We start from the raw sequence: 215,356 nt of genomic DNA, 5'->3' as shown, positions 1-215,356 counted from the left end.
GGGCGGGTTGTGTGGATTGGGTAGCTTGCGCTGATCGGGGGAGTTCGTGTTGGTCTGGTAGGCCATGTGGTTTGGGCAGTTCACGCTGGCCGGGAGTTCGTGCGGGCCTGGGCGGGTTGTGTGGATTGGGTAGCTTGCGCTGATCGGGGAATTCGTGTTGGTCTGGTAGGCCATGTGGCTTGGGCAGCTCGCGCCGGCCGGGAGACTGTGCGGGCCTGGGCAGGTCGTGGAGGTGGAGTAGCTCGCCGCAGGTCAGGGGAGCATGCGAGTCGGGCAGCTCACGAAACTTGCGCGAGTTGAACATCTGAGGCGAGTCGCGCTGCTCATGCAGGGCCGTGCAAGATCAGGCCAGACCGTTCGGGTCAGGCAACTCATGCAGTTCGCACGGGTCGAACACCTCATGCACCGCTTGCAGGTCGCGCAGCTCACGTGGGGCTATGTGGTCATGGAAATCGTGCGGGTCACCACGGCGGGGTTATGCGGGTTGTGCAGGTCGAGATGGGGCGTGCCAGTAAGACGCCTCGGACAGTTTCCGCAGATCGCCGAGATCCGTCGGGTCAAGCACGTCAGGTAGATCACTCCGGATCACGCACGCCGCACACGCCACGCGCCGGGAGGTCATGCAAGTCAGGCACCTAAGGACAGGCTTTCGCAGGTCGTGCAGGTCGTGCAGGTCGTGCAGATCGTGCAGATCGTCAGTTCAGGCTCCGAGCGGCAGCTTTCGCGCATCGCATAGACCCGTAGGGTCAGGCTCCTAGCGGCAGCTTTCAGGGGTCCCGCAGACTTGTCGATCAGGTGCCTCGGCCATCGGTATTTGCGCAGGTTGAGCAGGTTGTCGTCTGTGCGCGGATTTGGAAGGTCGCGTTGGTCAGGCAGTTCCCGCAGCTTGGGTTGACCGGTCATTCACGCTGGTCGCGTGGTCAGGCTGGTCGTGGTCGTGGTCGTGGTCGTGGTCGTGGTCGTGCAGGTTGTGCGTTGGGCAGGTCGTGCAGGTTGTGCGTTGGGCAGGTCGTGCAGGTTGTGCGTTGGGCAGGTCAGGTTGTGCGTTGGGCAGGTCGTGCAGGTTGTGCGTTGGGCAGGTCGTGCAGGTTGTGCGTCGGGCGGGTCGTGCAGGTTGGGCGGGTTGTGTGGTTGGGCGGGTTGGGTGGTCAGGCGGGTTGGGTGCGGCTGATTACGATGTCGCCGTAGTTGGTGCGTGCACTGACCTCGACGGTTTGTGTGGTTTGTTCGGGGGGGTCGCGCAGTTCGAGGGGGACGTGCACGTGGCCGTAGGAGGTGTCTAGGTTGAGCCAGGCGGCGATGCCGGACCGGATGCCTACGTCGATTTGGCCGTAGGCGCTTTCCAGCACGATGGAGCCGCGTTCTACCTGGCTGATTCGCGCGCTCCCTGACGAGGTCTTGGCCAGCAGGCCTGCGAGGGCGCGTTCGACCGTGATGTCGCCGTGGGCGGTGTTCAGCCTGGCCTCGCCGGTCACCTCGCCTACGGTGATGGCACCATTCGTGGTCCTGATCGCCGCGGTTCCGTCGATCCGGTGGACGCGGATCCTGCCATTGGCGGTGGTGAGGTCCGTGTGGCCCACGGACTTGATGACCGTGATGTCACCGCTGGAGGCCTGCGAGCGTAAATCGCCGGTCTGGTCGATGTTGATTTCCCCGTATGAGGTGGAGAACTTGCAGGCGCCGAGCCGGCCCCGCGTCTGGATGTCCGCGGTGGCGGTCGCATCGACCCGGGAATTCGTCGGCAGGTCCACCTTCACATCGACCGATCCGCCAGAACCGAACAACGAGATGGACTTGCTCTTGGGAGCCTTTACCACCAGTTCCCCGTTGGCGAACTCGACCCGGGCCCGCTCGGCGCACTCCACGTCGGCGTCGTCGTTCTCGTTGCTCGGCACCACGTAGACGACCGTGTCAGCCCGATCGCTGGCGTCGATCCGGATCTGCCCGGCGCCGATATCGATGACGACGGAGATGGGTTCTGGGGTGTCAAAGGTCTGCATTGCGAAACCCTCCGATACGCGTGGTGGCGCGTGAATGCTGGTGGCTACTGGACCCATCCGGTGAAGCGTTGGCCGCGGTTGGACGGGGTGGGGTGGCGCTCGGGTTCGAGGGCGGAGGTGACGGCACGAACTAGCCAGGCGTTGACGGATAGACCGGCGCGGCTGGCCGCATCCTCTATGCGTGGTTTGAGGTGTTCTGGAACTCGCAACGAGATGCGTGACGTGCCGCCCTCGTCGGCCTCCGGAGCAGGTGGCACAGGTGGCGCAGGTGTTGCTGGCGCCATCCTCGTGTCACCTTCGTGCAGGCCGGTTGGGGGTGGCGTCACCACGAAGGCCGGATCGCGCCCGCGTAGTCGCACCTCGACCGAGCCGGGCGCGAGGTCGCGGGTGATCTCGTCCGCGGCGAACGAGAGTGCCTCCAGCAGGGCCAGCGTGGCAGCCGACTCCAGCGCGGCGGCAAGACGCTCGCCAAGCACACGAGCATCCTCACCCCCGGCCGCGGCGGCGACCGCGAGTTCCCGACGAAGGCTCTCCACATACGGTGCAAGTTCCATGACGTCACTATGACACCTCTATGGCGTCACTTCAAGTCTCCAGTGGCGATAAACTGACGTCATGATGGTGCTCGGAGATGGTCGTGGGCGTGAGGTCGCTGACCGTGACGATAAGGGCCGGATACGGCCAGGTCGTGGGACCTTGGTCCCTACTCTCGTTCTCGAGCCTCGCCTAGGTTCGGAAACATGATTCGCGTGTTCCTTGTCGACGATCACGAGGTGGTCCGGCGCGGTGTGGCGGCGCTGCTCGACGCCCAGGACGACGTGGAGATCGTCGGCGAAGCGGGAACGGTCGAATCTGCGATTAGCCGAATCGCCACGATAAGTCCGGACGTAGTGGTGCTGGATGTGCGGCTACCGGACGGCAACGGCGTCGACGTCTGCCGTGAGGTGCGGTCCAGGGATCCCAGAGTGGCCTGCCTGATGCTGACCTCGTATGCGGATGACGACGCGCTGTTCGACGCGGTCATGGCCGGCGCTTCCGGATACGTGCTCAAGCAGATCCACGGTTCGGACCTGGTCGGTGCGGTGCGCACGGTGGCGGGCGGCAATTCGCTGCTGGACCCGCAGACCACGGCCGCGATGTTGCAGCGCCTGCGCGATCAGGCCTCGCGGCGGGACCCGTTGGCCGCGCTGTCGGAGCAGGAACGGCACATTCTCGAACTGATCGGTGAAGGATTGACCAACAAGCAGATCGGCCAGCGGCTCTTCCTGGCCGAGAAGACCGTGAAGAACTACGTGTCCAACCTGCTCGGCAAGCTCAGAATGGAGCGCCGCACCCAAGCCGCGGCCCTGGTGGCCCGGATCAAAGCGGAACGGCCCAAGTAATATGACATCTTCTCCACGCGACGTGGCTTCTCTCCGGTATCCCGAACCTTCCCCCGATACCGGCGAACTCCCCGAGACCCGCGAGGTGACCGGTGAGGTGGATTCGGCAGGGCTGCGGGTGCTTTCCCCCGACGAATGTCTGCACTTGCTCACCCGGGTGCCCATCGGCCGCATCGTCTTCACCGACCGGGCGCTCCCGGCCGTGCAGCCCGTCAACTACCTCCTGGTCGACTACGACATCGTCATCCGCACGGCCACCGGCTCCAAACTGGCCGCCGCCACCCGCAACGCCGTGGTCGCCTTCGAAGTCGACGAATTCGACCCCCTCACCCGCACCGGCTGGTCCGTCACCGCCGTCGGCCGATCCCGCGCCGTCACAGAATTCGACGAACTCCAACGCCTCACAGCTCTCCCCCTCACCTCCTGGGCACCAGGCGACCACAACCACTTCATCGTGATCCGCGCCCAGCAACTCACCGGCCGCCAAATCATCTAAACGATCCCCAGCCCAGCGAAGATTCGCTCGGCCGTTTGTTTTGCCCTATCTGAAGGGGACCGTCCAGGTGAGTATGGTGCCGCCGTTCTTGGGAGTGGTGGTGGTGAATGAGCCGCCCAGTTGGGTGGCGCGGTCGTGGAGGTTGCGGAGGCCGCTGCGGCGGCCTTTCGGGGGGATGCCGGTGCCGTTGTCTTCGACGGTCAGGCTTACCTGGTTGTTGGGGGTGGTTTCGATGATGACGTCCGCCCTGGTGGCTTTCGCATGCCGTACCACGTTGGAGAGGGCTTCTTGGAGGACGGCGAGGAGGTGGTCGGCGACGGGGACGGGGATGTCGTTGTCGAGGCGGCCGTTCATGCGGAGGCCGGGCATGAAGCCGAGGCGGTTGCGGGTGTTCTCGACCAGGGCGATGATCCGGGTCCTGAGGCTGGTTTCGTCGCGGGGGGCCTGGAAGGCAAAGATTGTCGAGCGGATCTGGCGGATCGTCTCGTCGAGTTCGTCGATGCCGTGCTGCAGGCGGGTGGCGGCTTCGGGATGATCGACCAGGCGGACGGTGCTCATCAGGGTCATCGCGACGGCGAACAGCCGCTGGATGACGACGTCGTGCAGGTCTTTGGCGATCCGGTCGCGGTCTTCCAGCAGGCCCAGGCGTTCGGCGTCCTGGCGGGCTTCGGCCAGTTCGAGGGCTAGCGCGGCCTGTCCGGCGAAGGCGTGCAGCATGCGCATCATCGACGAGGTGAACGGGAACCGTCCCTGGCGTTTGCCCAGCGCGAGGACTCCGCGCACCGACTTGCCGACTCCGAGGGGCACGGCGGCCGCGGGGCCGATCGGTGGTTGGCCACCGATCTGGAGGCCCGATTCGGCCAGGTCGTTGAGTATGTGCGGCTCCGCGCTCGTGTACGCGACGCCGGAGAGGGACTCGGACAGTGGCACTTCGAAGCCGACCAGCTCCTCGACGCCGTCGAGTTCGTCGATGCCGTCGGCGATCTTTATCCGCAGTTTGTCGTCACCGACCGGAAACAGGATGGTGGTGAGGTCGGCGCCGGACATTTCCCGAACCCGCCTGGCCACCTGCCGCAGCACGTCGTCGACGTCATCGCCCGACAGCAGGCTGGTGGTGACCTCGGTGGAGGCTTGCAGCCAGATCTCCCTGCGTCGGGTCTCCTCATACAGCCGGGCGTTCTCGATGGCGACGCCGGCGGCGGTGGCGAGGGCGATGACGACCTCCTGGTCCTCTTCGTCGAACTCGGCGCCGCCACGCTTCTCGGTCAGGTAAAGGTTGCCGAACACCTCATCCCGCACCCGCAGCGGCACGCCGAGAAAGGATCCCATCGGCGGATGCCCAGGCGGAAAGCCGTAGGACTCGGGATGATCGGAGATCCGGGCCAGCCGCAGCGGCTCCGGCTCCTTGATGAGCAGGCCGAGCAGGCCGAGGCCGTGCGGCCAGTGCTCGATGCGGGCGATCTCGTCCTCGCTCAGGCCGACCGGGATGAACTCCACCAGCGTGTTCTCTTCGCCGACCAGCCCCAACGCGCCGTAACTGGCGTCGACGAGAGTGGTGGCCGTCTCCACGATGCGGCGCAGCATCAGTTCCAGCTGGAGATCACTGCCCACCAGGACGACGGCCTCAAGCAGAGCATGCACCCGATCACGAGTGGACAGCACTGCGTCCAAGCGATTCTGGAGCTCAGCCAGCAGATCATCCAGGCGCATGCTGGGAAGTAGCGGATGCGACTCGCCCAGCGTCATACGAGCATTGTCCCACTTGGCCCTTTAGGTACGGCCACGGTCAGTCATTGTCCCGACCTTCTTTACGGCAACGGACCACCACGACCGGACAACTCGCCCGGTAAAGGACTCCGCCGCTCACCGAGCCCAGGGCCGCCGAGTTGGCGCTCTTGCCGTGTGCTCCGACGACGAGCAGGTCCGCGCCGACCGACGCTTCGACGAGGACGTCCACGGGATGTCCCCGCCGGACATCCGTCACTACGGTGATTTCCGGATATTTCGGTCGCCAGACATCAATCCGGCCAGCGGTGAAATCCCGCTTCAGCGCCCCCAGTTCCTCCAGGTCATAGCCGACCCAGGGCGCGCAGGCATGCTCCGGCTCCTGCCAGGCATGTACGGCACGCAGCATCTGCTGGCCCAGCCGGGCCTGCTCGAACGCGTACTCCAGCGCGGGCTCGCAACCCGCAGTTTCATCCACCCCAACCACAACACCAACCCTGTTCGTGTCAGGACGTTCCTTGGAATCCGCCGCTCTCCGGGCGGGAGCAAGCTTGATCACGATTTCTCCTATCTACCTCCCATTCCAGTACGTAAATGCCACCCCAACCCAGGGCCATTGGTCCCTTATGCGTGGGTCAGTTGGCCGTGCCTGCGGCTCCCGTACGCCAAGGGACAGGCAACGGCGGCCCACTTACGGGGGATAAGCGGGCCGCCTGGGATCACGGACACGGATGGTCCGGCCTGATCGCGACCACGATCGAGACGTTCGATCCGGGCGCGACACTCGTCCCCGGAGCCGGGGATTGCCTGATGACCTGCCCGATCTCGTTGCACTGGTCGTCGATGACCGTGCCTTCGGAACCGAGGTTGAGACCCGCCGACGAGATGGCCTGGACGGCGGAGTCCCGCAGGTCTCCGATGAGGTCGGGCACCTGGATGACCGCCGGCGGATCCGTGGGCGCCGGGGGAGCGCTGTGGATGTCGACGATGGTTGCCACCGTGGCCCTGCCGACCGAGATCAGCTCCACGTCCGCCAAGCCGGGGACGAGGGACGGGTGGGGAACGAATTCGGCGGGGTCGCCGGTGCCGAGAGCGCCGGCCTCGTTGCTTCCCCAGGTCCAGACGCTGCGGTTGTCGAGAAGCGCGGCGGTGGTGCCGCCCGCGCCCGCCTCGATCTGGGTGACGTGGGACAACGGGATCCGGACGGGCGTACGCCGTTCGGCGGTGGTCCCGTCCCCGAGCTGCCCGACCATGTTGGAACCCCAGGCCCACACGCTGCGTTCGGGATCCGCCACAGCGAATCCGGAACGTTCACCGGCCGAAATATAGGTAACCCCGGTCAAGCCGGGCACCCTTGTCGGGATATATCGCGGCACGTTCCCGCCGAGGCCGAGCTGGCCGTTCGCGTTGTTGCCCCACGTCCAGACCGTGCCGTCCGAGCGTCGCGCCATCGAGTGAACGCCGTGGGCGGAGGCGGCGATCTGGGTGACGCCACTGATGCCGGACAGTTTCACCGGGGTCGGGCGGTTGACGGTGGTGCCGTCGCCCAGTTCCGCGTACCCGTTGTGACCCCAGGCCCAGACCGTGCCGTCGGACGCCAGCGCCAGGCTGTACCGGTAACCGGCCGAGACCTGGATGATGCCCGTCAATCCGGCCACCCGCTGCGGGACCGGGCGCCTGGTTTGCGTGCCGTCGCCCAGCTGGCGGTACTCGTTGTCGCCCCAGGCCCAGACCGTGCCGTCGAGCCCGAGCGCGAGGATGTGCTTGGCGCCGACCGAGAGCTGGCTGATCTCGCTGAGGCCCGGCACCGGCTCGGGGGTGGTGGTGTAGTCGGATTCGTACCGGTCGTCGCCGAAGCGCCGGTTGCCCCAGACGAACACGACGCCGTCTTTGCGTAGTCCGGCGGTGAAGTCGCTCCCGGCGGCGATCTGCCGGAGATGGCCGGCGCGGTGCCCGTTCGAGGGAAGCCTGCCGACCACAACGGGAGTGGGGCGATTGTCGGTGGTGCCATCGCCGATCTGGCCGCGGTGGTTGAGGCCCCACGCGGTGAGGAAACCCTTGACCGGCACCGCCGCGACCGCGTTTCCGGCGCTCAGCGCGGCCGTCAGCATGATGGCGAAAACCGCCAGACCTAGGCGTTTCATAATGAACCGCCCCGGTTGGGGCGGCGCGTCACGTCGGTACGCCGCCCCGGCCGCGGTCGCCTGCCATCCCGGCGACCGCCGGGCCCGGTGCTGGGCCCCCGCCGCCCGGCTTGCCCATCGGCGGGCTCACGCCGCCGATCGGGGTCCTCTCCCAAGGAGCAGGTCATATCTGTCGATGTCATTACTTTCCTTCCGTCCACCTTTCCCTCAAGGCGTTCCGGCCAGTTCCGGATCCGGTGGAACGGAGCGGAACAGGCCGGAACACGCGTCCCTGGCCACCACGCTGAAGTGCACATTTCCCTGAGACCCCCGATGGAACATGAGGGATGCTCGGACCTCGGGCATGGCGTACGTCTTCGCCCCGCTGGAACCTCCGCGTACCGTGGAGCCACATGTTGACCTTGCCGACCGGGAGGTGGTCATGGCAGGCCCACTGCTTGAGACCAAACTCCACATCCCCAGGCGGCGACGCGGTCTGGTAGCCCGTCCCAGGCTGAGCGAGCGCCTGAACCGTGGGGCGGAGTCGGCGCTGACGCTCGTGTCGGCTCCGGCCGGGTTCGGCAAGACGACGCTGCTGACGGAATGGCTGGCAGCCGACTCAGCCGATGGGCGGTCCACGGCGTGGCTCTCGCTCGACCAGCGCGACAACGACCCCGCGCTGTTCTGGACCTACCTTGTCGCCGCGCTGAAGACGGCGGCGCCCGGGGTCGGCGCGGATGCGCTCTCGCTTCTGGAGTCGCCCCAGTCGCCGATCGACGCGGTCCTCGCCACTTTGCTCAACGATCTCCACGCCATCTCCGGCGATGTCGTGCTGGTGCTCGACGACTATCACGTCATCGATGCGCCCGCCGTACAGGACGGGATGGTCTTCCTGCTGGAGCACCTGCCCCCGCAGATACACCTGGTGATCGCCGGTCGAGCCGACCCGGTGTTGCCGCTGGCGCGGTTGCGAGGGCGGGGCGAGCTCGTCGAGATCCGCGCCGCCGATTTGCGCTTCACGCCCGACGAAGCAGGGGCGTACCTCAACGGGGTGATGGGGCTGGTGCTGACGGCACGGGATGTCGCGGCGCTGGAGGGGCGCACCGAAGGGTGGATCGCCGCGCTCCAGCTGGCGGCGCTCTCGATGCAGGGGCGAGACGACACCGCCGCGTTCATCGACAGCTTTGCCGGGGATGACCGGTACATCGTCGACTACCTGGCCGAGGAGGTCCTGCACCGCCAGCCCGAGCATGTCCGGCATTTCCTGCTGCGGACCTCCATCCTGGACCGGCTGAGCGGCCCGCTCTGCGATGCCGTCACCGGCCAGGACGGCGGCAAGGCCAAGCTGGCGGCGTTCGACCGGGGGAACCTGTTCCTGGTCCCGCTAGATGACCGCCGCCGGTGGTATCGCTATCACCAGCTCTTCGCGGACGTTCTGCAGGCGCACCTGCTGGACGAGCAGCCCGACGAGGTTCCTGACCTGCACCGGCGGGCGAGCGTGTGGTACGAGCAGAACGGCGAACCGTCCGAGGCGATCCGCCATGCGCTCGCCGCCAAGGATTTCGGGCGAGCGGCGGACCTGGTCGAGCTGGCGATTCCGGCCATGCGCAGGAACAGGCAGGAGGCCGCGGCGTACAGCTGGCTCAAGATGCTTCCCGACGAGCTGGTCCGCGTGAGGCCCGTGCTCAGCGCTGCGTTCGCCTGGGCATTGCTCAGTGCCGGCGAGCTTGAGGGCGTCGAGGGTCTGCTGCGGGATGCCGAGCGGTGGCTGGACCCAACGCCCCAAGCCCCGGCTGCGAAAATGGTCGTCGTTGACGACGAGGAATTTCGCCGCCTCCCGGGGACGATCGAGCTGTATCGCGCCGCACACGCCCTGGCTCGGGGCGATCGGCTCGCCACCGTGCGGCACGCCCGGCGGGCGCTCGATCTTGCGCCTGAGGAGGACAACCTCTGGCGTGCCGCGGCAGCGGGGGTCCTGGGGCTCGCGTCCTGGGCGAGCGGCGACCTCGAGCCAGCGCACCGGGCATATGCCGAATGCATGGCGGGGCTGCGACGGGCCGGGCACGTCTCCGACACCCTCGGATGCGCGATCGCGCTGGCAGATATACGGCTTGCGCAAGGTCGTCTCGGCGAGGCGATGCGCACCTACGAGCACGCATTGCAGCTCGCACCTGACCAAGGCGGGTCGGTTCTGCGGGGAACAGCGGACATGTACGTAGGTATGAGCGAGATCCACCGCGAACGCGACGACCTGCACGCCGCCACTCAGCACTTGCTGCGAAGCCAGGAGTTGGGCGAGCGCACCGGGTTGCCGCAGAACCGGTATCGCTGGCGGGTCGCGATGGCTCGGATACGGCAGGCTGAAGGAGATCTGGGCGGCGCATTCGACCTGCTCAACGAGGCGGAACGCCGGTACATGAGTGACCTCTTCCCCAACGTGCGACCGATCTCGGCGATGAGGGCACGGCTGTACGTCGCGCAAGGGGAGTTGGGTGAAGCGCTCGGATGGGCACGTGAGCAGGGTCTATCCGTTGAGGACGACCTCAGCTACCTGCGCGAGTTCGAGCACATCACGCTAGCCAGGGTGCTCTTGGCCCAATACACGACAGAGCGCTCCATCCATGAGGCGACCCAACTCCTGGAGCGACTCCTCCAAGCGGCGGAAGAGGGAGAGCGGACGGGAAGCGTCATCGAGATCCTCGTGCTGCAGGCGCTTGCCCACCAGACGCGAGGGGGCATCCCCGCCGCGCTCACATCACTGCGACGCGCGCTGACATTGTCCGAGCCGGAAGGCTACGTCCGCGTCTTCGCGGATGAAGGCCCACCCATGGCCTCCCTGCTGAAGGCGGTCGCGAAACAGGGCATCGCCCCGAACTACGTCCGCCGACTCCTGGCAGCCACCAGCAAGACCGACGACAGTACGCCCCGCAACCAGGGCTTGATCGAGCCACTGAGCGAACGCGAACTGGACGTGCTCCGGCTGCTCGGAACCGACCTGGACGGCCCGGACATCGCCCGCGAACTCATCGTGTCCCTGAACACCATGCGGACTCACACCAGAAACATCTACGCCAAACTCGGCGTGAACAACCGCCGAGCAGCGGTCCGCCGAGCCGAGGAACTCGACCTGCTATCGCGAACCCGCGACCGCTAACCCCGGCAGCAGGCGAATCGAGATACCGAAGTCGCGACGCGGGTCCGGTTACTCAGCGGTGAGTTCTATGAGCTGCTCGGCGGCGGTGGTGTTGCCCCCGTTGGCAAGGCGTCGCAGTTCATCCATGTTGCCCTGTTCAGTGGCGAGTTCGATCAGCTGGTCGGCGGCGGTGGTGTTGCCCCGGTCGGCTAGGCGTCGGAGTTCATCGATGTTGCCCTGTTCGGCGGCGAGTTCGATCAGCTGGTCGGTTGCGGTGCTGTTGCCGCGGCTGGCTAGGCGTCGGAGTTCGTCGATGTTGCCTTGTTCGGTCGCGAGTTCGATGAGTTGGTCGGTTGCGGTGCTGTTGCCGCGGTCGGCTAGGCGTCGGAGTTCGTCGATGTTGCCCTGTTCGGCGGCGAGTTCGATCAGCTCGTCAAGCGCCCCCTCTTCACCGTGCTTGGCCCGTTCTCGCAGCTCGGATAGATCAGATTCATTCATGACGCGTGACCTTTCTACTGGCTTTGGTGGTGGGCCGTTCGGCCCAGGGCCTGACGTGGTCGCGCGCGGTGTCAATTCGCTGCCTGTTTTCAGCGTGGCAGCTTGCCCGATGCCTGAAGCTCATCGCGATGCGCATGCCATTCATCCCGGAGCGCGGGCAGCCTTTCGCTCAGGAAGTCGGCCAGCGCGACCATTTCCGCAAGTGGAGCGCGACGGTCCGGCGGGGCATCAGCCAGCAACGCCAATCCCTCGCGAAACAGCGCCGCATGCTCCTTATGGATGGCGGAGTCGAAGTTCTGCGGTTGCTGACTCACTGGATCCAGACTCACCCGGTCCACCCGCTCACCGGCGCCACGGGTTCGCCGCGCCATCCGATAGCTCTCCAGCAGCTTGACCGCGCCGGTGATGGCGCTTCGGCTTGCCAGCAACGCCTCACCCAGCTCGTCGATCGTCTGCTGTGGTGGATCGCAGACGAACAGATAGCCGAGCAGGCGGCCGGCCATCGGCGGGAACCCGTACTGACGCGCGTAGAAGCGGCCGACGTGGTCGGCGAAGATCAGCTGCCCATCATGCGACACCTATCGAAGGTAGCATTTTTGACTGTAATAACACAAATTTGTGTTATCTGAGCCGCCCGCCCCGAGTGCCCGCGACGGTAGAGTCCGTCACTATCATGACCGACGTCTAGTCCACACAACAGAGATCAAGATCTGCCGGACAGGCGCTAGCCGCGGTGTCGTCTCGCGAGGTCGGCCAGCAATGCGACCGTGCGGTCGTGGTCCTCGGGCGGCCCGACAGGGAAGACGAACAGTTCGGTTGCCCCGGCGTCGGCGAAGCGGGCCACCGTCTTCTCGACGACGGCCTCGTCGCCGGCGACCAGGGTGTCCGCCGGGCCGGTGGAGCCCTGCCGGTCGAGCAGGGCGCGGAAGGTGGGCAGGGTTGCGGCCTGGCGGAAGTCCGTGTTGACGCGCTCGCGCGCGCCGGCCACGTCGGAGGTCACCGACGTGAGCAGCCCGACGGCGATGCGCGGCGCCGCTCGCCCCGCCGCTGCGGTGATGACGGTCGGGACCACGACCTCGCCGAGGAAACGGGGCGTCGGCCACATCGTGAGCGCGCCGTCGGCCCGTTCGCCCGCGAGGGCCAGCATGCGCGGCCCGTTCGCGGCGAGCAGCAGGGGCGGCGGGGTCACCCCGGGGGCGGCGACGCCGCCGACCGCGGTCACCGCCGCGCCGCGGACCTCCACCTGCTCGCCCCGCAGGACCGGGCCGAGCACGTCGAGCATCTCGCGGGCGTGCTGGACGGGTGGCCGCCAGGTCAGCCCGTATCGGCCTTCGACGACCGGTGCGTGGCTGGGCCCGATGCCGAGTGTCAGCCGCCCGCCGGTGGCGGCGTGCGTGGTCAGCGCCTGGGCGGCGAGGGCGAGGGGATGCCGCGGGTAGGTCCCTACGACGGATGTGGCCACTTCGATGCCTGGTGCCCGGTCGCCCAGTGCGGAGAACACCGTCAGCGGATCCCATCCGCCGTGCTCGCCGAGCCAGAAGCGGGAAAAGCCGCTCGCCGCCGCGTGTTCGATTTTGGCCAGGAGTTCCGGGATCGGCCCGGCGCCGTAGTCGGACAGTCCGATTTCCATGCGGTCAGTTCACCGTGCCCTCTCGGCCGAACGATGGTCAACAGTCTCTTCGGCGATGAAGCAGCCGATTCCGGCGTTGCCGCCGGTGAGGGCGAATGTCCGGCCGGACAGGTCCGGCAGGGCGTGGGGACTCCAGATCACGAGACCTCCAGCGATATGGTAGTGACGCTACCGTTTCACTGTAGCCGGAAAAATGGGTGTGTTGCTACCGTTTCTCGTGGGAGGCAGGTCACTGATGCGTACGCCGCGTAAGGATCAGGTCCGTAACCGTCAGCGCCTGGTGACCGCCGCCCGTGAGGCGTTCGGCGAGCAGGGCCCCGGCATCTCCCTCGACGAGGTCGCGCGGCGTGCGGGGGTCGGGCCGACGACGCTGTACCGGCACTTCCCTGGCAAGGAGGAGCTGATCGAGGCGGTGCTCGACGACCTGGCCGGTGCCGTACGCGAGAACGCCGACCGGGCCGCGCGGATCGAGGATCCCCTGCAGGCGTTCCGGGCGGTGTTCACCCAGAGCTGCGACATGACCGAGCGGGACATCGCCACGTTCGCCCAGCTGGCCAACGTCGGCGGGCGTGCCGGGGAACACGCCCAGCGCCTGATCGAGAGCGTCGTCGGGCCGGCCGCGTCGCGGCTGCGGGAGGCCGGTGGCTTGCGTCCCGGCATCACCGTCCAGGACATCGCCGTGTTCATCCGCATGACCCTGACCACGGGCAGCCCCGAAAGCCAGGCGAAGGCGATCGAGACCCTGCTCGACGGCCTCGCCCCGGACCGGCACCCCGGCTGTGGACCATCTCGGCGGAGCTGATCGGCGTCCCGTTTCCGGTGTGACGTGCTGGCGGTCCTATGGGATCGGATCACCAGGTTAATCACCACATGTGGTGATGCTTCCTCATCACATCTCCTTCTACCTTGCAGTTCAGGTACGCAACAGCAGAAGGAGCGCGATGAGCGAAATATCGAGCGGCCATCAGTACGACCCCGGACGGTACGAAATCCGCCTCAAGGGGCACCTCGATTCGCGATGGGCCGCCTGGTTTGACGGGCTGAGTCTCACCAACGAGAGCGACGGCACCACCGTCATCCATGGGCCGGTAGTCGACCAGGCCGCGTTGTATGGCTTGCTGCGGAAACTGCGCGACGTGGGCCTGCCGCTGATCTCGGTCACTCAGGTCGAATCCGACCAGCCCGATGTGCCCACCACCGAATCTCGATAACTCATAAAAGGAGATCGTCATGGCGATCATCGACCAAACCACAGCAGGGAAAGGAGTCCCGATGGACTCAGTGCGGAAGACCGCGTTCGTCGCGGGAGTGCTCTACTTGATTACCATTGTCGCCGCGATCCCTCCCGCATTCATGCTCTACAGCCCTGTGCTGGACAATCCGGACTACATCGTTGGTCCCGGCCCTGACTCTGGCGTGATCTTCGGTGGCTTCCTTGAGGTGATCGTGGCCCTTGCCTGTATCGGCACTGCGGTCGTGCTGTTTCCCGTGGTCAAACGGCAGAACGAAGCCGCCGCGTTGGGCTTTGTCGCCGCTCGTGTCCTTGAAGCCGCCATCATCTTTTTCGGCATCATCAGCCTCTTCGCAGTCGTGACCCTGCGGCAGGCCGGAGCTACCGGAGCAGATGCGGCCTCACTCATCACCACCGGCAACTCGCTCGTCGCGCTCCACAACTGGACGCTTCTTCTCGGACCCGGCATCATGCCGGCGGTGAATGCATTGTGTCTGGGCTACGTGTTGTACCGGTCCCGGCTCGTGCCACGCATCATTCCCCTGATGGGGCTCATCGGAGCCCCGCTACTCTTCCTCTCCGCAACCGCGACCATGTTCGGCATCTACTCCCAAATCTCTGTGTGGTCGGGCATCGCGACCATCCCGATATTCCTTTGGGAGGCGTCGCTTGGCGTCTGGCTGGTCGTCAAAGGCTTTAAGCCCTCTCCCATCACGGCGGGAATGGTCGCCGCCGGCTCCCCGCCCGCCAATCGTGACCTCGCTGTCTAACCGCTGAAAATACGGCCGGGTCCACCACGGACCCGGCCGTTGTGCGCGCAGGCTGATAGCCCCTGGTTAAGCGCCAGGGGCTATAGGGCCTCGTTAGAATTCGCGTCAAACAGGGCGGATCGTCAGTCGCGGACGTTGACGTTGTCGCAGCCGTAGAACGTGAGCCCGGCGGCCCGGCCGACCACGCAGGCCGTCGTGTCGCCGACTGACAGGACGTCGTAGCGGTAGTGGGTGACCGCGTCCTTGTCGGCGTCCACGGTCCGCTCGTCGGGTTCGACCGACTTCTCGACGTGGATCTTCCCGTGCGCCTCGGGCGCCCCGGTCGACGCCAGAAGCTTAGCAGGCGGCCCGAATCGCAGGGTCGACGCGTCGATGCGGATGGCGTCGAACGCGACCGGGTTGCCGTACTCGCCGGCCGTGGTCGTCAGGACGGCGACCGGCACGACGCCGTTGCCGTTCAGGTTGACCTTGTTCTCGGCGCTGCCGGGCTTGATGTTGATCGTCACCGGGATCGCGCAGTCGACGGTCAGCCGCGTGGTCCTGGTGTCGTCGCTCGGGTCGGGGTCGATGACCGTCGCGCGCTTCGGCTTGATCGACGTGGTGAAGTCGATCGTCTTGGCGCCCGCCTGGTCGCAGGTCACGGTGTACTCGCGGGTCAGGGTCTGGGTGGCCCCAGCCGCGAGGCTGGTCTCGACGGTGGTCCCGGCGGAGGCGGTGAGGCCTTCGCCGACGGCCAGGTCTTGCCGGACCACGGCGGTGACCGGCCCGTCGGGGCCCGTGTTGGCGACGGCAAAGGTGACCGTCACCGTCACCGGCTTGCCCATGACGGCGAACAGCGGCGCGACGGGGGTCACCGAGGTGACTGCGAGGTCGGCTTCCAGGCAGTCGGGGTCGGCGGGGTTGGCCAGGCAGAATTCCCTCAGCGGCGGCTTGAGGTCGATGGTCAGGACGTCCTGGCCGAGCGCGACATCGGTGATCGTCATGGTCGAGAGCGCCGGCGAGAACGGCACGATGAAGCTGCCCGAGCCGCTGGCCCGCAGGCCGACGTGGTCACTTCCCTCCTGGTACGTCCAGAGCGGGCTCCAGGTGTTGATCCGGTCGATGACCTGGCCGTCCACGTCGGTCAGGCCGAGCTTGAGTATGGGCGGGTCGCCGATGTGGGTGTGGGCGCGCGATTTGGAGACCTTGACCCGCTCCACGGTCGCGGAGGTCCGGGAGGTGAACTTCACCCGGGCGACCACGGACTTGGTTGGGTCGTCGAAGTCGAGCTGCGGGATCGGGATGGTGGAGGGGTCGTTCGGCTCGCCCTCCGCGCGCAGGGGCACCAGGAAGATCAGTGCGGCCGCGGCGGCGATGACCCAGCGGGTTCGTGTCAGCATTTCGCGGCCTCGCAACCTTCGAAGACGTACGTGAAGCGGCGGATGTCGGCCTCGCGGGCTCGGCCGTTGTCGAACATCAGGTCGTCGGGCATGGGTTCGGATGTCCACCAGTCCTGGTCGCCGTACCAGTGCTCCTTGTCCCAGCTGCGGCAGGCGGCGGGGGTGCGCTGGAGCAGCGGGGCGTCGTCCTCGCAGTCGGCGAAGTCCTCGTAGACGTTGGGGTAGACCTCCTGCGCGAACGCCCCGCCCTCGGGGTACTCGTCGGAGAGGCCGAAGGGCTGGTGGGCCGTCTCGTGGGCGGCGATCCGCTGCTTGCCCGGGTCGACGAGCACGGAGAAGATCCGGTCGGAGCGCTGCGCGCAGTCCTGCTGGCCGCCGCGGTGGTGCAGGATCGCGGCCGCCTCGGCCCAGCCGTAGGCGTCGTCCCACAGGACCGGGAGCCCGTGGTCGCAGTCCTTGTCGCCGCTGGCGTCGCTCGCGTAGCCGGTGTTGTCGGGCAGCAGCCAGAAGTTGAACATGTCCTGCCGGGTCAGGTACTCCTTCAGGCCCCAGTACGACCGCTCGATGGTGGCCGCCACGTCGGCGATGAACCGGGGGTCGGCCGGGCTGTCGTACTCGTCCTTGTCGGCGACGAAGACGATGTCGATGCGGCTGGACCGGGGGCCGGTGTAGCTGATCGGCACCGCGGGCTTGGGGAAGGTGAAGTTCGGGAACGGGTCGCCCACGGCCACCGTGTGCCAGGACGAGAAGAGGTTCACGCCGTTCTTGGCCAGGCGGCAGCCGTACGCGAAGGGGGCCATGTCGGCTCTTGGGGTGAAAGTCTCCGTGAGGGAGCCGACGCTGCGTCTCGACTGGAGCGGGTCCCCGGCCAGGCTGGCGGCGCTGGCCTGGAGGTTGACCCAAATTTCCAGGTCGTCGGCGATGATCGTCGGCTGGAGCTCGCCGTCGAGGGCGGTGGCGACGATCGTGACGGGTTCGCCCGGCTTCGGCCAGACGGGCGTGTGGGTGCAGCGGATGTTCAGGCCGGGCGCGCTCGCCGGTTCCCTGGCGTCGAGTTCGAAGGTCAGCCTGACCCGCTCGTCGGCGGTGCCCGCCTGGACGATCGGCGTGCGGCAACCCCCGAGGTAGGGCTGGTCGGTCTGCCTGGGGTCGTGGACGGAACAGCCGGCGAGGTCGATGTACCCGTCGAAGAACCGGTCGGCGGTGGGGGAGGAGTCGTAGTGCTCGCCGCCGAAGCAGAGGCCGCCGTCCTCGTCGTGGACCTCGATCTTGATCGGGATGTGGCCGGGGGTGGTGAGCGTCGCCACGTCGATGGGCTTGGAGAACTCCCAGTCGGGCGCGATGTCGGGGTTTCCCTCAAGGTCGTCCTGCGACTCGCTGTCCTCGTTGTCGTGGTAGATGCCGTTGATCCAGACACGGTTGTAGAAGTCGGGGTCGCCGCAGTCGCCGCCCGCCAGGAGGGTGATGCGTTTGATCGTGACGGTCACGGTCACGATCGGGTCCGCGGCGGCGGGGGACTGGAGCAGCGTGAGCAGCCCCGCGCCCAGTACCGCGACCAGGAACACTCGTAAAAGGGTGTGCATGTGACGAACGGTAGGCATGTGTGCACGGAGTGCGTGTGAGCATACCCCTGCTCAAATTCAGATCCGGCGCCCTTGGTTCCAGGTCCTGCGCTTGCTCGTGATCGGCCGCCGGGGCTTCTTCTTCGGCGTACGGACCGGCGTCGGATCCTCGGGCACGTCGCGCGGTACGTGCTGGCCGGTGGGGCATTGATAGACGAAGTGCCCCGGATTCTCGGCAAGCCGGTCGACCAGTCGCGAGCCCTCTCGCGTCAGCCGGTGAGAACGGTCGACTCCATTGCCGGAAGATTTGATCAGTCGCAGCTGGTGGAGTTCCATGAGTGAGTCGCGCACCTTCGTCAGCGGTATACACGGGCACAGAACACCGATCAGCTGGTGGTAGGTTGACGCGTCCGACGCCAGTGCACCGAGGAGCAGCAGGGCGATCGGTGATGGTTTCGGCCCTCTGACGGCGGTAGGGCGCTCGTCGGCTGGGGTGGTGGCGGGCGCCTGCCGTGAGGGCGTACGTGCGGAAGGCTTTTCGGACTCCGGGGCGAAAACGGCGAGTTCGCGGCCGTAGCCGATCACTAGCCGGCCTTCGGCGAAGGAGATAGATCTTATGGTGTCCGGCAGGTAGAGCGTGGTGGGCCCTTCGGCGGCCGGAAGCGTCCACAGTTTCACGGCATTGTCGGACACTGCCGCGAGCAAGGGAGCCTCCGAGAAGCGCAGAAGTGACACATCGGCGAAGTCGCCGTTGATCGTTTGCAGGAGGCGGCCGGTGTCGGCGTCCCAAATCCTGATATATCCGTCTGCGTTGGTCGCTGCCAGGAAATGGACGTCAGGTCCGTGGCCATACGCCAATCGGACCATTTCGTGTCCCCTGCCGATCCATCGCCGGATCCGGCCGCTGGTCAGATCGAGGACGGCACAGCCGTCGAGGCCGCCCAGGAACAGCAGCGGGCGCTCGCGGACCCGGCCGACGGCGATGGCGCTGACCTCCAGCTCGTCCGCGGCCGGGCAGGCCACCGACCGTCCGGTCGTGATCGCGGTCAGCCGTACGCGTCCGACGGCGTCCAGGGCCACGGCGACGGGACGGCGGGAAGAACCGCCCGCCTCCAGTGCCACGATCGGGGCTGATCCTTCGTCGCCGCGCCAGATCCGGTGGCCGGTGGCGGTCAGCCGGGCGGTCAGCGTGCCGTCCGCCGCGGCGGTGAGGATCAGCGGGCCCTCGGGTGACGAGGCGGGGCTGAGGGTGGTGATCGGGCCGCCGCCGGTGGCGTACCCGCCGACACCCCATTCGGTCGCGAGGGAGAACAGCCGCATACGGTCGTCGCCGCAGGCCGTGATGATCACCGATTCGTGGGCCAGCCGCTGGGTGACCACGCTGACGATCGGCTGGGGATGGCTGACCCGCGTGTCGGCGACGCGCAGACCGTCGAGCTCCCACATCCGTACGGTCGCGTCCTCGCCGCAGCTCACCGCCATCGGCGAGCCGTCATGGTTGAGCGCCTGCACCGCGCGGACCGGGCCGGTGTGCGCGGCGTAAACCTGCCGCGCCTGGACATCCCAGACATTCCAGCCGCGCAGCGTGCCGTCCGCCGAGGCCGACAGCAGCATGCGCGCGTCGGTGGACCGCGTCTCCTCGCGCAGCGTCTCCTCCACCGCGGACCGGCTGCTGGCGATGCCCAGGTTGGTGGACCCCAGAACGTGGGAGAGCCGCGCGGACAGCCGGGGTGAATAACGGACAAGGCCGGTGATGGCGGCGTGATGGCCCACCAGGGTCTTGAGCACGGCCCCGGCCGAGAGGTCCCACACCCGGATCGCGCCGTCCTCGCCGCCGATCGCGGCGAGCAGATCCAGGTCGTCCTCCAGGACGGTCATCACGGCCATGTCTCCCGCGCGTCCGCGCAGCTCAGCGAGGACCTTTCCATCGGAAAGCCCCCAGACCAGCCCGGCGCCGTCCGCACCCCCGGCCACCGCGACGGTCCCGCCGTCCCGGAAAACCGAGGCGAGTACGGTCACCGCCGCCTCCCCCACCCGCCGACGCTCGACCAACCGGCCGGTGGCGAGATCCACCACAAGTACCTCGCCCGAGGCACTCCCGATGAGGGCGCTCCTGCCGTCGTGCGTGAGGGTGAGCGGCCCCAGCGGCCCGGGCTCGGCCGCGATCTGGCGTTTTCTGGAACCCCACGACGTCCACGCCGTGCCATCCTGGCCGCAGGTCACCACCAGCAGCCCGGCGACGGCCAGCCCGGTGACCGGTCCGTTGTGCGTGGGAAGCGCCTGCCGCAGGTCGCCGTGGTGCAGATCCCAGCACCGCACGACCCCCGCCGCGTCGGCGGTGATCGCCATCTCATGGCCGGGCAGGTACGCGAGAGCGGTCACGGTCCCGGTATGGCCACGCAGCTCACGCATCAGCAGCCCGTCCCGCAGGCTCCACACCCGGACCACCGGGTCGTCGCCACCGGTGATCGCGATCTGCCGCCCGGCCGCGACCATGCGTACCGGCCGTTCATGGCCGGTCAACGTGGTACGGAGCGCTCGGCTCACGTTGCCGGACGTGGACCATTCGCACTGCCAGGGCAACACCCCGACCGTACGGGGATTGGCGAGCATCCGGCTGAGGTTGCCCTCCCGGTAGCGGATGGCGTCCACCGCGAGGATCTGCCGCCGCGCCTCCGGGTGCGCGGTCAGGTGACGGGGGAGGGAGGCACGATAGACGTCGAAGATCCGCGTCAGATCCAGCACACTATCGTCCGGCTCACGCAGCCCTGTCAGCTTCAGCTCGTAGGCCAGGATCGACTTCGGATCGCCGTACACGAGGAATTCGGGCTGGAGGAGCAGCCGTCCCAGCTGGCCCGCGTCGGCGGCGTGCTCGGCGGCGTGGCGAAGCAGGTACGGCGACGCCAGATCCCAGCGGACCTTGCGGTGGACGGCTGCGGTCCCCAGGAGGCGGCGGTAAACGGCAGCAGCCGCGCGTTCTCTGGTCACTGTGCGAGCAACGCGCGCAGCCGCGCCGTCTGGAGGTAGTTGACGACCTTGTGGAAGTCGAAGGCGTGCACCACGTCGTGGTCGTCGCTGTCCACACCGGCGAACCGCTGGGAGATCCCCTTGCGCGGGATCGCGAACAGATCGCCAGGGTCGGCGAGGTTGGCCCAGCGGGCGACGCCGGGCGGGCGCTCGCCCCGGCCCGCGACCGGGGGTGGGGTGAGCCGTTCGAAGATCGCCTTGGGCGCGGCCAGCGGCGAGCCGAGCGTCACCCACAGCGGGACCTTCAGGGCGGGTTCGGCATGCAGGGTCTCATAGGCGACCACCGTGCCGAGTGAGTGGGCGATGAGCACATCGGGCTGGACCTTCCGGAGCGTGGCCGCCAGCCGCTCCCGCACGGCGGTCCCTTCGCGCAGGTAGGCGGCGGCCTCCTTGACGAAGCGCGTCATCAGCCATTCCACCATCCGGGGGCGCAGCAGCCGCGATTCGGCGACCTCGGCGATATGGGCGCGAACGAGGGAGAAGATCCAGCCCTGGGCGGCACGCTCGCTCGCCGGGAAGCTCTCCAGGAGCTGCGCCAGCAGCTCGCCCTCCTCGTCCGTCAGGTCCTCGAGTTCGTCGTCGCCGCTCTGCCGGAGGGGATCGCGCAGCAGGTCGGCGTAGTAGACCACCGACACGTCCGAGCCTTCGGCGAGCCGCTTGGCCCACAGCGCTGACAGGTGCGCCGCGGCCTGCTCGGCCGTCTCGCCCTGCCGGAAGTTGCCGATGCCGTGGACGCCCACGATTTTCATCTGATGTCTCCGGGTTCGTAGGGGTGGTCCTGGAGGTAGTCGGCGAGGCCCTGGTGGAAGAGCCGGAACAGCTTGCAGCCGTCGTGGTCAACCCCCGTCCAGATGTAGAAACGTCCGGCCTCCAGCAGCGGGCGTACCTCGCTCTCGGTCAGGCCGGGTGCGAACTCCGGCACGACGGCCGCCGCGACGTCGGCGGGGAAGCCGTCGCCCTTCGCCCAGGCGAGCGTGGCCAGCACGGCCCGCAGCCGTCCTCCGTCCGGGCGGAGCCGCAGATCGAGTTCGAGCACGCCGGGAAGCGTGCGCGGGACACTGCCGCCAAGCCGCTCGGCCGCCGCGGCGTCGCCGGGCACCGGCAGCGACTCCAGCGCCCGGCCGTAGATCCTGGCCACCAGGAACGCGCCCCAGCCCCGCCGCCGTGAAACGTCATCGGTGAGCGCCGCGGCGACCGCGCGGGCCATCGCCGCGCGGACAGTACGCGACTGGTAACCGGGGACCTCCTCCAGGCGCTGCCCGAGATGTTGCTCCAGGTCGGCGCGGAGCTCGCCGGGATCGACCTCGTCCAGGTCGATGAGCATGTCCTGGGCCGCGGCCAGCAGTGGCTCGAACCGGGTGCTGCGCCGGGTCCCGACCAGCAACTTGCAGGCGCCCTTGGCCAGCGGCAGCAGCAGCCGATCGACCAGTTCGCCCGGATTGTCGGCCTCATCGAGAGCGTCGAACACCAGCGGCGGCGGTGTCTCCATCCGCTGGATGTGCGCGACCAGCTCGGCCGGCGTCACGGCCTCATCCGCAAATCCAAGCTGCTCAGCCACCGCGGCAGCGATCTCCTCAAGGCCTCGTCCACGCGCGTGGATCGCGACCAGCGCGTCATTGGGCGAGGGCACACCCTCGGGATGCTGCGCCCGCAGATAGTCCCGGATGTCCGGGGCAGCCTCGATGATCTTCTTGTGCGCCGCGCACACCAGCGAGGCGAGCAGTGCCGACTTGCCGCAGCCCGGCGCGCCGGTGACCACGCACAACCCCGTCGCGTACGGGTCGTCCAGCCAGGGAGCGAGCCGGGACCGCAACGTTCGGCGGCCGACGAAGTGGCCGCGCACGCGGTCGATGAAATGCTCGGCGTCCAGGTCGGCGACGAACGCGCGAGCCGGGGGAACGACCTCCATCAGCCGTTCCCTGCGGGGGTCCGGCCGCCAGTTGGGGTTGGGGAAGAACGGCAGGTCGGGCAGGGGAGAGCCCAGGTCGACCTTCGTGGTCCGCAGCCGAGTGGTCGCGCCGAGCGCGCTCAGCCGTAATCGGATGTCGTTGACCAGCCGGTCCCAGCGCACGTGGCGCAGCGTCTCGTCGGTGTCCAGGCCGTTGGCGGCGACACGTTCGAGGGTCTCGGCGACCGCCTCGCTGAACAGCCCGTCGTACGTGGGGTCGTTCGGGCCCGTGGCGGCGATCACCCAGGCGTGTAACTCGTCCTCGGGCACGTCGATGAGCGCGCCCACGCGCGCGGCCCGCCCCGCCCCGCACAGGTCGACGATGAACAGCATGGGCTCGGGCGCGCCGTGGGCCGTACGAACCCAGGCGACCACGTCGGTCCCCAGGCCGGTCCGCCCGCACGAGGGCACCATGTCGAGCTTGTCCCCCAGCTCCGCGTCCCGGGAACGTCCACGGTCCGACAGCCTGGTGTGGCCATGCGAGATCACGTGGATGATGCGATGCCCGCCGTCCAGCGCCGCGTCGGTGTGCGCGAGCACCGCGCCACGATCCGGGTTGGCGACAGCGGTCACCTCGTAGGCCAGTTTCCGGTACGCCTGCTCCAACCGGGGCATACGTTCCTCGACGAAGGGCAGGTCGGCCCAGGCGCGCGCGCCCGTCTCAGGCTCCTCGTCCGCGTCGACGGTGTGACCGAACCGGCTCACGCCCATCAGCAGCACACGCGACATCCAGCCCTCCGATCGCCGACCACATCAACCGTAGTCCGCGAGTCAGGGGCAGAACGTTACTGCGTACCTTCCGGAATCTGGTCGGGCGTGATCGCGCCGTCACCCGGGATGCCCGTCAAGTAGGCGTGCTGGTGGCCGTTACCAGCGTCAACGTTGAGCTGGTCGAGCTGGGTCGCGGCGACCGACCACATCATGACGGCGGTGGACCGCTGCCGGGAAACCAGATCGAGCAGGGGCTTGCGCTGGTCTTCAGGAAGCGTTTGCACGAGCGCGTACGTATCGAGCGCGGCCCCCAACGCGTTGACGGCACTACGGAACCCGCCCCGGGCCACATTGGTAGCAGTCATCCCAGAAGGCGATTCGGCATGCTTTTCCGCGACTTTTCGTACGACGTCCTGCCAGCCGCGGACGATCTCCGGCACGGTCGGCTGCGCTGCGGTGGTGGTGTCCCGCGGAACCGCGAGCGCGAGCGCGGCGAGAACCTTGTCCAGTTCCTTGGCCGTCGATTTGGCCAGCGTGGTCAACTCGCCGATCTGCTTCACATCCCGATCCGCGTCGGCCTTGCGCAGATCCGCGATGGCGACCTCACTCGCATCCGGAACGGCGACAAGATACCCCGCCGCCGCCCCACCCAGCCCCGCCACCACAGCAACGGTGACCACCAGACGACTAACCCGCCCCGCCCCCCGAGCCACCACCGGCGGCGACGAAACCACAGGCTTTCGACGTGCCTTGGTGGACATCCGCACTCCTCCGCTGTCAGGCTGCGCCCCCGACGCTACTAGTTCCGCCGACCACGGTCCATCTTTTGCACGTCGAAAATCGTAAGGCGGTGAGGGGTGAACATGCGACCGTCGGAGCGGCCGTGGCTCAGGCGACTTTCACGGAGTGGTCGCCGAAGTCGGCCACCACGTCCAGGGTTCCGCCCAGTGCGGTGACGTAGGCGCGCAGGATGTCCAGACCGCCGATCTTGCCGTGCTCGATCTGGGATACGCGTGCCTGAGAGATGCCCATCCGTTCGGCGAGGAGCTTCTGGGAGACGCCCAGACGTTTGCGCATCTCGGCGAGCTGGGCACCGCGCAACTCTGCCCGCAGTTGCTCGCGGCTGGCCTCCCGGGCGGCGACCCGCTCGATGGAATCCCAGTCGGGGTCGACCTCACGGATCTTGGCTTTGGTATCAGACCACTTCACGAACTCGCTCATCACCCTTCCTCCTTCTCCTTCTCAGCGCGGTATGCCGCGTAGCGTTCCTCCGCCAGGGGGATCGCGGCGCGGTACCACCGCCTCCATTCCCCGGACTTGTCACCGGCGACCAGCACGATCGCCTCCCGCGTCGGGTCGAAGACGAACAGCAGCCGGATCTCCGCCTTGCCGGGCACGCGGGGCCGTAGCTCTTTGAGGCTGTGCAGGATGCGCGAGTGGTGGATCCGGTCGACCAGCGGACGACCGAGCTTCGGGCCCTGCAGCGCGAGCTCGTCCAGTGCTTCCTCGATCTTCTCCGCAGTGGCGGGGTCGTTCTTGCAGATGTCGAGGAACCAGGCGTTCACCTCGGCATGCAGCGTGATCTCCCAGGCCATACTGCCAATATAACGGATCCTTATATCATTCTGGAGCGCCGCGCGGTCTTGACTGGTCATTGGCTCGGGCGAGTGGTTCTTGGGCTGAGGGCTTTAGCGCCCCTTCACCGATGGTTTGCGCGTGATGATGGCCGCGATTTTGTGGCAGGTAGCCTGGCGAGTGTCGGTGCTGTGGAGGTGGGTTTGTCCCTCTGTGGGCCGGTGGGGTGGGGGCGTGTGGGCTCAGGGCGTACACGCGGGAATCCCGGACATGGGGGTTAAGCGCAGACATCAGCCAGAGGGGGAGATCCATGAAGGCAGTCGTCTGGCATGACATCGGGAAGATTGCGCTGGAGCAGGTTCCGGAGCCGGCGGTGCGGGGGCCGCAGGATGCTGTAGTCCGGATCACTACCAGTGCGATATGTGGCACTGACCTGCATTTTGCTCGGGGGACGGTGCCGGGGATGCGGCCGGGGACCGTGCTCGGGCATGAGGGGGTGGGTGTGGTCGAGGAGCTGGGGACGCAGGTGCGGAACTTCAATCCGGGCGATCGGGTCGTGGTGTGTTCCACGATCGCGTGCGGGCACTGCGTGTACTGCCGGGCCGGATATTTCTCGCAATGTGATGTTGCGAATCCGAACGGGCCGAACGCGGGGACGGCGTACTTCGGTGGGCCGGCGGCTACTGGGCCCTTTGATGGGCTGCAGGCGGAGTTCGCGCGGATTCCCTACGCTCACACGACAATGGTGGCGATTCCGCCTGGTGTCACGGATGAGCAGGCGATCCTGATCAGCGACATCTTCCCGACCGGGTGGTTCGGGGCACGGCTGGCGCAGGTGGGCAGCGGGGACGTCGTCGTGGTGCTCGGCGCGGGGCCGGTCGGGCAGTTGGCGGCGCTGTCGGCGCGGATGCAGGGGGCGGGGCGAGTCCTGATCGTGGACGGCAACGCCGATCGGCTGGAGACGGCTCGGCTGCAGAACGCGGAGACGATCAACTTCAATGCGGAGGATCCCGTCGAAGTGGTACGCGAGCTGACCGGTGGGGTCGGCGCCGATCGGGTGATCGAAGCGGTGGGGGTCGACGCCGAGAGTCCGAAGGCGGGGCCTGCGGCGGGGGGTGCCGATCGGGTGGCCTTCGAGCGGGAGCGGCGGCAGGTGGCGCCGCGGACCAACGTCGAGGATGGGCACTGGGTGCCGGGGGACGCGCCCAGCCAGGCGTTGCGTTGGGCGGTGGAGATGGCGGCCAAGGCGGGGACCATCGGCATCATCGGGGTGTACCCATCGAACTTCGACAGTTTCCCGCTTGGTATGGCCATGAACCGGAACCTCACCATTCAGGCGGGTAACTGCCATCACCGGCACTACGTTCCGGGGCTGCTCAGCAAGGTCGCTACCGGGGCTGCCGATCCGACGACCATTCTGACGCAGCAGGAGGAACTGCCTACGGCGATCCACGCCTACGAGGCTTTCGATCGCCGCGAGCCTGGGTGGACCAAGGTTTCCCTGGAGCTCATGTAGATGTCCTGAAATTCCATGACATCGGCGGGATCGCTGAGGGGCTCGGCCTCTGGAGCGAACGCCGGAGGTGGTGAGGCCTCGATGAGGCTTGACTTCATCAGATCTCTGTACGAGGAGCGGGGGCCGGTTGCTTCCGTGTATATGCCGACGAATCGGATCACCAAGGCGGTGGCCGTCATGGTCGGGTTGCGGTGGCGGCATATCAGCGAGCGGCTCGCGGAGGCGGGGGCTCCCGATGAGGTCGTCGCGCGGATCGGGGAGTTCGTCGGTGATCCTGCGCCGGGGAGGGCGGTTTTCTGCTCCTCTTCCGGGGTGATGTTCAGTGAGCCGCTGTCGGCTGGGCCGGAGTGGGATATCGCTCGGTGGTCCGCGCTTCCGCATGTGATGCCGTTGCTGGCGCAGCGGGGGGAGCGGGTGCCGTACATGCAGGTCATGGTGGATCACACCGGAGCCGATGTGATCGTTCTCAGTGGCGGGGGGCGGCGGGAGCTCGTCGTACAGGCTGAGGATTGGCCGATTCACAAGGCCGCGCAGGGAGGCATGTCGCAGCCCCGGTATGAGCGGGATGTCGAGGAGACCTGGCGGCGTAATGCCGTCGCGACCGCTGAGGTCATCGCGAAGGAGGCGGCTCAGAGCGAGGCCGAGCTCATTGTCATCGGGGGAGATCCGAAATCTCGGCATATGGTGCTGGATCGGCTGGGGAAGGATGTGGCTCAGCGGGTGGTGGTGGCCGAGAACGGCGGGCGTTCACCGGGCGAGATGCCCAAAAGCTACCTGCGGAAGGTCGACGAGGCCCTCAGGTCATGGCTCGTTCAGCGCCAGAGCGAGCTGGTCGACGCCTACCGGAATGGGCCCGCGGTCAGCGGGTTGCACGAGACGGCTCGTGCGCTTCGGGTGAGCCAGGTCGCCAAGGTGCTCATAGCGGAAAGTCCGTCGTTCGAGGAGATGGTGTGGATCGGCCCCGAGGGACCGCAGTTCTCCCCTGACCGGGAGGAAATGTGCGCTTGGGGCGTGGCGGAGCCGATCAGCGAGCGCGCGGACGCCGCCTTGGCCCGAGCTGTCGCCACCACCGACGCCGAACTCTGGTTCGTCCCCGAACTCGACTCTCCGGAGGGAGTGGGCGCGATCCTGCGGTTCTGATACCGAATGGGATCGCCGAGGCATCACGAACTCGAAGCGGCACATCGATGCCATGGCTGAATCCAATCTCCCTCCGGGCATAAGGCGCATAATAGGGCAAACGACTCAAATGGAAGACCGTCGAGAGCCCCGCCAGCCATACCTCCTTGTGGTGAAATATGCCGAATGGAGCAGACGAGGCAGTTGGTGGGCGAGATGCTGGTCTGCTGTTTCGGGGTCGTCCTGCTCACGGGCGGCTTCCTGGCATTCTTCTTCACGCCTAGCAGCCAGATGGTGCTCTACGACGGCGCCTATGAGCAGCTGCGGGGTGTTCCCATGAGCGCCGCCTACAACTCGCTCCTGGAGATCAGCTTTGAGGTGCGCGGTGGCCTGCTCATGCGACAACTGCACCAAAGCTCCACTTACCTGCTCGTCTTGGGGACCGTCGTCTGGGCTCTGCTCGGCCGTTTCCGGTACGCAGTCGCGGTGCTGTGCCAAGGCGTGCTCGGAGGGCTTTCCGGCTATGGGGCCGCCGATGACTTACTGAGCGGGACCGCCCTGGGACGGCTGCCCGTTCCTTGGTGGTACGGCCTGCACCTGCTGATGGCGGTGGCCGTGGGCGCCGTACTGGTGATCTCCTCGCAGCGGGAGGCCGCCCGGCAACCCAGAACATTTCGCCTGGTAGCTCTGAGCCTGGGTCTCACTACTCTGGCGATCTTCTGGCTCTGACCCGATACGCTGATTCGCCAGCTGCGCGTCCAAGAACGAGAAGAAGGTCTTCGATGGGAGCTTTTGCGGCGGAGTTTGAGGTGCTTGATGAGCGGTTCGCTGGGGTGGGTGGGGATCACTGGGTTGAGCGGATTTATCACGGGTGCCGATGGGCTGAGGGGCCGGCGTACGTGGCGGCGGGGCGGTATCTGGTGTGGAGCGACATCCCGAACGATCGGATGTTGCGGTGGGATGAGATGACGGGGAACGTGGGGCCGTTTCGGGTGCCTGCGGGGTATACGAATGGGCACACGATTGATCGGCAGGGGCGGCTGGTCTCTTGTGAGCATGGGAATCGGCGGGTGACGCGTACCGAGCATGATGGGTCGATCACCGTGGTCGCGGACCGGTGGGAAGGGAAGCGGTTCAACAGTCCCAATGATGTTGTGGTGAAGTCGGATGGCTCGATCTGGTTCACCGATCCGCGGTACGGGATCGACAGTGACTACGAAGGACATCAGGCGGAGAGTGAGATCGGCAACGATCAGGTCTATCGGGTCGATGGGGTGACAGGGCAGGTCACCGTGGTCGCGGATGACTTCGTCAGGCCGAATGGGCTGGCGTTCTCGTTGGATGAATCCCTGCTTTATGTCGTCGACACGCGTCGCAAACAGCTGCGGGTCTTTGACGTGGACGGTCAGGTGTTGCGGAACAGCAGGGTGCTCGCGGAGTGTTCGGCGGGCAGCTTCGATGGGATCAGGCTCGACGCTAAAGGGCGGATCTGGGCCGCGACGGGCGAAGGTGTGCACTGCTTCGACCCGGATGGGACATTGATCGGCAAGCTCAAGCTTCCCGAGAAGACGTCGAACCTGGTCTTCGGCGGCCTGAAGCGGAACTGGCTGTTCATGACGGCAACCACCTCGGTGTACGCGATCATGACCAACGTTCGCGGAGCATGACGCTATTCACCCGGTCCGGCGAGGACTTCCGGGGCGGCAGCCTGGGGTGATGGGCGCGGATCGCGGAGGTCGCAGCCGACCGCGCCCATGGCGAAGTCGTAGATGAGCTCCAAGGCTTCGTCCCTGATCATGCTGGCCCCCATGACCACATGGAACCCGTAAATATCCTCCAGACCTACGAAATTTCGGGCGATGGACAGCGCAGGTGAGCTGAGCGTGAAGACGCCCAGCGCCGCCCCTGTAGTGATCACGGATTCGTAGATCGAGATCTGGCTGTCGTTGAGGCTCTTCCACGAGACCTGGTAGATCGGATTGCGGCGAATCAGCCCGGTGAACTCGTTGAGCAGGCACAGCAGCTCATCATCGGGACCGGTCGCGACCCCCCGCTCGATCAGCGCCCGCAACCGCACCACCGGATCATCAATCGTCCGCACGAGCTCCCAGCGCGCCTGCGCGAACCGCGCGATCGCATCCGCCTGCACCTGCCGCAGCAACTCATCGATCGTCGGAAAGTAGTACGTCACCGACCCCGGCGACATGCTCGCCGCCTGGGCGATATCACGGACACCGACTGTCACCAGCCCACGCTTGAGTATGGCCTTGCGCGCGGCCTCCAGCAGGTGCTTCCGCCGGGCGGCTTGATCCTTCTTCCGTGACATGCCGACACCCTACTGCCAATCCGCCGTACAGACGAGCGAAGAATTAATTGAACCGTAACAGGCCGATTAGATGGTCTTGTTCAGGGTATTGACATGCGCCGATCCATCATTCTTTACTTGCCCGTACGAAGAAAGAAGGTCGCTGGCTACGTCGCCTCGGGGCGCGCCTTCCACCGCCGACCCATGCACCCAGACCCATGAACAGGGAGTCGATCAGCCATGCGAAGCAGACTGTTGTGCTGCGCTGTCGCCGCGACCTTGCTGGCCACCGGATGCGCGGAGCGGGCCGGGCAACCGGGCCAGGCCGCGGCCGCCTCCACGCCGTCGACGCCGGGCTTCCTGGCGGTGGCGGACAACTCCGCGGCCCCGGGCGGCGCGGTCACCCTGCAGGTGGCGGCCGACAACGCGGCGGCGGCGGGGCTGGATCCGCAGATGTCCGCCGCGGCGGCCTCGTGGAACCTGATGAGCTTCGTCTATCAGCCGCTCGTCACCGTGGGACCCGACTACACGATCGAGCCGCTGCTCGCCGAGAAGTGGGCGACCCCGGATCCCACCACCTACGTGTTCAGCCTCCGCCCGGGCGTCTCCTTCTCCAACGGCCGCGCGATGACCGCCGACGACGTGGTCGGCACCATGAAACGTCTGCTGGCCAGCCAGTCCAGCTGGGCCGGCCAGCTGGGCCCGGTCGAGTCGGTGGAGAAGACGGCCGACAACGAGGTGACCTTCAAGCTGAAGTCGCCGTACACGCCGCTGCTCGGGGCGCTGGCCAACATCAACGCGTCGATCCTGCCGATGAAGGAGATCGATGAGAAGTCGATCGACGTCACCAAGGAGACGCTGGGCACCGGTCCTTTCGTGGTGGGTGAGCACCGGCAGGACGTGGCGTGGACGTTCAAGAAGAACCCGGCGTACTGGAACAAAGAGCAGCCGGTTGTGGACACGCTGACCGTGGAGATCGTGCCGCAGGAGGCGACCCGGCTGGCCGCGCTGAGGGATGGCAGCGCGCAGATGTCCGCGTTCGTGAACGCCGACACGGCGAAGCTGCTGGAGGGTGTGCCGAACGTGCGGGTCGCCACTCAGACCACCAGTGACTACCACTATCTGAATCTGAACTCGCTGGGGAAGACCTTCGCCGACCAGCGCGTACGGCAGGCGGTCAACATCGCCCTCGACCGCAAGCAGATCGCCGAGGTCGCCACCGGCGGGCAGAGCAAGCCGACCGGCGTCACCCCCGAAGGCTTGCCCGACGCCTGCGACCCCGCGAAGGTGCCGTCGGCGACGGCCGGGCTGGAGAAGGCGAAGGCGCTGCTCAAGGAGGCGGGCGCGGAGAACCTCACGTTCACCCTCGCCACGTACACGACGGATCCGGTGCTGGGGCAGATCGCGCAGATCATGCAGCAGAACCTGCAGCGGATCGGCGTCACCATGAAGATCGAGCTGCTCGACGAGGGCACCTGGGCCAACCGGGTGTATGTGGAGAGCCCTCCCAATTTCGAAGCCTCGATGACCTGGTTCGCCGGGTATGTGGATGGCGCGATGGTCTCCCGCTGGTGGAACCCGGACACCTCGCTCTTCAACAAGGCGTTCATGAAGACCGACCCCGAGCTGAACGCCCTCATCGACAAGGCCGCCGCCGATCTGCCCGGTCCGGCCCGGGCTACGACGTTCCAGCAGCTCTGCGACCGCGCCGACGCGAACGCGGAGATGATCCCGCTGGCGACCCGCCCGCAGTACCTGGCCTACCGGTCGGACACGTTGAGCCCGAACATCATGGCGAACGAGGGCTACGGCAACCCGTACCGGATGATTTCCACCTTCCGTGAGCTGGCCCGATGAGATTGTTCGTGTGGTCGGCCACCCGGCTGTTCAGCGCCGCGCTGACGCTGCTCGGGGTGTCGATCCTCATTTTCGGCGCGATGCGGCTGATGCCCGGCGGTTACGCCACCATCGTGCTCGGACCGCTCGCCTCGCCCGAGCAGCGCGCCGAACTCACCGCCAGCTTCGGGCTGAACGACCCGATTCTGGTGCAGTACGCCCACTGGATCCAGACGGCTTTCGGCGGCGATTTCGGCCGATCCCTGGTCAGCAACGATCCGGTGGCCGCCGAGCTCGGCTCCCGGCTGCCGGTGACGCTGCAGCTCACGCTCATGTCCGCCATTCCGGGCGTGCTCATCGGCGCGGCCCTCGGCATCCTCATCGCCGTACGGCGCGGCACCCGCGGTCGCGCCCTGGGCCGGATCGCGAGCGCCCTCGGCGTCAGCCTGCCGGAATACGTGGTCGGCGGCATCGCCGTGTACCTCTTCTCCAGGTACGCCCTGGGCCTCACCGTCGGCGGTTACGTGCCGTTCGGCGAGGATCCGGCCACCAATCTGGCCGCGATGGTGCTGCCCGCGAGCGTGCTCGCCGTGTTCGTCGTGTCGGCGACCGCGCGTACGACCAGGGACGCGGTGTTGAACGTGCTGCACGAGCCGTACATCACGACAGCCGTGTCGCGGGGCCAGTCGCCGTGGTCGATCGTCCGGCATCACGTGTTGCGGAATGCCGCGATTCCGGTGCTGGTCGTGGCGTCGACCGTCACCGCGTACCTGCTGGGCGGGGCCGTGATCGTCGAGTATCTGTTCAATCTGCCCGGAGTGGGGTCCTACGTGGTGCAGGCCATCACCCGCCGCGACTACGCCGTCGTGCAGGCGGGGGTGCTGCTGGCCGCCGCGCTCTTCATTTTCACGAACATGGTCGTCGACCTGCTCGTGGGCGTGATCGATCCGCGGCTTGGAGTTTCGAAATGAAGCGACTCGACGGGATCGCACGGAGCGGGCTCGTATTCCTGCTGGCGCTCGTGGTGCTCGTCGTGGTCGCGCAGGTGACCGGGCTCGGCGGCGACCCCGAGAAGATCGTCGGGCCTCGGCTGGCACCGCCGGGGCCTGAATGGTGGCTCGGCACCGACAGTCTGGGGCGTTCGACGCTGCCCCGGGTGTTGCAGGGCACCGGGACGTCGCTGCTGCTGTCGGCGGTCGCCGTGCTCGCGACGGCGGTGGTGGCGACCGCGCTCGGCGTGCTGGCCGGATACCAGGGCGGCGCGCTGAACGAGATCGTGATGCGCGTCGTCGACGTCCTGTACTCGTTTCCGGCCATCATCCTGGCGATTCTGGTCGCAGCGCTGGTCAACCCGGGTCTGGACGCGGCCGTGGCCAGCATCGTGCTGGTGACGATCCCGCTCATGACACGCGTGGTACGGGCGGCGGCGCTCACCGTCTCGCACCGCGACTACGTCACCTCCGCGATCATCAGCGGCGCGCGCCTGCCCCGCGTGCTCGGACGGCACATCCTCCCGAACGTCGCCGGAACGGTCGCCGTCCAGGGCACGTACGCGCTGTCCATCGGCATCCTCGTCGAAGGCGGCCTCAGCTTCCTGGGACTGGGCGTGCAACCGCCGCAGGCCTCCCTCGGCGTGCTGATCTCGGAAGGAACCGTCTACCTGACCTACGCGCCGTGGCTGCTGCTCGGCCCTGGTGTGGTGCTCGTGCTGGCGATCCTGTCCATCAACGTGCTCGGCGACGGCCTGCGCGACCAGCTCGACCCGCGAACTTCGAGGTCGCTGACATGACACATCTGCTCGACGTGCGCGACCTGGTCGTCGACTACGTGCTGGCCGATCGCCGGGTGCGCGCCCTCGACGGGGCCAGCCTCACTATGGCATCCGGGGAGAGCGTGGCGCTGGTCGGCGAGAGCGGCTCCGGCAAGTCCACGCTCGGCTCGGCCGCCGGCCGGCTGCTGCCGCCCTCCGCCGACCTGCGGTCCGGCGACATCGCGGTGCTGGGCGAGTCGCTGGCCGGTCTGTCCAACGCCCGGATCAGGCAGGTACGGCGCGAGCGGCTCGGCTTCGTCTTCCAGGACCCGATCGGCGCCCTCGACCCGACCATGCGGATCGGCCGCCAGATGCGGCTGGCGCAAGGCGATCGCGGGAGCATCCGCGACCAGCTCGAACGAGTGCGGCTGAACGACCCGGAGCGCGTCATGCGGGCATTCCCGCACCAACTCTCCGGCGGCATGGCGCAGCGCGTCGGCATCGCCATGGCGCTGTCGGCCCGCCCCCGCCTGCTGGTCGCCGACGAACCCACGGCGGCGCTGGACAGTCAGGTCCGGCAGGACGTGCTCGACACCGTGTTCGCGCTGGCCGCCGAGGCCGGAACCGGCATCCTGCTGCTCACCCACGATTTGTCGGCCGTCTCCCGCCGCTGCTCGCGCATGGCCGTCATGTACGGCGGCCGCGTCGTCGAGGACGGTCCGACCGCGGAGGTGCTGAGTTCTCCGCTGCATCCGTACACGGCGGCGCTCGCCCGTTCCGTGCCGGGCAACACTGCGCGCGGCGAGCGGCTGGAATCGATCCCCGGGCGTCCGCCGGTGCTGACCTCCGAGTCGGCCGGATGCGCGTTCGCGGCGCGCTGCGCCTTCGCCGAGGATCGCTGCCGCAACGAACGCCCAGTCCCGACGCGGGTCGATGGTCGTACGGTGCTCTGCCACCGCGTGGCGGAAGGGGTGTCATGACACTGCTCGAACTCGACGAGGTGACCGTGCGATTCCGCACCGGTCCGCCGTTCCGGCGCCAAACGCACGACGCGATGCGCAACGTCTCCCTGCTGGTACGGCCCGGCGAGACGCTTGGCCTGGTCGGCGAATCCGGCTCGGGCAAGACCACGACCGGCATGACCGCCCTCGGCCTGCGCCGCCCGACGACCGGCAAGGTGCGGTTCGGCGGCGTGCCCTTCCCCAAGAACCGGCGGATGCTGGCCGGTCGGCTGCAGGCCGTGCTGCAACATCCGCAGTGGTCGCTGAACCCTCGCATGCGGATCGGGCAGAGCGTCGCAGAACCACTCGACGTGCTCGGCGGCGCGTCCAAGGCCGAAACGGCGGAGCGGGTGCCGCGCCTGCTCGCTGACGTCGGCCTCGACCCCGAGCTCGCCCGGCGCTACCCGCACGAACTCTCCGGCGGGCAGCGGCAGCGCGTCTCGATCGCGCGAGCGCTGATCACCAGGCCCGAGTTCATCGTCTTCGACGAACCCGTCAGCGCGCTCGACGTCTCGGTGCAGGCGCAGATCCTCAACCTGGTCCGCGACCTGCAGGCCCAGTTCGGGTTCGGCGCGCTGTTCATCTCCCACGATCTGGCGGCCGTGCGGTACGTCGCCGCGCGCATCGCCGTGATGTGCGACGGCGAGGTCGTCGAGACCGCCGACACCGAAGTCTTCTACACCCATCCCCAGCACGAATACTCACGCCGGCTACTGGAGGCATTGTGACCACCCGCTCCCACCTCGCGCCCTTCTCCCGGTTCGCACCGGGCGTCATCGGCAACCGGGACCTGCGTCTGGTGCCGCAGGCGAGTCCCGGTGCGCGTACGGTCGCGTTCGACTTTCCAGGCGTGGAGGTGGGGACGGCCGAATACGCGGAAGGGCCGACCGGGTGCACGGTGGTGCATGTTCCGGCCGGGGCTCGTACGTTCACGGACGCGCGGGGCGGTGCGGTCGGGATGAGCGGCGGGTATGACCGGAACCATGCGATCTGCCTGACCGGCGGGTCGGTTTATGGGTTGTCGGCTGTGGCCGGGGTTGGCGCGGAGTTGCTGGAACGGCAGCAGAACTGCACGCGCTGGGACGTGCTGCAGTGTGTGTCGGGCGCGGTCATCTACGACTACTCCGCCCGGGACAACGCCATCACCCCCGACGAGGAACTCGGTCGCGCCGCGTTGCGCCATGCCCGCACCGACCGGATCGCCGTCGGCCGGGCCGGGGCCGGAGCCAGCGCGACCGTCGGAAAGGTCGACTATGTCCGCGCCGAATTTGCCGGTCAGGGTGCCGCCTTCCGGCAATACGGCCAGATCAGGATGCTCTTCGTGACCGTGCTCAACGCCGTCGGTGTCATCGTTGACCGTGAGGGAAGGGTTGTGCGGGGCAACCTCTGGGGCGAGTCCCTCGAACGGCGTCATCCCCTCACCGACTACGAGAACGGCATCAACGGCGCTAATCTCGCCCCCGTGCACGGCAACACCACGATCAGCGTGCTGGTCACCAACGTCAAACTGTCGGACTACTCGCTCCGCCAACTCGGGCTTCAGGTGCACAGTTCCATGCACCGGGGCATCCAGCCGTTCCACACCGAAAGCGACGGCGACACCCTGTTCACCCTTACCACCGACGAGGTGGACCTGACCGGGATCAGCACGGCCGGCTTCGGCACACTGGCATCCGACACCGCGTGGGACGCCATCCTGGCCGCCCTCGACTAAACAACAGGAGGCGCCCGCTATGACTGGACATGATTTCTTTGCGCAGCCGAATTTGGTGCGGCCTGAGGTGGATGTCGATCAGGCCAGGGCTGTGGCCGCGCAGTATTTCGGGGTGGAGGGGGTGGTTGAGGAGCTGGGGAGCAATCAGGATCGTAACTTCCGCATCGACTCGCCTCGGGGGCGGTTCTTGTTGAAGATTGCGAATCCGGCGTTCTCTGATCTGGAGCTGGATGCTCAGGATCAGGCGTTGGTGCGGTTGGCGGAAGCCGTACCGGATATGCGGGTGCCGCGGCCGAAGTTGAGCCGGGATGGGGAGTACATCGCGCGGTTCGGTGCAGATGGAGCCGTGCTGCGGGCTCGGTTGCTGAGTTTTGTGCCGGGGTTTTCGTTGTTCGATTCGCGGTATCTGGCTCCGGTGGTCGTCGGGCGGTTGGGGGCGATGGCGGGTCAGGTGGTGGCGGGGCTAGCGGATTTCCAGCATCCGGGGCTTGAGCGGGTCAGTCAGTGGGATCTGCGGAACGCGCGGAGGGTTTGCGAGGCGCTGGGCGGGTTCATGGCCGATGCGGGGCGGGCCGAGGTCGTGCGCGGTGCGGTCGAGGCGGCGTGTGATCGGCTTGACGCGCTCTCGCCTGAGTTGCGGGTGCAGGCCATTCACGGGGACGTCACGGATGACAACGTCGTCTGCGAGCGGGAACGAAATGGGCGTCCCGTCCCGACGGGACTCATCGATTTCGGTGATCTGGGCAGCGGCTGGATCGTGGGCGAACTGGCGACGACCTGCGCCGCCATTCTGCTTCACTCACCCGAGCGTCCCCTCGCGCTGCTGCCCGCCGTCAGGGCGTTTCACCAGATCGTGCCACTCACCGACGCCGAAATCGCGGCGCTCTGGCCCGCGATCGTCGCCCGCACCGGCGTCCTGGTGGTCAGCGGCGAACACCAGGAGCTCATCGACCCGGACAATGAGTACGCCATCCAACGCATGGACAACGAATGGCAGTCCTTCGAGGCCGCGATGAGCCTCCCGGCCGAGGTCGCACACAGCGCATTCCGCGCCGCATTGACCAAGAAATCCCCCAAACGAACGGCACCACGCGGCTCGCTCCTCCTCCCCGGAATCCCCGAATCCGATGCGGCCATCGTTGACCTGACAGCACAGAGCGAGACACTCCGGGACGGAACCTGGCTGAACCCCGACGCCGAAATTCAGATCGCGCGCCGATCGACCACCACCATTTTCCGGTACGGCGAGGCACGCCTGACCCGCACATCAATACACAGCGACCACGCCCCCGAAAGCGTCTCCCTGGGCGTGGAAATCTTCTGCCCTCCCGGAACTCCAGTGGCCGCTCCCTTCGACGGGGTTCTGTGCTCGGTAACCGGTTCCGTAGTTCTCGCAGGCGACGACGCCGACCTGCATCTACAGGGAATCTCGTCGTCCAGAGATCCCGGTGAACGCGTAAAGGCAGGTGACCTGCTGGGGGAGGTGGCCTCGCACTCGGAAGCTCAGGCTCAAGGGCCACAAAGGCCTGATGACCTGCTGGGGGAGGTGGCCTCGCACTCAGAAGCTCAGGCTCAAGGGCCACAAAGGCCTGGTGACCTACTCGGGGAGTTCGCCCCTCACCGGGAAGCTCAGACGCGAGAGCTACGAGGGCGTGACGACCTGCTGGGGCTATCGGCCGGTGACAGCATGGGGAGGCTTTTCGTTCAGCTGTGCACGCTTCGTGATTCAACGCCTCCCGCGTTTGTCGCGGCTGAGATGGCAGTTGCGTGGGGGAGCGTCTGTCCCGATCCTTCGCCGCTGATCGGGCTGGACTGTGCGGTGCCCGCTGAGCCGACCAGTGGGGATGTGCTTGAGCTGCGGCGGAAGGCTTTCGCCGAGGTACAGGAGAACTACTACGAGGATCCGCCGAGGATCGAGCGTGGTTGGCGGCAGCACTTGAGCGACCTTGATGGCCGGACTTATCTCGACATGGTGAACAATGTCGCCGCCGTGGGTCACGCGCATCCGCGGTTGAACGCGGCGGTCAGCCGTCAATGGAACCTGCTCAACACGAACTCCCGCTTCAATTACCGGGCCGTCGCCGACTTTTCGAAGCGCTTGGCGGATCTGCTGCCCGACCCGCTCGACACCGTCTTTTTGGTGAACAGCGGCTCCGAAGCGGTGGACCTGGCGCTTCGGCTGGCTCAGACGTTCACCCAGCGGCAGGACATCGTCTCTGTCGCGGAGGCGTATCACGGGTGGACGATAGGCTCAGACGCGGTCTCCACCTCGATGGCCGACAATCCCAACGCGCTCACCACGCGGCCCTCATGGGTGCATCCGGTATTCGCACCGAACATGTTCCGGGGACAATTCCGCGGTCCGGACGCCGGTGCCCGATACGTCGAGAACGCCGTCCAGGTCATCGAGACAGCCGTAGCCTCCGGGCAGCCTCCCGCCGCGTTCATCTGCGAAGCCTTCTACGGAAACGCCGGTGGAGTGCCCCTCCCCGACGGATACCTGCAGGACGTCTACACGGCCGTCCGTGCGGCAGGTGGCCTGTGCATCGCCGACGAGGTCCAAGTCGGATACGGCCGGCTCGGCCATCACTTCTGGGGCTTCGAACAGCAGCGCGTAACCCCCGACATCGTCACCGTCGCCAAAGCCATGGGCAACGGCCACCCCCTGGGCGCGGTAATCACCCGCCGAGATATCGCGGAAGCGTTCTCCCGAAACGGCTATTTCTTCTCCTCCGCCGGCGGAAGCCCAGTCAGCTGCGCCGTCGGAATGACCGTCCTCGACATCATCGCCGACGAAGCCCTCCAACAGAACGCCGCCACAATCGGCACTCACCTCCGCACCCGCCTAGAAGCCCTCGCCCACGACCACCCCATCATCGGCGCAGTCCACGGAATGGGCCTCTACATGGGCGTAGAACTAGTCCGAAACCAATCCACCCTAGAACCGGCCCCCGATGAAACCGCCGCCATCTGCGAACGCCTCCTCGACCTCGGCGTAATAGTCCAACCCACCGGCGACCACCTCAACGTCCTAAAAATCAAACCCCCCATGTGCCTCACCCCAGAAAGCGCCAACTTCTTCATCGACACCCTGACCCGCACCCTCCACGACGGCTGGTGACGCCGAACTCAGCGGACTCCTGCTTTTTGGGAGGCTGCGGCTTCGGGGCGGAGGTCGGTGAGGGTGAGCATGTGGGTTGGGGGGTCGGGGAGGATTAGGTGGTGGGTGATGGTGAGGTCGGGGGCGGCGTGGATTAGATCGCCGGGCTTCAGCAGGCGCCAGTTTGGGTCCTCGTCCATGGGTTCGCTGGCTATGACGAGGGCGGGGGCCATGGCGAGGTCGGTGGAGTGGACGCGGATTCGGCCGTGGGTGCCGCAGTGTTGGAGGTCGTGGCTGGTGGGGTGGCGTTTGAGGAAGTAGAGCTCGTGGGTGTCGGGGTAGCGGAGGGCCCACAGGTCGTCGGGGGTGACCAGGATGAGGTTGAGGGCGTAGAGGGGGAGATTGGCGGCGATCCAGCGGACCGCGCTGGTGATGCCCGCTCCGACGTCGCCGCCGTGGGCGCGGGTCTCCCGGGTGATCAGGGCGAAGACGCGTTCGGAGTCGGTGTCGCCTTTCACCAGGTCGAGATCCGGGCCCAGGTGATCGTCGAGCAAGTCCATTCCCTCGACCACGCCGTTGTGCGCGAACAGTCGGCCGTCCTGTTCGAACGGGTGAGTGTTGCGGTCCTCCAGGCCGCCGACGGAGGCGAAACGCACGTGCGCGATGAACGTGGTCGATTCCGCGTCCATCGCCTCCTCGGCGAAACACCGATCCTCGTATGCGGCGATGGGCGCCTTGTAAACGCGCGGAGTGCCGTCCGCGGCGAAATACCCGAGACCCGCCCCGTCGGGATCACGATGGCTCTGTGCCGACAGGCTGTCCGGCGCGCACAGCAGCCAGAAAGTGGCGCTGGTTCGCCGCGGCGCCCCACTCAGCCCGAACAGACGGCACATCCTGATTCCCCTCGACGACTCAACAGATGGCAGATCGCGATTTCCCCGACGGCTCGGTCCGAACAGATGGCAGATCGCCCCGACGACGTTCCTTCTGGGACCTACCCAGATTTCCCGCGTTTTGAATGAACTAGTCTTAATTGAGTCGTGATATGGGCTGTTCCGGCCTGAGTATTGACTGGTATTGCAGCGACACTGATACTCGGTTCACCGTAAGAGAGCGTTCTCACGAGTGGACGAGTGCTATGTCGCCCCCGGATTCTTCGTCGTCCCAGCGCGCGGCCAATCGGGCCCGCGTGGTGCGCGCGTTGCGGGAGCGAGGGGCGCAGAGCCGCCGCGAGCTGACGGAGATCGGGCTGTCCCGCTCGACGGTGAAGAGCGTTGTCGAGGAACTGATCGACGCGGGGATCATTACCGAGTTCGCCGATTCCAGAGCCGCTCGCGGCACCGGGCGCCCGCCCACGCTGGTCGGGCTCAAGGGCGATCTCGGGGTGGCGGTGGGCGTCGAGATCGCCAACGGTGTCGTACGGGCGGCCGTCTGCGACACCGCGCAGGAGTTGCTCGCGCACGACTCCGTACCCACGGATGATCACACCCCGCCGCAGGCGACGCTCAAGACGGTGGGCACGCTGATCGACCAGCTGCTGGACCGGGCCGGTCTCTCGCGGCGGGAGGTGATCGGTGTCGGGATCTCGGTGCCGGGGCCGATCCAGCGGCGTACCGGACTCAACGGGCGGGCCACCACCCTCAAACCGTGGGTGAACGTCAACGCGCACGTAGCGGCGGCGGAAGTGCTGCGCATGCCATTGCTGGTCGACAACGACGCCAATTTCGGGGCGTTGGCCGAGCTCACCTGGGGTGCGGCCAGAGGGCTGCGGGACGTGGCCTACGTTTACACCGCCGCCGGCATCGGTGTCGGCTTCATCCTCAACGGCGCGTTGTACGCCGGCGCCAACGGCACCGCGGGAGAACTCGGCCACACCACCATCGACGAGAACGGAGAAGTCTGCGAATGCGGCGGCCGGGGCTGCCTCAACACGCTCGCCAACGCCGACTCCATCTCCCAGAAACTGTGGCGCAGCTACGGCGATCGCCTGTCCATCGCGGACGTGATCAAGATGGCCCAGCTGGGCGACGTCGGCTGCCGTCGCGTGATCGCGGACGCGGGACGGCATATCGGGCTGGCCGCCGCCAACATGTACAACCTGCTCGACCCCGAGCTGATCATCCTCGGCGGCAACCTCGCCCCCGCGGGTGACCTCCTGCTCGGGCCGCTCCGGGAGTCGATGGCCCGGCGTGCGATCCACGCCGGGGAGGTGCTCCCGCCCTTCGTCGTCGGCGAGCTCAACGAGCATGTGGTCGTCGTGCTCGGCGCGGCCGCCGCGGTCCTGAGGGACGCCGGCGCGTTCCCTCTCCCCAACCAGAGGAACACGGAAAGCACAACGGTCAGAGCCCGAAGGCCCTGACCGTCCGCCGCACGTCAGTGCGGGTCGCACGGTTCGATCGCGGTTGCCGCCGCGGCCGGACCAGTTACGCCACGGGGTGGGCCCGTGGCGGCGATACAAGGTGGAGCAACCATGAATCTACATCGGTATGGGCGGCTACTCGTCGCCGCGGTCGCCCTGGCAGTCGTGGCGGCGTGCGGGTCCCCCGCGTCCGAGACCCCGGCCACCCAGGCCGCCGGCACCGGGAAGCTGAAGATCGCCCTCTCCAACTCCTTCATCGGCAACCAGTGGCGGGTGGAGATGGAGAACGTCTTCAAGGCCGCCTGCGCGATGCCGCCGTACGTCGATCAGGTGGAGTGCAGCGTCTTCAACGCGGGCAACGACGTGTCGACGCAGTCGCGGCAGATCTCGAACCTGATCTCGCAGGGCGTCGACGGCATCGTCATCAACGCGGCCTCGACCAGCGGCCTCAACGGCGTGGTCCAGCAGGCGTGCGACCGGGGCATCGTGGTCGTGTCGTTCGACAACACGGTGGACGCGGCCTGCGGGCTGACCGTCAACACCGACCAGGTCAAGTTCGGCCAGCAGCTGGCGCAGTTCATCGTCGACGAGCTGAACGGCCAGGGCAAGGTAATCATGGTGACCGGGGTCGCGGGGACCGGGGCCGACAACGACCGGAACAAGGGCGCCATGGAGGTGTTCGCGGCCAATCCGGGGATCGAGATCGTCGCCACGTACAGCGGGATGTGGGATTCGGCGACCGCGCAGCGGGCGACGTCCGGGCAACTGCCGAGCCTGCCGAAGATCGACGGGGTGTGGGTGTCCGGCGGGACCGATGGCGTGATCAAGGCGTTCAGCGCGGCCAAGCGGCCGATGCCGGTGGTCGGCGGCGAGGCCGAGAACGGGTTCCGCAAGTACATGGCGGGCATTCTCACGCCGAAGGTGAACGGCATGTCGATCGGGCAGCCGCCGTTCCTGTCGGTGATCTCGCTCGAACTCGCCCGTGGGGTGATCAAGAAAGAGCATCCGAAGGAGAGCATCACGATCCCGTTCCCGGTCGTGACCTCCGACACGCTGGTGCCCGGTGAGACGGTCTTCCCCGATCTGCCGGACAGTTTCTTCGCGGACTTCACCGATTCCGGGCCGAACGCCACGGTCATCCTGTGCCAGCAGGCGGCGACGGACGGCACGCCGTGTCCTGGGAAGACCCTCGACGTCAACTTCGGCAAACGATGAGACCCATGTCGACGCGGTCGGAGATCCCGCCGTCGGCGGCGGTGCTCGCGGTCCGGGCGGCCGGGGTGCACCGCGCCTTCGGCGGTGTCCAGGCCCTCCGGGACGCGTCGTTCGCGGCGCGTCCCGGCGAGATCCACGCCCTGGCCGGGGAGAATGGCGCGGGCAAGAGCACCCTGATCAAGGTCCTGTGCGGGCTGATCAGCGCCGACCGGGGCACGGTCGAGATCTTCGGCCAGCAGGTACGGCGGGTGGTCGAACCGGCCGCCCGCCGCCGGCTCGGGGTGGCCACCGCGTTCCAGGAGCTGTCCCTGCTGCCCGACCTCACCGTCGCGGAGAACCTGCTGCTGCAGGACCCGCCCCGAGGGCGGCTCGGTCTGGTACGGCGTGGGCGGCTCGTCCCCACCGCGGACACGATCCTCCGGAAGTACGGCGTCGACTACATCGACAGCCGCGCCACGACCGCCGACCTGTCGGTCGCCCATCGGCAGATCGTCGAGCTGGTACGGGTACTCGCGCAGGAGCCCCGGGTGGTCATTCTCGACGAGCCGACGGCGGCATTGCCGGACCGGCAGGTCGAATGGCTGGCCGGACATATGCGCCGATTGCGGGATGCGGGGTGTTGCGTCATCTTCACCTCGCATCGCTGGCGCGAGATCGAGCAACTGGCGGATCGGGTCACGGTTTTCCGGAACGGGACGCAGGTGGCGACGCGGGATCGTATCTCGGAGGCCGAGGCGGTGACCCTGATGAGCGGCCGCACGCTGGCCGGAACATATCCCGATATTTCCGCACTTCCGGTCGGCGAGACCGTGCTGCGGGTGGACGAGCTCGCGGGCGGTCGGCTCCGGAAGGTCTCCTTCGACCTGCGCCGAGGGGAGATTCTCGGGGTCGGCGGGCTCGCCGGGCAGGGGCAACGCGACCTGTTCCTCACCTTGTTCGGCGCCCGCCGGGCTGCGGCGGGCACGGTCAGCATCGGCGGGGAACAAGTCGTGATACGTCGCCCTAAAGACGCCATCCGGGTTGGTCTCGGGATCGCGTACGTGCCGGAGGATCGCAAAGCCGAAGGGCTTTTCCTGCCCTTGTCGATCCGGGACAACGTCGCGCTGGCCACGCTCTCCCGGCGCTCCGCGGGCGGTTTCGTCCGGCGGAGAGCGGAACGGTCGGCCGTGACGTCGATCTCCGAGCAGTTGCGCATCGGCGGCGGCCGAGCGAGCAACCAAGCCGTCGGCACGCTGTCCGGCGGCAACCAGCAGAAAGTGGTCATGGCCCGCTGGCTGCTCACCGACGCCCGCATCCTGCTGCTGTTCGACGTCACTCGCGGAGTAGACGCGGCGACGAAACACGACATCTACCAACTGGTCGCCGACCTCGCCGCGCAAGGAAAGGCGATCCTGTTCCATTCCAGCGAGACCGAGGAGATCGCCAACCTCTGTCACCGGGTCCTCGTGCTGCGCGAGGGCCGGATCTCGGCTGAACTTCCCGGCCCGGTAGGTGACGCGGACCAGATCGTGGCCGCGTCCCTGAAGGAGGCATCCGATGCGTGATCTCATCGGGCGGCTCGTGCCCACGCAGGCCGGGCTCGGATACATCGTGCTCGTGGCCACAGCCGCCGCTTATCTGATCGTTTACACGTCGAGCCTTGGGCGATTTCCGACGTCGTTCGACTATCTGTCCATCCTCAACACCATGCTGCCGCTGGTGTTCGTGGCGATCGGCCAGAGCCTGGTGGTGCTCACCGGGGGCATCGATCTGTCGGTGGGGGGAATCGTCAGCCTTTGCGTGGCGGTTACCGCGACCACGGTGACGGGGACGGGGATTGCGCCGTTCGGCTGGCTGATCGTTGTGCTGGTGCTCGGGGCGGCCTGCGGGGCGATCAACGGGGTGATCGTCGCGGCGGGGCGGATCGCGCCGATTCTCGCCACGCTGGCGACGCTGTCCATCTTCACCGGACTGGCCTTGTGGGTGCTGCCGGTGCCGGGCGGGTCGATTCCCTCTGTTGTGCGGAATGTGCTTTCCAATCCGAATGTCCCTACCGGGCTGATCTGGTTGGGGGTGGCGATCGGGGGATGGCTCGTGCTGCGCCGTACCAGATTCGGGATGAGGATCTACGCGGTCGGGAGCGATGAGACCAGCGCCCGCGCCGTCGGCGTGCCGGCGGGGCGGGTGAAGCTCGGCGTTTACGCCCTGTCCGGGCTGTGCGGCGCGCTGGCCTCGGTGTTCTACGTGTCCACGACCACGGCGGGGGATGCCAATGCGGGTGCGCCGTTCATCCTGACGTCGATCGCCTCGGTCGTCGTCGGGGGAGTCGCGTTCACCGGTGGCCGAGGCAGCGCGCTCGGGGCGGTCGCGGGGGCGGTGGCGCTGACCTTGGTGATCGACGTGCTCTTCTTCGCCGGGATCGATCCGCTTTACCAGTCCCTGTTCCAGGGGCTGTTCCTGGTCGTCGCGGTCCTGCTCGGGACCGTCGCCACGCTGGTGGCCCGCCGTCGGAGGGCAGCGGCGTGAACGCCGCGATCACTCCCGACGTGCGGCGCGTGCTCTACGCGTATGCGGTCGCCGCGGCGGTGCTGTCGCTCGGGGCCGTCCTGCACCCGGGCTTCGCCTCCTGGACGAGCCTGCGGGCCGTGCTGGTCGTCGCCGCTTTCACCGGCTTCGTGGCGGCCGGTCAGATGCTGGTCGTGCTGGTGGGCGGCATCGACCTGTCGATCCCCTGGGTGCTCAACGGCGCCGCGATCGTGCTGACCACCACCAGTCTCGGGCAATCCTCCCGGCTGCCGCAGGCTCTCGCGCTGGCGCTCGGAGTCGGCGCGCTGGCCGGGTTCGCCAACGGGATGGGGGTCGCCTGGCTCGGCGTGCCCGCCGTGGTGATGACCCTCGGCATGAACGGCGTCCTGCAAGGACTGTCGCTGGGCCTGTCGAAGGGCCTCACCTGCGCGTCCTGCGGCTCGTACGCGCCGCAGCCGTTGCGCGACCTGTTCGTGGGCGGAGTGGCGGGCATCCCCGCCGCCCTTCTGGTCTGGATCGGCGTGGCGCTCCTCATGACCGTCCTGCTGACCCTCACCACCTTCGGCCGCCGCGTCTACGCCGTGGGCGTCAACTCCCGGGCGGCCTTCCTGTCCGGCGTCGGCGTACGCGGCGTCACGGTGGCCCTCTACACGCTCAGCGGCGTCTTCGCGGCCCTGGCCGGAATCATGCTGGTCGGGTATGGCGGGCAACCCTCCCTCGGCCTCGGCGACCCCTACCTCTTCGAATCCATCGCGGCCGTCGTCGTCGGCGGAGTCTCCATCCTCGGCGGGCGCGGCCACTACCTGGGCGTCGTCGCCGGTTCCCTCACCCTGGTCGCCGTCACCACCTTCCTCCAGGCCCAGCGGGTGCCCGAATACGGCCGCCTCATGATCTATGGCCTGGTGATCCTGGTCATCCTCTTCGCGTACGGACGGGACAAGGCCCATGACTGACATCGACGTCTTCGGCGACGTCACCTGCGACCTCGGCGAGAGCGCCCTCTGGGACGGCAGCCGCTTCTACTGGGTCGACATCACCGGGCAACGCGTGTACGCCAGGGACTGGCCGGACGGTCCCACCCGAACCCTGGCCATGCCGGACCCGGTTGGAGCCGTCGCCCTGCGCGCGAGCGGCGGCCTCGTCGCGGCCCTCCGCCACGCCATCGCCTTCTGCGACCTCGACCAGGGCACCGTCGACATCGTCCGCGAAGTCGAGCCTGACCTGCCGGGCAACCGCCTCAACGACGGCGCGGTCGACCCTTCCGGCCGATTCTGGGTGGGTTCGATGGACCTGTCCGAAGCCGAGCCCACCGGGTCGTTCTACCGCCTGGACGCCGATCTCACGGTCACCAGCGCGTTCAACGGCATCATCTGCTCCAACGGGCCCGCGTGGAGTCCCGACGGCCGGACGATGTATCACGTGGACTCGACCCGGCAACTGATCCGGGCGTACGAGATCGAGCCGTCCACCGGCGAGGTGGGTCGGGGACGCCTCTTCGCCTCCGACGAGGGGACGGGCTGGTACCCCGACGGGGTGACGGTCGACGCTGAAGGATTCATCTGGAACTGCAAATGGGGCGGCTCCCGCATCGTCCGCTACGCTCCCGACGGATCCGTCGACCGTGTCCTCATGGTCCCCGTCCCACGCCCGACCAGATGCGCCTTCGTCGGCCCTGATCAGACGACGCTGGCGGTCACCACCGCCCGCATCGGCCTGAACACCTTCGCCCTCAGCGAGGCGCCGCTCTCCGGCCGCGTGCTCCTTCTGGACCCTGACGCCCGCGGGCTCCCCACTCCATGTTTCGCCGGTTGACCGCGTTCCTTTCGGGCGAGTGAACCGTGCCAGCCTGCCCGCCGTAGCTGGTGGGGACGGGGTTGTTAGATGCTCGATCAAGGGAGTGGTGATGAACAAGTCGCTGGAAGTGCTCACCACAGAGCTCGTCATCGGGGGAATGACCTGCGCCGCCTGCGCGGCCCAGATCGAGCGCTCGCTGCGAAGTTTCGACGGGGTGACGGTGACGGTCAACTACGCGACCGAGCAGGCGACCATCACCCATCCGGCCCATCTGGACCCGGCGACCCTGGTGGCGGAGGTCGAGCGCGCGGGCTACACGGCCGAACTGCGCCACGCGACGCGCTGCGAGGAGGAGCCGCTCAGAGGGCTGGAGGAACGCCTGATCATTTCCGCGTCCTGCGCGGTCGGCGTGTTCGCCCCGGCGGTGATCCCGGCGCTGGGAGTGCCCGGCTGGGAGTGGGTCTCGCTGGCGCTCACCCTCCCCATCGTCGCGTACGGCGCGTGGCCCTTCCATCGGGCGCGCACTCTCGTGTCGCTGGGCATCCTGGCCTCGTTCGGCTGGTCGCTGTGGACCCTCGCGTCCGTCTCCTTCGAGGTGACCGCCGCAATCACTCTCATCGCCCTCACCGGCGCCTACCTGGAGGCCAGAGCCAAACGCCACACCGGTACGGCCCTGCGCGCCTTATTCGATCTCGGCCCCAAAGACGCCACCCTCCTCCGCAACGGCGAGGTGATCCACGTCCCGGCCGACCGCGTCACCGTGGGTGACGCCTTCCTGGTCCACCCGGGCGAGAAGATCGCCACCGACGGCGTCGTGATCGAAGGTCACTCCGCCGTCGACGCCAGCCGGCTGACCGGCGAATCCATCCCGATGGAGGTCGGCGCCGGTGACCGGGTCGTCGGGGCGACGGTCAACGCGGGCGGGCGGCTGATGGTGCGCGCGACCCGGGTCGGCCATGACACCCGCCTCGCCCAGATCACCCGCCTGGCCGAAGCCGCCCAGTCCGGCAAGGCCGAAGTCCAGCGCCTGGCCGACCGGGTGTCCGCGGTCGCCGTCCCCGTGGTCCTCTCGATCGCCGCCACCACCCTGGTGGCCTGGCTCGCCCTGGGCGCGCCCGCGCCGGACGGGATCGGCGCGGCCATCGCCGTTCTGATCATCGCCTGCCCGGCCGCGCTCGGGCTGGCCGCGCCGACGGCGCTTCGGGTCGGCACTGGACGTGGCGCTCAGCTCGGCATCCTGGTCAAAGGCCCGGACACGTTGGAGCGTGCCCGCCGGATCGACACGATCGTGCTGAACAAGACCGGCACGGTGACCGAGGGCCGGATGCGGCTGACCTCCGTGATCGCCGCCGAAGGTGAGTCCCGGGAGGAGATCCTCGCGTTGGCGGGCGCGGTGGAGCGTGCCTCGGAACATCCCATCGCCCGGGCGATCGACGAGGCCGGCGGTTCGGCGCTGCCGGTCGAGGGGTTCGCCGCGTTGCCCGGGCGCGGTGTCGAGGGCTGGGTGGCCGGGAAGTGGGTGCTGGCCGGGCGCCGGGAACTGCTGGTCGAACGGTGGGGCGAGCTGCCGGATTCCCTGGAGAAGGCGCTGGCCGAGGCGGTTGGAACGGTGATCGTCGTCGGGTGGGATGGGCTCGCGCGCGGCGTGCTGGTGATCGCGGATGCCGTGAAACCCATGTCGGCGCGAGCCATCCGGGATCTGAAGGCGCTGGGATTGTCGCCGTTGCTGCTCACCGGAGATCGGGCGTCCGTGGCCGCCCGGGTGGCCGCTGAGGTCGGCGTTAATTTCGTGCTGGCCGGGCTGCTGCCCGAAGGGAAAGTTGAGGCGATTCGGGCGTTGCAGCGGCAGGGACGCGTGGTCGCGATGATCGGCGACGGCGTTAACGACGCGGCGGCCCTCGCTCAGGCCGACCTGGGCATCGCGACGACTACCGACAGGGCGATCGAGGCCTCCGACATCACGCTGGTCCGTGGCGATCTACGGGTGGCTTCCGACGCGATCCGCCTTTCTAGGCGAATCCTGACGACCATCAAAGGCAACCTCTTCTGGGCATTCGCCTACAACCTGGTGGCTCTTCCTCTGGCCGCGACAGGCCTGCTCTCCCCTGTGGTCGCCGCCGCCGCGATGGCCCTGTCGGGCGTGCTCGTCGTCGCTAACAGCCTGCGCCTCCGCCGATTCCGCTAGTGCCACATTCCCACGCGTACGGGGACACCGAGGGAGGCGTGCAGCAAGGGCGGGTTGTCGGGGGCGGGGAGGTTGGCGGCTTGGAGGATGGTTTCGTCCAGGTGGGTGAGGGTCGCTTTGTTGAGAGGCCAGGGCGGATGTTCGACCGTCGCGGCGGCGAGGCGGCCGGAGACCAGGTTGAAGAGGCGGTAGCGGGCGGTCAGGAAGTGGGCCAGCTCGTCGGGGCTGTTGAGGTGGGGGCCGACGTTGACGTCCAGGTTGGCCCGGACGCCGGTGTGGCGGCGCTGGCTGCGGTAGGTCCAGTGGGTGGCATCCCTGGTGACGGACATGTCCGACCAGAAGTAGGGAAGTCGGAAACCGGCCCGGCCGCCCAGAACGGCGGGGAGGCGGGCGGCGTCCAGTGAGAAGAACCAGACGCCGGAACGGCCGGACTCGTCGTGGACGTAGGTGCGGACGTTCGTTTCGGGGAAACGGGACAACCAGGGCAGGGGAGGGGTGCCGGACAGCCGTACCCCTTTCATGAGGAACGGGACCAAGCCCACCCAGGCGCTGCCGTCGAAGGTTTCCACCGTGAGGCCGGGCGGCAGAAGCGGGGCGACGACGCCGGCAGGATAGCGCCAGTGCACAAAGGTCAGCTCCGACCAGCGCTGGTGCATGACCGGTCGGGACACGGTAGGGGACGGCGGGGCTCGCATAACGTGCTCCTACCCGGGAATGAGTCGGCATATTTGGCGAAAATGATGCGCGTCTGTTACCTCACGCGCCACAATAGCCACCGGAAACCAAGGATCGGTCCATACGAGCACGACATAACCGGCGACGCGCCCGGAGGTCAGACGCATGGCCAGCACGCACTCCCCTCGTGACCTGGAGTCCGAACCACGCCGCCCCTGGCGCTTCATCGTGCCGGGGGTCGTGCTCGCCATAGCGGTGCCGGTCGTCATCCTGGCCACCCGGAGCGAGTCCTCGGTGGTTCCCATCGCGGCCGAGCAGCCCGCCACGACCCGGGAACTCAAGGAGACCAGCCTCTGGAATCCGGCGGCGCAGATCACCCCGACCCGCTACTCGGACCGGGCCGCCCTCGAACTCGGCACCCGGTTCACGGTGACCAAGGAAGGCAGCGTCGCCGGAGTGCGCTTCTTCAAGGCGGCGGGCGAGCGCGGCAAGCACACAGGCAGCCTGTGGAGCTCCCGGGGCGTACGGCTGGCGCGGGTCACCTTCACCGCCGAGACCCGATCGGGCTGGCAGGAGGCGCGCTTCGCGCAGTCCGTGGTGGTACGGCCTGGCCAGACGTACACGATCTCCTACCACAGCGACAACGGCACCTACGCGGCCACCCGCGGCAGCCTCGCCACCGCGGAACCGCTCGCCGCCGCCCAAAGGCGCACCGGCGTCTTCCGGTACGGCAAGAGCCGCTTCCCCGAAAAATGGAACCCCAAGAACTACACGTACTACGTAGACCCGATCTTCCAGTGGTGGGAAACCACACCAAAGCCGAACCCGGCTCCGCCCACCTCCACCCCGACGGTCACCGCGACTCCGACAGTCACCGTGACCCCGACGGTCACCGTGACCCCGACGGCGACGACCCCGAGCGTGACCCTCACGCCCGTGCCCATCCCGTCGCCCAGTCCGTCGCCCACCCCGACGCCGACCCTCACCCCGGTGAAGTCGCCCACCCCAACGCCTTCACCCTCACCTTCGCCCTCGCCGTCACCCACCCCGACGCCGACTCCCAGCAAGGACCCGGAGCCCATCCCAACCGGCAAGTTCCCCAACGCGGCCAGCACGGGCGTGACCCCCGGAACCCAGCTCACGGTCGTCAACGGTGACCAGACCTTCTCCACCAACGGCCAGGTCATCACCGGCCGCGAGTTCCGTGGCTTCGTCAAGGTCACCGGCTCCAACATCACCTTCAAGGACTGCGTGTTCCGCGGCGGCTCCACCAACCGCACCATCCCGCTGTTCGACAGCACCCGCGGCAGCAACACCGTGGTCACCGACTCCGAATTCGTCCCCGCCAACCCCAGCGCGGGCGTCGACGGCGCGTGGACCCGCAACACCCAGATCCTGCGCAGCGAGTTCCGCGGCAGCACCGACGGCATCAAGGCGGGCAGCGGCACCCTCATCCAGGACTCGTTCATCCACGACATGACCTGGTTCGCCTCTGACCCCGACCAGGGCGGCGGCCCCACGCACAACGACGGCGTGCAGTCGATGGCGGGCGAAACCGGCGTGACCCTGCGCCACAACACGATCGACATGTCGACCACGAAGGACGCCAACGCGGCCCTGCAGTCGTCCGCGCCCAACAGCCTCGTGGTGGACAACTTCCTGGACGGCGGCGGCTGCACCCTCAACTTCAGCCACAACGGCCTGAACGGCGCCCTGACCGGCGTCAAGGTCAACGGCAACAGGTTCGGCCGCAACTCGTTCTTCGACTGCCCGATCCTGGTCAGCACCCGCACCACGCTGTCGGAACTCACCGGCAACGTGTTCGACGACACCTCCGGCCCGATTCCCCAGCCAGAACGCCACGACTGAGCCGTACCAGACCTACGTCTGAAGGAAGCGGTTCAGCAGGACGATGGCCTCGTCGACCCCCTCCCGATCGCCGGTCAGGAGGAGGTCGAAGAGGAGGCCGCGGGTCGCGGCCAGGCTCAGCCGCGCGTACGCGGGGGCCTCGGCCGGGTCGATTCCGCCGCTAACGAAGAGTTCGGTCAGCGGGGGAAGCCAGACGGCGATGAGGTCGCCGCGCAGGCCCTCCGTGTGCGGGCGCTTCTGCATCGCGTGCGCGGACAGTTCGAAGAAGAGGCGGCCGTAGGTGAGGGTGGCCTCGACCACGCCATCCCAGTAGCGCTGCGAACGTTCCGCCACGGTCAGGTCGTCGTCGCCCGTGAACATGGCGAGGGACGCGCGTTGCTGGGCCTCGACGGCGCGGACGACCTCGGCGAGCAGGCCTTCGCGGGAGCCGAAATGGTAGATCAGCATGCGGTGGCTGGTGCCGAGGCCGGTCGCGATCGACCGCAGGCTGGCGTCGCCGATGCCGTGCGTGGCGAAGTAGTCGATCGCCTCGCCCAGCAGCTTCTCCTTGGGCGTCACGCCTGCTCGCTCCGGGCTTTCAGGCCCTGGCCCTCCAGGTGGAGGTAGCGGTTGATCAGCTTTCCGAGCGGCCTGCCCATCAGGGCGCCGAGCGGGCCCTGCTGGTCGATCGTGAGGCGGGCGACCGTGCCGGCCGGGGTGGATTCGACGTGGTGGCCGGCGGCGATCCGGACGCCAGGACTCTTGCTCACCCAGGCGAAGTATTCGCCCTCGACCAGCTCGGTGACCTGCCAGACCCCGACGGGCAGCTTCGGCTGCTTGATTCTCGCCCGGGAACCGATCTTCAGCGGCCCGGGGTCGAGCAGCTCGACCGAGTCGACCGTGTCGGTCCACTCGGGCCAGCGTTCGATGTCGGTGAACACTTCCCACACGCGTTGCGGTGTGGCGTCGATGGATACGGATGATTCAAAGCGCATGTACCAAATGGTACATGTCTAGACGTCCAGCTTCACCTGGTAATCCCTGAGCCAGGCGTCGAGCTGGAGTATGCGCTCCAGCGGGGCCCGGTGGCCCAGTGAGCTCGTCTCGTCCAGGGGCTGCCGGAGCCTGGCGCGCATGGCGGCCAGGTCCATGATCCGGCGGCTGGGCAGGTCGTAGTTGCGCATCAGGTCGCGGACGGCCTGGCGCAGGGCGTGCTCGTAGCCGGGGTCCTGGGTGGACGGGTACGGGCTCTTGACTCGTTGCAGGACCGACTCGGGCAAAACGTCCGCGCAGGCCGCGCGGAGCAGGCTCTTCTCGCGGCCGTCGAAGGTCTTCATGGCCCAGGGGGCGTTGAAGACGTACTGCACCAGCCGGTGGTCGCAGAAGGGGACGCGGACTTCCAGACCGACGGCCATGCTCATGCGATCTTTGCGATCCAGGAGCATCTGGACGAACCTGGTCAGGTTCAGGTAGCTGAGCTCGCGCATGCGCCGTTCGTGGCCGGTCTCCCCGGGCAGCCGGGGCACCTCGGTGAGCGCTTGGTGGTAGCTGTCGGTCCGGTAGGCGGGAACGTCCAGCGCCTGCCGCAGATCCTCGTCCAGCATGTCCAGGTTCACGCCGCCGCTGATGTCGCCCAGCGCCAGCCACGGGAACATGTCGGCGTTGACCGCCACCGGGTCGTGGAACCACTGATAGCCGCCGAACACCTCGTCGGCCGATTCACCGGACAGGGCGACCGTGGAGTGCCCGCGGATGGCCTTGAACAGCAGGTAGAGCGAGGTGTCCATGTCGCCCATGCCAACGGGCAGGTCGCGCGCGTGCAGCACTCTCGCGCGGACCGCCGGGTCCATCAGCTCACCGGAGTCGAGCACGATGTCGGCATGCTCGGAGCCGACGTGGCGGACCAGATCGTGCACGTACGGCGTGTCAGGGGTCGCGCGCGCGGCGTCGGGCTTGAAGTTCTCGGTGTAGCCGACGAAGTCGACGGAGAACGAGCGGACCGTGCCCATGCCCTGCGCGCGCAGGTCCTTCGCGGCGAGCGCGGTGACCGCGCTGGAGTCCAGGCCGCCGGACAGCAGCGTGCACAGGGGAACGTCGCTGATCAGCTGGCGGGTGATGATGTCGTCCAGCAGTCCGCGCACCGTGGCCACGGTGGTCTCGACGTCGTCGGGGTGCTCGTGGGACTCCAGCTGCCAGTATCGGCGCTTGGTGATACCGGAACGGCGCACTGTGACGGTCTGGCCGGGGCGCACTTCGTACATGCCTCGGAAGATCGCGTGTTCCGGTGTCTTGACGAATGCCAGCATCTCGCGCAGCCCGTCCGCGTCGACCACCCGCTCGGCGAGCGGGTTGGCCAGGATCGCCTTGGGCTCCGAGCCGAACAGCACCCCCTGCGCGGTCGGGTAGTAGTAGAGCGGCTTGATGCCCATCCGGTCCCGCACCAGCAGCAGTTCCTCCCGCCTGACATCCCAGACCGCGAAGGCGAACATGCCGTTGAGATGCCCGGCGAGCTCCTGACCCCATTCGAGATAGGCGCGCAGCACGACCTCGGTGTCACTGCGCGTCCTGAACCGGTGCCCGCGTGCTTCCAGCTCCCGCCGCAGCTCCAGGAAGTTGTAGACCTCCCCGCTGTAGGTGAGCACGGCCAGTTCCCGCCCGTCCTCCTCGGCGATCATCGGCTGCCGCCCGCCCGCGAGGTCGATGATGGCCAGCCGGCGATGCCCGATCGCCGCGTGCGCCGCCGTCCAGAGCCCCTCGTCGTCCGGCCCGCGGCAGGCCATCGTGTCCACCATCGCCTGAGCGATCTCCCCGGACCTGGTCAGGTCCCGCTCATAGTCCACCCACCCGGTGATTCCGCACATGCTAGTGACAACACCGTGATCAGAAACCGATATGCCCAGGTCAAGCACTCTTTGAGGTCAGTAGGGGAATTATCTGCTGAAGCCTGCGGTCAGGCCGCTGAGGAGTTGGCGGCGGCCGACGACGTACAGGATGAGGATCGGAAGGGTGGTGAGGACGACGGAGGCGAGGATGGCGGGGACGTTCACGCTGTACTGGCCCTGGAAGGCCCAGAGCGCGAGCGGCAGGGTGCGCTTGTCGGGGCTCTGGGTGAGGATCAGCGGCAGCAGGAAGCCGTTCCAGATGGTCAGCGCGTTGTAGATCGCCACCGTCACCACGGCGGGCCGGGTGAGCGGGAACGCCAGGCGCCAGAGCGTCGCCCACTCGGTGGCGCCGTCGATCCGCATCGACTCGAACAGTTCCCTGGGCACGTCGCGGATGAAGTTGGACAGGACGAGCACGGACAGCGGGATCGCGAAGGCGATCGACGGCAGGATCATCCCCAGGAGGCTGTCGTACAGGTGCAACCTGATGATGATCAGGTAGATCGGGATGATGGTGGCTTGCAGCGGGATGGCCAGACCCATGAGGAACAGCGAGTTCACGATGCGCAGGACCCGGCTGGAGGCGCTCCGCACGATCGCGTAGGACGCCATGAAGGACATGAGGACCGCGGGGATCACCGCGCCGAGGGTGACGATGAGGCTGTTGATGAAGTACTGCGCGAAGTCGGCCTCGATGACCATCTGGTAGTTCCGCAGCGTCGGTTCGGTCGGCGGCGCCAGCGGGTTGGTCGCGTAGTAGCTGCTCTGCAGCTTGAAGCTGGTGATGACGATCCAGTAGATGGGGATCACCACGACCGCCAGCCAGAGCCAGCCGGCCACACCCGCCAGCCAGTTCCGGTGGCCGCCGACCGCGCCCTGGCGGGTGGTGGGCCGGGGCCGTGCCGCGGCGGCCTGCTCCTGTTGCTGGGTCAGGGTCGTCGCCATGTCAGGCCCCTTCCATCTGGCTGGAGGAGGGATCCCGGCCGCCGAGCCTGCGCAGCAGCAGCGCCAGCGCCAGGCCCACCAGGACGAGGATGACGGCGATCGCGCTGGCCGGCCCCATCAGGTTGGCCTGGAAGCCGCGCTTGTACATGTCCAGGGCGAGCACCCGGGTGGCGTCGCCCGGGCCGCCCTCGGTCAGCACGAAGATGAGGTCGAAGAAGGTCAGCGACCCGACGACCATGAGGGTCGAGGAGGTGATGATCGTGTATTTGAGCTGCGGCAGGGTGATGCTGAAGAACCGGCGGACCCGTCCCGCGCCGTCCAGCTCCGCGGCCTCGTACATCGAACGAGGGATTTGCCGCACCCCGGCCTGGTAGATCAGCGAGTGGAACGGGATGAACTGCCAGGACACGACGAAGATAACGATGCCGAAGGCGAGGTGGGCCTCGCCGAGCCAGTCCTGGGCGAGCAGCTCGATGCCCAGCCCGGCGCCGAGCCCGAAGTTCGGGTCCAGCAGCGCCTTGTACGTGATGGCGATGGCCGCCGAACTGAGCAGCAGCGGCACGAAGTACAGCACGGCCAGCACGGCCCGGTAGCGCTGCCGACCGGCCAGGAACACCCCGAGCAGCAGGCTGGCCGGGGTCTGGACCGCCCAGGACAGGGCCATCACCAGGAACGTCACCCACAGCGCGTGCGGCAGGCCCGGGTCGGTCAGTACCGCGTGCCAGCTGGTGAAGCCCGACACGCTGATGTCGCCGATCCCGTCCCACGAGGTGAAGCTGAGCGCCAGCACCCCCACCAGCGGGATCACGGCGAAGCCGACGAAGAACACCAGAGCGGGCACGGCCAGCCACGCGAGGGAGCCATGACGACCTCGCGTGGTGGCCGGGGTCACGCTCACTTGCCGATGACCGCGTTCATGTTGGCCGCGAACTCTTCCGGGGTGATCGACAGCTGGAACAGCTGGGAGATGTTGTCCAGCAGGGTCTCCGCCGCGGTCGGGCTGAGCGCCTGGTCCCAGGACTGGCCGAACGCCTTGGCGTTGCTGGCCACGCCGTACACGAACTCCAGCCACGCGGCGTCCTTGGAGGAGGCCAGCGCGCTCTCGGAGCCCTTGGCGATCGGCACCGAGCCGGTGTCGATCCACTGCTTGACCTCGTCGGGGGACAGGACCTGGGTGGCGAAGAACTTCTTGGCGGTCTCCTTCTGCTCCGGAGTCGCCTTGGAGTAGATCGACAGGTACTGGCCGGGGTTGCCGACGGTGTTGCTGGGGTCGCCCTTGCCGCCCTCGACCGGCGGGAAGTTCATGTAGCCGAGGTGGCCGCCGGACACGAAGTCGCCCCCGTCCAGGGCCATGCTCCCGTAGGTCCAGGTGCCGTGCAGCATCATCGCGGCCTTACCCGTGTAGAGCAGCGCCTGGTCGGCGTTGGAGTCCGCGGTGATCGAGGAGAAGCCCTTGATGAACCCGTCGGCCTTGACCAGGTCCTGCACCTTGGTCAGGGCGTCCAGCGCGGCCGGGTTGGACCAGGCGTCCTTCTGGGCGTCGAACACGGCCCCGAACAGCTCGGGACCGCCGACACGGTCGAAGAGGAACTCCAGCCACATCATGTTCGTCCAGCGGGACTGCCCGCCGAGCGAGAACGGCGCGATGCCCGCGGCGTTGAACTTGGGCACCAGCTCCATGATGTCGCCCCAGGACTCCGGCGGCTGGACGCCGACCTGGTCGAAGACCTTCTTGTTGTAGAACAGGACGATCGGCTGGACCGCCTCGGCGGGCATCGCGTAGATCTTGCCGTCGATCGTCGCGGCGCCGAACGAGGACGGGAACAGCCGGTCCTTGATCGCGGGGTTCTGGTCGAACCACGGGGTGAGGTCGTCGACCTGGCCGGCCTGCACGTAGGTGCGCAGCGTGCCACCGCCCCAGCCCCAGATGATGGTGGGCGCCTGCCCGGCCCCGAGCGCGGTCTTGATCTTCGTCTTGTACGCGTCGTTCTGGAAGGTCGTCGCGGCGATCTGGGTGTTGGGGTTGGCCTTGTTGAACCTGTCCACGGAGGCGGTGCGGATGCCCTCCTGCGGCTGGGTGCTCAGATACCAGTAAGTGGCCTTGCCGGCGGCGGCGCCGCCCCCGCTCGCGCCGCCGCCGGTGGGGGTGGGGCCCGAACTGCCGCAGGCGGCGAGCGCGGCTCCCACGGGCACGCCCATGGCGAGGCTGAGGAAAGTGCGGCGAGATGTTGTCCTGGGCTCCACGCTGATCTCCGTACTCGAGAGCTGGTTGATCATCGGATGCGGTGGCCTGCCGTCGAGGATCAGCACCCCCCATGCCGTACGCCCTTGAGCCGGTCTACCGAAACATTTGCGACATGACCGCGCGGGTTGGAATCTAAGTTTCACGTGTTTGCCTGTCAAGAGGCACTTGGGGCGGCTGTGGAGATTATGTCGGGACATAGGCATTGAACTGGGGTTTTAATGCGGATATTGTCTGGCGGGCAGGTCACGCCACTGTCTCGAAATATTTCGAAAGTTCTCGGCAAGTTGATCGTGAGGAGAGCAGCAGATGACCGCTCCAGACCGGGTCACCCGCCGGTGGCAGGACCCGACGCTTCCCGTGGCCGACCGGGTCGACGCGCTCCTCGCGGAGATGACCATCGAGGAGAAGGTCGCCCAGCTCGGCAGTCAGTGGGTGGGCAACGAGAAGCTCGTCGCCCAGGAGCACGACGCCGCCGGGACGCTGAACGTCGCGCCGCTGCAGGATGTGCTGGCGGCGGGGACTGTCCCATTCGAGGAGGCTGTACGGCACGGGATCGGGCAACTGACGCGCGTGTTCGGCAGCGAGCCGGTGACGGCTGCGGAGGGGGCCGCCGAGGTGGTACGGCTTCAGCGTGCGGTCACCGAGCATTCCCGGCTGGGAATTCCGGCACTCGTGCACGAAGAATGCCTTACGGGATTTACGACTTATGGTGCGACCGTATATCCGGCCGCCATTGCTTGGGGGGCGACGTTCGATCCCGAACTGGTGGAGCGGATGGCTGCGGCTATCGGGCGGGATATGCGTGCCGTGGGCGTGCATCAGGGGTTGTCGCCGGTGCTTGATGTGGTTCGCGACTATCGCTGGGGGAGGGTCGAGGAGACGATCGGGGAGGATCCGTACCTGGTTGCGATGCTGGGTAGTGCCTATGTGCGCGGGCTGGAGGGTGCTGGGGTCATCGCCACGCTCAAGCACTTCGCCGGGTACTCGGCGTCGCGGGCGGCTCGCAATCACGGTCCCGTCTCGATGGGGCGGCGCGAGATGATGGACGTGATCCTGCCGCCGTTCGAGATGGCGATCACGCTGGGTGGGGCGCGTTCGGTGATGAACTCCTACTCCGACGTGGACGGGGTTCCGGCTGCGGCCGACTCTTGGCTGCTGACCGATTTGCTGCGCGGGGAGTGGGGGTTCACCGGGACGGTGGTTTCGGACTATTGGGCCATTCCGTTCCTCGCAACGATGCATCAGGTGGTCGCCGACACCGGCGAGGCGGGGGTGCTGGCGCTTACCGCGGGCATCGACGTTGAGCTCCCCGACACGCAGGGCTTCGGACCGCACCTCGCCGAGCGGATCGCCCGGGGCGAGCTGCCGGAATCGGTGGTGGATAGGGCGGCGCGTCGGCTGCTCACCCAGAAGGTGGAACTCGGACTGCTCGACGAGGCATGCGATGCGGCCCACGAGACGGCCGTGGAACCGGTCGATCTGGACTCGCCCGCTAGCCGTGCGCCCGCTCGCGAGATGGCTGAGGGGTCGATCGATCTGGACTCGCCCGCTAGCCGCGCCCCTGCCCGCGAGATGGCTGAGGGGTCGGTTGATCTGGACTCGCCCGCTAGCCGTGCGCCCGCCCGCGAGATGGCCGAGAGGTCGGTTGACCTTGACTCTCCGGCCAACCGCGCGCCCGCCCGCGAGATGGCCGAGGGACCGGTTGACCTTGACTCTCCGGGCAACCGCGCGCTGGCTCGCGAGATGGCCGAGCGGTCGGTCGTCCTGCTCGACGCGGGAACCGCGTTGCCCCTGGTCGGAGGCGGTCTGCGGCGGATCGCCGTGGTCGGGCCCGGGGCGGATGATCCGCGCGTTTTCATGGGGTGTTACGCCTTCCCCAACCATGTCCTGCCCCGCCATCCGGGCCTGGGGCTCGGCCTCGACGCGCCCAGCGTGCTCGACGCGCTGCGGGTCGAATTCCCGGAGGCTGAGATCGTCCACGAGCGGGGCTGCGAGATCCGGGGCACCGACAGGTCGGGCTTCGCGGCGGCGGTGTCCCGGGCTCGGGCGGCGGATCTGTGCGTCGCCGTCGTGGGGGATCGGGCGGGCATGTTCGGGGAGGGGACCTCCGGGGAGGGCTGCGACGCCGAGGATCTGCGGCTGCCCGGAGTGCAGGAAGAGCTGGTGGCCGAGCTCGCCGCCACCGGGACGCCGGTCGTGGTGGTCGTCGTGTCCGGGCGGCCGTACGCGCTGGGAGAGGTGCACGGGAAGGCCGCCGGGCTGGTGCAGGCGTTCATGCCCGGGGTGGAGGGTGGAGGGGCGATTGCCCGTATAATCTCGGGTCGTGTCCAGCCCGGAGGCAAGCTGCCCGTACAGATCCCCCGCTGGCCGGGTGGGCAGCCGGGCACGTACCTGCAGCCGCCTCTGGGAACCGACAGCCAGGGCATCAGCAACCTCGACCCGACGCCGCTGTTCCCGTTCGGCTACGGCGCTTCGTACACCACTTTCGAGGTCGGCGATCTCCAGATCAGCGACGCCGAGATTCCCACCGACGGCGAGTTCACCGTGTCCGTCCGGGTTCGCAACACCGGTGCGCGAGCGGGTGAGGAGGTCGTGCAGTTGTACCTGCACGACGTGCTCGCCCAGGTCACCCGGCCGGTGAGGCAGCTGGTGGGCTTCGTGCGGGTGGCGGTCGATCCTGGCACGAGCCGGGAGGTGCGGTTCCGCGTGCACGCCGACCGGACTTCCTTCACCGGCCGTGACCTGCGGCGCATCGTCGAACCGGGGGACGTCGAGGTGCTCGTCGGCACCTCCGCCGCCGACCTGCCCTGCCAGGGCGCGGTCCGGCTGACCGGTCCGGTGCGGGTCGTCGGGCCTGGTCGGCGGCTGGTGACACCGGTAGATGTCGGCCCGCCGAGGGGAACAGATGCCGAGTCCTAGACGTGCCACGCTGGCCACCGTCGCCGCCTCCGCGGGCGTGTCGGTCGCGACGGTGTCCAAGGTGCTCAACGGGCGTAGCGACGTGGCGCCCGCGACGCGTTCGCTGGTGCAGTCGCTGCTGGTGCAGCACGACTATGTCGCGTCCTCGCCGCGCCGGGGGGAGAGCTCGGGGCGGGACACGGTGGAGGTGCAGCTCGACAAGGCGCTCAACGCGTACTCCACCGAGATCCTTCAGGGGGCGGTGGAGGCGGGAGCGGATGTAGGCGTCGCAGTCGTCGTCAGCGTGCGGCAGCGGGCCGCGCGGCCGGTCGCGTGGGCTCGCGATCTGGCCGGCGCCGGGCGGCGGGCGTTGATCGCGGTGACCAGCGAGCTGACCACCGGGCACCTGAGCGCGCTGTCGCGGGCACGGCTGCCGCTCGTCATGATCGATCCGTTGAACCTGCCGCGGGCGCGCGTGACCAGCATCGGGTCGACGAACTTCTCGGGTGGGCTGGCGGCGACGCAGCATCTGCTCTCGCTCGGCCATCGGCGGATCGCCTACATCGGCGGCCACGCGACGGCGGCCTGCCATCAGGCGCGGATGCATGGATATCGGGCCGCCATGGAGGCCGAAGGCGCGGTCGTGCTCCCGCATTACGTGCAGACAGGGCATTTCCAGTATCACGACGGTGTGGTGGGCGGTGCAACGCTGCTCGACCTGCCAGAACCCCCAACAGCGATCTTCGCAGGCAACGACGCGACCGCGCTCGGCATCATCGAGGCCGCCAGGGCGCGGGGCCTGCGCATCCCCGAGGACCTCAGCATCGTCGGCTTCGACGACACCCAGATCGCCCCAATGGCTTCACCTCCGCTCACCACCATCCGCCAGCCCCTCCGGGAGATGGGCGCCGTCGCCCTGCGCACCGGCCTCCGCCTGGCGGCGGGCGAGAAAATCGACTCCCATCACGTCGAACTCGCCACATCACTGGTCGTCCGGGGATCGACCGCCGTCGCCCGGTAGGACCACTCAGCCGGGTATCTCGGGCACGAGTGGGACTGGGCCACCATCGATCTTCTGGTTCTCATAGGAACATGACGATCGACATTTCCGGGCTGGAGCTGCTTCCGGACGGTTTCGTGACCGGGCTGAACGGGGTTCGCGGGCCGAAGACCTGTGCGACCACGTGCTACCCGAAGACGTGCACGAGGGTCAGCGTGGTCGGACTTACTCGTCACGCGTAGCGCAAGGCGAGTGCCTTCGCCGTGGCCGCCAGCTTCTCGCGGAGGGCGGGCGGGTCGAGGACCTCGCATTCGGCGCCGAGTCTGAGGAGTTCGCCGTGGGCGTGGATGAGCGACTCGATCGGGATGGTCGCGGTGATCCAGCCCAGCTCGTCGGGGGGTGACGCTGTCTCATTCACCGCGTTGATCACTTGGGCGCTCATGGTTTCGGTGAGCCGTTCGCGTCCGGGGGGCGAGAGGCGTACCACGGCATGCCCTTGGATGAGACGGGCCCGGAAGTCGACCAGGTGGTCTCGCCAGTACGTGGCGAGATCGAAGCCAGGGGGCCTGGTGAACGTCTCGTCTGTCACCTGGAGGTCGAGGATCTGGCTGACGCGGTAGGTGCGCAGCGTTTCCTCGCAGCGGGCGACGAGATACCACTTGCCCGCTTTGAGAACCAGCCCATAAGGCTCCAAGGTGCGCTTGACCTCGGACGGCTCGCGCCAGCGGTGGTAGAGCACGTGGATGATGCGCTTGTTCCAGAGCGCGCCCGCGACAGCCGGAAGGTGGGGGACCTGGTCGCCGTCGTGGTACCAGCCGGGGGCGTCGAGGTGGAAGTGCTCGCGAATGCGGCGGGAGCCTTCACGCAGGTCCGGTGGGAGCGCGGCCTCGATCTTGAGTTCTGCGGTCGCGGCGAGGGCGCCGAGGCCGAGTTCGGCAGCGGGGCCGGGCAGTCCGGCGAGGAACAGCGCTTGGGCCTCCTGCTCGGTCAGCCCGGTCAGCCGGGTACGGAAACCGTCAAGCAGCTGGTAGCCGCCCTGATGCCCGGCTTCGCCGTACAGGGGGATTCCGGCGGTGTGGAGCGAATCCACGTCGCGGTAGATGGTCCGTACGCTGACTTCGAGCTCGTCGGCGAGCTGCTGCGCGGTCATGCGGCCCCGAGCCTGCAGCAGGAGAAGGACGGACAAAAGCCGAGAGGCTCGCATTCCACCGACAATACGTGTCAGAACGCTGCGTCCGATCGCCGCCAGACGGGCGCACCATTATTGGCCAGGATTTTCGTCATGAACAACGCACTTGACGGCAAGGTGGCCCTTGTCACCGGTGGTGGTCGCGGCATCGGCGCGGCTGTGGCGCTGCGCTTGGCCCAGGACGGCGCCGATGTGGCGCTGACGTTCCAGCAGAATCAGCAGCGCGCCGATGATGTGGTCGAGCAGATCAAGGTGGCGGGACGTCGGGCGATCGCGGTACAGGCGGACAGCGCCGACCCGGCGGCGATGACCGCCGTGGTCGACCGGGTCGCTGGTGAGCTGGGCAGGCTGGACATCCTGGTCAACAACGCCGGCGTGTTCCTGCTCGGACCGCTGGAGCAGCTGAGCCTGGAGGAGTTCGAACAGACCGTCGCGGTCAACATCAGGGCCCCGTTCGTCGCTTCACAAGCTGCGGTCCCCCACATGTCGGCCGGCGGCCGGATCATCAACATCGGCAGCAACGTGGCCGAGCGCGCTGTGTTTCCCGGCTTCGCGCTGTACGCGATGAGCAAGACCGCGCTCATCGGCCTGACCAAGGCGCTCGGTCGCGAACTGGGCCCCAGGGCGATCACCGTGAACCTGGTGAACCCGGGTCCTACGGACACCGAACTGAACCCGGCTGACGGCCCCAACGCCGACACGATCAACGGGTTCACCGCACTCGGCCACTATGCGGCACCGGCCGATGTGGCCGCGGCTGTGGCATTCCTCGCCAGCGCCGACGGGAGGTACATCACCGGGGCGACGGTCAACGTCGACGGCGGCTTCACCATATGACATTCCTGTGACGAGAAGTTCGTGCTCCACTGACAATACGTGTCAGTGGAGCACCCATATGGTCCGGTCATGGCAAACAACTTCGATTTCCTGGTCGGCACGTGGGACGTGGCCAATCGCAAGCTGCTCAAGCGCGGCGTCGGTTGCGAGGACTGGGAGGACATCCAGGCCACCACGGTCGTGCGGAGCTTCTTCGCTGGCGCGGGCAACTTCGACGAGATCACCTTCGAGAGTTACAGCGGCGCGACCGTGCGGCTCTACGACGCCAAGACCGATCTGTGGTCGTTGCACTGGATCGACGGCAGGGTCGGCATGGACCCGATCCCGTGCGTGGGGCGGTTCGGCGACGACGGCGTGGGCTGGTTCTACGCCGACGACACATGGGAGGGGCGCCCGATCCGGGTGCGGTTCATCTGGTCCGCGATCACGCCGACGTCCTGCCGCTGGGAGCAGGCCTTCTCCTACGACGGCGAGCAGACCTGGGAGACCAACTGGATCATGGACTTCACGCGGACTGGCTGACTTCATGTAGAGCGCTCTCTCAGTTCCACAGCTACTAGCCCTCTGACATGCACTAACACGCAAAATAAGCCACAGCCTTGGGAATCTGGTTTAGGAAACGTCGTTTCCTGTGGCGAGAGAGCGCTCTTGTGAAGTTATTGACTCAGAACCGTAACCCGGTCAGGATTCGGCGTGTCGGCAGCCGTTTGCGACCGAGAACGGACTCTTTATGAACAGACCCCTCACCCGGCCACGCGTGTACGCGATCCTGGCCGGGCTCGCCCTCCTGACCGGAGGGATCGTCCCGAGCGCGAACGCCGACAGCGGCAAACCCGGCAGGCAACCGGAGATCGGGCAGCCCGCCATGGACCACGGCTGCGCCCGGATCGAGAAACGCCTGCCCACGCTGTCCGACTGGCCGAAGGTCAAGAGCCGGATCAACCGCGACTCCGCCGACGAGAAGCGGGTGGCGAAGATCCTCGCCGGGATGACGCTCGCCGAGAAGGTCGGCCAGATGACCCAGCCGGAGATCGGCGCCATCACCCCCGAGGAAGTCCGGCAGTACAGCATCGGCTCCGTGCTGAACGGTGGCGGCTCCTGGCCAGGCCGGGACAAACACGCCACCCCGCAGGCGTGGCTCAGCCTCGCCGACGCGTACTGGGAGGCGTCGGTCGGCACCCGGACGAAGATCCCCGTCATCTGGGGCATCGACGCCGTGCACGGCAACAACAACGTCTACGGCGCGACGATCTTCCCCCACAACATCGGCCTCGGCGCCGCCCAAGACCCCTGCCTGATCCGCGACATCGGCGAAGCCACCGCCGAGCAGATCCGCGCCACCGGCCAGGACTGGGCGTTCTCGCCAACCCTCGCCGTGGTACGGGACGACCGCTGGGGCCGTACCTACGAAGGCTTCTCCGAGGACCCCCGGATCACCCGCGCGTACGGCTACGAGGCCGTCCGGGGACTCCAAGGCGGCAACTCCCAGCGGCTCGGCAGCAAGGGCGTCCTCGCCACCGCCAAACACTTCATCGGCGACGGCGGCACGCTCAAGGGCGCCGACCAGGGCGTTAACCCCTCCTCCGAAGCCGAGATGATCAACATCCACGGCCAGGGCTACTACGGCGCGCTCGCCGCCGGCGCCCAGACCGTGATGGTCTCCTTCAACAGCTGGACCAACGCCGACCTCGGCATCAACGAGGGCAAACTCCACGGCAGCGACCTCGCCCTGAACCAGATCCTCAAGAAGAAGATGGGCTTCGACGGCGTCGTCGTCTCCGACTGGAACGGCATCGGCCAGGTCGCCGGATGCACCAACGCGAGCTGCGCACGGGCCGTCAACGCCGGCATCGACGTGTTCATGGTGCCCAACGAGTGGAAGGCGTTCATCGCCAACACCATCGCCCAGGTGGAGTCCGGCGAGATCCCGATGGCGCGCATCGACGACGCGGTCACCCGCATCCTGCGCGTCAAGCTGCGCGCGGGCCTGTTCAGCGCCCCCAAGCCCTCCGCCCGCCCGCTGGCCGGTTCCGCGGACGCGCTCGACGCCAAGCGCCTGGCCCGCCAGGCCGTACGGGAGTCGCAGGTCCTGCTCAAGAACAAGGGCAAGGTGCTGCCGCTCGACTCGCGCGCCAAGGTCCTGGTCGTCGGCAAGAGCGCCGACAGCCTGCAGAACCAGACCGGCGGCTGGTCGCTGACCTGGCAGGGCACAGGGAACACCAACGCCGACTTCCCCAACGGCACGACCATCCTGGGCGGCCTGCGCGAGGTTCTCGGCGCCAACGACGTCACGTTCAGCGAGACCGGTGACGGGGTCGATCCGGCGGCGTACGACGCGGTCATCGCGGTGATCGGCGAGACCCCCTACGCCGAAGGCGTCGGCGACCTGTCCCGGCGCACCCTGGAGGCGGCCAAGCTCTACCCCGCCGACCTCGCCGTCCTGGACAAGGTCACCGGCAAGGGCGCTCCGGTGGTCACCGTGTACGTCACGGGCCGCCCCCTCTACGTCAACAAGGAACTCAACCGCTCCGACGCGTTCGTGGTCGCCTGGCTCCCCGGCACCGAGGGTGGCGGCGTCGCCGACCTGCTCGTCGAGTCCCGGCACAGTGACGGCTACCGCGGCAAACTCTCCTACTCCTGGCCGAAGAGCGCCTGCCAGACTCCGCTCAACCCGGGCACGGAGGACTACGACCCGCTCTTCCCGCTCGGGTACGGCTTGCGCAACGGCCAATCCGGAAATGTCGGGCATCTGGACGAGACCTCGCCCGAATTCGCGTGCGGCCAGACCGGCGGCGGAGGCACCGCGACCGAGGATCTGGAGCTCTTCAACCGGACCGACATCGCGCCGTACCGGAGCTTCATCGGATCACCGGAGAACTGGGGCGGCACCGAGATCGGCGTCGACGGCACCGCCGCGCACGCCGAGATCAACGTGGTGCCCTCCGACGTCAACGTCCAGGGCGACGCACTCAAGGCGACCTGGACCGGCGTCGGCCCCGGCCAGATCTACCTCCAGAACCCCGCCGGCGGCACCGACCTGCGCGCCTACCTCAACGCCGACTCCGCCCTGGTCTTCGACACCATCGTCCACGCTCCGCCAGCGGCCCGGACCGTGATCAGCCTGCACTGCGTCTACCCGTGCTTCTCCGAGGTCGTCGCAACCAACCTGTTCACAGGGCTCGCCACACAGGGCACCAAGGCGACCGTCAAGATCCCGATCGCATGTTTCGCGGCGACCGGCCTCGACATGGAGAACGTCAACACAACGTTCCTGGTGTACACGGAGGCCGCATTCTCCGCCTCCTTCGCCAACGTCCGCTGGGTCCCCCAAGCCGCCAAGGACCCCGACGCCTTGAAGTGCTCCGACCTGACGTGACAACAAGCCAGGCCGGTCGTGCCCGCCACGACCGGCCTGGCCCATCCGAGACGGGTTAGCCTGCGCCACCCCACCTCGGGTGGAGGTAGGTCTCAACTACGCCCAGCCCGAAGTGGACGTACCCTTCACCACAGAAGCGCTGATCATGCTGAGGCGGCCCGTCAGGGTAGGGTCGTCACCGTCGACCCGTCGTGTCGATCCACAAACATGATCACCAAATTCAGGCGCTCGCGGGCAAGGGCCGGTAGGCGCTGTGCCAACCCCCGATACTGTGGATGATCAGGAAGGGCGAGTCCGTATTGGGCGTAGGGGTCCCGAAGGCGTTGGACGAGTTCACCGAGTGCTCCGATGAAGTAATTGACCTGCTGTGGAGGACTGGCGGCTTCGCCTTTGGCCTCAAGATAGAGATGATCGTCAGCGCGATGGGCCTCGATGTCTATCCCATGTGCGCGGCCCCAGGCAACGGTAACGCTGTAGCCGAGACCTTCCAGGTGGGACTTCACGGCCGCCTTCACCATGTCTTCGGTCAGCAGGCGATCACCGCTTGAGTTCTTAGAAGAAGCTGTCCCCGGGTCGCTCACGCCCTTCGCCGACGAGTTCGCAGCGATTAGCATGTTTACGATCTTTCCGTCCGGGCCGGTCACCCGGGTGATCTTCCCTCGTGCTGCCAACTGACGGCAGACCTGGTTGATCGTTTGACGTTGGGAAGCACCGAGACGCCGGGCGAGTGTGTCATCGTCGAGGGGGTGACTGGAGATGCGTAAGGCTTCTACGATGCGTTCCGCCCACGTGCTGCTCACGCCCAGACGATATCCACGCTCCTCCTTGGCCACCAGAGCTTGGCATCTTGTGGGACCCGAGAATCCGCGTTCGATCAGGTGACCTGTAAGTCGGGCGGCCAGAGGGAATTTCGTCCCTCGACCTGCAGCCGGGTCGCGAGGTCCCAGCGGACGCCGTCCTTGGACTGGGTGCCATCGGGGCGTCATCACCTGTGGCATCACGGTCAGGGAAGACTCACCACATCGGTCCGTCTCCTAATCTTCCGATGGGCAGAGTCATGTGATGTCACGCTCAGTGAGTAGGAGACGAGATCGACATGTAAAGGAAGCCGTCCCCTGCCATCATTGTGGAATGATTTATCCATGTTTCTGCAGGTAGGCGGCTTGTGTGTGACGAACATCAACTTGACTCGAAGGCACCCAGCAACTGATACTGCTTGTGCGTCCTCGGACGCAATACACGCTGTGCCGGACATAGGGGCCGGTGAATGAGAAAAGCTAAGGGCGGCCTGTAGGCCGCCCTTAGCGCTAGCAGAGGCTGCTGGAGATCGCAATCAGATGGCTGCCCAGCCTCTGATCCAACCCGGCAGCAATCCCGACGTATCTTGACCCGACCTTGCCGACCTCACCCCGAGGCAGCCGAATTGGCATGGTGGTTCCATCGGCACGGCGCGCTATCGCTAGCGGGGTGCCAGTAAGAGATGCAATCTCCACAATCGTCGGCATGGTGGGGTCGCCCTCGGTCGGGTATGTAGCGCACGGCTCAAGCCCTCCAACCCAGCGAACAGTGTCGGAGCCCTCCCGCTGCACAAGAACACGCCTGTTCAGGTGCATGTTGTCAATGGTCGCCTCCACCCTGAACAGCTTGTCTCCATCGTTCAGCCGAAGGGTTACTTGGGTAGGACTAACCCTTTCAGCGACCACAGCCTCCTGAAGATTGGAGGCACAACCACCAACACCTGACTTGCTGAGCATGACCAACGGAAATTCCCGGCCACGCTCGCCCAAGTCGACACCAATCGGATAGAGATCGTGCTTGGTGGCCTTCGCAGGCTTGATTCCTCCGAACTCCTGGATCAGAGCGCTCCCGTAAATGCCGGTACGATGCCTCAGCTTGACGACATCCTGCCCCTTTCGTCGCACGACTCCGGTTACAGACCACCGGTAGGGCTTGCCCCACTGCAGGAACGCGAGGGCTGAAACCTGATCCCGCACATCATGACCCCACGACCCCCGAGCGGCGGTCATGATCCTCATGGCCGCTTCGCCCAGAAGGATCCAGTCGATGTCTCCCCTCCTGTCCACACCCGAGGTGGCCGCTGCGTACACTGGCACGCCGAGCCGCTTAGCAAACGAAAACATCGGCGTCAGGTCTGAGTCCTTGCTGATGAGCACGATCGCTTTGGAGGGGGAAGCTTCATGGCGTGACGCATAGGCCTCATCAGCGATGGCTCGCGCACACAGGACGTCTACCTGCTTCTCCTCCATCTTGTTGTAACTGTCCCGCAGGTATCCCTCAAGGATCTCTCCACCCTCATTGCGAAATCGAGCCGCGAAGTCTTGGTTCAACGTGAGGGCGGTGCTCAGCCTCGAGCTGGACCCCGACGCGCGCGTTCCCACCGCGGCAATAACCTTGCCCACTGCGAAACCGTAGAGTTCGAGCGCCTGCCGTACGCCCGAGACTCCCGGGTAGCGCCTCGCACCAAGCACCTCTTCTGCCTGACCTGCTAGGTTGCGAGAATCAATGATCGCAACAGCAGGGATCAGGCCACCCAAAGGAACCACGGCACTCATAGCTCCCACCCAATCCGACCGAACACATCGTCCACTCAGTAGCTTTACTCAACACAGCGTCTCCCCAGGCTAGATAGTACCAACCAAATCCCGGGTTTCGTTGTATCTTCGAGGCATGGACACGTCGCGCTTTGAAAGATCAGACTTCGGGACGTGTGCGGCAGGTGGCGAGTTGGGATTCTCTTGGTTCCAGCCTGCGCCCATGCCGCAGAGCCTCCCCTTGGAGAACGAGACGATCATGGCGTTGTCCGACGCCGAGGCCGCTCTGGGCCGCTTGAATGGTGTCGCTCGACGCCTCCGGGAACCCGACCTACTCCTTAGGCCGTACGCCGTGCGTGAGGCCTTGGCGAGTGCCCGGATTGAGGGCACACAAGCCCGACTGACGGATGTGTTCCAAGCAGAAGCGGCCGGAGCCGAACCAGCGTACGGCGATCTTCGAGATCTGCATGCTCACCTGAGGGCCGCGGAACACGGCGTCCGCGAGGTCCGAAGTCGCAGGCTCGATCTGGAGCTCTTGCTGCAGCTTCACGCCATGTTGATGCACGGCTCGACCCGGACGGCATCCGGTGGCCGTCTCCGAGATCAACCGGTATGGATAGGCTCTCCAACAGATCGGCCAGACAACGCTGTTTTCGTGCCGCCCATCGGGCAGGCGATGCACGACTCACTGGCCGACTTCGAGGCGTTCCTCCTTCGTCCTCCACGGCTCCCTACACTGGTTCGCTGCGCTCTACTCCACTACCAGTTCCTGACCATCCATCCATTGCTAGATGGCAATGGCCGGATCGGTCGGCTACTGGTTCTCCTCTTCCTCATCCAAGAGGAGCGACTCCCTGTACCGCTCCTGTACCTGAGCGCATACTTCGAACGCCATCGCGTGGAGTACTACGACCGGCTGCAAGCCGTTCGCGAGAAGGGGAGGATCCAAGAGTGGCTACAGTTCTTCCTTACTGCCGTGTCGGCTCAAGCCGATGACGCCATGCAACGAGCAGATTCGCTTCTCACGCTACGGGAGCAGTACCGATCAGAACTCGCTGGGAATCGGAGCAGGGCCAGCGAAGCAATAGAACTGGTATTCGATAATCCGATTTTGACCACTCGACTAGTCCGAAGCAGTCTGGGCGTCACTAATCAAGGCGCGCTAAACCTCATCAGGCATCTTGAAGGTCGCGGCTGGCTATCGAAGCTAGAGGTTCGCCAAGGCCGAGGAGGGTCCGTTTTCTGGCTTGCGCCGCAGGTCTACGCAGTCATCAGCGACGAGCCTGCCGAGGGCTACCGGGAGAGAGAAGCATCGGAACTATCAACGCAGTCCACCGAGTCGTTGACAGGAGTTCGGAACTGACAACGAAACTATGAAGCAACAAAGAAGTCTCAAGAGGAGTGGCTCTATCGTTGTAAGTTGTGATCCCAAATGTTCCCAATCATCCCATCTGTCCTGATTCTCTGTGTTGGGCATGATCATTTAGGAGATTGCAGAACTGGCGGCCATCCGCCAGTGCCCAGCTATCACTCCGCCCGCCGGAGAGGAGGAAGCCCCATGAACACCTACTGGTTCACCATCAAGACCACCGGCTTCCCCGAGGAGCAACTCGTCAGCATCTCCGACAAGCTCTACGGCCTGCTGGAGAAGAGCGGTGGTGTAGACGTGCTTGTAGCCGGTGATGAGCGTGGAGGTGAGATCGAGTTTTCCCGTGAGGCCGAAGATGCGGTCATCGCGATCGTTTCCGCGATTGAGCAGGTCGAACAAGCCGGTCTGGAAGTAGTGGGAGTGACAGAGGACATCGTGGACGTCGACAGTATTGCCGAACGGTCTGGAGTCAGCGCGGCGGCTGTCTCCAACTGGACGTCCGGTGCCCGGGGCGGTGGAGGATTCCCCCGGCCAGTGATCGAGCGTAGGCGGGGAAGCCTGTGGTCCTGGTCTCAGGTGTCGCGGTGGCTTGAAGAGCGGAAGCTGGGCAACGTCGACCATGCGGCTGCGGAAGTCGCCCGGGTAGCGCGATTCTTTGACGCAGTGCTCATCGCTCGACGAGATCGAGACGATGTGATTCCTTCCTATCGGCAAGAGCGAGTCAGGGGCTTGCTTGCCGACCTGATTGCGTGACAGCAGATCAGAATCGTGACAGAGCGGCGGGTCGGCATTGGTAACGCTCGGCAGGAGGGCGCCGCTGATGACGTGGCACGCTGGGCACAAACCGGGAGGCGTGCCATTCGTCATCGAGCGAGGTCGCGCTGTTGGGCTACCTCGCTGGTTCGCGCAGCTTGGAGAACCAGTCGGCGATCGATCGTTTGTAGCCTTGCGGCATCGGTAGGTCCTTCACTTCGTGTTCGCTGAACAGGCCCACCTGCTTGTGCTCATGGCTGAGCACGGGCGGCTGGTCGGTATCGACCGTGGCGCCATAGGTCACGATCAAGACGTCGGCGCCTTCGCGGATGTGGTACTGCCAGGAGTCCAAGATCGGCCCGATCTGTGCCTCCCAGCCGGTCTCTTCGCGGATTTCACGCACGAGGCAGTCCGGCGGGTCTTCGCCGAGCTCCAGTTGGCCTCCGGGTAACTCCCATTCGTCGCGTTCATTCCGCAGGAGCAGTACCTGGCCATCGCGGACAATTACGCCCTTTACTGATACAGGAAACCTATGTGTGCGATGACTCATCGGCGGTTACCTCTATCCGTTGATGGCTGTGCCCGGGCATTTGGCTGCTGGGCTGGACTAGCTCGGGTGGTTGCTGCGGTGAGTCATTGGGCGCGGGTGGCGATTCCTGGGTAGTCGAGGACGAGTCCCGACTCGTCGTAGACCAGGTGGCAGGCGAAGTTGAAGACGGGGGCGGCGTAGTCGTAGCGCTGGCGGGTGTCCTCGTTGGCGAGTCGTTCGTAGCTCTGCTCCAACCGCTCCACGTCGAGCCCGACCGCACGGACGTACGCGGCGGGAGCCTCAGCCTTGGCGCCCACCGGCAGTGCCATCCGGTGGACTGGAAATGCATTGGTCATGGCTGACGACTCCAGATCCACATCAAGGCAGCCGTCCAGGTGCGGTGCGGCCTGTCCGTCGACCAGCCAGTGCCCCGCGCCGTCCGCCTCGACAACGGTCGACCGCTCCCCGGACACCGATCGCCCCCATACCTCCGCGCGGCGAGTAGTCCAAGCCTCGTCAAGGCGAATGTCGTACCGCACGACCCAGGTTTCGCCTTCCTCCACTGCGGTGGTCCACCCCTGGGCCCGCCAACCATTGTTAAGCGCCTCGAAGTACGCCACCTCAAATCCAGCCCGGGCCTCTTGGTGCAGCCAGGCTGCCGTGTCTGGCGGTAATGCGAAGGACATAGTTCATGGTCCCATCTACGCGCTCGGTCCTCTTCCAGCGGCGGCCCGGACACGGAGGCCGCAGATGGAGTATGCGAAGATTTCGCCGCGTGTGAGGGTGGCGGTGCTGGCGCGCGCAACTCGACCGAAAGCGGGCATGGTGAAGGTCGTCATACCAGGTGGCTCCGGACATTTGGGGCTCCTGCTTGCCGGTGCCCTCGGGAGCGCGGGGCATGAGGTGGTCATCCTCAGTCGGCGTACGGACACACGAGTGCCCGGTGCGCGTACGGTGCCATGGGATGGGCGGACCGCGGGGGAGTGGATGGCCGAGGTCGACGGCGCCGACGCTGTGGTCAATCTGGCCGGGCGCAGCGTGAACTGCCGGTACACCGAGGCCAACCTGCGGGAGATGATGGCCTCGCGGGTGGACTCCGCTTCCATCGTGGGTGCCGCGATCGCCCGGGCGTCCGCGCCTCCGAGGGTGTGGCTGCAGATGAGTACGGCCACGATCTACGCGCACAGCCACGACCGGGCCAACGACGAGGCGACTGGGGTCATCGGCGGTGTTGAGGACGGCGTACCGGCATATTGGGCCTTCAGCGTCGACATCGCGCGGAAGTGGGAGCGTGCGCAGTTCGAGGCACAGACTCCCGACACGCGTAAGGTGGCGCTTCGCACGAGCATCGTGATGGCGCCCGGCCGGGGTGGCGCGTTTCACACGCTGTGGCGCATGGCCCGATTGGGCCTCGGCGGGCCCGTTGCCGGTGGCCGGCAGTACATGTCCTGGATCCACGACCGCGACTTCGTTCGGGCGATCGAGTTTCTCCTGGCCCGCGACGAGTTCGTGGGGCCTGTCAATCTGGCCTCGCCCAGCCCGCTTCCGTACCGGGCGTTCATGGCGGTTCTTCGCAGTGCGGCGGGCGTACCGGTTGGGCTGCCCGCCACGAAATGGATGGCCGAGCTCGGCGCGTTCGTGTTGCGTGGCGACACCGAACTCCTGCTGAAGAGCCGGCGGGTCGTGCCGGGGCGGCTGCTCGGCGCGGGCTTCACGTTCGACGTCCCCGAATGGCCCGACGCCGCTCGTGACCTGGTGGCCCGCAGTCGTGCGGGCGCATGAAGCGCGGGTCCAGCGGTACGTACGCCGCGCGCCTGGCTGCCTACGCGGAGGTCTCCACCCAGCTGTCGTTGCTGAGCGACCGCCGACTCGGCCAAGCCATGCGGGCAGCCGTGGCGCTCGAGCCCGGAATCGGCGGCAGGTCGGCGGAGATGGACATCGGCGGGAGGCGGGTCTTCGTCAAACGGGTCCCGCTGACCGACCTCGAGCTGCGGCCGCAGAACGTGCGCTCGACGGCGAATCTGTTTGGGCTGCCGCTGTTCTACCAGTATGGGGTGGGCTCGGCTGGGTTTGGGGGCTGGCGTGAGCTGGCCGTACACATCATGACTACCAATTGGGTCCTTGGGCGAGAGTACGAGGGTTTTCCGCTGATGTACCACTGGCGGGTTCTCCCCGATTCCCCACCCGAGGGGTTCGTCGACGAATTCGGCGGCATCGATGGGGCGGTCGCGCACTGGGAGGGCTCGCCAGCCGTCCGTGAACGCCTGGAGTCCGTCGGCCGCTCATCGTCCAGCCTGGTGCTCTTCTTGGAACATGTGCCGCAGACTCTCGGCGCATGGCTGGCCGACTCGCGGAAGGCAGGAGACTCGCCGCACCTCTGGGCGGAGGAAGCTCTGGTACGCGGAACCGCCTTCATGAGCTCTCGCGGGCTCGTCCACTTCGACGCCCATTTCGCCAACATCTTGACCGACGGCCAGCGGCTCTACTTCGCGGACTTCGGGCTTGCCCTGAGCTCCGGCTTCGAGCTCACCGCAGCCGAGGCCGAGTTCCTGTCCGAGCATCTCGACTACGACCACTGCTATACCGTGGGCCATTTGCTGCATCATCATCTGCTCGACGACCTGCGCGGCGACATCTACCACCAGGCGTTCCTGCGGGAATGGATCGCGGGACGACGGCCCGATGATGTCCCGCCCGCGACTGCCGCGATCATCGACCGGCACGCCCCAGCGGCCATCGTCTTGTACGAGTTCCATCGCCGCCTGATCAAGGAGACCAAGCGGACGCCGTTTCCAGCCGCCGACATCAAGCACGCCAGGCAAATCTCCTGAGACGAGCTCGGCGGCCCCTGGCTGGTCGCTGTTCCTCACAAACCCAGCTCGCGCAGCTGGTGGTGCGCGTGCAGTGCCGATTGTGACGTGGTGCTGAGCGACTGCGCGCGGATCCCGCCCGGGCCGTGGGCGCGTGTTCGGCAGGTGCTGACCGCTGAGGCGATCCGCCGCCGCCAGCAGGACGGGACGGGCGAGGTGCTGGAATGCCGCAGGAGTAATTCCTGCAAAGCTCTGCTCTTGTGACCCCTATGAATGTGTCCAACTCGTCCCGTTCGCTTGGTCGGTTACGGGCTTGCTTGGTTGGATCAATCAGGGGGTAGTCATGGCGAATGTCCATCACCGTTATGCCATCGTGCATGGACGCAAGGTGTTCTACCGGGAAGCAGGACCGCTGGATGCGCCGGTGCTTGTGCTGTTGCACGGCTTTCCGACCAGTTCGTTTATGTTTCGGCACCTCATTCCGGCGCTGGGGAACCGCTACCGCGTCATCGCCCCTGACCATCTGGGGTTCGGGCTGTCTGACGCGCCGCCGGTCGAAGAGTTCGACTACACCTTCGATGCGCTGGCCGACATGACGGCGGCTCTGCTGAACCAACTTGAAGTCTCGCGCTACTCCGTCTACGTCCAGGATTACGGCGCTCCGATCGGCTGGCGGCTCGCCTTGAACCAGCCCGACGCGATTACGGCGATCATCACCCAGAACGGCAACGCTTATGAGGCGGGGTTCGTCCAGAACTTCTGGGAGACCGTCTGGGCGTACCATCGCGATCAGAATCCGGAAACCGAGAAGGCCGTTCGGCAGGCATTCACCCTCGAGGCGATCAAATGGCAGTACGTCACGGGGGTGCCGGACGAGACGCTCGTCAGCCCCGACACCTGGCACCACGACTACGCGCTGATCTCCCGCCCCGGTAACGACCGCGTCCAGCTGGCCCTGTTCCTGGACTACGCCACCAACCTCCCGCTCTATCCCCGCCTGCACGAATACCTGCGCGCCCACCAGACGCCCCTGCTCGCCGTGTGGGGCAAGGGCGACGAGATCTTCGGACCAGCGGGCGCCCGCGCCTTCGCCGACGATCTACCCGACGCTCAGATTCACCTCCTCGAAGGCGGTCACTTCCTGCTGGAGAGCGCACTCGACGAGGTCACCGAACTGATCAGGGCCTTTCTCGATCAAGTTAATCTCGGTGCTTGAGTGAATACCCGCCGGCGTGCTTGGTGCTGGCGGCCCAGCGATCCGCGAGGTGCCTCAGTACGCCGCCGCTACGTCGAGGATCCAGGTGATGCCGAAGCGGTCGGTGAGCATCCCGAACGCGGGGGCCCACTGGGCGGGACCGAAAGCCTCGATGACGGTGGCGGCGGCCGAGAGCTTGTCCCAGATGGCGCCGACTTCCTCGATGGTCTCGCCGCGGACGGAGAGGAAGAACTTCTCGGTGGTGACAGTCATTCCTTTCTCCCGCCGGGTCGTGGGTGCCGGGCCGGTCGAAGCGTCCTGACCGGGGACATCGTAGGCCATCACCCGGAATCCGTTGGCGCCGACGACTTGGCCGAAGACGACCTTCCCGGCGTCAGGCAGTTCCTTCGGCATGCCGAAGTCGCCGTAGGTGACGATGTTGATCTCACCGCCGAATACCGACTGGTAGAACTCCAGCGCCTCCCGGGCTTCGCCGTGGAAGTTCAGGTGGGCGACCGTGTTCACTGACACGCTTCACTCCTCGTTCGATGTCGTCCGGACGGTCCGGGCGACGAATGAAGAGTGGCAGCAGTAGAGGTCAGGGAGCGTCCGCTTCTTATTGCATGACGAAAGGTATGCCGAACGACGTGGAATGGATGTTCATTCGGTGCGTGTCGAGTTGCTGCTGATCCAGCTCGCGAGGAACCCGAGCGACTCGTAAGCGTGGGATCCACGCGGCGCGCTGAACGTGAAGATGGCCTGCCTCGGGTCCGACGGCAGCCCCAGCTGTTCGTAGTGCAGTTCGAGCAGTCCCACCAGTGGATGCCGGATGACCTTCACTCCGGACGGCGCCGACTTGACGTCGTGCGCGGCCCACCTGGAGGAGAACGCGTCACTGCGAGCTGTCAGCTCTCCGATCAGGCCGGTCAGATACTCGTCGTGTGGATTGCGGCCGGCGGACGAGCGCAGCGAGGCGACGACGTCCGACGCGGCAGTGTCCCAGTCCACGAAGAACTCTCGGCCCGCTGGGGTGAGGAACACGAATCGGGCTAGATTCGGTCGCGGCCCGCCGTACTCGAACAGCGGCGAGCAGAGCGCCGCTCCGGTCCGGTTGGCGGCCAGCACGTCTATCCGTTCATTGCTGACGAACGCTGCGGCCCCCTCGAACGCGTCGATCAGCTGCCGCAGAACCGGGCGGACACGGGTGTCCCGAACCGGGTCGACCGAACCGGCAGCGGCTGCTGGTCTGCGCGTGGCGCGGGCCAGATCGGCCAGGTGAGCGCGTTCTGCCGGGTTCAGACGAAGCGCGCGAGCAACCGCGTCCAGAACAGCGTCGGACGCCGCGGTCAGATCACCCCGTTCCAGCCGGGCGTAGTAAGGGGCGCTGATACCCGCGAGGACGGCAACCTCCTCCCGGCGCAGCCCAGGCACTCGACGGTGCCCGTAGCTCACCAGACCGACGTCGTCGGTCCTCAGCCGCGCCCGTCTGGACGTCAAGAACTCCCGGATCTCACCTCTTGCGTCCATGACTCCCCATGGTACGGATCCCCGCACGGCGAGCCGCACCCTACGAAGGTAGGCCTCACTGGGTGCAGCTAGCCTGTCGCCGCAGTGATTTCGTGCAGCCATGCGAGCCACCTACATGTACGGAGCCGGCGACGTCCGGCTCGTCGACGCACCCGACCCCGTCATCGAGCAGCCCACCGACGCGCTCATTCGCGTCGTGCGCACCTGTGTCTGCGGAAGCGATCTGTGGACCTTCGCCGACATGGAGCCCAGCGAGCAGGGACAGGCGATGGGACACGAAGCGGTCGGCATCGTCGAAGACGCCGGAAAGGACGTTGCCACGGTCAAGACCGGCGACCTGGTGATCATGCCGATGTTCACCGCCGACGGCAGCTGCTCGTTCTGCTGCGAGGGACTGACCAGCGCCTGCCGGCACGTCGGTTTCTTCGGCCGGATGGGGTTCCCCGGAGCGCAGGCCGAGGCAATCCGCGTACCGCACGCGGACGCGAACCTCGTGCGTGTCGACGCCGCGCCGGACGACGCGATCGTCCCGTCCCTGCTGACGCTGTCCGACGTCATGGCCACCGGCCACCACGCCGCCATCGGCGCCGAGGTCAAGCGGGGAGGCAAGGTCGCGGTCGTCGGAGACGGAGCGGTCGGCCTCTGCGGTGTGATCGCAGCTCGCCGACTCGGCGCGGAACAGATCATCGTGCTCGGACACCACGACGATCGCACGAACCTGGCCCGCGAGTTCGGCGCCACCGACGTGGTTTCCGTCGACGGTGAGGAAGCCGTCGAGCAGGTCCGCCTGCTCACCGGCGGCACGGGCGCGCACTCCGTGCTCGAATGCGTCGGCACCGAGGCGGCCACGGCTACGGCGGTCGAGATCGCGCGGCCGGGCGGAGCGGTCAGCCGAGTCGGCGTCCCGCACTACGCCGGCATTCCCGCCTTTCCCACGTGGGTAAAGAACATTCGCGTGGCCGGCGGCCCGACACCGGTCCGGCCCTACATCGACACCCTCCTGCGGGACGTGCTGGACGGAACGATCCAGCCCGGCCGGGTCTTCGACCGGACGATCGAACTCGCCAAGGTGGCGGACGCGTATCAGGCCATGGCGCGGCGAGAAGCGCTCAAGGTCCTGCTCAACCCGTGACATGACCGCATGGCTCGCCGGTTTCCGCGTCCCGGCCGCCTATCTGTCGCCCGCCATGAAACGCAGCCGAGCATCACTTCAGTGCCGTCGTAGAACGTCGGCCTGCGCGCCAGGTATGCATTATTCAAATCAATAGGTGCTATTAAAAATTATCGTTTCCCTGAATGTGACGGTGTTCTTAACCTTGTCGACACAGATGTTGCCCGCGTCACACGCGCGTCACATATAGGAGGCAGCATGAACGAAACAACCGCGCCCGCATGGCCACGGTCCGATCTCGACGACATCTTGGCCCGAACGGAGACCGGGCTGGCCGACGACCTGCTTCCGGTCGAGATCTTCAACGACTCCGCGGTCTTCCAGGCCGAAGTCGAGCGCATTTTCGGCCGCAGTTGGGTGTTCGTGGCGCACGAAAGCGAAATCCCGAATCCGGGCGACTTCGTCCAGCGGCGGATCGGGCTGGACCCGGTCATCGTCACCCGGGACGGGGAGGGCGGCATCAACGTGCTGTCCAACTACTGCCGGCACCGAGGGACCCAGGTGTGCCAGACGGATCAGGGCAACTCGCGGTTCTTCAAGTGCAACTACCACGGCTGGACCTACGCCAACACCGGTGAACTGGTCGGCACGCCGTTCCTGCGGCGTGCCTACGGGGAACCGCTCGACGGCAAAGAGTGGGGCCTGCTGCGGGCGCCGCGGGTCGACTCGCGGCACGGGTTTGTCTTCGCGTCACTGTCGGCCGACGTCGAGCCGCTGGGGGATTACCTGGGCGGCGCGGGCTGGATGCTGGACGCCCTCGTCGGCCTGCACCCGGACGGGATGCGGGTGGCCGGGCCGCCAGACCGCTACCAGGTCAAGGCGAACTGGAAGACCGCCGCCGAGAACTTCGCCGGCGACATCTACCATGTGCCGAACCTGCACGGCAGCATGCAGGAGATCGGGATCGCCGGTGGCCTCGACGCGGGTGGCGAGTTCGGCCGGCCGTACGAGTTCGGCAACGGTCACGCGTTCATGGGCATCGCGTGGACGACGGCCGTGCACCCGGGGTTCGAGTTCTGGGGCTACCCGCCCGAGATCAAGGACCACTTCGACCTGTCCGGACTGGACGAGATGCAGGTCCACGTCGTTACCCATGACGGCCCGATCGTGGGCACGATCTTTCCGAACCTCAGCTTCTACCGGGGCATCGCCATGGACGGCAGCGGGCTGTCGTCGGTTATCACGTCATTCCGGCAATGGCAGCCCGTCGGCCCTGGCGAGCTTGAGGTGTGGAGCTGGCAGTTCGTGTGGACCTTCCAGGATGAGCAGTCGGCGCTGCAGGATGCCGTCATCGGCCAGATGCAGTTCGGCTCGGCCGGCGTGGCCGAGCAGGACGACACGGTCGCCTGGGAGGGTGCGCCGCGCGCCGCGGCCAGCCCGTGGGCCCGGCGGGAGCGGATGATGTTCCACTTCCAGCAGGGCAACAAGTCCGAGGTCGACCAGTCTCCCGACCTCACGTGGAAGGGACCCGGCATCCGGCGCCTCACCGGGTTCGGCGAGCACAACCAACTGCATTTCTACCGGCACTGGCTCCGGGTCATGCAGGCCCGCGACCACTCCGCAGAGGGCGACCGATGAGCGCCCCGACCCCCACCGGCACCACCGCCGTCGACGCCGACGTGTACACCGCCGTCGCGACGTTCCTGGCTCGCGAGGCCCGTCTGCTCGACGAGGGGCGCGAAGAGGAGTGGTTCGAGCTGCTGGCCGACGACCTGCTTTACACGATCCCGATCCGGCAGGCTGCCGAGCCGCGAACGGCGGAAATCAACCGGTCCGCGTTCCGCCTCCGCGACAACAAGATGAACGTCCGGACGAGGCTGAACCGGCTCGCGACCGGTCACGCCTACTCCGAGGTTCCCCCGTCCCGGACGATGCGCCTGGTGGGCAGCGTCGAGGTGAGCCCGGGCCCGGGCCCGGACCTGGTCGACGTGTCGAGCGCGCTGCTGGTCTACCGCCAGCGCGGCATCGACCCGCACTTCGACCTCATCCCGTGCCGGCGCAACGACCGCCTTCGCTGGACCGGCGAGGGGCTCCGGCTGGTCTCCCGCGAGGTGATCTTGACCGAGACCAGCCTCCTGACGCCCAACCTCGGGGTGCTGCTGTGAACGGGAGGACCCGGATTGTCGTCGACGCGACCAGGTGTCAGGCGTACGGGCTGTGCGTCGCCGTGCATCCCGACGTCTTCGACGTCCCGGCGGGCAGCCCGATCGCGGTGGTCCTGCGCGACGTCGTCGACGCCGACGATGTCGCGGACGTCGAGCAGGCGGTCCGGGTGTGCCCCGCCCAGGCCCTTTCCCTCCAGTCGGCGGGCGACCGATGACGCCGCCGCGGGCTGCGGTGATCGCCGGAGCGTCCGCGGCCGGCCTGGCGGCCGCGGACGGTCTGCGGGACGGCGGCTGGACGGGAACGATCACCGTGCTCGGCGAGGAGCGGCGGCCGCCGTACGACCGGACGATGCTGTCCAAGGGTCTGCTCGTCCAGCCCGCAGCCCAGCCGTTGCCGCTGCGGACCCCCGAGCAGTTGGCCGAGCGGGGGATCGACCTCCAGGTTGGCCACGCGGCGCGCGGGTTGGACATCGACCGTCGCCTCGTCGTCACCGGAGATGGTGGGGTCCTGCCCTACGACGCGCTGATTCTGGCCACCGGCAGCCGTCCCCGGACCATGACCACTGTGGACGGTCTCCCGCTGCCGGGGCTGGGGACCGTCGAGGACCTCGAGCTGCTGCGTGACCTCGTCGACGCCGCGCGCACGGTGACGCTGATCGGGACGGGCTTCATCAGCCTCGAGATCGCCGCCGCCCTGCGGGCCAGGCACGTGCAGGTGACCGTGCTGGGTGCCGACACCCTGCCGCTGGCCGGCTGCCTCGGCGACCAGGTGGCCCGCTGGCTGTGGGATCAGCATCGGACCCACGGCGTCGACGGTCACCTCGGCCGGAAGGTGATCTCGGTCGGTGGCGGCCCCGGCGACTTCCTGGTCCACCTGGAGGACGGATCCGTACACCACGGCGACGTCGCCCTGGCCGGCATCGGTGTCGTCCCGTGCGACGAGTGGCTTATCGGATCGGGGGTCCGGCGGCGGGGCGGCGTGCTGTGCGACGCCGCCGGGCGGACTGGCGTCCCGGACGTCTGGGCCGCCGGCGACCTCGCCCGGACGGACGGCGAGTCCCCCGGGCAGACGCTCGGCTTCGGCCACTGGACCAACGCGGTCGAGCAGGGCCGCAACGTGGGTCTCAACGTCGCGCGCGGGGAGGCCAACGCGTACCACGGACCGCGCACCTTCTGGACCGAGCAGTACGGCCACACGATTCGCTCGATCGGCACCCGCGAACCCGGCGACCTGGACGAGACCGTGGAAGGCGACGTGGCAAGCGGCGAGTTCGTCGTCCTGCACCACGGCCGGGACGGCACCTGGCACGGCGTCACCGCCTGCCGGCGGGACCGCGCGCTACGCGGCTATCGCCGGTTGCTGCTCGCCCGGGCTCCGCTCGCCGACGCTCACGCGCTGGCTCGGCAGCAGCTTTCATCACCAACCTCCTGAGATCGCGCCGCCCGAGCGGTTATGCGGCTCGGCACCCGTGCATCCGCAGGTCGTCACAAGGCCAGAAAGAGAGCAGGAAGTCAATGCAGATGTTCGACGGGGACGTTGTCCTCATTCTCGGTGGCGGGTCTGGTCTTGGACTCGGGATCGCCCGCCATTGTGTGAGCGAGGGCGCGCGGGTGGCCATTTTCGAGATCTCGGAGGCCAAGATCGTTGCCCTGAAGGGCGAGTTCGGTGACGACGTGCTGCTGTTCCGCGGCGACGTCACCAGCCCCGAAGACCTCCTCGCGTGCCGGCAGGCCATCGTCGAGCGCTGGGGCAGGCTCGACTCACTCATCGGGTCGCAAGGCATCTTCGACGGACAGGTCCCGCTTCGCGACGTGGCGATCGAACGTGTCCCGTCCCTCTTCGACGAGTTGTTCCACGTCAATGTTCTCGGCTACATCCTGGCGTGCAAGGTCTTCCTGGAGCTCCTCGAGGAGAGCAACGGCTCCATCGTGCTCACCGCGTCCGTGGCCGCCTATGCCGCCGACGGCGGCGGGTTGATGTACACCGCGACGAAGGGTGCGGTGGTCAGCGCCGTGCGGCAACTCGCGTTCGAGTTCTCGCCGCGGGTCCGCGTCAACGGTGTGGCACCGGGCGCTATCGCGGACAGCCAACTCCAAGGCCCCAGGAGCCTTGGACTCGAGGGTTTCAAGCAGTCCGACATCCCGAAGGACGCCATGCTCAACACATTCCGCAAGCTCACGCTGATGAGCGAGCTTCCGACCCCGCTGGACTATGCCCCGATCTACGCCTACCTGGCGTCACGCTACAACGCCGTGGTGACGGGGCAGACGGTGCTGCTCGAGCAGGGCGCGCTGAACCGGGCCGCCCTCAGCGGTCCCGGAGCAACCGGCGGAATCGGGGTCTGAGGTGCCGGGCCTGGCCTCACGCCTCGCCGGTGATCTCCGCGGCCAGGTTCACCAGCTGCTGGCGCAACCAACGATGCGCGGGATCACGGTCGGTCCGCTCGGACCACACCATCGTTTCCGTCAGCACGTGCAGGTTCGCAATCGGCGGCTCGAGCAGCTTCAGATTGAGCTGCTCCACCAGTTTGCGAGCGAGTCGTTCCTGGAGGACGGTGATCAGCCTGGTGCCTTGAAGAAGGAATGGGGCGATACCGAACTCGGTCGTGAGCTCGAGGTTGCGGGGCACTCCCATGAGGTCCAACTGCAGTTCGAAGAAGGATCGGTGCCGGCCCGACCACGTCGCCAGGTAGGGCAGGGTACAGAACTGCTCGTACGTGATCTCGTCGTGGATCTCCGGGTGGTCACGGTCAACGGCGACGACATACCGATCGCTGAAAAGAACCCGGTGCGGCATGGAGTGATGCTCGGGGTAGGCCTCTCGGGGAGTGATCAGAAGGTCGACCTCGTGACGATGCAGGCGCCCGGCGAAATCGTCAGCGGGCGGCTCGATGTGCAGGCGCACGCGGGGTGCCTCCGCCTCCAAGCGGGCCAGCAGTGGACGCAGGAACGAGTACGTCAGGTGGTAGTTCGTCACGAGCAGCCTGAAGGTCCTCGCGTCCGTCGCGGGATTGAAGTCGTGCCGTCCTGCCAGGATCTGCTCGATGTCGACCAGGACGCCCCGCACCGGCTCCAGCAACGACTCCGACATCGGGGTCGCGACCAGTCCGCGACCCTCACGCACCAGCACATCGTCACGAAGCAACTTGCGCAACCGGCTCAGCGTCGAGCTCATCGCCGACTGACCGACTCCCAGTCGCGACGCTGCTCGCGTGACGCTGCGTTCCGTAACGAGCGCCTCGAAGGCAACCAGCAAGTTGAGATCGATCCGTCGGAGATCGACAGGGTGTTCACTCATGCTCGCGACCTTAATCGACCGGATCGATTGATGAGCCAAGTATCCATTGATCGGATCGCACGATCGTGCAAGGAAGGTAGATGGGCATGAACGATGTCGCCACGGTGACGGGACCGGAGAGTCAGACGCTCAAGGGCGCGCGGACCTGGCTCCGGCGTCATCTCGATGCCGCACGACACCCGATGGGCCTCATCGACAAGGAGGCCGCGGCGCGAGCCATCGATGAACTGACGGACATCGATCCTGCGTCGTGGAGCGGTACCTGGCTGCGAGGGGCATCAACGTTTGTGACCGCGGCGGAAGCCGCCGAGGCCCGAGGAGACCGCTCGGCGGCACGCGACGCGTGGTGGCAGGCGTACCAGTTCGCCTTCCTGGGTCGTTACCCGGTTCCGAATCATCCCGCGAAGGCTGCGGCCTACGACAAGGCGCGTGCGTACTTCCTGCGGGCTGTCGCCCTGGATGATCCGCCCGTGAAGCGGGTGGAAGTCCCCTTCCACGGTCGGCCGGGTGAAGGCCGGTCGGTCGCCTTCTACGTCGCCAATCCCGAGGGCGTCGCGAACCCTCCCGTGCTCATCACCTGGGCGGGTATCGACTCCTGGAAAGAGGAGACGCTCGTCAGCTGCAAACGGTACCTGCAGCGTGGCATCGCCACTGTTCTCATCGACATGCCCGGCGTCGGCGAAGCTCCCGTGCCAGCCGGAAAGGACGCGGAGCGACTGTGGGATCCGATCTTCAACTGGATCGCGGGGAGCGAGCTGGACGACAGCCGCGTGGCGGTGATGGGCGGGTCGTTCGGCGGCTACTGGGCCACCAAGCTGGCGTACACGCATCGCGACCGCCTCGTCGCCGCGGTGAATTGGGGTGGCGGCATTCATCTCACGTTCCAGCGCACGTGGCAGGAACAGTCTCGTAACGCGTCGTCGTACCTCATGGACCTGATGGCGGCGCGGGCCCGGATCTTCGGAGGCTCGACGTTCGAGGACTATGTGGCTCGCTGCCCCGAGCTCTCCCTCCTTGATCAGGGCTTGCTGGACGGACCGTCCTGCCCACTTCTGTTGGTGAACGGCAAGGACGATCTGCAGAACGCGTCAGCGGACATCACGCTCGCGCTTGAGTACGGCGACCCCAAGACTGCCCGGCTCTATCCGGGCGGTCACATGGGAGCCGACATGAAGACCATTCAAGACGTCATCGCACAGTGGCTGAGTGGATACCTTTTCCCCTCGGCCGCGGAGGGGAACCAGCCGTGACCAAGCACCTCATCACTCATCTGCGCCATGTCGACATCGCCATGCCCGACCTGGACCGGCAGGTGGACTTCTACCGGAACCTATGGGGACTGACGGATGTCGCCAGGGACTCGGGAGTCCACTTCCTCGCGGCGGAGGGTTCGCCCGAGCAGTACATCATGCGTCTGCGCCGCGACGACCTCAAACGGTTGGACCTGGTGGCGTTCGGTGCGGCAACGCCGGCGGACGTCGACGAGCTGACGTCCCGTCTGGTGAAGGACGGCGTCACGCTCGTCCATGAGCCTCGCGCACTCGATACACCCGGTGGCGGATACGGGGTTCGATTCTTCGACTGCGATGGTCGGGTAGTGGAGGTGTCGGCCGACGTCGGAGTCCGGGTCCATCGCAGAATCGAGGAGCGGGAGTCCATCCCCGTGCGCCTGTCGCACTTCGTGGTCAATTCTCCCACGCCCGAGGCCACCGTCGCCTGGTATGTCAGGCACCTCGGATTCCGGCTGACAGACTCCTTGGCGTTGCCGCACATGGGCGAGCTCATGTGGTTCCTGCGCTGCAACGAGTGGCACCACAGTTTCGCCGTCTCCCGAGGACCTCATGTCTCGTTCCACCACGCTTCCTTTGAAATGCGAGGGATCGACGAGTACATGCGCGGCACCGGACGCATGCTGCGCAATGGTGTCGAGAAGGTCTGGGGCCCGGGCCGGCACAAGGCGGGGGACAACACCTTCAGTTACTTCCTCGACCCCGTTGGCAACACGGTGGAGTACACCACGGAGCTGGAACTGGTCGATGAGGACACGTGGCATCCGACAGTCTTCGACGCAACGAGTGAAGACGTTGCCGACCAGTGGGGGACAGCGAACCCGATGAACGAAATCGTCGCTTCGCGGCAGTTCAACGACCCCGACAAGGGCGTATTCATCGCTCCGCCCATCTGACGTCGGCCAGTGACCGAGGGACCCGCTGCCGTCAACTCCAGTGGCAGGCGAATTACCGGGCCAAAGTTCCGTGCTGAGCCATTAGGCGTCGCCCAGTTCGCGGTACCGGCGCCATCTGCTTTCGTGTCGTTCGTCGTCAGGGCGGCGGCGGAGAGCGGTCAGCTCTTCGCCGATCGCCCGGCCGAGCCTTCGACAGAAGTCGTCTGGCTCGTCCGCCGCGTCGGGCCGCTCGGGCACGATCCGGTCGACGATGCCGGCACGCCATAGGTCGATGGCCCGGATCCCTTGCTCCTGGGCCATCGTGGGCGCATGGTCGAGGTCGCGGTGGACGATCGCCGAGGCGCCTTCGGGCGGCAACGGCGCAACCCACCCGTTGGCAGCGGCTATCACACGATCCGCGGGCAGGAAGGCCAGCGCCCCGCCACCCGCGCCCGGACCCAGGAGCACGGCAAGCGACGGTGATCTGAGCGTGACCAGGTCGTGCAAGCAGCGGGCGATCTCCGCAGCCAGCCCACCCTCCTCGGCGCGAGCGGACAGAGAGGCGCCTGGCGTGTCGATGGCGGTCACCAAGGGCAGTCCCAGATCGTGCGAGAGGCGGATGCCACGGCGGGCCTCACGGAGCACGGCCGGCCCGAAAGGTCCGATGCGATGCTGCGCACCCCGGTCCTGGCCCAGCACGACGCAGGACGTACCGCTGAATCGAGCCAGCGCGAGCACCAGACCTGGCTCTCGTTCGCCGATGCCGCTGCCCGACAGCGGCACGACGTCCGTCGCGGAGATACGCAACAGGCGTCGGATCCCGGGTCGGTCCGAGCGACGAGACGACGCGACGACGTTCCAGGCGGACTTGCTCTCGACCGCCTCACCATCGACCTCGTCGTCCGGCGGCCCGTTCTCCGCCGGGACGAACCGGTGCGGAGGGTGCTGAGGCCGCGGTGCGGTCAACACCCGCAGCGTCCGGTCGGCCAACTCCGCGATGTGCTCGGGCGGTACAACGCCGTCGAGCAGTCCGTGTCGGACCATGTGTTCCGCGGTCTGAACTCCCGCGGGAAACGGCTCCCCATGAAGCGCCATGTACACACGAGGCCCCAGAAACCCGATGGCAGCGTGCGGCTCGCCCACCGTGATGTGGCCGAGCGAGCCCCATGACGCGAGCACTCCCCCGAAAGTGGGGCTGCGCAGGTAGACCAGGTAGGGGAGCCCAGCTGCCTTGTGCTGGGCGATGGCAGCGGCGATGCCGACCATCTGGACGAACGCGAGCGTCCCTTCCTGCATGCGGGTGCCACCGGACACCGGTGCGCCGAGCAGGGGCAGGCGTTGGGCGGTCGCGCGCTCGACGGCTGCCATGACTCGCTTCGCAGCCGCGACGCCGACCGAGCCAGCGAGGAAGCTGACCTCACCGGCGATCACCGCGACGCGGCGGCCGCGCAGCCGTGCCTCTCCGGTCACGACCGACTCGTCATGTCGGCTGCTCTCCCGAGCTCGCCTTAGCGTCTCGGCGTACTGCGCCTCGATATCGCCGCGTTCCACCGGCGAGTCCCACGACTGCCATGACCCGGTGTCGAGGACGAGATCCCGGAGTTCGGCGAAACTGAGCCGTGCGCTAGCGCTGACCGGAAAGACTGACAAAGCTCACCAGCGCTGGCTTGTCGGACGGGCACGAGAAGGTCGCGTCGAAGCCGTTCAAGACGAACATATCTCCGCAGGCCAGGGCGGCCTCTTCGGCGCACCGATCAACTGTCAGTGCGACCTTCCCGCGGATGACGATGCCGATCAATGTATGGTTCCGGCCGCTCACGCGCGCCGAACCGGCACCGTTCACCGCTACGACTTCGAAGCCCTGAGCGCGGCTGAGCGCGCCCGATTCGGTGGTGCTCGGCGCCCACCGGTCACGCGTCACGCGGTTGGTCGGAACCGGCCCGTCGGTGTCCCACAGCCGGCTGGACAGGGCGACGGCGCGGTCGTCGAGGATTCGTGCGGTGCCCGTCGAGTCGTGACCGAGCACGACCCGACGGGCAGTCCGTGATCGACCGGCCGGAGGGGACCCCGCGAACTCGATGTCGACAGAATCGGTATCGCCGTAATCTCGAGCGCCGGTGAGGACGGCGAAGACGCGTGCGCTGCTGGACGTGTGGCAGCTCCATCCGTGCATCGCACCCAGGCAGATCGCGAAATCGCCTTCGGACAGCCGTACCTCCTCGCCGTCCGCCTTCAGGGTCACCTCACCGGCGACGACCGAGAAGAAGTCGGAGGTCTGCGTGCGGTGCAGATCACCGCGCGTCGCTCCGGAGTCGGCCATGAGGTCCTCGACGGCGGCCTGCTCCGACGCGACCTCGTCGGCGGATGCGGGCCGGAACTCCAGCAGTCGCGCGATCACCTGACCCGGCTGAGGAAAGGCCACCGTCGTGGGAGCACGATCGACCGCGGACGTGAGATCGCCCACGCTGGGCGACTCCCACAGCTCCTCGCAGGAGACCGTCGGAACAATGTCGAATCCCAGTGCCAGGCGTGAGTCGACCAGCCTCGGGGCGCCGTCAGCTCCCGGAACGAACAGGACTCTGCGGGATCGCTGGCTCACGACTGTTGCTCCAAGCTGGGAAGGGCCAGGTACGCCGGGACGTCGGGACCTGTCGATATCGTGTGCGTGCCGGCGAACTCGGGCTCCGGTCGATCGCACGGATGATCGTGCCCCATGTTCGCCAGGCCCTCGCCCGAGGACTGGAAATCCAGCCCAGAGATGGTGAGCCGCAGCTCCGCTCCGCGTGGCAATGACAGGCTGCCTGGCCACAGCTCAACCTCGAGGTCGTAGGCATCTCCGGGGACGAGGGGCTGATGCCTGTGGTGGTCGTGGAAGGGACGCAGGAAGCCCGACCGTGACGGATCGACCGAACGATGACTGGCCCGTAGCCAGCCCTGGGAAACCGGCGACGGCGCCAACGTCGAGTCCTCGAAGCTGGCCTCCGATCCGTCGGCGTTGAAGGCCTGCAGGCTGGCGAAGACATCGGCTTCGCTGGTCGTACTCGCGAGCCGGAGTCGCAGCAGGATCGGGCCCGCGAAGGTCAGGTCCTGTTGCAGCGGGCCGGTCGAGAAGACGGCCGCCCCTTTCCGGGCTTCGAAGCTGACCTGGCGTCGGGTCGAGGGAGGCTCTGTCGAGAGGGTGCCTGCCCCGGCGTCCAGGTGGAAGCGCTGCTCCACGCAGTCGGGGAGCGGCCAGGCGGTCGCGGTGAGCGACCGGGCCACGCCGTCGTCCATGCTGCGGACGTCGACCTTCACGACCGGCTCGCCGGTCCAGGCCTCGGTCTGGTCCTTGAGGTAGCGATCGAAGAAGCGTCGCTGGATGTCGACGTTGTCTGGATGGTAGAAGGTCATGAAGTACGAGCCCCGCTGGACCCTGAGCCACTTCTCCGTTGAGCTGATGCCCTCGAACCCCAGGAGCGTGCCGCGCAGGTGGACCTGCAGGCCTCCCCAGTTCGCGACGACCAGGGCGGGGACCTCGATCTGCTCGAGGTCGGCGCTGCGGGCCTTGTACCAGTCGTCCTCCAGCGGATGGTCGAGGATGTCCTGGATGTAGTCAGGACGGTTGGCGGCCAACTCCTCCGCGGCCAGTGCCGGGCCCGTGTTGCGCTCGCCCGTGAAGTAGTCGGTGAACCTCGATGATGCGTACCCGTGCTGGTTCTCGACGACGCACCGGTTCCACCACATGTCGACGAAGCCGCTGCTGAAGATCCCGCCCTGGCGGGTGCGGTCGCGATAGAAGTCGTACGTGCCCTGCCACGGTTGCAGCGCCGCGAGGCCCGGGGGCCGGAGCTGGGCGATCATCCACTGCCCCGAGGCGTAGTAGGAGATGCCGAGCAGCCCTACCTTGCCGTTGGACCACGGAGCCGCTGCCGCCCACTCCACAGCCTCATAGGCGTCTTGAAACTCGTCCGGCGAGTTCGGGTGCAGCAGGCCTGGCGACTTACCGGCCCCCCGGGAGTCGACTCGGACCAGCGCATAGCCGAACGTCGTCCAGATCTCGGGGTCGGGCGTCTCGAAGGTCAGGTGCGTGAGGCTGGACCGCGACGTGATCTCTGGGTGGTTGTCCTGCAGCGTCGCCCATACCGCCGGCATGAACTCGCTGAAGTGCACGTCCTTCCCGTACGGCCCGTAGTTCATGATGACCGGCCACGGCCCGTCGCCCAGCGGGCGGAAGACGTTCGCCATCACGAAACTGCCGTCGCGCACCGGGATGGGGACATCCTTGTCGATTGTCATGTTCTGACCGACGTACTGCCGCATAGTGCTCTCGCCGCTGTGTCGACTTGGTTGGCGACTTTCGTCGCTGGGTCGCACGACGCCCGTCATGTGTCAGCACCAATCGGCGGTCGGAATGGTGCGTGCATTACTTCTCCTCTGGACGAAGCGGTGCCGCGGTCGCGCAACGCCGCCGTTCGAGGGACTGACTCGCGGCGTTCGACATCGGACCATTGGTCACGCAAAACTAAAGCGCAATAACCTCCCGGGGCAAACAATCCGTTTCGATGCGAATAATTGATGGAAACAATGACTGGGCCTTGCGGTCGACGCGCAGCGGTGCATCGGGCCACGCCTGCGCCGGTTGCGACGCCGCGGCGGAAGGACCGCGGCGTCGGCGTACACGAGCGGCTACTGCATGGTCGAGGCAACGAGGCCAGCACCTGGCGGCCCAGCCGGACGAGAACTGCCGTCGCAGGCGAGTGCTGGCGTCGCGACCCGTCCGGTGTAAGCCCGCACGTCCTCGACCTGAACGACGTTCTCAACCTCGAAGAGCTGGAAGAACGCCTCGCCATCCAGCTCGGTTTCCTTGGCGAAGGCAGTTGGGTGAGATCGCAACATACGTTGAGTTGTGCCTGGTTGACGGGATATCGATCCCATATCGGGTCCGGGAGATCCTGACGACAGGGGGAGCGGGATAGCATAATACGAAAATGCAGCCACTGCAATTCTATCGAGAGCACCGGAGCCGATAGCACATGCAGAGAGATCAGTTAATCTGGGCGATTCGCTCGTTGATAGGAGCGATTACCCTCAGCTTAGGTTCCGAGTTGGTGGTCACCTACATAACGGGTGAGAGTCTGAGCTGGGGACGGGCGGTCATCCTGTTCGTGGCCTTCTCGCTGATTTCGGTGCTACTGTTCGGGCTCCCGTTGTTCTCGCGGAGGCTGATCACTTCAATAGCATTCGTTCAGATCGCGGCTGGGCTGACCATCGGAGTCATCGGCGTAGCTGGGATGGCCGCGACCGTTGCACCCGATCTTGAGCGGGTGCGGGCTATCGCGGCGGTGCTGGCCATCACCGGCCCGGTGGTCGCGGCCATGGCGGTCATCATCGTGGTGCTCGATTCTCGTGGAGTCTATCTCGCGGCCATCCCGCCACCGCGACTACCGTCCAGGGACCAGATCTTGACCTCCGCGAGCGGAGATGAGGTCCTCCAGCGTGACTACAAAGGCGTAAGAAACGCCGAATTGGCTCTGGTCGAAGCCTGCAGAAACGCGATAGACATCCGCGACGTGCACTATATAGCCTATTACGTGAATGGGGTGTGCGGCTTTCACGTGGATGTGCTGGACCATTCTTCGCTGGACAGCTATTTCCGTACCACGGATCGGGAACAGCGACGAGACCTCTATGAGCGTGCCGGGCGGCAGATAATCGTGCTCAACAGCCAGCTCGACCGTGGTCTCAAGAAAATCGAAAGCGGCATCCTCGTCCGGACCGTTCTCGACGTCGCCGAGGGCGCCCTCTACTACTACCGCCTCAACGAGGGAGTGGACGTCGTGGCCGTCACTCTGGATCAGGAGGTGGTGCTGCTGGCCGACGAAAAACTCCACGCCCTGTTAACGCCCTTCCAGGTGCTCCCGCGTGGCGGCCTGCACAAACGTGTCCGCTCCCTCCGAGGCGACGGCCCCGAGAAGACCACTGACCTCAACCCGGGCCAGGAGTTCACTGGGGAGAAACGCTCCTTCCCCCGCCTCTGGTGGCCCAACCTTGGCATCCTCGCAACAAAGAACCCCGGAGCTTAGTCACTCGAGATCGTCACCTGGGTCAGCCTTCGGTCAGACCCGATGTCTCCCTCGCGCGCGGCCGTGATGGCCGTGTCGCCGCACTGATTGCCGGTTACGCCTTGGTCTGGCCGCGCATGTGCCGAAGATTGACGGAGTCCGCAGGGTGTCGTAGTTTCTATTAAGAAACTTTCCTAAGGAAAGCCTGCCTGTTCGTTGAGCTGGCGGGATCTGCCGACGAACTCGCGTGTTGCACCCCCCATCCTTCAGGAGTGACGCATGGGTACGAGAAGAAAGATCGTCGCCGCCTCTGCCACCGCGGTGCTGGCGGCCGCCCTGGTCGTGAGTACTGCGTCGAGTGCGCTCGCCGCGCCCACGGACTGCAGCTACCAGCTCAACACGCAGCAGAGGTGGGCTTCCAGCTTCTGCGCCACCGGGACCGGCGAGCACCGGATCAGGGTTCTTCAGCGGCACTTCCTGCCGGAGGTTGGGTTAATCCCGATCGAGGGGCCCTGGGTGCCCGCCGGTAGTACGTCCTTCGCCAACATCAGCGCGCACACGACCATCAGCGTTTGGGTTGAGACGCGGGGCTGATCCAGGGGGCAGGCCTGGGACCCGGGCCTGCCCACTAGGGTCAGGATGTTGACGCGACCGTGCGCCCAAGGAAGGGCGTGAGGGCGAGGCCGGCCAGCGACAGGGCCACCAGGAGCCAGATGGTGTCGTGGAAGGCGTTTCCGAGTGGGGCCCTCGCCTCGTAGAAGGTGGCGATGCCCACACGAGTTGCTGCGGATGTTGCTGGAGGGGCAGACCGATGAGGGGGCCGCGCGGCGGCTGGGGCTCTCGTTGCGTACGGTTCGGCGGTCGATGTCGTCCCTTATGACCCGGTTGGGGGCGCGGAGCCGGTTCCAGGCGGGGGCTCGTGCCGTACAGCGGGGGTGGCTCTAGGCGTCGGATTCGCGTTCGGCCGCGAGCCGGGCGAGGGCGACCCGGGAGCCGATCTCCAGTTTGCGGAAGACCTGGCGGAGGTGGAAGGCGACCGTGTGCACGCTGATGAACATCTGCTCGGCCACCTGGCGATTCGTCCAGCCTTGCGCGACCAGGAGGGACACCCGGAGTTCGGTGGCCGTGAGGCTGTCCCAGCCGGAAGGCGGATGTTCCCCGTTGGTCCAGTGCCGGTGGCGTACGCCCATGCGGCGCATCCGGCGACGAACTCGGGCCTCGTCGCGAGTCGCGCCGCAGTCGCCGTAACCGGAGAGGGCCTCGTCGAGGCTGCGGAGCGCGTCCGATCTTTCGCCTGTTCTGGACAGGAGCACGCCCAGGTCCTCGGCCGCCGACGCGCGGCACCAGGGGTCGGTGGCGTTCCGCGCGGCCTGGGCCAATGCCGTGGGATCGGAGGAGAGCAGCCCGCGGGCGTGTGCTGTGGCGGGTGATTCCGTGGAGCCGAGTTCGGCGATGCGTTCGGCGAGTGAGCGCTGCCCGGCGGCGAGGGCCAGCCGGACCAGCCAGGCGGCGGCGATCGGCTCGGTGGCGAGCAGCCGACTGGCGGCCGGTTCCGCGTAGATGTGCCGCACCAGCGCCATCGCGGGTCCGGCGCCGTCGCGAGCCTCGACGACCTGGGCCGTCAGGAACTCGGAGCGGATCCGGGCCTCGGTGGCGTCATGGGGCAGGGTCGCGCAGGCAGCCGCCGCGTCTGCCAGGTCGCCCCGGCGGAGCGCGGCCAGGACGTCGGAGTCGTCGTGCGATGGGCGCAGGGACTGCCGTACAGCCGGAGGCAGGCCGGAGACGACGGCCCGCCAGAGCACTTCGTGCTGGAAGGCCAGGGTTTCGGTGTTCGAGACGAGCACGCCCGCGGTGATCGCCTCCTCCAGTGGGGGAAGCAGGTGAGCCGGGGCTGAGCCCAGGAGTTCGGCCACCTCGTCGAGCTGGAAGGACCTGCCGAGCACGGCCGCCGTCTCCACCAGGTGTCTGGCCTCGGGGGTCAGGAGGTGGAGGAGTTGCCGTACCGAGGCTTGGAGGCGCTCGGGGACGCCTGCGGACAGGAGGTGGGCGGAGCCGGCGGTGATGTCCAGGCGGTTCTCGTCGCGGAGGCCGCGCAGGAGCTCGACGAGGAGGGCGGGGTTGCCGTTGGTGGTGGCCGCCAGGGCGAGCAGGTCGGGGTCGGGGTCCGCGGCCAGCACGTCGGCGGCCAGTTCGGCGGTGGCGGTGGGCGGGAGCGGGGGGAGGGTCATCCGGCGGGCGCCGTGTCGTTCGAGGATGTCGAACAGGGAGTCGATGTCGCGGTGGCCTTCGGTCACCGTACGGGCCAGGATCCAGGTGACGGGCAGTTCGGAGAGCTGCCCGTGGAGGGTGCGCAAGGCCATCAGGGTCGTCGTGTCGGCCCATTGCAGGTCGTCGAGGGTGACGAGCAGGGGTGTTCTGGCCGCCATGGCGGACCGGAGTTGTTCGAGCAGCCGGGCCGGTCCCTCGGTGAGGTCGGGGGATTCGGCGATCGCCGTGAACAGCGGGGCCATCGGGATCAGCTGGCCGAGCTCTTCGACGGCGCTCGCGGCCACGGACCACCCGCGTGCCCGGGCGGCGGTTCCCGCTTCGGCGAGGAGCCGGGTCTTGCCCATGCCCGCCTGGCCCTCCAGGAGCAGCGTGGCTCCGCCGGTCTCCAACAGCTTGACGACGGCGGACCATTCGCGTTGGCGTCCCCGCATGGTCCGATCTCCCCTCCAATCCGGCAAATACCCAGGTCAGCGCGGTGTATCCCCCAGGTGGACGGGTGGGTGGCTACCCAGGTTAAGGATGTGGGACCGCTGTGCCGCCGGACACGCTGGAAGGTGATCCATGGATGAGGGGGCAGTGATGGCCAAGGCGGTAGGCATTGATCTGGGCACCACGAATTCGGTGATCGCCGCGACGGAGGGCGGGCAGCCGACGGTGATCCCCAACGCCGAGGGGGCGCGAACCACGCCGTCGGTGGTGGCGTTCACCGAACAAGGAGAACGTCTGGTCGGCCAGCTGGCCCGCCGCCAGGCCATCCTCAACCCGAAGGGCACCATCTATTCCTCCAAACGTTTCATCGGCCGCAAGTACGACGAAGTCACCACCGAGATGCACGCGGTCTCCTTCGACGTCGTGGAAGGGCCGAACGGGGCCGTGCGGTTCGAGGTGCGCGGCAAGCTGTACGCGCCGGAGGAGATCTCCGCGCAGGTGCTGCGCAAGCTCGCCGACGACGCGGGCAAGTTCCTCGGCGAGCGGGTCACCGAGGCGGTCATCACGGTGCCCGCCTACTTCAACGACGCCCAGCGCCAGGCCACCAAGGACGCCGGCAAGATCGCCGGTCTGGAGGTGCTGAGGATCATCAACGAGCCCACGGCGGCCGCGCTCGCCTACGGCGTCGACAAGAAGGCCAACGAGACCGTGCTCGTCTTCGACCTGGGCGGCGGCACCTTCGACGTGAGCATCCTGGCCATCGGCGAAGGCGTCGTCGAGGTACGGGCCACCTCAGGCGACGGCCACCTCGGCGGCGACGACTTCGACCGCAGGATCGTCGACCACCTGGCGGTGGAGTTCCAGCGCCAGGAGGGCATCGACCTCCGCAACGACCCGCAGGCCCTGCAACGCCTGTTCGAGGCCGCCGAGAAGGCCAAGGTCGAGCTCTCCTCGGTCACCCAGACGTCAGTCAGCCTTCCGTTCGTGACCGCCGACGCCAACGGGCCCAAACACCTGCACACCACCCTGATGCGCTCCACGTTCGACGACCTCACCTCCGACCTGGTCGAACGCTGCATCGACCCGGTACGGCAGGCCATCGCCGACGCCAAACTCACCGCCGACGACATCGACGAGGTCATCCTGGTCGGCGGCTCGACCCGGATCCCAGCCGTGCAGAGCCTGGTGAAGCGGCTCACCGGAGGCATGGACCCCAACATGACCGTCAATCCCGACGAGGTCGTGGCGGTCGGGGCCGCCCTCCAGGCGTCGATCATCAAGGGCGAGGTCAGCGACGTGCTGCTGCTCGACGTCACCCCGCTGTCGCTGGGCCTGGAGACGCTCGGCGGCGTGATGACGAAGGTGATCGAGCGCAACACCACCATCCCGGCCCGGCGAACCGAGGTCTTCAGCACGGCTGAGGACAATCAGAGCGCGGTGGACGTGGTCGTGCTCCAGGGGGAGCGCGAGCGGGCCGCCGACAACCGGGTGCTCGGCCGGTTCCGGCTGGAGAGCATCCGCCCGGCGCCCCGGGGCGTGCCGCAGGTCGAGGTCACCTTCGACATCGACGCCAACGGGATCCTGAGCGTGTCCGCGAAGGACAAGGACACCGGGGGCGAGCAGCGCATCACGATCAGCGAGAGCTCCAACCTGGAGCCGGCTGAGGTCGAGCGCATGGTGAAGGACGCCGAGCAGCATCGCGGCGAGGACGCCCGGCTGCGCGAGCAGATCGACGCGCGCAACGAGCTCGACTCGGCCGCCTACCAGGTCGAGCGCAGGCTCAACGAGCTGGGCGGAGCGGTCCCGACCCATGAGAAGGCGCGGGCGGACATGCTCGTCAGCGATGCCCGGCAGGCCGTCAAGGAGGAGGCGCCGCTGGATCGGCTTCGCTCGCTGACGGGCGAGTTGCAGCAGGTCTATCACAGCCTCGGCAGCATGGCCGGGCAGCAGCGGACGCCGGGACAGGGGGAGGATGGCGATGACGTCATCGACGCCGAATTCACCGCCCCCGAATAAGCCCCCAGGCCCTGGGGACGATCATCCGGCCGAGGTGGAGCCTGACCCGAAGGTCGCCGAGCTGGAGGAACGGCTGCTTCGGGCGGCGGCCGATATGGACAACCTGCGCAAACGTATGCTCAAAGAGCTTGAGCGGGAGCGCGCCATGGCTACCGCCGAATGGCTGCCCGTACTCGACAACCTGGAACTGGCCCTGAAACACGCCAACTCTGATCCCGAGGCCGTGCTCGACGGGCTCCGGGCCGTACACGAGCAGGCTCTCGCGGTGATGAACCGCCTCGGCTACCCGCGCCAGGACGACGAGGGCGCTCCCTTCGACCCGGAGCGTCACGACGCGGTCGGGACCGTGCCCGCCACCACGACCAGGCCAGGCACGGTCGCCGAGGTTGTCCGGCCAGGTTACGGCGAGCGAGACCGACGGCTCAGGCCGGCCGCGGTGGTGGTGGCCACGAAGGGCCAGTGATGGATTTCTACGAGATCCTGGGGGTGTCCAGGGACGCGTCCCCGGAGGAGATCCAGCGCGCCTACCGCAAGCTGGCCCGCACCTACCACCCGGACATCAACAAGGATCCCGCGGCCGAGGACCGGTTCAAGCGCATCTCCGAGGCCTACCAGGTGCTGTCGGATCCCGAGCGGCGCCGCGAGTACGACACACCGGCGGCCCGGCAACCCGAATGGGCGTCGGACGTCGATCTCGGCGACCTGTTCGGCGGTGTTTTCGGCCGCCGATGGGGTCCGATGCCGGGTGCCGACCAGGAGGTCGAGCTTCCCTTGACGGTTGAGGAGGCGTATCGCGGCGGTCGCCGTACCTTGAAGATCGACGGGAAGTCGGTGGACGTGACCATTCCGCCGGGCGTGTCCGACGGACGGCGGATCAGGCTGGCCGGCCAGGGCGGCCGGGCCGGCGGCGGTGCGCGGCCCGGCGACCTGTTCCTGGTGGTCCGGATCACCCCGCATCCGCGCTACCAGGTGAAGGGCCGCGACCTTTATGTACGGCTCCCGCTCACGCCCTGGGAGGCGGCGCTCGGCGCGAGCGTGGCCCTCGACACCCCCGGCGGCGAGGCGAAAGTGCAAGTGCCTCCGGGCACGTCATCCGGCCGGAAGCTACGCCTGCGCGGCCGCGGCTTGTCCGGCGGCGACCTGTACGCCGAGGCGCGGATCATGGTCCCGCCCACCCTGTCCGCCGAGGAGCGCCGGCTGTTCGAACGCCTCGCGGCCACCTCCGACTTCGACCCCAGGAGGCGACGATGACGCTGGCTCTGGCCCGGCCCCGGCGGCTGGACCTCGACACGTTCGCCCGCGTGGTGTGCCTGCATCCGGATGTCGTACGGCGGCTGGTCGCCCTGGACCTGCTCGACGCCTGGATCGATGTGACGGGCACCGTCTGGCTGCCCGCCGACCAGGTCGCGAGGGTGGGCCGCATCCAGCGCCTGCGCGCGGGCTTCGCGCTCAACTACGCGGGCGTCGCCCTGGTCATGGACCTGCTCGATCGGATCGCCGAACTGGAGGAGGCTACTCGTGGACGCTGACCGGCTCACCCAGAAATCCCAGGAGGCCCTGCACGACGCCCAGACCAAAGCCCTGCGCTCCGGGCACACCGAGATCGACGCCGAGCATCTGCTGCTGGCCCTGCTGGACCAGGAGCTGGGTTCCCGGCTGCTCGCCCAGGCGGGCGCGGACGTACCCCGCCTGAGGACCGGCCTGGAGGCCGAGCTGGCCCGCAGGCCCCGGGTCAGCGGGCCCGGCGCCGCGCCCGGCCAGGTGTTCGTCACCCAGCGCCTGTCCCGCCTGTTCGACACCGCGGAACAGGAGGCCAAACGGCTCAAGGACGAGTACGTCTCGGTGGAGCACCTGCTGATCGCCCTGCTGGACGAGCTGCCCCAGCTGGGGCTCACCCGGGACGACTTCCTCAAGGCCCTCACCTCGATCCGGGGCAACCAGCGGGTCACCTCGGCGATGCCGGAAGTGGCCTACGAGGCCCTCCAGAAGTACGGCCGCGACCTGGTCGCCGACGCCGAAGCCGGCCGCCTCGACCCGGTCATCGGCCGGGACGCCGAGATCCGGCGCGTCATCCAGATCCTGTCCCGCAAGACCAAGAACAACCCCGTCCTGATCGGCGACCCCGGGGTCGGCAAGACGGCCATCGTGGAGGGACTGGCCCAGCGGATCAACCGTGGCGACGTGCCGGAGAGCCTCCGGGACAAGACCGTCTTCAATCTCGACATGGGTTCCCTGGTCGCGGGCGCCAAGTATCGCGGCGAGTTCGAGGAACGCCTCAAGGCCGTCCTTAACGAGGTCAAGGCGGCCGAAGGGCGGATTCTGCTGTTCGTCGACGAGATGCACACGGTGGTCGGCGCGGGCGCGGCCGAAGGCGCCATGGACGCGGGCAACATGCTCAAGCCGATGCTGGCCAGGGGCGAGCTGCACATGATCGGCGCGACCACGATCGTGGAATACCGCAAGCACGTGGAGAAGGACGCCGCGCTGGAACGCCGCTTCCAGCCCGTCATGGTGGACGAGCCGTCGGTCGAGGACGCCGTGTCGATCCTGCGCGGCCTGCGCGAACGCCTGGAGGTCTTCCACGGCGTGAAGATCCAGGACAGCGCGCTGGTGTCCGCCGTAGTGCTCAGCCACCGCTACATCTCCGACCGGTTCCTGCCGGACAAGGCCATCGACCTGGTCGACGAGGCGTGCGCGATGATCCGTACGGAGATCGACTCCATGCCCGCCGAGCTGGACGAGCTCACCCGCCGGGTGATGCGGCTGGAGATCGAGGAGGCGGCGCTGGCCAAGGAGAAGGACGACGCGTCGCTGGCCGAATTGCGCAGGGAGCTGGCTGATCTGAAGGCCGAGGCCGACGCCATGCGCGCCCAGTGGGAGGCCGAGCGGCAGACGCTGCGCAAGGTGCAGGAGCTGCGCCAGGAGATGGAGAACGTACGCCGCCAGGCCGAGCAGGCCGAACGAGACTACGACCTCACCGGCGCGGCCGAACTCCGCCACGGCAGGCTGCCGGAGCTCCAGCGGCGGCTGGCGGCGGAGGAGGAGCGGCTGGCCGCCAAGCAGGCCGGGCATCGCCTGCTGCGCGAGGTGGTGACCGAGGACGAGATCTCGTCGATCGTGTCCCGGTGGACCGGAATCCCGGTCAGCCGGTTGCGGGAGGGCGAGCGGGAGAAGCTGCTGCGCCTGGACGAGATCCTGCACGAGCGGGTGATCGGCCAGGACGAGGCGGTACGGCTGGTCGCCGACGCGGTGATCAGAGCCAGGTCCGGAATCAAGGACCCGCGGCGGCCGATCGGGTCGTTCATCTTCCTCGGGCCGACCGGGGTGGGCAAGACCGAACTGGCCAAGGCGCTGGCCGCGGCGCTCTTCGACACCGAGGAGAACATGGTCAGGATCGATATGAGCGAATATCAGGAGCGGCATACGGTCAGTCGGCTGGTTGGGGCGCCGCCCGGATATATCGGGTATGAGGAGGGCGGTCAGCTCACCGAGGCGGTGCGGCGCAGGCCGTACAGTGTGGTGCTTTTCGACGAAGTCGAGAAGGCGCACGCGGATGTGTTCAACACGCTCCTGCAGGTCCTGGACGACGGGCGGCTGACCGACGCGCAGGGGCGTACGGTCGACTTCCGCAACACGGTGATCATCATGACGTCCAACATCGGGTCGCAGTATCTGCTGGACGGGGTCACGCCCGGCGGCGAGCTCAAGCCGGAAGGGCGCGACCGAGTGATGGCCGAACTGCGCTCCCACTTCCGGCCCGAGTTCCTCAACCGGGTCGACGACATCGTGCTGTTCAAGCCGCTGACGGAAGCCGAGATCGAGCAGATCGTGGACCTGATGTTCGACGACGTCCGGGTGCGCCTCGCCGACCGCGACCTGACCCTGGAGGTCACCGAAGCGGCCCGCCGCGACATCGCCCGGCAGGGGTTCGACCCCGTGTACGGGGCACGCCCGCTGCGCCGGTTCATCGCCCGCGAGGTCGAGACCAGGATCGGCCGGGCGCTCCTCGCCGGGGACGTGCCGCCCGGGACGATCATCCGCGTCGACGCGAGCGAAGGCGAGCTCGTCGTCGAGTTCGGAGGTTGACATGGTCGTGCAGTGCGCCCACTGCGGGAAGAAGAACCGGGTGCCCGCCGTCGCGAACGGCACACCCCACTGCGGCGAATGCCACCAGCCCCTGCCCTGGCTGGCCGAGGCCGGCGACGACACCTTCGCCGAGGTCGTGGAGGACGCGCAGATCCCCGTCGTCGTCGACTTCTGGGCACCCTGGTGCGGCCCTTGCCACATGGTCGGCCCCGCGCTGGAACAGCTGGCCCAGGAACGAGCCGGGAAGCTCAAGCTAGTCAAGGTCAACGTGGACGAGGCGGTCAAAACAGCCGAACGTTTCGCGGTCGAGAGCATCCCCATGCTGATGGTGATGCGAGACGGCAAAATAATCGCGGAACAGACCGGAGCCTCCCCCGCCTACGTCCTGGCCGGCTGGATCGACGATGCCCTGTGATGTACGACATCCGCCACACCGGCCGAAAGGACGTCGCTGTCGGCGCGAACCCTACTTTGGGCTGATACGGGCACCAGATCAGGGTCCACAGAATGAGGCCCATGCCATCTGCAGATCTCCCCCCAGCATCCCGAATCGACACCGGCCGCTTTGCGACCAACCGCCGGGAAGGTTCGGCGATGACCTCTCCCGGGCGGCCGCGTATCGCCGCGCTTGACGTGGTGCGGGGGTTCGCGCTGTGCGGGATCCTGCTGGCCAATGTCCAGCCGATAGCCAACGCCGGAGACCTCGTCGTGGCGCCTACGGGGAGCGGTTCCGACGGCGCGTGGCTCGGGCTGTTCGTCGCGCAGCGTTTCGTTCCCATCTTCTCGCTGCTGTTCGGTATCGGGTTCTCGTTGCTGCTGGAATCCGCCGCGGAACGCGTCACCAGCCCGCGACTGATTCTGTTACGCCGCCTGCTGGCGCTCCTCGTGATCGGACTGGCGCACATGTTCCTGCTGTGGCGGGGCGAGATTCTGACCGCCTACGCCATCATCGGACTGATGGTGCTACTGCCCTCGACCTGGCTCCCCCGCTGGGCCGTGGCCGCGCTCGCCGCCGCAGTCATCGCCACGTCGTTGATCATGGCTGGTGGCCCCCTCCTGCTGGTCGGGCTGTTCCTGCTCGGCTCGGCACTCACCCGGTATGGCGTGATCGCCCGGATGGAGAGCTCGACCCGAATCCCCGCCATGCTGGGCCTGGTTCTCGCGGCGGCGGCAGTGCCCCTCGTCTGGGTGCAGGCCGGAATGCAGTTCGACGACCCGGCCTTCAGGTTCGTGTTGCCCGCAGCTGGGTTGCTACTCGCAGGGACGTACATATGCGGACTCCTGGTCCTCCTCAGGACCCCCCTCCGATCGGTACTGCAGGCCGTCTTCGCACCGCTGGGAAGGATGGCGCTCACCAACTACCTGACCGCCACAATCCTCGTTCTACTGCTCAGCCCCTTCGTCGGCGGCCTACCCCACACCTGGCCTGCCACGACGGTGCTCCTCATCGCCACCGCCATCCTCACCGTCCAGTGGCTGTGGTCCACCCTCTGGCTACGCCGCTACCGCCAGGGCCCAATCGAGTGGCTCTGGCGCTGGGCCACCTGGTCCCACCGCCAACCCCTGCGTCATACGGCCTGAACTGTCAGATTCGCGATCACCGGCTGCCTTGCAATTGCGAGATCCAGGCATCAGCGATTCAACCTGGGATTCAGCGAATGTCCGGCGGGTAGTTGAGCGAGATCCGCCTTAGTTTGTGGGTGAGGTGGACGGCCATCACGTAAGGGCCGTCCGCCCGGGCGGCCGCGATGATCGCTGGTTCGTGGGAGAGGAACGAGCGGGCCATTTCCGGACCGGTGATCTGCCTGTTGGACAGGCCGAAGACACGTGCTGCGGACATGTAGACCACTTGGGCTTCAAGCTCGTTGTGGGCGATCCGAAGGTCTTTGCACATGATGACGTCGCCGTTGAGGGTGGCTTCTTCGATCCATTGGGTGTCGGGGATTCGCTGGGAGTCGGATTTTCCATAGCGCTCGTCCATGGTCTCCAACTGCCAACCCTCTGCCCGCAGCATCTCGGGCACGATCCTTGACCCCAGCCCGCGATCGACGAAGAAGCGGAGCCCTGATGACTGCGCTTCGCCTGCCATCGGTCAGTTGGCCTCTTCGAGGGCGAGGATGTCGGCAAGCGAGAGTTCGTAGTCGTAGGCGAGGTCCTCGCGGCTTTCGCCGGCTTTGCGGCGGTCGAGGATGTCGGAGATTGGGATGCCACGGCTTGCCACGGTGGGCTGGCCTCCGTTGAGCCAGGGATCGACGATGACGTTGATGTCGTGGTAGCTGGGGAGCTGGATGGTGCGAATCCAGCCGTCCTGGTAGCTGACGCGCCGCAGGTAGTCCTGGACGACGCCCTGGAAGACGCCTTGCCCGCTGCGGATGACGACCAGGTTGCCGATCATGTCGCGGTCGGCGGGGTCGCCGGAGTGCAGGCCGAAGTCCCACAGGACCTCGGCGCCGTCGGTCTTGAGGCGTTCGCTGGCCAGCGCCTGCTCAAGCCCGACGTGTTCTTGCAGCCAGGTGACGGCGGGGCGGATGCGCTGCATCGGGACACCGGCGTGGGTGAAGGCCGCGACAATGTAGGCCTCGGCCAAGCCGACGAAGGGGACGCTGGGGCCGTTGGCACGCTGGCGTTCGACCGTGGTCACGACGGGGGCGGACACCATCTCCGAGCCGGTCAAGGTCTTGTACGCGTAGCCGACGGCCCAGTTCCGGAAGGTCGAGGCGGGTATGGAGAGGATCTTCGCGGCCTGGGTCTTGGTGTAGATCGGCAACGTGTGGTGCGGATCCAGCGTCGCTTCAGCGGTCACGGTCATCCTGGTCACCTCCTCTGCCTCGTTCAGCTTAGCGAAGGTCACGTTCCCGGGTTCTGAGTCAGGGATGCCGGAGCAATAGGCCATGGGCCGGAGCGATGGTCGCTCCGGCCCATGGTTTGTGGGTCACGGCCTCTTGGGGGCTGAGGTGTCGATTGGCTTCTTGGGGTTGAAGGTTGGGTCGGTGTCGGTCTTTGTGTTGATTTGGTCGGTGGGTGGGGGAGTGACCGTTACCGGGGTGCCGAAGGTGTCGACGTTCATGGCGACGCGCTGGCCGTTGTCGCTGAAGGTGACGACCAGGCGGCGGACTCGGCCTTGCTCGTCCACCTCTACCGTGCCTGAGGCTTCGTTGGATTCGGCTTTGGTGTCGTAGCCGGGCCAGTTCTGGTCCTTCAGGGAGAACGCGAAGCGCTGGCCGGTCCAGTCAGGGCCGGAAGCGGGGCCGTCCTCGCGGACGTCGGTGGCCAGGCGGAGTTTCTCCAGGGCGGCTTGGGGGTCCAGGGGGGCGAGTTTGACCAGCATGGTGGCCGCGGGGGCGTCTTTGATCGTTGCCTCGTCGCGGGAGAAGACGCTCCATAGGGTGGCGTCCTGAGGTCGGGTGTACATCGTGTCGCCGATGAAGCGGGTCTCGGACCTGCCGCCGGCTTCGGTGATGATGCCCAGCCGGTTGACGGGGTCGAAGGCGCCTTCGAAGGTTCTGGTGCCGGTTTCGGTGTGGATGCGGTAGCTCTCCTTGCTGGTGTTCTCGATCGCGGCGGCCACCTGGGCCTCGGCCGAGGGCTGGTTTCCGGGGACTACCAGCATGATCGCGGTCATCGCGGCGGCGATGCCGATCGCGGCGATCGACGGCACCAGGACTCGGATCCGCCTGGGCTTCAGCGCCGGCATGAGGTCGATGCCCGGGGGGCGGTCCTCGGTGGCTCTGATGAGCAGGGTGCGGAGTTCCTTCTCGGTCATGAACGGCTCCTCGTGTGGGTTTCTCACCGGACTGCACTCCCTTCGTCCTCGGTTCGGTTGACCACGATGTCGGGCGAGATCAGCCGCCGCATCGCCTGCAGACCGCGATGCGTGTGGGATTTGACCGAGCCCACCGAGCAGCCCATCAGCTTGGCGACCTCCAGTTCCGGCAGGTCCACGAAGAAACGCAGGACCAGCGCCGTACGCTGCCTGGCCGGGAGTTTCGCCAGCGCGTTCCGGACGTCCTCCGCCACGGCGCGGGACTCGCTCAGGTCACCGGAACTGGGCAGATTGGGCAGTTCAGCGCGCGGGATCTCCCGACGCCATCGGGCCCGCCACCATGATCGGTGGGTGTTGACCAGGATGCGCCGCAGGTAGGCGTCGGGCTCGTTGCCGGTGTCCAGCCGATGCCATACCTGGTACAACTTGCCGAGGCTGGACTGCACCAGGTCCTCGGCCGCGTGCCAATCCCCGGTGAGCAGGACCGCCGTTCTCAGATGGTGGTCACCCCGGCGCCGTACGAAGTCCACGAAATCCGCGTCCACCCGGTCTCCTCTCGTCGGTGAAAGCCACCCCTGACACGCCCTAAGTCCCACCCCAGGTTGACGACATTTCGGTCGATGATAGGAATCGTGGATCCGGAATGGTTCGCCGCGGTCGCGGCGCTGGTGGGCGAGTCCGCGGGGGATCTGTCGCTGGAGGAGCTGGCTGTACGGCTCGGCGATCTGGTGCGCGCGGACGAAGGCAATCTGGAGGCGCGGCGGCTGCTCGGCTGGCTGCACTGGTACCGCTATCAGGCGGGCGGCGATGATCGGGAGCGTTACGCGGCGGTCGAGATGCTGATTCGCTGTTTTGTCGCCGGTGATGACGAGTTGCCCACGCCCCTGCTGCCCGAGGTGGCCGAGCGGGCCTATCTCGCCGCCATGAATTGGCGCGCTCAGGCGCTCGACGATCCCGGGCGTGACATCTCCTACAGCATCCAGCTTTATCAGCGTATTCTGCGCGTCACACCGGATGACCTTGAATGGCGGGCGATGTGGCTGTCCGAGCTCGGGGTGGCGTTGCGGACGCGGTTTCAGCGCACCGGCGTACTCGCGGATCTGAATGCCGCGATCGAGGCCGGACGGGAAGCATTGCACGCCAGCCTGGCCGAGGACAGGGGCGAGTATCTCAATGATCTCGCCAACGCGTTCCAGAGCCGCTTCGAGCGCATTGGTGACATCGCGGATCTCAACAGTGCGATCCAGTTGCTCACGGAAGCCACGAACATCCTTGATGACATCGAATTGCCGATATATCTCAACAACCTGGGGAATGCGCTGCTTGCTCGATTCGGCCGTTCCGGTGGTGGGGAGGATCTCGACGACGCGATCCGCCATCTCGATCAGGCGTTGGCCCTCGCTCAGGCTGCGCCGCCGGAACTGCCGGCGGATCTGAACGAGATCATGCGCGCGCTGCTGGAGTCCACGGCCGGAAACGAACCAGACCTGCGTGCGGCGATGTTGTTCAACCTGGGGAACGTGTTGCTCGCCCGCTCCAGCCGTCCCGGCGCGGAGGCGGACCTCGACACCGCGATCGACCGGCTCACCGAGGCCGCCCAGGTCAGCGCCGCTGACCACGAGGATCGCGCGGCCATTCTCGCTGGCCTGGGAAACGCCCTGCTCATCCGGTTCGGCCGCACGGACCTGGCTGCCGCTGTCGACAAGCTGAGGCAGGCGGTCGACGCCACACCTGCCGACCATCCCGAACGCGCGGCCCGGCTCATCAACCTGGGCCGGGCCCTGGAGAGCCAGCCAGAACACCGCCGCGACTCGGTGTTCTCCGTCTACGCCGAGGCCGTGCGCACCGCCTCCGCCGCCCCGTCGGTACGGATCGAGGCGGCCCGATCCGCGGCCAGGATCGGACCACGGGCAGCAGAACTCATGGAAACCGCCGTCCACCTGCTACCCGAGGTGGCGCCACGCCAACTCGATCGAGAAGACCAGCAGTACGCGCTCGGCGGGTTCGCCGGACTGGCCGCCGACGCCGCCGCTCTCACACTGGCCGACACCAGGAACCCCGAACGCGCGAGCCGTGCCCTGCATCTTCTGGAGCAGGGCCGGACGATCCTGTTGAGCCAGGCGATGGACACCCGCAGCGACCTCAGCGATCTCCGGGAAAGCCACCCTGACCTGGCCGCACGGTTCGCCGAACTCCGTGACCTGCTGGACCGGACGCCCGCGACCGCCATCACCATCTCGTCCAACGTGCCACCCGGCGCCACGACGCGGGACCGCCACGCGCTGGCCGCGGAATTCAGCGCGCTCATCGCCAGGATCCGGCGGCTGAACGGATTCGCGGGTTTCATGAGCCCGCCGTCCACCGAGGAGATCCTCGCCGAGGCCGCGTACGGGCCGGTGGTGGTGGTGAATGTCAGCACGTATCGCAGTGACGCCTTGATTGTCACCACCGGCGGTGTCGTAGCGCATGAACTTCCCGATCTCACGCTCGAGATCCTGGTCCCCCAGATCAACACCTTTCACGAGGCCCTGCGCGATAAAGACCAGGAACGGCAGCTTCAGGTGCTGGCGTGGCTTTGGGAGGTGGTGGCCGGGCCTGTCCTGTCTGTGCTCGGACTGGGTCGGGATTCCCGTGTCTGGCCTCGGCTGTGGTGGGCGCCGGGCGGGCTGCTCGGCCTGCTGCCGTTACATGCCGCGGGCCGCCAGGGCGACTCCGTTCTGGATCGGGTCGTCTCGTCGTACACGCCGACCGTACGAGGCCTGCGCTATGCCCGCGAGCAGGCGCGAAGATCCGCGGGGACGCGGGCGCTGATCGTCGCGATGCCCACAACACCGGGCAAGTCCGGACGATTGTGGCAGGTGCCTGCGGAACGCGAGATGCTCCGCAGGCGCCTCCCGGGCGCGGTCGTGCTCAGCGAACCCCACCCAGGGCCGGCCCGCCCCTGGCGAAAGGACGAGTCGGACAAGCTGCCGACCAAAGCCAACGTCCTCGATGAGCTGCCGACCTGCTCGATCGCGCACTTCGCCTGCCACGGCACCAGCGATGCCACGAATCCCTCCCGGAGCAAGCTGCTCCTGCACGATCACGCGAGCGATCCCTTCACCGTCGCCTCGCTCGGGCCGGTTCGGCTGCGGTCGCCGCGGCTGGCGTACCTGTCGGCGTGCGAGACCGCCCTGACCAGCAACACCGAACTCGTCGACGAAGCCATCCACCTGGCCTCCGCCTTCCAACTCGCCGGATATCCCCATGTGATCGGCACCCTGTGGAAAGTCAACGACCGGGCCGCATTCGACATCGCCGACACGTTCTACGCCACTCTGACCGAGGGAGGCACGCCATCGCACGCTCTCCACCACGCTGTCCGCGCCGCCCGCGAGTACGCCCCTGGCGACCCTTCCCTCTGGGCCGCCCACGTGCACTCGGGCGCGTGAGCGGTTACCTGCGGGAATCGACGAGGGCGCGGCGGGTGGGCAGGTCGAACAGCCACGTTGCCCGGGCCGCCTTCAGGCCGTACTCGATGAGCAGGCAGGTCACCACGAGCAGTGCTGTCACGATGAGCGGGTATGTGGCGGCGAGTGCGGTTTGTGCGGCTGGGCTCGCGTGGGAGAGCGGGGCGGCCACGGCCATGTGCAGCAGGGCCAGGATCGGCATGTGGATGACGTAGATCGGGAGTGTGCGGCGGCCGAGCCAGGACAGGGCCGCGCCGATGTGGGTCCAGCGGGCCACCAGGGGGGCGGCGCTGAGGCCGAAGACGGTGGCGATCAGGGAGACTGCCGTCCAGATCGTGGGGGTTTGCTGGGTGGCGGTGGCGGCCATGGCCAGCAGTGCGATCGCGTACACCGCGCCTATCGCGCCGGCTCGGCGCCAGGTGGTGTGCTGGGTCAGGCGTTCGATGTGCGGGCGCAGGTGCAGGCCGAGCAGGAAGAACACGAAGTTCTGGAGCAGCGAGCCGCGGTTGCCGGGGGTGGCGATCAGGTCGGCGGCGGCCACGACCGCCAGCAGGGCGGCGGCGCCGAGCAGGATCGGCACCGGCACCCGCTTGAGCGCCTTGGCGGCGACGAAGTAGAGGGCCAGCGCGTACAGGTACCACAGGTTCGGCGGGGTGATCGTGAGCTGTTCGGCGAACTGGCCGAGGCTGCGGGCGCTGAGGGTGTCGAAGCTGGGGGTGAACCACAGGATCGCGGTGTGGATGAGCATCCAGACCAGGTAGAGGTAGAGGAACTTGGCGACGCGGGAGCGCACGACCACCCGCCAGGGGCGGTGGAAGGCGCTGACCGCGAACATGCCGGAGATGGTGAAGAACAGCGGCATCCGCAGGGTCATCAGCTGGTCGCCGAAGAATCCCCACATGGCCGGGATCGCCCCGCCCGCCTGCCAGTCCACCTGCAGGTAGTGCTTGTTGACCGTGTGCCAGAGCACGACCAGCAGGATGCAGACGCCCTTGGCGACATCCGCCCATACCGCCCGGGGGTTCTCCATCTCCATCACGCCCTTCTCGCTGAGTAGGGCAACTTTGTGCTGGTACGGAGACAATGAGGATGGCGGAATCCTCAGTGTGGATAAGTACGCTTTCGCGTGGTCAGCCGCGTGGGGCGTACATGATGACGGCGACGCCGATCAGACAGATCGCCGCGCCGATCACATCCCAGCGGTCAGGGCGGAAACCGTCCATCACGATGCCCCAGACCAGCGAACCCGCCACGAATACCCCGCCGTAGGCGGCCAGGATGCGGCCGAAGTGGGCGTCGGGCTGAAACGTGGCCACAAATCCGTACGCGCCCAGCGCCAGGATTCCGGCCACGATCCAAGCCAGGCCGCGGTGCTCGCGCCAGCCCTGCCACACCAGCCAGGCACCACCGATCTCGAACACCGCGGCCAGGGCGAACAGGACAAGAGAGCGAATGATCGTCATAGGACTATGTTCCCGGCGCGCATCCGCAGCCGCACCCGCTCGCTCGGGCTGCCCGGCGGCGTCGCAGCCACCACAGCGCGCCGGCGGCGGCCAGCAGGAGAGCGGCGGCCGCCAGCAGCCCTTGTTCCGCGATCGCCGCGCCGGCGCCGGTGAGAACCCCGGCGGCGATCAGGAAGGGCAGCGCACAGCACGCCGCACAGGCCAGCGCGGCCAAACCGGCGGCGATCTTGCTGCTTTTCGGGGGAGCGTCATTCACCCGCCCATGGCATGCACGGGTGCCTGGGCGAGCGTCGGGTGGTGTCATCGGGTCTGTTCCTCGGCGAGTTCGGCGTACGGCAGGGGGCAGTCGGCGCACGTGCAGTGGGTGAGGCTGTCGCAGCGGGCGGCCACCACCTGGTTGAGCGCGTCCCGGATGGTCGCCAGGTCGGCGATCCTGCGCTCGATCTCGGCCAGCTTGGCTTCGGCACGCTCGCGCAGGTCGGCGCTGGGATGCCCGCGACGGCCGGTCTCCAGCAACTCGGCCACCTCATCGAGCGTGAACCCGAGCCGCTGCGCGGCTTTGATCACCACGAGCAGGGTGACCGTGTCGGGCGGGTAGGTCCGGTGCCCGCCCGGGCTACGCTGCGGTTCCGCGATCAGCCCGCGACGTTCGTAGTAGCGCAAGGTCTGGACGTTGACTCCGGCCCGCTCAGCAACCTGCCCGGTGCGCAGCCGCCGCTCGATCTCGTACGTCATGAGGTCGCCGTGCCGAACAAGGCGGCGACCACGTCGTGTGCCTCAGCCGGGGCGGTCACCGTGAAGCGCATCCCGGCCGGGCCGACGCTCAGGGCGAAGGTGAAGAACGAGCAGCATGCGAACTCGGCCACGGCCAGCCGCGCCAACTCCACCGCCGTCCGCCCGTCCTGCGCGAAGGTCAGAGTGATCCCGCCATCGGCGGCTTCCCGTCCAGTGGCCTCACCGATCACCTGCTCCCACTCGCGGAGCCGCTCACGCATGGCCTCGCCACCTTCCAGGGTGCACACGATGGCCGGCTCGCCTTCCAAAACGGAAGCTGCCGGATCCCCACCGCCACCCAACTCGGCACCGAGACCAAGCCGCCGCGCCGCAGCGGCAAACCGATCATTAATCGACAGCAGCTCTGCCGGCGAGCAGCAGGCGCAACCGCCGCCCTGCATCAGATTCGACATCGGTAGACTCCAGCCCTTCGGTCCGTCGTACGTCGACCGTAAGCCTGTACCTAGGTACCGAATTCAAGTCGAATAGATGTGATCTGCATCACAGCCCACGCCGGTATTGACCAATTGTAATGCGGACAATTCGTGTCAACCTTCGCGAGGCGAGGGGCGTCTTGAATAGCGCCCCATATTGCCCGTGAAGGGAAGCACGTTGCGTCTCGCCTACCCGTCGCTTGCGGTTTCTCTCGCAGCGTCCGCGCTCATCGCCGCGCAGCCGGCCCACGCTGCCACGCCGATCGTCCAGTTCATTCGGGTTTGGTACGACAGCCCGGGCAAGGACTACCGCAGCAACAGCAGCCTCAACGCCGAGTATGTGATTATCAAAAACACCACGCGCAAGGTGATCGACCTCGAGAACTGGGTTCTCCGCGATGAGACCGGCTACAAATACATCTTCGGCCAGGTCACGCTGAGAGCCGGGAAACGCCTGGTTGTCCGTACCGGCCAGGGGACGGATACGGCCACCACCGTGTACTGGAACCGCAAGCAGTATGTCTGGAACAACGACGGCGACACGGCGACCCTCCGCAACGCCACCGGAAAGAAGATTGACACCTGCGGATGGACCAAACTCAAGCCCGGCTACACCAACTGCAACTGACGATGCCGGCTCTCTAGCAGTCGCAACTGCAATTGCAGCAGTCGCAGCAACCCGAGCACGCGTTGCAGCACTGGCCGCAGGCGTCGCAGCCACCGGGGTCGCACCGGTCACCGCCCGATTGGTACCGGTCCTCGTCCCACGGCGGCCGGTACAGCCCGCAGGTGCAGCAGGACGCCGACAGGCACAGCAGCGACAGCAGCCCGCCGGGGTCCGGCTTCAGCCGAGGATCACGCGGTGGCGCCTCGGGGCTCTCCTGCTCGGCCTCCCCGAAGATCCGGGCGGTGGCGCGGCCGGTCTCCCTGACCAGCAGCGCGTGGACCAGGTGGCGTCGCTCCAGGTCCAGTTCCGCCACCGCGAGCCGTAATCCGTGTACGGCGTCGTCGCAGTGCCGCCGCGCGGCCGCCAGATCCGTGCCTGAGGCGGCGAGCGGGTTGTAGACGCCATTCGCGCGGTCGCGGGCCAGGTCCTCGACGGCGTCCAGCAGGTGCGCCAGGCGGCCGAAGTATCGCCCGGCCTCCTCCAGCGCCTCCCGGTTGCGCGGATTTCCGGCCAGCGTCGCGGTGTGCCCGAAGGCGGCGGCGACCGCGGCCTCGGTGGGGGCGGTGAGCTGGAGCAGGCCCGCAGTGGGCAGGCGCTCCAGCCGGGCCTGCTCCCGGACCGCCCCCAGCAGCGGGGCCGGGTCGAACCGGAGCGCGGCGGCCGTGCCGGAACCGGCGGACGACCAGCGATCGGCCACCCGTCCCGCGCCGGCCGCCACCAGCCGGCGGGCGTAGAGGCCGTCGCCGTCCTCGATGTGGTCTCTGAGCTTGCCCGAGGCCAGGATCAGCGAGACCGCAGCCGCCAGCCGTACCCCCTCGGCCTCGACGACGTCGGCGCTCTTGAACCCGCGCAGAGCGCAGGCCGCCGCGCGCCGCCGAGGGGCGGCGGCCGGCGTCTGCGCCTCGGTCAGCACCGACACCAGCAGGCCGTCGTAGTTGGTCACCAGCCGGGCGGCGTGCCCATGCTCGTCCCTGAGCGCCAGGCAGAGCCCGCACAGATGCGCCATCCACTGCTTGAACAGTCCACCGCACATTCCGTGCCGGCATGGGCGAACGATCCCGAACATAGGCCCCTTCCCTGAACGTCTGCCGCTCAGCCTGCCAGGAGCCACTTGTCGCACACTTGCAAGCGGCGACGCCGGCGGGGCCCGGTAGATCGAGCCGGTTCGCACCCGGCAGGGCGTCAGGTGATCAGGCAGAGGGTGTTGCCTTCGGAGTCGGTGAAGGCGGAGATCCAGACCTCGGCGCCTGGGGATCCGAAGGTGCCGGTGCTGTCGGAGAAGATCAACTGGGGTTCTTCCACGATCTCCACGTTCAGGGTTTTGAGGCGGGCGGTCTCGGCGTGGATGTCGCTCACTCGCAGGTAGAGGCGTGCCGACGGTGCGGCCTTCTCGATCAGGAGGCGGGTGTTGCCCAGGTCGAAGAAGACCAAGCCGGGAGGGTCGTAGGTGGCGATGTGGCGCAATCCGAGGACATCTCGGTAGAAGGTGGTCGCCCGGTCGAGATCGTGGGCGCGTTGTGCGACCTGCCCGAGGGTGGATGGCTGCTCGTTCATCGCATCTCTCTCCGCCGGTCAAACTGCGTAGCAATGCTCTGGATATTAGACCCGTAGCAAAGCTATGTAAATTGCCGTTATGGACCACGACGTGGAACGGCTCGCAACCGACCTGCACTCGGCCGCGATACACCTCCTGCGCAAGGTGCGGGAGGTGGACTCCGAACTCGGTATCACGCCCGCCAGGCTGTCGGCGCTGTCGGTCGTGGCGCTGGGCGGCCCGCGTACAGTCTCGGAACTGGCCAAAGCAGAGCAGGTCGCGGGCCCGACGATGAGCCGCATCGTGGCGGCTCTGGAAGCCGCCGGTCTGGCTGTACGGCGCCCGCATCCGCAAGACGGGCGCGCCATGGTCGTGCACGCGACCGAGAAAGGCCGGTCTGTGATGGAACGCGGCCGGGCACGGCGGGTCGGTGTCCTGGCCGCGCGGCTCGAACGGCTTCCCGACGACGACCGGCGAACTTTGGAGCAGGCAGTGCGCCTGCTACGATCCCTCGTCACCAGAAACGACGACAGCTCATAGGCCCAGCGCGCCCGCGCGGTGCCCGGCCTGGAAGCGAGAGTCGGCGTTCAGCTTGGTCATCAGGTCGGCGACGCGTCTGCGGTAGGTGCGGAGCGACACGCCCAGCCGCCGGGCGGCGGTTTGGTCGGTGAGTCCGTCGGCGAGGGCGCGCAGGACCGGGCGGTCGGCGGGATCGAGGTGCGGGATCTCGGCGCGGAAGTAGGCGTCCAGGTCGGTGGCCGCATCCCAGGCCGCCGCGAACAGCGCGTGCACGCCACCGACCAGAGTGGGCGCCGTGGTCACGGTGTACTGCCTGCCGGTCGGCGTGGCCGCACCGGCCAGGATCATCACCCGCCGGTCAATGATGATCGTCTCGTACGGCAGCGGGCTGGAGCTGATCCGCACCCGCACGCCCTTACTCGCGATCTGGCGCAGATGCAGACGGTCCGGCTCGCCGATCAGTGCCGCCGGAGTGAACAGCTTTCGCACGGGGAGGCCGGTGGGGATGCGATTGGGTGCCGGTCGCCGCGACCAGGTGTCCAGGTCCACAGCCGCGCAGACGAACTCGTCGCGCACACCCTCGAACAAGTGGCCCGCCCGAAGTATCAGCTCCTGGTCACCGTGAACCGTAACGACCTCCATGCCGCCAGTCTGGCAGCAAGCTGCCACGCTGTCGCTTTCATGCCTGGCCGGTCGGCAGGCTGCGGCCATGACATTCCTTCTCGGTAGCGACCTGACGATCAACAGGCTGGGCTTCGGCGCGATGCGCCTGCCCACGGGCACTTTCCAGGGGCCGGTACGCGATCCCGCGACCGGCATCGCCGTTCTCCGCCGTGCGGTGGAGCTGGGCGTGAACCATATCGACACGGCCGGCTTCTACCTGCGGGGCGAGGTACGGGCCAACGATCTGATCCGCCGGGCGCTCGCGCCGTACCCGGAGGAGCTGGTGATCGCGACCAAAGTCGGGCCGCTGCTCGGCCCCGACGGCATGCCGAGCGAGGAGGCGGCCCCAGAGCAGCTTCGCGGGCTGGTGGAGGGGAACCTGCGCGATCTCGGCGTGGACCGCCTCGACCTGGTCTACCTGCGCGTCGGCGGGATGTCCGGGCCCGGTGGCGTCTCGATCGCCGACCGGTTCGCGGCGCTGGCGGAACTTCGGGAGGAGGGGCTGATCCGGCACCTCGGGGTGAGCAACATGGACGCCGCCCAGCTCGCCGAGGCCCGCGCGATCGCCCCGGTGGCCGCGGTCCAGAACGCCTTCCACGTGCACGATCGTGGCGACGCCGCGGTGCTGGCCGCCTGCGAGGAGGCGGGGATCGGATTCGCGCCCTTCTTCCCGCTGGGCGGCGGCTTCCGCCCGATCGACGCCACCAGGCTGGAGAAGGTCGCGGCCCGCCACGGCGCGACAACCGCGCAGATCGCGCTCGCCTGGCTCCTGGCCATCTCACCGGTGACACTGGCCATCGCGGGCACCGGCTCCCTCGCCCACCTGGAGGAGAACATGCGCGCCGACCGCATCAGCCTCACACCGGACGATCTCGCCGACCTCGGTTAATCGACATCGACAGCGGTGAGTCGCGATTTCAGGGCCCGTGCTCGATGATCACTTCTAAGCAGCTGGCATCTGGTCGCGTGGGGGATATAGGCGTTCGAGCCGATCGGCGTGAACGGCGTAGATGTAGGGGCCCGCGGTGACGGTGGCAGCGAAGATCGCTTTCTGGTTGGTCACAAATCGTTCGGCGTAGGCGGCGGAAGTGAGGTCGCCGCGGAACCACGAAGCATCGGGCCTGGTGTTCGATGACGGCTTCGATCTCGGCCTGCCGGTAGCGGATGCGTTTGTCCTTCATCAGTACGGCCCAGCCGAGCTTGGCGCTGTCCTCGATCCAGCGGGTGTCCTCGACCTTTTCGTCTTCGGGTACGCCGTAGTGTTCGGCCAGGGTGATCAGATCCCAACCGGCAGCGCGAAGCAGTCCTGGGACAGCTACTCGTCCCAGACTGCGGTCGACGAAGAACTTAGGCTGCTGCTCGGGTGGCGACACGGAGCGCGTCCTCGACTTCGTCTCTGCTGAGTCCGTACTCCTCGGCCACGACGTCGACCGGCTCGCCGGCTTGGAACAGGTCGATGACGTCTTCGAGTTTGGCACCGCCTCGGGCGAAGCGGGGGCGCCCGAACGCGTGATCGGCATCGACGCGCACGTCGGCGACCCGGTATTGCGGCAAAGTGATGACCTGGGCGTATCCGTCCGCGGCGAAGTCCACCCGGCGTAGGTAGCTGGCCACGATCTCGGAGAACACCAGTTGGCTATTGCGGACGACGACCAACTCTCGCGCGGACTCGTCGCCGACGTGCTCGGCGTAGTCGTAGAGCACCTCAGCTCCGTCGGTGAAAAGTCGTCGGCTGGCCAGGGCGTGCTCCAGTCCGAGCTCGCGCTGGAGCGCGTCGATGGCGGGTCTGATCCGCTGGAGGGGCACTCCCGCCTGCCGGAAGGCGGCCAGCGCGTATCCCTCGGCTAGGCCGATGAACGGCACGGACGCCTCATTGGGGCGGTCCGGTCGTGCAGCCGTGATCACGGGGGTGCCGTGGACGGTTCGGCCGTCACGCAGACGACGTTCATAACCGAAGGCCCACGTGGTGAAGGTTGACGGGGGTACGGCGAGATACCCCGCCGCTTCGGCGATGCCATACAGCGGTGTCGTGAACCGATTGATCGCCACACTCACCTCCCGTTTTGCCTCGCGATCTCAGCCGATTCTGTCACTTCAATGATGTCGCTCATCGGTTTAGCGGCCGATTTCGTCCCGGCGACCACGATGCTAACCGCTGCCTGCGGGGCACGGTCGCCGGTAGTATCGGAAGCCGATATCGGATTCGTCACCTCTTTGGTCAGGTCCGTGGACGGCTCGGGTGGGAAGGGCTGGTCTGATGCGGGAGTTTCTGCGTGGTGCGGTTCGGCTGCACATCCTGCATCATGCGGCCGAGCAGGAGATTCACGGTGCCTGGATGACCGAGGAACTGGCCCGGCATGGGTATGCGATCAGCCCGGGGACGTTGTATCCGACGCTGCATCGGCTGGAAGCCGACGGGCTGCTGGTTTCCGAGCAGCGCACCGTCGATGGTCGCGTTCGGCGGGTGTATCGGGCCACCGAGGCCGGGCATGCGGCGCTCGCCGAGGATCGGGCCGCGCTGGCTGAGCTGGCCCGAGAGGTCCTCCCCAAGCAGTCCTGATCGTCGTACGGCGTTCACCGTCCTGTCACGGGCGTATTGATATCGTCTGGCGATATCGGTCCTCGTAAGGAAAGAACCCCCACATGAGTCAGGAACCGCCCGCACCTCCCGGCCAAGCGTCGTGGCGGGAGGTGGCGCTGCTGTTCCTCAAGCTGGGGACCATCGCCTTCGGCGGGCCGGTCGCCCACACCGCGATGATGCGCCATGAGCTGGTCCAGCGCCGCGGCTGGGTCAGTGACCAGCGCTTCGTCGACCTGATGGGCGCCACCAACCTGATCCCCGGCCCCAACTCCACCGAACTGGCCATTCACTTGGGCTTCGACCGGGCTCGGTGGCGTGGCCTCATCGCCGCGGGAGTGTGTTTCATCCTTCCGGCCGCGCTTATGGTCACCGGGCTGGCATGGGCGTACGTGACCTACGGCCACACACCTGCGGTCGAAGGCATCTTGTATGGCATTGTCCCGGCGGTCATTGCGATCATCGCGCACGCTTTGCTCGGTCTGCTGCGCACCGCGGTCAAGAACATCTGGCTTGGCGTCCTGGCCGTCGCCGCTCTGGCCGCCTACCTGCTGGGCGTCAACGAGCTGCTCGTGCTCGCCGCCGGGGCCCTGCTGGCGGCCGCCGCCCGGATGCCGCGCCCATCGCGCGACCAGGCGCACGGCATGCTCGCCGCCCCGCTGCTCGCCGGCTCCCCGGTGTTCGGCGATCCCACCGGCGGCCAGCTGGTCCAGCTGTTCACGACCATGCTGAAGATCGGTGCTGTGCTGTACGGCAGCGGCTACGTGCTGCTGGCATTCCTGCGCGGCGACTTCGTCGAGCGGCTCGGCTGGATCACCGAGCAGCAGCTCATCGACGCGGTGTCCATCGGGCAGGTCACCCCCGGCCCGGTCTTCACCACGGCGACCTTCCTCGGCTACGTGATCGCCGGACCGATCGGCGCGTTCCTGGCCACGGTCGCCATCTTCCTGCCCTCATTCGTGTTCGTCGGCCTGCTGACCAAGCTCACCGACAAGCTGCGCTCGGCAGCGTGGACCTCCGCCCTGCTCGACGGCGTGAACGCCGCCGCGCTCGCCCTGATGGCCGGAGTGTCCTACCAGCTCGGCCTCACCGCGATCATCGACCCGCTGACGGCGGCCATCGCCCTGCTCACCCTGGGCCTGCTGTGGAAGACCAGGCTCAACAGCGCCTGGTACATCGCCGGCGGCGCCGCCATCGGCCTGGCCCACACCCTGCTCACCTGACATCGTGCGCATGCTCCGGCCGTTGGACAGCCCTGAGGTCGCCGAATAGCGTGGAAAGGGGGGAACATCATGGCTTCATACGACATGACCGGCAAGAACGCACTGGTGACGGGTGCGACGAGTGGGATCGGCAGGGCCACCGCGCTGATGCTGGCCGAGAACGGGGCCCGCGTCGCCGTCGCGGGACGGGACAAGGAACGCGGGATGGCCGTCGTCTACGCCATCCGCGCCAACGGCGGCGAAGCCGACTTCATCCCGGCCGACCTGCACGACGCCGCCAGCGCCAAGGAACTGGCCCACCGCGCGGCCGAAACCATCGGCCCCATCGACATCCTGGTGAACAACGCCGGAGTCGCCGCATTCGGCCCCACCGAGGACTTCCCGGAGGAAACCTTCGACGCGATCATGGCCACGGACGTAAAGGCGCCGTTTTACCTGGTAAGCGAGATCGCCCCAGCCATGGCGGCACGCGGCGGCGGCGCAGTCGTGAATGTGACCAGCATTTCGGGCAGCATCGGCATAGCCGACTCAGCCGCGTACGGCGCCGGCAAGTCCGCGCTCAACCAGCTCACCCGAAACTGGGCCGCCGAGTACGGCCGCAAGGGCGTCCGGGTCAACGCGGTCGCCCCAGGCCCGGTCCGCACCCCCATGGCGGACCGGTCCGGCGACATCCCGGACGCCCTCGCCGAACAGGCACCCGCCGGGTACGTGGCATCGCCGGAACAGATCGCCGCCGCGATCACCTACCTCGCCTCCGACGAGTCCAGCTACACCCAGGGCACCATCCTCGCCGTGGACGGCGGACGCAGCGCGGTCTGACATGGCTTCATGGACTTCGAGCTGAAAGGACTCAGTCCAGAAGGCCGAGATATTGGGCGAGACGGCCCTGGACCTGGGTCACTTATTCCTCCAGGAGTTGCCGGATCGCCTCGGCACGGTGGTCAGCGAGTTGCCGGGTCTCTTCGACTAGATCGTCGACACCGCTGGGCTCGTCATCGGGCAGGGGATTGTGTTTGGCCCACTGGCGCAACGGTGCCAGGCCTGAACTCAGATCGGGCAGCGGCGGTCCACTGGCCAGGTCGAGCCGCACCTCGCGCTGGTTCTGCTTGATCGCCTCTTGCATGGGAGGATTCAGACGCTCTTTCCTGCTTGGTACGGACGCGAAATCAGATGGGGATGACCCGAGGCAGCCGTGGGGAGGCGTACCAGTCTGGCTTGTATTTGCGCAGCAGGGCTTCGCCGTCGCGGTTCCAGTCGAAGTCCCTCTTCTTCAGGAGCGTACGAAAGACCTGGCTGGCCTTGGCTGGGTCATGTGCGGCGAGCCGGCGTAGCGGGACCGGGGTGACATCATCACCACGTAGATAGTGAGTGATCAGGTCACGATGGCGTCGACGGGCCACCAGCTCGGGGTTGGCGAAGGACTCCTGCGCCACGTCGAACTCCACGTAGAAGGCGAGCCCGTCTTCCTCGTCGAAGATGACGCCGACCATCGAATCGGCCGGGAAGTCGAAATCGGGCAGATCGGGGTTCTTCCATGGTCCCCCTTTGGATCCCGCCCGCTCGTAGTCGTGCCGATAGAAGGCGAGCATCTTCTGCCGCACCTGACTCCCGTGTATGACGATCAGGTCGCTTCCATACAGGTCGATGAAGGAGTCCCGCTGCTCGGCCTGGAGTTTGCGAGCATGTGCGAGCTTGTCGGGGTTGCGGAAGACCGCCTTCGGGTTGCGCATCTGCAGTTGCCGTACTCCGGACAAACCTTGTCCGCGTCCTGCGCGGGGAAGGCCATGGAGGCGCCGCTCATCATCCAGTCGCCCCCGACAGGCACGATGCCGCCTACCAGCACGACACCGGGAGTGAGCCTCTCGACGCCTTCGGCTCCCATGTTGGACCGGATACGATAAGTGAGCTCATCGACATGGTTGAAGGCGACGACGCCGTCCGCGCCATACGGCTCCTTGATCTCGAACGTGCCCTGGACGTAGTCCCGCCATGACAGCAGCAGCGCGCGGTCCGCACCGGAGAACCTTTCGGCGAACAGCTCAAGGATGTTGTCCCCGTGCGGCAAACGACCGGTGTAGACGAACGACTCCAGTGCCGCCGAGAAGATCGCCTCGTCGTCGACGACACCATCCGGAAACGCACCCACGATGACATCGGTGATGGCGCGGCCGAACCGCGGAGACTGGGCGAACACCATCAGCTCACCCTTGAGGTCGCCGGCCAGCTGCATTTGATCCATGACGCCTAGTTCTCTTCACCTGTCCGACCCCACACGATATCGGGCCGGGTGCCATCTCTGGATGGTCGTAGGAGGTCTCGGGTGCGTACTGGTCTGATCAGAGGTTTGATCCGGTGCCAGGTGCCGCGGCACGTGGGGTGATGCGGGACTGGGTGAGGCGGTATTGGGACGGGGGGATGCCGTAGCAGTCGATGAAGGCCTGGCGGAGGGTTTCCGGGGTGCCGAAGCCGGAGCGGGTGGCTATGGCGGGCATGGGGAGGGTGGTGGAGGTGAGGAGGTGGGCGGCGGCTTCGGTGCGGGCCAGGCGGACGAACTTGCCGGGGGGCTGGCCGAGGTGTTTGAGGAACAGGCGGGTCAGGTGGCGTTCGCTCACGCCCGCGTCGGCGGCCAGGGTGGCGGCGGTCAGGTCGGCGTCGGGGTGGGCGGTGATGTAGTCGACCACGCGTTTGACCAGGCTGTTGGCGGGTGAGGGCGGGGCGGTGAACATGCTCATCTGGGCCTGGTTGCCTGGGCGCTGGAGGTAGACCACCAATTGCCGGGCCACGGTTCTGGCGAGGTCGGGGCCGTGGTCCTCTTCGATGAGGGCGAGGGTGAGGTCCAGGGCGCTGGTGACGCCGGCCGAGGTGTAGACGTTTCCGTCCCGGATGAAGATGGGGTTGGGGTCCACGTGGACGTTCGGGTGGCGTGCGGCGACTTGGTCGGCCCACCGCCAGTGGGTGGTGGCTCGGCGGTCGTCGAGGAGGCCGGCGGCGGCCAGGATCATGGCTCCGGTGCAGACGGAGGCCACGCGGCGGCTTTCCCGGGCCAGCCGGCGGACGTGGGCGAGGAGCAGCCGGTTGGCGGCCGCGTCCTCGCTTCCGATTCCTCCGGAGACGAGCAGGGTGTCGAGGGGGCCGGTGACGCGTTCGAGGGTTTCGCTGGTGTGCAGGGTCACGGTGGGGCCGCAGTCGATGGGGCGGCCGCCGGGGGTGACGAAGCGGACTTTGTAGTAGGGGGAAGCGCCTTGCACGTTCGCGGACTCCAGGGCCGAGACCACGCAGGCGATGTCCAGTAGCTCTGCGGCGTCGTATCCGACGACCACGAAATGCCGCTCGCTCATGGCTCGACTCTAGGCCGGAAAGACCGGGTCCCCAAGATTCCGGACCAGCCTGGGCGCCTTTCTTGGACGTGCCCGCCTCCGGTCGCATAGTCGGACCATGACAGCGACGAAAGCGCGCAGCGGATGGCTGCGGTTCACCCTCCACTACGTCGAGATGATCATCGCGATGTTCGTCGGCATGTTCGCGCTGGGATTCCTCCAGTCCGCCGTCGGGCTTAGCATCTCCCACACTGAGTACCCTGACCTCGGCTATCTGGTGATGGCCTGCAATATGTCCGTCGGGATGGCCGTCTGGATGCGTTTCCGTGGGCACGCCTGGTGGCCCACCCTGGAAATGTGCGCCGTCATGTTCGCCCCCGCCGTTCCCCTGTTCCCTCTGCTCTGGCTGGATGTCATCGGCGGTGGAACGCTGATGATCGTCGCGCACATCGCGATGTTCCCCCTCATGCTCGGCGTGATGCTCCTTCGCCGTGCGGAGTACACCCACCACGCCCACCGAGGTGCTAGAGCCACCGAGGCGCTGTGACATCCCGTTGCCGGCGACCGGTGGCCCACGCGGCCAAGGCGGGCAGGGTGCCGGTTACCGGGATCGGGTGGTCGGCCGGGCGGACGTCGTAGGTCTCGGCGCCTGTGCGCAGGGAGAACGACGGCACGTCCCGAGCCGCCCAGGAGGAGGTGACATCGTCGAGGAGGCGCCGCAGGAACTCCTCCGGCAGCTCTTCGAATCTGCCCCCGTTGTCCAGGTCGATCGCGTGCAGCCACACCTCCCGGGCGCGCATCCAGGCGGTCTCCGTCGCCGGGACCGCCCGTCCGCGGATGGTACGCACCTGCTGTGACCAGCGCGAGGGCGCGAGATCCCGCCATTCGACGTTCAGGTGTACGGCGGAGTGCTCGGCGAGGTTGCGCAAGGCGTTGGGGCTGAGCGTCGCGCCGAACTCGATCTCGTGATCGCGGTCGGCGGGCGAGGCGTACATCGGGGTTTCCACGCCCGTGGCCGCCCAGTTGACGAGCCGGGACAGGGCGCGCGCGTTGTAGCCGACATGGGCGATCACGTGGCTGCGTGTCCATCCGGCGAGCAGCGAGTCCCCGCCGAACTCGCCGTCGGGGAGTTCTCTCAGCTTGCGGAGGAAGTAGGCCGTGCCTCTCCTCGCGAGGAGCAGATCCGCGAGGATCGCCGGATCCGAGGTGCGGTCGACTCGCGCGCCCACGGTCAGCTTCCGACGACGTTGCGCAGGGACCCGAGCCCGTCGATCTCGGTCTGGACGACGTCGCCCGGCCGCAGGTAGACGGGAGGTTTGCGGGCGTGGCCGACGCCGCCGGGTGTGCCGGTGGCGATGACGTCGCCGGGCGCGAGGGGCAGGAACCGGGAGATGTAGGTGACCAGCTCGGCGGGGGAGAAGACCAGGTCAGACGTTACCGAGTCCTGCATGAGCTCGCCGTTCACGGTCGTGCTGATCCGCCCGTGGGTGAAGGCCGTCGTCAGGTACGGCCCGAGCGGGGTGGTTCCGGCGAAGTTCTTCCCTGGCAGCCACTGGGTCGTGTGGTACTGGAAATCCCGCAGCGTGACGTCGTTCATGATCGTATATCCCACAATCTCGGCATCCCAGCCCATGACGACCGCCAGTTCCGCCTCCCAGTCCAGGTGCGTGGAGTGCGAGGACCACCGGATGGGATCAAAGGGACCGATCAGCGTCTCCGGGTATTTGGTGAAGAGCGTCGGATACGCGGGCAACTCACGACCCATCTCCAGGATGTGGTTACGGTAATTCAACCCAACACAGATGATCTTGCTTGGTCGCGGAATTACCGGCGCCCACTGCGACGGTTCGAGTTCCGCCAGGGGGATCGTGGGGCCGCCCGCATTGTCCGCGAGGTCCCGCCAGCCCGGTCCACTCGCCAGCAGCGTCCCGACATCATCGAACGATTCGATGACCGTAACGTCGTGCTCGCCGACGACAACGGGCGCGGTTCCCGTGCCGGTTCGGATGGTGCCGATCTTCACGAGCCGTCCTCCGGGATGAACGTACGAGAAAAACCGAGCCGGTCGATGATCGGCCCGTCGTTGAAACGGAACAGGTCAAGCGGCGTCTCGGCCTGAAGCGACCACGAAACCCAGGAAGGAACGACAAAAAGGTCGCCTGTTGACACCGACCGCTCTTCGCCGCCGAGGACGACCGACCCGCTGCCTTCGAAAACCTGCCAGACCGACGAGCCGACCTCGTGGCGCGTACGCGTCCGGGTTCCCGCTCGCAGCCGGTGGAACTCCGCGCGAATCGTCGGCATGACATCCCCGCCCGTCGTCGGATTCACGTACCGGATCGCGGCGTGCCCCTGCTCGACCGTCGCCGGATGCCCCTCGTCCTCAAGGGCGAGCTGCTCGGTGAGCGCCGCGTCGGTGTGCTCCCAGCGGTACGCGGCAAGCGGCGACGATATCCGGGGATCCAGCTCCGACATCGGGCGCAGCCCGGGATGCGCCCACAGCCGCTCGCTGCGCGACACCGCGGGCGACGCCTCATCGGTGACACGCTCGGAACCGAACTCGAAGAACCCCACATCGGTGTAGCGCGAGAACGGAATGTCCAGTCCGTCGATCCACGCCATCGGCTGGTCGGTGTCGTTGTGATGGCCGTGGAAATGCCACCCCGGCGTCAGCAGGAAGTCACCCCGGCGCATCGCGACCGGATCCCCGTTGACGACCGTCCACACCCCCTCGCCTTCGACGACGAACCGGAACGCGTTCTGGCTGTGGCGGTGCTCCGGCGCGGTCTCGCGCGGCCCCAGATACTGGATGGCGCACCACAACGTCGGCGCGATGTACGCGGTGCCCGGCAGGCCCGGATTCACCAGCGCGATGGCACGGCGCTCCCCGCCTCGCCCGACCGGCACCAGGTCACCGGCACGTTCGGCCAGGCGATGCAGGGTCGACCACCGCCACACGTGCGCCTTCGCCGACGGCGCCGGCACCAGGGGCATGAGGTCGTTCAGCTGAGTCCACAGGGGCGTGAGATCGTTCGCCTCGAAGTCGGCGTAAAGCTGCTTCAGCGCCGCTTCGTCCGGTTCTGCGGTCATATCAATCCTTCCCATTGGTCAGCGAGCGCCGTACAGCCAGTCGCTGTAGCGGAAATCTTTGGTGTCCCTGCGTCGCATCAGCTCGTTGCGCAGGAGCCGGCCCAGTCCGTCGGTGTGCCAGATGTCGCCCCAGACGCGGGCCGAGTTCTGGACCAGGGTGGCCTGGGGTTCGCGTTCGCCGACGACCTGGTCGAAGATCGACGGCCAGTCGTTCGCGGCCGGGATTCCGTCGTGGTGGTCGAGGGCGCGGCCGATCGTCGCGGCGTCCTCGATGGCCTGGCAGGCGCCCTGGGCCAGATATTGGAGCATCGGGTGGGCGGCGTCGCCCACGAGCAGGGTCGAACCGCGGCGCCACTGCGGTGTGGGCGTGCGGTCGTACATCGGCCAGCGCCGGTCCCGCCACAGGTGGGCGACGCCCTCCTGGACCTCGGCGCAGCATTCGGCGAAGGCGGTGTCGAGTTCGTCCACGCCGCCCCACTCCTCGTGCCCGGCCGCGAAGCGGGGCGAGCGGAAGACCGCGACGTGGTTCAGCATTTCGCCGTTGCGCAGCGAATAGCGTACGAAATGGCAGCCAGGACCCAGCCAGGCCACGACGTCCTCGAACGTGTCGTCGCCGCGGGGCAGGGTGCCGCGATAGGCGACGTATCCGGACGAGACAGGCTGATCGCCGACGATCGCGTCGCGCACCCGGGAGGTCAGGCCGTCCGCCGCGATACACGCGTCGGCCAGCCACGTGGTGCCGTTCGCCACCGAGACGCTCGCCCCGTCGAGTCCGTCGGTGACGGACTCGACCTCGGCTCCGGTGATGAGCTCCACCCCGGCCGCCCGGGCGGCGTCCAGCAGAATGGTGTGCAGGTCACTGCGGTGAATCACGATGTACGGCGCGCCATAACGGGCCCGGAACTCCTCGCCGAGGTCCTGACGGGTCAGCTCCGAGCCGTCGACGGCGTCCTTCAACACGATGCTGCGAGGTTCGTAACCCAGCCGGAGCGTCTTATCGAGCAGCCCCCACTGGGCCAGAATCCTGGTGGCGTTGGGGGCCAGCTGAAGCCCGGCGCCGACCTCGCCGAATTCGTCGGCGCGCTCCAGCAACGTGACCTCGACCCCGCCTAATCTCAGCGCGAGCGCGGCCGTGAGACCACCGATTCCCCCTCCGACGACGATGACCGGTCGCCTATTTTTCTTCACAACAGAATCCCTCGTTTGATATCCATTGCGCCGGTAGCGGTCTCCACCTAGGCGTCTCCGCTGGCTCACAGAATCAGTGTTCCTTGGCCGGGCTTTCGCCGCACTTGAAGCGCGTTATTCTTCTGGGGTGCAGAAGAACTACATCCAGCGGCCGCCGTACCCGATTGCCTCGGTGGACAACGCGCTGCGCATCCTGCAGATCCTTCGCGATCAGGGCAGCGTCCGGCTGACGGATATCGCCACCGATCTGGGTGTCGCCGTGTCGACCGCGCACCGGTTGATGGCGATGCTCGTGTATCGGGGGTTCGCCATCCAGGAGGACTCCAAGCGTTACGCCCCCAGTCCGGTGCTCGGGGTGGGAGCGGTGAGTTCGACCTGGCACCGCGAGGTGCGCCAGGTGTTGCAACCCGCGCTTGAGGCGCTGTGCGCGCGCTTCGACGAGACGTCGAACCTCATGGTCCGGGTGGGAGCGCACGTCCGGTTCCTGTACTCGGTCGAAGCCACGGCCATCTTGCGGGTCGGGGATCGGGCCGGGTCCGTCCTCGCCGCGCGATCCACCTCCGGCGGGAAAGCGCTGCTGAGTTTCCAGAGTCCCGATTACCTGGCGCGGCTTTATCTGGGCAATGGGACCGCCGAGCACCGGCTTTCCCCGGCCGAATTCTCCGAACTCCTCAATGAACTCGCCACGGTGCGGGCGCGGGGTTACGCCACCAACCGCGAGGAGTCCGAGAGCGGGCTCGGCGCGATCGGCCTGCCCGTCCTCGACTCCGCCGGCCGCCCCCTCGCCGCGTTCTCGCTGGCCACCCCGATCTCACGATTCGACCGGTTGCTGACCCCCGATTCGCTGGCCCACCTGTTCGAGGCCCAGCAGGACATGACGAGGGCGCTGCGGGATGCCGGGCTTGAGCAGCCCGACTCCCACTGAGCTCTATTCGAGGCCTTCCAGCTCCGACCGGGCGTCCATCGGCGTCCACCACGGGGTGATCCCGAGGTCGGAGGCGATCACGCCCGCCCCGATATATCCGGCGCCGCCGGTGATCGCGCCATTCGGGTGGCAGGGCGAGCCCGCCATGTAGAGCCCGTCGATCGCCGTCCGGTATCCGAAATGGTTGTACATAACCTGATCGGAGGTCAGCGCACCCATGAAAATGTCGCCGTACCGCATGTTGGTGATCTCCTGCGTGTACTCCTTCGCCGTGTAGGTGTAGGAGCCCAGCACGTTGTCCGGCGTCATGTTCGGCGCATACTCACGCCATTTCTCGAGAATCGATTCCTGCAACTGGTCCCGCACGCCGTCGATCGCGTCCGGGTCTGAGTCGATGTCGTATGGCACAACCTGCCACGCATAGGCCGTGTGCTTACCCGGAGGCGCCTGCAGCGGATCCAGCACGGACAAAGCACCCGCCCCGAACTGCGCGTTGGACGGCACCTTCTTCTGCTCCACCTGGTCGTGCGCCTCAAGCAGGCTCGCGATCGTCTCCGAGCCGATGTTGTACTTCAACGCCGTGTCCACGTGGGGATCGAACGCCCCCGCCCGGTAACGCGGCGCGTCGGCGAGCGCGAGATGCAGGCCGAACAGCGTCCACGGGGTGTACTTGTGGTTGGCGACCTTCTCCCGGGTCTCGGCGGGCAGCTGCTCGCGCCCGACCATCTTCTCGAACGTCTGGTAGACGTCGATCGTGCTGGCCACGAACTGCCGCGCCTTGATCACGGTGCCGTCGGCGAGCTCCACCCCGGTGGCCCGGTTGCCCTCCACCACGATCCGCTCGACCTGCGTCTGGTTCCTGAACTCCCCGCCGCTGGCGATGAAGGTCTCCATGAGCGAGCGGGCCAGGTTCCAGCTCCCGCCCTGGGCCAGCTCGTAGCCGGTCGCCAGGTCGAAGGCGCGGATCAGCGAGCCGACCGGGCTGCCGGTGTTCAGCGCCTCGTGCAGGACCGTGCCGAAGAGGGAGAGCTTGAACAGGAAGAGCACCTTGACGTACTCGTTCTCGAACAGCTCGTTGACCGCGTCCAGCGGCTGCTTCTTGGTCAGCTCCAGGAACTCGCTGCCGAGCGCCGATCTGCCCAGCACCTCGGCCCGGTCGGCTTCGCTGAGGGGCGGCGCGAACCGCTCCTTCAAGAAGATCTTCTTCGTCATCTCCTCCGCCTTGATGTTCCATTCGCGGAAGGTCTTGGCGTCGCTGGCGGAGAAGCGGGCGATGTTGGCGGCGGTCTCGTCCAGGTCGCGGGAGAAGACGAGCGCGGAACCGTCGGCATGGGGTTGCGCGAACTCGTAGCGCGGCACGATGTAACGCATCTTCGCCGCCAGGTCCAGGTCCTTGAACCAGGGCGTACTGCTGATGCTGAAGTGGTTGATCGAGTGAAGGTTGTGGTAGAAGCCGGGGAGCGTGCGCTCCTCGGTCGAGAGCCCGCCGCCGTAGCCGAGACGCCGCTCCACCAGGAGCACGCGGAGGCCGGCCTTGGCCAGGTAGCTGCCCAGGATGAGGCCGTGCTGGCCCGCTCCGATGATGATCCCGTCGTACGCACTCGCCGACGTCATGAGGAAACTCCTTGCTCGATCTCTAAACGATCGTTATCAGTTGAACGTCATGCCGCCGTCGACCACGAGCGTCTGGCCGGTGACGAAGCCGCTTGCCGTACCGGCCAGGAAGGCCATCGCCCCCAGCAGGTCGGCGCTGGTCTGGCGACGTTTGATGGCCTGGCCCGCGATGATCGCCGCCACGTCGGCCGGCGTGACCGTCGCCCGCGGCACCTCGGTCTCGGTCGAGCCCGGCGCGATCGCGTTCACCGTCACGCCGCTGCCGCCCAGCTCGCGCGCCAGCGAGCGGGTGAGCCCGATGACGGCCGCCTTGGAGGCGACGTAGTGCAGGTAGCCGGGACGGCCCAGGAGCACGGCGCCGGAGGACAGGTTGATGATCCTGCCGTGCTCGGCGGCGCGCAGATCCGGCGAGAACGTGCGGCAGCAGACGAACACGCCGCGCACGTTCACGGCCATCACCCTGTCCCATTCCGGCACGGAGATGTCCTCGAAGGACTTCATCTCCAGGGTGGAGAAGATCGCGGCGTTGTTGATGAGGACATCGACGCGCCCGAACGCGTCCAGGATCCGCGTTCGGGCCGCGGCCATGGAGTCCTCGTCCGCGACGTCGGCCTCGACCGCCAGTCCGCGTTCGCCCAGGGAGTCGGCGACCTTTTCGCCGCCGTTGAGGTCGACTACGGCCACCCGGTATCCCTGTTCGACCAGGTCACGCGCCACGGCGGCACCGATGCCCTGACCGGCGCCCGTGACGACCGCCACCCGGCCGCTCATATCGCGTAGCCCGTGTCGGCGGAACCGGCGAACAGCTCATCGGGTGTACGCAACCGTTTGGCCAGCCCCTGGGCGTGGGAGTAGCGCAGGAATACCTCCAGGACGTGGCGGTTCGGTTCGACCCCGTACGACCAGTAGTCCTCGCCGAGCGCGGAGATCGTCTCGGCGACGTGGTCATCCAGCCAGGGCAGCATGACCTTCAGCGCGCTGCGGTACGCCAGGTCCTCCTTGGCGATCCGCAAGGAGGCCTGAAACGCCTTGGTCAGCGACCGGGCGGCCCACGGATGCCGGGCCAGGATCGCGCGTTTGATCACCACGGTGTGCATGATCGGGAAGATGCCCGTCTTCGCGAAGTACGCCTTCTCCGCGGCCTTCGGATCCGCGAAGAGCCGCCGGACGTCGGGGTCCCGGCCGAAGCACGACGGCACATGAGCGCTCATCAGGGCGTCGATCTCCCCGCTGGCCAGCATCGCCGACAGCGTCTGGCCGGGCCCGATCGGCTGGACCTTGAGCCCGTCCGGCAGATCGAGCGTGATCTTCTCCTCCCGCCCGGGCGTCTCGACCCCGCCGCTGAAGTACTGCGGGGAGAAGGGGTCGACCCCGTACTCGTCCGCCAGCATGCCACGCTGCCAGACACCGGCCGTGATCTGGTATTCCGGCACTCCGATCCGCCGCCCGGCGAGGTCGGCCGGCTGCTCGATCCCGCTGCGGGCGTTGACGAAGATGGACTGGTGGCGGAAGTAGCGCGACGGGAAGACCGGAATCGCCAGGAACGGCGGATCTTCCTGATCGAGCGTGAGGACGTAAGAGGACAGGCTCATCTCGGCGATGTCGAATTCCTGGTACCTCAGCTGCCGGAAGAACGTCTCCTCCACCGGCAGCGCGAGGAAGTTCAGGTCGATGCCCTCCGGCTTGACCCGGCCGTCCTGGAGCGCGCGCGTCCGGTCGTAGTCGAGGCAGGCGAAGGTGAGGCTGAGTTGCGTCATTACTTGGCGATCCAGGCCTTGTCGAATTGCAGGATCAGCTGCGAGGAGGGTTTGATGCCGTGCACGTTCTCCTGCCAGGCGACCATCTGCGCCGTCTGGGCCAGCGGCACGCCGGGCATCGTCTCGTTCCAGACCTGCTGCAGCTGGGTGACGATGGACTTCTTCTCCGCCTCGTCGCCGGTGGCGGCGAAGCCGAGCAGGAGCTCGCGGAGCTTGGCGCCGTCGTAGCCGATCGGGTTGCCCTCGCGGCCCACCCGGTCGAAGTACCGGGCGAAGACCTCGCCGGGCTCGTCGGGCACCGACCAGCCGTAGACCGCGATGTCGAAGTCGCCCTCGACGAGGACGCGCCGGATCAGGTCCTGCACGGTCTGCACGGGGGCGGATTCGACCTGGAAGCCGACCGCGTTGAGCATCGCCTGGATGGTCAGGCCCAGCTCGGGCTGGGTCGGCGGGGTGACCATGACGAGCTTGCCGTCGAAGCCGGCCGCCTTCGCCTGCGCGAGGAGGTCCTTGGCCTTGGCCTGGTCGAACGCGGGTCCGCCGACCGAGTTGGCCCAGCGGGAGCTGGACTGGAAGATCTCGGTGCCGGGCAGGCCCTGGCCGCTGTTGACGCGCTGGTCGATGACCTTGGCGTCGATGGCGTGCGCGATCGCCTGCCGTACCCGGACGTCCTCGCCGGGGCGGGGCTTGTCGCCGATGCCGTTGTTGATGAGCAGGATGGAGCCGGTGTTCATCAGGTCGACGTAGCCGCCGAACTTCCCGTCCAGGACCGTACGGATCACCTGCGGGCTGGTCAGGAACGCCGCGTCGGCCCCCTGGGTGTTCATCAGGTCCCCGAGCGCCTGCGGCGTGGCCACCGGCACGAACCGGAGCGTGTCCAGGTACGGCTTGCCGTTCCAGTAGTCCGGGTTCGCGCTCAGGACCAGCTCCTCGCCGGGCGACCAGCGCTCCAGCTTGAACGGCCCGGCTCCGACCGGGTTGCGGACGAATTCCTCACCGAACTTCTTCACCCCGGCCGGTGACACGATGTTGCCCGGCGCCTGCGCCAGCATGAACGGGAAGTCCGCCCACGGCCGGGAGAGCTTGAAGACGGCGGTCATCCCGTCGGCTGTGACCGAGTCGAGCGCGTCGTCCATAAAGCCCGCCCAGCCGCCTTTGGCCGCGATGTAGCGTTCGACGCTGAACTTCACGGCCGCCGCGTCCAGGGGCGTACCGTCGGTGAACTTGACGCCGTCGCGGAGGGTCACGGTCCACTCGGTGTTGTCGTCGTTGGCTTCCAGCTTCTCCGCGAGCTGGGGCAAGTACTTGCCCGAGGTGGCGTCGTAGCGGACCAGCGAATCGTAGAGCGCGGCGAGTTCCGACCCGCCCGCGCTGCCGGCGCCGAACTCGGTGGCCGGGTCGAGGTTGTCGACTTCCACGCCCAGGGCGTAGGTGAGCGTGCCGCCCTGCACGGGCTCACCGGCGGGGGCGTCGTTCTGCACGAAGCCGCGCGCGATCCCGGGGGCGGTGGCGCCCTGGCTCGGTGCCGACGCGGTCTTTCCCCCACCACCTCCGGAACATCCGGCCAGGAGGAGCGAGGTGGTGGCGAGAGCGAGGATGGCCCGGCGAGTGGTGGTTGTCATCTGGCTTTCCCTTCGTGGGAATCCCTAGTCCTGGAAGGTGATGATCGGGAGCAGCTTGTCCCTGTTGAGCGAGGACCAGATCGCCTCGTCGCCTTTTTCGAAGGGCAGCACGGGGTCCACGAGCGACATCGCGTCGAGGTAGCCCATCTCGATGAGCTTGGCCAGGCGCGGGATGTCCCGCAGCACGTTGCCTCCGCCGTAGGCGGCGGACAGGTAGCGCTTGCCGTTGTAGTCGAACGGGCCGGGGGCCGGCGTCCACAGCTTCGGATCGTTGGTCTTCTTGGTGACCCCGGTGTGCACGAAGAACCCGCCGCGGCGCGTCGCCTGCACGCCCTGGCTCACCAGGAGGGCCCCGGTGTCGTCGGCGGGCATGCCGGTGGTGGGGTTGCCGAAGGTGGCGCCCGCCGCCTCGAAGACGTGGTCGGCTCCGGTGCCGCCGTAGAAGCCGACGATGGGCTTGCCGCCCGCCGCCATGTTCTCCGTCTCGGGGCGGCACAGCTCGTGGATGCGCTCGACCAGGGTGTCCCCGATCTCGTCGGTGTTGAGCACCACGTGCGCGCCGGCCTTCTTCGCCGCGTCGAGGCGGTGCGGGATGCGCTCCGCCGCGATGATCAGGCGCGCGCCGGCCATCTTCGCGGCCTGGATGATCGACAGGCCGAGCGGTCCCGCGCCGAGCACGGCCACCGTGGACGCGATCTCGATCCGGGCGCCGATGAGCCCGAACGTCCAGCCGGGTCCTGGCACGCACGCGAGCGTCGCGAGCTCGACGTTGGACAGGGTCGACTCGTTGACCGGAACCACCCACGGCTCCGGGCAGACGGCCAGCTCGGCGAAGCCGCCGGTGTGGTCCTGCCAGACCGGGGTGCCGTCCTCCAGCTCGGCGAACGGCGGCGCGTCCGGGGTGGCGAAATCGAGGTCGTTCTTGTGGCCGCAGGCGTGCCACTCGCCGCGGACGCAGCTGTAGCACGTGCCGCAGGCGGGCAGGACCGGGGTGACCACCTTGTCGCCGACCTTGACGCGGCGCACCTGCGGGCCGACCTCGACGACGACCCCCATCGCGCCGTGGCCCGGGCTGCGGGCGCGACCGGCGTGGCCCGGGATCTGGTCGGCCGAATCCAGGACGTTGGACACGATTGTGTAACATGCTTGGGCCGCGAGGTTCCGTACCACCACATCGGTGGGCCGTCGGGGCCGCAGTCGCATCGGGAGGATTTCCAGGACGTTGCCGTGTCGCACCCAGCCTCGGAATTCGGTGGGGTCGTCGGTCATGTGATTTCCCTTTTCTGGTCGGCATCGTCGCGGTCGAACGCGGGACGATCCGGTGCTGAGCGTCGCGGCGGGGGGCGGGGGCTCGCTGCCGCTGCCCTGTCCATGCACGTCAGCCTTGACTCGTCCCGAGCATATGGTTCGGCTCATCGGCGCCAGGAAAGGGCCCGAGAGATTCTGGCGGACAGAATCTTCCGCCGCTGAGGAGGCGGGGACGCTCCGTCTCCGGCCCTGCGGTCCGCCCTATCCGGCCTGATGGCAGCGGGGATGTGGAAACGGGCGGCAGGCTCTTTCTAACAGGCAGAAATCTTGAGATGCGCTCTGTCGCGCCAATTAACGCGATTGTCATACTCCGGACATGGAGCCTACTGTCGCGTATCCCATCGAGTCCGTCGGGAATGCACTTCGGCTGATCCATCTCCTGCGGGACTCCGGGGAGATCAGGGTCACCGACGCGGCCCGCGCCCTGGGCGTGGCGCCCTCCACGGCGCACCGGTTGATGGTGATGCTTGTTCATCATGGTTTCGCCGAGCAGAACGCGCGACGGACGTACCAGCGGGGGTGGGCGCTGCGGGGCGCGGTGGCCGCTCCGCCGGGGAACGAGCTGGCGGCCCTCGCCCACGATCATCTGGTGGAGCTGAGCCGGCGGCTCGGCGAGACCGTCCATCTGGTACGGCTCCAGGGCACGGCGGCCATGTTCCTGGACGGGGTGGAATCCGTCAGGCGGCACCAGGTCCATGTGACCTCACGTGCGGGAATGTCCATGCTGGCGCACTGCACCGCCGCCGGTAAGGCCATTCTCGCCCGCCTCCGGCCGACCGAGCTGGCGGCGCTGTATCCGCGGGGCCTTCCGTTGACGTACGGACCGGGGCCCTGCGATATGGGCACGCTCAAACGGCAGCTGGCGGTGATCCGCCGTAACGGCTACTCCGTCAACGACGAGGAGAGCGAGCGCGGCCTGATCGGGATCGGCGTCTGCGTGCTGGACGCCGACGACCAGCCCATCGCGGCCGTGGCGACGGGCATCCCGCTGCTGCGCTGCCCGGACGCGCTGATCCCCGATATCGCGTTCGAGCTCGCCAGGACCGCCCGCGCCGTCGAAGCGTCCCTGGTCCCCCTGCCGACCGAGCACCGGACCGTCGGCTAGGCCACTTCGTGGCAGGCGATGAACTGATCGTCGCTCTTGCGCTCCAGCCGCGGCTCCTCGACGGCGCAGCGCGGGGTGGCCAGCGGGCATCTGGTACGGAACCGGCACCCCGACGGCGGGTTCAGCGGTGACGGCAGATCCTGCCCCGCCGGAGCCTTCGACGGCACCACCCGGCTGGAGCCGACCGTCGGCACCGATTCGAGCAGCAACTGCGTGTACGGATGGTGGGTGGCGGGCCGATCCAGCGCCTCCACGTCCAGCACCTCGCAGACCTTGCCGAGATACATCACGAGGATCCGGTCGCTGATGTTCTTCACCACCGCCAGATCGTGCGCGATGAACAGCATGCTGAGCTGCCGCTGCGCCTTCGTCTCCCGGAGCAGGTTGAGCATCTGCGCCTGGATGGACACATCCAGGCTGGACAGGATCTCGTCGCAGATGAGCAGGTCCGGCTCCATGACCAGGGCACGCGCGATGGACACCCGCTGGCACTGCCCGCCGGACAGCTCGTGCGGGCGGCGGTTCCACACCACGTCCGGATCCAGGCCCACCGCGTCGAGCACCTCGCGGGCGTCGCGATCGCGCGATTTCGCCGTGCCCCGCCCCCAGATCGAGGCGCCCTCCTGAACCAGGTCCTTGACCTTGCGCCGCGGGTTCAGGGACGCCACCGGGTCCTGGAAGACGATCTGCATGGCGACCCGGCTGCGGCGCAGCGCCTTCTTGTCGAGCGAGCCGAGATCGAGGGCGTTGAGCTGGACCGCGCCGTCGGTGGGCGCCGGGAGGTGCATCACCGCCCTGGCCACCGAGGACTTTCCGCAGCCGGACTCGCCGACGATGCTCAGCGTCTCGCCGGGCAGCACGTCGAAGCTGACGCCGGAGACCGCCTGCACCCGCTGGTCGCCCTTGGTACGGAACTCCACCACCAGGTCCTTGACGGTCAGCCGGGCGCCGCCGTCGCGCAGGTGCGCCTTACCTGTTCCGGCCATTGACCTCTCCTCCCTTGGGGGCGACGGGGTGGAAGCAGGCGAGCGTGCGCCCGTCCGTGGTCTGCTCGACGGGTGGCTCGAATTGGCGGCACCGCTCCTGGACATTCGGGCACCGTGGCGAGAAATGGCATCCTCCGCGCCAGCGGGCCAGGTCCGGGGGCCGCCCCGGCACGGTGGTGAGAACCGTACGCGCGGGGCTGTCCAGCTGGGGAGTGGAGGCGAGCAGGCCGCGTGGATACGGGTGGTGCTGGTGGCGGAAGAAATCCTCCGCGGCGGCGCTCTCCACGATCCTGCCCGCATACATGACGGCCACCCGGTCGCTGCGGCCCGACACGATCCCCAGGTCGTGGCTGATGAGAATGGTGGCCATCTTGCGTTCCTGGCACAGCACGGCGAGCAGGTCGAGCACCTGCCGCTGCACGGTCACGTCCAGCGCGGTCGTCGGCTCGTCGGCGATGAGCAGCTTCGGGTCGCAGGACAGCGCCATGGCGATCATCACGCGCTGCCGCATACCGCCGGAGAGTTCGTGCGGGTACTGGTCGAACCGCCGGGCCGCCTCGGGGATGCGGACCATGTCGAGGAGCTCGACGGCGCGCTTGCGTGCCTCGCTCCGGCTGAGTTCGCGGTGCTGGCGGAGGGTTTCGGTGAGGTGGATCCCGATGCGCTTGACCGGATTGAGCGAGCTGAGCGGATCCTGGAAGACCATGGCGATCTCCGCGCCGAGCAGGGCGCGCCGCCGCTTTGGCGAGGCTTGCAGTAGATCCGTGCCGTCGTACTCGACGGTGCCGTGCACGGCCGTGGTGCGTGACGGGGCCACCAGCCCCATGATCGTCCGGCCGAGCACGGACTTGCCGGAACCCGACTCGCCCACGATGCCGAGCGTTTCACCGGCCTGCAGATCGAAGGAGACGCCGGCGACGGCGGGGACGGCGCCGCGCGCGGTCTGGAACACCGTCCGCAGGTCGCGGACGTGCAGCAATGGTTTGATCACAGTTTCACCTGCCGGGTGTCCCACACCTTGCGCAGCCGTTCACCGATGAGGTTGAACGAGAAGACGGTGAGGAAGAGGAAGAAGGCGGGCACGATCACCAGGAAGGGATACTGCTCCATCTTGCCGTCCTGGCCTTCGGCGATCATGTTCCCCCAGGTGGGCTGGGGCGGCCGGATGCCGATGCCGAGGAAGCTCAGCGACGCCTCCGCCACGATGAGCGCCGAGATGTAGATCATCCCGAGCGGAATGATGGCCAGGGCCACGTTGGGCAGGAGCTCCCGCAGGATGACCCGGCTCCGCCGGGCTCCCAGCGCCCGCGCCACCGTCACGTACTCCCGCTGGGACAGCGCCAGCGTCTGCGCGCGGGCCACCCGGATCATGCCCGGAACGGCCACCAGCGACAGGGCGATCACCATGTTCTGCGGCGTCGGCCGCAGCACGCTGGCCAGGGCGATCAGCATGATGAGGGTCGGCACGGCCAGCAGCGAGTTCGTGAGCACGCCGATCACCACATCCACCTTGCCGCGCAGGTAGCCCGCGGTGATTCCCACTATCCCGCCGACGGCCATGCCGATCAGTACGGCGCTGATGCACACCACCAGGGAGATCCGCGCCCCGTAGATCACCCGGGCGAGGAGGTCCAGGCCGAGCGCGTTGGTGCCCAGCGGATGCGCCGAGGCGAGATCGGGGGGCGCGTAGATCGGCTCGGCCAGCGTCAGCGCGGAGTCCTGATGCTCACCGAGCGGCAGCAGCGGCGCCACCAGCGCCACCACCGCCAGCGTGAGCAGCCAGAGTCCGCACATCAAGGTGAGCACGTCGAAACCGGCGCCGCGGGGCCGGGTCTCGGCGGCCGGACCGGGCGGCGCGGTCGTCGCGCCGGCCGCTGGAGGAGTGATGGCCGAGATGGGCTCAGTTCTGGGCACGGCGAATCCTCGGGTCGACGATGCTGTACGCGGCATCGACTGCGGTGTTGATCACGACATAGGTAACCGCGATGACGAGCACCGCGCCCTGGACGATCGGCAGGTCGCCCTGCCCGGCGGCGTGCACGACCAGCGAGCCCATGCCCGGCAGCGAGAACAGCGTCTCGACGATGACCGTGCTCCCGATCAGCGAGGCGAGGGCGAGCCCCACGACGGTGATGATGGAGTACGACGACGGGCGGAAGGCGTCGAACAGCATGATCCGCCAGGACGGCATCCCCTTGGCCCGGGAGGCCAGCACGAAATCCTCCTGGAGCGTGTTCACCAGGTCGCTGCGCAGCAGCCGGGTGAAGGTGGGAATCTCCAGTAGCGCGATCGTGAGCACCGGCAGGAACGCGTGGTAGAGGTTGTCCGGCACCGAGTCGGTCAGCCGTACCCAGTGCGCTCGGGGGAACAGCTCGAACTGGTTGACCGCGATCGCGATCAGCAGCAAGCCCGCCACGAAGCTCGGCACCGACAGGATGCCGAAGGTGATCGCGCTGACGATCCGGTCGACCACGCCTCCAGCCCGGTAGGCCGACACCATGGCCAGCGGAATGGAGATCACCAGGGCCAGGATCAGCGCCATCACCGCGAGTTGCAGGCTCACCGGGAAGGCGGACGCCAGGCGGCTCGACACCTCGCTCTGCGGGGGGATCAGCGAGGTGCCGAAATCCCCCCGGATCACCGCGGACAGCCATTCGACATACCTGCTCAGCAGGGGATCGTTGAGTCCGAGTTCCTGGCGCACCTGCTCGTACGCCTCCGGGGGATGGCCCTCGCCCAGGATCGCCACCGCGGGATCACCCGGGAGGAGAGCCGACAGCATGAACGTGCCGAAGCTGACGATCAGCAGCACCGCCAGCAGTTGCGCGGCCTTGCCGGCGGCCCGGCGAGCACGCTTCGGTCTAGGTGCGCGGCGCGGCGCCTCGACGTCGTTGACCATCGCTCTCCTTCTCTGAACGCTCTCCTTCTCAACGTGCGGGTCAGGCCCGCAACGCCCCCATCACGTTCACGGACTTGACTTGGGTGAAGCTGAGGAGCTCGTCGAGACATTCCTCCCGGCCGATGCCGGAAGCCTTGACCCCGCCGTACGGCACGCCGGGGAAGTGCTGGGACGAACCGTTGATCCACACGAAGCCGGCCTCCAGCCGGTGCGCGAGCCGGTGGGCCCGGTTCAGGTCCCGCGTCCACACGCTCGCCGTCAGGCCGAAGTCCAGGCTGTTGGCCAGCTCGACGGCTTCGTCCTCGGTGCTGAAGGTGAAGATGCTGAGCACGGGACCGAAGATCTCCTCGGTGGCCACTCTCATGTGCGCGCTGACCTGGGACAGCACCGTCGGCGGGTAGAAGTAGCCGGAGCCGGTGTCCGCGGGGCCGCCGCATTCGAGCAGCGCCCCGTCGCCGACCGCCTCGTCCACGAGCTCGCGTACGCGGTCGCGTTGCTGGGCTGACACCAGCGGTCCCACCTCGGTGGACTCGTTCAGGGCCGGGCCCACCCGGAGCGCGGCGAACGCGGCCACCACGTCCGCGCGGACCCGATCGGCGATGCTCGTGTGCAGCAGCAGCCGGGAGGTGGAGCCGCAGGACTGGCCGGTGCTCGCGTCCAGGTTCATGCCGCGCACCGCGCTGTCGGCGGCGGCGTCCAGATCCGCGTCCGGGAAGACGATCATCGCGTTCTTGCCGCCGAGCTCCAGGCTGACCGTCTTCACCGCCGACGAGGCGGCGGCGGCCTGGATGGTCCGCCCGGTCCGCTCGCTGCCGATGAAGGCCAGCCGCCGCACCCGGGGATGCGCCACCAGGGCCGCGCCGGTCTCGGGGCCGCGCCCGGTGACCACGTTCACCAGGCCCGGGGGCAGGACCTGCTGGGCGAGCTCGCCGAACCGCAGCGCGGACAGCGGCGTCTGGTGCGCGGGTTTGATGATCAGCGCGTTTCCGGCGAGCAGCGGGGCCGCCGATTTGCCCACCGCGAACATGACCGGGTGGTTGAAGGGCAGGATCCGGCCCACCACGCCGTACGGCTCGCGCCGCGTGTAGTGGAGGTGCTCGGCCGAGGCCGGAATGACCTCGCCGGTCAGCTGCAGCGCCCAGTCAGCGAACATCCGCAGCGAATCGGTCGCCCGCTCGACGTCCAGGGCCATCGAGCGCAGCGGGCTGCCGAGGTCCACGGCGTCCAGGACGGCGAGTTCGAGCGCGTGCTCGTCGATCAGCGTGGCGAGCTCGCGCAGCAGCCGGGCTCGCTCCCGGGGGGCGATCCCGGCCCACTCCGCGCCCGCCTTCGTGGCCGCTCTGACCGCACGGTCGATGTCGTCTTCGTCGCCGTCCGGGACGTACGCGAGGAGGGCCTGCGTGCTCGGGTCATAAGTCGGATATGTACGGCTGGAGACCGCCTCGACGAGCCGGCCGCCGATCGCCAGTCGCCACGGGTGATCGGCGATCTTGTCGACCAGGCTCTTGATAACGAGCTGGTCGATCGCGGTACTCGTCACGGATGAACTCCAGATGATCGTCGGGGAAGGCGGTCAGGCACCGGAACCGGCCAGGGCCCGCGCGCTGAGGTAGCCGAACGTCATGCCGGCGGCCAGGGTCGCCCCCGCTCCCGGATACCCGGTACCGAACGCGCTGGCGGCGACGTTGCCGCAGGCGTACAGCCCGCCGATCGGCCCGCCGAGGGCACGCAGCACGTTCCCGGTGGCGTCGGTCACGGGACCGCCCTTGGTGCCCAACGCGCCCAAGTGGATCTCTACGGCGTAATACGGCCCATCCTCCAGCGGACGCAGATTGCGATGCGGGCTCACCTTGGCATCGCCTCGGTAGGTGTCATAAGGCGATTCGCCCCGATGGAACTCCGGATCCACCCCACGCGCCGAATACTCGTTGTACCGAGCCACCTGATCGACGAGCCCGTCAGCGTCGATCCCGACCTTCTCCGCCAGTTCGGCGATCGTGTCCGCAGTCGGCATCCAGGACGGCGTGGGCGTATCGGGAGTGCAGGTCGCCACCGAATACGACGCCCTGAACCGCTGGTCGAAGATCAGCCAGCAGGGCTGGTTGGCGTAGCGATACTCCTGCGGATCGAAGGTGCTCAGCGCCTTGCACAGGTCGTTGTAGTTCATCGCCTCGTTGACGAAACGACGGCCACGCCGGTTGACCATGATGCCCCCGGGCAGCGCGCGCAGGCTGCTCGTCGGGCGGAACAAGGGCGCGCCGTCATAGGTGTCACCCTTGGCATGAATCGTCGGGGTCCACCAGGCCTCGCTCATGTTGCCGAGCGCGGCACCGACGCCCATCGCCATGCGCAGCCCGTCGCCGGTGTTGGCGGGCGGGCTGGCGGGCGAGTCCATCGGCTTGCCGAGGAACTGGGTGACCAGCTCCTGATCCCACTCGAATCCGCCGGAGGCGAGGACGACGCCACGCCGGACGTCGATCCGCGTCCGCTGGCCGTCGAGGTCGACATCGATGCCGGAGATATTGCCATTCGGCCCAAGGAAGAGTTCCCTGGCGGGGCTGGACACATGGACGCGCACCCCGAGCTTGAGGCATCCGTGCAGCAGCGCTCCCACGAGGGCGGCTCCCATGCCGACGATCCCCCGGGAGACCCGGTCAGCGATCAGCGCCCAGTCCCAGCGATCGAGCGTGTCCTGCCCCCAGGCGTCCACCTCCAGGCGGGTGATCGGTACCCCGCTGTGCGGGGAACGCAGCTTGTCCTTGAAGTCACCGAGCAGGGTGGAGTCGAACAGGTCGCCCTGGATGGTCCGCCCCCCGGCCATCGCGCCCGGCAGGCTCGGCTGGTAGTCGGGGTGATCCAGGTTCGCCTCGAAGCTGATCCCGGTGTGCTCGACCACGGTGTCCAGCATCGGGTTGACCGAATCGAGGAACGTGGTGAGCAGCTTCTCGTCCACCTGGCCCATGGTGATCTCACGCAGGTAGGTCAGGGCCGAGTCGAGGGAGTCGGGCTGATCCGTGTGATACCGATTGGCGGGCGCCCAGATCGATCCGCCCGACACGACGCTCGTCCCCCCGATGACCGGCGCCTTCTCCACGACGATGACCTGCAGGCCCTCCGCCGCCGCCACCAGCGCCGCGGTCAGGCCCGCCGCACCGGATCCCACGACTACGACATCAGTGGTTGTCATGATCCCCTCCAAGGGCGTTCCGGATGCGGGTGCAGATGTCGTCCGCCGCCGGTTTCAACATCGGATTCATGAGTAGTTCGAGCATGGGAGCCATCGGCCCGCCCGGGCTGACCTCCAGCGCGAACGTCAACCGGCTCCGCGCCTCGCCAGTGGGCGGTTGAGCCGCGGGAACCGCGCTGCTCTGGGCGCGGCCGCGAATGATCCGGCTGATCAGGCGGAACCAGAACCGCTGCCATCGGGACGGCGTCACGATCACCGCGGGCACGGGAGCACCATCGTCCGCCGCGTCCAACCGCGCCACCCGAAAGGAGCCGCTACCGGTGAGCCGCTCGGTGAGCCCGGTCAGTTCGAACTCGGCGACCTCATTCGGCACCTGCCTGACCAGATCGACCTGGATGTCCACCTCTCGGGCAAGAATCCCGACATCGCCGCGGAGCGTCCAGATAGTACGGCTCTCGTCAACCACCTGGAGCTTCTGAAAGCCGATCACATACTCGGCCCAGTTCTGGTAGTTCGCCATGTACAGCCACAGCTCCTCGACACCGATGTCGAGGTCAACCGACTGCTGCCCGCCGATCATGTATACGATCCGATCTTGCTGGTACGGACATTCGACCTGAAACCGGGCTGACATCGAAAACGATGACGGCCATGCGGCTGAGCCTAGAGGCGCCCCAGATGACCGGTTCCGGTACACCTGGGCAGTTCTGTTGTCCAGAAGATCGGGCTAAGGGGCCTGCTCGGCGAAACTCCCCGCCGAGCAGGCCGTGACGCTAGCCGACGTGCGGGACCTGCAGGGCCTGCGGGACTTGTGGGACCAGCGGGGCATGCGGGGCATGCGGGACTTGCGGGGCGTTCGACAGCCGCAGGCCGATGGTGGTGGCGGCCGCGGCGGTGCCGATGGCGATCATCCACCCCCAGGGCCCGAGCGGGCGGCAACCGAACAGGGTGCTCACGCCAGGGATCGTGACGATCAGAGCGAGGGCGCCCAGGGAGACGGCCCCGGCCGCCAGGATGGTCCGGTCGCCACGACTGATCGTCATCGTCTGCATCAGCTGCGCCGACACCAGCGCGACCAGGGCGACCGTGCTGGTGTTCCAGCGCGGGCCGATCATGCCGTCGAGCAGCGCGGCCGCGGTGGCGGCCGCGGCGGTGACGCCCGCGCGGAGCGTGATGTCGCGGCCCAGCGGCTCGCCCAGGGAAGCCTCGGGGCCTTCGGCCAGCAGCTGCTCGGGGCTGGTTCCGGCCGGGGGCCGTACCGCCACCGCCAGCGCCGGAAGCATGTCGGTGAGCAGGTTGACCAGCAGCAGCTGGCGGGCGTTGAGGGCGGCCGTGCCGCCCAGGGCGCCCGCGCCGACGGTGTAGGCGACCTCGCCGAGGTTGCCGCCGAGCAGGATGGCCAGGGCGTCGCGGACCGAGGTCCACATGGCGCGGCCTTCGGCGATCGCGTCGGTGATGGTCTCGATGCGGTCGTCGGTGACCACCACGTCGGCCGCGCCGCGAGCGGCCTGGGTCGCCCCCTCGCCGAGAGCGATGCCCACGTCGGCGAGGCGGATGGCCGGGGCGTCGTTGGCGCCGTCGCCGGTGACCGCGACCACCCGGCCGCTGTCGCGGAAGGCCTTGACGATGCGTACCTTGTGGGCGGGGGTGGTCCGGGCGAACACCGCGACCTCCGGCAGCACCTCGGCCAGTTCCGGATCCGACAGGGCGTCGAGATCGGCGCCGGTGAGGATCCGGCCTCCGTTGAGGGCGTTGAGCTCGGCGGCGATCGCCTCGGCGGTGCTGGGGTGATCCCCGGTGACGATGACGTGCCGTACCCCGGCTTGCTGCAGGCGGGCCACGCCCATCGCGGCGGTCGCCCGGACCGGATCGGCCAGGGCGAGCAGGCCGAGCAGGGTCAGCCCGTCGATGCGTGACTCGTCCAGGTCGCGACGGTTGGAGGCGGGCCGCTCGGCGACCGCGAGCACCCGGTAGCCCTGGCGCGCCAGCCGGTCCACATTCTGGTAGAGCTCCTCGCGCTCCTTGTCCCCGAGCGGCACCTCGGCGCCGTCGATCAGCCAGCGCGCGCTCCGCTCCAGCACGATCTCGGGTGCGCCCTTCACGCTCAGCCGCTGCTCGCCGCCGTCCACCTTGCCGAGGGCGGCGTGGTAGCCGCGCCCGGGCTCGAACGGCATCTCGTCGACCAGCTGCCAGGCGCCGATGCCGACGTCGGCGCGGGCCGCGCCGTCCACCACGGCCCGGTCGGTCGGGTGTGGCAGCGCGTCGCCCGGCGTCGGGCAGGCGCGTACGGCGGTGACCAGCACGCGGCGCAGCTCTGGAGTGAGCCGGGAGAGGGGCGAGTCGGCCCGCCCGTCGCTCACCCGGCGCAGCCGGATACGCCCCTCGGTCAGGGTGCCGGTCTTGTCGAAGCACAGCACGTCCACCCGGCCCAGCGTCTCGATCGTGCCGGGGTTGCGCACCAGCACGCCGCGCTTGGACAGCCGTTTCGCCGACGCCAGCTCGGCCACCGTGGCGACGAACGGCAGCCCCTCCGGCACGGCGGCGACCGCCAGACTCACCCCCTGCCCCAGAGACGCGCCGAGCGTGCGCCCGCGCAGCAGGTCCAGCACGATCAGCAGGCCCCCGGCGCCCAGCGACAGCGGCAGGATCCGCCGGGTGAGCTCGTTCAGCCGGGCTTCCACGCCCCCGGCCGGCGGACCGTCCATGGCCGTCCTGGCGCTGCGCCCCGCCTCGGTCGCCTCGCCGGTGGCCACCACCACGCCGACCCCGGAACCGGCCGCGACGATCGTCCCCTGGTACGCCATGGAACGCCGGTCGGCCACGGTGTCGGCGGACACCGGGCGGGCGGTCTTGGGCACCGGCAGCGACTCCCCGGTGAGGGCGGACTCGTCCACCTCCAGGTTGTCGGCCTCGATCAGCCGGCAGTCGGCCGGCACGGAGTCACCCGCCTCCAGCTCGACCACGTCCCCGGGGACCAGGCGGTCCGCCGGCGTCTCGAGCATCTGGCCGTCGCGGCGCAGCCGGGCCTGTACGGCGGTGGTGGTCAGCAAGCTGTGCAGCGCGCGGTCGGCGCCCTGCCGCTGCACGCCGCCGATCAGCGCGTTCACCCCGAGCACGCCCCCGATGAGCGCGGCGTCCGCCACCGAGCCCACCACGGCCGAGACCGCGGCCCCGGCCGCCAGGACCGGAGTGAGCGGATTGGCCAGCTCCTCGCAGAAGATCTTGAAAAAGCCGGGCGGGCCGCCATTGGCAGGGGGAGCGACCCGGCGGAGTTCGGCCTCGCCGTCCGGCAGCCCTTGAATAGTCGTGCGCAACCGGTCGAGCACGGCTCCGACCGGCATGATGTGCCAGGGCGTGGGGTCATGCGGGATCGGCGCGGGCCGCCGGAGCATCTGCCGCGCCGTCCACATGCCCGTCGCGAGCGCGATTCCCGCCGCCAGGTTGACCGTCACGAAAGCCGTGCGGCCGCCGCCGGGCGTCGCCAGGCCCAGCAGCACCGCGCAGCACGAGCCGGCCAGCGCGAGCCGCACGCTGCGCTTGCTGGTCTGCCGGGCCGCGCCGGCCGTGCCGAGCAGCAGCACCGCCCCGGCCAGGTCGCAGCTCACATCGGCGGTCCACCGCTTGTGCTTCGCCGAGGCGATGCCGACGCCGAGGTCCGCGGCGGCCAGCGCCGCCCGGCCGGCGGCCGAGACCACCGCCACGCCATGCCCGTCGACCTGCAGGGCGCGCACCTCCGCGGCGAGCCGCCGCCCACCGGTGAGGGTGCCGGTCACGCCGAGCCGATGCCCCGCGTCTCGCGGTCCACCGGCCAGCAGGACGGTCCCCGCCGATCCGGCCGCCTCGATCAGCGCCTTGGCCAGGGGGTGCAGTTCGGCGATCATGGCCACGTGGGCGACGGTGCGCCCGTTCCTGGTGAGCGTGAGCGTGTCGTGCTGCGTCCCGCTCGGCTCGACGGCCCAGGCCGCCTGCTTGCGCCGTTGCCATGGATCGGCCGGATCGACCAGTTCATGGATGACCGCGTGCACCTCCGCGGGATCGTCGTCCGGGCCGAGCTCGGACACGCGGTGCACCGACCAGTTCCCGGTCAGCAGCGTGTCGGCGTCGACGACCACGGTGTCTATCCGGTCCAGGCGGCGCAGCGCCCGGTGGTCCAGCACCAGCACGTCCCGCTCGGCCAGGCCCCGGCCGAGCTCGGCGCCGAAGCCGTCCCGGCCCAGCCGCGCGGCCTTCGGCGCGGCCGCCCCCAGGAAGGCCAGGTCACGTCCGGGAACGCGGCTCAGGATGGCCGTCAGGCCGTACGCCGCGAAGGCCACGGGAATGGCCCGGTCGCTGTAGCTCTCGATCGGGCCCGGCGGAAGCGGGACCGGGCGGTCGAGCCGCACGCGCGGCTCGGAGCGGTGCGAGACGGCGTTGACCGCGGCCCTGGTCCAGGCGTGGTGGTGGGCCCGGGATTCGGCCAGCAGCAGACCGGCGCCGGCGGTGTCGATCAGCTGGCCCACGGGGCGGAACGACAGCACGTTGGCGAGCGTGGTCGAGATCCCGAACAGGGCGTCGGTGGGTTGTTCCCCGAACCGCCTGGCCAGCACATTCCGCAGCCACGGGTAGGAGTCGGCCAGGGCGACCGCCAGCGGCACCGCCGGGGGCAGCCCGCGTACACCCGCCAGGCGGCCGGCTGCCGACACTCCCAGCCCGGCCAGCCGTACCCCGAATCCGAGCATTGCCGCGGGCGCGTCCGGCAGCGCCACCCCGCCGGCGTATGGCGCGTTGTCCAGCGCGTGCTCGCGCTCCACCTCTTCGATCAGCCCGATCAGGCTGTCCTCGTCGAGCGCCTCGCCCGCCAGGAAGACGTATCCCAGCGCCCGGTTGACCTCGGTCCGCGTCACCCCGCCGGTCGCCTTGAGGCGCCGTTCGAGTGCTTCGACCGCGGGCTCCATGCCAGGCAGGTGCAATCCCCGCACGTGGACGCAGAGGCCGCCCGCTTCGGCCGGCCCGCTGCGCCGCCCGCGTCGACGGCCCGGGACCGGCAGGGAATCCACCATCGTGCCCAGCCTGCTGGCTTCGCCCCGGACCAGCTCGGGAACCGGCAGCCATCGCACCATACCGATGGCCAAAGTCAGCATCTGCCCGAACATGCCACGACCCCCCAAGACACCGAAGCTCTCGGGGGAAGATTTCTGATGTTAGGCCATACGAAAGGCTCGCCAGGCGATCTACCCGGCGAATCCTTCAGGGTTGGCGCAATGATGACACTTGTCACCCATGCCCTTGAAGCGGACAGGGTGGGTGAGACGGCTCTAGGCGGTCGCGGGGCCGCACTTCGGGGCGAACTGCCGCACGGCGGTCTGGATCAGAACCTGGACCAGGTGGGCGACGAACGCCTCGAGCGCGATGACCGCCGCCTTGGCGAGCAACGAACCAAGGAAACTGGGCATTGGGGACCTCTCATAGACGACGTGACATTTTCTACCACAGTTCACCCAAAAAGAGGACATAATCTTCATGCATCTGTACGTGCGGTGAACATCCGGTGACCTCTTGGGTCGGGCTGGTACGGCTGCGTCTGTGCTGGTCCAGGGTCATTGAACCCCGATATTTCGGCATATACGACCTCAAAAGTGAACGTTGATCATGCTCTTCCGGGTCCACGCGGGAACGATCGCAGAGTGTCGCAATCGATGGGGGAAGAGGGGGCTATGACTGTCACCGAGACCAAGAACCGGTCGATGAAGGGCACCGTCGAGAAGGCTTCGATGGCGAAGGGAGGGCCGGACGAAGAGCTGCTGGAGCTCAACCTGCCGATGGTCAGCCTCCAGGTGCACCGGCCGCACATGCACGTCCCGCACATGGACACCTCGTGGGCCGAGCGCATGATGCGGACCGGAAGGGCGGCGATTCCGCCGCCGGAGCAGCTGGTCTACTACGGCGGACTCGGCGTGCTCGCCGTCCTCGGCGCGGTCGAATGGCCGATCGCGGCGGCGATCGGGGTAGGAACCATGATCGCGTCCCGGGCCGCAGGCGGCGCGAAGATGGCCAAACCGATGGCCAAACCTGCCGCGAAGCCCGCACCACCGGCGAAGACGCCGGCACGGCCGACCGCCAGAGCGAAGGCCGCCACGAGGCGCGTCCGCAAAACCGCGTGACGCCGGGTCGAACGGCACAGGCGTGCCCGCGAACCTGGGTGACGCCGGGTCGAACGGCACGAGGCGTGCCCGCGAACTTGCCTGATGCCGGGTCGAACGGCATGAGGTCTGTCCGTAAGTAGGCCTGACCGCTGGCCGATGGAGCGGCCCTGGCGGGGACGCCGCTGTGGTCGTCCCCGCCCTTCGCTTGATCGTTATGCCCGGGTGAGCTCGACGCACTGCTCCTGCCCGAGAACCGTCGCGCACATCGTGATCCTGTTCTGGTCGATCACCCGCCATCGCGCCGGTACGGGATTCTGCGGCTCGCACGTGCCGAGATCGATGAAATACAGCGAACCGGTGTAGTCGGGATCGCGGCCCTTGACCGTCCAGGTCCGGGTGCCCGCGCTGACCGTGCAGTCGTCGGTGACGGTCAGATCGTCGGCGAGCGTGCCCGCGTAGGCCTGCTCGCCGGTGGCCGTCACCTCGACGACCGAGGCGGGCTCGCCGGACTGCCACCGGCCGAGGATGGCGGGTTCGGCCGAGGGCAGCGTCTTGTCGTCGCGGCCATCGCTGCCCACCGGGCGGCGGATGCCCTTGCCGGTGTCCACGTTCAGCAGGGAGAACGCGCGGATCCGCCGCTTCGGCGGCTTGACCCGGGTCGCCTTGCGCTTGTCGAACCGCAGGCGCCACTCGGGCTGGACGATGATGTCCGGCTGGACGTCGTCCAGGGTCGCCTGGGGCTCGGCCAGCGGGTTGCCGCAGTTGCACTTCACGACCGGCTGGCCCTGGTCATCGGCCAGCACGCCGATGCCCGCCTGGAGCAGGGCATCCACCGCCGTGCTCACCCCGCCGGCGAAGCCGTGGTTGCGCACGAGGGTGTCGTTTCGCAGGATCACCGGGGTCAGTTTCTTGATGTAGTCGCGGATGCCCTTGACGGGGATCTTCCGCACGGCAGCCCAGGCGGTCGCCTTCGCGAGGTTCCTGGGATCCGTGAGGAATCTCGTCAGCAGGGCCTTGTCGCAGGTTCGCTTGCGTAGCGAGCCGCCGTACAGGCCGGGGGTGTCGCCAGGGCGGAGACCACCGGTGGGTCCCGGCGTGATGGGCTTCTCGGGGATCGGCAGTTCGAAGAACGGATCCTCGCCGATGGTCTCGACCGCGATGGCGATGATCTCGACACTTTTCGCAAGGGCCACGCAGCCCGTGGAGAGCAGCAATAGAAGCACGGTCAGTGCCGCGGCTGTTTTTCTCATGCCTCAAACGCTCCGCCGCGGCAGCGCGATCAGCCTGAGTAGTTCATTACTCAGAAATTCAGGCGGGGAGCACGATTGAGCCGACGCGCCGGCCGTCGTAGTGCACGGAGAGTAATCAATCCGAGCCCTACACATTGACAAAAGGGCTGGCTGATCAGTTACAGATTGGCGAATATGACGCCGTCCGGGGGATAGCCGTGTTGAGTGTTAGCCGTTTGATTCCGAGGTTCCTGGCTGGTTCGGCGGGGAGTGCACGTGCGGCGTTTGCAATTGGCCATGGTGATGATGGCCGTCGCCGGGCTGACGATGACAGGCAACGTCGCGGCCAATCAGGTTCTCAACGACGGGCAGTTGAGCTGGACATGGGCGTACCTGGCATTCGCGTGCACACTCACCGGAATGTGGGTCGCCGTCGTCAGCCAGCCGGCCAGCCCGTCGGGGGAGCGGATGCCCTGGCTGCCGCATCGGGCTTATCGGCGGCAATTGCTGACGTCCGTCGCCCGGATGGAGACGGTGGGGGTGTCCACCTCCAGCGTGTACGTGCTGCGGTCACGGCAGGTGTATGTGGACCTGGCCCTGTGCCCGCGCCCGCAACAGGACATCGCCGGCGACACGGGGGTTGTCTCCCGTGACCAGGCGGCGAGGCTGAAGCGGGCCTCGCTGCGGGAATTCATCGACCAAGGAGGCCCGGGGCATGTCTTCGCGGTGATCGGCCGGCCGGGATCGGGAAAGACCACCTTGCTCCGGCACGAGGCGATGGCGATGTGCCAAAGCCGATCGGGGTGGCGTAAACAACTGCCCGTCCTGCTCTACCTGCGCGATCACACGAAGGAACTATTGAGCGAGGATCCCGCCGACCTGCCGGATATCGCGGTAGCGGCGAGTTGGTTGCACAAAATGATCCCGGCCTGGTGGCTCGCCCGCCAGCTCGACCGGCGCAATTGCGTGGTCCTTTTCGATGGGCTGGATGAAATCGCCGACGAGGATCACCGCAAGCGCCTCGTCTTCTGGGTGAGCAAGCAGATCGCCCGCTATCCCAGGAGCACGTTCGTCATCACCTCACGCCCCTATGGCTACTTGTCCAACCCGCTCCCCAGCGCGGAGGTCCTCCAGGTTCAGCGGTTTACCGCCGACCAGATCTCCCAGTTCCTGCACCGCTGGTACCACGCGGTCGAGCATCGTGCGCGCCACGACCCGGAGGCCGGCCATTCCCCGGAGTCGGCCGAGGACATCAGGCGGATGTCGGAGGAGAAGGCCGAGGATCTCCTCACCCGGCTGCGCCGCCAGCCCGCTCTCTACGATCTGGCCGCGAACCCGCTCCTGCTCACCATGATCGCGAACGTGCACTACTACCGGGGCGCGCTGCCCGGAACCCGGGCCACCCTCTACGCCGAGATGTGCGACTCGCTCCTGCACCGCCGCCTGGAGGTCAGGAACCTGACCGACCTCACCGGCCTGGACGGTCCGCGCAAGGCCATCGTCATCGAATATCTCGCGCTCCACATGATGTGCGCGCACGTGCAGAGCATCACCGCCGACGAAGCCCGAGCGGCGATCGAGGAACCCCTGAAAGCCGTCTGCGAGGAAGGGGCCGTCTCTCCTGACCTGTTCCTGGCCGAGATCTGCAAGACCGGCGTGCTCGTCGAGCGCGAACGCGGTGTGTACGCCTTCGCCCACCTCACCCTGCAGGAGTTCCTGGCCGCCGCGCTCATCAGGGAACAGCCCGACCGCCAGGCCCTGCTCATCGACAACGTGGACAACCCGTGGTGGCGGGAGACCACGCTGCTCTGGGCGGCGGACGCGGACGCCACCGGCCTCATCGAGACCTGCCTGGCCACCGGCACCATCCGCGCGCTGACGCTCGCCTTCGACTGCGCGGGCAACAACCCTCGCCAGATCCAGCCGGCCACCCGAGCCCGGCTCAACCAGATCCTCACGGTCGAGGACGCCCGGCCCGAGCACCAGAGGCTGGTCGCCGCTGTGATCGCCGCCCGGACGCTTCGCGAGGTCATCTGGCTCGACGACGCGACCGCGGTGTGCGCCAACCCCGTCACGCGCGAGCTTTGGGATCGGTTCGCCCAGCATGAGCGGACGCACGGGTGGCATCCGCCCACCCAGACCGCCCCGGCGGGCGGCTTCGCCGTCGGGGTGCTGGCCGACGACGCGCGCCGGTTCGTGAGCTGGCTCAACGGTCTTTTCGACGACGGCACGAGTTATCGTCTGCTCGTCCCGGCCGAGGCCACCCACACCAACATCAAGCTGATCCCCTCAACCGCCATCCACACCCTGTGGATAAAGGACAAGAGGGAACTTCGACTTCACCAGCCGGAGTCCGTCGCCTGGCCGTACGCCCCCACGATGGCGCAGCTCACGCGGTTTCCCGGTGCCATTCTCGAGCACGGCCATCTGTTCATCCGGATGATCCAAACCGGGGCGAGCCTTGCGGATCTGCGCCGATCGCTGACCTACACGCACATCCTTCTCACCGAGCATCCGCACACGCCGCTCCGGCAGTTCCTCCTCGCCATCGACATCGTCGAGAACCTTTCCCGCAGCTCTGATCGGGCCGACTACTTCCGTATCCACGCACGAATCGGCGCGCTCAAGCTCGACCGTGCGCCCGCCCGCGACCTGGCCGGCGCCTTCAACCAGGAGCAGAGTCGAGAGCGGGTGCTCGGCCTCGCCCGGGCTCTCGCCCAAGATCTTTCCCGTGATCTTGACCTGGCCCTCCTCCTCGCCCTCGATCGCACCTTCGACCTCGATCACGCCCTCGACCTCGCCCTGGACCGCACTCTGCACCGGGGGATCGGTCCCGACCGGGTGCTCGCTCTCGATCGCATCCTGGACCGCATCCTCGAACAGGAGTACGTCCTGGACGAAGGGCCCGCTCTCGACGCCGATCCCGACCTGTTCCTGGATCTGTCGATCGGGCTGAAGCCCGATCGCGCCTATGCTCGCGCGATCGCCCGGGCATTCGGCCCCAGCCAGCAATTCAGATCAGCGAGAAAGCTCCTGGCGATGACCGTCGCCTGCGGCGTTCTCCGGCGGGGGGCCTGCACCGGCTCCTCCCGCCGTTCCGGCAGATCCTTCGCGGATTCCCTCACCGATCTGCTGTGCTCGTCATTCCCCGCCATGGCGCGCTCCGCCGAGGACCCCGCCAGCGAGCTACGCGACATACTGAGCCGGCTGAGCCCGCAGTGCCGCGCCGATCCGCATCTCGCGATATTGATCGAGAACGCCCAGCGTCTGATCGATCCGCTCCTGAATCGCAGCGCGCCCCTCAGCCGGAGTGTTCTCATCTCGGCCGCCACCGCGCTGCTGGCCGGTCTCGCCATCCTGCGCACCCTGCCGGGAGAACAGAAACCCGCCGAACGCCTGGCAAGAGTCCTGGGCACCCTGATCGTCCTCGCCGAAGACCAGGACCCCCGGCCGCCCAACGAGATTCTCCTCCTAGCCCCTATCTCCTGAAGCCCCTGATAGGGGGCACGGCCCGGCGCCGCCGAGTACGGTGTACGGCTGGACGAGGGTGAACTCGCAGGCGGGGATGCTGCTCTCCACGCCGAGGTCGGGGATGGTGAGGATGGTCATCGGCTTGTCCTCGGCGATGTGCGACCCGGTGTAGTCGACCGTTCCCGTCACGCCGGGGTGGGAGCCTCGGGTGAACTCCTCGACGAGAAGGGCGCGGTCGAACGGACGCGAGGTGTCCCTGGGGGTGACCGGGGTGAGCTTGCGTGCCGCCGTGACGAGCAGCATCGTCGCGTCGTAGGCGGTGCCGACCCGCTCGCCCGCCCACAGCAGCCCGTTCGGCAGCCCGGTCAGGGCAGGTTTGACGTGGTCGGTGTAGACCGGGTGGTAGCCCGAGCAGAACTTTCGCAGCGAGCGGTCTGCGGCCGTCCGGCATCGCCGGGTAGTAGAGCTTGACCTTCGTGGCGCCCACCACCCGGCTGGCGAAGTCCAGGATGGTCAGCGCCTCCTGCCGGTTGGCGGCGACCATCTGGAAGTAGTACTGCGGTGAGTTCCGGCCGAAATCGTCGGCGGACAGGGTCGTGGCGATCGTCGGGATGCCGGCCTGGCCGAGCAGGCGGACGGCCTCCTAGGTGGCGGCCACGCTCCGGTCCGGGCCGATCACGCCCAGCATCGTCGGGTCGTCGCGGAAGAGCGGCACCAGCATGTCCGAGACGACCCGGACCGCCTCGCTCATCCGCTCGCCGCCGTTCGCCACGACGACCCGCAGCAGCGGTCCGGGGGATTTGAGGTTGTTCTGCTCGCGCTGCGCGACCAGCGCGCTCTCCAGTACCTCCGCCGAGGCCCAGTCGGTGTCCTCGTCCGCGATGCTGCGGGTCAGCCCGAGGAAGTAGACGACGCCGATGAGGGGCTTGGTGTTCTGGCTGTCGTGGAAGAGTTCGTCCGCGATCGCGTTCTTCTTCAGGTCATTCCGTCGCCCGACGGTCAGCCGCAGGGCGAAGGAGAGGAAGTCCTTGCCCTTCTGCGGTTTCAGCACTTTCTGGCTCATCAGCCAGCATCTCCCGGCCAAGCCCGGGCACGCCGAGGGCCCACAGCCAGAACCGCAGCAGCGGGGCCACGTAGGTCACCAGCGCGAACAACGCCTGGGTCGGGCTCGCGCCGCCGGCGACCGGACCGATCATGTCGAGCCCGTTCGCCGTTCTGTGCTTCCGCCGCGTCACCCGCCGTCCCGGCCGGGCGATCCTCCTTGCGGACCTTGACGAGGACTGCTGCGATCACCTCGGGCCAGCCGGTTGAGGATCCAGAGCACGGGCAGGAACAGCACCGCGGCGTTGATCATCATCAACGGCCAGCCGGTGAGATCCACCGTGAAGCCGAGAAGGGCAGGTCCCGCAGCGCCACCGGCGGCATAGGCGATGGCATACAGCCCGGTGTAGAGGCCGGTGACCGAGGTGGTGCTCGCCGCGTTCCACAGCGCGATGATCGCGTTGACGGCGAACGCCGCGAATCCCATCGCCGCGATCGCGAGACCGACCACGGTCATCGGGACGGTGTGCAGGAGGCCGCCGAAGAGCAGCCCACCGAGGAACACCAGCGCGCCGAACCAGATCATCCGCAGTTGGCCGACCCGCTGCGAGAACAGCGCGATCGGTGCCGCCACCACGAAGAACGCGAACGCGCCCGCGATCCCGAGGCTGCCTGCCGTGCCACGCGAGATGTCCAGCACCTCGATCGCGTACGGGGTGAACAGTGACCGCAGCCCTTGCCAGGTCGCGTTGTAGCCGAAGACACCGACCAGGATCAGGAGCCGGGCCCGGTCGGGGCTCTGGACGATCTCCCGCAGGACGTGCCGCATCTTCGGAATCCGACCGGCGCCCGCGCCCTCGGCCGCCGTCGGATGCTGGCGGCGCAGGCCGGCGGACGCGGTCCAGAGCGCGGCGACGAGCAGGACGGCCGGGATGGCGAACGCCAGTTCGATGTGCTCATCGACGAGCGTGAGGCTGATGAGCGCGGCGACGACCACGGTGAGCGCCACCGCGAGCTTCGCGAAACCGTTCGCGGTGCTTCGCTGGGGCGGCGGGACGAAGTCGGCGAGTTGCGACTCGACGACCGGCCGGAACGAGTTGGCGATGAACGCGAAGCCGACGATGAGAACGATGAGGACGGGAAGGCTCGACGCCCACGGGAGGAAGACCAAGGGGACGGCGGCGAGGGGAGCGCCGACGACGATGAAGATGAGGCGGTTGCCGTGCCTGGCCCGATGGCGGTCCGACAGGTACCCCATCCAGGGCTGCACGAACACGCCGAGCACGTTGTCGATCCCCATGATCAGGCCGATGAGGCCGGCGCTCGTCACGTACCGGCGGAGCTCGGCCGGTACCTGGGCGTCGTAGAAGTTCCAGATCAGCTCCTGCCCGAACACCGCGGTGGCGATGAGGAGAACGACGCGCTTGCGGATCCGGGGCTGCACGTCGTATTCGCGCACCAGGGCTCCTTTGTTTCAAAATATGAATCATTGCCATCAGATAGTGGGACTTTGGCAGGACTCACTTGGAAGCGTCAAGGGTGTGAGGAGGCACGTTGACGTGGAAGCAGGGAGGTCGTAGTTTCAGATACTGCAAAATAAACGCTGAAAATTGGAAGGAGTGGTTTGGTGAGCCAGCTCACCGAGGGGGGCGCCACCGCACGCCGTGCCCTCCGTCTTCTGGAGGCGCTCGCCGCGTCCGGGCCGTACCCTTCGCTGGACCAACTCGCCGCGTCGACCGGTCTGAGCAAGAGCACCGCGTACCGGCTGCTGCGGGTCCTGCAGGAGGAGCACTACGTCGAGCGCGCCGAGTCGGGCGGATACCGGCTTGGCAGCCGGATGGTCGGGCTCGCCGCCGCCGCGCTCCCGGAGCTGGATCTGTACGCCGCGGTCCGGCCCGTCCTCACGCGGCTGGCACAGCTTTCGCAGGAGACGGTGACGCTGCACCGGCGCGCCGGGGACCTGGCGATCCTGGTCCTCGCGGCGGAGAGCGAGGAGTTCTCGCTGCGACGTGTGGCGCGGATCGGTGAGGCGACGCCGCTCATCCGGGGTGCCGCGGGCACGGCGATCCTGGCGCAGGCCGACGAATCCGATCGCCGCGCGATCATCGAGCGCAATGTCACGCCGTCCGAACGCACCGCGCTGGAGACCCTCCTGGCTGACGTACGGCACCGCGGCTTCGCCGTCTCCACCGGCGCCAACCACCCCGGCGTCCATGGCCTGGCCATTGCCGTGCCGTCGACCGCCGCGAGCGCTCGGGCGATCTCCATCGCGATCTCAGGCCCGGGCTTCCGCTGGACGGGGGAGCGCATGGTGCGGTTCGCCCCCCACCTGCGGGAGGCCGTGGCCGAGCTCTCCCTCCTGTTCGAGGAGCAGCGGGAGCGGGAAGTGATGTCGTGAGCACCGGCGTCGAGGTCACCGGGCCGCTGACCGCCTGGGTTCACGCGCTGACCCTCGCGGATGTGCCCGCCGCTGTCCGTGAACGCGCCAAGCACCTGCTGCTCGACGGTGTCGGCTGCGCGCTGATCGGTGCGCAGTTGCCGTGGTCGCGGGTGGCGACGGACGCGGTGATCGCCCTGGAGGGGGCCGGTGACGCCGTGATCATCGGCACCGGGCGGACCACGAGCCCTTCGGCCGCGGCGGTGCTCAACGGAACCTTCGTGCAGGGCTTCGAGCTCGACGATTTCCACCCGCTGGCCCCGCTGCACAGTAACTCCCTCATACTGCCGTCGCTCATGTCCACCGCCGAGACGCTTGACGGAGTCAGCGGCGCGCAGGCCCTGCTCGCCGCGATCGTCGGGTTCGAGGTGGGTCCCCGCGTCGGCCTGGCGCTGCACGGGGCCCAGATGCTTTCGCGCGGATGGCACTCCGGTGCGGTGTTCGGGACGCACACCAGCGCGATGGCGGCCGGCAAGTTGCGCGCCCTCGATCCCGCCGGTCTGGAGGACGCGCTGGGCCTGGCGGGCACGCAGTCGGCGGGGCTGATGGCCGCGCAGTACGAGGCGATGTCCAAGCGCATGCACCATGGTTTCGCCGCACGCGCCGGGTTCTACGCCGCCGGGCTCGCCGCCGCCGGATACACGGGGATCAAGCGGGTCTTCGAGCGCGAGTACGGAGGATTCCTCGCCGTGTTCGGCGAGGGGCACGACCCGCGGCCGCAGCAGATCACCGCGGAGCTTGGCACGAGGTGGGAGACCTCGACGATCATGGTGAAGTCCTATGCCGCGATGGGCGGCCTGCACGGGGCGATCGACGCCGCGCGGGCCCTGCTCGACCAGGGGCTGGACCCGGAGGCAATCGCGCGCATCGACCTCACCGTCGGGCACGCGGTCTACCACCACGGGTGGTGGCGGCCTGAGCGGCCGCTCACGGCGGTCGGCGCGCAGATGAACATCGGGTACGCGACCGTGGTGGCGCTGCTCGACGGCAACGTCCTGCCGGAGCAGTTCACCCCCGAGCGCATCGACGCCGACGACGTCTGGACGTTGCTGGAGCGTACCCACGTCCATCTCGACGAGACGCTGACGGATGCTCCCATGACCCGGCGGTTCAGGACCGTCCTCCGCGTGACGCTCGACGACGGCTCGGTGCTGGAGAAGTCCGTCGACGCGCCGCACGGCAGCCCGCTGGATCCGGTGACCAACGACGAGGTCGTCGCGAAGTTCCGGGCGCTCATGGAGCGCGTCATCGACGAGCCCCGCGCCCGGGCGATCGAACGCGCGGTGTTGGCGCTGGAGGATCTCGACGACCTCGGCCTTCTCGCGGACCTGCTCGCATCCCCGGTCGCCGGCGCGCTCGACTCGAACGGAAGGACCGGACATTGAACATGAGCACCGCGCGGGCTCGCCTGCGCACCATGATCGAGGCCGGTGACCTCGTCGTCGCCCCCGGCGTCTTCGATGGCATCTCGGCCTCCATCGCGGCTCGTACCAGGCAGGACGCCGCCTACCTCACCGGCGCCGGCGTCGCCGCGTCCGGGTTCGGGCTCCCGGACGTCGGGCTCGTCACGCAGACCGAGATGGTGGAACGCGCGCGGATGATCGTGCGCGCGTGCGGCGACCTGCCCGTCATCGCCGACGCTGACACCGGATACGGAGCGCCGATGAACGTCGTGCGCACCGTCCGCGAGTACGAGGCCGCGGGCGTCGCCGCCATCCAACTGGAGGACCAGGCATTCCCCAAACGCTGCGGGCACCTGCCCGACAAGGAGCTGGTGAGTGCCGACGACTTCCTCCGCACGCTGGCCGCCGCGCTGGACGCTCGGCAGGACCCCGATCTTCTCGTCATCGCGCGCACCGACGCGCGCGCCGTCCTGGGTCTCGACGAGGCGATCAGGCGCGCCAACGGGTACGCCGCGGCCGGCGCCGACGTCGTCTTCGTCGAGGCGCCCGAAGGCGTCGGCGAGCTCGAACGGATCGCGCGCGAGATCACGGCGCCGAAGCTCGTCAACCTGGTCCTCGGCGGCTTGACTCCGCTGGAGTCCGTCGGCCGGCTACGCGAGCTCGGCTACGCGATCGCCATCCACCCGGCCAACGCCCTCGCCCACGCCGCGCTCGGCATGCTCAACGCCCTCTGCGAGCTGTCGGGCGAGAACGTCGCGGACCACCTTCCCACCAAGCCGTCGGAATTCTTCGACCTCGTCGGGATGCGCGAGTGGGCGGCCATCGGCGAGCGCTACCGCACCCCGAGCCGGGAAGGAGCCTGACCCATGGGCATGACCATGATCGAGAAGCTGCTGGCACGCAAGGCGGGTATCCCGCGCGTCCAGGCCGGGGACACTGTCGTCGTCGACGTCGACATGTGCGTCCTCATCGACCTCCAGTTCGCCACCACCTGGGTGCAGCCGGTGCGGATCGCCGACCCCGAACGCGTCGCAGTCGTGATGGACCACGCCGTCCCGGCGCCCTCGCTGAAGGACGCCACCGGCGGAACGCACGCGCGAGCCTTCGTGAAAGAGTTCGGGATCGAGCGGTTCTACGACGTCGGCCGGCACGGCATCTGCCACGAGGTGATCGCCGAGAACGGGCTGGCACGGCCGGGCGAGATCCTGGCGTGCACCGACTCGCACACCTGCGCCGCCGGCGCGTACAACACCGGCGCGCGCGGACTCGGGCCGGTGGAGATGTATGCCATCCTGTGCACCGGATCGACCTGGTTCCAGGTCTCCCCGACAGTCCGCTACGAACTCACCGGCCGGCTCCCCGGATACGTCAGCGGAAAGGACATCTTCCTTCATATCGCGGCCACCTGGGGCGACGCGACCAACCAGAACCTGGAGTACGGCGGGCCCGGGCTCGCCTCGGTCCCGATGAACGACCGTCGCACCATCGCGACGCAGGGCGCCGAGATCTCCGCCGACTTCAGCACCTTCGGCGTCGACGACGTCCTGCGCTCCTTCCTCGCCGAGCGCGGGGTCACCGGCTTCGAGGCGGCCGACGCCGACCCCGACGCCGCCTACCTGGACGTGCGGACCGTCGACCTCGACGGGCTCGAACCCTATGTCGCCCGGCCGGGCACCGTGAGCGGGAACGCCGTCCCCGTATCAGACATCGAGCACCGCCGCCTCGACCAGGCCTTCATCGGGTCGTGCGCCAACGGCCAGCTCGAGGATCTGCGAATCGCCGCCGAGATCCTCGACGGCCGCACGGTCGCGCCCGGAGTCCGGCTGCTGGTGACTCCGGCGTCCCAACAGGTCTACCGGGAGGCGATGAAGGCCGGCTACCTGCAGATCCTCGCCGACGCCGGAGCCGTGGTCACCAACTCCACCTGCGGTGCCTGCTTCGGATACCACATGGGGGTGCTCGGCCCAGGCGAGGTCTGCCTGACCTCCAGCACCCGCAACTTCACCGGCCGCATGGGAAGCACCGAGGCTGAGATCTTCATGGCCGCACCGGCGACTGTGGCCGCATCCGCCGTCACCGGCTACATCACCGACCCCCGGAGCCTCGCATGACCCCGTCCATCCAGCCGATCACCGGACGCGCCTGGGTGTTCGGAGACGCGCTGAACACCGACGCGATGTATCCCGCGCACGCGATGAAGCTCGACCTGGCCGAGGCGGCCAAGCACGTTTTCGCCCAGGTCCGCCCCGGCTGGACCGATCTCGTACGGCCCGGGGACATCCTGGTGGCGGGCAAGAACTTCGGCGTCGGATCCTCCCGCCCGGTCCCCACCCTGTTCCAGCACCTCGGCATCGCCGCCCTCATCGCGGAGGAGTTCAACTCGCTGTTCCTGCGCAACGCCATCAACGCGGGACTTCCGGCACTCACCGTCCCGCGCGCCACCACGTTCTTCTCCGACGGCGACATCGCGACCCTGGATGTGACCACAGGCCGCTATGCCAACCAGACCACTGGAGCCGAGGAACGGACGGCGCCGCTGCCGGACCTCGTCCTCGACATCATCGGCAACGGCGGTGTCCTTCCGATGCTCGCCCGCGCGGGATACCTTCCCGAAGCGGTAGCCGGGCTCCTCCTGAGCGGCGCGGGCGGTGGGCTTCGGTAGGGCCCACCGCCCGGGTGTCGGGTCAGCCGACCGTGAGTTGGCCGAGGGTGAGCAGGCCGGAGTGGACGTCCTGGGCGGTGTTGGCGAAGCGCAGGTCGTTGCCGCCGGGGAGGGGGTTGGCGACGCGCAGGGTGAGCTGGTAGTCGCCCTTGGCGAGGCCGTGCAGGTTGAGCTGGGTGGTCAGTTCGGTGGGGGTCGCGCCGGGCTGGATGCCGGTGATCGACCATGGGACCGGCCAGCGCTTGGCGATGCGGCCGCTGGTGTCGATGGCGGTCAGTTCGATGTCCCAGTCGTAGTAGAAGGGGGCGATGCCGCGGTTGGCGATGCGTACGCCGATCTTGGCGTGGCCGCGGGCCGGGCCGGTGGGCAGGGCGGCTTCGGTGACGGTGAGCTCGTAGCCGAGGGATCTGGCGCCGGCGACGGCGCGGAACCATTCGTCGCCGGTGAGGCCTGGGCCTTCGAACGGGGTCTGGTTCAGCAGGAAGGAGGCGTGCGAGCGTGCCACCGATTCGGCGTAGTCCTCGTACTGCGCGCAGCTCACCGGTTGGTCGAAGATGCAGGGCTGGACCTCGGGGCGGAGTTCGCCGCCGATGGGCTCGGAGCGCCATTTCTCGGTGACGCCGTTGTCGATCAGCCGCTGGACGAAGTGCCAAGGGGTTGGCGGGAGGGTCTCGAAGGCCATCGAGTCGTCGTGGTAGCCGAGGTGTAGGTCCTTGTTGAGCGCCGACGGGTAGCGGACCAGCAAGCGGGTTCGCTTGAACGCGCTCTCGAACCGGTTCAGGACCGCCGCCTGGGTCGCCTCCGACGCCATCCAGTTCTCCGGGCGGGTGGTGCCGTCGTAGGGCCAGGTGTGCCATTCGCCCCAGAAGCCGATCAGGCCGAGCTGGATGAAGCCGATCCGGGTGTCGCCGTCGTACCGGCGGCCGAGGGCGGTGATGAAGTGGTCGAGGGCGGCGAGCAGGCGTGGGTCGGCGTAGTCGGGGGCGAGGCTGACGCCGTTGTTGCCGTGGTCCTGGTACGGGTGCGTGACGAGGCCCTGGTCGAGGAGGAACTGCGGGATGCCGGTGGGCTTGGCGGGATAGTCGAGGTAGAAGCGGAACGCCGCGTGGTGGCCGCGCCGGGCGATCGTGTTGAGCTGGCGTTCCAGGGGAGCCCAGTCGAAGGTGGCGGGGCCGGTCATGACGTCGCGTAACGGCAGGTAGAACCATTCCATGCTGTGCGGGAAGGTCTGGTAGCTCCCGGCGTACGGCATGAAGCCCTTGAGGGGGTTGTCGGCGGGCGCCTGCTGGTAGGGGAGTGGCGTCCACGGGGAGGTGGCGGACGCGGGGGCGGCGGTCGTCGCGATGAGGGCGAGTGCCACGGCGAGCGCGGCCCTGATGGCTCGGGTCATCATTCTCCTAGAGGTGTCGAGCGCATGAAAACAGAAGAACGTAAGTAAACGCAAGATGTAGCGCTGCGATATCGAAGGGAGAGTTGTCCATTAGTGTCCTGTTAGCGGTAGCAACCTTGTAACACGATTGCTTTATCGCAAGGCGAACTCTTGTGATAGGGCAAGTGTTCTGGTCTCATGTGGTTCGCCGGGCGCCCCCACGCCTGTGCCTCTCTCCCGGAGGGGATTCATGAGACGCAGACTCTCGACCATCCTGCTCACGCTGACCGCGGTGCTCGTCGCCGCGACCCCCGCGACCGCCGTCGCGGGGCCACCATCCCGGCCGCCCGCCGGTCCGGGGCCGGATACCGGCCTCACCACGCATACCTATGCGTACGCGGACGCGCCGGTCGGCCAGCCGCTCAAGGGCTTCGCGCCCTACCTGTTCCCCGGCGACAACTACACCAGCAAGTATCCCGGCGGCGTGATGTGGAGCTACTTCGCGCTCAACGAGGTGATGAAGGACCCGGCCAGCTGCTCGGTGTTCGACTGGAGCGTGTTCGACAAGGCGCTGGACGAGGCCGCCGTGTGGGGTCGCCAGCTGGCTTTCCGGTTCTACGTGGAGTATCCCGGCGGCACCGCCTCGCATCCCGGCAACGGCATCCCGCCCTGCCTGAACGGCAAGATGGCGCTGCGCACCAACGGTCAGTGGGGCACGGTCAGCCCGGACTACGATGACCCCGACGTGATCGCGGCCTTCACGAGCTTCATCAACGCCTTCGCCGCCCGGTATGACCACGCCGGTCCTGGTGGCACCGCCGATCCGCGTGTCGGCTTCATGTCGTTAGGCCTGGTCGGGCTGTGGGGTGAGTGGCACACCTGGCCGTACGACCGGGACCTGGCGGACGGTTATCCCGACCTGATGCCCACCGATGCCACGATCAGCACGCTCATCCACGCTTTCGACGCGGCCTTCGACAACATTCAGCTGGAGGTGCGCTATCCGCTGGCCGGGGCGGATTCGCCGGGGATCGGGTTCCATGACGACTCCTGGCCGTATCGGGAGTGGCGGAACGGTCAGCTGAAGAGCATGACGCTGCCGCAGTCGATGGGTGGCTGGGAGGACGCGTTCACCCAGTTGCTGCTGAACAAGAATCTGGAGAACCGGTGGACTACGCAGTCGATCGGCGGCGAGGCGCGGCCGGAGATCCAGGGATCTCTGTACGCGAACTGGCCGGGCGGCAGCGGGCAGGTGGATGACGTGCTGGCGGCCACCGAGCTCACTCACATCAGCTGGATGATCAACCAGACAGGGGCGGGCGGCTACAGCGCCACCGATCCGAAGGTCGCGGCCGGGGTACGGAAGATGGGCTACAACCTGCACATTCCGCAGGCCAACTTCAACGGCTCCGCAGGCGGCACGTTCAAGGTCGGCGTGACGATGCAGAACGACGGTGTGGCCCCGTTCTACTACCCGTGGACTGTTGTCGTCGGGTTGAAGAACAGCTCCGGCGCGGTGGTGAAGACCTGGGACACCGACTGGAACCTGCGGACGGTCCAGCCGCTGCAGATCCGGACTTTTCCTGATTGGAACCTTTCCGGTAACCCCACCCGGATCGACTTCGGGCGGCCGGTGAACTTCAGTGCCAACCTCAGCACCTCGGGGGTTCCGGCAGGTAACTACAGCCTGGTCTTGAAGGTACGGAATCCGCTTGAGGCGGTCACTCCGGCCGTGTTGCGCGCCCGTCCGGCGGCGTCCCGGCTCTCCGACTGGGTGATCGACCAGCACCGGGCGCCTTACCCGCTGTCCTTCGCCAACGCCAACCAGAGCACCGACGGATGGGTGAACTTGGGCTCGATCTCCACCTCGGGCACCGTCGACCCCAGCCCTTCGCCGAGCCCGTCACCGAGTCCTTCCCCTAGCCCGTCACCGAGTCCCTCCCCGAGCCCTTCACCGAGTCCGAGCCCAAGCCCTAGTCCGAGCCCGCCGCCCGCCGGTCTGGTGTTGGACAACTTTGATGGTTCGCCGGTCTATCCGTCGGCGTACCTCAATGACCTGGGCAAATGGACGGGCGCGAACTGTTTCCTGGACGGCGGCGGTTCCGGGACGGTCATCTCAGGGGCGTTGCAGTTGCGCTACAACAACTGCGGCTGGTTCGGCAGTGATGTCGGTGTCGACCTGACCTCTAAGACCTATCTGGTGGTCCGGGTCAAGGGCGCTTCCGGTGGCGAGCAGAACCACTTCAACCTCGGCTTGGGCGGCGCGACCAAGCTGTTCGCCGAGTACACCCTGGACGGCGGTGGGCACCCCGTGATCACGACCTCCTACCAGGACATCAAGATTCCGATGGCCGCCAACGGCATCAACCGCAACAGTCCCAGCCAGCTCGCCATGGGCTTCTGGTTCGGCGGCAACTCCACCATCAGCATCGACGAGATCCGCTTCGAGTAACCCCTCCTGGAGATCCGCATGTCGTTATCCCTCAGAGGTCGGGTAAGCGCCTTCGCGGCGTCCGCCCTGCTCGTCAGCCTCGCCGTCGCGGTCGGCGGGGTCGCGGACGCGCAAACCCGCACTTACACGGCCGACTTCGCCACCGTCATCCCCAACCCGGAACGCGGCTTCCACAGCCGATACGAGATCATCAACGACCCCGCCGTGAACGACTGGGCCAACGGCGGCGCCAGCGTGCCCGGCTTCAACCCCGACCTGCTGGACCGCACCTTCGCCCGGGCCAAGACCAACGGCAACACCCTGATCCACAGCTACCTGCACCTGGACAATTTCAAGAACGCCGACGACCTGCCGCAAGCGCTGCTGGACAACCTGGACTCCGGTCTCGACGCGATCCGCGCCGCCGGTATGAAGATCGTCTTCCGTCCCACGTACGTCTGGGACGGCTGGTCGGACGCCACCGAGACCAAGATCCTCCGGCACATCGGCCAGATCGGCGCGGTGCTGACGGCCAACGCCGACGTCGTCATGCACCTGGAAGCCGGCTATCTCGGCGCCTGGGGCGAGTGGCACACCGGGAACTACGCCGATCCGTTCAACCAGGACCAGGCGGCGACCCGATACCGCGTGATTAAGAAGATCCTGGAAACCACGCCGGACACGATCCCGCTGGCCATGCGCTACCCGATCTTCATCAAGGAGATCGTGGATCCGACCTCGTGTGTCGTACCTGAGGGGTGCACGCTCACCCAGGCGCAGAAGGACAGGATCGGCTTCCACAACGACTGCTTCCTGTCCGACTACAACGACATGGGCACCTACGACAACAACTCGTGGATGGGCTGGTTCTCCATCGAGCAGAAGAAGCAGTGGATGTATGACCGGCAGACCTCCACCGGCCACAACACGATCATGGGCGGTGAGACCTGCAACTCCGACGGCTACAACGACGCCGCGGGCGTCAACGTGCAGGCGGAGATGGCCAAGCTGAACTTCACCGAGATCAACGAGGACTATGCCGCGGTCAACACCGACAAGTGGAAGGCCACCCAGCTGGCCGCCGCCGGCAACGACCCGGCCGAGACCGCGTTCACCCGGATCGAGCGCAAGCTGGGCTACCGGCTGCGCCTGGTGAGCGCGAGTTTCTCCGACTCCGTGCAGCCCGGCGGGCAGCTCACCTTCTCAGCCAACCTCAGCAACGACGGCTGGTCCGGGCCGGTCAAACGACGGTCGGCGTTCCTGGTGCTGGACGACGGCACTCACCGCTACGACTTGCCGCTGCCCGCGCTGGACCCGCGAGCCTGGACACCCGGCACGCACGCCGTGCCGACCCAGACCGTGACCGTGCCTTCGAACGTGACCCCCGGCACGTACACGCTGGCACTGTGGCTGCCCGACCAGGCCACAAGCCTGCGATCCCGGCCGGAGTACGCCATCCGGCTCGCCAACTCCGGCACCTGGAACGCCACCAAGGGCTACAACGTGCTGGCAGGCAACCTCACGGTGGGGCCGTGCACACCGACCTGCCCCACCAACGAGCCCAGTCCTTCCCCCAGTCCTTCCCCGAGTCCTTCCCCGAGCCCGAGTCCTTCGCCGAGTCCGAGTCCGAGTCCGCCGCCCAACGGTCTGGTGTTGGACAACTTTGATGGTTCGCCGGTCTATCCGTCGGCGTACCTCAATGACCTGGGCAAATGGACGGGCGCGAACTGTTTCCTGGACGGCGGCGGTTCCGGGACGGTCGCCTCGGGGGCGTTGCAGTTGCGCTACAACAACTGCGGCTGGTTCGGCAGTGATGTCGGGGTCGATCTGACCTCTAAGACCTATCTGGTGGTCCGGGTCAAGGGCGCTTCCGGCGGCGAGCAGAACCACTTCAACCTCGGCCTGGGCGGCGCCACCAAGCTGTTCGCCGACTACACCCTGGACGGCGGCGGACACCCCGCGATCACCACCTCCTACCAGGACATCAAGATCCCGATGGCCGCCAACGGCATCAACCGCAACAGTCCCAGCCAGCTCGCCATGGGCTTCTGGTTCGGCGGCAACTCCACCATCAGCATCGACGAGATCCGCTTCGAGTAGCCGTACAAACCGCCGCAGGGCCACCACGACGTGGCCCTGCGGCAGCATGCCTTCACATCAGAAGCACGATTTAAGCATCCACCTCCCGTTACCCCTTCGTAACGGCAACTGCGCACTTTCCCATTGACAAGTGTTTGAAATATTTCGAAGATGGCCCCCATGTCGAACGTGTTCGAGCAGGTCCCCGCCGAGGTTCGGCGGGAGCGGATCCTCGCGATGGTGCTGGAGCAGGAGTTCGTGCGGGTCGCCGACCTCAGCACGGCCTTCGGCATCTCCGACGTGACGGCCCGCGCCGACCTCGACGCCCTGGAAGGGCGCAACATGCTCCGCCGGGTGCGCGGCGGGGCGATGGCGGTCGGCAAGCGGCTGCGCGAGGAGCCGTCGTTCGAGGAGGCGCTCAGCACGTCCGCGATCGAGAAGGCGCTGATCGGGGAGGCCGCCGCCGCCCTGGTCAACGATGGTGAGAGCATCACCCTGGACGTGGGCACGACCACCACGTTCATCGCTCGGGCCCTGGCCGCCCGTACCGAGCTGGCCGAGGTCGTGGTGTTCACCAACGGGCTCAACATCGCGCTGGAGCTGGAGGGCGCGATCCCGCGCCTGACCGTGGTGCTCACCGGCGGCACGCTGCGGCGCCGTCAGCACTCGCTGGTGGATCCGCTGGCCCACCAGATCTTCGACCGCATCAACACCTGCACGGTCTTCCTCGGCTGCAACGGGGTGCACCCGGAGGCGGGCATCACCAACATCAACCTTCCCGAGGCAGAGATGAAACAGCGCATGCTGCGGGCCGCGGCTCAACGCGTCGTGGTCGCCGACGGCTCCAAGGTCGGCCAGATCCAGCTCGCCGCCGTCGCGCCGATCAGCGAGGTGGACCTGCTGATCACCGGCCCGTCCGCGGACCCGCACGTGCTCGCCGCGCTGCGCGAGCGCGGCCTGCGCGTCGAGGTGGTGGGCCCGTGACGCTGACCGTCGGCAGATCCAGCCCGCCGAAGATCGCCCCCGCGCGCGGTCGCCGCAGGACGGCCGGCGACCCCGTGGTGGCCTGGCTGTTCCTGCTGCCGGCGCTGCTCGGGTTCACGGTGTTCTACCTGGCCCCGACGATCCGCGGCTTCTGGATCAGCTTCACCGACTGGAACCTGCTCTCCGAGCCGCGCTTCGTCGGCCTGGACAACTACCGCGACATGCTCGCCGACGACAAGTTCTGGAACGCGCTGCGCATCACCGCCGAGTACGTGGTGATCAACATCGGCTCACAGACCGTGCTCGCGCTCGCCATCGCGGTGCTGATGGACCGCCTCACCCGCTCCGTGCTGGTACGCGCGGCGATCGTGATCCCGTGGCTGGTGCCGAACGTCACGGTGGCGATCGTGACGCTGTTCATGCTCGACCACAACGTGGGCTTCGTGAACCACATCCTGGACGTGCTCGGCTTCGAGCCGCAGTCCTTCTACGGCGACTCCGACCAGGCCATCGCGACGATTGCGCTGGTGAACACCTGGCGCAACATGGGCTATACGGCGCTGCTGTTCTTCGCCGGCATGCAGATGATCCCGCGCAACCTGTACGAGGCGGCGGCCGTGGACGGCGCGGGGGAGTGGACGATGTTCCGCCGGGTCACGCTTCCGCTGCTGCGGCCGGTGACCGTGCTGGTCCTGGTGGTGTCGATCATCGGTTCGTTCCAGATCTTCGACACCGTCGCGGTGACCACCAAGGGCGGCCCGGCCGACGCGACCAGGGTCATCTACTACTACATCTACCAAAAGGCGTTCAACGAGTTCCATATGGGCTACGCGGCGGCGATGGCGGCGACGCTGTTCGTGATCCTCATCGCGCTGACCGCCACCCAGATGCGTCTGCTCCGCGCTTCCAGCTCGGACCTCCGGTGAGGACGGCCATGGCAACTTCCCCCATCTCCCGGCGCAGGCCGCGCCGCCGTACCGGTCCCGGCCGGATTCTCGCCTGGGTGGCGCTGGCCGTGCTGCTGCTGGTCACGCTCTACCCGTTCGTCTGGATGCTGCGCACGGCGTTCACCGGCAACCGGGCGATCTTCAACGGCGACTACTCGCTGATCCCGGCCGACCCCACGCTGATCAACTTCTCCCGGGTGCTCGGCCACGCGACGCCCGAAGAGTCGATCGCGGCTGGGGGCAGCGGGGCCAACGTGGACTTCTGGCTCTACCTGCGCAATTCGATTGTCTTCACCGTGGCGATCGTGATCGGGCAGGTCGGGTTCAGCGCGACCGCGGCGTACGCCTTCGCCCGGTTGCGGTTCCGCGGCCGGGACACCCTGTTCGCGGTGTTCCTGGCCGGGCTGATGGTGCCGCCGATCTTCACGGTGCTGCCCAACTTCGCCCTCGTCCGTGACCTCGGCTGGCTGGACACGTTCCCTGGGCTGCTCGCGCCGTACCTGCTGATGACCCCGTTCGCGATCTTCTTCCTGCGCCAGTTCTTCCTCGGCATCCCGCCCGAGATCGAGTCCGCGGCGACCATCGACGGCGCCGGGAAGTTCACCGTGTTCTGGCGCATCATCCTGCCGATGAGCACCGCCCCGCTGAGCACGCTGGCGGTGATCACGGCGGTGTTCGCCTGGAACGAGTACCTGTGGCCGCAACTGGTCGGCAAGGACGAGGGGGTGCGGCTGCTCAACGTGGCGCTGGGCGTGTTCGCCCAGTCCTCGCCGACCTCCTCACCGGACTGGGCCGGGCTGATGGCCGCGGCCACGCTCCAGGTGATCCCGGTCCTCCTGCTCCTCATCGTGTTCGGACGCAGACTCGTGAACTCGATCGGGTTCACCGGTATCAAGTAACACCCCCCGCGACCGGTGCCGCGCGGTGCCGGTAGCCGACCTTGCCCGAAATCCAGCAAAGGCAGAACCATGATGAGAAAGCCGATCGCCCTCCTGGCTCTCGCGGTCGCGATAGCCGCCTGCGGCACCTCCGCCGAGACCCCCGAGGCGGCGGAGAAGGTCACCCTCACCTACAGTCTCTGGGACCCCAACCAGCTGCCGGCCTACCAGGAGTGCGCCGACGCGTTCACCGCCACGTCCGGCATCCAGGTCAAGATCACCCAGCAGGGCTGGGAGGACTACTGGAACGGCATCACCACCTCGCTGGTGTCCGGCACCGCGCCCGACGTGATCACCAACCACGTCGCGTACTATCCCGAGCTGGCCGCCAACAACCAGCTCCTGGACATCCAGCCCTTCGTGGACCGGGACAAGGTGGACCTGACCCGCTACACCGGCGACCTGGCCTCGCTCTGGGTCCGCGACGGCAAACGGTACGGCCTGCCGCAGGACTGGGACACCATCGCGCTCGTCTACAACGTCAAGGACGTCGAAGACGCCAAGATCGACCCGGCCACCCTCAAGGACCTCACCTGGAACCCCGCCGACGGCGGCACGTTCGGCGAGCTGATCAAGAAGCTCACCGTGGACGCCAACGGCAAGCGCGGCGACGAGGCCGGGTTCGACAAGACCAAGGTCGCCACCTACGGCTGGGGTCTGGAGCAGGGCGGCGGGGTCGTCGGCCAGACCCAGTGGTCCTGGATGCCCCTGTCCATGGGCTTCCAGTATCTGGACAAGAACCCGTTCGGCACCGACTACAAGCTGGACGACCCGCGCCTGGCCGAGGCCATCACCTGGTGGCAGGACCAGATGAAGGCCGGGTACGTGCTGCCCCGCGAGGAAGCCGGACGCCTCGGCCTGGAGCCGATGATGCAGACCAACAAGGCGGCCCTGGTGCCGGACGGATCCTGGCGCATCGGTACCTGGGCCGGCAGCACCGAGCAGAAGTTCGCGTTCGCCCCCCTCCCGCGCGGTCCGCAGGGCCGCAAGACCATCATCAACGGCCTGGCCCCGTCCATCACCGCCGGGACCAAGCACCCCGACCAGGCCTGGGAGTGGGTCAAGTTCATCGGCTCGCCCGCCTGCCAGGACCTGGTGGCCAAGCGCGCCGTGGTGTTCCCCGCGATCACGACCGCGGCCGCCGCTGCCGCCGAGTCGCACCGGGCCAAGGGCGTCGACGTGTCCGCTTTCACCGACATCGCCGCCGACCCGGCCAGCCTGTCGTACTACCCGATCACCGGCAGCGCCAACGAGATCAACACGGAGGCGCAGGCGGTGATCGACCAGATCCAGGAGCTGAAGGTCGTCCCCGCCGACGCGCTCAAGGAGCTCGACACGCGCGTGGCCGACATCCTCAAGTAACCCTCGCCGGGCTGGCGCTCCGGTGCCGGCCCGGCCTCCCGAGAAGGACAGCGATGGAGACGATTCTGCAGTTCGGGGGCCACCAGCTGCCCGCCGTGCTCCCCGGGGAGCCGCGTCACGTAGAGGGAGGGCTGATCGTCCCCGCCGGGGATGTCCGCATCCTGCACCCCTTCGGTGCGGTGGACTTCTACCGGCATGGGTGGAACTCCTACAGTCCCACCGCGTGGTGGCCGCTCGGCGGGCCGCCGCTGCGCATTCCCGGGCCTGAGCGCATGCTGACCGCCGACGACATCGACAACGACAGTCCGTACCGGCATGCGGGCAGCGCCGTCGGCGCGCTGGACGCGGGCGGCGGGAACGTGCTGCTGCTCGGCGGGCTCGGGCTTGACGTGCCCCGGGTGGAAGCCGACGACCGGCTGCTCGCCGGGCACTGGGAGCACCCGGACGCGGACTGGTTCCTCGGGTACGGCCCCGAGGAGGAGGTCTTCGCCCGCTACGCGGAGCTGCTCGGCGAGCGGCTCGGGCGCCGTACCACCCGGGCGGGCAATGTCTGGTGCAGCTGGTACTCCTTCTTTGAGGACATCACCGAGCCGCTCATCCACAAGGTGCTGGACGACCTGCGCGGCTATCCGTTCGACGTGGTCCAGCTGGACGACGGCTGGCAGGCCGCGGTCGGCGACTGGGAGCCGGGATCCGATTTCCCGTCCGGCATGGCGGACATGGCGGCGCGGATCCGCGACCACGGCTTCGTGCCCGGGTTGTGGCTGGCGCCGTTCATCGCACCGGCGCATTCGGAGATCTTCCGGACCCGGCCGCACCTGTTCCTGCGCGACGCCGCCGGAGACCCGAAACCGGCCGGGTTCAACTGGGGCGCTTCCTATTTCGCGCTGGACACCACCCTGCCGGAGACGCGCGACCACCTGGCGGCGACGTTCGCGCAGGTACGCGAATGGGGTTACCGGTATCTCAAGCTGGACTTCGCGTACGCGGGGGCGCTGTCGGGGGCGCGCCACCGCGACGTGCCGCGCGAGCAGGCCTACCGGGACGCCATCCGGCTGTTCCGCGAGGTCGCCGGGGAGGACACCTACCTGCTCGGCAGCGGGGCGCCGATCATCCCGTCGATCGGCGTGCTCGACGGGGTACGGGCGAGCCCGGACGTGGCGCCGTACTGGGACAACAGCGAACGCTCCGACGACTATTCGGGCGCGGGCGCGCGCAACGCGGTGATCGCGTCGCTGCACCGGCTGTGGCTGCGCCCGCTGCTGGAGGTGGATCCGGATCCGGTGTTCTTCCGTACCAGGTACAACCTGCTGGACGACGCGTGCAAGCAGCTGCTCGCCGACCTCGCCGGGATCTGCGGGTTCCGCGCGGTGTCCGACCCGATCGCGTGGCTGGACGAGCCCGAGCGGCGCGCCCTGGTGGCCTTCCTCACCGGCAGCCCGGAGATCCGGCGGCTGGACCGGCACCGCTTCCTGGTCGACGGGCGTGAGGTCGACTTCGGGCCGTACGTGAATCCGGCCGGACGGATCTCGGACCGGCTCCTGGTGAAGTGAACCTTTTCAAACGGTAGTCTCCTGGTTTCAGGAGGTTTCGGATGGCAAAGTTGGCCTTCGTCGGGGCGGGTAACGTCGAGCTCACCCGCAAGATCCTCTCCGACCTCATGTCCAGTCCCGAGCTGGCCGGCACGCTGCGCGTGGCCCTGCACGACATCGACCCCGCCCGCCTCGCCACCGCCGAGACGCTGGCCCGCCGCCTGGACGCCGAGACCGCCGCCGGCGCCGTCATCGAGGCCGGCGCCGACCGCGAGGCGGTGCTGGCCGGGGCCGACTTCGTGATCTGCCAGATCGACGTGGGCGGCTACGACGCGGCCCTGTCCGACTTCGAGATCCCCTGCCGCTACGGCGTGCGCCAGACCGTCGGCGACACGCTCGGCCTCGGCGGCATCTTCCGCGGGCTGCGCGCCATCCCCGTCCTGCTCGGGCTGGCCCGCGACATGGTACGGCTCTGCCCGCAAGCCTGGCTGCTCAACTACACCGACCCGATGGCCACCCTGTGCGCGGCCGTGATCGCGGGCACCCCGCTGCGCCGGGTGGCCGGGCTCTGCCACTCCGTCCGGGACACCCACGCCCTGCTCGCCGACCTGATCGGCCGCGAGCTCGGCGACATCGACTTCCTGACCGCCGGGCTGAACCACCAGGCGTTCGTCCTCCGCTTCGAGAGCGGCGGCCAGTCGCTGTACGGGGACCTGGACCTGGTCATGGCCGACGACCCGGAACTGCGGAGCCACGCCCGGGCCGAGATCTACCGGCGGTTCGGCTACTTCCCGACCGAGTCGAGCGAGCACGCCGCCGAGTACGTGCCCTGGTTCCTGCCGCACGAGAAGGAGGTGCTCCGGCTCGACCTGCCGCTCAATGAGAGCTTGCGCCGCCGCGCCAGGAAACTCGACGCGTACGAGCGGCTGCGCGGCGCGCTGGCCGCCGGTGAGCCGGTGCTGGCCCGGTGGAAACACTTCGAGATGGCCTCCGAGGTGATCCACTCCATGCTCACCGGCATGCCGCGCGAGGTCCAGCTCACCCTCCCCAACGACGGCCTGATCGACAACCTGCCGCCGAGCGCCTGCGTGGAGGTGCCGGCCCGGGTGGACGGCGGGGGCATCAGCCCGCTGCCGGTCGGGTCGCTGCCCGTCCAGCTCGCCGCGCTCAACCGGACGTTCCTGAATGTGGTAGAGCTGACCATGACAGCGGCCCTCGAGGAACGACGATCGGCGGTGTACCAGGCAGCCATGCTCGACCCCAACACCTCGGCCACCCTTCCCCTGGCGGCCATCGAGGCGGTGTGCGACGAGCTCGTCCAGGCGCACGCGGCGTTCCTCCCCGCAGGCATCACACGCGGGGAGACGGGCCGAATCACTCACAGCGCGGCAAGCCGACTTACTTACGGCGATGCCGGACGAATCGCTCACAGCGGGGCAAGCCGACTTACTTACGGCGATGCCGGACGAATCGCCAACGGCGAAGCGGGCCGACCCACTTACGGTGATTCGGCCAGAATCACCGATCGCGAGGGGGGCCGATGAAGGAGGCCGCCGCCCCGTTGGCTGCGTCCCCGGCGTCCCCAGCCTCCCCTACCACGGATGTCGCGGCCTCGGTTCGGCGCGACCGCATCGTGGCGCTGGTGCTGGAGCACGAGTTCGTCCGGGTCACCGACCTGGCCGAGATCTTCGGAGTGTCCGGCGTGACCATCCGCGGCGACCTCGAACTACTCGACCGCCAAGGCGTGCTCCGGCGGGTCCGCGGCGGCGCGATGCAGGTCAAGTCCGCACCCCCGGCCGAGCCGTCGTACGAGGTGGCGCTGGGCGACTCGGCCATCGAGAAGATCCAGCTGGCCCGGCACGCCGCCGCCCTGGTATCCGACGGCGAGAGCATCATCATCGACACCGGCACCACCACCACCTTCCTGGCCCGCGCGCTGGTGGCCCGCAGCGACCTGTCCGACATCGTGGTCTTCACCAACAGCCTGCGCGTCGCGGTAGAACTGGAGCCCGCGATCCCCCGCTTCTCCGTCCTGGTCACCGGCGGCACCCTGCGCCCCGTGACCCACTCGCTGGTGGACCCACTAGGCGCCCCCATGCTGGAGCGCATCCACGCCGACACGGTGTTCCTCGGCTGCCACGGCGTACACCTCGAATCCGGCGTCACCGGCGTAAACCTCCTCGAAGCCGAACTCAAACGCCGCATGATCAACGCCTCCCAACGCCAGATCGTCCTCGCCGACACCGCCAAACTAGGCCGAATCGGCCTCGCCCCAATCTGCGACCTCCCCGAGGTAAACCTCCTCATCACCGGCGCCGAAGCACCCCCCGACTTCGTGACCGCCGCCCGCGAACACGGCACCGCCGTCGACCTGGTGACCTAACGCCCGGCACCCACGCCCACACGAGACCACCGGCACGGCCAACCTGGTCAATGACGCGAACGCGGTCGTTCCAGCCTGCTGAACCCAAGTCCACGCTGACCAGGGGGCTTGTGTCAGATGCCCTGGCGCGACAGGCGCGTGACTGTATGACAACGTCGGGGTAGTTTGTATGACGTGATCATGGATAAAGACGAGCTGACTGCGCAGGATGTCGCTGAGATGAGCGAGGCTGAGCGTGGCCAGTGGTTTTACGACAATCGTGAACAGGTGGCGACGGATGCCACTCGAACTGCTCTTGATCGTGTCGTCTCGGTGCGGGTCAGCCCAGATGACCTTGGCGTGCTGGTCGCAGCGGCTGAGGCGGTCGGCATGAAGCTGAGCGCATGGCTCCGCAAGGTTGGATTGGAAGCTGCGGCAACGGCGCCTTCAAGCCCGCCTGCGGCTGTGCTCTCGGGAAGTGAGACCAGGCAGCTTCAAGATTCGGTTCATAACATCGTGGCGCTGCTGGAGCGTAGCGGCATCAGGCTCGATGACCCGCCAAGTGAAAGCGCTCAATCATTGGTCCTCAGGTCGTCCCATCGCGGACGAAAGAAGAAGACCAAAGCGGAGAAGTAGCCCATAGTGGAGGCCTCGTCATGCGGGCCTCTGGCGGCACGAATGGTGCGTGTATTCAACCACATCAACGCAACTAATTGGGTGTGTTGGTGGATATGAATTATCAGTGGCCTGGCCAGTTTCAGGGCGGGGTATTCCGTGTGAACATGTCCATTGCGACCGGCAAAGTGTGCAATGCAACGCAGGCCCCGCCGCCTGCGTTGCTGTGGAGACTTACGCTGGCTCCGCAGGTGGCATGGAGTTCAACCTGGGAATTTCGTGATCGTTGATACTATGTCGCGGTCGTTGCAACATCGATGTTGGAGAAGTTTCAAACCCCTCAGCTTCCACTCCATGTGTGGCATCGCAGATCGTTCGATGCGTCGGTCCGGTATGCATGCTGCGTCTGCATGACAATCTCTTCTACCTGCGACGCGAGATTCGATTTGAGCGGTCACTAGTTCCATTTTAGTGGCCTGGTGGAGTGATTATCTAGCTGCTGATTCGTCCTCCGACCCGTTTCGCGCTGTCCCCGTGTGCAGGAAAGCCGTATCCGTACGGCCTGGGGAGGCGCGCTCCCGCACCTGCCGGAGCATCTGATCCAGTTGGCTGGATCGCCGAGCGGCGGCACCAGGGTAGCGGCATCCGGATTGGTCGAGTCTATGTACTGTCTCGGGGCACGCGCCCGGCTGTGGTTTTTAGTAGTAGCCTGCCCGGTGTTGTGAAAGTTTCAAAATGTGACTTGCTGGTGTTTTGAAAGTTTCAAATACTTAAATGCGCCGTGAGTCCACGCCCCGTCTTATGTCGCGCACTCGGCTGCGATTTAAGTCACAATCTGCTGGTCTTGTGAAAGTTTCAAAAGGATTAACCACTCACAAGCTATGTTTATATCCGTCGACTATTGGTTCAGGAGGCGGTGTGGCATCTGTTTTTGGGCGAGTGGTGACTGCGTCGGCGGTTGCTGTGGTGTGTGTGGTGGCTACGTTTGTGGTGGTCGTCACGACGCCTGCGGGGGCCGCGGATGATCCGCAATGGTCAATGGGTGGGCAGAACATCAGTAACACGCGGTCCAACCCGACGGAGAGCATTCTCAGTCCTTCGACGGTGGGTGGGCTGGAGCTCAACTGGATGTACACCACGCGGGGGGACGTTTCGGCGACGCCTGCGGTGGTGGATGGGGCCGTCTACTTTCCGGACTGGGGTGGGTTCTTCCACAAGGTGGACGCGAATACGGGTCAGGTGATCTGGTCGCGTTCTGTCGCGTCGTATGTGGGGGCGACTGGCACTGTGGTCGCTCGTACCAGCCCGGTCGTGGTTGGTAACACCGTCTACATCGGCACTCAGTCCGGAGCGCGGCTGTTGGCGATCGACATCGCCAACGGCAATCTGCGGTGGAACGTGGCGACGGATCCGCATCCGCGGGCCGTACTGACCGGTGGGGCGGTCTACTACAACGGCGTTCTGTATCAGGGCGTGTCCTCCGATGAGTTCTCTCTGGCTTCGGACGCCGCCTATGACTGTTGTACGTTCCGCGGCAGTCTGGTGGCGATCGACGCGGCCACGGGGGCGCAGCGGTGGAAGTCGTACACGCTGCCGAACCAGGGCGCGGGCGGGGATATCTTCAGCGGCGCGTCCGTGTGGGGGACGACGCCGAGTATCGATCCGGCCAGCAACACGATCTTCATTGGTACTGGGCAGAACTACTCGATTCCGGAGAGTGCGAGGCAGTGCCAGGACAATGGGGGGACGCCGCAGCAGTGTCTGCCGTCGTGGAATGCCAAGGACGCCATTGTCGCGATGGATCTCACCACGGGTGCGATCAAGTGGAATACGGGGCCGCCGCGCTTCGATGAGTGGAACTTCGCCTGCCTGCCGGGGTTCCCGCCGAACAACTGCCCGGATCCGGGTCCGGACCATGACACGGGCGATGGGACGCACCTTTACAACATCCCCGGTCCGAACGGGACGACCCGGCGCGCGGTGGGCGCGGGACAGAAGAGCGGCGAGTTCTGGATGCTCGACGCGGCTACTGGGGCGATCATCTGGAGCGCCTCGGTGGGGCCTGGCTCGACGCAGGGTGGTATCCAGTGGGGCACCGCCACCGATGGGCAGCGGGTGTTCTTCACGTCGAGTAACGCCGGGAATGTGTCGTACCAGCTGCCTAACGGGCAGACGATCAATTACAGCTCGTTCGGGGCGTTGGACGTGGCGACCGGGCAGCTTCTCTGGCAGGTGCCTGAGCCGCGTGGCGGACGGTCGATCGGTCCGGTCACTTACGCCAATGGTGTGGTGTACGTCGGCTCGATGAACAACTACATGTACGCGCTGAACGCCAGCAATGGCCAGGTGTTGTGGCAGTTCCAGGGCGCGGGTTCGTCGAACGCCGGTCCGGTGATCGTCGGAGGCAAGCTGTACTGGGGCAACGGCTACTCGCGCGGCGGCACCGCGAGCACGAGGTTCTACTCGTTCAGGCTTCCAGGTAACCCAAGCCCAAGCCCGACCCCAACGCCGACCCCAACGCCGACCCCCACTCCCACCCCGACTCCGACCCCCACGCCTACCCCAACTCCAACGCCCACTCCAACTCCAACGCCAACCCCCACGCCACCCCCCACTCCAACGAGTGGGCCGTGCAGTGCCACCTATCGCGTTATTTCGCAATGGCCAGGCGGCTTCCAAGGTGAGGTGACGGTACGCGCCGGCAACGCGCCGATCAGCGCATGGACCGTCCGGTGGGCCTTCGCCAATGGCCAGACGATCACACAGATCTGGAGCGGCACCGCGACCGCGAACGGCGCCAACATCGCGGTGAGAAACGTCTCCTACAACGGGTCCGTACCCGCGAACGGCACCACCATGTTCGGCTTCCTCGGTAGCTGGAACGGCAGTGCCAACGCGATTCCGACCTCGGTCACCTGCACCAGCCCTTAAATCGAGTAGCCGGGAGGTGTTACACCTCCCGGCTCTCGCAGATGTGGATCCACGACGCGGCTGGTGGGCGTCATCCTCCCGGACCGGCCCGGGTGACTACGGCTCGGCGGCGGAGAAGAAGGCCGGATGTGGCAGCCAGAAGCACTATCGACCCGATGAGCATGAGCGCTCTCGCATCGGGCCCCGCCTCCCCGCCACCACCGGTCGCGACTCCTCCTGACGGTGTCTCAATCACATCTGAGGTCTCGGTGACGGTGGAATTCGCGGTTCTGGTCGCGGTTTCAGTTTCCGTCGCCGTTTCGGTAGCGGTTTCTGTCTCAGTCTCTGTTGAGGTGATTGTGGTCGTGGGCGAAGGGTTGGAATTCGTGCCGCCTGCCGTGATCGTCAACTGATGAGTCGTGAGCTCGCTCGCGTTCTCTACCTCGCACTCCACCAGCGGCTCGGTCGGCGTGAGCCCGAAGTTGATGGCCGCCGGTCGTATGGTGGCGGTGCCCGGATTGTTCGGAGTGGTCAGCACCGAGGTCGACTGCGTTGGCAGTGTTACGGCCTGACCTGCGGTGACCGGTCCTACAGTGCCGCCGACCCCGGTGCCGGACGTCAATCCGGGAAGCCCGCTGATGGACACGTACGCGTACATTTTGGTGCCGCTGGGCAGTCCGGCGGCGGGCGCCAGCAGGGTGGTGCTCCCGGCGTATGTCGCGCGGTGGCCGATGGTCATCTGCTGCCCGGTGACCGGATTGACCGGCATCGTGAGCTCGACCCTGATCTGGACTGTCTGGGTCGCCGCCCCGTCGGGGGTGCAGGAGTACTGAACGATGTCGGTGGCGAGCGTGGTGGCGTGCGCCGGAAGACCCAAGGAGATCAGGCCGCAGAGCAGGATGGCGCCGGGGAGGACCAAACGGGCGGACAAGGTGACTCCTGACGAGTCCTGGTGAATAGGGGGCGTATAGGGAGACGAGGGGCACCGCCACCCGGTTGACACAGCCGACCTAGATCTCCGACCGATCAGTCGAGGGCACGCGCGTAGTGCGAGTTGACCGCAGGTTGCCCGGTGTAGTTCGGCCCCGCCTGGTCGTCAGAGCCCACGAAGGCGTACGGCATGCGGATCTCTCGCCATCCACGACAGCTGATCCGCCTATTTCGGGAGTCGTAGCCCAGCCCTTCGGCACGAAGCGTTCTGACCAGAGGCGAACCAGCCGGAGCCCCGTCCTCGCGGCGGATGCTGCGAACGTCGAAGTTGGCGACGAACAGACCGTCCGGGGCCAGCCACCGCGCCGCCTTGGCGATCACGCCGAGCTTGTCGCCGACATAGTGCAGTCCATGCACACTCGTGATCAGGTCGAAGGTACCCTCAGGCTCCCACGTCGCGACCGAGGCCGTGAGCAGCCGAACTCGGGGTGGGCGCGGCGGACCGGAGAAGAAATCGACCAGGTCCACACCGATGATCTCAACCTCGTGCGGAAAGTTCGCCGCAGCCTCGAAGAGCGCGTTGGCTGTGCCGCAGCACATGTCCAACCACCGCACCGGCGCTCCCGGAGTGGAACGGGAACCGAGGAACTCGATGACGTTCAGGCCTAGCTCGCGGTTGTAGCCCTGCAGGCGACGCTCCCGATTCATCGCGCAGTTGGCCGCCACCGAGGAGCGTTCGAGCGCATCCTGATCGAGGAGTCTCACCACTGTCTCCCTGACGGATCGACGGATCAACCCGCCGGGAACCCGATGACCCGGGAAGCACACCGCTGGCGCTGCGTGCTTCCCTGCGGCCTCAGAGCTTGTACAGCTTGTGGAATGGTGTCGTGATTCGTTCTTGCTGTGATCCAAAATCGACCAGCACGGCGATCTCGTCTTCTACGCCGATGACGACGCCGAGGCCGTACCGATCATGGGTCACCTGATCGTTCACGCTGAACCGCTCGACAGGCGGGGCGGGACGCGGGCGTTTGAAGGGACTGGTGGGCAGGTGGCGACGGGGTTCACTGGCTGGCTTCATCCCCTCCAGTATGTGCCTCTGGCGATAGCTTTCGCGACAGAACACGACAAACCATGTCGCGGGTCAGCTCCAAGTCATGTTGATCTCACCTTGGAAGTTGACGTATCCGCCACGTTCGAACGCCTGAGCCATGGGGACATTGCCGACATCGGTGGACGCCCGGATCCGGGGCACGTCCTGTGCGGCGAGGATCCGCGTCCCTTCAGCGAGAAGATCGTCGATGTAGCCGTTTCCCCGGTGCGCGGGAAGCACGCCTATGTACGCGATGATTGGGTTGTAGCTGTTCCGCGTCGGAATGACGAATCCGACGGGTTCGCCGCCGGGTGTCGTGGCGATCCGCCACCAGTCCCGTGGGCCCTTGTAGTCCATCAGTTCGCCGTCGTACTGCTCGGCCGCCACCTGGGCGGCCGGACTGCGATCCAGGTCAGCGCGGCTGTGTGCATCGAGGGTGCCGTCCAGGACCGCGGTCATCAGGTCCACGAACTCCTCCCGGTCGCCGACCGGCCGGAATCTCAGGCGCCCGCTCGGCTCGGGAATCGGCGTCCCAGGGCGCCACTCCAGGCGCAGCCGCTCGACGAGCAGCCGGGCACCGGCCCGTTCGAGTACGGCCATCCGGTCTTCGACGGCACGCCTGGACGTGCTGTCGTCCCGCCATCCCGGAGGGACGAACCGGCTGTATTCAGGCGGGACAGCACCTGCCGGCAGGGTCGCGGCCATCGCGGTCTCCAGCAGCCGGACCCCGGTGTCGAGCCCTTCGGCGTCGTCGAGATCGAAGGTGTCCAACATGAACGGCGGATCGTCCTTACGCCGTGCCCACCAGGCCAGCCTGGCGACAAGGCGGTCTCCCCGCAGCGCGATCCACATCCATTCAGGCCGCCGCCGGCCCGAATCGAGGTCGCCCGCCAGCTCGTCATCGAGGACGTACGGCAGGCGGCAGAAAAGGTCGAGTTCTTCGCGCCCGACAATCGGGCGCATGGTCAGGTCGTTCAAGGCACTTCCTTTGGCAGGTGTGCCCGCTCGCCCCTGGGTCAGCTATCGGCCGTACCCCAGGAAGGAACTGGCACGACGGTCGTGGCACGCATCGGCTCATCCCTCCTTTCGTTTGTTCGGACGAGACGTTCTATCGGACCTGCCGCCAGGCGCGCAAACCCTTTTCAGACGAGCGTGGCATGCCGGGCGGCGCGGTAGCCGAACACGACCGCCGGGCCGATGGTCGAGCCAGGCCCCGGGTAGGTGCGGCCCATGACCGAGGCGGTGGTGTTGCCGGCGGCGTACAGGCCGGGGATGGCCGAGCCGTCCTCCCGCAGCACCCTGGCGTCGGCGTCGGTCAGCAGGCCACCCTTGGTGCCCAGATCGCCCGGATACAGGCGGAGCGCACGGAAGGGGCCGCGCTCCAGCGGGCCAAGATTGGGGTTCGGCTTGACCCTGGGGTCGCCGTAGTAGTTGTCGTAGACGGTCCTGCCGCGGCCGAAGTCGGCGTCGACGCCGGTCTGGGTGAAGCCGTTGAACCGCTCGACGGTCGCGGCCAGCCGTGCGGGGTCGGCGTCGATCCGCTCTGCCAGTTCCTTCAGCGTAGGTGCCTCGATCAGGATGCCCGCGGCCAGCCACTGCTTCTTGCGGCCCAGGTAGGACGTGGACAGGTAGCGGCGAGCATGCCGTACGTCGGTGATCAGCCAGGTCGGCCCGGGCACGGTGTGCCCCAGCATGGCGTGGCCGAAATCGATGTAGGACGCCGACTCGTTGGTGAAGCGGTCGCCGGCCGCGTCCACCACGATGGAGAAGGGCATGGACCGCTCCGACAGGATGAAGCCGTGGCTGCCGTCCGGGCCGACCGTGCCCGCGCCCCACCAGGCGTCGTCCATCAGTTCAAGCGCCGCGCCCACACCCGCGCCGATGCCGATGGCGGTGCCGAGGTCGCCCTCGGGTGCGGCGGAGTAGCCGGGGATACCGTGGTGCTTCATCCGCCACTCCTTGTTGCGGGCGAAGCCACCGGCCGCCAGCACGACGCCCCGCCGGGCTCGTACGCGCACCTGACGCCCCTCCTTGTCGACCACCGCACCCACCACGGCGCCGTCCTCGACAACCAGGTCCACAATCGGGGAGGACAACCAGACGGGGGTCTGCTGATCCCGCACGATCCACATGAGCGAGCAGCTCAGCGCACCACCCAGCCCGACCAGCCGCTTGCCGGTCGCCAGCCCGGCGAGGGTACGGAACACGAAGCGCGCCCCACGCACGAACCCGCTCGGCGTGGACCAGGCCCGCGCGAGCAGCCACACATCATTGGTCATCACCGGCGCCGGCAGACCGTCGGCGGCTCGCGAGGTCGAATACCAGGACCCCAGCCGCTTGGTGTCGAACGGCGCCACCTCGATCCCGCGCCCCACCTTGCCGCCGGGCCTGTCGGGATAGTAGTCGGGGTAGTCGGGCGAGCGCCGCCACCGTACGCCCAGGCGGCCGAGCAGCCGGACCACCTCCGGCCCGCTGTCCAGGAAGGCCCGGCGACGCTCGCCCGAGGACGCGGGACCCGCCTCACCGATCGCCTCCTGCATGTACCGCAGGGCCTCCTCCCTGGAGTCGGCGACACCCGCCCGGACCATGAGCGGATTGACCGGCATCCACAGCCCTCCACCGGAGATCGCCGTGGTGCCGCCCCACTTGGCCGTGCTCTCCACGACCAGGACGTCGAGCCCCGCATCGGCGGCGGTGATGGCCGCCGTCAGCCCCGCGGCGCCCGATCCCGCGACCAGGATGTCGACGACTTTGTCCCATTGCTCTTCCATCGTGCTGACCCTCCGATCGTTCAGGCCGCCGACCAGCCGCCGTCCACGGGGACGAGCGCCCCGTTGATGAACGCGGCGGCGTCAGAGGCGAGGAAGACGGCCACGCTGGCCATGTTCTCGGGCTGCGCCAGCCGCTCACCGAGCGCGAGCACGGGCCCCAGGCGCGCGGCGCCCGCGGGGTCGAAGCCGCCGGACGACTCGCCGATGCCGGTCTCGGTGGGGCCCGGCAGGATGGCGTTGCAGCGGATGCCGTCCTTGGCGTACGCCCAGGCCACGCTGCGGGTCAGACCGACGACACCGTGCTTGGACGCGGTGTACGCGACACCGGCCGCACCCCCGCGGATGCCGGCCTCGGACGCGGTGTTGATGATCGCGCCACCCCCCTGGCCGAGCATGTACGGCAGGACGGCGCGAGTGAGCAGGAATGTGCCGCTCAGGTTCACCCGCAGCACGCGATCCCAGGTCTGGACCGAGATCTCGGCGGGCAGCGCCATGGTGTCGAGGATCCCCGCGTTGTTGCACAGCACGTCGATCCGGCCGTACTCGCCGATGGCCCGGTCGACCAGCGCATTGACCGACGCCTCGTCGCCGACGTCGGCCGGGACCGCGAGGGCGGCCGAGCCGATCTCCGCGGCGGTCCGCCGGGCGGACACCTCGTTGATGTCGCAGACCACCACACGTGCGCCTGCCTCCGCGAAGGCGCGGCTCATCGCGCGCCCGATCCCTGAACCCGCTCCCGTCACCAGGCAGGTCTTGTCGGCTAGGTCGGTCATGGCACGATCCTTTCCGCAACAACCGGACAGCATTGTCCGGTTGATACGGTAGCTTCTATGACGAATGCGCAGCGCGTCAACAGGGGGCCCAGCGCCGCCGCCGAGAACCGGGCGGCGCTGATCGCGGCAGCGCGCGCGGTCTTCGCCACCGCCGGGTACGACGCACCCCTCAGCGCGGTCGCCCGCCGGGCGGGCGTAGGCCAGGGCAGCCTCTACCGGCACTTCCCCAATCGCATGAGCCTCGCCGTAGCCGTGTTCGAGGACAACATCACCGCCATGGAAACCCTGGCCGCCGAGCCCGGCTCCACCCTGGAGGACATCCTCGCCCTACTCACCGACCAGGCCATCGCCTCGACCGCCTTCATCGACATGATCAGCCCGTCCGCACTGGAAGCCGACCTCGCCCGCATCGACGCACGGATGACCCGCGTACTCGCCGACAAACTCGACCAGGCCCGGCAGGCCGGCGTAATCAGACCCGACGTGGGCACCGACGAACTACGACTCGCAATCAGCATGATCGCCAGCCTCCTCGCCAAAACCCCAGAACCCTCCCGCCGCCCCACCGCCACCCGCGCCTGGCTCCTACTACGCCGCGCCCTCACCTGATCCGGCCACGACAATGTTTACGGGGGGATTCGACCGGCTCGCGTGAAGTCGCAGCTCACCCTGCTGGCTGGTGATGGTCAGAGCAGTTTCGCCAGGCGCGTCTTCTTGGAGTTCTCCCGTACGAGCCAGGTCACGTCCGGGTCGGCGGAAGCGGCCAGTGCCTGGAAAGCGGGCAAGCCGATGGCAGGATCGGCGGCCACCGCGACGCTCCAGCAATACCCCAGGGCCTGGCGAAGAGCGCGCACTTCCGTGCTCCGGCGTTCGTCCGGCGGACGCGCGGCCAGCGCTTTCGTCGATCGTGAGCACACCTCGATGGCGCATTCCACGGCGTCCGAGGTGCTCAGCAGGCGAGGCTCACAGACACCGGCCGCAGCTGCCCGCTGGACCAGCGGGTTCTCGTCGTCAGCCCAGTCGAGGACGAGGTCGAACAAACGCAGCGGGTCGCCGTCACCGAGACGTTGCAGTGCCAACGCCACTGCCTCGCGCACGCGCCAGCGCGCATCGGCAGCATGGCCCCGCAGCCGCTGTTCCACCTCCCCGCCTTCGGCCAGCAACCTCCCGAGTCCGACAACCCCGCAGAACACGAGGTACTCATCGCCGGTCGTGATGAAACCGTCGAAGCAGTCCTGGTCGCCCTCATCGGCGACGGCTTGAGCGAGTTCGATATTGGCGCGCGGCCCGGGCAGCCCAGAGTGCTCCCGCAGGTAGCCCGGCCACTGCGCGGCGTCGAGTACGCGCAACTCTGCTCGGTACTGATCCCGGCGACCCACTCCCGCAGCATAGAAAACAGCGGTCAAGTCTGTCTTGCCGACAGGGGTGCATAGGCGGCCGAGGCGCGTCCCCACCCGCCGGTAGGGGAACGTCCGGACAGGGCGTTCGGCTAGCCGATCAGCCGGAGCCGACTGCCCTGAGCAGGGGCACTCCGTCAGCGGGAGGTCAAGCAAGGGCAGGTGCCATCGTGGTGCTTGTAGTCGTAGAACCGGGGATGGCCGCAGTAGCAGATGCTTGCCCACATGCGTTCGGGGTCGCTGGATTGCTCGGCTCCAGCACCGCACGCGGGACAGACTGAGGGCTCGTCATCGCGGGGCGGCGCGTTATCCATGTCCGCACTGTAGGTGGTTGTGGCCAGCATCATTGCGGCTAACGCTTGGCGCCGAGCCGCCTGACTTCAGCGATCCAGATCGGGTGCACTCGTAGCTTGGAGACCACAGACGTGTACTGAGTCGTGACCGGCCTTGGTCAGCAGTTCGGCAATGCCGGTGTCCTCGTCGATCAGGAAGGTCCCGCGGGCTCGCAGAGACGGTAGAAGTGGACATTGGTGGAAGCCGCTGCGTATGCAAGGACTTGCCTGATGTCCTCATGCTCCAAGTCTGGGTAGTCGGAGAGGATCTCCTCGAAGCTCCATCCGGCTGCGACGAGCCGGACGACAGTCTCGACAGTGATGCGCAGACCTCGGACTGTGGGCTTACCTTCGAGTTGGTCGGGCTCGACGGCGATTCGATTGAAGTTCACAATGCCTCGCTCCAATACTGTCAGGTCGGTCATGCGGGGGCCGCTCGATGAATGGCTCGTCGCCGATCCATGCCGTGTAGCGGTCTCCTCCCACGCAAGTCATGGGACGGTTGCCAGTCCGTTCAGGTTGGCGTATTCGAGGGGGGAAGGTCTGCGCGGCGCTTATTGAGAGTCGTGCTGTTTGTCGTGTTCGTGGTCTCGGAGGCGGTCGTTGTTGGTACGCCGCCCGCGCTCGCCGTGCCGTACGCGCAGACCCAAGTACGGCGCCACTCGTACTACCGAGTGGTCAACAAATCGTGCTGACCAACATGGGCTATCACGATCTGTGGGTCCTGCCCCTCGACCAGTACGGGAACCAGCTGGGGTCGAGTTTGGGCGTGGCTGCCCGGTACTCATGGACCTGTGCAGCCAATCACTGAGGTCACCCGTCCTTCTTGGGTACGACTACGCGCGCCCAGCTGGTCAACCGCCCTATGAGCGCGAGGATGAACATGCGCCCTGCCTTGGAGAACGGAAGGATGACGAACGCGGGAGTCATCAGGATAATGACCAGCGCCATAGGGATGACGAGCAGCGCGCAGAAAGCGACACGCTGCCACGTGCCATTGATGACAATCATTGGGAGGCCCTTGCTCGCCCGAGAAAACGCGAGAATCCCGTGAAACTGGGTAATCCGACCGCAAACGGCGGTCGTGATGGTGTGCCTCTCGCCTGGGCCACGATGCCTCGATCGTGCTTCGCCTGTCAGAGGCTGACCGGAAATGGTCAGCCGACCAGAGGCCCTTCCCTAGAAGGGCCACGATGGCGCAGCAAGTGCCATGTCATAGCTGTAGGGTACCCACTGGCACCGATTATTGGCTTACTCTCCTGCCATGTTTCTCTTGCCCGCCCCTTCGAGGCTCATGAGCACTTGTCCCGATCATGAGTGGGGTCATACCTCGACCGGTTCTTCGTACCGTCCGACAAAGGGCGGACCTCTCAACGACCGCCGAGACTTGTGCAAACTCGATATCACGCAGATCTTGATGCACGGGAGGCGTCGATGAGTCGTACGGTGATCGATCTGGATGATGATCTGGTCGCGGAGGTGGCCAAGGCGCTGGGGACCAGTACGAAGAAGGAGACGGTGAACAGCGCCCTGCGGGAGGTGCTGGAGAACCGGCGCCGGGCGTTGGCGCTGGCCCGGTTGCGTGAGGTGGCCGCCGAGGGGGCCTTCGATCTTGAGGTCTTCGAGGACAAGAGCGGCTATCGCCGGTGAATCCGGCACAGTTTCTGATCGATACCAGTGCCCTGGCCCGGCTCATGCGTGGTGATGCCGAGCAGTATGGCTGGGACCAGGCGGTGGCGGCCGGCTTGATCGCGGTCTGCCCATCACCGAACTTGTATTCTTCTTCAGCGCCGTTCGACCGCGGATCGTATCCGGGGGATCGAGGATATGCGGTCCGCCGACAACAATCGATATTTGCGCTCCGCCTCACCGCGCGACCGCGCTTGCAAGGTGGCGGATCTGGACCTTCTTCGTCCATGCGGTCGTCAGCGGCACAGCGCTAGGACCCATCCATAGTGATCCAAGTGGTCATTCGCCGACGGACGGGTCCGGGGGTAGGCCGCGAAGACGCAGGTAGGTGGAGAACTCCTCCGGCGAGCGGACGTCGTGCTCCAGTACGGCGTCATAGACGTCGGTGCCTCCTACCCGGTAGGGGTAGTGGGGGCTGCGGCGCCACAGATGCTTCAGACGCAAGATCGCCATGCGCTGTTCTGGGGTCACGTGGCGGGCCAGTCGCTCGGCTTCGGCCAGCGTCGGGCGGTCTACGGCGTGGAGCCATATGGTGATGTCCACCTTTCACGGACCCCCTGGCCCCTCGTAGCGGCAGACCAGGTAGTGGCGCTCATCCGTCCGCTGGTCGGTAGGCCGCCGATCTTCCCGCTCGTCTCGGTAGTCCACGACGGTCAGCCCGGGCACGATGGCCAGCCGGGCCAAGGCCGTGAATACATCGGCCGCGGTGGCATGCGGGGCGGTGAACATCACGTCCAAGTCGCGCCAGACCATCAGCCCCACCACCCGCGCCGGTCCGAACCCCGCGAAGGCCTCCTCCAACCTCAGGACCCGCAGCACCTACGCGCCATCGCTAGAAATTCACCCGAGTCGCCGCAATCCAAGCCCCGCCCGGCACCGAATACCGAGGAGAACCGACTCTAAGATCTTTGAAGGTGATGCAATGCGTACTTCTGTCAGGTTCGTCATCACGATCACCGTCGCTCTGGCGGCCATCGCTGTCACACAGACTGCCGCGTCCGCCGCCACGGCCATCGAGTACGGACTCATCGCCGCACTCATCGCCGTCGCTTGATGGGCATACTGGGTTTCTCACCTGCGGGTTTACCGATTGCGCTGCTCTAGCACGATCGGGTTGTCAGGGGTTCTCTCGGGTCTAGGGGGGCCTGGTGTGCCCACATGGGCACACCAGTGACCTCGATTGACGGGGTTCATGTCCGAGGATCGACATCAACCCAAATCCAATGGACGTTCTCACCGAGTTTCTCGCTGGAACGATGGAGTTGGGAGATGCGTCCCGACCGCTGGATCGGTTGAGGTGTTTGTGCGTATCGGGAGGCATTTGGTCGGGAAGGCTGGCCTGGCGGGTGACCTGGCCTGAGATCATCCTCTATCGGACCGAGGACGGACACGTAGAGATCCAGTTCCGCGCGGTCGATGGGACCGTCTGGCTTTCGCAGACACAGATGGCCGAACTATTCGACTCCTCGCGATCTTGAGGGATGGCGAGGTGCCGGAGGCAACTATCAAGCAACACTTGATAGTTCGAACTGAGGGCTCGCGTGAGGTTCGGCGGCAGATTCAGGTCTATAACCTCGACGTGATCCTCGCCGTCGCTACCGGGTTCGGTCGGCGCGGGGTAGTCAGTTCCGTACGTGGCCCGTCGCACTGCCACGACTCAGTCCGCTCTGGACGATGATGAGGAAGACCTTTAGTTGGTGACGAGGATGCCCCGTCGGGGGTCGTGAAGAACTCCCGTGAATGCCGTCTGGTCTTGATCAGATTTTGATGATGACCTTGCCGGCGGGGTGGCCTTCGGCTAGGTAGCGGATTGCGGCGGGGGCGTCGGCGAGAGGGTAGGTGCGGTCTAGGACTGGGGTGACCTTGCCGGATTCGATGAGGTGGCTGAGTTCCTTCAGTTCTTGGGCGCGTTCGTGGGATGTCAGGCCCTGCAGGTTCTGGCTGGTGAACAGCGATAGCAGGGGTGCGCGCATCTGGCGGGTGTAGCCGCCGAACAGGCCGCCCGCGTCATGCCCTCCGCCGGCCAGCACCAGGGTTCCGCGGGGGGTTAGGGCGCGCCGCAGTAGTGATAGTGGGCGGCAGCCTGCGGTGTCGATGATCACGTCGTAGCGTGGGCCGTCGCGGTCGACCTCCTCGCGGGTGTAGTCGATGACTTCGTCGGCGCCCAGGGATCGCACCAGTTCTGCCTTGCTGGTGCCGCACACGCCGGTCACGCTCGCGCCGAACGCCTTGGCGATCTGCACCGCGAACGATCCGATGCCGCCGGCCGCGCCGATCACCATGACCTTCTGTCCGGCCTTGACCCGGCCGCGGACGCCTTCCAGTGCGGTCACCCCGGAGATGGGCACCGCCGCGGCCTCCTCGAACGACAGCCTGGGCGGCTTGGGTGCGAGACGCTTCCAGGAGGCGGCTGCGTATTCGGCGAATGTGCCGCTGCTGGTGGTGCCGTACACCTCATCGCCGGGTTGGAACCCCTGCACGTCGGCGCCGACCTGCGTCACCACCCCGGCGAGTGCCCGGCCGCGCACCGCCACCCTGGGCTTTGTCAGCCCGAACGCGACCCGCGCCGCGTACGGCCGGCCGGTCATGCAGATCCAGACGCCTGGGTCCACTCCGGCGGCACGTACCTGGACCAGCACCTGGTCCGCTCCGATGGACGGCTGGTCGACGTCGCGTAATTGGAGCACATCGGCCGAGCCGTACACGTCCTGGGCGATCGCCTTCATTTGGTCTCCTCCTGGGAGTTGGGGTATTGGAATACTTCTTCGAGTGGAACTTTGAACACGTGGGCGATCCGGAAGGCCATTTCGAGGGACGGTGAGTAGCGGCCCTGCTCGATCGCGATGAGGGTTTGCCGGGTCACGCCGATGCGCTCGGCCAGGTCGGCCTGGGTCATCTCGCCGTTGGCGAAGCGCAGCGCGCGGATGCGGTTGGTCACGCTGGTCGGCTTCACCACTGCGGGAGGCTCCTGCGGTACACGATGACCTTGGTGACATTGCCGAGGATCGCCGACAGCACGAAGCACAGGTAGACCACGTTCGCGATCCAGAATTGCTCCCAATCGGCGATCGCCATGAGCATCGCCGCGACGCCGCCGATCACCACGAACGACTGGCCGACGTGATCTCCCAGCCGCCCGATCTCCCGGTCTCTCTCGTCCTTCACCAGGGACGTCTGCCGATCCAGCGCGTTGACCACGATCTCGATCACGATCGCGGCGGCAATGGCCGCCCCCACGCTGCCGAGCAGGGCCGCGCCGTAGGGCGTCTCAGCCAGCGGTCGCCCGCCGGCCTGGCTCAACACCACGGCCGCATACCCGCCGTACGCGGCGACGGCCACCACCAGCCGGATCCACGCCCGTTTCTCCTCGAGTGTCATGCCTTGCCCTTCGGGATGTACAGAATCTTTGACATCCCGAAGGTAGCAAATCTTTTACTTGATGTCTAGAAAGTTTTACACCGCCTCGCGGGTGAGGACGACCTTGAGGGCGCCTGTCGTGGCCGCGTCCGCGAAGACCTCGTACGCCTTCTCCATCTCCGCCAGGGCGAAGCGGTGTGTGACGAACGCGCCAGTGTCCAGCCGGCCGGCCTCGATCATGCGCAGCAGGGTGGGCGTGGAGGAGGTGTCAACCAGCCCGGTCGTGATCGTGATGTTGCGGATCCACAGGTCTTCCAGGTGCAGCGTCGCCGGGCCGCCGTGCACGCCGATGTTGGCGACGTGCCCGCCGGGCCGTACCAGGCGGGTGCAGAGTTCGAAGGTGTCCGCGACGCCGACCGCCTCGATGGCCACGTCCGCGCCGAGGCCGCCGGTGAGCGCGGCGACGGTCTCCTGGGCCTGCGCCGGTTCGGTGACGGCGTCGGCGCCGAAGCGGGACGCCGCGTCCAGGCGCGGCCGGGCGAGGTCGATCGCGACGATGTGCCCGGGGGTCAACAGCCGGGCCGCGGTGATGGCGGCCAGCCCGATGGGCCCGGCGCCGACGACGGCGACGGTGTCGCCCGGCTGGACGCGCCCGTTGAGCACGCCCACCTCGTACGACGTCGGCAGGATGTCGGCGAGCATGAGCACGCTCTCGTCGGCGACGCCGTCCGGCACCAGGTACGTGGAGGTGTCGGCGAACGGGACGCGGACGTACTCGGCCTGGGTGCCGTCGATCCGGTGCCCCAGGATCCACCCGCCGCCGCCGAGGCACTGGCCGTACATGCCGGACCGGCAGTAGCGGCAGCGCCCGCACGCGGTGACGCACGAGACGAGCACGCGGTCGCCCGGCTGGCGCGTGGTGACGCCGGATCCGGTCTCGACGATCGTGCCGACCGCTTCGTGGCCGAGGATCCTGCCTTGATCGACGGTGGGCACGTCGCCCTTGAGGATGTGCAGGTCGGTGCCGCAGATGGTCACCGCGTCCACCCGGACGACGGCGTCGCCCGGATCGACGACCTCCGGCATCGGCATGTCACGCCATGATCGGTTGCCGGGACCTTGGTACACGAGAGCCTTCATCTTCTGCTCCTTTCGTCACCTCCACGCTGGACTTGGGGTGACGGGTCGGTCAGGGCCCTTGGTCCTCTCGATCGCCGCCGAAAGTTGGCGCCACCCGCGGAAGGACCAAGGTCCTGTCCGGACGGGTCTCCCGGCTCTATAGCCCACCACCTCGGATGATCGACGCTTCGGGGAGTTCCCTATGACCTGGAGTCCCCGATGGACGTCTTGGACTTGTCGCGGTGGCAGTTCGGCATCACGACCGTCTACCACTTCCTGTTCGTCCCGCTCACGATCGGGCTCTCGCTCATCGTGGCGGGCATGCAGACCGCCTGGTACCGCACCGAGAACCCCGCCTACCTGCGCATGACCCGCTTCTGGGGCAAGCTGTTCCTGATCAACTTCGCGATGGGCGTGGTCACGGGCATCGTGCAGGAGTTCCAGTTCGGGATGAACTGGAGTGCGTACTCGCGTTTCGTGGGTGATGTCTTCGGGGCGCCGCTGGCCATGGAGGGGCTGATCGCCTTCTTCATGGAGTCCACGTTCCTCGGCTTGTGGATCTTCGGCTGGGACAAGCTGCCACGGAAGATCCATCTGGCGACGATCTGGCTGGCGTCGATCGGCACGGCCGTCTCGGCGTACTTCATTCTGGCCGCCAACTCCTGGATGCAGCACCCGGTCGGCTACCGGCTCAACCCCGTCAGCGGGCGGGCCGAGCTGACCGACATCTGGGCGGTGCTCACCAATTCCACCACCCTGGCCACCTTCCCGCACGTGATCTTCGGCGCGTTCGTCACCGCGGGCGCGTTCGTCGCCGGCGTCAGTGCCTGGCAGCTCGCCAGGAAGCGCGACGTCGCTTTGTTCCGTACGTCCGGACGGGTGGCCATGGTCGTCAGCCTCGTCGCGGCCGTGGGCGTGGCATTGTCCGGGCACTGGCAGGCCCAGATCATGACCGAGCAGCAGCCGATGAAGATGGCCGCCGCCGAAGCCCTGTGGGAGGACGAGACGTCCGCCGGCTTCTCCCTGTTCGCCATCGGCGACGTCGAGAACGGGCGCAACAGCGTGAACCTCCAGGTGCCCAACGGGCTGAGCCTGCTGGCCACCAACAGCCTTGACGGCGAAGTCGAGGGCATCAACGACGTGCAAGCCCGCTACCAGGCCCAGTACGGCCCCGGCGACTACCGGCCGGTCATCGGCCTGGCCTACTGGTCGTTCCGCCTCATGATCGGCTTCGGCGCGCTGGCCGGGCTGCTGGCGCTGGCCGGACTGTGGCTCACCCGGCGCGGGCGGCTGCCCGAGAGCCGCTGGTTCACCCGGATCGCCGTCCTGGGCATCGCCCTGCCGTTCCTCGCCAACTCGCTCGGCTGGATCTTCACCGAGATGGGCCGTCAGCCGTGGACCGTCTTCGGGATCATGCGCACCGCCGCCGCCGTCTCCCCGGGAGCCGACGTCGCCGAGGTCGCCCTCACCCTCGTCGGCTTCACCCTCGTGTACGCCGTGCTGGCGGCCGTCGAAGTCCGGCTGCTGCTCAAGTTCATCCGCATGGGCCCTGACCCTGAGTCCGCCCCGGCCGAGCCGATTCCCGCCCTCTCGTACTGAAGGTCTCCATGGAACTCACCACTGTCTGGTTCGCGCTCATCGCGGTCCTGTGGACCGGCTACTTCGTCCTGGAGGGCTTCGACTTCGGCGTCGGCGTGCTGCTGCCGTTCGTCGCCCGCGACGAATCCGACCGGCGCCTTGTCGTCGCCTCGATCGGGCCCGTCTGGGACGGCAACGAGGTGTGGCTGCTGGTCGCCGGCGGCGCCACGTTCGCCGCCTTCCCCGAGTGGTATGCCACCCTGTTCAGCGGCTTCTACCTGCCGCTGTTCCTCATCCTGCTGGCGCTGATCGCCCGGGGGATCGCCCTGGAGTACCGCAACAAGAGCGACAGCACGCGCGGCTGGGACCGCACCTTCTTCTGGGGTTCCCTCGCGCCCGCGTTCCTGTGGGGCGTGGCCTTCGCCAACATCGTCCAGGGCGTGCCCCTCGACGCCGCGCACGAGTTCACGGGCAGCCTGTTCACCCTGCTCAATCCGTACGCCCTGCTCGGTGGCGCGGCCACGCTGACGCTGTTCACCTTCCACGGCGCGGTCTTCCTCGCCCTGCGCACGCAGGGCGAGCTGCGCGCGACCGCCATCCGGCTGGGCCGCCAGATCGGCCTGCTCGCCCTGCTGATCGGCGGCGCGTTCCTGCTGCTCACCCAGCTCGACAAGGGCAAGCCCCTCACCTGGCCGATTGCCGCGATCGCCGCCGCCGGCATCGCGGGCGCCCTGATCGCCCTGGGCCGCGACCGCGACGGCTGGGCGTTCGCCGCCAACGCGCTGGCCATCGTCGCGATCACGGCGACCCTGTTCGCCAACCTGTGGCCGAACGTCATGCCGGCCCTGGACCCCGCCAACAGCCTGACCGTGGACAACGCCAGCTCCACGCCGTACACGCTGACGGTCATGACCTGGGTGGCCGCCATTTTCACGCCCGTAGTCCTGCTCTACCAGGGCTGGACCTACTGGGTGTTCCGCAAACGACTGACATTGGACTGAACCCATGATCCGATCGCTGCTGTACTCGCTGAAACGGCGGATGTACCCCGCGAACCGCCCCGGCCGCCTGGCCCGGGCGATGAACCGGATGGACGCCCGCCAGTTCGGCGCGGGCCTGCTGTCTCCCCGCCGCGCCGTCACCCTGGAGGTCCGCGGCCGCACCAGCGGGCGCCTCGTCTCCGTCCCGGTGGTGGTGGCCGACTACGAGGGCGAGCGCTACCTGGTGTCGATGCTCGGCGAGGACGCGAACTGGGTCCGCAATGTCCGGGCCGCCGGCGGCCGCGCGGTCCTACGACGGGGTACGGCAGAGCACGTGACCCTGGAGGAGGTGGAGATCGGAGCACGGGCACCGATAATCCGCCGATATCTGGCGCTGGCCCCAGGCGCACGCCCCCACATCCCCGCGGAGAAAACCGCGCCACTCGCCTCCTTCGCCGCCGTGGCCGCAAGCCACCCCGTCTTCCGGATAACACCGGCCAGATGAAGGCGTGCGGCGGTTCAGTCGGATTTCAGGTCTCGGTGGCCGAATCCGGCGACACCAGCGGCGATCAAGACGCCGGTGGTGAGGCAGAGCCACACGAACGGCGTCGCGGTCGCCGTTCCGCCCGGGAGCGCGGGCACGTGCGCGAACGGGGAGAACCGGCGGATGGTCTCGTCGATCTGGAGCAGCTCCCCGAGCTGGCCGAGCAGGAAGAAGGCGACCAGGAACGCCCACGCGACGGCGGTCATGCGAGGCAGGAGCCCGAACAGCAGGACGGTGATACCGGCCAGCACCCACACGGCGGGGACCTGGGCGAGCGCGGCGCCGGCGATGCGCGTCGCCTGCGTCGCGGGTTCGCCGATGCGCAGCCCGTGGGCGAGACCGGCGGCCAGCCCGGCGATGAGGAGGATCAGCGCCGATCCGGCCAAGGCGCAGGCCACGTGGCCGGCGAGCCAGCGCCAGCGCGGCACCGAGGCGGCCAGCACCGGTTCGGCGCGCCCGATCGTCTCCTCCGCGCGTGGCCGCGAGGCCGCTTGCACGGCGTAGCCGCTGGCCACCAGGGCGAACAGGCCCAGTTGGGTGGCGAAGAAGGTGTCGACCAGGACGCCCGCTCCGCCGATCCTGGCGAGCATGTCGGCGATCTGGGGGATGTCTCCGACGATGTCTCCCACGCTGGCCGCCAGCGCACCGAACACCCCGCCGACCACGGCGAACCCGGCGGCCCAGCCGAACAGCATGCCCCGCTGCAGCCGCCAGGCGAGCGCGAGTGGCGACCTCAGGGACGCGGACGCGGCGGCGGGTCCTCGGCGGGCCGCCAGCAATCCCGCGCCGATGTCGCGCCGCCGCGCCAGCAGGTCGGCCCCCGCCACCAAGAGGACGGCGACGGCGGCGAACACGGCCAGCAGCCACCAGCGTTCATCGGCGAAGGCCCGGATCCGCTGCGCCCAGCCCAGCGGCGACAGCCAGGACACGGCCTCGGCCCCGGACGCGTCCCCGGCCGAGCGGAGCAGGAAGAACAGGCCCAGGACGGCGACGGCGAGGGCATTGGCGGTGCGGGCGTTCGCGGTGAGCTGCGCGGTCACCGCCGCGATCCCGGTGAAGACCAAGCCCATGCCCGCCACGGCCCCGGCGAAGGCGATCGATCCGGCCAGCGGCAGCCCCTGCCCGGCGAGGCCCGCCACCAACAGCAGCGCGGCGAGGAGGTTGGCCAGGCCGGTGACGATCACGGCGGCGGCGGGAAGCGCGTACCGGCCGACCGGCGCGGCGCCGATGAGTTCGGCCCGCCCGCTCTCCTCCTCGGCGCGGGTGTGCCGGGTCACCAGCATGATGCTCATGAGACCGGCCAGCACCGCGGCGAAGGTGGTGGCCCGCCAAGCCGTCAACCCGCCGACCGAGGCGGGATCGAAAATGGGCCCGGTGAGGGCCTGGAGCGCGGGGTTGGCCATCATGGTGGCGCCCAGCGCCAGGCGCTGCCCGACGTCGGGGTAGAGCTCGGCGATGGCGGAGGCGATCGCGACCGGGATGGCGACGATCACCAGGATCCAGACCGGCAGCAGCAGGCGGTCGCGGCGCAGCGCGAGCCGGACGAGCACGCCGGTTCCGATCATGACGCGCTCACCTGGTAGTGGCGCAGGAACAGCTGCTCCAGCGTCGGCGGCTGGCAGATAAGGCTGCGCAGGCCCGCCTGGCTGATCAGCCGCATGACGCCGTCGAGGTGCTCGGCGTCGACCTCGAAGCTCACCTGGTTGCCGTTGACGGCGAGGTCGTGCACGCCGGGCCGGCCGGCGAGGGAGGCGGGAAGTTCGGCCAGCTCGGCGGTGATCGAGGTGCGGGTCAGGTGCCTCAGCTGTGTCAATGTCCCGGTCTCCACAGCGCGTCCGGCCCGGATGATGGTGACGCGGTCGCAGAGGGCTTCGACCTCGGTGAGGATGTGGCTGGACAGCAGCACGGTACGACCGGCGGCGCGCTCCTCGGCGACGCATTCGCGGAACGCGGCCTCCATGAGCGGGTCCAGGCCCGCGGTGGGTTCGTCGAGCAGCAGCAGTTCGACATCGGCGGACAGGGCCGCGATCAGCGCGACTTTCTGCCGGTTGCCTTTGGAGTACGCGCGGCCCTTCTTGGTCGGGTCGAAGTCGAAGCGGTCGATCAAGGTGGCGCGTCGCCGTGGATCTATCCCGCCGCGTAACCGGGCGAGCAGGTCGATGGCCTCGCCGCCGGACAGGGTCGGCCAGAGCGTCACGTCGCCGGGAACGTAGGCGAGCCGCCGGTGCAGGGCGACCGCGTCCCGCCACGGGTCGGAGCCGAGGATCTCGGCATGGCCGGAGTCGCCGCGCAGGAGCCCCAGCAGGACGCGAAGGGCGGTGGTCTTCCCGGCGCCGTTGGGGCCGAGGAAGCCGTGCACCTCACCGGTCCGTACGTCCAGATCGAGACCGTCGAGGGCGGGAACGTGGCCGAACCGCTTGGTGAGGCCGTTGATGAGCACGGCGAACTCTGACGACATGGGAGGCTCCCGAAGCCGATCGGATAGGACATTTGCCGACCAGGCTTCCCGGCGCACCGCCGTTGACGTTACTCCTCGCGGGTGGGCGGCACCAGATCTCGCCGAGCCGACCGCCGTCTGGAGATTGAGCCGGAATCTCAGGTTCTTGCCAAGAAGCATCCCTATCGTCCTGCGCGCTAGGTTTCGCACACACGAAAGGGTTAACCCATGCGGCGACGCACCCTCATTCCCGCTGCCCTGGGCGCGACTCTGATCGGCGCGACGCTGATCAGCGCCTCTCCCGCCTCCGCCACCACCGGCGGCACCTGCGAAAAGGCCGCCTGGATCGGCCAGGTTCAAGGCAGACCGGCCGGTCTTGGCATCCACTCCCGCAGCGGCGACTACTTCTGGCACGACAAGTACGGTTTCCACCTGCGCGTCACCCAGAAGCGCAGCAAGCCCCAGACCTACTCGGGGACGATCACCTCGAACACCCCGATCGTCGGCTTCAAGTGGGTCAAGCTCGAGAAGCAGGACAAGGTAGAGCTGTCGGCCGACAAGCTCACGATCACCTTCACGGTCGTGAACCACGGCCTGATCGACGGCTTCAACTTCAAGACCTCCTGCGCCGACACCCTCACGGTCTCCGACCTGAAGATCAACGGCAACGCGCTGCCGACCGGCAAGGTCTACCTGGGCAAGTACCGCCAGCACCCGGCATCGATTCCGTTCACGGTGCACCGTAAGGCCTAATATGCCAGGCCCGGCCGTGGTCCCCGTATGATGCCGGGCCACGGCCGGAGGAGGAAAGCAGATGGGCGCACACCGGATCCTGGTGGTGGACGACGACCCGGCGATCCTGCGGGTGCTGCGGCGCGGGCTGACCCTGGAGGGTTTCAGCGTGGAGGCCGCCGGCACAGGCCATGCCGCACTGGAGATAGCCGATCAGGTCGACGCCATCGTCCTGGATGTGTCGATGCCCCGCATGTCGGGCATCGAGGTGTGCGCCGAACTGCGTCGGCGCGGTTCCGAGGTGCCGATTCTGATGTTGTCGGCCCTGGACGAGGTGGCCGACCGCGTGGCCGGTCTGTCGGCTGGGGCCGACGACTACATGGTCAAGCCCTTCGACCTGACCGAGCTGGCGTTACGGCTTCGGGCTCTGCTGCGCAGGTCTGGCGCGACGAGCGCGGGGGCTGCGGGCTCGGCCGTACGGGTCGGCGATCTGGTCCTGGACACGGCCGGTCGCGACGTCGTCATCGGTGGCCGGTCGCTGACCCTGACCAGGCGCGAGTTCGATCTGCTCGAAGTGCTGGCCAGGAACGCCGGAATCGTCCTGTCCCGCGAGGTCCTGCTGGAACGTGTCTGGGGTTACGACTTCGCGGTCACTCACAACGCGGTCGAGACGTTCATCGGCTACCTGCGCCGCAAGCTGGAGGCCGCCGGCGAGCCACGCATCCTGGAGACGGTCAGGGGAGTGGGTTACGTCCTGCGGGGCCGTCCGTCATGAGGTTGTCGACCCGGTTCGCGTTGTGCCTGGCCGTCATGGTTCCGTTGCTGGTCGGCCTGTCGGGCCTGCTGATCATCCGCCTGTCGATCGACGATCTGCGTGCCGAACGCGATCTGCGGCTGGCGCAGCGGATGCAGTCCCTCCAACCCCTCGCTTTGACGTACGCCCAGCGCGAGGCCGCCCCCGCGCGAGCGGCCAGGATTCGCGTCACGCCGACAGCCATTGGCGAGGAAGGCGTCTATGTGGCCCCTGCCAGGGGCACTCCGCTGATCATGGGTACCGTTCCGGCGTCCTTGCCCACGCCGGTGCCCGGCCCCGTGACCTCGCCGGACGGCGCCTGGCGGTACGTGAGCACCCCCTTGGGCGTCAACGGCAGGCGGGGTCGGCTTTGGGTCTTCGAACAGGAGGCCCCGCTGACCGGCCGAATCTCCCATATGTACCGCCAGCACCTGATCGTGACGCTGATCGCCCTGGCGGTTGGCGCGACTACGGGCCTGGCCCTTGGCCGTTTCGCGCTGCGCCCGCTCACGCGCCTGACGAAGGACGCGGCGGCCGTGGACGTACGTGCCGGGGAAGGCCGCCTGACCCGCAACTCACGAGTGCCGGAGATCGATGAGCTGGCGGGCCTGGTGAACGGGCTCCTGGACCGCCGCGACAGGGCCGTTCACCGTACCGCCGAGGCACTGGAGACGGCCCGCGCCTTTGCCGCGACCGCGGCCCACGAACTGCGCACGCCCTTGACGAGTATGGGCGCCAATATCGCCCTGCTGGGTTATCCCAACCTGCCGCCGGAGGATCGCGGGGAGGTCATCCGTGACCTGGCCGGGGAGCAGGCCCGCGTGGAACGCCTGATCACGATGTTGAGGCAGCTGGCCAGGGGCGAGTTGATGGAGCCCGACTCCCTGAAGGAGGTCGACCTGGCGGCCCTGAGCGGGGTGGCCGTGGACGAGGCCGCTCGCCGCCACCCCCACGCGCGGATCGTCGCGCACCTTCCCGAGCATGCGATCGTCCGGGGCTGGGCCGAGGGCCTGCGCATGATCGTCGACAACCTCCTGGACAACGCGGCTGTTCACGGTGTCGGCCCTCGGGGCACTGTGCGGATCGACCTGACGGTGAAGGTGGAGGGCACCTTCGCGCTCCTGCGCGTGGCGGACGACGGTCCTGGCATGCCGTCGGAACTCCACCAGGAGGCCTTCAACCGCTTCAGCCGCCGCGTCGGCAGCCCCGGATCGGGTCTGGGCCTGACCTTGATCCACCAGCAGGTCGTCCTGCACGGCGGCAAAGTAGAGATCGAACCTCCCGGCACGGGTTTGTCGGTGTTGGTGCAACTCCCCATCTCGTGGCGCCCGGACGGCCCCAGCGATGGTCTGTCCTGGTTGTCGGCACATCAGAAACTCTGAGCGTCACAAACGGCGGAGGCAGGTGGTGCCGGGGTACCAGTCGATGCTGGACAGGGTGTCCGTCGTGCCTGATGGGCAATTCTGCGCGCTGACGCTTCCCACGACCTTGGCCCAGGCGCTCTTGGAGCGGCAGCCGACCTCGTCGAGGCCCCCTATGACGTTCCGCCACCCGGGCACGCCGCCGGCGAAGCTCGCCGGTTTGCGGACGCAGATGCCCTTGGCGTACTGCGCGCCCGGGGTTTCGACGTCGTAGCCCCCGGTGGTGCAGATGACGGGTTTGGTCGGGTGGTCGCGACGGTTGGTGTAGTGATTGTCGAGGAAACCGTCGGCGTCCTTGCACTGGGACTTCTTCTTGTAGAAGTTCCAGATCTTGCCGGGGCCGTACCGGTCGTGGCAGGGGCGTTCCTGGGGATCGGTGTCCTTGGTGTCGGACGGCTCGGCGATGTAGACGCAGTCGCCCGGGCGCAGGATGCCGCCGCCCTTACCCGGATCGCCCGGATGCGGCGCGGCGAGGTTGCGTACGCAGGCGGTCCGCCCGGTGGGCACCTCCGGGCCGTGCCGCAGCCCGTCGGTCTCCGCGGGGCATTGGGCGGTCACGGCGATGATCCGCGACTTCGCCTGGGCATCCTCGCAGGGCACGACGGAGACGACACCGGGCGAGGAGTTCACGGTATAGGCCGCGTTCAGGCACTGTCCCTTGGCCCAGGTTTGTACGGCAGGCGACGCGACCGGTGTCTGAGCGGACGGTGACACGGGCGAGGGCGTCGAGACCGCGCCTGCGGGGGAGACTCGATCATCCTCCCCACCGTTGACGATCATTACCACGATCACCGTGACGAGCACGGCGATGATCGCTGTCAGCACCGCGATCAACCGGCGATTCGCCATTCAGCGCCCCCTTGGCCGACACCTGACCGAGCCAGTCAGATGATCGGTAGATCAAGTGTTGACCAGACAGCGCGAACCGGCAACGGCCGCTACGCCTTGCGCTGGGATTCGGCCAGTAAGGCGAGGTAGCCGTCGGAGACGATGCGTTTGGCCCGCGCCGCATAGGACTCAGGGTCGTCTGGGGCGATCGTGCCCAGCCCGTCGACGTACCGGTTGAACATGCAGAACGCCGCCGCGATCAGGACGGTGTCGTGGATCTCCACATCAGTCGCGCCCGCGTCGTGCGCGGCTGTGATGAGCCGGTCCGTAACCCGCAGCCCGCTCTGCTGTACGGCCGCCGCGATGCCCAGCAGCGCCCGCAGCTTGGGCGAGATCGGCGCGCCGCCCACGTCCGCCCGGACCTGCTCGACCAGCTCCATCCCACCCTCCAGCTGCGCCGCCGCGTACGCCGCGTGCGAGGAGAAGCAGTAACGGCACTCGTTCAGCGCCGACACGTACGCCGCGATCAGCTCACGTTCCCCGCGCGTCAACGTGTTGTCCGCGCGCAGCAACGCCTCGACCAGCTCGTTCAACGGCCGAGCCATCTCCGGACGGAACCTGAAAAGTCCCCGGATTCCCGGCTCATCAGACACCAGGGTGATGTGCGGCATGGGCTGTGCCTCCCTCGGCTCGCGAACATTCCGAACGCAGAATTCGCGACCACCTCCACCCCGTCAACATTTTTCGCCGTATAGAGCAACAAGTCGTAACTGCAGCGGGCCGGAGCATGTGGGCGGCGGAGCCTGAGGCGGTCACGCCGACCAAGGTGGGACCTTGGTCGGCGTGTCACCCGCACTAGATGCTGTAGCGGCTCTTGAGGTGCCGCCACCAGTCACGCAGCATCCACCCGTCGAACTCGGTGATCTGCGATGCCGAGCCCGCCTTCATGATGAAGCCCCCCACCCCGGTCGGGGTCCAGTCGTAGAAGTCGTCGAGCCCGTACCCATGTCCTATCTCATGTAACAGGATGTGGATGTTGGCCGAGCCGAGCGCGCCGACGAAGTATTCGCTGCCGATCCGCTGACCCCAGTCGCCTCCCGCGCCACCGCTCATCCCGGCCGTCAGCCAGAGCGACATGTCATAGTGATGACTCGCCCCGCCCGGGCAGCCCGAGTAGTTGCCGTCCTGGTGGAAGAAGCGCCCGCAGGGCGGCGCGCACTGCGGAGCGTTCTCGTTGATGTCGTTGACGTAGATGTCGACAGAGTTGTCCGTCCACTGCAGCTGCGCCCTGTTCCGTACCGCCCAGCCCACCACCTTCACGTTGACCGTCGGGTACGGCCAGCCGTTCCAGCCCGCGAGCTGGTCGACCCACTTCTGGAACATGCGGGCCAGGTTGGCGTGGATCTGGTCGCGCAGCGCCGCGGTCACCGTCGCGCCGGAGTCCCATCGGACGCAGTAGTTGATGTTGCCTCGCCCGGCCATGATCTGGTCCCAGATGTAGTTCCTGAAGCCGTACAAATTCGGGTAAGTGGACTCGACGTGGCTCCACACCTGGTTGAGCGGCTGGACCAGGTTGCTCGGCGGGTTCCACACGTTCCCGGTAGGCGGGGGAGTCGGCGTCGGGGTCGGGGTCGGGGTGGCAGTGGGAGTCGAGCCGGTGCAGGTCACCCCGTTGACCGTGAACGACGAGGGCTTCGGGTTGGAGCCGGTCCAGGTGCCGCCGAAGCCGAGGGAGGTGGACGCGCCGGTCCCGAGGGCGGCGTTCCAGTCCAGGTTGGTCGCGGTGACGTTGGCGCCCGACTGCGACCAGTTCGCCGACCAGCCCTGAGTCAACGTCTGCCCGGCCGAGAACGTGAACCTCAGCGTCCAGCCGTTCCACGCGTCACCCAGGTTCTTGACGGTCACGCTGGCCGTGAAGCCGCCGTTCCAGTCGTTGGTCGTGTACGTGACGCCGCACGCGACCGCGGCCGCTGCCGACGTGGCCGTGGCGACCACGGTGGTCGCGGCCAGCATCAAGATCGCCAGAATCCATCTCATGCCTGAAAAGGTATGAGCGTGGAGTATGTTCGTACAGTCAACCAACTAGTCCATGACCTGGGGCCTGGGCTTACGCTAAAGGTTTTCTGTAACTTTCATACCGCCCTTCGCGAGGCCAGGCGGTGGTCGAGCGTGGCGATGGCGGTCAGCACGACCACGACGGCGGTCATGGCGGCCCAGCCGCATGCTTCACTCGTGGACGACCACCATCTTGCCTCTGGCCGTACCGGCCTCCATGACGCGATGGGCCTCGCGGATCTCTTCGAAGCCGAACACGCGCGACGGCTTGGCCCGCAGGTGGCCGGCCGCCGCCCGTTCGGCGATCGCCTGGAGTGGTACGTCGGACAGTGGGAAGCCGGGAGTGCCGAAGACGAAACTGGCGAAGAAAGTGAGATAGACGCCGCTCGCCATCTGCGCCAGCGGGTTGAAGTCGGGGATCGGGTCGAGGCCGCCGAGCCAGCCGGCCAGGCAGGCGCGCCCGCCCCGGCGTAGCATCGCCAGCGAGTCGAGGATGGTGCTGTTCCCGATCAGGTCGAGCACGGCGTCGAGTTGCTTGGCCTCAGGGATTCGCAGAGAGAGCGCCGGCCCTTCCACCTCGCCGCGTTCCGCGCCGAGGTCTTCCAGCAGGCCGAAGCGGGTACGGTCGCGGGTGGTGGCGATGACCCGCGCCCCGGCGTCGACCGCGAGGCCGATCGCGGCCTGCCCGAAGGAGGAGGTGCCGCCCCTGACGAGCAGCGTCTGTCCCTCGGTGATCTGCAGGTTGCGGAACAGGCACGTCCAGGCGGTGGCGTACGTCTCCGGGATGGTGGCCAGCTCGGCCCACGGCAGGTCGGAATCGATGAGTGCCACGTTCGAGGCCGGGGCCCGGGTGTATTCGGCGTAACTGCCGTTGATCGTACGCCCGAGACCGCCCATCAGCGCGGCAACCTTGGCGCCCACGGGAAACTCCCCACCGGGACAGGCATGCACGAGGCCAACGCACTCGATGCCGCTCACCGGCGCCGCCTCGACCCACTCTCCTCTGCGCATGTGCATCTCGGCATGGTTGAGGCCAAAGGCCTTGATCTTGATGACGACCTGTCCGGCTACGGGCTCAGGTTCCGGCAACTCCCGATACACCAAGCACTCAGGTCCCCCGAATCTCTCGATAACGATGGCACGCATGTCGGCCCTCCCGATGTCAAAGGTCGAGCACCAGGTCGTCCTCCGGCCTGGCGCAGCAGATCAGGACCTCTCCGGCGGCGGGCGGTTCCAGCGGGTCGGGGGAGTAGCACACGTCCCCGGCGAGAATCGGCGTGACGCAGGTGTGGCAGACGCCGGTACGGCAGGACCAGCGCGTCGGCACGTCGCAGGCGTCGGCGAGATCCAACACGGTCCGGTACCGCGGCGACCAGCGGACCGACAGCCCGCTCCGGGCGAACGTGATCAGCGGCCCGTCACCCGGCTCGCCCGGCGGCTGGTGGGGAGGTACGGCGGGGCGAGCCGCGACGCCCGGCGTGAGGGGGGCGAGTGCGCCGAACAGTTCGGTGTGGATGCTGCCGGGCGCGATTCCGATGGCCACGAGCATGTCGCGTACGGCGCTCATGAAGGAGGGCGGCCCGCACAGGTAGGCCGTGGCCTCGGCGGGAACGCCGAGCGCCGCCAGGCTCGCCAAGGTCGGCCGGCCGTGGTGGATCCCCCCGCCTGAGCCGTCGCCGGCGGTGTAGAAGATGTGTTCGTGCGCGTCCGGGAGCGAGGCCAGCAGGGTGTGGGCCTCGTGGGCGAAAGCGTGCTCGGTGCGGTTTCGCGCGGTGTGGATCCACCAGGTGGGGCGTTCGGCGTGCTCTTCGGCGAGCCGGTGCAACATCGCCATGACCGGTGTCGCGCCGATGCCCGCCGAGATGAGGAGCACCGGGCCGGTGCCGGGGGCGAGGACGAAGTCGCCTCGGGGCGCCGCCACCTCCAGCACCGCGCCGACCTGGAGGCTCGCGTGCAGGTATCCGCTGACGCGTCCCTCGCGTTTCACGCTCACCCGATAGGCGGATGCTGAGGAGAGCGAGTAGCTGCGCACCGGCGCGGGCTCGCCGGCTCCGGCGACCCGGAATGTGAGGTACTGCCCGGCCTCGGCGACGGGGAGCGAGCCCCCGCTGTCCGCCTCGAGGTAGAGGGACAGCACTGACGGCGTCTCCCGGACGATCCTGCTCACCCGCATCGGGCGGAAGCCGGTCCAGCCCTCGGAGCGCGGCGGGGCGGTACCACCGGCGGCCATGTCCTCAAAGGAGCGTCGCCAGCCGGGGCTCAGGGCGGGGATGGCCAGCGCTCTGCGCAGCGTGTCCTGGTCGTGGCCGGGGAGGTAGAGCAGGGCGTCGATGTCGGCAACGGTGAGCGCGCCGGGGCCGATCTTCGTCCGGATGATGTCGTCGCCCGCCTCGACCCTTCCCTCAGTGAGGACGCGAAGGTAGAAGCCAGGCCGGTGGTGGGAGACCAGGAGGGCGGGGAGTTCGGGTTCGCCCAGGCGCAGACCCACCCGGTAGCAGGTCACGCGTGGCTGCGTGACCTCGAATTCGGCTTCGCCGATGCGGTAGCGGTCGCCGATGCACACCTCGTCGTCGGGCAGCCCGTCGACAGTGAAGTTCTCCCCGAACTGGCCGTATTCGAAGTCGGCCCGGCCGAAGTACTTCTGCCAGTACTCATAGCACTGGATCTGGTACACCAGCACGGCCCGCTGCTCGCCGCCGTGTCCCTGCAGGTCGCCCTGGCCGTCCCCGTCGATGTTGAGCCGCCTGGCCATCCGCGGGCCGGTGACCGCCCGCTTCCACACGCCGGTGTACACCGTCCTGCCCTGCCAGGACACATCCTTCGGCATCCCGACGTTCACCGACAACAGCTTCGCCATCATGGTCCTCGCACATCGACCTCGAGGATCTGGTCGACGACGGCGGACAGGTCGGCGCCGATGATGTCCGGACGCCGGCCGATGGGGCTGAGGACCATGCCGGGCCGCGCGATGAAGGCCGCCTTGCAACCTGCGGCGAGCGCACCCCACGTGTCCCACCAGTGCGCAGCCACCAGCCGAACCTCAGAAATGTCCACGCCGAAGTCCTTCGCGGTGGCCTGATAGGGATCGGGCAGCGGTTTGAGCTGTTCCACGCTGTCGGCCGAGATCACGGCGTCGAAGTAGCCGCGTATACCGCTGTTGGTGAGCTGCGCCTCGGCGACCGGGCCCACAGAGTTCGTCAGCGCCACCATCTTGAGTGGGCTGGTCCGCAGACGCCGGAGCGCGCCGACGACCTCAGGATGGGCAGGCAGGGAGCTCATCCGCTCGACAATCCCAGCCGCATCCCCCGCCGAGACTCTCCTACCGTGCCGTTCGGCCAGCATCAACAACGCGGCATGCTGGGCCGTGCTGTAGTCCACGTAATCACCGGTCAGCCCGCCGACGAAGGTGATCTGCAACATCTGCCTGAACCACTGTTCCCGAAGGGCAGCCGACCCCAGCAGCACCTCAAAGGCCTCGTCGAGCGCAGAGAGGTCGAGCAGGCTCTCGTTGACATCGAACGCGATGACTCTGGTCATGACTGGTTCTTACCCATATGGACGCATTTGCCCTCGTATAGCCCTTGGAGCATCAGGTCATCGTCCATGGGGATGATCGGCAGTCGCGTTGCGGAGCCCGTGGCGGAACTGGCCTAGAATCCGCAGCATGTCGAGTCCCCCGCAGGCGATTCCGTTCGCGCGGCACGCCGAGGCCGAACGTGCGTTCCGGCTGGCGCGGCGGCGGTTCGTCGCGGGCGAGCGGCTTGACATGCAGGTTCTCGCGGCCGAGTTGGGAGTCGACCGGTCCACGCTGTTCCGGTGGGTCGGAAACCGCGACCAGCTCGTGGCCGCGATCCTGATCTCCATGACCGAGTCGGCGATCCGGGACGCCGATTCCAAGTCGAAGCAGACCGGGGGAGCCCGGATCGCGCTCACGGCGTACCACTACGCTCAGGCTCTCATCGACTCGGAGTTCTTCCAGGCTTATCTCAAGCGCGAGTCGGACCGAGCCCTGCGGTTGCTCACCTCGAAGGCGAGCCCGGTGCAGGGCTACGTGGTCAGTATCTTCGAGCGCATGGTCGAGCAGGAGCGCGACCGGGGCAACCTGACCCACGCGCTGGCCTGCCACGACCTGGCTTACCTCATCGTGCGGATCATCGAGTCGTTCATCTACGCCGACACGATCATCGGTGACAGCCCGGACGCCACCAAGATCCGTGCCTCGGTAGCAGCCCTCCTCCACGTGGAGCTATGACGCGCCCTCCCTCGGGCTGCCCGCGACCGCACCATGATCGACCTCTGGTCTTGACCTCGGGATGTGAGCTATGCCACGCTGCGCAACATATCCATAAATGTTGCACCGTCCCGCTGTGATGGGGCAACGGCCTCGGAGAAGGGATCAGCCGTGGCAGAGGTTTTCGGACAGGTGACGGAGCAGTACAGAGAGGTCCGTGACGCCCTCGCGGCGAACCTCGACGCCGGAGTCGAAGTCGGCGCCGGCATCGTCGTGAACGTCGACGGCACCAATGTGGTCGATATCTGGGGCGGCCACATGGACGCCGAGCGCACCCGGCCCTGGACCGAGGACACCATCGTCACGGTCTGGTCGACGACCAAGACGATCACCAGCCTCGCCGCGCTCATGCTCGTCGACCGAGGGCTGCTCGACCCCTTCGAGACCGTGGCCCACTACTGGCCGGAGTTCGCCGCGGGCGGCAAGGAACACGTCGAGGTCCGGCACCTGCTCAGCCACACCTCCGGCGTCTCGGCCTGGGCGCAGCCGTTCGCGCCCGAGGACAGCTACAACTTCGCCGCCGCCGCGGCCAAGCTCGCCGCCCAGCCGCCCTGGTGGGAGCCCGGTACGGCCAGCGGCTACCACGCCAGTAATTTCGGCCACCTCGTGGGCGAGGTCGTACGCCGGGTGTCAGGCAAGAGCCTGCGCGACTTCGTCGCCGACGAGATCGCCGGTCCGTTAGGAGCCGACTTCCAGATCGGGGCGAAGGAGGCCGACTGGGATCGGATCGCGACCATGCTCCCGCCCGCCGGGACGGCGACGCTCGAGATGCCCGCCCCCGACCCCGACAGCGTCTTCTACAAGACCTTGGTCGGCTCCTACAACGACCCCACCCTGGCGAACACCCCACAGTGGTATAGGGCCGACATCGGCGCCTGCAACGGCCACGGCAACGCGCGGTCGGTCGCCCAGATCATGTCGGTGATCTCCCTGGGCGGCGAGACCAACGGCGTCCGCCTGCTCAAGCCGGAGACCATCGAGCTCATCTTCCGCGAGCAGGCGCACGGCCCCGACCTGTTCCTGGGACTCCCGCTGCGCTGGGGAATCGGCTACGCCCTGCCCGAGCCCGAGGGGGTGCCCTTCGTGCCGGCCGGCAAGGTCTGCTTCTGGGGCGGCTGGGGCGGCTCCCTGATCATCATGGACGTCGACCGGCGGATGACGATCAGCTACATGATGAACCAGATGCAGCCCGGAGTGATCGGCTCAGAAGTGTCGGCCGCCTACTGCGACGTGATCAGCCGCTGCGCGTCCGCCGTCGTGGCCCGCTGACGACGATGACCATCAAGAGTCGTGAGGTGCGTCTCGTGGCACGACCGTCGGGTCTGCCCGCGCACAGTGACTTCAAAATCGAAGAACTGGTGGTGCCCGATCCCGGCCCGGGCCAGATTCTCGTACGCAACGACTGGATGTCGGTCGACCCGGCGATGCGCGGCCGGATGCGGGACGTCCCTTCGTACGTCCCGCCGTTCCGGCTCGACGAGCCGATGGAGGGCGGCGCCGTGGGCACCGTCGTCGAGTCCCGCGCCGACGATCTCGCGGTCGGCGACCAGGTGCTTCATCGCCTGGGCTGGCGTGACTACGCGGTGCTGGACGGCAAGCACGCGCTTCGGGTGGACACCCGGAGGGCTCCTGCCTCGGCCTATCTGGGCGTGCTCGGAATGCCTGGGCTCACGGCGTACGTCGGGCTCAAGGAGATCGCCGGCGTGCGCGAGGGCGACGTGGTCTTCATCTCCGGTGCCGCCGGGGCGGTCGGTCTGGTCGCCGCTCGCGTGGCCCTTCACCTCGGCGCGGCTACGGTGATCGGCTCCGCGGGCGGGCCGGAGAAGGCCGGACGTCTCATCCGGGAGTTCGGGTACGACCGGGCCATCGACTACAAGGCCGGGCCGATCTCGCGATCGCTGCGGGGTGCGGCGCCCGAGGGCATCGACGTCTACTTCGACAACGTCGGAGGCGACCACCTGCAGGCGGCGCTGTCGTCCCTGCGGATCGGGGGGCGCGTCGCGCTGTGCGGAGCGATCTCGCAGTACAACGAGGAGAAGCCCGCGCCGGGTCCCACGAACCTGTTGCAGGCCGTCCGCATGCGCCTCACGCTGCGCGGGTTCATCGTGATGGACCACGCCGACCTGCGTGACGAGTGGGTCGATCTGGCTTCCGGCTGGCTCGAGGACGGGTCGCTGACCTCGACACAGACGGTCGTGGAGGGTCTGGCGCACTCCGTCGACGCACTACTCGGGCTGCTCGGCGGAGCCAACGTCGGCAAGATGCTCGTGCGGCTCAACCCGGACGCGACGTGACCGTGAGACCGCACGCTGAGCTCTTCTCCCTCGAAGGGCGAGCCGCCTTGGTGACCGGCGGCTCGCGGGGGATCGGGCGCATGATCGCCGAAGGGTTCCTCGCCGCCGGCGCGAGGGTCTACATCAACGCGCGCAAGGCGGCCGCCTGCGACGCGGCGGCGCGGGAGATGGCTTGTGTCTCGCTTCCGGCTGACGTGTCCACCCTTGAGGGGATCGAGCGGCTCGTGTCCGCTCTCCAGCGGCACGAGAGCAGACTCGACATCCTGGTCAACAACGCGGGCGCGGCCTGGGGCGCGCCGTTCGAGGAGTTCCCTGAGTCGGGGTGGGACAAGGTCGCCGACCTCAACCTCAAGGCGCCGTTCTTCCTCACCCAGCGGCTGCTCCCGATGCTGCGCAGAACACGCGACGAGCGGCCGGCGAAGGTGCTCAACATCGCGTCGATCGACGGCATCTCCATGAGCGCGCTGGAGACGTACTCCTACCACGCCAGCAAGGCGGGCCTGATCCACCTCACCCGTCGTTTGGCACTGCGGCTGGTGCGGGACGGGATCGTGATGAGCGGTATCGCCCCCGGTGCCTTCGCGTCGGAGATGAACCGCGACGCGCGGGACCGCGCCGACGAGATCGAGACGCTGATCCCCGCAGGGCGCATCGGCAAGCCCGATGACATGGCCGGAGCCGCGGTGTATCTCGCCTCCCGAGCCGGTGACTACGTGGTCGGCGAGACCCTCGTCGTCGACGGCGCCGCCACCTATGCGCGGTAGCACAATCGACCGGCATGCGTACGCATCGCCGCCGTGAAACGGAGAGCGCTTGAGGGACCACGACACGTGGCAGGTGAACGGCATCGACCTCGCCGTGACGATCGCGGGTTCCGGACCTCTGGTCGTGCTGGCCCATGGCTTCCCCGACCTGGCCATCACCTGGCGCCACCAGGTGCCGGCGCTGGTCGAGGCGGGCTATCGCGTGGTGGCTCCGGACATGCGTGGTTACGGGCGTAGCTCGCGCCCGAGCTCGCCGGACGGTTACGACAGTGACACCGTCGGGGCGGATTTGATCGCGCTTCTCGATCACGAGCAGGTCGAGCGGGCGCACTTCGTCGGGCACGACTGGGGTGCGGCTTCGGTCTGGCCGTTGGGGCTGACCCACCCTGAGCGCGTTCTCTCCTTGACCGGGCTCAGCGTGCCGTACACCGTGCCGGCCCCGGTCGCGCCCACGCAGATCTTCCGCAACCGCTTTGGTGACGACTTCTACATGCTGAAATTTCAGGAGAAAGCGACACCGGAAGCGATGCTCGAACGCGACGTCACCCGCACCTTGGTCGCCGTGCTGTCCGGGCGCGTCGACCAGCTGGATTCCGATGATGTGATCGGCGCGCCCGCATGGTTGCCCGACGACGTGCTCGACACGTACGTGCGCGAGTTCGAACGCACCGGCTTCGGCGGCGGCCTCAACTACTACCGCAACATCGACGCGAACTGGCGGCTGGCGACCCGCCGCGACCGGCACAGGATCGAGGCGCCGTCGCTGTTCGTCACCGGCACCGAAGACCCGATCTCCGCATTCATGCCGGCCGACCGCTCCGCCCGCGGCTTCCGGCGACTCCGCTCGCACACCGTCAGCGGCGCCGGCCACTGGCTGCACCAGGAAGAGCCCAAACGGGTGACCGACCTGATCCTCGACTACCTGCGCAGCGTCGACCGAAGGAACGACCTATGAGGCAAGCCGTCATCTGATCGAGAAGGAGAACCATGTCCGAGGACACCCGCACAGCGGAAGCCGAGCTGGTTCCGCGCGAGCGGCACGGGGTGGCCTCTCGAACCCGACGCGACCATCATCCGCGCCGTGCTGGTACCGGCCGTCATGCGCCTCGCCGGGCGAGCCAACTGGTGGGCCCCCGCTCCGCTGCGCCGGCTTCACCGCCGGATCGACCCGCACGCCTCCATCCCCCCGTCCACCGGCAAGGACCTTCGACGGCAACGCACCTCCTCGACTGTCGGGTAACTCCGGTTCGGACCCAGATGTCGCGGCCGGGGAGACCTGTCGGAGTCTCCCCGGCGTTCGCGGCGATTTCGCTACGGTGCGTCGGTTCCCCTGCCACGGTCGTCGAGGACGAGGGCGGCCCGTCCATTGACGGTGTAGCGGATGTGCGTGACCTCAGGGGTGTGGATCACTCGGGTAGGCGTGAGCTCGATCGCTTCCTTCTCGGCGAGGTCGAGGTCGGCATCGAGCAGGCGCATCCCCGTGCCGAGCACGGCCGGGACGATATGCAGTTCCAGCTCGTCCAGCAGCCCGGCCTTGATCACCTGGCGGAGTAGGCTGCCCCCTCCGGCGACCGCCACATCCTTGCCCCCCGCGGCGGCGCGTGCCTGTTCCACGGCGCTGGCGATACCGTCAGTCACGTAGGTGAAGCTGGTCCCACCCTGACGCACCAGGGTCTCGCGAGGCCGGTTGGTCACGACGAACACTGGCGCCCGAAACGGCGGCTCGTCACCCCACGGAACTTCACCACCGTCCGCCATGCGTCGCCCCATGACGTACGCCCCGGCGGCCTCGAACGTCTCAGCGATGACGTCAGAACTGACGTTCTGCTCCCCGCCCGCGAACCCCTGCCGTTCCCGCCAAGCCATGGCGTCGATCACCCATCGAGTGACCCGGAAGAAGCCCGCAGCCTCCGCCGACTCCATCCAATCCGCCGCCTCGCCCCTGTGCTGCCGACCGGCGTAGAAGCCGTCGAGTGACACCGACATCTGTGCCGTCACCTTTGTCATGTTCGCTTCGCTCCTGTTCTGGCGCCCCCTGGGTTGGGACCCACTCAGTGGAAGAGTCGGAACCGCGGACCGAATCTCTACATCGCGTGTGCGGGTATTACGCGGCCCTGGTACGGCGGTCGTCTCGACTGCCACCGGCATCCTCGGCCGAGGATGCCGCCTGTGGAACTGACGGGGGAGCATTGCCAGGTTCGGCCACTTCGTTGCCTTGCCCCCGGCGGCGGGCGTGGTCGGCGGGTACCGGCATGAGGGCCATCGAGGTCCCCTGGCGGGGCCAGTCGCGGTAGGGAGCGACCCGGACGCCTTTGCGTTCGGTGTCGTAGGCCCAGCATTTGGCAACGAGCCGCCGGAGGATTGACCAGGCGCTGCCTCGGGAGATGCCGTGTTCGGCCATCAGCTGGCGGGTGGTCAGGCGCTGGTGCGCGACGATCTCGCCGGTACGGATCCTCTCGGCCACGGCCACCGCGATCATCGTGATCTGATCGTGGACGGGCGGGCGTGGTGGCTGCGGAGTGTGGTGGGGGGCGCCGACGACGTAGCCCAGGCCGGGAACTAGGCGGATGAGCCCTCGCTCCCGAAGGGCACGCTGGATATAGGTGGCGGCTGAGCTGGGAATGCAGTGCTCCGCCATCAGCTGCTGGACGCTGGCCATGCGCGTCCCGTCGCCGAGCTCACCGCTGGCGATCCGCTCGGCCGCCTGCGCGATGATCTCCTGGCAGCGCATCCTCACCACAGCCCTGCGAGGACCGCCGCTCCGCGCGGGCCGATGGGATTCGGGCTCGGCCGTCCCGGGCGCGAGATCGGGTATGACCTTGGGCGGGACCTGGATATACATGCCCGGCACCAGCTCGTACGCCAGTCCTCCGTGCGGCATCTCCCGGATGGCTTGTGACCAGGGCGGCGGCCATGGAGGAGGGTCGTCGTCGGGGACGTTGTGCGGCGAGCTTAAGCGGAGCCAGACCACCCGTTTCGTGTCCTGGTCGCGGTAGCCCCAATTGTCGGCGATCTGGTCGACCAAGCGCAGCCCGCGCCCGCCGAGACGTTCCACGTCGGTGGGAAGCCGTATGTGCGGGACACTGGTGCACGACCCGTCATCGGTCACGTTGACGAAGATGTCGCCTTCGTAGCTCGCGACCGCCACGGTGACCAGCCCATCCGGAATGCGGCCAGAATCCGAGTGGCGCACCGAATTCGAAACCAGTTCGGTGACGACCAGCGTCAGGTCATCCAGCCGGTCATCGGCCACACCGGCGAACAGCCCTCGAACGAACTTCCGCGCGCTCGGCGCCGCGGCCGGTTGCCCGGGAAGGTCGATGACGCCCAGCACGGCGATGGGTGATCCCTGGATGGCTTCTATTTCTGTCATGGGTCAGGACCTCGATTCCCGCTGAATCAGCACGGCACGTTCGTAGCCCTGGGGAGGTCGATGGCGGTGCTCAAGGGCAGCGTGCGCAAGTTCCATGCCAACCGCACCAAATGGATCAGCTGTACTTCCAGCTGAGTACACGCCGCCATGGAGTGTCCTCCTATCGCCGTGGGCTCGTGCTCATAGTGGAAGTGTGTAGTGCATGGTGTCAATGCACTGTGCAGATTTTATGTGATTCATTCAATCCGGATGTGAGGAAGGTGAACCATCATGCAGACTGTGCACATGTCCATGGCACACAGCCCGACCGTCCGCCTCAGGCGACTAGCCCGCGAACTCCGCAAGATGCGTGAACAGGTCGGACTAAGCCCCGAGGCAGCCGCCGCCCGACTCGGATGGAGCCGCAGCAAAGTAAGCCGCGTCGAAACCGGCCGCACCCGCGCCAGTTCCTCCGACGTCGCCCAGATCTGCGAACTGTTCGGCGCCGACTCATCGGTACGCGCGGCCTTGATCCAACTCGCGAAGGAGGTCCGCCAGCGAGGCTGGTGGACCGCCTACGCCGATGTCTTCACCGGCTCCTACGTCGGCTTCGAGGACGAAGCCTCCCTGATCCGCCAGTGGGAGGTGCAGCTGGTTCCGGGTCTGCTGCAAACCGAGGACTACGCACGAACAGTGATCGGTGCCGGACTACCCCAACCACACGATGCCGACGATGTTCACCGGCGAGTCATGGCCCGTATGGCCCGGCGCATGCTGCTGAGCCGCCCCAACGCACCCGAGCTACGCGCTGTTCTGGACGAGGCTGTTCTTCGCCGCCCCATCGGCGGCACCCAAACGATGCACGCCCAGCTGGAGTCCCTCCTGGTCTCCGCACTCCGACCAAACGTGACGATTCGCGTCCTTCCCTACGACGCCGGAGCCCACGCAGGGCTCGAAGGCGCCTTCACCGTTCTCTCCTTCGCCGAGGACATCGATCCTGATGTGGCCTACGTGGAAGGCACCGCCGGAGAGGTATACGTCGAAGGCTCAGAGCAGGTAGAACGCTATAAAGTGGCCTTCGCCCGTATTGGCGATGTCGCCCTGCAACCGGAGGAATCCATGGGGCTCATCACTGAGATCAAGGAACACTTCTCATGATCGATCTGTCCAACGCCGCATGGCGCAAGAGCAGCCTCAGTGGCAGCGGCAACAACTGCGTCGAGGTTGCGTCGAATCTGCCAGGCATCGTCGGAGTCAGGGACAGCAAGCACCCGACCGGCCCAGCGCTGATCTTCACCGCTGACGAGTGGTCAGCCTTCCTCGGTGGCGTTAAGAGCGGCGAATTCGACACCTGATCTAAAGGCCTGGGGATCCACTGTGAAGGGGATGGGGAGTTGCGACCAGACCTTGCGAATGCCTCGTGGCACAAGAGCAGTCTCAGCGGCGATGGCCCAAGCTGCGTTGAGGTCGCCATCACCGATGACGTGATCGCTGTCAGGGACACGAAGAACCGTGCGGGCGGCATGCTCGTGTTCCGTCCGGACGAGTGGGAAGCCTTCATCGGCGGCGTACGACTCGGCGAGTTCGATCTCCGGTAGTTCAGGTCGTCGTACCGCGCCAGGAATCGACTGGTCTACTGCCTTCAGCAAGATCGACCGTATTCATTCAGGCCCGACGCATTCCAGTGTGATGTGATCGCGGTGGGTGATGGTCGTCGGGCGTGAGTGGTTACCAAACGTGCCCGTGGGTTAGGCGGTGGCTGGGTCCGGCGGCATCCAGGGTCTGCCGAGCAGGGCGTCGCGGATCGCGGAGATGACGTCGGTGCCGTGTTTGGCGGCGGTGGACAGGTAGCCGCGGATGGCGTACCGGTTGCCGGTCGCCGTCTCCGATCGAAGCCGCCCGGAGATCTTCTGCTGGGTTTTGGCTGGTCGGACATCGCGTTCGGCCTGGTTGTTCGTCGGAGGAATCCGCAGGTCATGGGCGAAACGCAGGACGTCGTCCTCACGGTCGCGCAGCACTTCCAGCAGCACCCGGCCGACGGGCTGGGTGACGGTTTTGGCGGGTCCGGGG

Annotated in this window: 209 protein-coding genes; 101 read left to right on the top strand and 108 right to left on the bottom strand. The window is 67.5% G+C overall.

The window, feature by feature from the left end; all coding sequences use genetic code 11:
* Positions 1 to 1,148: 1,148 nt before the first annotated feature.
* Complete coding sequence (locus tag Amac_RS13535) at positions 1,149 to 2,000, bottom strand: DUF4097 family beta strand repeat-containing protein (protein WP_155354699.1); 852 nt, start codon at positions 1,998 to 2,000, stop codon at positions 1,149 to 1,151.
* Between the two features lie 44 nt (positions 2,001 to 2,044).
* Positions 2,045 to 2,554 carry a hypothetical protein gene (locus tag Amac_RS13530; protein WP_155354698.1) on the bottom strand — a complete coding sequence of 170 codons (510 nt, stop codon included), beginning with the start codon at positions 2,552 to 2,554 and terminating at the stop codon, positions 2,045 to 2,047.
* Positions 2,555 to 2,740: 186 nt separating this feature from the next.
* On the opposite strand from Amac_RS13530, the gene Amac_RS13525 reads away from it, so the two are divergent.
* Both Amac_RS13525 and Amac_RS13520 read left to right on the top strand, forming a co-directional pair.
* Positions 2,741 to 3,382: a response regulator gene (locus tag Amac_RS13525; RefSeq protein ID WP_155354697.1), complete on the top strand. Its 642-nt coding sequence runs from the start codon at positions 2,741 to 2,743 to the stop codon at positions 3,380 to 3,382.
* Positions 3,383 to 3,404: 22 nt separating this feature from the next.
* Positions 3,405 to 3,878, top strand: a complete 474-nt coding sequence (locus Amac_RS13520; protein ID WP_307729724.1) for a pyridoxamine 5'-phosphate oxidase family protein — start codon at positions 3,405 to 3,407, stop codon at positions 3,876 to 3,878.
* 45 nt (positions 3,879 to 3,923) lie between these two features.
* On the opposite strand, the gene Amac_RS13515 is transcribed toward Amac_RS13520, so the two are convergent.
* From Amac_RS13515 to Amac_RS13505, 3 genes are all read right to left on the bottom strand, one after another.
* Entirely contained in the window at positions 3,924 to 5,624 is a 1,701-nt protein-coding gene (locus Amac_RS13515) for a sensor histidine kinase (RefSeq protein ID WP_155354695.1), read from the bottom strand.
* Positions 5,625 to 5,664: 40 nt separating this feature from the next.
* The gene (locus Amac_RS13510) at positions 5,665 to 6,081 is read right to left on the bottom strand and encodes a universal stress protein (protein ID WP_170322471.1); all 417 of its coding nucleotides are present in this window, start codon (positions 6,079 to 6,081) and stop codon (positions 5,665 to 5,667) included.
* 241 nt (positions 6,082 to 6,322) lie between these two features.
* On the bottom strand, positions 6,323 to 7,747 hold the full coding sequence (locus tag Amac_RS13505) for an RCC1 domain-containing protein (RefSeq protein ID WP_155354693.1): 1,425 nt from the start codon (positions 7,745 to 7,747) through the stop codon (positions 6,323 to 6,325).
* A 421-nt stretch (positions 7,748 to 8,168) separates the two neighbouring features.
* Between Amac_RS13505 and Amac_RS13500 the strand changes: the two genes are divergently transcribed.
* Positions 8,169 to 10,880, top strand: coding sequence for a winged helix-turn-helix domain-containing protein (locus tag Amac_RS13500; RefSeq protein ID WP_155354692.1), 2,712 nt, complete (start codon positions 8,169 to 8,171; stop codon positions 10,878 to 10,880).
* A 48-nt stretch (positions 10,881 to 10,928) separates the two neighbouring features.
* Here the strand turns inward: Amac_RS13500 and Amac_RS54855 are convergent, their stop codons facing one another.
* The 4 genes from Amac_RS54855 to Amac_RS57300 form a co-directional block, all read right to left on the bottom strand.
* The gene (locus Amac_RS54855) at positions 10,929 to 11,357 is read right to left on the bottom strand and encodes a hypothetical protein (RefSeq protein WP_218041055.1); all 429 of its coding nucleotides are present in this window, start codon (positions 11,355 to 11,357) and stop codon (positions 10,929 to 10,931) included.
* 89 nt (positions 11,358 to 11,446) lie between these two features.
* Positions 11,447 to 11,935, bottom strand: a complete 489-nt coding sequence (locus Amac_RS13490; RefSeq protein WP_155354691.1) for a GbsR/MarR family transcriptional regulator — start codon at positions 11,933 to 11,935, stop codon at positions 11,447 to 11,449.
* A 146-nt stretch (positions 11,936 to 12,081) separates the two neighbouring features.
* Complete coding sequence (locus Amac_RS13485) at positions 12,082 to 12,987, bottom strand: TIGR03564 family F420-dependent LLM class oxidoreductase (RefSeq protein ID WP_155354690.1); 906 nt, start codon at positions 12,985 to 12,987, stop codon at positions 12,082 to 12,084.
* Between the two features lie 9 nt (positions 12,988 to 12,996).
* Entirely contained in the window at positions 12,997 to 13,128 is a 132-nt protein-coding gene (locus Amac_RS57300; protein ID WP_281356281.1) for a hypothetical protein, read from the bottom strand.
* 94 nt (positions 13,129 to 13,222) lie between these two features.
* On the opposite strand from Amac_RS57300, the gene Amac_RS13480 reads away from it, so the two are divergent.
* The 3 genes from Amac_RS13480 (at position 13,223) to Amac_RS13470 (ending at position 14,988) form a co-directional block, all read left to right on the top strand.
* The gene (locus Amac_RS13480; protein ID WP_218041054.1) at positions 13,223 to 13,789 is read left to right on the top strand and encodes a TetR/AcrR family transcriptional regulator; all 567 of its coding nucleotides are present in this window, start codon (positions 13,223 to 13,225) and stop codon (positions 13,787 to 13,789) included.
* Between the two features lie 139 nt (positions 13,790 to 13,928).
* Complete coding sequence (locus Amac_RS13475; RefSeq protein WP_155354689.1) at positions 13,929 to 14,198, top strand: DUF8691 family protein; 270 nt, start codon at positions 13,929 to 13,931, stop codon at positions 14,196 to 14,198.
* A gap of 19 nt (positions 14,199 to 14,217) precedes the next feature.
* Positions 14,218 to 14,988 (top strand): DUF4386 domain-containing protein, encoded by a 771-nt coding sequence (locus Amac_RS13470; RefSeq protein WP_218041053.1) that lies wholly within the window; start codon positions 14,218 to 14,220, stop codon positions 14,986 to 14,988.
* A gap of 122 nt (positions 14,989 to 15,110) precedes the next feature.
* On the opposite strand, the gene Amac_RS13465 is transcribed toward Amac_RS13470, so the two are convergent.
* The 8 genes from Amac_RS13465 to Amac_RS13430 all read right to left on the bottom strand — a co-directional run bounded on the left by Amac_RS13465 (position 15,111) and on the right by Amac_RS13430 (position 25,210).
* On the bottom strand, positions 15,111 to 16,367 hold the full coding sequence (locus Amac_RS13465; protein WP_155354688.1) for a hypothetical protein: 1,257 nt from the start codon (positions 16,365 to 16,367) through the stop codon (positions 15,111 to 15,113).
* The gene (locus Amac_RS13460; protein WP_155354687.1) at positions 16,361 to 17,950 is read right to left on the bottom strand and encodes a hypothetical protein; all 1,590 of its coding nucleotides are present in this window, start codon (positions 17,948 to 17,950) and stop codon (positions 16,361 to 16,363) included. The genes Amac_RS13465 and Amac_RS13460 overlap by 7 nt, the downstream gene beginning before the upstream one ends.
* A gap of 57 nt (positions 17,951 to 18,007) precedes the next feature.
* On the bottom strand, positions 18,008 to 20,917 hold the full coding sequence (locus tag Amac_RS13455) for a WD40 repeat domain-containing protein (RefSeq protein WP_155354686.1): 2,910 nt from the start codon (positions 20,915 to 20,917) through the stop codon (positions 18,008 to 18,010).
* A complete protein-coding gene (locus tag Amac_RS13450; protein WP_155354685.1) occupies positions 20,914 to 21,705 on the bottom strand; it encodes a serine peptidase in 792 nt (263 codons plus the stop codon). The genes Amac_RS13455 and Amac_RS13450 overlap by 4 nt, the downstream gene beginning before the upstream one ends.
* The gene (locus Amac_RS13445; RefSeq protein WP_155354684.1) at positions 21,702 to 23,633 is read right to left on the bottom strand and encodes a P-loop domain-containing protein; all 1,932 of its coding nucleotides are present in this window, start codon (positions 23,631 to 23,633) and stop codon (positions 21,702 to 21,704) included. Before Amac_RS13445 ends, Amac_RS13450 begins: the two co-directional genes overlap by 4 nt.
* 56 nt (positions 23,634 to 23,689) lie before the next feature.
* The gene (locus tag Amac_RS13440; RefSeq protein WP_155354683.1) at positions 23,690 to 24,376 is read right to left on the bottom strand and encodes a hypothetical protein; all 687 of its coding nucleotides are present in this window, start codon (positions 24,374 to 24,376) and stop codon (positions 23,690 to 23,692) included.
* A gap of 127 nt (positions 24,377 to 24,503) precedes the next feature.
* Entirely contained in the window at positions 24,504 to 24,836 is a 333-nt protein-coding gene (locus Amac_RS13435; protein ID WP_155354682.1) for a helix-turn-helix domain-containing protein, read from the bottom strand.
* A complete protein-coding gene (locus Amac_RS13430; protein WP_155354681.1) occupies positions 24,836 to 25,210 on the bottom strand; it encodes a type II toxin-antitoxin system RelE/ParE family toxin in 375 nt (124 codons plus the stop codon). Before Amac_RS13430 ends, Amac_RS13435 begins: the two co-directional genes overlap by 1 nt.
* A gap of 290 nt (positions 25,211 to 25,500) precedes the next feature.
* On the opposite strand from Amac_RS13430, the gene Amac_RS13425 reads away from it, so the two are divergent.
* The 4 genes from Amac_RS13425 (at position 25,501) to Amac_RS13410 (ending at position 29,492) form a co-directional block, all read left to right on the top strand.
* The gene (locus tag Amac_RS13425; RefSeq protein ID WP_155354680.1) at positions 25,501 to 26,706 is read left to right on the top strand and encodes an alcohol dehydrogenase catalytic domain-containing protein; all 1,206 of its coding nucleotides are present in this window, start codon (positions 25,501 to 25,503) and stop codon (positions 26,704 to 26,706) included.
* Between the two features lie 141 nt (positions 26,707 to 26,847).
* On the top strand, positions 26,848 to 27,846 hold the full coding sequence (locus Amac_RS13420; protein ID WP_155354679.1) for a baeRF2 domain-containing protein: 999 nt from the start codon (positions 26,848 to 26,850) through the stop codon (positions 27,844 to 27,846).
* A 165-nt stretch (positions 27,847 to 28,011) separates the two neighbouring features.
* Entirely contained in the window at positions 28,012 to 28,554 is a 543-nt protein-coding gene (locus Amac_RS13415) for a hypothetical protein (RefSeq protein ID WP_155354678.1), read from the top strand.
* 53 nt (positions 28,555 to 28,607) lie between these two features.
* Positions 28,608 to 29,492: an SMP-30/gluconolactonase/LRE family protein gene (locus Amac_RS13410; RefSeq protein ID WP_155354677.1), complete on the top strand. Its 885-nt coding sequence runs from the start codon at positions 28,608 to 28,610 to the stop codon at positions 29,490 to 29,492.
* A 2-nt stretch (positions 29,493 to 29,494) separates the two neighbouring features.
* Here the strand turns inward: Amac_RS13410 and Amac_RS13405 are convergent, their stop codons facing one another.
* Positions 29,495 to 30,151: a TetR/AcrR family transcriptional regulator gene (locus Amac_RS13405; protein WP_155354676.1), complete on the bottom strand. Its 657-nt coding sequence runs from the start codon at positions 30,149 to 30,151 to the stop codon at positions 29,495 to 29,497.
* Between the two features lie 219 nt (positions 30,152 to 30,370).
* Here Amac_RS13405 and Amac_RS13400 point away from each other — a divergent pair, with 219 nt between their 5' ends.
* The 7 genes from Amac_RS13400 (at position 30,371) to Amac_RS13370 (ending at position 39,552) form a co-directional block, all read left to right on the top strand.
* Positions 30,371 to 31,987: an ABC transporter substrate-binding protein gene (locus Amac_RS13400; protein ID WP_155354675.1), complete on the top strand. Its 1,617-nt coding sequence runs from the start codon at positions 30,371 to 30,373 to the stop codon at positions 31,985 to 31,987.
* Positions 31,984 to 32,937 carry an ABC transporter permease gene (locus Amac_RS13395; RefSeq protein WP_155354674.1) on the top strand — a complete coding sequence of 318 codons (954 nt, stop codon included), beginning with the start codon at positions 31,984 to 31,986 and terminating at the stop codon, positions 32,935 to 32,937. The genes Amac_RS13400 and Amac_RS13395 overlap by 4 nt, the downstream gene beginning before the upstream one ends.
* Entirely contained in the window at positions 32,934 to 33,755 is an 822-nt protein-coding gene (locus Amac_RS13390; RefSeq protein WP_155354673.1) for an ABC transporter permease, read from the top strand. The genes Amac_RS13395 and Amac_RS13390 overlap by 4 nt, the downstream gene beginning before the upstream one ends.
* Positions 33,752 to 34,696, top strand: coding sequence for an ABC transporter ATP-binding protein (locus Amac_RS13385; RefSeq protein ID WP_155354672.1), 945 nt, complete (start codon positions 33,752 to 33,754; stop codon positions 34,694 to 34,696). The genes Amac_RS13390 and Amac_RS13385 overlap by 4 nt, the downstream gene beginning before the upstream one ends.
* The gene (locus Amac_RS13380) at positions 34,693 to 35,445 is read left to right on the top strand and encodes an ABC transporter ATP-binding protein (protein WP_155354671.1); all 753 of its coding nucleotides are present in this window, start codon (positions 34,693 to 34,695) and stop codon (positions 35,443 to 35,445) included. Before Amac_RS13385 ends, Amac_RS13380 begins: the two co-directional genes overlap by 4 nt.
* Entirely contained in the window at positions 35,442 to 36,431 is a 990-nt protein-coding gene (locus tag Amac_RS13375; protein WP_246268294.1) for a P1 family peptidase, read from the top strand. Before Amac_RS13380 ends, Amac_RS13375 begins: the two co-directional genes overlap by 4 nt.
* Positions 36,432 to 36,498: 67 nt before the next feature.
* Positions 36,499 to 39,552 (top strand): aminotransferase family protein, encoded by a 3,054-nt coding sequence (locus tag Amac_RS13370; protein WP_170322469.1) that lies wholly within the window; start codon positions 36,499 to 36,501, stop codon positions 39,550 to 39,552.
* Between the two features lie 8 nt (positions 39,553 to 39,560).
* Here Amac_RS13370 and Amac_RS13365 read toward each other — a convergent pair whose 3' ends face one another.
* Entirely contained in the window at positions 39,561 to 40,424 is an 864-nt protein-coding gene (locus Amac_RS13365; RefSeq protein ID WP_155354669.1) for a class II glutamine amidotransferase, read from the bottom strand.
* 245 nt (positions 40,425 to 40,669) lie between these two features.
* Between Amac_RS13365 and Amac_RS13360 the strand changes: the two genes are divergently transcribed.
* The 7 genes from Amac_RS13360 to Amac_RS13330 all read left to right on the top strand — a co-directional run bounded on the left by Amac_RS13360 (position 40,670) and on the right by Amac_RS13330 (position 49,589).
* Positions 40,670 to 41,890: an ROK family transcriptional regulator gene (locus tag Amac_RS13360; protein ID WP_170322468.1), complete on the top strand. Its 1,221-nt coding sequence runs from the start codon at positions 40,670 to 40,672 to the stop codon at positions 41,888 to 41,890.
* A 111-nt stretch (positions 41,891 to 42,001) separates the two neighbouring features.
* Complete coding sequence (locus tag Amac_RS13355) at positions 42,002 to 43,105, top strand: sugar ABC transporter substrate-binding protein (protein WP_155354667.1); 1,104 nt, start codon at positions 42,002 to 42,004, stop codon at positions 43,103 to 43,105.
* Positions 43,106 to 43,110: 5 nt separating this feature from the next.
* Entirely contained in the window at positions 43,111 to 44,649 is a 1,539-nt protein-coding gene (locus tag Amac_RS13350; RefSeq protein ID WP_155354666.1) for a sugar ABC transporter ATP-binding protein, read from the top strand.
* Positions 44,642 to 45,610: an ABC transporter permease gene (locus Amac_RS13345; protein ID WP_155354665.1), complete on the top strand. Its 969-nt coding sequence runs from the start codon at positions 44,642 to 44,644 to the stop codon at positions 45,608 to 45,610. Before Amac_RS13350 ends, Amac_RS13345 begins: the two co-directional genes overlap by 8 nt.
* The gene (locus Amac_RS13340; protein WP_155354664.1) at positions 45,607 to 46,563 is read left to right on the top strand and encodes an ABC transporter permease; all 957 of its coding nucleotides are present in this window, start codon (positions 45,607 to 45,609) and stop codon (positions 46,561 to 46,563) included. The genes Amac_RS13345 and Amac_RS13340 overlap by 4 nt, the downstream gene beginning before the upstream one ends.
* Positions 46,556 to 47,422: an SMP-30/gluconolactonase/LRE family protein gene (locus Amac_RS13335; RefSeq protein WP_155354663.1), complete on the top strand. Its 867-nt coding sequence runs from the start codon at positions 46,556 to 46,558 to the stop codon at positions 47,420 to 47,422. The genes Amac_RS13340 and Amac_RS13335 overlap by 8 nt, the downstream gene beginning before the upstream one ends.
* Positions 47,423 to 47,513: 91 nt before the next feature.
* Entirely contained in the window at positions 47,514 to 49,589 is a 2,076-nt protein-coding gene (locus Amac_RS13330) for a heavy metal translocating P-type ATPase (RefSeq protein WP_155354662.1), read from the top strand.
* Here Amac_RS13330 and Amac_RS13325 read toward each other — a convergent pair.
* Positions 49,586 to 50,284, bottom strand: a complete 699-nt coding sequence (locus Amac_RS13325) for a YqjF family protein (RefSeq protein WP_155354661.1) — start codon at positions 50,282 to 50,284, stop codon at positions 49,586 to 49,588. The genes Amac_RS13330 and Amac_RS13325 overlap by 4 nt on opposite strands.
* 145 nt (positions 50,285 to 50,429) lie before the next feature.
* On the opposite strand from Amac_RS13325, the gene Amac_RS13320 reads away from it, so the two are divergent.
* Positions 50,430 to 52,133 carry a DUF4082 domain-containing protein gene (locus Amac_RS13320; RefSeq protein WP_155354660.1) on the top strand — a complete coding sequence of 568 codons (1,704 nt, stop codon included), beginning with the start codon at positions 50,430 to 50,432 and terminating at the stop codon, positions 52,131 to 52,133.
* A gap of 12 nt (positions 52,134 to 52,145) precedes the next feature.
* Here Amac_RS13320 and Amac_RS13315 read toward each other — a convergent pair whose 3' ends face one another.
* From Amac_RS13315 to Amac_RS13290, 6 genes are all read right to left on the bottom strand, one after another.
* Positions 52,146 to 52,691: a TetR/AcrR family transcriptional regulator gene (locus tag Amac_RS13315; RefSeq protein WP_155354659.1), complete on the bottom strand. Its 546-nt coding sequence runs from the start codon at positions 52,689 to 52,691 to the stop codon at positions 52,146 to 52,148.
* Complete coding sequence (locus tag Amac_RS13310) at positions 52,688 to 53,107, bottom strand: SRPBCC family protein (RefSeq protein ID WP_155354658.1); 420 nt, start codon at positions 53,105 to 53,107, stop codon at positions 52,688 to 52,690. The genes Amac_RS13315 and Amac_RS13310 overlap by 4 nt, the downstream gene beginning before the upstream one ends.
* Positions 53,108 to 53,125: 18 nt before the next feature.
* Positions 53,126 to 54,973, bottom strand: coding sequence for an asparagine synthase (glutamine-hydrolyzing) (asnB, locus tag Amac_RS13305; protein ID WP_155354657.1), 1,848 nt, complete (start codon positions 54,971 to 54,973; stop codon positions 53,126 to 53,128).
* Between the two features lie 69 nt (positions 54,974 to 55,042).
* The gene (locus Amac_RS13300; RefSeq protein ID WP_155354656.1) at positions 55,043 to 55,939 is read right to left on the bottom strand and encodes a carbohydrate ABC transporter permease; all 897 of its coding nucleotides are present in this window, start codon (positions 55,937 to 55,939) and stop codon (positions 55,043 to 55,045) included.
* 1 nt (position 55,940) lies between these two features.
* Positions 55,941 to 56,837 (bottom strand): carbohydrate ABC transporter permease, encoded by an 897-nt coding sequence (locus Amac_RS13295; protein ID WP_155354655.1) that lies wholly within the window; start codon positions 56,835 to 56,837, stop codon positions 55,941 to 55,943.
* The gene (locus tag Amac_RS13290; RefSeq protein WP_246268293.1) at positions 56,834 to 58,249 is read right to left on the bottom strand and encodes an extracellular solute-binding protein; all 1,416 of its coding nucleotides are present in this window, start codon (positions 58,247 to 58,249) and stop codon (positions 56,834 to 56,836) included. Before Amac_RS13290 ends, Amac_RS13295 begins: the two co-directional genes overlap by 4 nt.
* A 241-nt stretch (positions 58,250 to 58,490) precedes the next feature.
* Here Amac_RS13290 and Amac_RS56085 point away from each other — a divergent pair, with 241 nt between their 5' ends.
* The 3 genes from Amac_RS56085 to Amac_RS13275 all read left to right on the top strand — a co-directional run bounded on the left by Amac_RS56085 (position 58,491) and on the right by Amac_RS13275 (position 62,324).
* Positions 58,491 to 61,103, top strand: coding sequence for a beta-glucosidase family protein (locus tag Amac_RS56085; RefSeq protein WP_170322467.1), 2,613 nt, complete (start codon positions 58,491 to 58,493; stop codon positions 61,101 to 61,103).
* Complete coding sequence (locus tag Amac_RS13280) at positions 61,090 to 62,103, top strand: LacI family DNA-binding transcriptional regulator (RefSeq protein ID WP_155354654.1); 1,014 nt, start codon at positions 61,090 to 61,092, stop codon at positions 62,101 to 62,103. The genes Amac_RS56085 and Amac_RS13280 overlap by 14 nt, the downstream gene beginning before the upstream one ends.
* 71 nt (positions 62,104 to 62,174) lie before the next feature.
* Positions 62,175 to 62,324, top strand: a complete 150-nt coding sequence (locus Amac_RS13275) for a hypothetical protein (RefSeq protein ID WP_155354653.1) — start codon at positions 62,175 to 62,177, stop codon at positions 62,322 to 62,324.
* Here the strand turns inward: Amac_RS13275 and Amac_RS13270 are convergent.
* A complete protein-coding gene (locus Amac_RS13270; protein ID WP_155354652.1) occupies positions 62,315 to 63,286 on the bottom strand; it encodes a helix-turn-helix transcriptional regulator in 972 nt (323 codons plus the stop codon). The two genes, Amac_RS13275 and Amac_RS13270, sit on opposite strands and share 10 nt — an antisense overlap.
* A 78-nt stretch (positions 63,287 to 63,364) precedes the next feature.
* Between Amac_RS13270 and Amac_RS13265 the strand changes: the two genes are divergently transcribed.
* The 3 genes from Amac_RS13265 to Amac_RS13255 all read left to right on the top strand — a co-directional run bounded on the left by Amac_RS13265 (position 63,365) and on the right by Amac_RS13255 (position 67,484).
* Complete coding sequence (locus tag Amac_RS13265; RefSeq protein WP_155354651.1) at positions 63,365 to 64,108, top strand: SDR family NAD(P)-dependent oxidoreductase; 744 nt, start codon at positions 63,365 to 63,367, stop codon at positions 64,106 to 64,108.
* 69 nt (positions 64,109 to 64,177) lie between these two features.
* Complete coding sequence (locus Amac_RS13260) at positions 64,178 to 64,630, top strand: hypothetical protein (RefSeq protein ID WP_155354650.1); 453 nt, start codon at positions 64,178 to 64,180, stop codon at positions 64,628 to 64,630.
* A 208-nt stretch (positions 64,631 to 64,838) separates the two neighbouring features.
* Complete coding sequence (locus tag Amac_RS13255; protein WP_155354649.1) at positions 64,839 to 67,484, top strand: glycoside hydrolase family 3 protein; 2,646 nt, start codon at positions 64,839 to 64,841, stop codon at positions 67,482 to 67,484.
* Between the two features lie 161 nt (positions 67,485 to 67,645).
* Here the strand turns inward: Amac_RS13255 and Amac_RS13250 are convergent, their stop codons facing one another.
* Positions 67,646 to 68,284 carry a MarR family transcriptional regulator gene (locus tag Amac_RS13250; RefSeq protein WP_155354648.1) on the bottom strand — a complete coding sequence of 213 codons (639 nt, stop codon included), beginning with the start codon at positions 68,282 to 68,284 and terminating at the stop codon, positions 67,646 to 67,648.
* A 507-nt stretch (positions 68,285 to 68,791) separates the two neighbouring features.
* Complete coding sequence (locus tag Amac_RS13245; protein ID WP_155354647.1) at positions 68,792 to 70,057, bottom strand: PIN domain-containing protein; 1,266 nt, start codon at positions 70,055 to 70,057, stop codon at positions 68,792 to 68,794.
* A 115-nt stretch (positions 70,058 to 70,172) separates the two neighbouring features.
* On the opposite strand from Amac_RS13245, the gene Amac_RS13240 reads away from it, so the two are divergent.
* Positions 70,173 to 71,399, top strand: a complete 1,227-nt coding sequence (locus tag Amac_RS13240) for a Fic family protein (protein ID WP_155354646.1) — start codon at positions 70,173 to 70,175, stop codon at positions 71,397 to 71,399.
* 195 nt (positions 71,400 to 71,594) lie between these two features.
* Positions 71,595 to 72,158, top strand: a complete 564-nt coding sequence (locus Amac_RS13235; protein WP_155354645.1) for a hypothetical protein — start codon at positions 71,595 to 71,597, stop codon at positions 72,156 to 72,158.
* Positions 72,159 to 72,294: 136 nt separating this feature from the next.
* Here the strand turns inward: Amac_RS13235 and Amac_RS13230 are convergent, their stop codons facing one another.
* Positions 72,295 to 72,708 carry an NUDIX hydrolase gene (locus tag Amac_RS13230; protein ID WP_155354644.1) on the bottom strand — a complete coding sequence of 138 codons (414 nt, stop codon included), beginning with the start codon at positions 72,706 to 72,708 and terminating at the stop codon, positions 72,295 to 72,297.
* A gap of 83 nt (positions 72,709 to 72,791) precedes the next feature.
* Positions 72,792 to 73,373, bottom strand: coding sequence for a putative glycolipid-binding domain-containing protein (locus tag Amac_RS13225; RefSeq protein WP_155354643.1), 582 nt, complete (start codon positions 73,371 to 73,373; stop codon positions 72,792 to 72,794).
* A gap of 136 nt (positions 73,374 to 73,509) precedes the next feature.
* Between Amac_RS13225 and Amac_RS13220 the strand changes: the two genes are divergently transcribed.
* Together Amac_RS13220 and Amac_RS13215 are read left to right on the top strand one after the other, a co-directional pair.
* Positions 73,510 to 74,469: an epimerase gene (locus Amac_RS13220; protein ID WP_246268297.1), complete on the top strand. Its 960-nt coding sequence runs from the start codon at positions 73,510 to 73,512 to the stop codon at positions 74,467 to 74,469.
* A complete protein-coding gene (locus Amac_RS13215; RefSeq protein ID WP_155354642.1) occupies positions 74,466 to 75,518 on the top strand; it encodes a protein kinase family protein in 1,053 nt (350 codons plus the stop codon). The genes Amac_RS13220 and Amac_RS13215 overlap by 4 nt, the downstream gene beginning before the upstream one ends.
* A gap of 35 nt (positions 75,519 to 75,553) precedes the next feature.
* On the opposite strand, the gene Amac_RS13210 is transcribed toward Amac_RS13215, so the two are convergent.
* Positions 75,554 to 75,745 (bottom strand): hypothetical protein, encoded by a 192-nt coding sequence (locus tag Amac_RS13210; RefSeq protein WP_155354641.1) that lies wholly within the window; start codon positions 75,743 to 75,745, stop codon positions 75,554 to 75,556.
* Between the two features lie 95 nt (positions 75,746 to 75,840).
* Here Amac_RS13210 and Amac_RS13205 point away from each other — a divergent pair, with 95 nt between their 5' ends.
* Positions 75,841 to 76,713, top strand: a complete 873-nt coding sequence (locus Amac_RS13205; RefSeq protein WP_155354640.1) for an alpha/beta fold hydrolase — start codon at positions 75,841 to 75,843, stop codon at positions 76,711 to 76,713.
* A 54-nt stretch (positions 76,714 to 76,767) separates the two neighbouring features.
* On the opposite strand, the gene Amac_RS13200 is transcribed toward Amac_RS13205, so the two are convergent.
* Positions 76,768 to 77,223, bottom strand: a complete 456-nt coding sequence (locus Amac_RS13200) for a VOC family protein (RefSeq protein WP_155354639.1) — start codon at positions 77,221 to 77,223, stop codon at positions 76,768 to 76,770.
* Positions 77,224 to 77,352: 129 nt separating this feature from the next.
* On the bottom strand, positions 77,353 to 78,219 hold the full coding sequence (locus Amac_RS13195; protein ID WP_155354638.1) for a helix-turn-helix transcriptional regulator: 867 nt from the start codon (positions 78,217 to 78,219) through the stop codon (positions 77,353 to 77,355).
* A gap of 100 nt (positions 78,220 to 78,319) precedes the next feature.
* On the opposite strand from Amac_RS13195, the gene Amac_RS13190 reads away from it, so the two are divergent.
* The 6 genes from Amac_RS13190 to Amac_RS13165 all read left to right on the top strand — a co-directional run bounded on the left by Amac_RS13190 (position 78,320) and on the right by Amac_RS13165 (position 83,841).
* Entirely contained in the window at positions 78,320 to 79,351 is a 1,032-nt protein-coding gene (locus Amac_RS13190; protein ID WP_155354637.1) for a zinc-binding dehydrogenase, read from the top strand.
* Positions 79,352 to 79,588: 237 nt separating this feature from the next.
* Positions 79,589 to 80,968: an aromatic ring-hydroxylating oxygenase subunit alpha gene (locus Amac_RS13185; protein ID WP_155354636.1), complete on the top strand. Its 1,380-nt coding sequence runs from the start codon at positions 79,589 to 79,591 to the stop codon at positions 80,966 to 80,968.
* Positions 80,965 to 81,495, top strand: coding sequence for an aromatic-ring-hydroxylating dioxygenase subunit beta (locus tag Amac_RS13180; protein WP_155354635.1), 531 nt, complete (start codon positions 80,965 to 80,967; stop codon positions 81,493 to 81,495). The genes Amac_RS13185 and Amac_RS13180 overlap by 4 nt, the downstream gene beginning before the upstream one ends.
* Positions 81,492 to 81,710 (top strand): ferredoxin, encoded by a 219-nt coding sequence (locus Amac_RS13175; RefSeq protein WP_155354634.1) that lies wholly within the window; start codon positions 81,492 to 81,494, stop codon positions 81,708 to 81,710. Before Amac_RS13180 ends, Amac_RS13175 begins: the two co-directional genes overlap by 4 nt.
* Positions 81,707 to 82,927 carry an NAD(P)/FAD-dependent oxidoreductase gene (locus Amac_RS13170; protein ID WP_155354633.1) on the top strand — a complete coding sequence of 407 codons (1,221 nt, stop codon included), beginning with the start codon at positions 81,707 to 81,709 and terminating at the stop codon, positions 82,925 to 82,927. Before Amac_RS13175 ends, Amac_RS13170 begins: the two co-directional genes overlap by 4 nt.
* An 83-nt stretch (positions 82,928 to 83,010) precedes the next feature.
* A complete protein-coding gene (locus Amac_RS13165) occupies positions 83,011 to 83,841 on the top strand; it encodes an SDR family oxidoreductase (protein ID WP_155354632.1) in 831 nt (276 codons plus the stop codon).
* A gap of 16 nt (positions 83,842 to 83,857) precedes the next feature.
* Here Amac_RS13165 and Amac_RS13160 read toward each other — a convergent pair whose 3' ends face one another.
* The gene (locus tag Amac_RS13160; RefSeq protein WP_155354631.1) at positions 83,858 to 84,832 is read right to left on the bottom strand and encodes a LysR family transcriptional regulator; all 975 of its coding nucleotides are present in this window, start codon (positions 84,830 to 84,832) and stop codon (positions 83,858 to 83,860) included.
* A 41-nt stretch (positions 84,833 to 84,873) separates the two neighbouring features.
* Here Amac_RS13160 and Amac_RS13155 point away from each other — a divergent pair, with 41 nt between their 5' ends.
* On the top strand, positions 84,874 to 86,043 hold the full coding sequence (locus Amac_RS13155; protein WP_155354630.1) for an alpha/beta hydrolase family protein: 1,170 nt from the start codon (positions 84,874 to 84,876) through the stop codon (positions 86,041 to 86,043).
* Positions 86,040 to 86,978 carry a VOC family protein gene (locus Amac_RS13150; RefSeq protein ID WP_155354629.1) on the top strand — a complete coding sequence of 313 codons (939 nt, stop codon included), beginning with the start codon at positions 86,040 to 86,042 and terminating at the stop codon, positions 86,976 to 86,978. Before Amac_RS13155 ends, Amac_RS13150 begins: the two co-directional genes overlap by 4 nt.
* 81 nt (positions 86,979 to 87,059) lie before the next feature.
* Here the strand turns inward: Amac_RS13150 and Amac_RS13145 are convergent, their stop codons facing one another.
* The 4 genes from Amac_RS13145 to Amac_RS13130 all read right to left on the bottom strand — a co-directional run bounded on the left by Amac_RS13145 (position 87,060) and on the right by Amac_RS13130 (position 91,832).
* Entirely contained in the window at positions 87,060 to 88,607 is a 1,548-nt protein-coding gene (locus Amac_RS13145; RefSeq protein WP_155354628.1) for a carboxyl transferase domain-containing protein, read from the bottom strand.
* The gene (locus Amac_RS13140) at positions 88,582 to 89,556 is read right to left on the bottom strand and encodes a cupin domain-containing protein (protein ID WP_155354627.1); all 975 of its coding nucleotides are present in this window, start codon (positions 89,554 to 89,556) and stop codon (positions 88,582 to 88,584) included. The genes Amac_RS13145 and Amac_RS13140 overlap by 26 nt, the downstream gene beginning before the upstream one ends.
* On the bottom strand, positions 89,553 to 91,232 hold the full coding sequence (locus tag Amac_RS13135; protein ID WP_170322465.1) for a CocE/NonD family hydrolase: 1,680 nt from the start codon (positions 91,230 to 91,232) through the stop codon (positions 89,553 to 89,555). The genes Amac_RS13140 and Amac_RS13135 overlap by 4 nt, the downstream gene beginning before the upstream one ends.
* A 390-nt stretch (positions 91,233 to 91,622) precedes the next feature.
* Positions 91,623 to 91,832 (bottom strand): hypothetical protein, encoded by a 210-nt coding sequence (locus Amac_RS13130; RefSeq protein WP_155354625.1) that lies wholly within the window; start codon positions 91,830 to 91,832, stop codon positions 91,623 to 91,625.
* A 209-nt stretch (positions 91,833 to 92,041) separates the two neighbouring features.
* On the opposite strand from Amac_RS13130, the gene Amac_RS13125 reads away from it, so the two are divergent.
* Both Amac_RS13125 and Amac_RS13120 read left to right on the top strand, forming a co-directional pair.
* A complete protein-coding gene (locus Amac_RS13125) occupies positions 92,042 to 93,019 on the top strand; it encodes a hypothetical protein (RefSeq protein ID WP_155354624.1) in 978 nt (325 codons plus the stop codon).
* 258 nt (positions 93,020 to 93,277) lie between these two features.
* A complete protein-coding gene (locus Amac_RS13120) occupies positions 93,278 to 93,592 on the top strand; it encodes a hypothetical protein (RefSeq protein WP_155354623.1) in 315 nt (104 codons plus the stop codon).
* A 40-nt stretch (positions 93,593 to 93,632) separates the two neighbouring features.
* On the opposite strand, the gene Amac_RS13115 is transcribed toward Amac_RS13120, so the two are convergent.
* Positions 93,633 to 93,773 carry a hypothetical protein gene (locus tag Amac_RS13115; protein WP_155354622.1) on the bottom strand — a complete coding sequence of 47 codons (141 nt, stop codon included), beginning with the start codon at positions 93,771 to 93,773 and terminating at the stop codon, positions 93,633 to 93,635.
* 14 nt (positions 93,774 to 93,787) lie between these two features.
* On the opposite strand from Amac_RS13115, the gene Amac_RS13110 reads away from it, so the two are divergent.
* Complete coding sequence (locus Amac_RS13110) at positions 93,788 to 93,943, top strand: LuxR C-terminal-related transcriptional regulator (protein WP_155354621.1); 156 nt, start codon at positions 93,788 to 93,790, stop codon at positions 93,941 to 93,943.
* On the opposite strand, the gene Amac_RS13105 is transcribed toward Amac_RS13110, so the two are convergent.
* Complete coding sequence (locus Amac_RS13105; protein WP_155354620.1) at positions 93,940 to 95,697, bottom strand: LuxR C-terminal-related transcriptional regulator; 1,758 nt, start codon at positions 95,695 to 95,697, stop codon at positions 93,940 to 93,942. The genes Amac_RS13110 and Amac_RS13105 overlap by 4 nt on opposite strands.
* A gap of 148 nt (positions 95,698 to 95,845) precedes the next feature.
* Here Amac_RS13105 and dnaK point away from each other — a divergent pair, with 148 nt between their 5' ends.
* The 7 genes from dnaK (at position 95,846) to Amac_RS13070 (ending at position 103,378) form a co-directional block, all read left to right on the top strand.
* Positions 95,846 to 97,711 (top strand): molecular chaperone DnaK, encoded by a 1,866-nt coding sequence (gene dnaK / locus Amac_RS13100; protein WP_155354715.1) that lies wholly within the window; start codon positions 95,846 to 95,848, stop codon positions 97,709 to 97,711.
* A 34-nt stretch (positions 97,712 to 97,745) separates the two neighbouring features.
* The gene (locus Amac_RS13095; RefSeq protein WP_218041051.1) at positions 97,746 to 98,174 is read left to right on the top strand and encodes a nucleotide exchange factor GrpE; all 429 of its coding nucleotides are present in this window, start codon (positions 97,746 to 97,748) and stop codon (positions 98,172 to 98,174) included.
* The gene (locus tag Amac_RS13090) at positions 98,174 to 98,962 is read left to right on the top strand and encodes a DnaJ C-terminal domain-containing protein (protein WP_155354618.1); all 789 of its coding nucleotides are present in this window, start codon (positions 98,174 to 98,176) and stop codon (positions 98,960 to 98,962) included. Before Amac_RS13095 ends, Amac_RS13090 begins: the two co-directional genes overlap by 1 nt.
* On the top strand, positions 98,959 to 99,240 hold the full coding sequence (locus Amac_RS13085) for a chaperone modulator CbpM (RefSeq protein WP_155349007.1): 282 nt from the start codon (positions 98,959 to 98,961) through the stop codon (positions 99,238 to 99,240). Before Amac_RS13090 ends, Amac_RS13085 begins: the two co-directional genes overlap by 4 nt.
* Positions 99,230 to 101,797 (top strand): ATP-dependent chaperone ClpB, encoded by a 2,568-nt coding sequence (gene clpB / locus Amac_RS13080; protein ID WP_155354617.1) that lies wholly within the window; start codon positions 99,230 to 99,232, stop codon positions 101,795 to 101,797. Before Amac_RS13085 ends, clpB begins: the two co-directional genes overlap by 11 nt.
* Position 101,798: 1 nt before the next feature.
* Positions 101,799 to 102,212, top strand: a complete 414-nt coding sequence (trxA, locus tag Amac_RS13075) for a thioredoxin (RefSeq protein WP_155354616.1) — start codon at positions 101,799 to 101,801, stop codon at positions 102,210 to 102,212.
* 179 nt (positions 102,213 to 102,391) lie between these two features.
* Positions 102,392 to 103,378, top strand: a complete 987-nt coding sequence (locus tag Amac_RS13070) for a DUF418 domain-containing protein (protein WP_155354615.1) — start codon at positions 102,392 to 102,394, stop codon at positions 103,376 to 103,378.
* 70 nt (positions 103,379 to 103,448) lie between these two features.
* Here the strand turns inward: Amac_RS13070 and Amac_RS13065 are convergent, their stop codons facing one another.
* The 4 genes from Amac_RS13065 to Amac_RS54845 form a co-directional block, all read right to left on the bottom strand.
* On the bottom strand, positions 103,449 to 103,886 hold the full coding sequence (locus tag Amac_RS13065; RefSeq protein ID WP_281356280.1) for a PIN-like domain-containing protein: 438 nt from the start codon (positions 103,884 to 103,886) through the stop codon (positions 103,449 to 103,451).
* Positions 103,887 to 103,889: 3 nt separating this feature from the next.
* Positions 103,890 to 104,606 (bottom strand): DUF433 domain-containing protein, encoded by a 717-nt coding sequence (locus tag Amac_RS13060; RefSeq protein WP_170322463.1) that lies wholly within the window; start codon positions 104,604 to 104,606, stop codon positions 103,890 to 103,892.
* A 123-nt stretch (positions 104,607 to 104,729) separates the two neighbouring features.
* On the bottom strand, positions 104,730 to 105,560 hold the full coding sequence (locus tag Amac_RS13055) for a hypothetical protein (RefSeq protein ID WP_155354612.1): 831 nt from the start codon (positions 105,558 to 105,560) through the stop codon (positions 104,730 to 104,732).
* 23 nt (positions 105,561 to 105,583) lie between these two features.
* A complete protein-coding gene (locus tag Amac_RS54845; RefSeq protein ID WP_218041050.1) occupies positions 105,584 to 106,105 on the bottom strand; it encodes a SigE family RNA polymerase sigma factor in 522 nt (173 codons plus the stop codon).
* An 87-nt stretch (positions 106,106 to 106,192) separates the two neighbouring features.
* Here Amac_RS54845 and Amac_RS13045 point away from each other — a divergent pair, with 87 nt between their 5' ends.
* Positions 106,193 to 108,991, top strand: coding sequence for a CHAT domain-containing protein (locus Amac_RS13045; protein ID WP_218041049.1), 2,799 nt, complete (start codon positions 106,193 to 106,195; stop codon positions 108,989 to 108,991).
* Positions 108,992 to 108,995: 4 nt separating this feature from the next.
* Here Amac_RS13045 and Amac_RS13040 read toward each other — a convergent pair whose 3' ends face one another.
* The 5 genes from Amac_RS13040 to Amac_RS13020 form a co-directional block, all read right to left on the bottom strand.
* Positions 108,996 to 110,045: an acyltransferase family protein gene (locus Amac_RS13040; RefSeq protein ID WP_155354610.1), complete on the bottom strand. Its 1,050-nt coding sequence runs from the start codon at positions 110,043 to 110,045 to the stop codon at positions 108,996 to 108,998.
* A gap of 94 nt (positions 110,046 to 110,139) precedes the next feature.
* On the bottom strand, positions 110,140 to 110,472 hold the full coding sequence (locus Amac_RS13035; protein ID WP_155354609.1) for a YnfA family protein: 333 nt from the start codon (positions 110,470 to 110,472) through the stop codon (positions 110,140 to 110,142).
* 4 nt (positions 110,473 to 110,476) lie between these two features.
* Entirely contained in the window at positions 110,477 to 110,728 is a 252-nt protein-coding gene (gene merT / locus Amac_RS13030) for a mercuric ion transporter MerT (RefSeq protein ID WP_155354608.1), read from the bottom strand.
* Positions 110,729 to 110,772: 44 nt separating this feature from the next.
* Positions 110,773 to 111,207 carry a MerR family transcriptional regulator gene (locus Amac_RS13025; RefSeq protein WP_174900167.1) on the bottom strand — a complete coding sequence of 145 codons (435 nt, stop codon included), beginning with the start codon at positions 111,205 to 111,207 and terminating at the stop codon, positions 110,773 to 110,775.
* On the bottom strand, positions 111,204 to 111,467 hold the full coding sequence (locus Amac_RS13020; protein WP_155354607.1) for a hypothetical protein: 264 nt from the start codon (positions 111,465 to 111,467) through the stop codon (positions 111,204 to 111,206). Before Amac_RS13020 ends, Amac_RS13025 begins: the two co-directional genes overlap by 4 nt.
* A 376-nt stretch (positions 111,468 to 111,843) precedes the next feature.
* On the opposite strand from Amac_RS13020, the gene Amac_RS13015 reads away from it, so the two are divergent.
* Complete coding sequence (locus Amac_RS13015; RefSeq protein WP_155354606.1) at positions 111,844 to 112,308, top strand: lamin tail domain-containing protein; 465 nt, start codon at positions 111,844 to 111,846, stop codon at positions 112,306 to 112,308.
* 13 nt (positions 112,309 to 112,321) lie between these two features.
* Here Amac_RS13015 and Amac_RS13010 read toward each other — a convergent pair whose 3' ends face one another.
* Positions 112,322 to 113,413 (bottom strand): DUF5685 family protein, encoded by a 1,092-nt coding sequence (locus Amac_RS13010; protein WP_155354605.1) that lies wholly within the window; start codon positions 113,411 to 113,413, stop codon positions 112,322 to 112,324.
* A 116-nt stretch (positions 113,414 to 113,529) separates the two neighbouring features.
* Positions 113,530 to 113,901 carry a VOC family protein gene (locus Amac_RS13005; RefSeq protein ID WP_155354604.1) on the bottom strand — a complete coding sequence of 124 codons (372 nt, stop codon included), beginning with the start codon at positions 113,899 to 113,901 and terminating at the stop codon, positions 113,530 to 113,532.
* A 79-nt stretch (positions 113,902 to 113,980) separates the two neighbouring features.
* Between Amac_RS13005 and Amac_RS13000 the strand changes: the two genes are divergently transcribed.
* On the top strand, positions 113,981 to 114,421 hold the full coding sequence (locus Amac_RS13000; RefSeq protein WP_155354603.1) for a MarR family winged helix-turn-helix transcriptional regulator: 441 nt from the start codon (positions 113,981 to 113,983) through the stop codon (positions 114,419 to 114,421).
* Here Amac_RS13000 and Amac_RS12995 read toward each other — a convergent pair.
* The gene (locus tag Amac_RS12995) at positions 114,416 to 115,042 is read right to left on the bottom strand and encodes a helix-turn-helix transcriptional regulator (RefSeq protein WP_170322461.1); all 627 of its coding nucleotides are present in this window, start codon (positions 115,040 to 115,042) and stop codon (positions 114,416 to 114,418) included. The genes Amac_RS13000 and Amac_RS12995 overlap by 6 nt on opposite strands.
* Positions 115,043 to 115,109: 67 nt before the next feature.
* Between Amac_RS12995 and Amac_RS12990 the strand changes: the two genes are divergently transcribed.
* Positions 115,110 to 115,952, top strand: coding sequence for an aldo/keto reductase (locus Amac_RS12990; RefSeq protein WP_155354601.1), 843 nt, complete (start codon positions 115,110 to 115,112; stop codon positions 115,950 to 115,952).
* 28 nt (positions 115,953 to 115,980) lie between these two features.
* On the opposite strand, the gene Amac_RS57890 is transcribed toward Amac_RS12990, so the two are convergent.
* On the bottom strand, positions 115,981 to 116,436 hold the full coding sequence (locus Amac_RS57890) for a PIN-like domain-containing protein (protein ID WP_170322460.1): 456 nt from the start codon (positions 116,434 to 116,436) through the stop codon (positions 115,981 to 115,983).
* Complete coding sequence (locus Amac_RS12985) at positions 116,411 to 117,112, bottom strand: DUF433 domain-containing protein (protein ID WP_170322459.1); 702 nt, start codon at positions 117,110 to 117,112, stop codon at positions 116,411 to 116,413. The genes Amac_RS57890 and Amac_RS12985 overlap by 26 nt, the downstream gene beginning before the upstream one ends.
* 208 nt (positions 117,113 to 117,320) lie before the next feature.
* On the opposite strand from Amac_RS12985, the gene Amac_RS12980 reads away from it, so the two are divergent.
* From Amac_RS12980 to Amac_RS12970, 3 genes are all read left to right on the top strand, one after another.
* Entirely contained in the window at positions 117,321 to 117,623 is a 303-nt protein-coding gene (locus tag Amac_RS12980; RefSeq protein WP_155354599.1) for an Rv3488 family transcriptional regulator, read from the top strand.
* 83 nt (positions 117,624 to 117,706) lie between these two features.
* Entirely contained in the window at positions 117,707 to 118,864 is a 1,158-nt protein-coding gene (chrA, locus tag Amac_RS12975) for a chromate efflux transporter (protein WP_155354598.1), read from the top strand.
* Between the two features lie 69 nt (positions 118,865 to 118,933).
* Positions 118,934 to 119,683, top strand: coding sequence for an SDR family NAD(P)-dependent oxidoreductase (locus Amac_RS12970; RefSeq protein ID WP_218041048.1), 750 nt, complete (start codon positions 118,934 to 118,936; stop codon positions 119,681 to 119,683).
* An 82-nt stretch (positions 119,684 to 119,765) separates the two neighbouring features.
* Here Amac_RS12970 and Amac_RS12965 read toward each other — a convergent pair whose 3' ends face one another.
* The 4 genes from Amac_RS12965 to Amac_RS12950 all read right to left on the bottom strand — a co-directional run bounded on the left by Amac_RS12965 (position 119,766) and on the right by Amac_RS12950 (position 122,202).
* Positions 119,766 to 119,987, bottom strand: coding sequence for a hypothetical protein (locus Amac_RS12965; protein WP_155354597.1), 222 nt, complete (start codon positions 119,985 to 119,987; stop codon positions 119,766 to 119,768).
* Between the two features lie 43 nt (positions 119,988 to 120,030).
* A complete protein-coding gene (locus Amac_RS12960; RefSeq protein WP_155354596.1) occupies positions 120,031 to 120,465 on the bottom strand; it encodes a hypothetical protein in 435 nt (144 codons plus the stop codon).
* A 20-nt stretch (positions 120,466 to 120,485) separates the two neighbouring features.
* Positions 120,486 to 121,094, bottom strand: coding sequence for a hypothetical protein (locus Amac_RS12955; protein ID WP_155354595.1), 609 nt, complete (start codon positions 121,092 to 121,094; stop codon positions 120,486 to 120,488).
* A 106-nt stretch (positions 121,095 to 121,200) separates the two neighbouring features.
* A complete protein-coding gene (locus tag Amac_RS12950) occupies positions 121,201 to 122,202 on the bottom strand; it encodes a GlxA family transcriptional regulator (RefSeq protein ID WP_155354594.1) in 1,002 nt (333 codons plus the stop codon).
* 97 nt (positions 122,203 to 122,299) lie between these two features.
* Between Amac_RS12950 and Amac_RS12945 the strand changes: the two genes are divergently transcribed.
* On the top strand, positions 122,300 to 122,728 hold the full coding sequence (locus tag Amac_RS12945) for a hypothetical protein (RefSeq protein WP_155354593.1): 429 nt from the start codon (positions 122,300 to 122,302) through the stop codon (positions 122,726 to 122,728).
* On the opposite strand, the gene Amac_RS12940 is transcribed toward Amac_RS12945, so the two are convergent.
* The 4 genes from Amac_RS12940 to Amac_RS12925 are packed head-to-tail and all read right to left on the bottom strand — an operon-like array spanning position 122,706 to position 126,459.
* Positions 122,706 to 123,410 (bottom strand): maleylpyruvate isomerase family mycothiol-dependent enzyme, encoded by a 705-nt coding sequence (locus Amac_RS12940; protein ID WP_155354592.1) that lies wholly within the window; start codon positions 123,408 to 123,410, stop codon positions 122,706 to 122,708. The two genes, Amac_RS12945 and Amac_RS12940, sit on opposite strands and share 23 nt — an antisense overlap.
* A gap of 2 nt (positions 123,411 to 123,412) precedes the next feature.
* A complete protein-coding gene (locus Amac_RS12935; RefSeq protein ID WP_155354591.1) occupies positions 123,413 to 124,204 on the bottom strand; it encodes a fumarylacetoacetate hydrolase family protein in 792 nt (263 codons plus the stop codon).
* Positions 124,201 to 125,271 (bottom strand): cupin domain-containing protein, encoded by a 1,071-nt coding sequence (locus Amac_RS12930; protein WP_155354590.1) that lies wholly within the window; start codon positions 125,269 to 125,271, stop codon positions 124,201 to 124,203. Before Amac_RS12930 ends, Amac_RS12935 begins: the two co-directional genes overlap by 4 nt.
* Before the next feature lie 18 nt (positions 125,272 to 125,289).
* Entirely contained in the window at positions 125,290 to 126,459 is a 1,170-nt protein-coding gene (locus Amac_RS12925) for an FAD-dependent monooxygenase (RefSeq protein WP_155354589.1), read from the bottom strand.
* A 127-nt stretch (positions 126,460 to 126,586) separates the two neighbouring features.
* On the opposite strand from Amac_RS12925, the gene Amac_RS12920 reads away from it, so the two are divergent.
* Positions 126,587 to 127,384 (top strand): IclR family transcriptional regulator, encoded by a 798-nt coding sequence (locus tag Amac_RS12920; RefSeq protein WP_170322458.1) that lies wholly within the window; start codon positions 126,587 to 126,589, stop codon positions 127,382 to 127,384.
* A 3-nt stretch (positions 127,385 to 127,387) separates the two neighbouring features.
* On the opposite strand, the gene Amac_RS12915 is transcribed toward Amac_RS12920, so the two are convergent.
* Genes Amac_RS12915 through Amac_RS12895 form a run of 5 tightly spaced genes read right to left on the bottom strand, consistent with a single transcriptional unit; the run spans position 127,388 to position 133,646 of the window.
* Positions 127,388 to 128,998, bottom strand: a complete 1,611-nt coding sequence (locus tag Amac_RS12915; RefSeq protein WP_155354587.1) for a phytoene desaturase family protein — start codon at positions 128,996 to 128,998, stop codon at positions 127,388 to 127,390.
* A 36-nt stretch (positions 128,999 to 129,034) separates the two neighbouring features.
* Positions 129,035 to 129,757, bottom strand: coding sequence for an SDR family NAD(P)-dependent oxidoreductase (locus tag Amac_RS12910; protein ID WP_218041045.1), 723 nt, complete (start codon positions 129,755 to 129,757; stop codon positions 129,035 to 129,037).
* Between the two features lie 8 nt (positions 129,758 to 129,765).
* Entirely contained in the window at positions 129,766 to 130,755 is a 990-nt protein-coding gene (locus Amac_RS12905) for a PhnD/SsuA/transferrin family substrate-binding protein (protein WP_155354585.1), read from the bottom strand.
* The gene (locus tag Amac_RS12900) at positions 130,755 to 132,377 is read right to left on the bottom strand and encodes an ABC transporter substrate-binding protein (protein ID WP_155354584.1); all 1,623 of its coding nucleotides are present in this window, start codon (positions 132,375 to 132,377) and stop codon (positions 130,755 to 130,757) included. Before Amac_RS12900 ends, Amac_RS12905 begins: the two co-directional genes overlap by 1 nt.
* Before the next feature lie 24 nt (positions 132,378 to 132,401).
* A complete protein-coding gene (locus Amac_RS12895; RefSeq protein ID WP_170322457.1) occupies positions 132,402 to 133,646 on the bottom strand; it encodes an alcohol dehydrogenase catalytic domain-containing protein in 1,245 nt (414 codons plus the stop codon).
* A 355-nt stretch (positions 133,647 to 134,001) separates the two neighbouring features.
* Here Amac_RS12895 and Amac_RS12890 point away from each other — a divergent pair, with 355 nt between their 5' ends.
* Positions 134,002 to 134,790: an IclR family transcriptional regulator gene (locus tag Amac_RS12890; protein WP_155354582.1), complete on the top strand. Its 789-nt coding sequence runs from the start codon at positions 134,002 to 134,004 to the stop codon at positions 134,788 to 134,790.
* Here the strand turns inward: Amac_RS12890 and Amac_RS12885 are convergent.
* The 9 genes from Amac_RS12885 to Amac_RS12845 all read right to left on the bottom strand — a co-directional run bounded on the left by Amac_RS12885 (position 134,787) and on the right by Amac_RS12845 (position 147,294).
* Complete coding sequence (locus Amac_RS12885) at positions 134,787 to 135,776, bottom strand: oligopeptide/dipeptide ABC transporter ATP-binding protein (protein ID WP_155354581.1); 990 nt, start codon at positions 135,774 to 135,776, stop codon at positions 134,787 to 134,789. The genes Amac_RS12890 and Amac_RS12885 overlap by 4 nt on opposite strands.
* The gene (locus Amac_RS12880) at positions 135,760 to 136,767 is read right to left on the bottom strand and encodes an ABC transporter ATP-binding protein (protein ID WP_246268291.1); all 1,008 of its coding nucleotides are present in this window, start codon (positions 136,765 to 136,767) and stop codon (positions 135,760 to 135,762) included. Before Amac_RS12880 ends, Amac_RS12885 begins: the two co-directional genes overlap by 17 nt.
* Entirely contained in the window at positions 136,764 to 137,690 is a 927-nt protein-coding gene (locus Amac_RS12875; protein WP_246268290.1) for an ABC transporter permease, read from the bottom strand. Before Amac_RS12875 ends, Amac_RS12880 begins: the two co-directional genes overlap by 4 nt.
* The gene (locus Amac_RS12870; RefSeq protein ID WP_155354578.1) at positions 137,677 to 138,675 is read right to left on the bottom strand and encodes an ABC transporter permease; all 999 of its coding nucleotides are present in this window, start codon (positions 138,673 to 138,675) and stop codon (positions 137,677 to 137,679) included. The genes Amac_RS12875 and Amac_RS12870 overlap by 14 nt, the downstream gene beginning before the upstream one ends.
* Positions 138,676 to 138,715: 40 nt before the next feature.
* Positions 138,716 to 140,215 (bottom strand): aldehyde dehydrogenase family protein, encoded by a 1,500-nt coding sequence (locus tag Amac_RS12865; RefSeq protein WP_218041044.1) that lies wholly within the window; start codon positions 140,213 to 140,215, stop codon positions 138,716 to 138,718.
* A gap of 33 nt (positions 140,216 to 140,248) precedes the next feature.
* Positions 140,249 to 141,862, bottom strand: coding sequence for an FAD-dependent oxidoreductase (locus Amac_RS12860; protein WP_155354577.1), 1,614 nt, complete (start codon positions 141,860 to 141,862; stop codon positions 140,249 to 140,251).
* Positions 141,849 to 142,442 carry an SRPBCC family protein gene (locus tag Amac_RS12855; protein WP_155354576.1) on the bottom strand — a complete coding sequence of 198 codons (594 nt, stop codon included), beginning with the start codon at positions 142,440 to 142,442 and terminating at the stop codon, positions 141,849 to 141,851. The genes Amac_RS12860 and Amac_RS12855 overlap by 14 nt, the downstream gene beginning before the upstream one ends.
* A 193-nt stretch (positions 142,443 to 142,635) precedes the next feature.
* Positions 142,636 to 146,982: a cation-translocating P-type ATPase gene (locus Amac_RS12850; protein WP_155354575.1), complete on the bottom strand. Its 4,347-nt coding sequence runs from the start codon at positions 146,980 to 146,982 to the stop codon at positions 142,636 to 142,638.
* A 174-nt stretch (positions 146,983 to 147,156) separates the two neighbouring features.
* Positions 147,157 to 147,294: a hypothetical protein gene (locus Amac_RS12845; protein WP_155354574.1), complete on the bottom strand. Its 138-nt coding sequence runs from the start codon at positions 147,292 to 147,294 to the stop codon at positions 147,157 to 147,159.
* Between the two features lie 261 nt (positions 147,295 to 147,555).
* Between Amac_RS12845 and Amac_RS12840 the strand changes: the two genes are divergently transcribed.
* Positions 147,556 to 148,002 carry a hypothetical protein gene (locus Amac_RS12840; RefSeq protein WP_155354573.1) on the top strand — a complete coding sequence of 149 codons (447 nt, stop codon included), beginning with the start codon at positions 147,556 to 147,558 and terminating at the stop codon, positions 148,000 to 148,002.
* Positions 148,003 to 148,196: 194 nt separating this feature from the next.
* Here the strand turns inward: Amac_RS12840 and Amac_RS12835 are convergent, their stop codons facing one another.
* Positions 148,197 to 149,234: a DUF6777 domain-containing protein gene (locus Amac_RS12835; RefSeq protein ID WP_155354572.1), complete on the bottom strand. Its 1,038-nt coding sequence runs from the start codon at positions 149,232 to 149,234 to the stop codon at positions 148,197 to 148,199.
* 255 nt (positions 149,235 to 149,489) lie between these two features.
* Between Amac_RS12835 and Amac_RS12830 the strand changes: the two genes are divergently transcribed.
* Entirely contained in the window at positions 149,490 to 152,702 is a 3,213-nt protein-coding gene (locus tag Amac_RS12830; RefSeq protein WP_155354571.1) for an NACHT domain-containing protein, read from the top strand.
* On the opposite strand, the gene Amac_RS12825 is transcribed toward Amac_RS12830, so the two are convergent.
* The 3 genes from Amac_RS12825 to Amac_RS12815 all read right to left on the bottom strand — a co-directional run bounded on the left by Amac_RS12825 (position 152,685) and on the right by Amac_RS12815 (position 155,184).
* A complete protein-coding gene (locus Amac_RS12825) occupies positions 152,685 to 152,987 on the bottom strand; it encodes a hypothetical protein (protein WP_155354570.1) in 303 nt (100 codons plus the stop codon). The two genes, Amac_RS12830 and Amac_RS12825, sit on opposite strands and share 18 nt — an antisense overlap.
* A gap of 340 nt (positions 152,988 to 153,327) precedes the next feature.
* Positions 153,328 to 153,747, bottom strand: a complete 420-nt coding sequence (locus tag Amac_RS12820) for a hypothetical protein (RefSeq protein ID WP_155354569.1) — start codon at positions 153,745 to 153,747, stop codon at positions 153,328 to 153,330.
* Positions 153,748 to 153,915: 168 nt separating this feature from the next.
* The gene (locus tag Amac_RS12815; RefSeq protein ID WP_218041043.1) at positions 153,916 to 155,184 is read right to left on the bottom strand and encodes an MFS transporter; all 1,269 of its coding nucleotides are present in this window, start codon (positions 155,182 to 155,184) and stop codon (positions 153,916 to 153,918) included.
* A 168-nt stretch (positions 155,185 to 155,352) separates the two neighbouring features.
* Between Amac_RS12815 and Amac_RS12810 the strand changes: the two genes are divergently transcribed.
* The 5 genes from Amac_RS12810 to Amac_RS12790 are packed head-to-tail and all read left to right on the top strand — an operon-like array spanning position 155,353 to position 160,227.
* Positions 155,353 to 156,123, top strand: coding sequence for an IclR family transcriptional regulator (locus tag Amac_RS12810; RefSeq protein WP_155354568.1), 771 nt, complete (start codon positions 155,353 to 155,355; stop codon positions 156,121 to 156,123).
* A complete protein-coding gene (locus Amac_RS12805) occupies positions 156,120 to 157,547 on the top strand; it encodes an MmgE/PrpD family protein (RefSeq protein ID WP_155354567.1) in 1,428 nt (475 codons plus the stop codon). The genes Amac_RS12810 and Amac_RS12805 overlap by 4 nt, the downstream gene beginning before the upstream one ends.
* Before the next feature lie 2 nt (positions 157,548 to 157,549).
* Positions 157,550 to 158,428 carry an isocitrate lyase/PEP mutase family protein gene (locus tag Amac_RS12800; RefSeq protein ID WP_155354566.1) on the top strand — a complete coding sequence of 293 codons (879 nt, stop codon included), beginning with the start codon at positions 157,550 to 157,552 and terminating at the stop codon, positions 158,426 to 158,428.
* 3 nt (positions 158,429 to 158,431) lie between these two features.
* Positions 158,432 to 159,676 (top strand): aconitase/3-isopropylmalate dehydratase large subunit family protein, encoded by a 1,245-nt coding sequence (locus Amac_RS12795; protein WP_155354565.1) that lies wholly within the window; start codon positions 158,432 to 158,434, stop codon positions 159,674 to 159,676.
* Positions 159,673 to 160,227, top strand: coding sequence for a LeuD/DmdB family oxidoreductase small subunit (locus Amac_RS12790; RefSeq protein WP_155354564.1), 555 nt, complete (start codon positions 159,673 to 159,675; stop codon positions 160,225 to 160,227). The genes Amac_RS12795 and Amac_RS12790 overlap by 4 nt, the downstream gene beginning before the upstream one ends.
* Positions 160,228 to 160,249: 22 nt before the next feature.
* Here the strand turns inward: Amac_RS12790 and Amac_RS12785 are convergent, their stop codons facing one another.
* A complete protein-coding gene (locus Amac_RS12785; RefSeq protein WP_155354563.1) occupies positions 160,250 to 161,620 on the bottom strand; it encodes a DUF4832 domain-containing protein in 1,371 nt (456 codons plus the stop codon).
* A gap of 226 nt (positions 161,621 to 161,846) precedes the next feature.
* Here Amac_RS12785 and Amac_RS12780 point away from each other — a divergent pair, with 226 nt between their 5' ends.
* The 11 genes from Amac_RS12780 to Amac_RS12730 all read left to right on the top strand — a co-directional run bounded on the left by Amac_RS12780 (position 161,847) and on the right by Amac_RS12730 (position 177,777).
* On the top strand, positions 161,847 to 164,048 hold the full coding sequence (locus Amac_RS12780) for a DUF4832 domain-containing protein (protein WP_155354562.1): 2,202 nt from the start codon (positions 161,847 to 161,849) through the stop codon (positions 164,046 to 164,048).
* 18 nt (positions 164,049 to 164,066) lie between these two features.
* Positions 164,067 to 166,127, top strand: coding sequence for a DUF4832 domain-containing protein (locus Amac_RS12775; RefSeq protein WP_155354561.1), 2,061 nt, complete (start codon positions 164,067 to 164,069; stop codon positions 166,125 to 166,127).
* Between the two features lie 159 nt (positions 166,128 to 166,286).
* Complete coding sequence (locus Amac_RS12770; protein WP_174900166.1) at positions 166,287 to 167,090, top strand: DeoR/GlpR family DNA-binding transcription regulator; 804 nt, start codon at positions 166,287 to 166,289, stop codon at positions 167,088 to 167,090.
* Positions 167,087 to 168,016 (top strand): carbohydrate ABC transporter permease, encoded by a 930-nt coding sequence (locus Amac_RS12765; protein ID WP_218041042.1) that lies wholly within the window; start codon positions 167,087 to 167,089, stop codon positions 168,014 to 168,016. Before Amac_RS12770 ends, Amac_RS12765 begins: the two co-directional genes overlap by 4 nt.
* 8 nt (positions 168,017 to 168,024) lie before the next feature.
* Complete coding sequence (locus Amac_RS12760) at positions 168,025 to 168,936, top strand: carbohydrate ABC transporter permease (protein ID WP_155354560.1); 912 nt, start codon at positions 168,025 to 168,027, stop codon at positions 168,934 to 168,936.
* A gap of 69 nt (positions 168,937 to 169,005) precedes the next feature.
* The gene (locus Amac_RS12755) at positions 169,006 to 170,337 is read left to right on the top strand and encodes an ABC transporter substrate-binding protein (protein WP_155354559.1); all 1,332 of its coding nucleotides are present in this window, start codon (positions 169,006 to 169,008) and stop codon (positions 170,335 to 170,337) included.
* A gap of 53 nt (positions 170,338 to 170,390) precedes the next feature.
* Entirely contained in the window at positions 170,391 to 171,890 is a 1,500-nt protein-coding gene (locus Amac_RS12750) for a glycoside hydrolase family 36 protein (protein ID WP_155354558.1), read from the top strand.
* 41 nt (positions 171,891 to 171,931) lie between these two features.
* Positions 171,932 to 173,413 (top strand): family 4 glycosyl hydrolase, encoded by a 1,482-nt coding sequence (locus Amac_RS12745; protein WP_155354557.1) that lies wholly within the window; start codon positions 171,932 to 171,934, stop codon positions 173,411 to 173,413.
* Positions 173,410 to 174,252, top strand: a complete 843-nt coding sequence (locus Amac_RS12740; RefSeq protein ID WP_155354556.1) for a DeoR/GlpR family DNA-binding transcription regulator — start codon at positions 173,410 to 173,412, stop codon at positions 174,250 to 174,252. Before Amac_RS12745 ends, Amac_RS12740 begins: the two co-directional genes overlap by 4 nt.
* A gap of 180 nt (positions 174,253 to 174,432) precedes the next feature.
* Positions 174,433 to 174,867, top strand: a complete 435-nt coding sequence (locus Amac_RS12735) for a plasmid mobilization protein (RefSeq protein ID WP_155354555.1) — start codon at positions 174,433 to 174,435, stop codon at positions 174,865 to 174,867.
* A gap of 897 nt (positions 174,868 to 175,764) precedes the next feature.
* Positions 175,765 to 177,777: an outer membrane protein assembly factor BamB family protein gene (locus tag Amac_RS12730; RefSeq protein ID WP_155354554.1), complete on the top strand. Its 2,013-nt coding sequence runs from the start codon at positions 175,765 to 175,767 to the stop codon at positions 177,775 to 177,777.
* A 70-nt stretch (positions 177,778 to 177,847) separates the two neighbouring features.
* On the opposite strand, the gene Amac_RS12725 is transcribed toward Amac_RS12730, so the two are convergent.
* From Amac_RS12725 to Amac_RS12700, 6 genes are all read right to left on the bottom strand, one after another.
* Positions 177,848 to 178,687, bottom strand: coding sequence for a hypothetical protein (locus tag Amac_RS12725; protein ID WP_155354553.1), 840 nt, complete (start codon positions 178,685 to 178,687; stop codon positions 177,848 to 177,850).
* Positions 178,688 to 178,782: 95 nt separating this feature from the next.
* A complete protein-coding gene (locus Amac_RS12720) occupies positions 178,783 to 179,451 on the bottom strand; it encodes a class I SAM-dependent methyltransferase (RefSeq protein WP_246268288.1) in 669 nt (222 codons plus the stop codon).
* Positions 179,452 to 179,542: 91 nt separating this feature from the next.
* Positions 179,543 to 179,767, bottom strand: coding sequence for a hypothetical protein (locus tag Amac_RS12715; RefSeq protein ID WP_155346611.1), 225 nt, complete (start codon positions 179,765 to 179,767; stop codon positions 179,543 to 179,545).
* Positions 179,768 to 179,830: 63 nt separating this feature from the next.
* Positions 179,831 to 180,742: a GNAT family N-acetyltransferase gene (locus Amac_RS12710; RefSeq protein ID WP_155354706.1), complete on the bottom strand. Its 912-nt coding sequence runs from the start codon at positions 180,740 to 180,742 to the stop codon at positions 179,831 to 179,833.
* A gap of 179 nt (positions 180,743 to 180,921) precedes the next feature.
* Entirely contained in the window at positions 180,922 to 182,550 is a 1,629-nt protein-coding gene (locus Amac_RS12705) for an FAD-dependent oxidoreductase (protein WP_155354552.1), read from the bottom strand.
* A 20-nt stretch (positions 182,551 to 182,570) separates the two neighbouring features.
* A complete protein-coding gene (locus Amac_RS12700; RefSeq protein ID WP_155354551.1) occupies positions 182,571 to 183,323 on the bottom strand; it encodes an SDR family NAD(P)-dependent oxidoreductase in 753 nt (250 codons plus the stop codon).
* A 57-nt stretch (positions 183,324 to 183,380) separates the two neighbouring features.
* On the opposite strand from Amac_RS12700, the gene Amac_RS12695 reads away from it, so the two are divergent.
* Positions 183,381 to 183,932: a TetR family transcriptional regulator gene (locus tag Amac_RS12695; RefSeq protein WP_155354550.1), complete on the top strand. Its 552-nt coding sequence runs from the start codon at positions 183,381 to 183,383 to the stop codon at positions 183,930 to 183,932.
* A 77-nt stretch (positions 183,933 to 184,009) separates the two neighbouring features.
* On the opposite strand, the gene Amac_RS12690 is transcribed toward Amac_RS12695, so the two are convergent.
* Positions 184,010 to 184,672, bottom strand: coding sequence for a hypothetical protein (locus Amac_RS12690; protein ID WP_246268286.1), 663 nt, complete (start codon positions 184,670 to 184,672; stop codon positions 184,010 to 184,012).
* Between the two features lie 532 nt (positions 184,673 to 185,204).
* Positions 185,205 to 185,477 (bottom strand): DUF433 domain-containing protein, encoded by a 273-nt coding sequence (locus tag Amac_RS12685; protein WP_174900165.1) that lies wholly within the window; start codon positions 185,475 to 185,477, stop codon positions 185,205 to 185,207.
* A 141-nt stretch (positions 185,478 to 185,618) separates the two neighbouring features.
* Here Amac_RS12685 and Amac_RS57295 point away from each other — a divergent pair, with 141 nt between their 5' ends.
* Complete coding sequence (locus Amac_RS57295) at positions 185,619 to 185,747, top strand: hypothetical protein (protein ID WP_281356279.1); 129 nt, start codon at positions 185,619 to 185,621, stop codon at positions 185,745 to 185,747.
* Positions 185,748 to 185,865: 118 nt separating this feature from the next.
* Here the strand turns inward: Amac_RS57295 and Amac_RS12680 are convergent, their stop codons facing one another.
* Positions 185,866 to 186,063 (bottom strand): hypothetical protein, encoded by a 198-nt coding sequence (locus Amac_RS12680; RefSeq protein ID WP_155354548.1) that lies wholly within the window; start codon positions 186,061 to 186,063, stop codon positions 185,866 to 185,868.
* A gap of 423 nt (positions 186,064 to 186,486) precedes the next feature.
* Between Amac_RS12680 and Amac_RS12675 the strand changes: the two genes are divergently transcribed.
* On the top strand, positions 186,487 to 186,702 hold the full coding sequence (locus tag Amac_RS12675; RefSeq protein WP_155354547.1) for a type II toxin-antitoxin system VapB family antitoxin: 216 nt from the start codon (positions 186,487 to 186,489) through the stop codon (positions 186,700 to 186,702).
* A 318-nt stretch (positions 186,703 to 187,020) separates the two neighbouring features.
* On the opposite strand, the gene Amac_RS12665 is transcribed toward Amac_RS12675, so the two are convergent.
* Together Amac_RS12665 and Amac_RS12660 are read right to left on the bottom strand one after the other, a co-directional pair.
* Positions 187,021 to 187,284, bottom strand: a complete 264-nt coding sequence (locus Amac_RS12665) for a hypothetical protein (RefSeq protein WP_155354546.1) — start codon at positions 187,282 to 187,284, stop codon at positions 187,021 to 187,023.
* Between the two features lie 3 nt (positions 187,285 to 187,287).
* A complete protein-coding gene (locus Amac_RS12660) occupies positions 187,288 to 187,560 on the bottom strand; it encodes a hypothetical protein (protein WP_155354545.1) in 273 nt (90 codons plus the stop codon).
* A gap of 103 nt (positions 187,561 to 187,663) precedes the next feature.
* Between Amac_RS12660 and Amac_RS57290 the strand changes: the two genes are divergently transcribed.
* Positions 187,664 to 187,795: a hypothetical protein gene (locus Amac_RS57290; RefSeq protein ID WP_281356276.1), complete on the top strand. Its 132-nt coding sequence runs from the start codon at positions 187,664 to 187,666 to the stop codon at positions 187,793 to 187,795.
* 703 nt (positions 187,796 to 188,498) lie between these two features.
* Here Amac_RS57290 and Amac_RS12655 read toward each other — a convergent pair.
* The 4 genes from Amac_RS12655 to Amac_RS12640 all read right to left on the bottom strand — a co-directional run bounded on the left by Amac_RS12655 (position 188,499) and on the right by Amac_RS12640 (position 191,238).
* Positions 188,499 to 189,467 (bottom strand): NAD(P)-dependent alcohol dehydrogenase, encoded by a 969-nt coding sequence (locus Amac_RS12655; RefSeq protein ID WP_155354544.1) that lies wholly within the window; start codon positions 189,465 to 189,467, stop codon positions 188,499 to 188,501.
* On the bottom strand, positions 189,464 to 189,697 hold the full coding sequence (locus Amac_RS12650; protein WP_155354543.1) for a helix-turn-helix transcriptional regulator: 234 nt from the start codon (positions 189,695 to 189,697) through the stop codon (positions 189,464 to 189,466). The genes Amac_RS12655 and Amac_RS12650 overlap by 4 nt, the downstream gene beginning before the upstream one ends.
* On the bottom strand, positions 189,691 to 190,119 hold the full coding sequence (locus tag Amac_RS12645) for a hypothetical protein (protein ID WP_155354542.1): 429 nt from the start codon (positions 190,117 to 190,119) through the stop codon (positions 189,691 to 189,693). Before Amac_RS12645 ends, Amac_RS12650 begins: the two co-directional genes overlap by 7 nt.
* Before the next feature lie 75 nt (positions 190,120 to 190,194).
* The gene (locus Amac_RS12640; protein ID WP_155354541.1) at positions 190,195 to 191,238 is read right to left on the bottom strand and encodes a zinc-dependent alcohol dehydrogenase family protein; all 1,044 of its coding nucleotides are present in this window, start codon (positions 191,236 to 191,238) and stop codon (positions 190,195 to 190,197) included.
* Between the two features lie 198 nt (positions 191,239 to 191,436).
* Between Amac_RS12640 and Amac_RS12635 the strand changes: the two genes are divergently transcribed.
* The 3 genes from Amac_RS12635 to Amac_RS12625 are packed head-to-tail and all read left to right on the top strand — an operon-like array spanning position 191,437 to position 194,280.
* On the top strand, positions 191,437 to 192,816 hold the full coding sequence (locus tag Amac_RS12635; protein ID WP_155354540.1) for a cytochrome ubiquinol oxidase subunit I: 1,380 nt from the start codon (positions 191,437 to 191,439) through the stop codon (positions 192,814 to 192,816).
* Between the two features lie 8 nt (positions 192,817 to 192,824).
* The gene (gene cydB / locus Amac_RS12630; protein ID WP_155354539.1) at positions 192,825 to 193,796 is read left to right on the top strand and encodes a cytochrome d ubiquinol oxidase subunit II; all 972 of its coding nucleotides are present in this window, start codon (positions 192,825 to 192,827) and stop codon (positions 193,794 to 193,796) included.
* 4 nt (positions 193,797 to 193,800) lie between these two features.
* A complete protein-coding gene (locus tag Amac_RS12625; RefSeq protein WP_218041041.1) occupies positions 193,801 to 194,280 on the top strand; it encodes a nitroreductase/quinone reductase family protein in 480 nt (159 codons plus the stop codon).
* Positions 194,281 to 194,294: 14 nt separating this feature from the next.
* Here the strand turns inward: Amac_RS12625 and Amac_RS12620 are convergent, their stop codons facing one another.
* Both Amac_RS12620 and Amac_RS12615 read right to left on the bottom strand, forming a co-directional pair.
* Positions 194,295 to 195,884, bottom strand: coding sequence for an ABC transporter permease (locus tag Amac_RS12620; protein ID WP_155354538.1), 1,590 nt, complete (start codon positions 195,882 to 195,884; stop codon positions 194,295 to 194,297).
* The gene (locus Amac_RS12615; protein WP_155354537.1) at positions 195,881 to 196,777 is read right to left on the bottom strand and encodes an ABC transporter ATP-binding protein; all 897 of its coding nucleotides are present in this window, start codon (positions 196,775 to 196,777) and stop codon (positions 195,881 to 195,883) included. The genes Amac_RS12620 and Amac_RS12615 overlap by 4 nt, the downstream gene beginning before the upstream one ends.
* Before the next feature lie 207 nt (positions 196,778 to 196,984).
* On the opposite strand from Amac_RS12615, the gene Amac_RS12610 reads away from it, so the two are divergent.
* From Amac_RS12610 to Amac_RS12600, 3 genes are all read left to right on the top strand, one after another.
* Positions 196,985 to 197,509: a hypothetical protein gene (locus tag Amac_RS12610; RefSeq protein WP_155354536.1), complete on the top strand. Its 525-nt coding sequence runs from the start codon at positions 196,985 to 196,987 to the stop codon at positions 197,507 to 197,509.
* A 61-nt stretch (positions 197,510 to 197,570) separates the two neighbouring features.
* Positions 197,571 to 198,263, top strand: a complete 693-nt coding sequence (locus tag Amac_RS12605; RefSeq protein WP_155354535.1) for a response regulator transcription factor — start codon at positions 197,571 to 197,573, stop codon at positions 198,261 to 198,263.
* Positions 198,260 to 199,663: a sensor histidine kinase gene (locus Amac_RS12600; RefSeq protein ID WP_155354534.1), complete on the top strand. Its 1,404-nt coding sequence runs from the start codon at positions 198,260 to 198,262 to the stop codon at positions 199,661 to 199,663. Before Amac_RS12605 ends, Amac_RS12600 begins: the two co-directional genes overlap by 4 nt.
* A 3-nt stretch (positions 199,664 to 199,666) precedes the next feature.
* Here Amac_RS12600 and Amac_RS12595 read toward each other — a convergent pair whose 3' ends face one another.
* The 6 genes from Amac_RS12595 to Amac_RS12570 form a co-directional block, all read right to left on the bottom strand.
* Entirely contained in the window at positions 199,667 to 200,551 is an 885-nt protein-coding gene (locus Amac_RS12595; protein WP_155354533.1) for a hypothetical protein, read from the bottom strand.
* Between the two features lie 89 nt (positions 200,552 to 200,640).
* Positions 200,641 to 201,135, bottom strand: coding sequence for a carboxymuconolactone decarboxylase family protein (locus Amac_RS12590; protein ID WP_246268284.1), 495 nt, complete (start codon positions 201,133 to 201,135; stop codon positions 200,641 to 200,643).
* A 250-nt stretch (positions 201,136 to 201,385) separates the two neighbouring features.
* The gene (locus Amac_RS12585; RefSeq protein ID WP_218041040.1) at positions 201,386 to 202,567 is read right to left on the bottom strand and encodes a cellulose-binding domain-containing protein; all 1,182 of its coding nucleotides are present in this window, start codon (positions 202,565 to 202,567) and stop codon (positions 201,386 to 201,388) included.
* 189 nt (positions 202,568 to 202,756) lie between these two features.
* The gene (locus tag Amac_RS12580; RefSeq protein ID WP_155354531.1) at positions 202,757 to 203,731 is read right to left on the bottom strand and encodes a zinc-binding alcohol dehydrogenase family protein; all 975 of its coding nucleotides are present in this window, start codon (positions 203,729 to 203,731) and stop codon (positions 202,757 to 202,759) included.
* 16 nt (positions 203,732 to 203,747) lie between these two features.
* Positions 203,748 to 205,445, bottom strand: a complete 1,698-nt coding sequence (locus Amac_RS12575) for an MOSC and FAD-binding oxidoreductase domain-containing protein (protein ID WP_218041039.1) — start codon at positions 205,443 to 205,445, stop codon at positions 203,748 to 203,750.
* A complete protein-coding gene (locus tag Amac_RS12570) occupies positions 205,442 to 206,122 on the bottom strand; it encodes a haloacid dehalogenase type II (protein ID WP_155354530.1) in 681 nt (226 codons plus the stop codon). The genes Amac_RS12575 and Amac_RS12570 overlap by 4 nt, the downstream gene beginning before the upstream one ends.
* A gap of 127 nt (positions 206,123 to 206,249) precedes the next feature.
* Between Amac_RS12570 and Amac_RS12565 the strand changes: the two genes are divergently transcribed.
* The 6 genes from Amac_RS12565 to Amac_RS12540 all read left to right on the top strand — a co-directional run bounded on the left by Amac_RS12565 (position 206,250) and on the right by Amac_RS12540 (position 211,174).
* Positions 206,250 to 206,837 carry a QsdR family transcriptional regulator gene (locus tag Amac_RS12565; protein ID WP_155354529.1) on the top strand — a complete coding sequence of 196 codons (588 nt, stop codon included), beginning with the start codon at positions 206,250 to 206,252 and terminating at the stop codon, positions 206,835 to 206,837.
* A 150-nt stretch (positions 206,838 to 206,987) separates the two neighbouring features.
* Entirely contained in the window at positions 206,988 to 208,145 is a 1,158-nt protein-coding gene (locus Amac_RS12560; protein ID WP_155354528.1) for a serine hydrolase domain-containing protein, read from the top strand.
* Positions 208,146 to 208,150: 5 nt separating this feature from the next.
* Positions 208,151 to 209,170 carry an NADP-dependent oxidoreductase gene (locus tag Amac_RS12555; protein WP_155354527.1) on the top strand — a complete coding sequence of 340 codons (1,020 nt, stop codon included), beginning with the start codon at positions 208,151 to 208,153 and terminating at the stop codon, positions 209,168 to 209,170.
* Positions 209,167 to 209,934 (top strand): SDR family oxidoreductase, encoded by a 768-nt coding sequence (locus tag Amac_RS12550; protein ID WP_246268283.1) that lies wholly within the window; start codon positions 209,167 to 209,169, stop codon positions 209,932 to 209,934. Before Amac_RS12555 ends, Amac_RS12550 begins: the two co-directional genes overlap by 4 nt.
* A 49-nt stretch (positions 209,935 to 209,983) precedes the next feature.
* Entirely contained in the window at positions 209,984 to 210,889 is a 906-nt protein-coding gene (locus Amac_RS12545; RefSeq protein WP_155354526.1) for an alpha/beta fold hydrolase, read from the top strand.
* A 126-nt stretch (positions 210,890 to 211,015) separates the two neighbouring features.
* Positions 211,016 to 211,174, top strand: a complete 159-nt coding sequence (locus tag Amac_RS12540; RefSeq protein WP_155354525.1) for a hypothetical protein — start codon at positions 211,016 to 211,018, stop codon at positions 211,172 to 211,174.
* A gap of 71 nt (positions 211,175 to 211,245) precedes the next feature.
* Here the strand turns inward: Amac_RS12540 and Amac_RS12535 are convergent, their stop codons facing one another.
* Together Amac_RS12535 and Amac_RS12530 are read right to left on the bottom strand one after the other, a co-directional pair.
* The gene (locus Amac_RS12535; RefSeq protein ID WP_155354524.1) at positions 211,246 to 211,941 is read right to left on the bottom strand and encodes a dihydrofolate reductase family protein; all 696 of its coding nucleotides are present in this window, start codon (positions 211,939 to 211,941) and stop codon (positions 211,246 to 211,248) included.
* Between the two features lie 97 nt (positions 211,942 to 212,038).
* Positions 212,039 to 213,307, bottom strand: coding sequence for an ATP-binding protein (locus Amac_RS12530; RefSeq protein WP_155354523.1), 1,269 nt, complete (start codon positions 213,305 to 213,307; stop codon positions 212,039 to 212,041).
* Positions 213,308 to 213,577: 270 nt separating this feature from the next.
* On the opposite strand from Amac_RS12530, the gene Amac_RS12525 reads away from it, so the two are divergent.
* Genes Amac_RS12525 through Amac_RS12515 form a run of 3 tightly spaced genes read left to right on the top strand, consistent with a single transcriptional unit; the run spans position 213,578 to position 214,884 of the window.
* Positions 213,578 to 214,444: a helix-turn-helix domain-containing protein gene (locus tag Amac_RS12525; RefSeq protein ID WP_307729723.1), complete on the top strand. Its 867-nt coding sequence runs from the start codon at positions 213,578 to 213,580 to the stop codon at positions 214,442 to 214,444.
* Positions 214,441 to 214,641: a DUF397 domain-containing protein gene (locus Amac_RS12520; protein ID WP_155354522.1), complete on the top strand. Its 201-nt coding sequence runs from the start codon at positions 214,441 to 214,443 to the stop codon at positions 214,639 to 214,641. The genes Amac_RS12525 and Amac_RS12520 overlap by 4 nt, the downstream gene beginning before the upstream one ends.
* Positions 214,642 to 214,680: 39 nt before the next feature.
* Entirely contained in the window at positions 214,681 to 214,884 is a 204-nt protein-coding gene (locus tag Amac_RS12515) for a DUF397 domain-containing protein (protein ID WP_155354521.1), read from the top strand.
* Between the two features lie 150 nt (positions 214,885 to 215,034).
* Here Amac_RS12515 and Amac_RS12510 read toward each other — a convergent pair.
* Positions 215,035 to 215,356 (bottom strand): IS66 family transposase (locus tag Amac_RS12510; protein ID WP_155354520.1); only part of this gene is annotated, 322 nt, incomplete at its 5' end.

The sequence above is a fragment of the Acrocarpospora macrocephala genome, assembly GCF_009687865.1.
GTDB lineage: Bacteria > Actinomycetota > Actinomycetes > Streptosporangiales > Streptosporangiaceae > Acrocarpospora > Acrocarpospora macrocephala.
The sequence above is the reverse complement of the archived record's forward strand: the minus strand, read 5'-3'. Positions and strand labels throughout refer to the sequence as shown.

What these genes read in the sequence shown, in the direction of transcription:
- Amac_RS13535 (WP_155354699.1), bottom strand. Translation starts at nt 2,000, where the DNA reads ATGCAGACCTTTGACACCCCAGAACCCATCTCCGTCGTCATCGATATC.
- Amac_RS13530 (WP_155354698.1), bottom strand. Translation starts at nt 2,554, where the DNA reads ATGGAACTTGCACCGTATGTGGAGAGCCTTCGTCGGGAACTCGCGGTC.
- Amac_RS13525 (WP_155354697.1), top strand. Translation starts at nt 2,741, where the DNA reads ATGATTCGCGTGTTCCTTGTCGACGATCACGAGGTGGTCCGGCGCGGT.
- Amac_RS13515 (WP_155354695.1), bottom strand. Translation starts at nt 5,624, where the DNA reads ATGACGCTGGGCGAGTCGCATCCGCTACTTCCCAGCATGCGCCTGGAT.
- Amac_RS13505 (WP_155354693.1), bottom strand. Translation starts at nt 7,747, where the DNA reads ATGAAACGCCTAGGTCTGGCGGTTTTCGCCATCATGCTGACGGCCGCG.
- Amac_RS13500 (WP_155354692.1), top strand. Translation starts at nt 8,169, where the DNA reads ATGGCAGGCCCACTGCTTGAGACCAAACTCCACATCCCCAGGCGGCGA.
- Amac_RS54855 (WP_218041055.1), bottom strand. Translation starts at nt 11,357, where the DNA reads ATGAATGAATCTGATCTATCCGAGCTGCGAGAACGGGCCAAGCACGGT.
- Amac_RS13485 (WP_155354690.1), bottom strand. Translation starts at nt 12,987, where the DNA reads ATGGAAATCGGACTGTCCGACTACGGCGCCGGGCCGATCCCGGAACTC.
- Amac_RS13480 (WP_218041054.1), top strand. Translation starts at nt 13,223, where the DNA reads ATGCGTACGCCGCGTAAGGATCAGGTCCGTAACCGTCAGCGCCTGGTG.
- Amac_RS13475 (WP_155354689.1), top strand. Translation starts at nt 13,929, where the DNA reads ATGAGCGAAATATCGAGCGGCCATCAGTACGACCCCGGACGGTACGAA.
- Amac_RS13470 (WP_218041053.1), top strand. Translation starts at nt 14,218, where the DNA reads ATGGCGATCATCGACCAAACCACAGCAGGGAAAGGAGTCCCGATGGAC.
- Amac_RS13465 (WP_155354688.1), bottom strand. Translation starts at nt 16,367, where the DNA reads ATGCTGACACGAACCCGCTGGGTCATCGCCGCCGCGGCCGCACTGATC.
- Amac_RS13460 (WP_155354687.1), bottom strand. Translation starts at nt 17,950, where the DNA reads ATGCACACCCTTTTACGAGTGTTCCTGGTCGCGGTACTGGGCGCGGGG.
- Amac_RS13450 (WP_155354685.1), bottom strand. Translation starts at nt 21,705, where the DNA reads ATGAAAATCGTGGGCGTCCACGGCATCGGCAACTTCCGGCAGGGCGAG.
- Amac_RS13445 (WP_155354684.1), bottom strand. Translation starts at nt 23,633, where the DNA reads ATGTCGCGTGTGCTGCTGATGGGCGTGAGCCGGTTCGGTCACACCGTC.
- Amac_RS13440 (WP_155354683.1), bottom strand. Translation starts at nt 24,376, where the DNA reads ATGTCCACCAAGGCACGTCGAAAGCCTGTGGTTTCGTCGCCGCCGGTG.
- Amac_RS13435 (WP_155354682.1), bottom strand. Translation starts at nt 24,836, where the DNA reads ATGAGCGAGTTCGTGAAGTGGTCTGATACCAAAGCCAAGATCCGTGAG.
- Amac_RS13430 (WP_155354681.1), bottom strand. Translation starts at nt 25,210, where the DNA reads ATGGCCTGGGAGATCACGCTGCATGCCGAGGTGAACGCCTGGTTCCTC.
- Amac_RS13425 (WP_155354680.1), top strand. Translation starts at nt 25,501, where the DNA reads ATGAAGGCAGTCGTCTGGCATGACATCGGGAAGATTGCGCTGGAGCAG.
- Amac_RS13420 (WP_155354679.1), top strand. Translation starts at nt 26,848, where the DNA reads ATGCCGACGAATCGGATCACCAAGGCGGTGGCCGTCATGGTCGGGTTG.
- Amac_RS13415 (WP_155354678.1), top strand. Translation starts at nt 28,012, where the DNA reads ATGGAGCAGACGAGGCAGTTGGTGGGCGAGATGCTGGTCTGCTGTTTC.
- Amac_RS13410 (WP_155354677.1), top strand. Translation starts at nt 28,608, where the DNA reads ATGGGAGCTTTTGCGGCGGAGTTTGAGGTGCTTGATGAGCGGTTCGCT.
- Amac_RS13405 (WP_155354676.1), bottom strand. Translation starts at nt 30,151, where the DNA reads ATGTCACGGAAGAAGGATCAAGCCGCCCGGCGGAAGCACCTGCTGGAG.
- Amac_RS13400 (WP_155354675.1), top strand. Translation starts at nt 30,371, where the DNA reads ATGCGAAGCAGACTGTTGTGCTGCGCTGTCGCCGCGACCTTGCTGGCC.
- Amac_RS13395 (WP_155354674.1), top strand. Translation starts at nt 31,984, where the DNA reads ATGAGATTGTTCGTGTGGTCGGCCACCCGGCTGTTCAGCGCCGCGCTG.
- Amac_RS13390 (WP_155354673.1), top strand. Translation starts at nt 32,934, where the DNA reads ATGAAGCGACTCGACGGGATCGCACGGAGCGGGCTCGTATTCCTGCTG.
- Amac_RS13385 (WP_155354672.1), top strand. Translation starts at nt 33,752, where the DNA reads ATGACACATCTGCTCGACGTGCGCGACCTGGTCGTCGACTACGTGCTG.
- Amac_RS13380 (WP_155354671.1), top strand. Translation starts at nt 34,693, where the DNA reads ATGACACTGCTCGAACTCGACGAGGTGACCGTGCGATTCCGCACCGGT.
- Amac_RS13365 (WP_155354669.1), bottom strand. Translation starts at nt 40,424, where the DNA reads ATGTGCCGTCTGTTCGGGCTGAGTGGGGCGCCGCGGCGAACCAGCGCC.
- Amac_RS13360 (WP_170322468.1), top strand. Translation starts at nt 40,670, where the DNA reads ATGTCGCCCCCGGATTCTTCGTCGTCCCAGCGCGCGGCCAATCGGGCC.
- Amac_RS13355 (WP_155354667.1), top strand. Translation starts at nt 42,002, where the DNA reads ATGAATCTACATCGGTATGGGCGGCTACTCGTCGCCGCGGTCGCCCTG.
- Amac_RS13350 (WP_155354666.1), top strand. Translation starts at nt 43,111, where the DNA reads ATGTCGACGCGGTCGGAGATCCCGCCGTCGGCGGCGGTGCTCGCGGTC.
- Amac_RS13345 (WP_155354665.1), top strand. Translation starts at nt 44,642, where the DNA reads ATGCGTGATCTCATCGGGCGGCTCGTGCCCACGCAGGCCGGGCTCGGA.
- Amac_RS13335 (WP_155354663.1), top strand. Translation starts at nt 46,556, where the DNA reads ATGACTGACATCGACGTCTTCGGCGACGTCACCTGCGACCTCGGCGAG.
- Amac_RS13330 (WP_155354662.1), top strand. Translation starts at nt 47,514, where the DNA reads ATGAACAAGTCGCTGGAAGTGCTCACCACAGAGCTCGTCATCGGGGGA.
- Amac_RS13325 (WP_155354661.1), bottom strand. Translation starts at nt 50,284, where the DNA reads ATGCGAGCCCCGCCGTCCCCTACCGTGTCCCGACCGGTCATGCACCAG.
- Amac_RS13320 (WP_155354660.1), top strand. Translation starts at nt 50,430, where the DNA reads ATGGCCAGCACGCACTCCCCTCGTGACCTGGAGTCCGAACCACGCCGC.
- Amac_RS13310 (WP_155354658.1), bottom strand. Translation starts at nt 53,107, where the DNA reads ATGCGCTTTGAATCATCCGTATCCATCGACGCCACACCGCAACGCGTG.
- asnB (WP_155354657.1), bottom strand. Translation starts at nt 54,973, where the DNA reads ATGTGCGGAATCACCGGGTGGGTGGACTATGAGCGGGACCTGACCAGG.
- Amac_RS13300 (WP_155354656.1), bottom strand. Translation starts at nt 55,939, where the DNA reads ATGGCGACGACCCTGACCCAGCAACAGGAGCAGGCCGCCGCGGCACGG.
- Amac_RS56085 (WP_170322467.1), top strand. Translation starts at nt 58,491, where the DNA reads ATGACCGCTCCAGACCGGGTCACCCGCCGGTGGCAGGACCCGACGCTT.
- Amac_RS13280 (WP_155354654.1), top strand. Translation starts at nt 61,090, where the DNA reads ATGCCGAGTCCTAGACGTGCCACGCTGGCCACCGTCGCCGCCTCCGCG.
- Amac_RS13275 (WP_155354653.1), top strand. Translation starts at nt 62,175, where the DNA reads ATGACGATCGACATTTCCGGGCTGGAGCTGCTTCCGGACGGTTTCGTG.
- Amac_RS13270 (WP_155354652.1), bottom strand. Translation starts at nt 63,286, where the DNA reads ATGCGAGCCTCTCGGCTTTTGTCCGTCCTTCTCCTGCTGCAGGCTCGG.
- Amac_RS13265 (WP_155354651.1), top strand. Translation starts at nt 63,365, where the DNA reads ATGAACAACGCACTTGACGGCAAGGTGGCCCTTGTCACCGGTGGTGGT.
- Amac_RS13260 (WP_155354650.1), top strand. Translation starts at nt 64,178, where the DNA reads ATGGCAAACAACTTCGATTTCCTGGTCGGCACGTGGGACGTGGCCAAT.
- Amac_RS13255 (WP_155354649.1), top strand. Translation starts at nt 64,839, where the DNA reads ATGAACAGACCCCTCACCCGGCCACGCGTGTACGCGATCCTGGCCGGG.
- Amac_RS13245 (WP_155354647.1), bottom strand. Translation starts at nt 70,057, where the DNA reads ATGAGTGCCGTGGTTCCTTTGGGTGGCCTGATCCCTGCTGTTGCGATC.
- Amac_RS13240 (WP_155354646.1), top strand. Translation starts at nt 70,173, where the DNA reads ATGGACACGTCGCGCTTTGAAAGATCAGACTTCGGGACGTGTGCGGCA.
- Amac_RS13235 (WP_155354645.1), top strand. Translation starts at nt 71,595, where the DNA reads ATGAACACCTACTGGTTCACCATCAAGACCACCGGCTTCCCCGAGGAG.
- Amac_RS13230 (WP_155354644.1), bottom strand. Translation starts at nt 72,708, where the DNA reads ATGAGTCATCGCACACATAGGTTTCCTGTATCAGTAAAGGGCGTAATT.
- Amac_RS13225 (WP_155354643.1), bottom strand. Translation starts at nt 73,373, where the DNA reads ATGTCCTTCGCATTACCGCCAGACACGGCAGCCTGGCTGCACCAAGAG.
- Amac_RS13220 (WP_246268297.1), top strand. Translation starts at nt 73,510, where the DNA reads ATGGTGAAGGTCGTCATACCAGGTGGCTCCGGACATTTGGGGCTCCTG.
- Amac_RS13215 (WP_155354642.1), top strand. Translation starts at nt 74,466, where the DNA reads ATGAAGCGCGGGTCCAGCGGTACGTACGCCGCGCGCCTGGCTGCCTAC.
- Amac_RS13205 (WP_155354640.1), top strand. Translation starts at nt 75,841, where the DNA reads ATGGCGAATGTCCATCACCGTTATGCCATCGTGCATGGACGCAAGGTG.
- Amac_RS13195 (WP_155354638.1), bottom strand. Translation starts at nt 78,219, where the DNA reads ATGGACGCAAGAGGTGAGATCCGGGAGTTCTTGACGTCCAGACGGGCG.
- Amac_RS13190 (WP_155354637.1), top strand. Translation starts at nt 78,320, where the DNA reads ATGCGAGCCACCTACATGTACGGAGCCGGCGACGTCCGGCTCGTCGAC.
- Amac_RS13185 (WP_155354636.1), top strand. Translation starts at nt 79,589, where the DNA reads ATGAACGAAACAACCGCGCCCGCATGGCCACGGTCCGATCTCGACGAC.
- Amac_RS13180 (WP_155354635.1), top strand. Translation starts at nt 80,965, where the DNA reads ATGAGCGCCCCGACCCCCACCGGCACCACCGCCGTCGACGCCGACGTG.
- Amac_RS13170 (WP_155354633.1), top strand. Translation starts at nt 81,707, where the DNA reads ATGACGCCGCCGCGGGCTGCGGTGATCGCCGGAGCGTCCGCGGCCGGC.
- Amac_RS13165 (WP_155354632.1), top strand. Translation starts at nt 83,011, where the DNA reads ATGCAGATGTTCGACGGGGACGTTGTCCTCATTCTCGGTGGCGGGTCT.
- Amac_RS13155 (WP_155354630.1), top strand. Translation starts at nt 84,874, where the DNA reads ATGGGCATGAACGATGTCGCCACGGTGACGGGACCGGAGAGTCAGACG.
- Amac_RS13135 (WP_170322465.1), bottom strand. Translation starts at nt 91,232, where the DNA reads ATGACAATCGACAAGGATGTCCCCATCCCGGTGCGCGACGGCAGTTTC.
- Amac_RS13130 (WP_155354625.1), bottom strand. Translation starts at nt 91,832, where the DNA reads ATGTTGCGATCTCACCCAACTGCCTTCGCCAAGGAAACCGAGCTGGAT.
- Amac_RS13120 (WP_155354623.1), top strand. Translation starts at nt 93,278, where the DNA reads ATGGGTACGAGAAGAAAGATCGTCGCCGCCTCTGCCACCGCGGTGCTG.
- Amac_RS13110 (WP_155354621.1), top strand. Translation starts at nt 93,788, where the DNA reads ATGTTGCTGGAGGGGCAGACCGATGAGGGGGCCGCGCGGCGGCTGGGG.
- Amac_RS13105 (WP_155354620.1), bottom strand. Translation starts at nt 95,697, where the DNA reads ATGCGGGGACGCCAACGCGAATGGTCCGCCGTCGTCAAGCTGTTGGAG.
- dnaK (WP_155354715.1), top strand. Translation starts at nt 95,846, where the DNA reads ATGGCCAAGGCGGTAGGCATTGATCTGGGCACCACGAATTCGGTGATC.
- Amac_RS13090 (WP_155354618.1), top strand. Translation starts at nt 98,174, where the DNA reads ATGGATTTCTACGAGATCCTGGGGGTGTCCAGGGACGCGTCCCCGGAG.
- Amac_RS13085 (WP_155349007.1), top strand. Translation starts at nt 98,959, where the DNA reads ATGACGCTGGCTCTGGCCCGGCCCCGGCGGCTGGACCTCGACACGTTC.
- trxA (WP_155354616.1), top strand. Translation starts at nt 101,799, where the DNA reads ATGGTCGTGCAGTGCGCCCACTGCGGGAAGAAGAACCGGGTGCCCGCC.
- Amac_RS13070 (WP_155354615.1), top strand. Translation starts at nt 102,392, where the DNA reads ATGACCTCTCCCGGGCGGCCGCGTATCGCCGCGCTTGACGTGGTGCGG.
- Amac_RS13065 (WP_281356280.1), bottom strand. Translation starts at nt 103,886, where the DNA reads ATGGCAGGCGAAGCGCAGTCATCAGGGCTCCGCTTCTTCGTCGATCGC.
- Amac_RS13060 (WP_170322463.1), bottom strand. Translation starts at nt 104,606, where the DNA reads ATGACCGTGACCGCTGAAGCGACGCTGGATCCGCACCACACGTTGCCG.
- Amac_RS13055 (WP_155354612.1), bottom strand. Translation starts at nt 105,560, where the DNA reads ATGACCGAGAAGGAACTCCGCACCCTGCTCATCAGAGCCACCGAGGAC.
- Amac_RS13040 (WP_155354610.1), bottom strand. Translation starts at nt 110,045, where the DNA reads ATGGAGATGGAGAACCCCCGGGCGGTATGGGCGGATGTCGCCAAGGGC.
- Amac_RS13035 (WP_155354609.1), bottom strand. Translation starts at nt 110,472, where the DNA reads ATGACGATCATTCGCTCTCTTGTCCTGTTCGCCCTGGCCGCGGTGTTC.
- Amac_RS13025 (WP_174900167.1), bottom strand. Translation starts at nt 111,207, where the DNA reads ATGACGTACGAGATCGAGCGGCGGCTGCGCACCGGGCAGGTTGCTGAG.
- Amac_RS13020 (WP_155354607.1), bottom strand. Translation starts at nt 111,467, where the DNA reads ATGCGTGAGCGGCTCCGCGAGTGGGAGCAGGTGATCGGTGAGGCCACT.
- Amac_RS13010 (WP_155354605.1), bottom strand. Translation starts at nt 113,413, where the DNA reads ATGTTCGGGATCGTTCGCCCATGCCGGCACGGAATGTGCGGTGGACTG.
- Amac_RS13005 (WP_155354604.1), bottom strand. Translation starts at nt 113,901, where the DNA reads ATGAACGAGCAGCCATCCACCCTCGGGCAGGTCGCACAACGCGCCCAC.
- Amac_RS13000 (WP_155354603.1), top strand. Translation starts at nt 113,981, where the DNA reads ATGGACCACGACGTGGAACGGCTCGCAACCGACCTGCACTCGGCCGCG.
- Amac_RS12995 (WP_170322461.1), bottom strand. Translation starts at nt 115,042, where the DNA reads ATGGAGGTCGTTACGGTTCACGGTGACCAGGAGCTGATACTTCGGGCG.
- Amac_RS12990 (WP_155354601.1), top strand. Translation starts at nt 115,110, where the DNA reads ATGACATTCCTTCTCGGTAGCGACCTGACGATCAACAGGCTGGGCTTC.
- Amac_RS12980 (WP_155354599.1), top strand. Translation starts at nt 117,321, where the DNA reads ATGCGGGAGTTTCTGCGTGGTGCGGTTCGGCTGCACATCCTGCATCAT.
- chrA (WP_155354598.1), top strand. Translation starts at nt 117,707, where the DNA reads ATGAGTCAGGAACCGCCCGCACCTCCCGGCCAAGCGTCGTGGCGGGAG.
- Amac_RS12970 (WP_218041048.1), top strand. Translation starts at nt 118,934, where the DNA reads ATGGCTTCATACGACATGACCGGCAAGAACGCACTGGTGACGGGTGCG.
- Amac_RS12965 (WP_155354597.1), bottom strand. Translation starts at nt 119,987, where the DNA reads ATGCAAGAGGCGATCAAGCAGAACCAGCGCGAGGTGCGGCTCGACCTG.
- Amac_RS12955 (WP_155354595.1), bottom strand. Translation starts at nt 121,094, where the DNA reads ATGCAGCTGGCCGGCGACCTCAAGGGTGAGCTGATGGTGTTCGCCCAG.
- Amac_RS12950 (WP_155354594.1), bottom strand. Translation starts at nt 122,202, where the DNA reads ATGAGCGAGCGGCATTTCGTGGTCGTCGGATACGACGCCGCAGAGCTA.
- Amac_RS12945 (WP_155354593.1), top strand. Translation starts at nt 122,300, where the DNA reads ATGACAGCGACGAAAGCGCGCAGCGGATGGCTGCGGTTCACCCTCCAC.
- Amac_RS12930 (WP_155354590.1), bottom strand. Translation starts at nt 125,271, where the DNA reads ATGACCGCAGAACCGGACGAAGCGGCGCTGAAGCAGCTTTACGCCGAC.
- Amac_RS12915 (WP_155354587.1), bottom strand. Translation starts at nt 128,998, where the DNA reads ATGACGTCGGCGAGTGCGTACGACGGGATCATCATCGGAGCGGGCCAG.
- Amac_RS12905 (WP_155354585.1), bottom strand. Translation starts at nt 130,755, where the DNA reads ATGACGCAACTCAGCCTCACCTTCGCCTGCCTCGACTACGACCGGACG.
- Amac_RS12900 (WP_155354584.1), bottom strand. Translation starts at nt 132,377, where the DNA reads ATGACAACCACCACTCGCCGGGCCATCCTCGCTCTCGCCACCACCTCG.
- Amac_RS12895 (WP_170322457.1), bottom strand. Translation starts at nt 133,646, where the DNA reads ATGACCGACGACCCCACCGAATTCCGAGGCTGGGTGCGACACGGCAAC.
- Amac_RS12890 (WP_155354582.1), top strand. Translation starts at nt 134,002, where the DNA reads ATGGAGCCTACTGTCGCGTATCCCATCGAGTCCGTCGGGAATGCACTT.
- Amac_RS12885 (WP_155354581.1), bottom strand. Translation starts at nt 135,776, where the DNA reads ATGGCCGGAACAGGTAAGGCGCACCTGCGCGACGGCGGCGCCCGGCTG.
- Amac_RS12870 (WP_155354578.1), bottom strand. Translation starts at nt 138,675, where the DNA reads ATGGTCAACGACGTCGAGGCGCCGCGCCGCGCACCTAGACCGAAGCGT.
- Amac_RS12860 (WP_155354577.1), bottom strand. Translation starts at nt 141,862, where the DNA reads ATGACAACCACTGATGTCGTAGTCGTGGGATCCGGTGCGGCGGGCCTG.
- Amac_RS12855 (WP_155354576.1), bottom strand. Translation starts at nt 142,442, where the DNA reads ATGATCGGCGGGCAGCAGTCGGTTGACCTCGACATCGGTGTCGAGGAG.
- Amac_RS12850 (WP_155354575.1), bottom strand. Translation starts at nt 146,982, where the DNA reads ATGCTGACTTTGGCCATCGGTATGGTGCGATGGCTGCCGGTTCCCGAG.
- Amac_RS12845 (WP_155354574.1), bottom strand. Translation starts at nt 147,294, where the DNA reads ATGCCCAGTTTCCTTGGTTCGTTGCTCGCCAAGGCGGCGGTCATCGCG.
- Amac_RS12840 (WP_155354573.1), top strand. Translation starts at nt 147,556, where the DNA reads ATGACTGTCACCGAGACCAAGAACCGGTCGATGAAGGGCACCGTCGAG.
- Amac_RS12835 (WP_155354572.1), bottom strand. Translation starts at nt 149,234, where the DNA reads ATGAGAAAAACAGCCGCGGCACTGACCGTGCTTCTATTGCTGCTCTCC.
- Amac_RS12825 (WP_155354570.1), bottom strand. Translation starts at nt 152,987, where the DNA reads ATGCTGCTCGTCACGGCGGCACGCAAGCTCACCCCGGTCACCCCCAGG.
- Amac_RS12820 (WP_155354569.1), bottom strand. Translation starts at nt 153,747, where the DNA reads ATGAGCCAGAAAGTGCTGAAACCGCAGAAGGGCAAGGACTTCCTCTCC.
- Amac_RS12800 (WP_155354566.1), top strand. Translation starts at nt 157,550, where the DNA reads ATGAGCACCGCGCGGGCTCGCCTGCGCACCATGATCGAGGCCGGTGAC.
- Amac_RS12795 (WP_155354565.1), top strand. Translation starts at nt 158,432, where the DNA reads ATGGGCATGACCATGATCGAGAAGCTGCTGGCACGCAAGGCGGGTATC.
- Amac_RS12790 (WP_155354564.1), top strand. Translation starts at nt 159,673, where the DNA reads ATGACCCCGTCCATCCAGCCGATCACCGGACGCGCCTGGGTGTTCGGA.
- Amac_RS12785 (WP_155354563.1), bottom strand. Translation starts at nt 161,620, where the DNA reads ATGATGACCCGAGCCATCAGGGCCGCGCTCGCCGTGGCACTCGCCCTC.
- Amac_RS12780 (WP_155354562.1), top strand. Translation starts at nt 161,847, where the DNA reads ATGAGACGCAGACTCTCGACCATCCTGCTCACGCTGACCGCGGTGCTC.
- Amac_RS12775 (WP_155354561.1), top strand. Translation starts at nt 164,067, where the DNA reads ATGTCGTTATCCCTCAGAGGTCGGGTAAGCGCCTTCGCGGCGTCCGCC.
- Amac_RS12770 (WP_174900166.1), top strand. Translation starts at nt 166,287, where the DNA reads ATGTCGAACGTGTTCGAGCAGGTCCCCGCCGAGGTTCGGCGGGAGCGG.
- Amac_RS12760 (WP_155354560.1), top strand. Translation starts at nt 168,025, where the DNA reads ATGGCAACTTCCCCCATCTCCCGGCGCAGGCCGCGCCGCCGTACCGGT.
- Amac_RS12755 (WP_155354559.1), top strand. Translation starts at nt 169,006, where the DNA reads ATGATGAGAAAGCCGATCGCCCTCCTGGCTCTCGCGGTCGCGATAGCC.
- Amac_RS12750 (WP_155354558.1), top strand. Translation starts at nt 170,391, where the DNA reads ATGGAGACGATTCTGCAGTTCGGGGGCCACCAGCTGCCCGCCGTGCTC.
- Amac_RS12745 (WP_155354557.1), top strand. Translation starts at nt 171,932, where the DNA reads ATGGCAAAGTTGGCCTTCGTCGGGGCGGGTAACGTCGAGCTCACCCGC.
- Amac_RS12740 (WP_155354556.1), top strand. Translation starts at nt 173,410, where the DNA reads ATGAAGGAGGCCGCCGCCCCGTTGGCTGCGTCCCCGGCGTCCCCAGCC.
- Amac_RS12735 (WP_155354555.1), top strand. Translation starts at nt 174,433, where the DNA reads ATGGATAAAGACGAGCTGACTGCGCAGGATGTCGCTGAGATGAGCGAG.
- Amac_RS12715 (WP_155346611.1), bottom strand. Translation starts at nt 179,767, where the DNA reads ATGAAGCCAGCCAGTGAACCCCGTCGCCACCTGCCCACCAGTCCCTTC.
- Amac_RS12710 (WP_155354706.1), bottom strand. Translation starts at nt 180,742, where the DNA reads ATGCGCCCGATTGTCGGGCGCGAAGAACTCGACCTTTTCTGCCGCCTG.
- Amac_RS12705 (WP_155354552.1), bottom strand. Translation starts at nt 182,550, where the DNA reads ATGGAAGAGCAATGGGACAAAGTCGTCGACATCCTGGTCGCGGGATCG.
- Amac_RS12700 (WP_155354551.1), bottom strand. Translation starts at nt 183,323, where the DNA reads ATGACCGACCTAGCCGACAAGACCTGCCTGGTGACGGGAGCGGGTTCA.
- Amac_RS12695 (WP_155354550.1), top strand. Translation starts at nt 183,381, where the DNA reads ATGACGAATGCGCAGCGCGTCAACAGGGGGCCCAGCGCCGCCGCCGAG.
- Amac_RS12685 (WP_174900165.1), bottom strand. Translation starts at nt 185,477, where the DNA reads ATGACCGACCTGACAGTATTGGAGCGAGGCATTGTGAACTTCAATCGA.
- Amac_RS12680 (WP_155354548.1), bottom strand. Translation starts at nt 186,063, where the DNA reads ATGATTGTCATCAATGGCACGTGGCAGCGTGTCGCTTTCTGCGCGCTG.
- Amac_RS12675 (WP_155354547.1), top strand. Translation starts at nt 186,487, where the DNA reads ATGAGTCGTACGGTGATCGATCTGGATGATGATCTGGTCGCGGAGGTG.
- Amac_RS57290 (WP_281356276.1), top strand. Translation starts at nt 187,664, where the DNA reads ATGCGTACTTCTGTCAGGTTCGTCATCACGATCACCGTCGCTCTGGCG.
- Amac_RS12655 (WP_155354544.1), bottom strand. Translation starts at nt 189,467, where the DNA reads ATGAAGGCGATCGCCCAGGACGTGTACGGCTCGGCCGATGTGCTCCAA.
- Amac_RS12645 (WP_155354542.1), bottom strand. Translation starts at nt 190,119, where the DNA reads ATGACACTCGAGGAGAAACGGGCGTGGATCCGGCTGGTGGTGGCCGTC.
- Amac_RS12640 (WP_155354541.1), bottom strand. Translation starts at nt 191,238, where the DNA reads ATGAAGGCTCTCGTGTACCAAGGTCCCGGCAACCGATCATGGCGTGAC.
- Amac_RS12635 (WP_155354540.1), top strand. Translation starts at nt 191,437, where the DNA reads ATGGACGTCTTGGACTTGTCGCGGTGGCAGTTCGGCATCACGACCGTC.
- cydB (WP_155354539.1), top strand. Translation starts at nt 192,825, where the DNA reads ATGGAACTCACCACTGTCTGGTTCGCGCTCATCGCGGTCCTGTGGACC.
- Amac_RS12625 (WP_218041041.1), top strand. Translation starts at nt 193,801, where the DNA reads ATGATCCGATCGCTGCTGTACTCGCTGAAACGGCGGATGTACCCCGCG.
- Amac_RS12620 (WP_155354538.1), bottom strand. Translation starts at nt 195,884, where the DNA reads ATGATCGGAACCGGCGTGCTCGTCCGGCTCGCGCTGCGCCGCGACCGC.
- Amac_RS12615 (WP_155354537.1), bottom strand. Translation starts at nt 196,777, where the DNA reads ATGTCGTCAGAGTTCGCCGTGCTCATCAACGGCCTCACCAAGCGGTTC.
- Amac_RS12610 (WP_155354536.1), top strand. Translation starts at nt 196,985, where the DNA reads ATGCGGCGACGCACCCTCATTCCCGCTGCCCTGGGCGCGACTCTGATC.
- Amac_RS12605 (WP_155354535.1), top strand. Translation starts at nt 197,571, where the DNA reads ATGGGCGCACACCGGATCCTGGTGGTGGACGACGACCCGGCGATCCTG.
- Amac_RS12600 (WP_155354534.1), top strand. Translation starts at nt 198,260, where the DNA reads ATGAGGTTGTCGACCCGGTTCGCGTTGTGCCTGGCCGTCATGGTTCCG.
- Amac_RS12595 (WP_155354533.1), bottom strand. Translation starts at nt 200,551, where the DNA reads ATGGCGAATCGCCGGTTGATCGCGGTGCTGACAGCGATCATCGCCGTG.
- Amac_RS12590 (WP_246268284.1), bottom strand. Translation starts at nt 201,135, where the DNA reads ATGGCTCGGCCGTTGAACGAGCTGGTCGAGGCGTTGCTGCGCGCGGAC.
- Amac_RS12585 (WP_218041040.1), bottom strand. Translation starts at nt 202,567, where the DNA reads ATGAGATGGATTCTGGCGATCTTGATGCTGGCCGCGACCACCGTGGTC.
- Amac_RS12580 (WP_155354531.1), bottom strand. Translation starts at nt 203,731, where the DNA reads ATGCGTGCCATCGTTATCGAGAGATTCGGGGGACCTGAGTGCTTGGTG.
- Amac_RS12575 (WP_218041039.1), bottom strand. Translation starts at nt 205,445, where the DNA reads ATGATGGCGAAGCTGTTGTCGGTGAACGTCGGGATGCCGAAGGATGTG.
- Amac_RS12570 (WP_155354530.1), bottom strand. Translation starts at nt 206,122, where the DNA reads ATGACCAGAGTCATCGCGTTCGATGTCAACGAGAGCCTGCTCGACCTC.
- Amac_RS12565 (WP_155354529.1), top strand. Translation starts at nt 206,250, where the DNA reads ATGTCGAGTCCCCCGCAGGCGATTCCGTTCGCGCGGCACGCCGAGGCC.
- Amac_RS12555 (WP_155354527.1), top strand. Translation starts at nt 208,151, where the DNA reads ATGACCATCAAGAGTCGTGAGGTGCGTCTCGTGGCACGACCGTCGGGT.
- Amac_RS12535 (WP_155354524.1), bottom strand. Translation starts at nt 211,941, where the DNA reads ATGACAAAGGTGACGGCACAGATGTCGGTGTCACTCGACGGCTTCTAC.
- Amac_RS12530 (WP_155354523.1), bottom strand. Translation starts at nt 213,307, where the DNA reads ATGACAGAAATAGAAGCCATCCAGGGATCACCCATCGCCGTGCTGGGC.
- Amac_RS12525 (WP_307729723.1), top strand. Translation starts at nt 213,578, where the DNA reads ATGCAGACTGTGCACATGTCCATGGCACACAGCCCGACCGTCCGCCTC.
- Amac_RS12520 (WP_155354522.1), top strand. Translation starts at nt 214,441, where the DNA reads ATGATCGATCTGTCCAACGCCGCATGGCGCAAGAGCAGCCTCAGTGGC.